Source organism: Rhizobium sp. RCC_161_2, from assembly GCF_041355235.1.
Classification (GTDB): Bacteria; Pseudomonadota; Alphaproteobacteria; order Rhizobiales; family Rhizobiaceae; genus Rhizobium.
This window is the reverse complement of sequence record NZ_JBFUPL010000008.1, coordinates 166,287-348,822: the sequence shown is the minus strand read 5'-3', so window position 1 is coordinate 348,822 and position 182,536 is coordinate 166,287. Positions and strand designations below refer to the sequence as shown.

Here is a 182,536-nt window from a genome sequence, read left to right as displayed (position 1 = left end):
GCATGGCAATCTCCTTTTCTGGAGATTGAATCACACACCAGCACCAACATGAACCCCGTTATGGGGACACGGCCTAGTCTACGGGATGAGGCGGTCAAGCAGTATCGGGGCTGGACAGTCGCTAGAGCACCCGAGGGGAGCTCTTCACGCGCACCTCTTCGAGGCGGCTCAGAAATGTGAAGGCGGCAAGCGTCATGCCGGCGGTCAACAGGGCAGTCAAACCAAGAACAATCATTGCTCTCTCCACGTCGACATCGAAGGTGTCTCTACTTGCAGGATTAAAGCATGAAGCTTGCCCGTGACTTGCGGCCGGCCCGGGTTTTACTCGAATTAACCGCCGCAAGAAATTGAATCGGACGCCGTCCAAATTAAAACCGAGTAGCCGACGACGGCTATTAACCTTCAAGCAAGGAATTAACCATAAACATGGAAGCTGCACGTCGGAATGGGAAAATTGTTACTCGTTCTCACCAGGCATGAAGCCGCCCCGTCGTACCGGGCTCGATCCGGTATCATCTCATCAAACAGGTCCGGGAACAGACTTTGATGAACGAGCGAGCTTCAGTGTGCCGCGATCAATCGATCGACGGCGACCTCCGCCCTTTCTCGTCCTCTCATCGCCTCTGAACCCGATCATCAGCGGTTTCGCCGGGGCTCTTTGCGCCTGGCAGTTCGGCAGGGACGATTTTGGCGCAGGATTCGCCGTCAGATCAGGCAGGGCGGGCGCAGGCGGGAAGCCTTCGCGATCGCTTGCGTTTTGCGGGGCTCGCCGCCGAGCAATGCGAGATCGTGCGCCGCAATCGGCCGATGCTTGAGACCCATCTGAAAGCGGGCCTGCGCGATCTCTTCCACCGTTTCCAGACCTTTCCGGATGCGGCGCGCAATTTTGCCAGCGAGAGCCAGCTCGAACGGCTGCAGGATCTGCAATCCTCGCATTGGGACGTGTTGACGGATGCCCGTTTCGACAGCCTCTATGCGGAGCGCGTCAAAGTTCTCTCCGACAGCGAAAGCAAGATGGGGCTCGACCCGCGCTGGCATGTCGCCGGCCATGGCGTGGTCCTGGAGCATATTCTGGCCGGCATCGTCGACGAGATGGGCGGCCGGGCCGTATTGCCGAGAACCAGGCGCCGCGCTCGTGAACTGAGCGAACTGGTCAAGGCCGCCATCCGCCTTGTCATGGTCGATGTCGAAATCGCCGTGTCGCTCCGCTTCAACGAATTGCGCCTCAATCATCAACGCGCGCTGGCCGATCAGCGGACCACCGATCAGGCAGAGGCGGCCGGTCTCTTCGCAGATGTCATCCAGGGGCTTGCCGAGCGCGACCTCACGGTCCGCATGCCGGCCGATGCCCCACCGGCCTACACCGAACTGGTGGAAGCACTGAATGCCGCGCTGGACGATATCCAGCAGCGATTTACGGCCCTGTCCGGCGGCGTACAGGCGGCCGAAGCGACGACGAATGCCATCGCTCGCGATTCCCGATCGCTTGCGCAGGATTCCACGGAGCAATCCAAGGGGCTCGCGACCTCCGCGAGACAGCTCGCTGAGCTTGCCGAGCAGATCGGCGGCAACGCGACGAGCACCCGGTCGGCCGAGCGCGCCGCCGCTTCCACGCGCGTTGCTGTGGAAGACAGCGGCCAGGTCGTCGGCCAGGCCATTTCCGCCATGGCCGATATCGAGACGTCGGCCGAAAAGATCGGCCAGATCATCGGCGTCATCGACGAGATCGCTTTCCAGACCAATCTGCTGGCTCTCAACGCCGGCATCGAAGCGGCACGCGCGGGCGACAGCGGCCGTGGTTTTGCGGTCGTCGCCCAGGAAGTCCGCGCTCTCGCGCAGCGCTCCGCCGATGCTGCTCGCGAGATCAAGGTACTGGTAACGGGCACCAAGGCGCAGGTCGATGCCGGTGTGCGGATGGTGGGTCGCACTCAGGAGGCGATCGGCAGCATCGTCCGCCAGGTGACCGATATCAACGACGCCATCTCCGGCATCGCTGCCGCCACTGACGAACAGGTCGCGGGCCTGCGCAGCGTGACGGTCGAGATCGGCAGCCTCAGCGAACGCGCTTCAGTGGCCGGAACTCTCGCCGGTCGTTCGCACGAAGGCGCCGATCACCTGCATGATACCATCCTCGACCTCGGCCGCACGATCCGCGAATTCCGCCTTGAACGTGAACGGCGCCATGCCGTGGCGCCGCGCCCGGCGGTCGGCGCGCAACGTCTGCCGGCCCCCAGGCGCGACGACGTCTTCGGCCTGCGTCAGGACGACGATGTCGAATTCGATTTCCCGCCTCGCAGGGCCGCAGCCGGGGGCGAACGGAATGCCTATTGACCACTCTACTACAGGCGAATGCGGGCCACGGGGCTCGATTTCAGGCAACAAGGATTGAAGCGATGGCGAGCAGGAAAGGCGAAAAGACAGTCAGTCTGGCCGCGGTGCTGGACCTCAACGAGGCCTCGGCGCTTCGTGGCAAGTTGATGGGGCTGCGCGGCAGCAATGTCGCGATCGATGCCTCCGGCGTCGAAAGGATCGGCGCTTTGTGCATTCAGGTCATCATGGCCGCCGCCAAGACTTGGGATGAAGACAAGCTGTCCTTCACCTTTTCGAAGGTGTCGGATGCATTTCAAAAAACGATGCAGATGATCGGTATCGACATCGATCACCTGCTTGCCAAGGAGATCCGGCAATGAAGAAAAAAGTGCTGACCGTGGACGATTCACGGACCATTCGAAACATGCTTCTCGTCACCCTCAACAATGCAGGCTTCGAGACCATTCAGGCCGAAGACGGCGTCGAGGGTCTCGAGGTCCTCGAGGAAGCCAATCCCGATGTCATCGTTACCGACATCAATATGCCGCGTCTTGACGGCTTCGGCTTCATCGAGGGCGTGCGCCGCAACGACAAGTACCGCGCCATCCCGATCCTGGTGCTGACGACCGAAAGCGATGCCGAAAAGAAGAACCGTGCCCGCCAGGCCGGTGCGACGGGCTGGATCGTCAAGCCTTTCGACCCCGCCAAGCTGATCGATGCCATCGAGCGTGTAACCGCTTAAACAGGATCCGTCCCTCATGGATATGAACGAAATCAAAGAGATTTTCTTCCAGGAGTGCGAGGAGCAGCTCGCCGAACTGGAATCCGGTCTCCTGAAAATGAATGATGGCGACCGCGATCCGGAAACCGTCAATGCCGTCTTCCGCGCCGTTCATTCCATCAAGGGTGGGGCAGGGGCCTTCGGTCTCGATGATCTCGTCTCCTTTGCCCATGTCTTCGAGACGACGCTCGATTGCGTTCGATCCAACAAGCTGGAGCCGACCCAGGATGTCCTGAAGGTCATGCTCAAGGCCGCCGACGTGCTGGCGGATCTGACCAATGTCGCCCGCGACGGCGGCAGCGTCGATCCTGCCCGCAGCAGGGGTCTGGTCAAGGAGCTGGAGGCGCTGGCCCATGGCGAGTTGCCTTCGGCGTCTGCCGTCGTCGAAGCCGCGCCGAAGCAGGCGAAGCACGCGCCGGCTCCGGTCGAGGTTGCGCCCGCTGCGACGGACGATAGCGGCTTCCAGCCGATCCCCTTCAGCTTCGACGATGATTTCGGCGCCGACGACGAGCCTGCGGCCATGCCGGAATACCAGGTCAGCTTCAAGCCGCGCGCCGATCTCTACGCCAAGGGCAATGACGCAACGCTGCTGCTGCGCGATCTCGCGCGCGTCGGCGAGTTGAGCGTTCATTGCGATATGGACGCCCTGCCGGGTCTCGACGAGCTCGACGCCGAGGGCGCTTATCTCGCCTGGACGATCTCTGTCCGCACGGACAAGGGCGAAGATGCCATCCGCACCGTCTTCGAATTCGCCGAATGGGATTGCGAGCTCGACGTCCGGCGGATCGAGGATACCGTCTCCAAGGGTGACGATGAGCTGCCGATGGTGCCCGTGCCCTTCGATCTTTCCGTTCTCGATGACGACAGCGCCGGGCAGATCGAGGAAGCGCCGCAGCCAGCGAATGATGTGGCCGCCGCGGTTGCCGCCGCCGAGACGACAAGCAACATTGCGCAACTCGCCGCCGCCCGCGTCGAAAAGAAGGAAGCCGCGGCGGCGGCCGCTGCTGCGAGTGCCGCCGCACAGAACAATGCCGCCGCTGCCGGCGTTGGCCAGACCATCCGTGTCGATCTCGACCGCGTCGACCGCCTGATCAACCTCGTCGGCGAGCTGGTCATCAACCAGGCCATGCTGTCGCAGAGCGTCGTCGAGAATGACAACAACGGCGCATCCTCGATCAATATGGGCCTCGAGGAGCTGCAGCAGCTCACCCGCGAGATCCAGGACAGCGTGATGGCGATTCGCGCGCAGCCGGTGAAGCCGGTCTTCCAGCGCATGTCGCGCATCGTCCGCGAAATCGCCGATATGACCGGCAAGTCGATCCGCCTGATCACCGAGGGTGAAAACACCGAAGTTGACAAGACGGTCATCGACAAGCTGGCCGAGCCGCTGACCCACATGATCCGCAACGCCGTCGACCACGGCGTCGAGACCCCGGAAAAGCGCGTGGCACTCGGCAAGAACCCGGAAGGCACGGTTCGCCTGACGGCAAAGCATCGCTCCGGCCGCATCCTGATCGAGCTGGCCGACGACGGCGCCGGCATCAACCGCGAGAAGGTCCGCCAGAAGGCGATAGACAACGACCTGATCGCCGCCGATGCCAATCTTTCCGACGAGGAAATCGACAACCTGATCTTCCTGCCGGGCTTTTCGACCGCCGACAAGATCTCCGACATTTCCGGCCGCGGCGTCGGCATGGACGTGGTCAAGCGTTCGATTCAGGCGCTTGGCGGCCGCATCAACATCACCTCCAAACCGGGACATGGCTCGGTCTTCACCATGAGCCTGCCGCTCACGCTCGCCGTCCTCGACGGCATGGTGGTGACGGTGGCCGGCCAGACGCTGGTCGTGCCGCTGACCGCGATCGTCGAAACCCTGCAGCCGGAAGCAGCCGCCATCCACTCCTTCGGCGCCAACCATCGCCTGATCTCGATCCGCAACAGCTTCTGCCCGCTGGTGGATGTCGGGCGCATCCTGAACTTCCGCGCCACCCAGGCCAATCCGGTCGACGGTGTCGCGCTGCTGGTCGAATCGGAAGGCGGCGGTCAGCGCGCCCTCATGGTCGATGCCATCCAGGGTCAGCGCCAGGTCGTCATCAAGAGCCTCGAAGCGAACTACACCCATGTGCCCGGCATCGCTGCCGCGACCATCCTTGGCGATGGGCGTGTTGCGCTCATCCTCGATGTCGATGCCGTGGTCGGCGCCTCGCGCGGCCAGTCGCTGAAGGCCGAAATGTCTTACGCAGCGGTGGGTTGAGCCTATGTCCGACGCGATCAAGAGCCTGACCCATGGTGCCCGAGAGCTGATCGCCTTCCGGATCGGCGATCAGGAATTCTGCGTCGACATCATGTCGGTCCGCGAAATTCGCGGCTGGACGCCGGCAACCAACATGCCGCATGCACCCGGCTATATGCTCGGCGTGATCAATTTGCGCGGGGCGGTGCTGCCGATCGTCGACCTCTCGGCCCGGCTCGGCATGAAGCGCGCCGAACCGACCGTGCGGCATGTGATCATCGTGGCGCAGGTCAAGCGCAAGGTTGTCGGCCTGCTGGTTGACGCCGTGTCCGATATCCTCACGGTCACCGACGACACGATCCAGCCGACGCCGGAAGTCTCTTCCGACTATGAACGGCAGTTCGCGCGTGGCGTCCTGGCGATCGACCGCCGCATGATCTGTCTCATCGAACTCGAAACCCTGTTCCCCGAACACGAAAGCCAGGCCGCATGAGCGTGATGGGAGCAATAGACCCGAGAGTATCCCCGGACGAGGTGCTGGCCAGCGGCGAATATCCATTGACCCGCCGCGATCTCTCCGAAATCGCCGCCATGATCTATTCGGACGCCGGGATATCTCTGAACGAGACCAAGGCATCGCTGGTCTATTCGCGGCTGTCCAAGCATATCCGCGCGCTCGGCCTGCCGGGCTTCCGCGACTATTGCCAGCTGGTCTCCTCACCGGCGGGAGCCGTCCAGCGGCGCGAGATGCTGTCGCACCTGACGACCAATTTCACGCGCTTCTTTCGCGAAAACCATCATTTCGAGCATCTGCGCGACGAGGTTCTGCCCGGACTTCTGGCGCGCGCCAAGGCCGGCGGCCGCGTCCGCATCTGGTCGGCTGCCTGTTCCGACGGGCAGGAGCCCTATTCCATCGCGCTCACGGTTCTGTCGCTGCTGCCAAACGCAGCGGACCTCGATTTCAGGATCCTGGCGACGGATATCGATCCGAAGATCCTTGGCCTTGCCCGCGTGGGCGCCTATGACGAGGCAGCACTCGAAACCGTCTCTCCCGCTATGCGCAAGCAATGGTTTCAGGAGGTGGAGATCCAGGGACGCCGCAAGTTCCAGATCGACGATCGCGTCAAGCGACTGATCACCTTCAACGAGCTGAACCTGTTGGCGCAGTGGCCGTTCAAGGGCAGCTTCGACGTCATCTTCTGCCGCAACGTCGTCATCTATTTTGATGAGCCGACGCAAACGAAGATCTGGTCGCGTTTCGCGGGTCAGCTGCAGGACAACGGCCATCTCTATATCGGCCATTCCGAGCGGGTTGCCGGCGATGCCAAGCACCTCTTCGACAATATCGGCATCACCACCTATCGCCATATCGGCAAGAACACGGGGAGAAAACCATGAGTGCTCCCGCCCGCGTCCTCGTCGTCGACGACTCGCCCACCATGCGCGGCCTGATCACCGCAGTCCTACGCTCCGATCCAGAGGTCGACGTCATCGGCCAGGCCGGGGACGCGCTGGAGGCGCGCGCCGCGATCAAGGCGCTCAATCCCGATGTCGTGACGCTCGACATCGAGATGCCGAACATGAACGGCCTCGATTTTCTCGAAAAGATCATGACGCTCAGGCCCATGCCGGTCATCATGGTCTCGACCATGACGCATCGCGGCGCCGAGGCGACGCTTGCCGCTCTTGAGATCGGCGCCTTCGACTGCGTCGGCAAGCCGGTTCCGGGCGAGCCTCGTCCCTTCGGCGACCTGGCTGAAAAGGTGAAGGCGGCGGCCCGTTCGCAGCGGCAATTCGTCAAGCCCGCCGCCAGCCATGCCCCGCCGCCCGCGGTCGCGGATTTCCGTGTCGGCCGCAAGATCGTCGCGATCGGTTCGTCCACCGGCGGCGTCGAGGCGCTGATCGCGGTGCTGCAGAAATTCCCGGCCAATTGCCCACCGACGGTCATCACCCAGCATATGCCGCCGAGCTTCACCCGCAGTTTCGCCGAGCGTCTCAACCGTCTCTGCGCCCCGGTGGTGCAGGAGGCGACCGACGGCGCGCGGCTGGAGATCGGCAAGATCTATCTGGCGCCCGGCGGCGAAAGGCATTTGCAGGTTGCCAGCGCCTCGGCGCCGCATTGCCGGCTGGTCGAGGGCGGCCCGGTCAACGGTCATCGCCCTTCCGTCGATGCACTATTTGATTCGGTGGCCGAGCTTGCCGGCCGCAACGCCGTGGGCGTGATCCTGACCGGCATGGGGCGCGATGGCGCCGCCGGTCTTCTCAAGATGCGTCATGCGGGCGCGCGCACCATCGGCCAGAATGAAAAGACCTGTGTGGTCTATGGAATGCCGAGGGTCGCGTTCGAGCTCGGCGCCGTTGAACAGCAGTTTCCGCTGAACGCCATTGGCGAGGAAATATTGAAAGCAACAGCCGCCCGAAAGGAAGGGAGCGAATAATGTCTCTAGCGGAAAAAATCAAAGTTCTGATCGTCGACGATCAGGTCACCAGTCGCCTATTGCTAAGCGACGCACTGACGCAACTGGGCTTCAAGCAGATCACGTCCGCCGGCGACGGCGAGCAGGGCATGAAGATCATGCAGCAGCAGCCGCATCATCTGGTGATCTCGGACTTCAACATGCCCAAGATGGACGGTCTCGGCCTGTTGCAGGCCGTGCGCACCAATCCGGCAACGAAGAAGGCGGCCTTCATCATCCTGACCGCGCAGGGCGATCGTGCCCTGGTGCAGAAGGCGGCCCAGCTCGGCGCCAACAATGTTCTCGCCAAGCCCTTCACCATTGAAAAAATGAAGGCCGCGATCGAGGCGGTGTTCGGAGCCCTGAAATGATCCTCGAGGCCACTGCCCGTCGCGTGCATATCATTCAGGGCGAGTATAAGGTCATCGGCGATCCCGACGTGGTGCTGGCGACCATTCTCGGTTCGTGCGTGGCGGCATGCTTGCGCGATCCGGTGGCTGGTGTTGGCGGCATGAACCATTTCCTGCTGCCGGGAATGGCGTCTTCGCCGACGAGTGGCGGCGATGCGACGCGCTACGGCGTGCATCTGATGGAACTGCTGATCAACGGCCTTCTGAAGCAGGGCGCGCGTCGCGACCGACTGGAAGCGAAGGTTTTCGGCGGGGCGAAGACGATCGCCACCTTCTCCAATGTCGGCGAACAGAACGCGGCCTTTGCCATGCAGTTCCTGCGGGATGAAGGCATCCCGGTCGTCAGCTCCAGCACGGGCGGCGAGCATGGACGCAAGGTGGAGTACTGGCCGGTTTCCGGCCGTGCACGGCAATATCCGCTGACCGGCGCCGAGACGCAGAAGACCGTGGCCCTAGAACAGCGCCCCGTTGCTGCCCCGAAGCCCGCCGACAATGCGATCGAATTTTTCTGATCAGCGAGGACGACCCGATGACCAATATCCAGCGCGCCAATACGACCGCCATGCAGGAGGCGCTCCCCTCCATCCTGTTGCGGATCGTGGCGGAATTGCACGACATCGCCTACCTGATCGAGCGCATCGAGCCGCAATTGCTCGATCTCAGCGGCGTCAACGTGCTGGAATCGCCTGATGCGATGAAGGTCATGCAGGGCATCGATCTCGCCGTGCAGAAGACGCGCGGCATCGCCGAATTCATCGACACTATCACCGGCGACATGCCCGATGGCTGGATGGTCGATGTCGCGACGGCGTTGAGCCTGGTGAAGCTTAGCGAGATGCAGAAGGCGCTTAGCGGCAGCGGCCGTCATGGCCATTCCCAGCCGCTCGCCAAGGCTGCCGGTGATTTCGATTTCTTCTGACGGCAAGCTTCGGTACTCGATATTGTTTTTCTTACAGTTTTTGAGATAGCTTTTTTCGACTTCCCTCGTTTTCCCTGCCGGACGAAACGCTCGCACAAGTTTCGATTCCTATCTTCGCTGCAGGGCACAAAGCCATCAGGTCTTTGACGAATCGTGCGAGAACAGAATGAATCTGTTAAATCAATTAGTTCCCTTGTTCAGGAATCTGCAGAATCTCGGGAGGACGCGGTTGCTGACTCTCGCCGGCGTGGGCATTTTGTCCGTGGCGTTGGTCCTGTTTGCAGCCCTTTACGTCAACAAGCCCGCCCAGGAGACGCTTTATGTCGGCCTGGATGCGACCGATCTCAATCAGATCAGCATTGCGCTTGCCGAAGCCAACATCAATTTCCAGGTGGGAACGGATGGCACCAGCCTGACCGTGCCGACCGGCATGACGGGCAAGGCCCGCGCGCTTCTCGCCGAGCGCGGCCTGCCGAACAGCACCAATGCCGGTTATGAACTCTTCGACAATGTCGGTTCGCTCGGCCTGACCTCCTTCATGCAGGAAGTAACCCGCGTCCGCGCGCTGGAAGGCGAAATCGGCCGCACGATCACCTCGATCTCCGGCATCAGCGCGGCGCGCGTCCATATCGTCATGCAGGATGTCGGCAATTTCCGGAAGGCGGATCAGAAGCCGACGGCTTCGGTCATGATCCGGGCCAACGCCGAAGCGGCGCGCAAAGCGGCCCAGGCTATCCGCCACCTCGTCGCCTCCGCCGTTCCGGGCCTTGAGGTCGACGATGTCACGATCCTTGATTCCACCGGACAGTTGCTCGCCTCCGGCGACGATCCGAGCAACGGCGCGCTGAACCGCAATCTCGGCATCGTGCAGAATGTTCAGAGCGAAGTCTCATCGAATATCGACAAGGCGCTGGCACCCTTCCTCGGCATGGACAATTTCCGTTCCAGCGTGACGGCCCAGCTCAACACCGACAGCCAGCAGGTGCAGGAAACCACCTACGATCCGGAATCGAAGGTCGAGCGCTCGGTGCGCACCACCAAGGAAGCGCAGAAGTCGCAGCAGCGCCAGTCGGACACGGCGGCAACCGTCGAGCAGAACATTCCGCAGGCAGCGCCACAGGCCGGCGGCAACGGGCCGACATCGAACGACCAGACCGACAAGCGTGAAGAGCAGACCAACTACGAGATCAACAGCAAGACGATCGCGACGACCCGCAACAGCTACAAGATCGAAAAGCTGTCGGTCGCGGTGGTGGTCAACAAGGGCCGCATCGCCCAGATGGTCGGGCAGCCGGCCGACCAGGCGAAGGTTGACGCCTATATTGCCGAGATGCAGAAGATCGTCGCAACCGCCGCTGGCGTCGATCCCAGCCGCGGCGACGTGGTGACCGTCAATGCGATGGATTTCCTCGACGCCCAGCTGCTCGACGACACTGCTTCGGGTCTCGGCGTCATGGATGTTCTGAGCCGCAACATGGCTGGCATCATCAATTCGCTCGCCTTCGTCGCGGTCGCCGTCCTCATCGTCTGGATGGGCTTCCGCCCGCTGATCCGCTCGCTGAGCGGCGGAGCCAACGGCACGGCCCTGCCGGATGCGGCCGGCCTGGAACTGCCGGATTTCGCGCCCGCCGCGGTCGGCGGACCCGGCGCCGCGCTGATGGACGGTTTCGGTTCGGATTTCGGCTTCGACAGCACCGACGACCTGCTGACGATGGGCGAGGACAGCGGCACCTTCAATCGCCGCGTCAAGGAGGGCCCGGAGCGCCGCCTCGCGCGCATGGTGGAGATCAGCGAGGAGCGGGCCGCCAAGATCCTCAGAAAATGGGCCGTCGACAAGGCCGCCTGACAAAAAAGACCGGGAGAGATCCCGGTCTTACGCGTGATGGGGGCGTGCACGGGCGCGACATCGCAATCCTGGATTTCGCCGATATTGACCGCACGTCAACGTCACGAAATCAGGCTGTATGATGTGTTGCCAAGCAAGCGGAAGACCGGAAATTTCATTGCTGGGTAGAAAGAATCGACTTACAGTCGGATCACCTGTCCGCAATGGTACCGAATCGGTGCGAATCGGACTGTGAAATCCAAGTTTGGTGAGTTCAAAGATTGAAGACGCCGGGACGCGGGGAAATCAGTTTGTTGATTGTGTTTTTGGCGATATGCGCCAATGCAATTGCCAAAGTGGAATTCATGTTAGCGCCGTGCGGATACGCATGAGGCGTGGCCGTAATTTAAGTTGGCGTGGATAGCTTTCTGAAAATCGATGTCGATTTTCGAGGTTATGCGCAGGGTCCAGACCGAACAATGCTCTCGTTGACGTCTGATCGTCAGACAGTGGCAGGAAACGCAGAAAATGGACATGCAGATATCGCAGGCGAGCAAGGGCGATAAGGATGCGCGAGCAGCCGCCCCTTCCAACGCCATGTCGCGCGATCAGCTCATTCTGCAACTGACCGCCGTCGCGGGACCGGCCTATCTCCAATCCGGCCTGCGCGTGCTGACCGACTATGTCGGAGCCTCCCATTATCTCCTGGCGCGCTCCGACCTGATCCAGGAGAGCGGGCTTGATTTCGTCGTGTCCTCGGATTGGCCCTTCGATCTTGTCCGGCGCCTGGCTTCCGAACTGACGAGCGGCTATGGCCGCACGGGCGAGGTGGAGAAATCCATGTCGCTGTTCCAGCCGATTTTTGCCTTCCTGCCGGATGATGTCGAGCCGCCGGAAGGCGTCAGCCGTCACTATTGCGCGCTGACCTTCAATGTCGGGCGCACGCGGTTCTCGCTGATGCTGCTGGCCCGCGACAGCCTGTTGCTGTCGGCGGAGCGGTTGCGCGATGTTGGGCTGCTGGCGGGTTATTTCGCCAGCTTCACCCGCAGCGTCGAAGGCAAGCTGGAGCGCGATTTCGACTTGACGGAGCGCGAGCTGGAATGTCTGTTCTGGATTGCCGAAGGCAAGACCAGCGATGAGATCGCCATGATCCTCGGCATCTCGCGCAATACCATCAACAACTACATCACCAGCGTCATGCGCAAGACCGCGACGAAAACGCGATCCGAAGCGATCGCTTTTGCCGTCAGAAACAACCTGGTTTGAAGGCCCATTGAATGCGATATCAGCCGGACAAGGCGACGGACATGTCGGGCGAGACCAAGCTTAGCCGTTCGCATCGGATCTCCGGTCGTTCCGATCTCTTCCCGAAGCTGGTGTCGATGCAGAAATTGATCGACGCACAGAATTTCGCGGTCTATCGCCTCAGCGGCTCCGGCCTGCCGAGCAAGCAACGCCTGGTCTGCGAACTGGAGAACTGGGGCTCGGCCAATCCCGTCATGAACAAGGCCTTTGTCGAGGCCTATGGCGAGGCGATGATCGAGCATATCGAGAAGTCGCTGCTGCCGTTGATGTGGAACGGCCGCGATAGCGACAGCACGGCCGAGACGCCGGATTTTGCCGCTTTCACCCAGCGCCTGAAACCGCATCTCCTGCCCTATGCGGGGGTCGCTTTTCCGGTGCGTCTGGGCTCGGTCGGCAATGGCTATATCATCTTCACCGCGAAGTTCATGGATCTGGCGAGCGACATGATCGTCGAACTGCATGGCCGTAGCTGCCAGATCATGATGGAGCTTCTGTCGCTCGATGAACGCCGCTCACCGGCCGCCGAAGCGCTGAGCGAACGCGAGATCGCCTGCCTGCAACTGGCCGGCGATGGCCGGATTAGTGAGGAAATCGCCGAAAAGCTCGGTTTGTCGGTGCACACCGTCAACGCCTATCTCGGTTCGGCGACGATCAAGCTCGACAGCGTCAATCGCATCCAGGCGATCGCGAAGGCGATCCGCTTCGGTTATATCAGCTGACGCCGACACTCCTCAGCCGGATCGTCATATCGTCAATTCCAGAATGATTCGGGCGTCCTCAGGCCGCATGCGTCGCGCTGCCGATCGCATAGCGGGCATCCTTGAGGCTGCGGGCGAGAAGCGCGGTGTTCTCGTCCGGATCGGCGGATGCTTTCTCAAAGGCGATATGGTTGATCTCGATGCCGGCGTGATGGTCGGCAAGCGCGAGCTTGGCATAGATGGTGACGCCGCGCGGCTTGATTTCGAGGTCGATGGTCACCTCCGCCGGGCCGCTCCAGTCGAGCTTGTAATCGCCGCCGAGTCCGAAATTGACGATGCCGGGAAGGAAATAGAGCTCGGCCGCCGAAGCGACGAGGTCCGCGAGATTGCCGTAGCGTTCGAATCGCAACAGCGAAATCAGATCGGCGGCGTCGAGGAGCCGTAATTCGCTGGCGACCGGGCTGATGGCCTCAGCGAGAATGCGTTCACGTTGAGCAGAGTAGGGGGATTTTTTCATTTGATTATCGTACCCGTGTTCTATTCGACTGTGCGTAGATCCGATGGATTAGCTCTGCGACGGCCTTGTAAAATACTGACGGGATGACACTATCGACCGAGACTTGCGCAAACATGGAGCGTGCAAGCGGCGGATCCTCGAAAACCGGGATACCGTTTGCCTCGGCGATCTCCCTGATCTTCAGCGCGATGAGGTCCTGACCCTTAGCAACGACGACGGGCGCGTCGCCTTCTTCCCGGACATAGCGCAACGCCACGGCGAAATGCGTCGGATTGGCGATAACAAGGGTTGCGCGCGGCACCTGCTTCATCATTCGCCGGCGGGCGCGATCGCGGGCGACCGAACGCTGGCGCGATTTGACGATCGGATCGCCCTGCGACTGCTTGAACTCGTCCTTGATCTCCTGCTTGGTCATCTTCAGCTGGTCGAACCAATGGTGGCGGCTCCACGCCACGTCGGCGATGCCGACGATCGCGGTTGCCAGTAGCACGATGGTCAGGATCCGCTGGACGATGGTCGACAACCGAACGAAGATCGTCTGCGGATCGGAAGCAAGCGAATCGATTGCGTGGAAGAACTGGCCGCGCAGTACGAAGAACATGATGATGCCGACCACCACGATCTTGGCGAGCGACTTGCCGAATTCCACGAGGCCCGATGTGCTGAAGAGGCGGTTCCAGCCTGAAACGGGCGATATGCGCGAAAATTTTGGCTGTATGCGGTCGAGAACCGGTGTCGGCAGGTTCTGGAACATGGATGAGCCGATGCCGAAGAGGAAGAACAGGACGATGGCTGGCAGCAGCAGATTGCCGACTTCCCATCCGATCCGCGTAAACAGCGAAAGGGCGTCCGACCCCGTTTCCAGCTGCCACTGATCGGGCTTTTCGAAGAGGTCGCGCAACACCTCGCCCATGCGTCCCACGCGCTCCGGCAGGAAGAAGGTGACGTAGATGACGGTCGCAAGCATGGAGGCAAAGATCGTTGCTTCCCTGGAGTGGGGCACATTGCCCTTCTCCATCGTATCGCGGAGTTTTTTCTCCGTCGGTTTCTCTGTTTTACTGTCCTTGTCTTCGTCAGCCAAAGCAGCCGTCCTTCGCGAAACGGAAAGAGGCCGCGCAACATACGCGGCCCTGTTTTGAACACTCTAGGACGATTCAGGTGAGTCGCGTCGAACTTACGCGGCTTTCTCCACAGGTGTCATCTCCTTCGCCTTGAGCTCGATCTGGCCGGAATTGGAAAGCCGGATGGCTTCCTGTGCGATCGCACGCCGGGCGATGGCGATTTCACGTGCGTTGACGCCGTTGCTGGGCACCTGCAGATCGGATTCGATCATGCGGCGCTGGCGTGGGCTGATCGATGCGAGCACGATTTCGCGGATGTCCATGGTCGAGCCGCGCAGCGCCATGGTGATGATATCCGAGGCGATGTCGTTGAGCAGGAGGACACGGCTCTGTTGCGGCATGAGCATGAGGTCGTCGAAGAGGAAGATCTTCGGGCGGACCTTGTCGACCGATTCCTTGCTCAGCGTTTCCAGCGACGTCAGCAGCGTATCGACCTGCGGCTTGTCGAGCTCGTTCATCAGCTCCGCTACCTTGGTCGAGCCGGCGGCGTTGCGTTCGGCTTCGATCTCCGTCATCAGGCCCTGGACCCGGTTCTCGATGATCTGTGCCGCTTTCGGGCTGACATCCTTGAGATTGACCGTGCGGTTCATGATGTCGGCGCGCTGCGCCTCCGGCAGCTGCAGGAGGATCTTGGCGCCGAAGGAGGACGGCATCATCGACAGCACATAGGCGATAGTCTGCGGGTGTTCGCGCAGGAAGAACTTGGCAACGAAGGCCGGATCCGCTTCGCCGAGGCGATCCCAGATCGAGGCCTCGTAGGCCTGGAAGGCCGTGCGCCGGCCGAGCAGGCTGTCGACCTCGTCGGGCGTCAAACCTTCCTCGAGGATGCTCTCGATCGCCTTGGCATTGTCCATCAGGCCGGCGCCCTCGGTGAAGAGGTCTTCGAATTCCGCCACGAGCTGCGCCAGTTCGTCGGGCGGAATGAGCCGCAGCGATTGCGCCGAGGCAATGATGAGCTGCAATTCATGCTGCGTGAAATATTTCAGCAGCCGTCCCGCCACCTGTTTTCCCATGGCAAGAAGAACGGCTGCGGCCTTCTCGGCCTGAGACAACGGTTTCTCGGCAAGGGCGCCGCTGAAATCGTCAAAGTCCATCATGGTCTTCATCTCCGTCCCGAACAGGGAGTGGGCTATTCTGAAAAAGAAATCAGGCTTTCATTGCCCGATCCCGAAATGATCTTCGGGAATAGTATGCAAAATCAAATAAACGGAATGAAATGACTCATTTCGCCTTGTTGCTGGACAGCTCGATCAGCTTGATGCCGAAGCGGGTGTCGTCATGCTCCAGTACGGTAATCTCGCCCCGGCCGATGCAGCGGCCGTTCACGGTAATTTCGACCGGTTCGCCGATCTTCTTGTCGAGGGCGATGATCGCGCCCTCGGTCAGGTTCATCAGGCCGGAAACCTGCATGCGGCTGCTGCCGAGCACGATCTGGACGTCGATCGGGATATCCATGATCAGGTCGAGATTGGCGCTGAGCGCGCTGCCGGGAGCGGCCGGCTCGGCAAAGGCGGAGGGGCCGCCGAAGTCGCCGGCACCGAAGGCGGAGCCCGTGTCATTGCCACCGAATTCATCGCCGAAAGCCGAAAGACCGGTGTTCGGCTCGGCACCGAACGCGTCGAGATCGAAATCCGGCGCGACGCCGTCGGTGTCCTTCTTCAGGACGCCGCGCAGGCCATCGATAGCCTCGTCCAATGCAGCGTCGCTGCTTGCGATTTCCAGCGAATCCTCGCTGCTTTTCTGTGTTGTCTTCGTAGCCATGAAATCACTATTCCAGTTGAAACTTGCCTCAAGCTGCCGTGGGCGCGGGCCGCGCCCCGGCCGGTCAATTCATCAGGTGTCGAAGAAGCTCGTCGTCGGAATTCACGGTGTCCTTGACACGCACTGTGTAATTCTCGCCGGAACGGCCGAATTCGCAGACATAGAGGTCCTTGCTGTTGGCGCTGACCTCGACCTGGACGTCGCTCGTATCCATGAAGGGAATGACATCGCCGACGGCGAGCCGGGAAATCGTGTTGAGCGTCAGCGATTGCAGCCGGATGCGGGCTTCGAGCGTCACCTGCGAGCGGCGTACCTGCTCGCTGAGTTGCTCTGCCCATGCGTTCGATGAGGAGGATGGGTTCTTCGCCCGCGGCGCGCTGACCACGGTCCGTAGAAGCTCATATTGAGGAACGATGATGATGATTTCCGAAACGGTCTTGCCGAGCGCGATCGTCATTACGATGGCGGCGGCGAAATCGTCGGTCTGGCCGGCAGCCGGTCTCGGGCGATCCTCGATATTGTAAGGCGGATCCAGATAAGGTTCGAAACCGCCCGGCGCGTTGACGGTCGAGCGCAACACATTGGCGATCTTGTCGAACACCATGACGGAGAGGTCGAGCTCGATCACCGAAAGCGGCCGCGCGACCGGGGCATCGATGGTCTCGGGCGATGCGCCCAGCATGTGCTCCATCAAGGTCATCACGAAACCGGTGCCACAGCCGAGCACGAATTTTTGCGACCAGTTGCGCAGGGAGCCGTTCACCAGCGTGCAATTGCTGCCGATACCGGTGATAAGTTCGCTCATCAGGCCCGACCGGCAGCCGGCATAGCCGACGGAAACCTCAAGGCCGGTTTCGCTCTTGATGACGTCAGGGAGGAATTCGGCATAGACCTGGCCGAAGGCCGTGCCCAGCTTTGCAAGCGTCGCCGGGTCGCCAAGGCCGCCGGTCAGCTTGGCGAAGAGGACGGGATCCATCGTCTGTTTTGGGTGCGTTGATTGCTGGCTCATGATCGTCAGGCTGCCTTGCTCTCACCGCCGGGGTTCATCATTTCCTGCTCGACCGCGTCGATGGACGGCCGCTCATAGGAAGAGATTGTCTTACGGCCGTATTCGAGCGCCACCTGCGGCACGGAGCCGTTCATGTAGGCCAGCAGTGTCTGCTTCACGATCACGTAGAGACGATGCTGCTTGTTGCGCACGATCTTGATCTGCGACACCAGCGGCGCGCAAACGGAGTAGGACAGGATGATGCCGAGGAAGGTGCCGACCAGTGCGGAGCCGATCAAGTGCCCCAGAACCTCAGGCGATTCGTTGATATGGCTCATGGCCTTGATGACGCCGAGGACAGCGGCGACGATGCCGATGGCCGGGAAGGAATCCCCCATGATCGTGATCGCATGATAGGGCTTCATCTTGTCGTGCTGGATGGTGTTGATTTCCTCGTCCATCAGCGCCTCGATCTCGTGCGAGCGGGCATTGCCGATGATGATGAGGCGGACGTAATCGCAGATGAAGGCCGTCAGGTCCCGGTTCTTCAGCACCGTCGGGGCGGCCTGGAAGATCACTGATTCGTCCGGATTGTCGATATGGGCTTCGATCTCGTTGCGCGACTTGGTGCGCAGGTCTCGCATCAGTGCGTAAAGCACGCCGAGGGTGTCGAGATAGTCGCGCTCCTTTGGAACCGCATGCCTGAAGGCTTCGCCCAGCGCCTTGCCGGAGTCCTTCAGGACCTTCATCGGATTGGCCATGATGAAGCCGCCGATGCCCGCGCCCGCGATGATGACAAATTCGAAGGGCTGGAACAGCGCGTTCACATCCCCACCCATCGCCATGAAGCTGCCAATGATGCAGCCGCAGGTCACTACAAATCCGATAATAATATTCATCGCCGGTCCACACCTGAACGTTGCTTCCTCAAATCAACTAGGAAACCTGCCTTGCGTGAGGCTGTTCGGCACGTCAGTCAGCGGGCCTTTTGTCGTGTCAGCCTCGCACAAGCCAATGTCGGCACAGTAACGGCTAAGGGCATCTATGCCCGGCTAACGACATGTTGGAACGCCGCGCTATCGGGCGTTTCCTGTCCCGTTATTCTCCAATGTCCGGAGGGCGTTGAAAATGCAGTCTGGTATTTATGTGTCGTTGTCATCGCAGTTGGCGCTCGAGCGGCGCCTGACAACGGTCGCCGACAACATGGCCAATGTGAACACCACCGGTTTTCGTGGCACAGAGGTCAAGTTCAATCAGGTGCTCAGCAACACCGAAAACAAACTCAACGCCAAGGTCGCCTTCGTCTCGCAGGGCAATGATTATCTCTCCACCAGCAATGGTGAATTGCAGAACACTGGCAATCTCCTCGATTTTGCCGTCAAGGGCGAAGCCTGGTTCGGCCTCAATACGCCGGCCGGCCTGGTGCTGACGCGCGACGGCCGCTTTACGATGACGGACAGCGGCGCCCTGGTCTCTGCACGCGGCTATCCCGTCCTCGATCCTGGTGGCGCGCCGATCCAGCTCGACCCGACCGGCGGCGCGCCGAGCGTCGCCTCGAATGGCACGATCACGCAGAACGGCAAGCAAGTCGGCCAGATCGGGCTTTATAACTCCGACGTCAGCAAGGGTTTCCTGCGCTACAACAATAGCGGCGTACTGCCCACGGACACGCCGCAGCCGGTGATCGATCGCTCCTCCGTCGGTGTTGCCCAGGGCTATCTCGAAAATTCCAACGTCAACGGCCTGCGGGAAATGACCGAGCTGATCGAGGTCAGCCGCGCCTTTGACAATATCACGTCGCTCACCAACAGCAGCGAAGGCACGCTCACGGACGCGATCAAGACCCTAGGCGGCAGCCAGTAAGAGGGGCGGATCATGTTCGAGGACGGGATGCCGGCGAGCGCATTGTCGCCGAAGCTTTCGCATATGGCGGCCCTGGCGGAGCAATATGCGATGGCGGAAAACGCGGTCGCCCATGGCGGCCATGTGCGCACCATCGCGGCCGGGCACTACACGGTTGCCGGTCTCTCCAGGCATGTGCGCCTCGGCGAGTTTGTCGCCCATCGTTCGGCGACCGGCATCCATCTCGGCGAGGTCGTGCGTGTCGAACCGGAATTGACCTATGTCTGTCCGATCGAGCCGGGCGAGCCGATCGGTATTCATGACACCGTCATCCGCAAGGGCGCCTTCCGCATCGCGCCATCGGAAAGCTGGTGCGGGCGCACCATCAATTCGCTGGGCGAGCCGATCGACGGTCTGGGGCCGCTGACGGCGGGCACGCAGCCGCGCTCGATCTCCAACACCGCGCCGCCCTCCATGACGCGTAAGCGCGTCGAGACCGGCTTCAAGACCGGCGTGCGCGCCATCGATATCTTCTCACCGCTCTGCCTCGGCCAGCGTCTCGGCATCTTCGCTGGCTCCGGCGTCGGCAAATCGACGCTGCTATCGATGCTCGCCCGCGCCGATGCCTTCGACAAGGTGGTGATCGCGCTGGTCGGCGAGCGCGGCCGCGAAGTCCGCGAATTCATCGAGGATACGCTCGGCTCCCACATGCAGAAGTCGGTCGCCGTCGTTGCGACCAGCGACGAGAGCCCGATGCTGCGCAAGATGGCGCCGCTGTCGGCGATCACCATCGCCGAGCATTTCCGCGACCAGGGCGACAATGTGCTGTTGATCGTCGACAGCGTCACGCGCTTTGCCCACGCCATCCGCGAGGTTGCGACCGCATCCGGCGAACCGCCGATCGCGCGCGGCTATCCGGCGTCCGTCTTTACCGAGTTGCCGCGTCTTCTGGAGCGCGCGGGGCCGGGGCCGGAAGGCACGGGCACGATCACCGCGATCATTTCCATCCTCGTTGACGGCGACAATCACAATGACCCGATCGCCGATTCCACTCGCGGCATTCTCGACGGTCACATCGTCCTGCAGCGCTCGCTCGCGGAGGAGGGACGCTATCCGCCGATCGACCCGCTAGCCTCGGTCTCGCGTCTGGCGCGCAAGGCCTGGACGCCGGATCAGGAAAAGCTGGTATCGCGCCTGAAGGCGCTCGTGCACCGATACGAGGAAACGCGCGACCTGCGCCTGATCGGCGGATACCGCCAGGGCGCCGACGCGGATCTCGATATCGCCGTCCGCCAGGTACCGATCATCTACGAGATCTTGAAGCAGACCCCCGGCGAGCGGCCCTCCGCCGACGCCTTCACCGATCTGGCGACCGCCCTGAAGAACGGCGCGGTCGCGACCACACCGGCAAAGAGAGGCTGACGTGAGAGAATCCGATGCAGACGAGCCGGTCGCTCCGCCGAAGCTGGCGAGAAAGCGGACCGTCACCGACAAAGCGCTGGCTTGCACGGGCCTGATGTTGGCCGGCATCTCGGCCTTTTTCCCTTGGTATGTGTTCCTGAACCCGGACAAGTTCGGCATTCAGGTTGCCGAGGGCGATCGGACGCGGGATCTGCCGAACTGGCCGGGGCGCGAGGTTGTCAGCGTATCGCCGCTTGCCATGGTCAACAAGAATCCGAGCGAGCCGAAGGATATGATCCCCGATCCGTTGACGACGGCGACGGTCAGCAATGTCGGGCGCGAGGACGACAAGGGCCCGCCGGCGGAAGATCAGCCTTTCCCCGGCAAGTCACCCTTCCATCTGCTGCACGTCGCAAACGGCCGGGCGCTGATCGAGGACGACACCGGCATGTTTGTCGTGCGCGTCGGCTCGCTGCTGCCTGATAACAGCCGGCTGGCGACGATCGAACAGCGGGACGGAAAATGGGTGATCGTCACCTCCACCGGCGACGTCTACAGCCATGAATAAATGCTCGAAATCGCCCGCATGCCGGGCTTTTCAAAGACTTCCGCAAGAACGCGACCACCGCAAGTCCCACGCAAGATTATCCCTCTAGTGTCCCTGGTGTAAGAACGGAGAGAAGCCCATGCAACCCATTCAACTCTTTGACCTGGCCTCGCGGCAAGCCGAGTGGCTTCAGACGCGCCAGGAGGTTGTTGCCGGCAACATCGCCAATGCCAATACCCCGAAGTTCCGCGCCAAGGACGTAACGCCGTTCCAGGCCATTCTCGACAACCAGAATGTCGGCATGGCGAAGACCAATCCGGCGCATCTCTCCGGCAACGAATTCAGTCAGAGCGGCGACATCAACGTCGAGGAAGCGTCGCTCAATCAGGAAATTGGTGTCCAGGAATCGGGTAACACCGTCGGCCTGGAAGACGAGCTCGCCAAATCGGGCGAGATCAAGCGCCAGTACAGCTTGAACACCGCACTCGTCAGCTCCTTTCATCGCATGATGTTGATGACCGTAAAACAATAGATGAAGTGAAGATGTCATGGATCCCTTATCTGCCGCATTGAAGATTGCGGGCTCCGGCCTGGAGGCTCAGTCGACCCGCCTGCGCGTCGTCTCCGAAAATATCGCCAATGCCCGTTCGACGGGCGATACGCCGGGTGCCGATCCCTATCGCCGCAAGACGGTGACCTTCGGCGCCGAACTCGATCGGGCCAACGGCGTGACCACGGTCGGGGTAAAGAAGATGGGCGAGGACACCGGCAAGTTCGTCGAGCAATACGACCCGGACAATCCGGCGGCGGACCAAAAGGGCTACGTCAAGATGCCCAACGTCAACATCCTTGTCGAAATGGCCGACATGCGTGAGGCCAATCGCTCCTACGAGGCCAATCTGCAGACGGTCCGGCAGGCGCGTGACCTCATCTCCTCCACCATCGATCTTTTGAAGAATTCATGATGATTGACGCTATCAAAAATGTCTCATCCCTCTCGGCAACCCGCGGTCTTGGCGGCATCGCCACGGATTTGAGCTCCACCGTCTCCAACGCGATCGCATCGACGCCGGAAACGGCAATCGGAAGCTCCGCGGTGGGCAGTTTCGCCTCGGTTATGTCCGATGTGGCGAAAAATACGGTCAGCACGTTGAAGGAAGCTGAAAACGCCTCCTTTGCCGGCATCAAGGGCACGATGAGCACTCGCGAAGTGGTCGACAAGGTTATGCAGGCGGACCAGACACTGCAGACGGCGATCGCGCTGCGCGACAAGATGGTCTCCGCCTTCCTCGATATTACGAAAATGCAGATCTAGGGCGGATTGCTCCGCTCCAACTATATGACTTGGCGTGTTCCTGTTCCAAAGCCGCTCGGCGGCTTCCGGGATCACGCTCCAGACCGAAGGACGAAAACATGAGAGCGCTCGCTATTGCCGCGACGGGCATGGACGCCCAGCAGACCAATCTCGAAGTGATCGCGAACAACATCGCGAACATCAACACGACGGGCTACAAGCGTTCCCGCGCCGAGTTCTCGGACCTTCTGTATCAGACCGAGCGCGCTAAGGGCATCGCCAACAGGCCGAACCAGGCGGTGGTGCCGGAAGGTGCCAATATCGGCCTCGGCGTGCAGACGACGGCCGTGCGCAACATCCAGATCCAAGGCGAGTTGTCGCAGACGCAGAACGAGCTCGATGTTGCGCTGGTCGGCCGTGGCTGGTTCCAGATCCAGATGCCGGATGGTACGACGGCCTATACGCGCGCCGGATCGTTCAACAAGAGCGACACCGGCCAGATCGTTACCGCGGACGGCAATGTGCTCGAACCCGGCATCACGATCCCGAACAATGCCAGCAACCTCGTCATCAACGAATCCGGCCAGGTCTCGGCAACGGTCGGCACGGCGACCACGCCGACCGTTCTCGGCCAGTTGCAGATCGCCAATTTCGTCAACGAAGCCGGTCTGCAGCCGATGGGAAGCAACCTCTTCACCCAGACGCCGGCCTCAGGCGATCCGGTGGTTTCCGATCCGAACGAGAACGGCTTCGCTTACATGAAGCAGAACTACCTGGAATCGTCGAACGTCGATCCGGTCAAGGAAATCACCGACCTGATCACGGCGCAGCGCGCCTACGAGATGAATTCCAAGGTCATCACCACCGCCGACGACATGGCGCAGATCGTCAGCAAAAACCTGAAGTAACAGAGGGACGGGCCGAACATGAGGTTTCGCCGGATGAAAAGCTTAGCAATGGCCTGGCTCGCCGCAGCAGGCCTGTCCGTCATGTTCGTGCCGGCTTTCACCGCCGGCGCAACGGGTGTCGATGGAACCAGCATGGGTACCGCCGTCGTGCCGACCGAGGTCATTTATCCCGGCGATATCATCGGTAGCGGCCAGCTCGAAGAAGTTGATGTCACCAATCCGAACCTGAGCGGCGACTACGCCAGGACGATCCGAGACGTGACGGGCAGGGTCTCCAAGCGCACGCTTCTGCCCGGCCGGACCATCTCGATCTCCGCTCTGCGCCAGCCCTTCGCGGTGACGCGCGGCTCGAACGCCCGGCTGGTGATGAGCATGGGCAGCATGACGATCACCGCGGCCGGGACACCGCTGGACGACGGTGCGGTCGGCGACAGCGTGCGCGCCCGCAATCTGGATTCCGGCATCATTGTCAACGGCACGGTCCTCGAAAACGGTACGATCCGCGTGGTCTCGAAATGAGAAGCCTTCGTCTTTTTCTCGCGGCCCTGATGGCATTGCCCAGCCTGATCGTCTCCGATCCGGCGCTTGCGATGCAATCGCGCATCAAGGATATTGCCTCGCTGCAGGCCGGCCGCGACAACCAGTTGATCGGCTACGGCCTGATCGTCGGTCTGCAGGGGTCCGGCGACGGCTTGCGCTCCTCGCCCTTCACCGAGCAGTCCATGCGCGCGATGCTGCAAAACCTCGGTATCTCGACGCAGGGCGGCCAGTCCGCCGCCAAGAATACCGCCGCTGTGATGGTCACGGCCAATCTGCCGCCCTTCGCCAGTCCCGGCAGCCGCATCGACGTCACGGTGAGTTCACTGGGCGACGCGACCTCGCTTCGCGGCGGCACGCTGATCATGACCTCGCTCAGCGGCGCCGACGGGCAGATCTATGCCGTGGCCCAGGGTTCCGTCATCGTTTCGGGCTTCCAGGCGCAGGGGGCGGCCGCCAGCGTTACCGAGGGCACTACCACCGCCGGCCGCGTGCCGGGCGGTGCCATCATCGAACGCGAGCTGCCGTCGCGTTTCAAGGACTCGGTCAACCTTGTCCTGCAGCTGCGCAATCCTGATTTTTCCACCTCGGTCCGCATTGCCGACACCGTCAATGCCTGGGCGACCTCGCGCTTCGGCGCGCCGATCGCCGAAGCCAAGGATTCGCAGGAGGTCGCACTCAGCAAGCCGAAGATGGCGGACCTGACGCGGTTGATGGCGGATATCGAAAATCTCGACGTCCAGACCGATACGCCGGCCAAGGTGGTCATCAATGAACGCACAGGAACGATCGTCATCGGCGCCGATGTCCGCGTCTCGCCGGTCGCCGTCAGCTACGGCACCCTGACGGTCCAGGTCAGCGAAAATCCACAGGTGATCCAGCCAGAGCCCTTTTCCGACGGCCAGACGGCCATCCAGGACCAGACGGATATCACGGCGACGAAGAGCGGCGGCGGCGTTGCCATGCTCCAGGGGCCTGACCTGAAGACACTGGTCTCCGGCCTGAACAATATCGGCGTCAAGCCGGACGGCATCATAGCCATCCTGCAAGGCATCAAATCGGCTGGCGCCCTGCAAGCGGAGCTCGTCCTGCAATGACATCGAACGCCATCATCCGCAAAATGCTGATCTCCTACTCGGCGGCCATGGCTGCCCAGCTGTTGTCGGTCTGTGCCGTGGCGGCGCAGGAAGCGCCGAAACCGGTCGTCGATCCGGCCTCCAGCCAGGACGAAATCCGGCAGTTCTGCACCAATATAGCCGATCCGGCCCGCGACCAGCGCTACCTGCTGCAAAAGCAGGAGCTTGAAAAACTGCAGGCCGACATCAACCAGCGCATCGCCACCATGGACCAGCGCAAGGCGGAATATGAAGACTGGCTGAAGCGTCGCGACGACTTTCTGAAAAGCGCCGATGCCGGTCTGGTCGACGTTTACAAGAACATGAAGCCGGATGCGGCGGCGGCGAGCCTTGACGGGGTCAAGGTCACCATAGCAGCGGCGATCATCATGAAACTCTCGCCGCGCCAGGCGAGTCTCGTTTTGGCGGAAATGGATGTGCAGAAGGCGGCAGCCGTCACCAACATCATGGCCAGCGCGTCCGATCCGAATACATCGAAGTCTAAGGACCCTTCATGAACATGCGTCTTACGGCCACCTGCGCGATCCTCGCCTTACTCGCCGGCTGCCAGTCGCCGCAGGCTCTCAAGGAACTCGGCCGGGCGCCCGCCATGAGCCCCATCGGCAGCGGCCTGCAATATGCGCAGACGCCGCAAATGTCGCAGTATCCGAAGCGGCCGCACCAGGTCGCGCAGGGCTATTCGCTATGGAACGATTCGCAGGCAGCCCTTTTCAAGGACGCCCGCGCGCTCAACGTCGGCGACATTCTGACGGTTACGATCCAGATCAATGACAAGGCGAACTGGGACAACGAGACCAATCGCAATCGCACGAACAAGAGCGACATGAACTGGGATATTTCGGCCAAGATTTTTGGCTGGAAGCCTGCCACCAACGCCGACGCAACCTCGGGCTCCGATACCAGCACCGACAGCAAGGGCAAGATGCAGCGTTCCGAGCAGATCAACCTGCTCGTCGCCGCCGTCGTGACCGGCATTCTCGAGAACGGCAACCTGATGATCAGCGGCTCGCAGGAAGTCCGCATGAACCAGGAAATCCGCATTCTCAATGTCGCCGGTATCGTGCGGCCGCAGGACGTCACCGCGGAAAACACGATTTCCTACGACAAGATCGCCGAGGCGCGCATCTCCTATGGTGGCCGTGGCCGCCTGACGGAAATTCAGCAGCCGCCGGTCGGTCAACAGGCGGTCGATCTGCTGTCGCCGCTCTGACGGTCGGACAGCACACGGCATTTTTGGAACGGGCGGATAACAGACATGGCAGAAGCCGCAGACGCATCGGCAAACAGCAAGGGATCGCCGCTGGTCATGACGATCGTCGGGCTGCTCGCCCTGACGATCCTCGGCGGCGGCGGCGGCTGGTTTCTCGGCACCATCGTCGCGCCGAAAATCAAGGCGGCAACGGCCGCCGTGCAGGCTTCCACCTCGACGGCTGACGGCGAAAAGCAGCTGATAGCCCCGATGGACACGAGCAATATCCTCCAGCTCGATCCGATCATCACCAATCTGGGCTATCCGTCGCAAAACTGGATCAGGCTGGAAATCGCCTTGGTGTTCAAGGGCCAGCCGGACGCGCAGCTCGCCCAGGCCATCCATGAAGATATCCTGACCTATGTCCGCACCGTGTCGCTGCAGCAGATCGAAGGCCCGCGTGGACTTCAATATCTTCGGGATGACCTGCAGGAACGTGTTGACCTGCGCTCGGAAGGACGCGTATCGAAAGTCATGTTCAGGACTTTCGTGATCGAATGATTCGATTATTACTTATTTTATCTACATTAGTATTTGCTATATTGTCGCCTGAACTGGCGATGGCGCAGCAATTGTCGCAACAGATTCCGACGGATCTCCTGAACGCCCCGGTGAACGGGTCGGTCGCGGCCTGGATCATCCGCACCTTCGGGCTGTTGACCATCCTGTCGATCGCGCCCGGCATCCTCATCATGGTGACGAGCTTTCCGCGCTTCATCATCGCGTTTTCGATCCTGCGCTCGGGCATGGGCCTCTCTACCACGCCGTCGAACATGATTCTGCTCAGCCTGGCGCTGTTCATGACCTTCTACGTCATGTCGCCGACCTTCGATCAGGCCTGGAAGGACGGCGCGCAGCCGCTGCTGGCCAATCAGATCTCGGAGGCGGATGCCGTGATGCGCATCGCCGAGCCTTTCCGCACCTTCATGGCGAACAACACGCGCGACAAGGACATCAAGCTCTTCGTCGATCTCGCGCAGGAGCGCGGGCAGACGGTGGTGATCGACAACAAGATAGATTATCGCGTCCTGATTCCGGCCTTCATGATTTCGGAGATCCGTCGCGGCTTTGAAATCGGCTTTCTGGTCGTGTTGCCGTTTCTGGTCATCGACCTGATCGTCTCGACCATCGTCATGGCGATGGGCATGATGATGCTGCCGCCGACATCGATTTCGCTGCCCTTCAAGATTCTGTTCTTCGTGCTGATCGACGGCTGGAACCTGCTGGTCGGCAGTCTCGTGCGCTCTTTCCACTGACAAGCTAAAGCCCAGGGATACAGAGCCGGTGGAATTAGGTCATCGGGCAATGCCCGACGACCAGACATTCCTATTCGGCGGCGATCGCCGCCCCGTTCCCGTCCCCGACCAGGAACGGTTCGGTGCGTACGGGCAGCGCCGGCACATCTATGTGATCCAGAGCGAGGCCCTGCTTGGCGCGCTCGACCATCATCTCGTAGGCCGTCTCCAGATGGCTGGTGAAGCGCTCGGCGTCGAAGAGCGGCTTGATATAGCGATTGGCGGTCAGCACATCCTTGAGCCTGGCGGCGCGCTCTGGCTCTCCGGCAAATTCCACGGCCATGTCCTCATAGGCCTGGACATCGGCGGCGACCAGTTCGGGCACGCCAATGGCGTTAAGCAGGCTTTCGCTGACGCGCGAGGCAAAGTTGGTACCCTTCATCGTCAGCACCGGCAAACCGCCCCAGAGCTGCTCCGAGGTGGTCGTGTGGCCGTTGACCGGGAAGGTGTCGAGACCGAGGTCGGCAAGCTGCTGGCGATCGATATGGTCTTCGTAGCGAATACGGGTGGTGAAGACGACGCGCTTGCGATTGACGCCGCGCGCCTCCAGGCGTCCCCAGAGATTGGCCTCGGCGCGCGGGCCATTACACAGCAGCCAGAGCACGCTGTTCTTCGTGCGCTTCAGGATGTTGCACCAGACATCGACCATCTGCGAGGTGATCTTGCGGTTGCCGTTGAACGAGGCGAAGACGAAGGCGTCTTCCGGCAGCCCGTGCTGCGCGCGGGTCGTCGGCCGCGGCTTCGGACGGTAGATCGGGTCGTTCGGCTGATAGCTTTCGGGCATCCGGCAGAACTTTTCGTGGAAATGCGGCTTGGACTGTTCCGGCAACACGTATGGATCGCCGATGATGTAGTCGAGATCGATATTGACGGTGGAACCGGGAAAGCCGAGCCATGACGTCTGGATCGGCGCGGCCATATGGTTGAGGATGCGCGCGCGGCTGTCCTTGGTATGTCCCTTGAGGTCGACGAGGATATCGATGCCGCGGGCGCGAATGACTTCGGCCGCCGCCTGATCGGTGAGGCTGCGGATATCGACCATCGCCCCCCATCTCGAATAATCGAACTCTTCCTCTCGCTGCGACGCCAATGACGAATGGTCGAAGAGGGTGATCTCGAACCTGTTCCGGTCGTGCAGCTCCAATATGCGCTGCAGGAGCTTCATGGTTGCGTGGCCCGGCCAGAAGTCCGAGGAAAGATAGCCGATTCGGATCTTGTCGGCCCATGCATGCGGCGCCTTGCGGCGGGCCTCGGCATGTCCGGCGGGCAGCGGTAGCGTGTCGTGGATGGCGAATTTGTTGATCGCTTCGTCACCGCACCAATGCAGGTGGAAGAAGGGGTTGTCCGGCGTGACATGGTCGAGATTGCCCGCGGCCAGCGAGGTCTTGACGGGTGCCATATGCTTGTCGACCATCGCGAGATCGGACACTTCGCGCGCGAAGATCAGGTAAAGCGTGCGGAAGACGATGTTGTCGGGATGGTTCTTGAACAGCGTCGCGACGATGTGCCGATTGCTTTCGTCGTAAAGGTTGTCGGTCAGCAGTTTCGCGGCCAACAGCCGGTGCCTGAGCTCGGGCCCGTCGACCAGCACGGTCTTGAAGCCGGTCAGCAGCTCCTTTTGCTGGCGACCCAGGAAAATGCGGACGAGGGCATAGGCCAGCTCCGGATCCTTGAAGGCCAGCGGCAGGATCAGGCTGCCGATCGATAGCGCCTGGTCCTCATTGCCGCAATCGGCATGCAGCAGCAGGGCTTCGCGCAGATAGTCCTCGCGATGGGGCTTTTGCCTGCCCGCCAGTTCATAGGCCTTGGCGGCATCCGATGTGAAGCCGAGTTTGAGCAGCGTCTTTGCCAGCAGCGCGTAGGTCTTCGGCGATGTATCGCTGTTGAGCAGCTCGTTCAACGTTTCGAGCGCGCGCGTATACTGCCCCTTCTGGTAGAGATTGGACGCTGTCACAAAGGCGTTTTTGATAGTCACGAGCGAGAACTCCGAGCGAAATGTTGAACAGGCGCCGGCTGGAGGCCGAGGACCGTCATCATGGATTCGCCGGATCATCGCGCGCGTAGCTTGCCTGAAACCGAAGCGGCGATTTAACCGCTCGTTTACGCGCTGTTAGCTACGTTGAGGACATCCGTTGCCGTGCCCCCCGGATTTAAGGAATTCGCAAGCAATGGATGCGAGCTTACTCGTGACATGACGGGTTTGGCCCCCTAGGAAATGGGGCCGAGGAGCATGAAGCCGCTCCGTCATCGCCGGTATTCGAAGTCCGGTATGTCCTCCTTTTGTATTCAGTTTTCGGGGACACACTCATGACCAGCATTAACACCAACAATTCCGCTATGGCCGCACTGCAGACGCTGCGCGGCATCAACAGCAACCTGCAGGACACGCAGAACGCCGTTTCGTCCGGCCTGCGTATCTCCAAGGCTTCGGACAACGCAGCCTATTGGTCGATCTCTACTTCGATGAAGTCTGACAACAGCGCCATCGGCGCCGTTTCCGACGCCCTCGGCCTCGGCGCCGCCAAGGTTGACACCGCATCGACCGCTGTCACTAGCGCCATCGACGTCGTCGGCCAGATCAAGGACAAGCTCGTCACCGCCATGGAAGGCTCGGTTGACAAGGGCGCTGTCCAGGAAGAAATCGGCCAGCTCCAGGCACAGCTGCAGAGCGTCGCTCAGTCCGCTTCGTTCAACGGCGAAAACTGGGTCATGGCTGCCGGCGGCGACTCCGCTTCGGTCGTTTCCTCGTTCATCCGCGGCACCAACGGCACCGTCTCGGTCAGCACCACGTCCTACAAGTTCGACGCCGGCGCAACCGGCAACGTTCTGTTCGGTGCGAACTCCGGCACGATCGACACTGCTTCCGGTATTCTCGGCACCAAGACCGGCTCTTACTCGGTGTTCAGCCTGGATATTTCCAGCATGACCACGGGCCAGATCTCCAGCGCCCTCAACATGGTTCAGACCGCTCTGAACTCGTTGACCAGCATGGGCTCGAAGCTCGGCTCGATCTCCAGCCGTATCGACCTGCAGACGAGCTTTGCTTCCTCGCTTTCCGACTCGATCCAGTCGGGCGTTGGCAAGCTGGTTGATGCCGACATGGAAGAAGAATCCAGCAAGCTTTCCGCTCTGCAGACGCAGCAGCAGCTGGCCATCCAGTCGCTCTCGATCGCCAACTCTTCGACCCAGTCGATCCTGTCGCTCTTCCGTTAAGAAGTAGGACTGGCGTCCAACGCCAGCCGAAATTCCTGAACAATAAGTTAACCGCGCCTATCTAAGGCGCGGTTTTTTTTATATTTTTTGCCATCACATGGTTCAGCTTTTCTTAACCATATTGCTGTTTTCTAGGGTCATTGAAACGGCGAGTTAACCATAACCAACTGGGGTTAACAGGCATGATGCTGAGTGCCGTTACCGGTTTTTAGGTCCGGAATGTCCCTTATTTAACCACTGCCAAAGGGGCAAAGATTATGACGAGCATCCTTACCAACAACGCCGCAATGGGCGCCCTGCAGACGCTGCGCGGCATCAACAGCAGCCTGCAGGACACGCAGAACGCCGTTTCGTCCGGCCTGCGCATCTCCAAGGCTTCCGACAACGCCGCCTATTGGTCGATCTCTACTTCGATGAAGTCTGACAACAGCGCCATCGGCGCCGTTTCCGACGCCCTCGGCCTCGGCGCCGCCAAGGTCGACACGGCAACGACCGCCGTCACGAGCGCTCTCGATATCGTCAGCCAGATCAAGTCCAAGCTCGTCACCGCCATGGAAGATTCGGTTGACAAGTCGTCCGTCCAGGAAGAAATCGGCCAGCTCCAGGCACAGCTGCAGAGCGTCGCTCAGTCCGCTTCGTTCAACGGCGAAAACTGGGTCGTGGCTGCCAGCGGCGACTCCGCTTCGGTCGTTTCCTCGTTCATCCGCGGCACCAACGGCACCGTCTCGGTCAGCACCACGTCCTACAAGTTCGACGCCGGCGCAACCGGCAACGTTCTGTTCGGCTCCAACTCCGGCACGATCGACACTGCCTCGGGTATTCTCGGCACGGCAACCGGTTCCTACTCGGTCTTCAGCCTCAATATCACCGGCATGACCGGCGGCCAGATCTCCACCGCCCTCGACATGGTTCAGACCGCTCTGAACTCCATGACCAGCATGGGTTCGCGCCTCGGCTCGATCTCGACCCGCATCGACCTGCAGACGAGCTTTGCTTCCTCGCTTTCCGACTCGATCCAGTCGGGCGTTGGCAAGCTGGTCGATGCCGACATGGAAGAAGAGTCCAGCAAGCTGTCCGCTCTGCAGACGCAGCAGCAGCTGGCCGTCCAGTCGCTCTCGATCGCCAACTCTTCGAGCCAGTCGATCCTGTCGCTCTTCCGTTAAGCGGAAAGGCCGGCGCTCAGCGCCGGCGGCGACCAGCCGAGCAAAATTTCACCGCGCCTTCCCTGGAGGCGCGGTTTTTCTTTTGGGGCAGTGGGCTTAACCTGCCGCCTTGCGCCGCAGTGAGTCGACGAAGGCGTCGAACAGCTTGCGCATCGCCACCTGCTTATAGGGGTAGGTGGCGGGACTATCCATGTTGTGCACCACCATAGCCACGTCGAGTTCGAACACCAACAGGCGCCCGTCGGGGAGTTCCGCGCAGTCGATACCGAAGTAATCGAGCCCAATGCGGCGATAAAGCGCGTCGAAACTGTCCTTGTGGCGGATCGCGAAATCGGTGTCGAAATCCTCCATCCACGCCTGTTCGACCGCACGCTTTGCCGGGCTTTCCGCCATGCCGGCGCTGAGATAGTGCACGATCCAATGCTCGGACAGCGCCATGTGGCTCGCGAAGGCCTTGCCCTGGATGAACACGATGCGCTGCTTGTTGTACAAGCCGTCTGAGCCACGGAAATCGATGAAGGGCGCAACATAAATCTCTGGAGCCGGCTGCGTTTCGAGCCAGGCCGACAATCCCGAGGGGTCGGCAACGCGGTCCATTCCATGGCCGGCATGGGTGCTGATCGGCCGAACGACGAGGGGAAAGGTAAGTCCTGGCGCACATTTATAAAGCTGTGTCTTGCCCGAACCGACGGCGAGAAGCTCCTCGCGGGGCACGCGATGGGTGCTCGGCGACAGAATGGAGGATTCGGCGGCCAGCATGGCGCTTACGCCATCACGCGTCAGCCGACTCACCATTTCCGGATCGTTGTTCATGATCGGACCGTCGAAATCGGCCAGCAGCGTCCGCATCCGCGCGAGCACGGGAGCATTCTCGGTGGATTCGCCGATCGCCATGAAGGCGACGTCGTGTGCCGGCAAATCCCCAAGCTCGGTCGTTTCGGCATCCACATAGTGCAGCCAAAGAACGCAATCGCTGTCGACCAGCAGGAAATCCAGCGGCGTGTTCGCCATGAAATCGCCCGGCGTCACAAAGGCCAGCAATCGCGGGCCCTGTCCATTTCCATGAACCACGCAGAAGTCCCGTTTCAGATCGACGGCGCTCCGGAACATCTGGCGCGCTTCATCGGCGCGGCCCATGGTTTGCAGGATGGTTGCCAGATCGAACAAGGCTGAGGCATCTGTGGCGTCGGTGCGGATGCGTTGCGTCAGCTCGTTCCACATCGGCGCCACGTCGCCGCCGGCATAGATGAGCGAGACGATCTTCTGCATCCCGATGATTCGGCTGGAGTTTTCGGCGATATCAGGATTGTGGTCGGGAACGAGGCGGGGTGTCATCAGCATGGGAGCAAATCCTGTCGGGAACCGAGTTTCAAGACGCCCTCAATCAGTGCGTCGATATCCGTCTGCCGCGTGCGGTGGTTCACGATTGCCGCGCGGATAGCCGGTTGTCCGGCGATATGGGTGAGGGATGGGGCGACGCGTCCCTCGGCGTGGAGGTGTTCGACGATCCGCGCGTTGATCTCTGGCGGCGCATGACCGGCCGGGCCCACATAGGCAAAGCAGACGATGTTGAGGGCGACCGGCGCGAGCAACTGCAAGGCGGGTTGCCGCTCGATCTCATGCGCGAGGGCACGCGCCAGGGCGCAGTTGGCGGCCATCGAATCTCCCAGTGCCTTGATGCCGTAGGCCTTCAGGGTGAACCAGGTCTTGAGCGCGCGGAAACCGCGCGACAGGTCGGGACCATAATCGCAGGGCCACCAGTCGCCGCCCGCCAGGCCAGAGGCCGCGCGGCTGAGATAGGCGGCCTCCGAGGCAAATGTCTGGCGCTGCCAGGCGCTGTCGCGCACCAGGAGGAAGCCGGCGTCGTAGGGCACCTGGCCCCATTTGTGGAAATCGAATGCGAGCGAATCGCAGGTCTCGATGCCCGTGAACAGATGCGCGAGATCGTCGCAGAGGATACCGAGCGCCCCCAACGCACCGTCGACGTGGAAATGCAGATCATGGGCGTCGGCGATGCGCCGCAAGGCTATCAGATCGTCGACAGCACCCGTATTCACCGTTCCCGCCGTTCCGACGAGCAGGAAGGGTGCGTGTCCTTCCGCCTCGTCGCGAATGATTGCGCGCTCAAGGGCCTCGATGTCGATCTGCCCGGCGGCATTGACTGGGATGCGCCTGAGATGATCGCCGCCGATACCGGACATCTCGACCGCGCGGGGCACGCAGCCATGCACCTCGCTCGACGCATAGGCGGTCAGCCGAGGCTCGCGGGGCAGCCCTTTTTCGCGAACGCCGGTGCCGAGCTTTCTTGTTTTTGCGAGCAGCAGGGCGACAAAATTGGCCTGCGAGGCGCCGGTCAAAAAGACGCCGCCGGCGGTGTCCGGAAACGAGAATATCTGCTGCGTCCACCGGATGATCTGGCGCTCGACCTCAATCGGCATATGGTCGCGCCCACCAAGATTGGCATTCAGTCCTCCGGCCAGCATCTCCGCCAGCATGCCGGCGGCCGTTCCGCCGCCCTGTACCCAGCCCATGAAGCCCGAATGGATATTGCCGCTGCCATAGGGCAGGATGCTGTCGCGGAACACCGCATGGACATCGGCGAGTTCCGTGGGCTCGACGGGCAAGGGCGCGTCGAAGAGCGCGCGTGCCGACGATGGTGCCGGTTGCCAGACAGGCTTTTCGGAAAGCGTCTCCAGATGGTCGAGCATGTCGTCGAGCATCCGATGACCCTGCCGGCGCAGGGCCTGCCAGTCGTCGGGATCGAGGCTGGTCCGTTGGCGGGGCTCGTCGCCCGACAATCCGCCGCCCTTCAAATCTAACATTTCGACTCCGCGCCTGCTTGACTCTGCCGGCAATCTTAAGCCGCCAAAGGTGGCGCGAAGCTGACCTGAAGGACTTCTCCCGTCGGCAATCCGCTCGTGCGGCCTACTGACGGCAACCAAATGCGCGGTAATGTTCGTTAACTTTTCGGGCGTGCGTTAACCTTTTATTAAGCCTGATGTTGTCATTTGCGACTAACGCAACGGTTGGTTAACCTCTCCTAAGAGCCGGTTAACAGGCATGACGCTGATTGCCGTTCCCGGCCGCAGACCGGAATGTCCCTTCCCATTTCAGCCACAAGGGGCACCCTTCGATGACCAGTATCCTGACCAATGACGCGGCAATGTCCGCTCTCCAGACTCTGCGCTCGATCAGCACGAATCTGGAGGATACCCAAAACCGGGTCTCCTCGGGCTATCGTGTCGCCAAGGCCTCGGACAATGCCGCTTACTGGTCGATCGCGACCACCATGCGTTCCGACAACAGCGCGCTCTCCGCCGTCTCCGACGCGCTGGGCCTCGGCGCCGCCAAGGTCGATACCGCCTATACGGCCATGGACAATTCCATCTCCGTCGTCCAGCAGATCAAGGACAAGCTGGTTGCGGCAACGGAAAACAGCGTCGACAAGGCCGACGTCCAGGAAGAAATCTCGCAGCTCCAGCAGCAGCTCGAGAGCATTGCGCAGTCCGCATCCTTCTCCGGACAGAACTGGATGATCGCGGCTGACGGTGCATCGGCCTCGGTCGTATCCTCCTTCGTCCGCAACAATGACGGTTCGGTTGCGGTCAACAGCACCAGCTACACATTCGATACCGGATCGGCGGGCAACGTCATGTTCGGTGCCGACGCCAGCGGCACGATCGATACGACGTCCGGCATTCTCGGCACGACGCAGGATATCAACGGCACGGCCTATTCCGTCTTCAGCCTTGATATCAGCAACATGACGAGCGGCGACATCGGCAAGGCGATGAATCTGGTGCAATCGGCTCTCAACACGATGACGAGCACCGCCTCGCAGCTCGGCTCCCTGTCGACCCGCATCGACCTGCAGACGAGCTTTGTCTCGGCGCTCAGCGATACGATCGATTCCGGCGTCGGCAAGCTTGTCGATGCCAATATGGAAGAGGAATCGAGTAAGCTTTCGGCCTTGCAGACACAGCAGCAATTGGCCATCCAGTCGCTGCAGATCGCCAACAACAGTGCGCAGAACGTTCTGGCGCTCTTTAAGTGAGCCTTGACCGGAGCTTGCGTCGCGATCCGGCGGCGGCATTTCTTTCTTGCCGCCGCCCATAAGCTTTTGCTAACCCTGTTGGGTAACTGATTTGCAATATCTGCGTAGAGCCTGGTGTCCGGCCGAATTGGGTTGGGCGCGTTTCAAGGCTCTGCTTGAGCGACGGGCCGCGTGGGGATCATTCCCGCTGGCGGGCATGAGGCCGATCGTTGCTGCCGGTTTGATCCGGTTTGCCAGTCCCAATGGAATTACGGGTTTTCAGATGAGCAATGTGACGACGAACCGCGCCACCTCGGCGGCGCTGACTGTGTTGCGTGGAGTCAATAAAGATCTTGGCGTCGTGCAACAGCAGGTTTCATCCGGTTTTCGCGTGGCAAGCGCAAGTGACGACCCGACCTATTGGTCGATGGCGACGACCATGCGCTCAGATCAGAGCAGCCTTTCCACTATCACCGACGCACTCGGTCTTGGCGCCTCGAAGGTCGACACTGCCTCCACCGCCATGGATACGGTCGTCAGCATCGTAAGCCAGATCCGGGCCAAGCTGGTGTCGGCACAGGAGCCGGGTACGAACAAGAGCGCGGTCAACACCGATATTCAGCAGCTCAAGGACCAGCTGCAATCGGTAACGCAATCCGCCTCCTTCTCCGGTGATAACTGGCTGTACAACACCAGTACGCAGGCCGAAACCCAGAAATCGGTGATCAGCAATTTCACGCGCGGTTCGAGTGGGCAGATCAGCCTGGTGTCGATCAGCTACGACAGTTCGCAGACCCTGATGATCGACACCGCCGACGCAAGCCGGGGACTGCTGACGAAAAATATCGATGCCAGCACGCTGGGTACGTCAGATGGCACGTCGACAGCTCGCAATTACTATCTTCTGGCCGCCGATTCCGGCACGGCTCCGACCGATGGCACTGAGATCTCTATTTCCGATAGCACTACGGATGCCGAGTTGACCGACATGCTCAACGTCACCAATTCGATTTTGACGTCGGTGACATCGGCGGATTCGACGCTCGGCGCGATGAAGTCGCGTATCGACGATCAGTCGGATTACATCTCCAAGCTTAGCGACGGCATCAAGACCAGCGTCGGCGATCTTGTCGACACCAATATGGAAGAGGCGTCGGCACGTCAGAGCGCGCTGCAGACGGCTCAACAGATGGGTATCCAGTCGCTGTCGATTGCCAACACCATGGCGAGCAAGGTGCTGATTCTTCTTCAGGGAAAATGATTTCCGCCACAGGCGCGGCCAGCCTGGCCACACCTATTGCATTCATCCTCGCACAAGTTTGACCCCCTACGGTCCATGGCAATGACATGGTTGCGCTATTTCCCGGTGACGTTCGGCGTCGTGTCCGGAAGGTGTGGCCGCAGGACGGAAACCGGAAGCGCGATGATCGACGTTTTGAGCATGGGAATTCAATGGGCCAGTCGAGGCATTTACTCGTGGCTTTCGGCCGACAAAGGCGAGGGAATGTTCTCATGAGCCCGATGTTGTCTCGCTATCTCAAGGATTTCAGCGCTGAACCGTCTCCGTCCGTCACTCTGCCGGACTTGACCTTTGACGAGGCGCCGCCCTTCCTCGACAGCCCCGTGGAACCGCCGCTCGATATCGAGGCCGAACGCCGCGACGCCTATGCGCAGGGGCATGAGGCCGCGACGCTAGAATTGTCGTCGAAGCATCAGCTGGAGCTGAAGGCGATAGCCGAAGCCCATCGCGGCGAGATCGACGCGTTGCGCGCTCAATACCAGGAGCAGGCGGCGGAGAGGATTGCCGCCGGCATGACGCAGATTGCCACCATGCTGGGCCAAGTGGTCAACACCGAAGCCGCCGCCGTGCTCGCCCCGATCATGACGGAAGCGCTGACGGCCAAGGCTGTCGCCGATCTTGCCGATCTGGTGGCCGCATCCATTCTCGATGGCGACGTCGGCCCGGTGACGGTCAGCGGCCCCCGCCATCTCTTCGATATCCTCCATGCCCGTCTCGACGATCATGGCGCCCTGCTGCGCCATGTCGAGGCCGACGATGTCGATCTCTCCGTGACGATCGGCGAGAGTGTCCTCGTGACCCGTATGTCCGCCTGGGCCGCTAGTCTGAGAGAGATTCTGAAATGAGCGACGGCGATCAAAATCAAGGCAAGCACGAGATCATCATCGTCAAGCGGCATGGCGCCAACGAGCATGAAGGCGGTCATGGCGGCGCCTGGAAGATCGCCTATGCCGACTTCATGACGGCGATGATGGCCTTCTTCCTGGTGATGTGGCTGGTGAACGCCGCAAACGAGGAGACCAAGGCCTCCGTCGCCTCCTATTTCAATCCGATCAAGCTTGCCGACGAAAAGCCGACCGAGAAGGGGCTGAAAAAGCCCGTCGACCAGGCCGATGGGAAAAAGAACGAGGCGAAGTCTCAGACCGAGGAAACCAATCCGAATAACGGCAAGTCCGCCAAGACCGGCGAGGATCAGACCTCGACCTCTGGCGACCAGACTGCCTATTCGGAGGCCGATTTCTTCGAGAATCCCTATTCGGTTCTGGCCGAGATCGCCCAGCAGGTCGGCCAGCAGGCCAATGTCAGCGCCAAGGGCGAGGGCGGCGCCGCCCAGTCGGGCCCCGCAACCGGCGCCGACGGCGGCCAGGCCTATCGTGATCCGTTCGACCCCGATTTCTGGACCAAGCAGGTTCAGGTTTCCAGCGCCTCGAAGAAGGCGAACGAAGAACAGTCCGCCAAATCCGATCAGTCGCCGAAGGGTGAAGTGGTCGCTCTCTCCAAGGCGACCGCCGCTGATTCCGGTGAGCCGACCGACAAGCCGCAGACGCCGGAGCAACAACCGACGCTGAGCAAGCAGAACCAGAGCGGGCAGGATGCCAGTGAAGCCAGCGTTTCGGCAGCGCAGGGCAAGGATGTCGCCTCGGCCAAGGACCAGCAGTCGGCCAAGGGCCAGCAGCAGAACGCCAAGGAACTCCAGCAGGCGATCCAGGCTGAGATCAGCGGCGTCGCCGGCCAACTGGCCGAGGGCGTTCAGGTCGCCTCGGCCGAGGGCGGTCTTCTTGTCACGATTTCCGACCAGTCCAACGATCCGATGTTCAACATCGGTTCGGCCGTTCCGCGCCGGGAAATGGTGCTGGCGATGACAAAGATCGGCAAGATCCTGGCCGACCGCAAGGGCGCGATCCTGATCCGCGGCCATACCGACGGCCGTCCCTATATGGTCGGCGGCCACAACGACAATTGGCGCCTGTCGCTCGACCGCGCCCAGAGCGCCTATTACATGCTTACCAGTGCCGGCCTGGACGAGAAGCGGATCGAGCAGGTTTCGGGTTTCGCCGACCGCCGCCTGAAGCTGCCCAACGATCCCTTCAATGACGCCAACCGCCGCATCGAGATTCTGATCCAGGATGCCAAGGACCAGTCAGGCGGCAATCAGAGCCCGACGACGCCAGGTGTGGGCAAGCCGGGCCAGGGCAAGCAAAACCAGGGCAAACAGGGATAGTTCATGGCGCGCATTCAGCATCGTCATCGCCTCGCGCTCGCCTTTACCCTCGGCATTCTCATGCCGGGGGGGCTTCGCGCCGAGAGCCAGGATGGCCTGCCGCCCTACAAGATATTGCGCTCGCTCGAATTCATCCAGGATTCCGTGGTGGCCGGCGACAGTTCAGCCGGCGAGATGCAGCGTTTCATGCTGTCGACCATCGACGAGCGCCTGCGGGGTGCAGACAAGTCCGTGTTCGACGATAGCCGCAACGTTGATGCGGCGCTGATCTACGCCATGAGCGGCGGCAATCCGGCGACACTGGAATATCTGATGTCGCGCGACGTCAACGGCAATTTCGACAATCGCGTCGCCGATGTCCTCAGGAAGTATCTGAACGGCAAGGGATTGCTGGTCGTCAATACGCTTGCCGATATCGCCAGGGAGTATCGCGACAAGAAGATCGGCCCCTATCTCTCGCTCGTTGCCGCCAATGTCATGTCGGCCAAGAATCCCAAGGAAGCCCTGAAGCTTTACGACTGGGCGCGTTTGACGTCACCGGGCACCATTGTCGAGGAATCGGCCCTGCGCCGTTCCCTGGCGCTCAGCGCCGACGCCGGCATGGTGCCGCAGGGGCTCGGTTATGCATCGCGCTATACAAGGCGCTTCCTGCACTCGCCCTATGCCAGCCAGTTCGCCGACCTCTTCGTCCAGCTCGTCGTCGATCACAATGCGGACGTCAAACAGCAGGACATTATCGAGATACTGTCCTTCATGGATCCCCCACGGCAACGGGAAGTCTATCTACGCATGGCACGCCGCGCCGCCATCGCCGGCAAGGCCGATCTTGCAGCGCTCGCCTCCGGGCGCGCTCAGGCCATCGCCAATGATGGCAGCGATGCGTTCAGCGCGCTGGCGGGCTTTTACGGCGGCGTTGCCGGGGTGTCGAGCTCCGATATGGGAGCGGCGATCCGCAAGATAGACCAGATGCCAGCCGGGGAATTGAACCAGCAGGACCGCGCGCTGCGCGAGGCTGCGAGGATCGTGGCGGACGAGATTTTGCGCGCGCCCGATCCGGCAAGCCTGAAGCAAGGCACACCGCCTAGTCTGTCTAATCAAGAACATACTGAACACGATGCTGCTGTGACGAACCACCCCGGGGCCCAATCCCCCGGCACGGCGGGTGTTGAGGCGGGAGCCGCGGCGAATGCGGCTCACACCCCGGAGGAAGGACGGCAGGAGGCCGATCCTTCGTTCAATGCATTCGTCACGACAAGCCGCTCGAAGCTTGATGCCATCGACGGCCTGTTGCAAGCAGGAAAGTAGTTGATCATGCAGGACATCAGTATCTCCAGTGCCCCACCCGGGGCCGATCTCATTGCTATCGCCAAGGGTGGACGTTCGGCGAAGCAGGATGACGGTCTCGCCAAGGCATTTCAGGATGCGCTGACCAATTCGTCGGGCAACGGACGCAAGCCTGACGCGAACGCCAATGGCAATGCGGGCGCAGCCGCGGTGCCCACCGACGTCGATGTTGATACCGCTGTCAATGTGGATGGGGATACCACCCAGGCCCCGGTTGGTGATCTCGCAACGATCGTCTCTCCCATGAGTGATATCGTGAATAGCGGCGCCGAGGTGATCGACCCGTCTGCAGCCAATCTTGCCAGCCTTGCAACGCTGACCAAGGGCACCAACCCGCCGGTCGGCTCCAAGTCTCTGCAGGAGACTGGTGTGGCGAACCTCTCCAAAACACTGATGGATATTCAGCAGTCAGTCCCGAGCAGCGTTGTGACCGCCGACACCAACGGGGCAACTCAGACGGTTGGCGATGCGGATACGGCGCAGATCCCGGCCCAAACTCAGATGCAAGTCGAGATCCAGTCCCAGCCGGCGGGTCAACTCGATGATATCGCCCAGCAATTGGCGAATGTGATTGTCGGCAATCCGCCTGTGCGGAGCGATGGTGACGGCAAGACGGCGCCTGCCAAGGCCGGCAAGGCTACGTCAGCGACGGATGACGGTAAGTCTTCGACGACGCAGAGCGCTCAAGCAGACAGCGCAGCGTCCGACGTCCTGTCGCTCTTGAACGTACAGCCGGCGGTCGCCCCCGTCGTGCAGCAGAGCGCGGCGGCTGTCTTGACCGGTGCCGAGGTGAAGACGCAGGCGGCGCCGGATCAGTCCTTGTCGAAGATCGCCAATGTGGCACAGAAGGATATATCGGCTGATGCCGAGGATACCATGCCGGCGCTCCCGACCACCGGCGAGGATACGACAGCGACGGCGCAAACCTTCCGGCTGGTGCGTGCCGATGGGCGCGGCGGCTCGCTCGACATGACGATCAGCAAGGGTAGCGATGATGCGGCGCAGGCCAACGTCACTGCATCGGGCAGTGGTGATGCGCAGACCGTCACGGTGCTCGATTCTCGGCGCTATCTGGGCCTTGCTGCCAATTCGAATACGGCGCTCGTCACCTCCGCCCTTGGCGGAGACAGGGATTGGTCAAGGGCGATGCAGCCGGGTTCGGCGCTTACCAATGCGGCGAGCTGGACGAGTACCGGAAAGGTCGTCAACACGCTGAAGATCCAGCTGAATCCCAACGATCTCGGCGAAGTCACCGCCACCATGCGGCTTTCGGGCGATCAGTTGAGCGTCGACCTAAAGGTGCGGACCGGCGAGGCCTACCGTCAGCTCCACGCCGATCAGAGCCATATGGTCGATGCCTTGCGTGCCCAGGGCTATCAGGTCGACAGCATCACCGTCACCATGGCCGCGAGTGGCGACCAGTCATCGGATAGCAACCGGCAGTCCAGCTTTCAGGGGCAGTCCCAACAGCAGTCCTTGATGAATCAGGGGCAGGGTGGGGACGCACGGCCGAAGGGACAGAATTATTCGGGGCAGCAGGCAAATGGCAATGACGGCAATCGCAACTCAGGCGAACGTGGCACGGAAGATACTACGGCTGGCTACGCTCAGCGCCTGCGCTCTGGCGACGTTTACCTTTGATGCACTTGCGTCCGGGAATGCGGCATCGCCAGACAATGGCGCGGCCGGCCTTTGCGAACGCGAGATCCAGTCGGCGGCGGCAAAATACGGGATACCGGAAGGGATCCTCTACTCGGTCGGCCTGACGGAGACGGGCCGCAAAGGGTCGCTCTATCCTTACGCACTCAATATCGAGGGCAGGCCGTTTTTCCCGGCGTCCCAAAATGCGGCTTTGCAGACCTTCGCGGCGGCAAAACAGAGCGGCGCAAAGCTGATCGACATCGGCTGCATGCAGATCAATCAGTACTTTCATGGCGAGAATTTCACGTCCGTCGCCGCCATGTTCGATCCGCACAGCAATGTCGAATACGCCGCGAGGTTCCTCCGCGACCTTCATGACAGGCATGAGACTTGGACGATGGCGGTAGCTCGATACCATGCCGGCCCGAACAACAACCCCGCGCAAAAGGTGTATGTTTGCCGTGTCATCGCCAATCTGGTCGCCACGGGTTACGGGAAATGGACGCCCAACGCAGCAAACTTTTGCCACGATTGAGCAACCTATAGATTGCAAATGATCACATTGTTGCCGCAGCTATCCGCTCGCGCATGGTTGACAGCGGCGCGATCAACTGAATAGCGTATATTCATAATGTACTAACTAACAAATTTTTTTAGACAAAAAATCGGCAGCACCCACTACATCTAGTGCAAATCGCACCCTAATTCTTAATCAATTATTAATTCCCGCCACTCATTTCCGACAGTTGTTCGTGATTCGCCCGATTCGTACCCATAGGTCATCGAAACACCACACTGATTCGGAGGCGGACGAATGATCGTAGTGGTTGATGAGCGCGAGCTCGTTAAGGACGGCTATACTTCACTTTTTGGACGGGAAGGCATCCCGTCGACGGGGTTTGATCCCCGGGAATTCGGCGAATGGGTTGTGACGGCCGCGGAGGGCGATATTGCCGCGGTCGAGGCATTCCTGATCGGACAGGGCCAACATGTGCACGAATTGCCCCGAGCAATTCGTGACCGGTCAGCGGCACCGGTCATCGCCGTCAGCGATCAACCCTCGCTGGAATCGACGTTGGCGCTTTTTGACTGCGGTGTCGACGATGTCGTGCGTAAGCCTGTGCATCCTCGGGAAATTCTGGCCCGAGCGGCGGCGATCCGTCGCAGGCTGAAGGCGATCTCCAACTACACCGATATCGGTCCCATCCGGGTCTTCTCGGATGGTCGTGACCCGGAGGTCAACGGTGAGGTCTTCGCATTGCCACGGCGCGAACGGCGCATTCTGGAATATCTGATTTCCAACCGCGGCCGCCGTGTGACCAAGACGCAGATCTTCAATGCGATCTACGGCATCTTCGACGAAGAGGTCGAAGAGAATGTCGTCGAAAGCCATATCTCCAAGCTGCGCAAGAAGCTGCGCAAGAGGCTCGGTTTCGACCCGATCGATTCCAAGCGCTTCCTCGGCTACTGCATCGATTGGAGTTGATGCTTCCACCCAGACCAGGCGCCATGGCGCCCTGAAGCTAGCAACGAGCCCGAGAGATCTTCCGATCCTCGGGCTTTTTCACGACCGAAAGCTCCGGTCGTGACGATTGCAATTTATGTGTGCGTATATGCTTACCATTACGGCACTTTTGGCGCGTTTCGGCGGGTGCATGGCAAAATTCGGGCGGCTGTTTCATGACGATCGGCTTTTCCTCTTTTCAGACAGCTTCACGCAAGGCCCGGTCCCTACTCTCAGCCTAAGAGGAATAACGAGGATTCCAGATGAGCATTTTCGGCAGCATGAAAACCGCGATCTCAGGGATGAATGCCCAGGCGAACCGTCTCGGGACTGTTTCTGACAATATCGCCAACTCCAGTACGACTGGCTACAAGGAAGCGTCGACGAGCTTCTCCTCCCTCGTGCTGCCGTCTTCCAGCGGCAACTACAATTCCGGTGGCGTCGAGACGACGGTTCGCTATGCGATTTCGCAGCAGGGCAATGTCTCCGCCACCACGTCGAGCACCGACCTCGCAATTCAGGGCAACGGCTTCTTCGTCGTTCAGAGCTCGTCAGGACAAACGTTTCTGACCCGCGCCGGCGATTTTACGGCGGATGCTTCGGGTAATCTCGTCAACGCCGCCGGCTTCACCCTTATGGGCTATTCCAGCGCCTCCGGCGCCCCGTCGGTGGTCGTCAATGGCTTTGAGGGCATGGTGCCGGTCAATGTCACTCCGAGCGGCACGAACACTGTCGCTACCTCGAGCGGCAGCATGACTGGCAACCTCAACTCCAATGCCGCTATCGTCGACGCGACCAGCGGCAATGGCTCTCTGCCCTCGGCCAATACTTCTCCGGTAACCACCGACACCAGCAAGAGCTCGATCACTGGCTACGACAACCAGGGCAACAAGGTTGTCTTCGACGTTTATTATACCAAGACGTCGGACGATAACTGGGAAGTCGCGGTCTACAATCATGCGGACGCGGCATCGGGCGATACCCCTTTCCCCTATGGCGGCGATGGTCTGCTCGGCAGCACGGCCCTGACCTTCGATCAGAAAGGTGCCATGACGTCTGACGGAACGCTCGACGTCGCGTTCGGAAATGATACGCCGCAACAGAGCATCGCGATGGATTTCTCGGGCTTCACCCAGGTTGCCACCGACTTTACCGCCACGGGCAAGATGAATGGCCAGGCACCCAATCCGGTGACCAGCGTGACGATCGCCAAGGATGGCACGGTCAGCGCGATCTACAAGGACGGCTCCAACAAGGAACTCTACCGCGTTCCGCTGGCTACGGTCGCAAGCCCCGACAGCCTGACGCTGGAAACCGGCAACGTCTACTCGGCCAACGGCGAGTCCGGCGTGACGGTCACCAGTTGGCCGCAGAGCGGAGGCCTGGGCTACATTCAGTCCGGCGCGCTGGAAGAATCCAACGTCGACCTCGCCAACGAGCTGACGAACATGATCACCGCGCAGAAGAGCTACACCGCAAATTCCAAGGTGTTCCAGGCCGGTTCCGACCTTCTGGACGTTCTCGTCAACCTGCAGCGTTAAACACGATAGGGTACCGGGTCAGTCATGTCGCTCACTACAGCTCTCAACAACGCGCAAGCGATATTCAACAATAGCGGCACGCAAAGCAGTGTCGTGTCGAACAATATCGCCAATGCCGGCAATACGGATTATTCCCGTCGCCAAGCGATGCTGACGACCGACATGTCCGGCGCGCAGGTCGTGACGATCGCTCGCGCCAATGAGCCGGCCCTGCAAAAGGCGTTCCTCTCCAGCACGTCGGGCGACGCGGCACAGCAAAGTCTCCTGAAGGCCTATACCAGCCTCCAATCCGCAACGCTCGGCGGCAACGACAACGAGGTGGCGCCGGCTACCTACCTGTCGGCTTTGCAGACGGCGATGCAGACCTATGCGAGCTCGCCGTCCAGCACGACGGCGGCGCAATCCGCCGTCAATGCGGCGCAGAGCCTCGCAACCGCGCTGAACAATGCCACCACCGCCGTTCAGAGCGTCAGAGCCGATGCCGACAAGCAGATCGCTTCGGATGTCGACACGCTGAACGGTCTGCTGAAAAAGTTCCAGACGGCGAATGATGCGGTCACCAGCGCGACCGCGACGGCAGGCTCCACCTCAACGGCGCTGTCCGATGCGCTCGACCAGCGCGATTCGGTACTGAAGCAGATTTCGCAGATCGTCGGGGTCACGACCGTGACGCGCGACAACAATGACGTGGCGCTTTATACCACCGGCGGTGCGACGCTGTTCGAGACGATCCCGCGCTCGGTGACCTTCACCCCGACGACGTCTTATGTGGCGGGTACAACCGGCAACAACGTTTATATAGACGGGGTCGCGCTCACGGCCGGGCAGGGTGCGAGCACGACGGCGCAGGGCAGCCTTCAGGCGTCGCTGCAGGTTCGTGACGACGTTGCTCCGACATACCAGATGCAGCTCGATGAAATCGCGCGCGGCCTGGTGACGACGTTTGCGGAAACCAACCAGACCGACTCCACCATCAAGGCGCCCGGCCTGTTCACCTGGAGCGGCGGCACCGTTCCCGACAGCGCCGCCGTCGTCACCGGCATGGCCGGTTCGATCGCAGTCAATCCGGCGCTGCTGACCACGGCTACCCAGACCGGCGATCCGACGCTCCTGCGCGATGGCGGCATCAACGGTGCCGACTATGTGGTCAATGCCACGGGGGGCAGCGGTTATTCCGATCTGCTCGACACCTATATCACCGGCATGAACACGAAGATGGACTTCGATGCGACCGCCGGTTCCGATACCAACGCCAGCCTCATGGATTACGCCTCTTCTTCCATTGGCTGGCTTGAAGGCCAACGCAGTACTGCAACGACGGCAGCGGAAAATACCTCGGCGGCGCTTTCGCGCTCCTCGACCGCCTATTCGAACGAGACTGGCGTCAACCTCGACGAGGAGCTGACGCTGATGATGGATATCGAGCAGTCCTACAAGGCGGGAACCAAAATATTGAATGCCGTCAACGAGATGCTTCAATCGGTACTGGATATTGCGAGCTAAGCCATGAAACTCTCCTTCATTTCGAGCACAGCCATTCAGAATTCAATGCGCCAGACGATCCGTCAGGCGCAGAATGAAATGACGGATGCCTCGACCGAAGCGACGACCGGCGTCTATGCCGACATCGGCGTCTCGCTCGGCAGTGGTACCGCAAGCAGCGTCAATCTCACACGGGATGTGACGCGGATAGATTCCATCCTCAGCAGCAACTCGGTCGTCAACCAGCGGATGACCTCGTCGCAGACGGCGCTGAGCGACATGTCCTCCCAGGCCCAGAAATTCATGGACCAACTGGTGGCGTTACGTGGCAACAACGACGGCAGCAGCGTGCAATTGACGCAGCAGACGGCGACCGCGACGCTTTCGAGCTTCGTTGCCGATGCCAATACCATGGTCAACGGCGAGTATCTCTTCGCCGGCACCAATACCGATGTGCAGCCGATGACCGACAATTCCTCGGCGGCGACCACGGCAATCCAGAGCGCCCTGAGCGACTATGCGACTGCGCAAGGGGTCGCGGTCAGTGACCTGACGGGGGATCAGATGAAGGATTTCATCACGAACGTCGCCGAGCCGCTGGTCACGTCGGACAGCAGCTGGTCGGACTGGTCGAGTGCGTCGGATCAGAACATGTCGAGCCGCATCAGCAATTCCGAGGTTATCGAATCCTCGACCAATGCCAATGCCACCGGCATGCGCTACCTGGCCCTTTCCACCACCATCGCCAACGCGCTGATGGGGCAGGGTTTGAGCCAGGATGCGCTGAACGCGGTCACCGACCAGGCGACCAGTTATGCACGCCAGGCGATCGACGGGCTCAACGACCAGGCAAGCCAGCTCGGCTTGTCGCAGGCGCGCCTGACCGATGCCAACACCTCGCTGAATGCGCAGAAGACGATCCTCAACACCAATATCGGTGATCTGACGGGGGTCGATCCCTACGAGGCGTCTACCAAGGTCAACAGTCTCGAGACACAGCTTGAGACCGCTTACACCATCGTCTCCAAGATCCAGCAGCTAAGCCTTGTAAATTACCTTTGATGATCAAAGGGATGGAATGACCAAGAAGGATGCATGAATGTATCAGTTCTCATATGCGGAAGTCATGCAGGATGCAGTGGCCGACGCCAAGGAGCGGGAACGTCAGGTTCTGGACCGGTCGATTACTCTTCTCGCCGCGGCTCGTGACAAGGAGAAATACGGCCGCGAGGCGATTGAGGCGCTGTTTTACACAAGACGCGTCTGGGTCAGCTTCATCGAGGATCTGAAAAGTCCGGAAAACCAGCTTAACGTCGAACTGCGCGCCAATCTCATCTCCATCGCACTTTGGATCCTGAAGGAATGCGACAGAATCCGGAGGCGCCAGTCGGAGAATTATCAAGGCATCATCGATGTCACCACCATCATCAGGGATGGACTTAAATGAAAAGTACGCTTCGCATATCGCTTAAAGCCGGGGAAAAGATCTTCATCAACGGGGCCGTGCTGCGCGTTGACCGCAAGGTTGCCCTGGAGTTCCTGAATGATGTGACCTTCCTGCTCGAGAACCACGTTCTCCAGCCGGAGGAGGCGACGACGCCGCTGCGCCAGCTCTATTTCATCGCGCAGATGATCCTCATCAATCCGGAAGGCAAGGAACAATCGACGGCGATGTTCCGCAAGTCGATCGTCATGCTGCTCTCGTGTTTCCGTCACGAGGAAGTACTCGCCGAGCTGAAGCGCGTCGACGGCCTCGTTGCCACCGGCCGCGCCTTCGATGCGCTGAAGGCGATCCGCGGGCTCTATGCGATCGAGGACAATATCCTGAACAATCAGGAAATGCCGGCCGCGACGATCGAGCATATTCGCCGGGAGATCGCACCGTGGCGGTAGACGCAGTTACCAGCAGCACCAGTACCAGCACCTCTTCGAGCACCGCGGCGGCGGCATCGGCAAGCGCCACACTGAACTATAACGACTTTCTGCAGCTCCTTATCGCACAGATGAAGAACCAGGATCCGACTTCTCCGATGGATGCCACGCAGCAGATTTCGCAGCTGGCCAGCTTCTCGCAGGTCGAGCAGCAGATCCAGACGAACTCGCACCTGGAAACGGTGTTACAGAATCAGTGGATCTCGCAGGCGTCGGATTATATCGGCAAGGAGATCATGAGTGCCGATGGCACGGTCACCGGCACCATCAAGGAAGTAACCGTCTATTCAGACGGTATCATCGCGCAAACCGAAGCGGGCGACAAGGTCCTGTTGCAGTCGGGCGTCACCGTCGCACCGGCGGGAACGACGATTGTCGCGCCGACGACAACGAGCGATACTACCACCACTGATTCGACGACCGAGTAGTATCGACACGACCAGCAGCTCATGAGGAGCCGGCTGAGCAGAGGATAATGAGGCCATGAACGAAGCCGATGCATTGGATATTTTCCAGGCAGCCATCTGGACGGTACTTGTCGCCTCCGGTCCGGCCGTTCTCGCCGCCATGGTCGTCGGCCTGGTGATCGCCCTGATCCAGGCGCTGACCCAGGTGCAGGAGGCCACGTTGACCTTCGTGCCAAAGATCGTCGCCGTCATGGTAACAGTCGGGATCAGCGCGCCTTTCGTCGGCTCGCAGATCTCGATCTTCACCAATCTGGTCTTCTCCCGCATCCAGTCGGGATTTTAGGGCAAATCCGGAAGCCAGAAACGGCTTCCGGATCCCATACGGCGTGGGGACAAGCCATTCTCGCGCAAGCTTCGCCCTCTACTGATCGGTTCGAATAGGGCAGACGGTTCAGCCGTTTGCCTCCTCTCATGAAGAGACGGAACCGGTCGATGGCACAACCACCCGCATTAGCGCTTCCCAAAGTGAATCCCAGCGTCCGTGATATCGGCTTTGCCCTCGGTATCATGGTCATACTGTGCGTGCTGTTCCTGCCGATCCCGCCGTTCCTCATCGACATGGGCCTGGCTTTTTCGATCGCGCTCTCGGTACTGATCCTGATGGTGGCGCTTTGGATCAAGAAGCCGCTGGAATTCTCGTCCTTCCCGACCATCCTTCTGATCGCCACCATGATCCGTCTGTCGCTGAACATTGCGACGACGCGCGTCATTCTTTCGCATGGCTATGAAGGTCACGATGCGGCGGGTGGCGTCATTGCGGGCTTTGCCAGCCTGGTGATGTCCGGCGATTTCGTCATCGGTCTGATCGTCTTCCTGATCCTGATCACCATCAACTTCATCGTCATCACCAAGGGCGCGACGCGTATCGCCGAAGTCGGCGCGCGTTTTACCTTGGATGCCATTCCCGGCAAGCAGATGGCGATCGACGCCGATCTGTCGGCCGGCCTGATCGACGAGAAGGAAGCGCAGCGGCGGCGCAAGGAACTGGAGGAGGAAAGCTCCTTCTTCGGCGCCATGGACGGTGCCTCGAAATTCGTGCGCGGCGATGCCGTCGCCGGTCTGCTCATCACCTGCATCAACATCTTCGGCGGCATCATCATCGGCTATTTCCGCCACGGCATGCAGATCGGCCAGGCGGCGGATGTCTTCGTCAAGCTTTCCGTCGGCGACGGTCTGGTGTCGCAGATGCCGGCGCTCATCGTCTCGCTCGCCGCCGGCCTCCTCGTTTCACGCGGCGGCACCGCCGGCTCCACCGATCAGGCTGTCATGGATCAGCTGAGCGGCTATCCGCGCGCGCTTGCCGTATCGGCGGTCCTCATGGGCATCCTGGCCGTCATGCCGGGCATGCCGTTCTTCCCCTTCATCACTCTCTGCGGCCTGTTGGCGTCGGGCGCATGGCTCATTCCGCGACAGGTCGCGGCTGAAAACAAGCTTCTGCGTGACGCGGAAGAAAAGAAGGTGATGCAGACGAAGGAAATGGAAAAGGACTCGGTCAAGTCGGTCCTGAAAACCTCGGAAATCGAACTGGCGCTCGGCAAGATCGTCTCGACGCGCCTGCTCGGCGCCCATCAGGAGCTGGCCTTCCGCGTCGGCAAGATGCGCAAGAAATTCGCGACGCAATACGGCTTCGTCGTCCCGGAAATCAAGGTGACCGACGATATCGCCATTGCCGACAAATCCTACCAGATCCGCATCCACGGCACGACGATCGCCTCCAACACTTTGCGCGTTGGCGAAGTGCTCGTCGTCACCGGCTCGGGCCGCAAGCCGACCGTTCCCGGCGACGAGATCCGCGAGCCCGCCTTCGGCATGCCCGCCGTCTCCGTTCTCGAAGCCTTCACCGAGGATCTGAAGCGCGAGGGATTCCAACCGATCGACAATGTCTCCGTCGTGTTGACCCATATGAGCGAGGTCATCCGCAACAACCTGCCGGCGCTTCTCTCCTACAAGGACGTGAAGATCCTGATCGATCGTCTCGACCCGGAATACAAGAAGCTCGCCGACGAGATCTGCTCGTCGCACATGTCCTATTCCGGCCTGCAGGCGGTGTTGAAGCTTCTGCTCGCCGAGCGCGTCTCGATCCGCAACCTGCACCTCATTCTGGAAGCCGTGGCCGAGCTCGCGCCGCATGTGCGCAAGACCGAGCAGATCGTCGAGCATGTGCGCGTGCGCATGGCGCAGCAGCTTTGCGGGGATCTCGCGGACAATGGCGTGCTGCGCGTGCTGCGCCTCGGCAGCAAGTGGGACCTCATCTTCCATCAGGCGCTGAAGCGAGACCAGAAGGGCGAGATCGTCGAGTTCGACATCGATCCGCGCAGCCTGGAGGAATTCAGCGAGCAGGCAGGCAAAGTTATCCGTGAATACATGGATCGTGGCATGCCCTTCGTCCTTGTCACGTCGCCGGAAACACGCTCCTATGTGCGCATGATCATCGAACGCCTGTTCGCGACCCTTCCGGTCCTGTCGCATGTGGAACTGGCCAAGGGGATCGAGATCAAGATTCTAGGTTCCATTTCATGATATCCGATCCCCAGGGCACCATTCTGGCGTTGTTTCTCGCCTTCTGCCGCATTGGCGGCTGTGTGATGGTACTTCCGGGGTTCTCATCTGGCCGTGTGCCGCCGCAGATCCGGCTGCTGCTGTCGGCAGCCCTGTCGATGGCGATCCTGCCGCTGCTCTGGAACACGATCTATCCTGAAGTATCCAAGAGCAGCGCTACCTATATCAGCCTGATCTTCACCGAGACGGTGATCGGCCTCATGTACGGCATGATGGCGCGGCTCTATACGCTCGGGCTGCAATTCGCCGGCACTGTCATCTCGATGCTGATCGGCTATAACGCGCCGGGAGGCATGGACATCGTCGAGGAATCGAACGAGACGGCGCTCACCAGCATGATCAGCTTCTGCGGGCTGATGATATTGTTCATCCTGGATTTCCATCATTACGTCCTGCAGGCTATGGTCGAGTCCTATTCGGTCATTCCCTTCGGCGGCCATGTCGATGTGCGCGCTTCGCTGATTTCGGTCACGGACACGCTGGCGACCACCACCTTCATCATGCTGCGGCTGGCAAGCCCCTTCTTGCTCTACGGCCTGATGTTCCAGATTTCGATCGGCTTCATCAACAAGCTGGCGCCGCAGATCCCGATCTACTTCATCTCCACGCCCTATTTGTTGATGGGCGGGCTGTTCATGCTCTATCTCAGTATCGCGGCGATGATCAGCCAGTTCTCCGGCGCCTTTCTCAGCGTCTTCAACGGGCATTAGCGAGATGGCGGAGAAGAGCCGTTCCGAAAAGCTGAAGCGTCTCGTCGCCGTGCAGCGTCATCTCGAGCGGATCGCGGAAAACGAGCTTGCCGATACCACCCGTCAGCGCGCCGAGGTCAATGATGCGATGGGGAGGGTGATCGATGCGATCAGCTCGGCCGATCCGGTGCACGCGGTATTTTCGATGCAATATGCCCAGCGTTACGGCCGCCTGACGCTCAGGGACCAGCAGCTCCAGGGTATCCAGGAGCTGATCGAAATGAAGGTGCTGCAGGAGCGCACCAAGGCGGAGCGGCTGGAAGAGCATATGAAGGACGCCCGTGAGCTCGAAACGCGCGAAACGGACGACAATGCTGTCTACGACATTATCGATCAGCGCTTCGCGGACACCACGCCAGCCTCCAGCAAGGTTCAAAAACCATAATCACTCCGATCTTGGAACAGGATGGTGCGTCGTTGGTTCGCCCCTGGCTCCAACTGTTCGATTCGGCATGACCCCATTTGCTGGCTGCTTCACGCATCCGGGGATCATGCGACAGTGAAAGGAAACGTGACGTGGCTATTTCGCCTCCGAGTGATTTGGTGCTGGATGTCGTACAGGCCGCCAGTCCGGCCGACGTTCAGGCCGCCCAGGAAAAGCTCGCGGCCAACAGAGCCGCCTTCGCTGCCACCAGCCTGGCGGAAAACGGCAATGGTTTCGGCTCGACCGTGGATGCGCTCAACAGCGCCGCGACACAGGCGGGCCTCAGCAATGCCAATACCCATAGCGGGGTGACGAAAGTGCCGCAGGTCTATCGCAAGTTCGAGGCCATGGTGTTGCAGAACTTCGTGAAAAACATGCTGCCGAACAGCGAAACGCTCTATGGCAAGGGCTCTGCCGGCGAAATCTGGAAGGGCATGATGGCCGAGCAGGTCGGCAACACGCTTGCGAAGGACGGCGGCGTCGGCATTGCCGAGAAGATGTACAAGGATCAGGTCTCCAAGATGCGCAACACCGGTGCCATCAACGCGGCGACCAACGAGAATGACAAAAAGATGGCGCTGAGCGCCGTCGCCGATTTTCAGCGCAAGACGCTCGCCGCGTCCGAAACCGATAGTAACGGCGATACGACCGTAACCAATCAAGACGCGCTGACATCCAAGAAAGCATGAGTTGGGGGAAGACATGGAAGTAATTTCGAACGACTATCGGATCAAGTCGGTCCTCGGACGCCTGGAAATGATCATCGACAATGAGAATAACCGGATAGGTACGGACCCGGAATTCGATCTCAAGGTATCGAACGCTCACAAAAGCCGCTGCCTCTATGAACTGTCGATGCTATTTCGCGATACCAATCCGGCGGAACTTGCCGTCACTCATATCGAGCAGCTGCACGGTCTCAAGAAGAAGTTGACCTTGAACGCGCGTCGCGTTGAAGCCCATCTCGAAGCCGTGCGCGCTGTCGCCGATATCCTGAAGAATGCGGTGCAGAACGCCGATGCGGACGGCACCTATTCGCAGGAGCAATTTCGCGTCCGTGAGGCCGGATGATCAAGCTCGTCCTCACCGGCCTGTGGGTTTGCGTCGTGACATTGGCTTCGGTCTATTTCTCGGTGCAGACGGCGACGGCGCCCGCGACCAGTCCTGACGACGCCAAGAAGGCGCAGCAGGAATTCGTCAAGGGCGAAGCGATCAACGTGCCCGTCATCAGCAATGGCCAGGTGACCGGTTATTTTCTCACTCGCATCTCCTTCATGATGGACAAGGGCAAGGCGAGTACGCTTCAGCCGCCGCTGGCGGCCCTGACGACCGACGAGCTTTATTCGCTGCTGGTGGGCAACAAGGCGATCGACGTCGCCCATGTCGAGACCTTCAATGTCGCCGCCTTTCGCGACGAGATCAAAAAGAGCATGAACGAACGGCTCGGCGGCGACTATGTCGGCGACGTGCTGGTCGAGCAGCTCGACTATCTCTCGAAGAACGAGATCGGAAGCGGCGACGGTTCCGGCAAGAGAACCGCCAAGCCGGTGAAGATCGTCCAGGGCGTTTCACCATCGGACGCACCGCCGAAGCCGGCGCATTAAGTTTCGCCGGCGCCGATTGCTCCGGCCGCTCCGATCAAGGAACGGCCGCCTTCGCCGACAGCCCGAAACAGCATGAACGGAACCTTACTTTTCCTCTGCAATTGCAATCGATTTCTCTAACGGAAGCTTGGGGCGGCCTTGTTATAAGCTCCCCCTAGCGACGTTTCTGATGTCTTCAAACCGGCAGGTGGGCAAGATCTGCGTCGCAAATTTTGCCGGCGCCGGGCACATCGAGCGTTCGAGGCAGGAGGTCCTGGGTGAATCTGGTCGCAAATTTTGCCGTGCACGCATCGCGTCGAATGATTTTCGACCTGCCGGTCTGCGATCTCGGTTGGGAAGAGACGCTCGCCTTCATCAACGAACTGGCCTCCCATCCCACCGGCCAGACCGTGATCTCCTTCGTCAATGCCCATAATATGCTGATGATGCTGCGCGACGACGACTATCGCGACGTCCTCGCGCAAAACCTCGTTCTGCCCGATGGCGTCGGTCTGGATATCGCCTCCCGGATTGCCCATGGCGATCCCTTTCCGGCCAATCTGAACGGCACCGATTTCGTGCCGGCGCTGTTGACCTTCATGGATCGGCCGAAGCGCATCGGCCTCGTCGGCGGCCGCCGCCATGTCATCGAGAAGGCCGCGGAAAATTTCCGCAAGCATGCGCCCTGGCATGAATTCATCGTTATCGCCGACGGCTTTTTCGGCGAGGCGGGGAACGATCTGGTGACGGCGGAGATCAGCCGCCTAAATATCGACGTGCTGATCGTCGGCATGGGAACGCCGCTGCAGGAAAAATGGGTTGCCGAGCATATCAAGCCACAGCATGCCCGGCTGGTGATGACGGTCGGCGCCCTGTTCGATTTCGTCTCCGGCACCGTGCCGCGGGCGCCTGCCTTGGTGCGCGCTACGCGCTTCGAATGGGCCTATCGTCTGGCACAGGAGCCGGGCCGGCTGTGGCGGCGTTATATGCTCGGCGTGCCGCTCTTCCTCTATCAGGTCGTCCGGCACCAGTTCGGCCGCAAGCAACGCATCCTGCGCGCCGGCGAGCCGGCTGATCCCCTTTCGGGCGGCTGTTAACCTTTTCTTTGCTATGAAAATTTAGAGTGGGTTAACCATCTGCATCGGTCGCTGGCCATGCGTGAGAGATAATCCGCCATGTTCGACAACAAGGCCAGAACCAGACCTCACCCTGACGAGACGGAAGCCTCAAGGCCTTCCGGCGGTGCGGTCTCGCATGCCTATCTCGACCGTGGCGAGGATGGCTATCTGATTGCCGCCAATCTCCAGCCTGCGGATCCCCATACGGCGAGCGATGCGCAGCTGCTGGCGATCATCCAGAAGATGCTGGATGGCGATCCCTATCCGGTCTCGGGGCGGGCCAAATCCGTGGCTGTTGAAGTCGAAGAGCCACAGCCGCTGCCCGACCGCATTCGCGATATCCTGCGAAACCGCCCCGCCGTCAACGAAGCAATCGCGGACGGCGAGCCGGCGCGGGCTGCCTATGATCCTCCCGTCGCCCTCCACATGGATGACGCGGCTGTTCCTCTGTCTTCTCCGATGGCCATTCCAGCAGTCGCGCCTGCGCCGCAGCGCCGCTGGGCATTCGGGCTCGGTTCCGTCGCTTTTGGCGTCGCCGTTTCGCTGGCCGGTGCTTTCGTTCCGACGATACTGGCCTCACCGCCACGCTATGCCTCGCAGGCTGTCCTGCGGGTGGAAGGGCAGGGGCTTCTGGACGTCGTCGCCAAACGCGTCGGCGCTCCGTCCCTGCTCTCCGATCTTGTCGCCAGATTGAAGCTGGACCGTGACCCGGAGTTTACCGGCGGCCATGCAGGAGCCTTCGGCGTTGCTATGGACTTGCTGTCCGGCAATGGCAACGCATCCGACGCGCCGTCGCGCGCGCAGGCCATTCTTCGGAAGGACATCGCCGTCATCGCCGATGCGCGGACCGGTACCTTGCATCTCACGGTCACCACCGGCAATCCAACGAGGTCGGTCGAGATCGCCAATCGTCTGGCCGATGCGACGATCTACGATGCCATGGTTGCGCATGGTACGGGCCTCACCGGCAAAAACAGCGCGCCCGCCGACCGGAGCCTGAAGAATCTCGAACAGGCAAAGGCCGCGCTCGCCAATTTCAAGGCGCAGTACGGCGACGACAAGATCGCGGTGGCGCTGGACCAGCAAGCGCAGCGGCAGCGGCTGGATGGCGAGATCAAAGCCTCCGAAGCCGCAGTGTTGAGCGCAAGATCCCGTGCATCGGCCGCCAGATCCGCGACCCCCGCCACCGTCATGAGCGGCGCGCTGCCGGGCGATCTGTCCTCCGCCGGCCTCGATGATCTGCGCAGCCGCTACAGTGCCGCAAAGATCGTCCTGTCTCAGCTTTCCACGCAGCTCGGCCCACGGCATCCCCGCTTGCTGGCGCAGCAGGCAACGGTCGATAGTCTTGCCGGCGACATCCGCAATCAATTGCAGCGTCTGGTCGCCAGCAGCGATGCGGCCCTGAAGACGGCGCTTGAGGATCAAGCAAAGCTTACAGCGCGGATGGGTGCCCTCGGTCAAAAGACCGTCGACGTCGATATGGCGCGGCTCGCCCAACTGCAGGATGATGTGGCGGCGGCGCAAAGCCGCTATGACGCCGACCTGCAAAACGTCGATACCGCTCCAGCCGAGGTTGCGCCGCCGGTCACCGTCCTCGCCCCGGCCACGGCCGCAAAAGCGCCGCTCGACGACGATCTCGCCGGTCGCCAGATCGCGGGTTTCCTGATCGGTCTCGGTGCAGCGCTTTGCCTGGTTTTCCTCAGGAAATGGATCGGAGGGCAGCTGCCTTCGCAAGATCGCGCGGCCGGGTCGATTGCTGTGCCGGAGTCGTTTTTCGATCCCGAAGCTGAACCGGTCTCAAACCTCCCGCAACCGCGCTTCGACGAGGCCATTCCCGTCGCCGATGATCAGCCGATTGTCACCGACGAACTCACGCAGATCCAGCGGGAATTGGCGCTGCTGCGTGCGAAGGTGGAAACTTATGCCGCACAGCGGCGGACCGGGCGCGGCTGATTTCTCCTTGCAATTACCACTTTCAGATATCATAGGGCGTTCGTAGGCAAATCTGCCGGGCCGACGGCTTGTAGATTGCCGCCGAACTATATCGGGAGAGACGCGTGACGACTGTGATCGACGGCAAGCAGGTGGCGGCTTCGGTGATCGAGGCGGTGAAGACGGCAACGTCAGCGCTGGAGACGGATGCGGGCGTGAAGGCCGGTCTTGCGGTGGTGATCGTCGGCGATGATCCGGCCAGCCACAGCTATGTGACTTCGAAGAGCCGGATGGCCAAGGAGTGCGGCTTCAAGTCCATCCAGCACACGCTGCCGGCCGAGACGACGCAGGAAGAACTGGCAAAGCTCGTCCAGTCGCTGAACGAAGATCCGTCCATCCACGGCATCCTGGTGCAGCTGCCTTTGCCGAAGCATCTGAATTCGGAGCCGATCATCCAGTCGATCCGGCCTGACAAGGATGTCGACGGACTGCATGTGGTCAATGCCGGCAAGCTTGCCACCGGTGATCTCGCAACCGGCCTGATTTCCTGTACCCCGGCCGGCGCCATGCTTTTGGTCCGCCGCATCCACGGCGAGGACCTGTCGGGTCTGAATGCGGTGGTCATCGGCCGCTCCAACCTGTTCGGCAAGCCGATGGCGCAGCTTCTCCTCAACGCCAATGCGACGGTGACGACGGCACACTCCCGCACCAAGGATCTACCAAGTGTTGCCCGCACCGCCGATATTCTGGTGGCGGCTGTCGGCCAGCCGCAGATGGTGAAGGCCGAGTGGATCAAGCCGGGAGCGACGGTGATCGATGTCGGTATCAACCGGATTGCGGCGCCTGAGCGCGGCGAGGGCAAGAGCCGTCTGGTCGGCGATGTCGCCTTTGCCGAGGCCTCCGACGTTGCTGCCGTGATCACGCCGGTTCCGGGCGGTGTCGGGCCGATGACCATCGCCATGCTGATGGCCAATACCGTCATTGCTGCTCATCGGGCTGCTGGAAAACCAGTACCGAAGTTCTGAACTAGCTTATTCGGCCGGCGCCACGCCGGTCGAGGCGCGAACGATGAGTTCGGTCTTCCAAAGCTCCTGTTCGGGGAATGTCTCCGTATGCTTGATCCCGGCGATCAGTCGCTCGGCAATGCGTACGCCGGCGGCGCGCAGCGACGAGCGCGTGGTCGTCAGCGGCACGGTGAAATTCTCCGGTTTCAGAAGCGTCAGCACGTCGTCATGGGCAATCAGCGAGATATCCTCGCCGAGCTTCAGTTTTGCCTGGTTGATGGCGCGCACCGCGCCCAGCGCCAGCACGGTACTGGAGCAAAGAATGGCGGTCGGCCGTTTGTCGAGTTGCAGAATGCGCTCCATGATGAGCAGGCCCTGTTCATCGGTCATTGCCGTATGGCTGACGCAGGCTTCGTCCAGCGCCAGCCCGCGCTCGGCAAGGGCGGCGTCCACGCCGTTTTTCCGCCGGATCGCAAAATCGAGATACATGGGACCGTTCAGCAGCGCGAAACGCCTGTGACCAAGCTGCAGCAGCAGCTTGGTGGCATCGTAGAAGGCGGCTTCGTTGTCGATGTCGAGAAAGGGGTAGTCCGGTTCCGAGCCGATGGACCGTCCATGTACGAGGAAGGGCATGGAGAGCGATTTCAGCATGTCGAGGCGAGGATCGTGGCCGCGCATATAGTTGACGAACAGGGCGTCGACATTGCCGCTGACGGCAAGCCGCTTCAATGCGCCGACCTCGTCGTTCGGATCGGCGGGCGTCACGACGAAATGGAAATCGTGCCGCAACGCCTCTTCGCCAAGCCCTGTCAGGAACTCGCCGAAATGCAGGTCGGTGGGGTTGCCGGGCGCGGTCGGCATGACCAAGCCGATCGAGCCGGCCTTGCCGGTTGCCAGCCGCTGCGCTGCCTTGTTGGGCCGATAGCCTGTTTCCTGAACTGCCTTGAGCACGCGCTCACGGGTCTCGCGGTTGACTTCCGGATACCCATTCAGCGCGCGGCTGACCGTGGTCTGCGACAGGCCGAGCATTTGCGATAGCTGCTTCAGATTCACTTGATTTGGCTCCTCCGTCTCCCCCCGCCGCGATGACGCCCAAATCCCTCCCGCCAGGCGACCGGCTTCCAAAGCGCTTTTAACTATGTAGCAAGACAAGCATTTGAAACAAGGCTAATAGCGAAATATTGCTGCCCATTTCATGCTGCAACGCGAGATATGCTGTGCATTGCGGCCATTTCCGCAAAATCGCTTGACTCCTCGCTGCCCGCAATGGGATGAGTGGGTAGCCAAAGCGCTTTGAGAAAATGAGCGCACAGCACGCGGGATGTGCTCGGCTCGTAAGATTTGTATTTGGGAGGACAACCACATGAAAAAGTTGTTTTTGATGACCGTTGCCGTTGCCGCCCTGGCGGCCGGAACGGCGATGTCGGCCGATCTGAAATTCCAGCCCGGTCAGGATGCGAAGTTCAACTGGAAGAGCTATGACGACTTCAAGTCCGCCCATGCGGATCTGAAAGGCGAGACGCTGACCATCTTCGGTCCGTGGCGTGGCGAGGATGAAGCGCTCTTCACCAGCGTTCTGAATTATTTCACCGAGGCGACCGGCGCGAACGTCAAATATTCGTCCTCGGAAAACTATGAGCAGCAGATCGTCATCGACACCCAGGCCGGCTCGCCGCCGAACGTCGCGATCCTGCCGCAGCCGGGTCTTCTGGCCAACCTCGCCAGCAAGGGTTATCTGGCGCCGCTCGGCGACGATCTGGCCTCCTGGGTCAAGACGAACTACGGCGCCGGCGACAGCTGGGTCGGTTACGGCACCTATAAAGGCAAGGATGGCAAGGATGCCTTCTATGCCTTCCCCTACAAGGCCGACCTGAAGTCGCTCGTCTGGTACGTGCCGGAAAACTTCGAGGAAGCCGGTTACAAGGTCCCCACCACCATGGAAGACCTGTTCAAGCTCTCCGACCAGATCGTCAAGGACGGCGGCACGCCCTGGTGCATCGGTCTCGGTTCGGGCGGCGCCACCGGCTGGCCAGCGACCGACTGGGTCGAAGACCTGATGCTGCGCACCGTATCGCCGCAGGATTATGACGGCTGGGTCGACAACAGCCTGAAGTTCAACGATCCGAAGGTGGTCAACGCCATCGACGAATTCGGCAAGTTCGCCAAGAATGCAAAATATGTGAACGGCGGCGTCGCAGCTGTTGCCTCGACCGACTTCCGCGACAGCCCGAAGGGCCTCTTCGCGGTTCCGCCGAAGTGCTACCTGCACAAGCAGGCCTCCTTCATTCCGTCCTTCTTCCCGGAGGGCACGAAGCTCGGCCAGGACGCCGACTTCTTCTACTTCCCGCCCTATGCAGCGCATCCAGAGCTTGGCAAGCCGGTTCTCGGTGCCGGTACGCTGGCGGCGATCACCAAGGACTCGAAGGCTGCGCGCGCCTTCATCCAGTTCCTGCAGACGCCGATCGCTCAGGAAGTCTGGATGGCGCAGTCCGGCTTCCTGACCCCGTATAAGGGTGTCAACACGGCCACCTACGCCAACGATACGATGAAGAAGGAAGGCGAACTGCTGACGACCGCCACGACCTTCCGCTTCGACGGTTCCGACCTGATGCCGGGCAAGATCGGTGCGGGCGCGTTCTGGACCGGCATGGTGGACTTCGTCGGCGGCAAGTCGGCGCAGGACTCGGCTGACGCGATCCAGAAGGCTTGGGACGGCATCAAATAGTCTGACATTGCGCAAAGGCATCGCCGGTATCTCTCGGCGATGCCGATCTGCCTTGCGACGATCGGTGCCCTGGAGAGCGCCGACGATGCCGGGCGGATGGCTTCGAGCAAGCAAAAAATCGGGAGGGAAAGATGATTTCGCAGATCCTGTCGGCGGTCGGAGCCATGATATTCGGCGTTGCCGTCTGTGCCGCGTATTTTCTGTTTTCCAACAAGTTGCTGGACCTGATTTTCCCGGCAAAAGAGGGTGACGATGTCCACCGGGTCGCGGTCAATCTGCGTCGTCGCGGACTGATCCGTCCCTGGCTTTTCCTCGGGCCGGCACTCCTGCTGCTTGCCGTCTATCTGGTCTATCCGGTGGTCGCGACCTTCATCCTGTCCTTCTACGGTCCTGACGGCAGTAAGTTCGTCGGTGCAGCCAACTATGTCTGGGCCTTCAACGATACGGAATTCCGCCAGTCGATCTTCAACAACATCCTCTGGCTTGCCGTCGTGCCGGCCGCCTGCACCTTCTTCGGCCTGGTGATCGCCGTGATGACCGACCGCATCTGGTGGGGCAATATCGCCAAGGCGGTCATCTTCATGCCGATGGCGATCTCCTTTGTCGGCGCGTCGGTCATCTGGAAATTCATCTACGAGTATCGCGGCGGCACCGACACGCAGATCGGCCTCCTGAACGCGGTCGTGCAGCTTTTCGGCGGCACGCCGGAAGTCTGGATCACCATCCCCTTCTGGAACAATTTCTTCCTGATGGTCATGCTGATCTGGATCCAGACCGGCTTCGCCATGGTCATTCTGTCGGCGGCATTGCGCGGCATTTCCGAGGAAACCATCGAAGCGGCCGTCATCGACGGCGCCAATGGCTGGCAGATCTTCTGGAAGATCATGGTGCCGCAGGTCTGGGGCACGATCGCCACCGTCTGGACCACGATCACCATCCTCGTCCTCAAGGTGTTCGACATCGTGCTGACCATGACCAACGGCCAGTGGAACACGATGGTGCTGGCAAATCTGATGTTCAACTGGATGTTCCGCGGCGGCGGCGATTCCGGCCGCAGCGCCGTCATCGCGCTTGTCATCATGGCCGCCGTCACGCCGATCATGATCTGGAACATCCGTCGTGCGAACGCCGAAACGAAGGGGCGCTGACATGATTGGAAATCTCGGCCGCATCGGCCCCGCCCGCCTCTTCGTTCACTTCTGCGTCCTGGTCATCGTCCTTCTTTGGCTGCTGCCGACGCTCGGCATCTTCGTCACCGCCCTGCGTGACAAGGACCAGATCGTCGTTTCCGGCTGGTGGACGGCTTTCTCTGGCTCATCGCAGACGGCGGCCGTGCGCCTGGCCGGCCCCGACAAGGCGGTGCAGGATGGCCCCAATTATGTCATCGCCGGTACGGTCGCCGGCGAAGGCAACAGCGGTAACGGCAGGATCGAAGCCTTCGGTATGCGCGTACAGGAACCGGCGGCCTACAAGGTCGGCTCGGCCGCCGACCTCGGCAATGGCGAGACGCTCACCATCAATGCCGACGGCAGCTATCGCTACCAGAAGAACGGGGCTTTTGAGGCGGATGCGCGCGCCAAGCGCATCTATCTGACCATCGCCACGCCGCCGCAATTCACTCTAGAGAACTATCGAAACGTTCTGACGGGCGAGGGCGTCGGCCAGTCCTTCATCAATTCGCTGACGGTTACCATTCCGGCGACGGTTATCCCGATCCTGATCGCGGCTTTCGCGGCCTATGCGCTCGCCTGGATGGAGTTTCCCGGCCGCGCGCTGCTGATCGCGCTCGTCGTCGGCCTCATCGTCGTGCCGCTGCAGATGTCGCTGATCCCGTTGCTGCGCATCTACAACGAGATCGGCCAGATGTTCGGGGTGCCGTCGAAAACCTATCCCGGCATCTGGATGGCGCATACCGCCTTCGGCCTGCCACTCGCGATCTATTTGCTGCGCAATTATATCGCCGGCCTGCCGAAAGAGATCATCGAATCCGCCCGCGTCGACGGCGCCAGCGACTTCGACATCTTCGTCAAGATCATCCTGCCGCTGTCCTTCCCGGCGCTCGCCTCCTTCGCGATCTTCCAGTTCCTTTGGGTCTGGAACGACCTTCTGATCGCCATGGTGTTCCTCGGTACCGACAAGGATCACCTGGTTCTCACGGCCGCCTTGAACGCGCTGCTCGGCTCGCGCGGCGGCAATTGGGAGATCCTGACGGCCTCTGCCTTCGTCACCATTCTGATCCCGCTCCTCGTCTTCTTCGGTCTGCAGCGCTACCTCGTGCGCGGTCTGCTCTCCGGGTCGGTGAAGGGAGGCTGATCAAAGACCTCAGCTTAAGTATTCATACAGGACCTATACAGAATGAGCATTGCCTCTCAATCGATTGCGACCGTGGACAAGGACTGGTGGCGGGGAGCCGTGATCTATCAGATCTATCCGCGCTCCTATCAGGACTCCAATGGTGACGGCATCGGCGACCTCAAGGGCATTGCCGCCCGTCTGCCGCATGTCGCAGCCCTCGGCGTCGACGCAATCTGGATTTCGCCGTTCTTCACCTCGCCGATGCGCGATTTCGGCTACGACGTCTCCGATTACGAGGATGTCGATCCGATCTTCGGCACGCTTGCCGATTTCGATGTGATGATGAGCGAGGCCCATCGCCTCGGTATAAAGGTGATGATCGACCTGGTCCTGTCGCACAGCTCCGACCGCCACCCCTGGTTCGTCGAGAGCCGCTCCAGCAAGGACAATCCCAAGGCCGACTGGTATGTCTGGACTGATGCCAAGCCGGACGGTACGCCGCCCAACAACTGGCTGTCGATCTTCGGCGGTTCGGCCTGGGCGTGGGATCCAACCCGCATGCAGTACTATATGCATAACTTCCTGACCTCGCAGCCGGACATGAACCTGCATAATCCTGAAGTGCAGGATCGTCTGCTCAATGTCGTGCGCTTCTGGCTGGATCGCGGCGTCGACGGTTTCCGCCTCGACACCATCAATTTCTATTTCCACGACAGGGAACTGCGCGACAACCCGGCGCTCGAGCCGTCGCGCCGCAACGCGTCGACCGCACCGGCGGTCAATCCGTATAATTTCCAGGAGCATCTCTACGACAAGAACCGTCCGGAGAACCTGGCATTCCTGAAGCGCTTCCGCGCCGTGCTCGATGAATACCCGGCAATCGCCGCTGTCGGCGAAGTCGGCGACAGTCAGCGCGGCCTTGAGATCGTCGGCGAATATACGGCCGGCGATGACAAGATGCATATGTGCTACGCCTTCGAATTCCTGTCGCCGGATGCGCTGTCGCCGGACCGTGTCGAAGAGGTCATGGACGATTTCGGCGCGGCAGCGCCGGACGGCTGGGCATGCTGGGCGTTCTCGAACCATGATGTGGTGCGCCATGTCAGCCGCTGGGGCAACTTGGTCGCCGACCGCGATGCCTTCGCCAAGCAATATGCGGCCCTTCTTCTGACGCTGCGCGGCTCGGTCTGCATCTATCAGGGCGAGGAGCTGGGGCTGACGGAAGCGGATCTCGCCTATCAGGACCTGCAGGATCCCTACGGCATCCAGTTCTGGCCGGAGTTCAAGGGCCGCGACGGCTGCCGTACACCGATGGTTTGGGACAGCCAGATGGCGCAGGGCGGCTTCTCGACGGTGAAGCCCTGGCTGCCGGTGCCGGTGGAACACATTCTGCGCGCCGTCAGCGTGCAGCAGGGCGACGAGAATTCGGTGCTGGAGCAGTACCGCCGTTTCCTGGCCTTCCGAAAGCAGCATCCGGCTTTTGCCAAGGGCGAGATTGCTTTCGTGGAACCGCAGGACGACGTGCTGATCTATACGCGCCGCCATGACGACGAGACCATTCTCTGCGTCTTCAACATGAGCGCCACGGAGGCGGCCGCGACCCTGCCCGAGGGGAACTGGCAGGCCCTGACCGGCCATGGGTTTGCAAGCAACAATTACGGCAACAAGATCGATATTCCGGCCTGGGGCGCTTATTTCGCGCGCCTGGCCTGAGTGCCTGGGAGGAGGGCAGAGATGACGGGACTGGTTCTAAAGGACATCCGTAAGTCATACGGAAGCGTGCACGTCCTGCACGGCATCGATCTGGAGATCCAGCAAGGCGAGTTCATCGTCTTCGTTGGGCCCTCCGGATGCGGCAAATCCACCTTGCTGCGGATGATCGCCGGGCTGGAGAGCATCACCGCCGGCGATATGCTCATTGCGGGGCAGAAGGTCAACGAAGTGCCGCCCTCCAGGCGCGGCATCGCGATGGTCTTCCAGTCCTATGCCCTCTATCCGCACATGACGGTCTACGACAACATGGCCTTCGGCATGCGGATCGCGAAGGAAAACAAGAAGGAGATCGACCGCCGCGTTCGCGCCGCGGCGGCGAGCCTTCAGCTGACGCAATATCTCGAGCGCTTGCCCAAGGCGCTTTCGGGCGGCCAGCGCCAGCGCGTCGCCATTGGCCGCGCCATCTGCCGCAACCCGAAGGTCTTCCTCTTCGACGAGCCGTTGTCCAACCTCGACGCGGCATTGCGTGTTGCGACCCGCATCGAGATCGCCAAGCTCAGCGAATCCATGCCTGAGACGACGATGATCTACGTCACCCACGATCAGGTCGAAGCCATGACGCTTGCCGACCGCATCGTCGTCTTGTCGGCCGGCCGTGTCGAGCAGGTGGGCGCACCGCTTGAGCTTTACGAGCATCCGGCCAACCTCTTCGTCGCAAAGTTCATCGGCTCGCCGGCCATGAACATTATCCCGGCGACGGTGACCGAGGCCGGCGAGAAAACGACGGTGACGCTGACGGGCGGCAAGTCGGTGACCCTCGATATCTCGACGGCTGCTTCCGAGCGCGGCAAGACCGCGAGCTTCGGCGTTCGCCCGGAAGACCTGCGGGTCGCCACCGACGAGAATTACCTCTTCGAGGGCGAGGTTTCGATCGTCGAAGCGCTCGGCGAAGTCACGCAGCTCTATATCGAGGGCCTGGTGGATGGCGAGCCGATCATCGTCAAGATCCCCGGCATTGCGGACGTCAAGCGCGGACAGAAGATGCGCTTTGCGGCCGACAGGCAGAAGCTGCATCTCTTCGACGCCGAAGGCCATACCTATCGTAAGCAATAAGGCACCTTGCCAGGGGTACAGCTGCGCTAGCCCGATCAAATTCATAAAATAAATGCAACTTGGGCTAGCGCTTCCAAACCTTCTGTTAAATACCCGCTGGTAGCGTATGACCCGTAAGCTACTCTAGGGATTTACGGCAATGGCAGCTCGCGGCGCAGCGCATTCAGGCCAGCATTTTCTCAACAAGGAAGAGTCCTTCATGTACGACCGCGAGGCGCGGTACAGGATGCAGGACACGATGAACGCGGCACGGATCGAATATACCGAAAGAGGCGTTCTCAACCTGGCCTCACGCCGCTGCGACATCATTCGTATCTCGCAGACCAGCGCGGTGCTGGCGATCCTCACGCAGTTCAATCTGCCGAAGCAATTTTATCTCGACATCCCCGATGCCCGCCTCAGCAAGATTGGCTGCGTGCTGATGAAGATCTTTTCCAACAATACGGTGGAGGTCCGCTTCCTGCGGCTGCTGTCGGAGAAGGAAATGAACAAAATCTTCGTCTACAGCACCCATCCGGCGCATCGCGACCGCGTGCTCGATATTCGCGCCTGAGCAAAGTCAGCCGGAAGTGTTCGATCGGCTAGATCGCCGTCCCGAATTTTCTGAGCGCGTCCTCAAGATAACCCATCAGCGGGTGCTGGCCATCCTCCTGAAGCCATTTGTTGACGGCAAGGCGAAGGGGGCTCACCGATATCATGGAAATCAGCCGCAGTTCGTCACGATCCATGGCTGGAAACAGCTCGCATAGGCTCTCGTAGACGGCCTGTTCAAGTCCCAGATAGTTGCCACGCGTGCGGACACGCAACGCATCGCTTTGTCGCAGTAGCCGGGCAACGGCGAGGAGCTGGGATGTCTGGACACGTTCAATGAGCTTGCGCAGCGCCTGATGTACGATCTCGAGCGGTCGCCCAGCCGATGCACTCTCCAGGACCGACGTTTTGAGGGCTTCTATATAGCCGCGCTGATGCGCCAGAAGAATCTCGTTCTTGCTTTTGAAATAATAAAAGAAGGTTCGCCGGGAAATGCCGGCTGCGGCCGCGATCTCGTCGAGGGTCGTCTCCTGATAGCCTTTTGCAAGAAAGGATTTCATTCCGACATCCGCGATGCGTTGAAACGTCAAGCGGCGTTTTCGCTCGCGCAGGCCTTCCGGTTTTGAGGGGGCGTCATGCATTGAAATATTTTGTCATAAGTTGTCGCGACACACAAACCTGTCGGGACTTGCTCCCGGCTTTTTGCCACTTTCATTGCAGGTGAAATAATTCGTCCGTCTCGCTCGATGGTTGCCGCAAAGTTGCCAACATTAATTTTTACACCCAGTGTAATAATTAATGTTAACTTGAGATGCCCGAAGCAGGCAGAGGAGAACCGGTACGCCATGCCAGTCAGCCCGATTTCCAATTGCGATACGACAGCAGTGCATGGTCCGATCCCCTCCAGGGCACGTCGAGCGGGTCCGCTCGCCGTCTGGCCGACGGTCGCGTCTCTCAGTTTGCTGGTTGCCGGTTGTGCGTCGGCACCCCTGGACCGCGCGGGTTCCCTGCGATCCTATGATGGCCTGAAACAATCGGACGGGATGGTAACCCGCTCGCTTCTCAAGGTGAACAAGGATGAGGTCCTTGCGGCGAAGACGGTAAAGATCATTCCGACCGCCTTTTCCATGCGGGCTGAAAGCGCTGCTTTCACGCCCGCGCAGCGAAACCTCGTCACCAATGCTGTTGATAGAACGCTTTGCTCGGGATTGAGCGAGCGTTTCGTCGTCGTCGGCCTGTCGCAGCCGGCGGATTTGACCGTTCGTGCCGTGGTCACGCAGGTCAAGCCGACCAACACGACGGCGGTCGGCGCGTCGAAAGTGGCGTCGGTGGCCAAAAGCGTGCTGCTGCCGGGCGTACCTGTTCCTGTTCCCCGTATCCCGATCGGAATGGGCAGCCTGTCACTCGAGGCCGAGGCGATCGACGGTCAAGGCGCGCAGAAGGCGGTGATGATCTGGGGGCGCGGTGCGAACGCGTTTTTCGATTCGGGAACCGTCGCCAAGGAGGGGGATGCCTATAGCCTCGCCGCGAAGTTCGGCAGTGATTTCAGCAAGATGCTCGTCAAGGGCAGGACGCCGTTTGGAACGATGCCTTTTCCATCCGGGGCGAAGCTGGCGGGCCTCGTCGGGCGCGCGCCGAAATACGAGGCGTGCAAGGTGTTCGGAAAGTCGCCGGGCGTTGCCGGCTTCATCGGCGAGCGGATAGGGCTTCCGCCAAAATGGACGGACAAAACTGCGCCGAACGCCTCGTAAGCATTTTACCCGCTTTCAGGCGATAGCGCCTGAAAGCGGGTAGGTTTTAGTGATGGAACAGGACGCTGGCGCCCTGATCGGCCGGGCCGGCGGCACGGCGGAAGGGGGCGAAGAGTTCTCGGCCCATGCCGAACTCGTTCTCGGAGAGGTCGGCGACAACAGGCGTGCGTTCGGCCATGGTCGCGGCGTCGACCAGCACTTCCAGCGTGCCGGCAATCGCGTCGATACGGATGATGTCACCCTCCTGGATGCGGGCGATCGGGCCGCCATCGATGGCCTCCGGCGTGACGTGGATCGCGGCCGGAACCTTGCCCGACGCGCCGGACATGCGCCCGTCGGTCAGAAGCGCCACGCGGAAGCCGCGGTCCTGCAGCACGCCGAGGGCAGGGGTCAGCTTGTGCAGCTCCGGCATGCCGTTGGCCTTCGGCCCCTGGAAGCGGACGACGGCGACGAAATCGCGGTTCAGCTTGCCGTCCTTGAAAGCCTGCTGCATCTCCAGCTGGTCGTGGAAGATGACGGCGGGCGCTTCGATGATATGACGCTCCGGCTTGACGGCGGAGATCTTGATCACCGCCTTGCCGATATTGCCGCGCAGCATCTTCAGCCCGCCATTGCCCTGGAACGGCGCGTCGATGGTCGACAAGACCTTCGGATCGCCGCTCTTTTCCGGCGCCGGTTCGCGGACCACGCCGCCATCGGCGCCGATCTTTACCTCGATCGAATAGGCGGAAAGCCCCTGGCCGGCGACGGTACGGACGTCGTCGTGCAGCATTCCCTTCTTCAGGAGCTCCTTGATCAGGAAGCCCATGCCGCCGGCGGCATGGAAATGGTTTACGTCGGCAAGACCGTTTGGATAGACGCGGGCGAGCAGCGGAATGATGTCCGACAGCTCTGAAATATCCTGCCAGGTGAGGGCGATGCCGGCCGCGCGCGCCATGGCGACCAGATGCATCGTGTGGTTGGTCGAGCCACCGGTTGCATGCAGGCCGACGACGCCGTTGACGATCGAGCGCTCGTCGATCATCTCGCCGGCGGGCGTGAATTCATTGCCCATGGCGGTGATGGCGAGTGCACGCTTGGTGGCCTCGCGGGTCAGCGCTTCGCGCAGCGGCGTACCGGGATTGACGAAGGAAGCGCCGGGCATATGGAAGCCCATGATCTCCATCAGCATCTGGTTGGAATTGGCCGTGCCGTAGAAGGTGCAGGTGCCGGGGCCGTGATAGGACTTCGATTCCGCTTCCAGCAGCTCGGCGCGGCCGACCTTGCCTTCGGCAAAGAGCTGGCGCACACGCGACTTCTCGTCGTTCGGCAGGCCCGTGGTCATCGGTCCCGCCGGAATGAAGACGGCCGGCAAATGGCCGAAGGAGAGGGCGGCAATCACGAGGCCCGGCACGATCTTGTCGCAGACGCCGAGGAAGACAGCCGCGTCGAACATGTTGTGCGACAGGCCGACGCCGGCCGACATGGCGATCAGGTCGCGAGAGAACAGCGACAGCTCCATGCCCGGCTGACCCTGGGTAACGCCGTCGCACATGGCGGGCACGCCGCCTGCAACCTGGGCGATGCCACCGGCTTGCGCCGCCGCTTCGCGGATAATCGCGGGATAGGTCTCGAAGGGCTGATGCGCCGAGAGCATGTCGTTATAGGAGGTGATGATTCCGAGATTGGGCACGCGGTCGCCCGCCAGTGCCTCCTTCTCGGAGGGGGAACAGACTGCGAAGCCGTGAGCGAGGTTGGCGCAGCCGAGAATGGAGCGTTGAGCGCCCTTGGTTGCGGCGTTGCGCAGGCGCTCCAGATAGAGCTCGCGCGTTGGTTTCGAACGTTCGACGATACGTGCGGTAATCGCGGATATGCGGGCGTCAGCGGCCATGGTCGATCTGCCTCCGGCTGTTCTTGCGCTTGGTCCCGAAAGATCACCTTCGATCTTGTCTAGGGAAAGGACCGGGCGCAGGCTTGAAATGTCACTGCTATGCCGGCACGCCCTTTCGGGCGCGTGGCGCAGCAGCCGTTGCTGTGTCATTCAGGGTCCGATGACGACCGTTCGGTCGTGTCAGGGAGCCCAGTAAATCTCGACCGGAGAAGCGGCCCGGCGCAGCATGGCGCGGATCGGCATTTCGGTCTCTTCTCCCGCTGCCTCGGCCTTGGCGAGAACGTCCTTCTTGCCCTCTCCCTCGATATGGAGCACCAGCAATCGGGCATCCTGAAGGCTGGAGAAGGTGAAGGTCAGGCGTGGCTCGCCGGCCCCCTCGGCTTCCATCGTGATGATGCCGCGCGGGGTCTTCGGATCAAGGGCGGTGGCAAGATTGCTGCCGCCCGGAAAGAACGAGGCCGTGTGGCCGTCATTGCCCATGCCGAGGATGACGACATCGAAGGGATGGCCGACACCCCTGGTCTTTTCCGTGGCGATGACGGCGGCCTCCTCAGCGGACGCCGCGGCCTGGTAGAGCGGAAGGAACTGCGCCGATGCAGCCTTGTCCTTCAGCAGGTTTTCCTGGACGAGCAGGTGGTTCGAGCGCGGGTTGTCCGCCGGCACGAACCGTTCGTCGACGAGGGTGATCGTCACCTTGCCCCAGTCGAGCGGACGCGACGACAGCGCCTGGAAGAAGGCCTTCGGCGTCGAGCCGCCGGAGACCGCGATGCTTGCGGAGCCGCGGGCGGTGATGGCGGCCGAGAGAACCTCGACCACCTTGTCCGCGAGCTTGCCGGCGAGTTCGGCGCCATTGGCGAAAGCATGCATGTTCGCTGTCATCGTCATCGTCACCGTCCTAGATATCGTCATGCCAGGTGCGGCCGTCGCGCTCGATCAGAGCGATGGCCTGGCTCGGACCCCAGGTGCCGGCGGTATAGCCCTGCACCTGCTGGCCGGCTTCTTCCCAACCCTTGAGGATCGGGTCGACCCAATCCCATGCGGCTTCCACTTCGTCGCGGCGCATGAACAGCGTCTGATTCGAGCGGATGACGTCCATTAGCAGGCGTTCATAGGCGTCCGGATTGCGGACGTTGAAGGCCGAGGCAAAGCTCATGTCGAGCGAGACGTTGCGCAAGCGCATGCCACCCGGACCCGGATCCTTGATCATCAGCGACTGCTTGACGCCTTCGTCCGGCTGCAGGCGGATGATCAGCTGGTTGGCGACGGTGCGGCCGGCGGCCTGATCGAAGATGTTGTGCGGGATCGGCTTGAAGGTGATGACGATCTCCGACATGCGGCCGGCAAGACGCTTGCCGGTGCGGATGTAGAAGGGAACGCCGGCCCAGCGCCAGTTGCCGATCTCGGCCTTGATGGCGACGAAGGTTTCGGTGTTGGAAACGCCGCCTTCGAGTTCATCAAGGTAGCCCTTGACCGGACCGCCCGAGGATGCGCCGGCGCGGTACTGGCCGCGAACCGTGGCCTGCTCGACGTTGGAGGCGGTGATCGGTTTCAGCGCACGCAGCACCTTCAGCTTCTCGTCGCGGACGGCTTCGGAATCCATCGAGGAGGGGATTTCCATCGCGGTCAGGCAAAGGAGCTGCAGGATGTGGTTCTGCACCATGTCGCGCAACGCGCCGGCGGTGTCGTAGTAGCCGGCGCGGCCCTCGAGGCCGACCGATTCCGCAACCGTGATCTGGACATGGTCGATGTGATTGGCGTTCCACAGCGGCTCGTAGAGGGCGTTGGCGAAACGCAGCGCCATCAGGTTCTGCACCGTCTCCTTGCCGAGATAATGGTCGATGCGGAAGATCTGCTCTTCCTTGAAGACCTTGCCGATGGTGTCGTTGAGCTGCAGGGCCGAAGCAAGGTCGCGGCCGATCGGCTTTTCGACGACGATGCGCGTCTGCTTGGTGATCAGCTTGTGGTCGTGGATCTTCTGCGAGATGTCGCCGAAAATGCCGGGAGCGACGGCGAGGTAGAAGGCGCGCACGCGGTCCTTGCCTTCGTCGAGGATCTTCTTCAGCTGATCCCAGCCGGCGTCGCTGCGGGCATCGACCGGAACATAGAACAAGCGAGCGAGGAACTTCTTGACTTCCGCCTCGTCATATTCGCCCTTCTTCAGGTGTTCCTTGAGGGCTGCGTCGGCGAATTTGCGGTATTCTTCATTGGAGAGCGCACTGCGCGACGCGCCGATAATGCGGGTCGGTTCGGAGAACTGGCCTTCGATCTGGCGATGATAAAGAGCGGGCAGGAGCTTGCGCTCGGCAAGGTCGCCGCTGCCGCCGAAAACGACATAGTCAAAAGGTTCAACGGGAATGATTTGGCTGCTCATGAGGTATCTCTCAATCGGTCTTGGTTGAGGCCCCTTTTAATCTAATCGATTTAAAAAGGCCAGTGTGCATCGCAAAATTCAGACTCGGTTTTTAGAGCGGATTGCCGAAAGAGGAAATCCGTTCGGTATCTAAAACCTGTCGCGCAACGCAAACCACGAGAGCGCCAGGAACAGTAGAGGCGCCCGCATACGGGCACCACCGGGAAACGGCGGGATGTTCAGCGCCCTGAAAAGCGCAAGATCGTCGGCATTCCCGAGGACTGTTTTCGCATAGAGTTTACCGCAATAGTTTGACAGCATGACGCCGTGTCCGGAATAGCCGCCGATAGAGGTCACGCCGGGCATGACGTCGCGCACGAAAGGCTGGCGCGGCATGGTGATGCCGACCGACCCGCCCCAGGCATGGGTGATGTCGATCTTGTCGAGTGCGGGATAGATTTCGGCGATCTGGCGGCGGATATGCTCCGTTATGTCGCGCGGGTTATCGGCGGTATAGGCCTCGCGGCCGCCGAACAGCAGCCGCCCGTCCTTCGATTTGCGGAAATAACGCACCACGAATCGTGAATCCGCCACCGCCTCGCCGCCGGGCAGTACATCGGGAAATTTGTCGAGCGGTTCGGTGGCGCCGATGAAGGAGCGGATCGGCATGACATGGCTCGCCGTCACCGGCTCCAGATTACCGATATAGCCGTTGCAGGCGATCAGCACGCGATCGGCGGTGATCACGCCGCCATCGGTCTCGATCAGCGTCTTGCCGCCCGATTGTCTGATCGCCTTTGCAGGCGTCATTTCAAAGAGGGAAGCGCCGGCGGCCGCAGCCACACGTGCGAGGCCAATGAGCAGCTTCAGCGGATGGATATGGCCGGTGCCCATGTCCCTGATGCCGTAGAGATAGCGCTTCGAGCCCAGCCGCTCCTGGGTCTCGGCCGTGTCCATGAAGCTCACATGCGGATAGTCGTAGCGCGTCGCGGCGATCTCCGCGTTTTCCATATAGGCGCGCTTGTAGCTCGGCTTATGGGTGACGTTCATCTGGCCGGGCATGAAATCGATGTCGATGCCATGCTCCGTGGCGAAATCGAGCAGATGCCGCTTGGCGTCTTCGGCAAGGTCGAAGAGCGCCTTCGAGCGTTCATAGCCGATCTTCTCTTCCAGCTCCTCCGGCCACCAGCGTTGGCCGGTGCCGAGCTGGCCGCCATTGCGACCGGAGGCGCCGTCGCCGAAACGGTTGGCATCGATCAGCACGACATCGACACCGCCCTTGGCGAGATTATAGGCGGCCTGCAGGCCGGTATAGCCGCCGCCGATGATGGCAACGTCGGCGCGGCGCGAGCCGTCGAGCTTGGGATAGACCGTGCGAGGCCCGACGGTTGCCTGATACCAGGAAAGCCCCGGCGCGATCGGGCTCTGCCATGCGTCCTGCGATGTCATGGGTGGTCCTCCCTCACACGTTGAGCAGAAGGAATTCCCGCTCCCAGGGGCTGATCACCTGCATGAAGGTCTCGAACTCGCCGCGCTTGACGCCGGCATAGATGTCGATGAAGTCCTTGCCGAGGACTTCATGGAAGGCCGGCTCGCCCTCCAGCAGCGCGATGGCTTCGAGAAGGCCGCGTGGCAGGTCGATGGAGCCTTCATTGGCCGAATCCTCGGTCGGCGCCGTCGGCTCCACCTTCTTCATGATGCCGAGCAGGCCGGAGGCGAGCGAGGCGGCAAGCGCGAGATACGGATTGGCGTCCGAACTCGGCAGCCGGTTCTCGACGCGGCGGGCCTGCGGATCGGAGACCGGCACGCGGAAAGCCGTGGTGCGGTTGTCGTAGCCCCAGGCATTGTTGACCGGGCAGGACATGTTCGGCGCCAGACGCCGATAGGAATTGACGTAAGGCGCAAGCATCGCCAGCGCATTCGGAACGTAGCGCTGCATGCCGCCGATGAAGTGGAAGAACTCCTGCGACGGACTGCCGTCCGGATTGGTGAAGACGTTCTTGCCGGTCTCGATGTTGACCACCGACTGGTGAATATGCATCGCCGAGCCCGCCTGGCTCTGCATCGGCTTGGCCATGAAGGTGGCATAGATGCCGTGCTTCAGCGCCGCTTCGCGGATGGTGCGCTTGAACATGAAGACCTGGTCGGCAAGCTCGATCGGATCACCATGGCGCAGGTTGATTTCGAGCTGCGCCGGCCCCTCTTCATGGATCAGCGTATCGATCTCGAGACCCTGCTTCTCCGAGAAGTGATAGATATCGTCGATCAATTCGTCGAACTCGTTGATGCCGGCGATGGAATAGCCCTGACCACCGAGGATCGAGCGGCCGGAGCGGCCTTTCGGCGGATGCAGCGGATAGTCCGGGTCGTCATTCTTGGCGACGAGATAGAATTCGATCTCCGGCGCCACGACCGCTTTCCAGCCGCGCTCCTTATAGAGATTCATGATCTGCTTCAGCAGGTTGCGCGGCGTATAGGACACCGCCTCGCCCTCGGAATTGACGATGTCGCAGATCACCTGCGCCGTCGGATCGGTTTCCCAGGGCACGACGGAGAGCGTCGAAAGATCGGGCACCAGCTTCAGGTCGCTGTCGCGCGGCTCATAGCGGAAGTTTTCGGTCTCTTCGGGATATTCGCCCGAGATCGTGTGGCGATAGATTGCAGAAGGCAGGGCGAGCGAAGTGTTGGAGGTGAATTTCGAGGTCGGCATCATCTTGCCGCGCGGCACGCCCGCAAGGTCCGGTGTGATGCATTCGATGTCTTCGATGCCACGCGCCCGCAGCCACTGGGCTGCTTCCTTCCAATTTGCCACACCGCGTGCCGACCGTAGACTGCTGGGAACTGTAGCAACTTTCGAGACCGGCTTGGAAGCTTTCAGCGGGGTCTTTTTCGAAGGCATAAAACACCGTATTTGCGTGGATCGGAGATTGCATCATAACGGCAGTTTGCCAATTGGCGAGGGGGAGACGCTCCGACTTTCGCCATATGATGGAAAAATAGTCACGCAGCACGATAATCGATGAAGGAATGAAATGTGGCCGGCAAATATGATGTGATCGTTCTCGGCGCGGGTGCCGCGGGCATGATGTGCGCCATTCGCGCCGGCCAGCGCGGGCGCTCCGTGCTGCTGCTCGACCATGCCTCGGCACCGGGCGAAAAGATTCGCATTTCCGGCGGCGGCCGCTGCAATTTCACCAATATCCATGCCGGCCCCAAGAACTTTCTCTCAGCCAATCCGCACTTCGCCAAGTCGGCTTTGGCCCGCTTCACGCCCAAGGATTTTCTCGCCATGGTCGAAAGCCACGGCATCGCCTGGCACGAAAAGACGCTTGGCCAGCTTTTCTGCGACAACAGCGCCAAGGATATCATCCGCATGCTGACCGACGAAATGCGATCGGCCGGCGTGGATTTGCGGCTGCGCACCGAAATCAATGCGATCGAGCCTGTCGCTGGCGGAGGCTATCGTGTCTCCACCTCGGAAGGCACCTTCGAGGCGGCCTCGCTGGTCGTCGCCACCGGCGGCAAGTCGATCCCGAAGATGGGGGCCACCGGCTTTGCCTATCGCATCGCCGAGCAATTCGGCCTGCCGCTCATCGAGACCCGTCCCGGCCTCGTGCCGCTGACCCTCGATCCGCAATTGCTGCAACGCCTGGCGCCGCTCTCCGGCATCGCCGCGCCCGCTGAAATTCGCCATGGCAAGACGGCGTTCCGCGAAGCCCTGCTCTTTACACATCGGGGCCTGAGCGGCCCGGCGATCCTGCAGATTTCCTCCTATTGGCGGGAAGGGGACGAGATCACGGTGGCGATCGAGCCCGATGTGGATGTCTTCGTCATGCTGAAGGCGGCGCGGCAGGCCAATGGCCGGCAATCGGCGCAGACCGCCCTGGCGGAAATCTTGCCGAAGCGGTTGGCACAGCATTTCGCCGAGGGCGAGGGCATGTCGGGCAATATGGCCGACCAGGGCGACAAGCGGTTGCAGCAGCTTGCCGCCGTCGTCCAGGCCTGGCCGGTCAAGCCCTCGGGCTCGGAAGGCTATCGAACGGCGGAAGTCACGCTCGGCGGTATCGACACGACTTGCCTCGATTCCAAGACGATGCAGGTGAAAACCATCCCCGGCCTCTTCTTCATCGGCGAATGCGTCGATGTTACCGGCTGGCTCGGCGGCTATAATTTCCAGTGGGCCTGGGCCTCCGGCCATGTTGCCGGCGAAGCGGCCTGAAGTGACCTTGCCAATTGCTCGCAAAGCGGGCAGGAGCATCTCCAACGACGAACATATTCGATGGAGGCGATAATGACGTTCGATATCTGGACATTCCGGTCCGTAACTCTCCCCGGTATGGCTGCGGCCTTGATGCTTTCTCTTGGCATGCTTGCCGTCACGGCGTTGGATGCCAGTGCGGCGTCTGCGGCATGCAAGAAGCTGGATCCGAATGGTCAGGATATTGGCGGCGACACCCATTTCTCGTTGGCGATCCGCGACAAGAAGGGCGATGTCGTCAGGAAGATGCTCGCCTGCGGCGCCAAGCTGGACATGAAGACCACCGAGGGCTGGTATCCGTTGCACACCGCCGCCTATTACGGCCCGGCCAGCATGGTCGATCTGCTGGTCTCCAAGGGCGCCGACGTCAATGTGCGCGGCGACTATGATGGCTGGACGCCGCTGCACATGGCATCGCAGCAGGATGATCCTGCCATCGTCAAGGCGTTGCTGAAGGATGGGGCCGACAAGACCATCAAGTCTTCTTCCGGCAAGACTGCCGCTGAGATGGCGACCAATCCGGCAATCGCGGAGCTGCTGAAGTAGAATTAGCCCCGCGGAGTTCCGCATTTTTTGGGCAAATGCTCGAAAGGTGCGGCAATTGCGACTAACCTCTGGTTTTGGCGTTTTCTTTTCCTACATCTTTATTTTCTACATTGCCTGTTGCCGGAACGGCCCGTTGCCGGTTATCGTGTCAGTGCGAAAATGGGATTTAGGCTCATGAACAAAACACAACGTCGCGCTCGCGCCATAGCAATTGCTCAGACCCGTGACAACGCCAAGCTCGTCGCCGTCAGGCTGCTGATGCTTGCAACCGGCGCCACGGCTGCCTGCATTGCTTACCTCGCGGTGCGCGGCTTCTGATATCGTCGGCCTGGTCGGCTGATTTCGCCTTTTCCTCGGCGAAGGACTTGCGCCCGGGCGCCACCCTTTGTTTCGGCTGTTTTCTCATGCTTTCCATCGTGCAATAGCCTGCTGCGGCTCCTTATCCGAAAATTAATCTATCGGACTGACAATCCGCACAGATTTTCTGGGGCGCTTCCACAACGTGAAGCTGAAGCAATGATTGCCTCCTGACAGTGCTCAGGACCCCACCTGCGAACATCTCAAGATTGAAGACTATATGTCCGGTTGGCGCTGTGTAGGCGCCGGCAGGGGGGGAGCAGTTGTGAGAGGCCCGAGCCACGATGTTCATTGACAAGATCCTGTCGCGTTTCAAGATCAAGACGAAGGTTCTCCTCTTCGTCCTGCCATTCGTGATCAGCATTTCCGCCGTCGGCCTCACCGGGCTCTATGCATCCGGCCTGCTGCAGGGGCGCATGGAAATCTCCAACAGCGTGCTGCAATCCCTGACGGGCTTCAAGAATCTCTACGGCTCGATGGACGACTTCCTACGCATCACCAACGAGCAGCAGCGTGACAAGCTCTATGAGGATATCAAATCGCAACAGGGCGTTCTCGCGTCGACACTCGGCCAGCTGGGTAAAGATGCGGATGGCCGCAATAATCTGACGGATGCGACGACGAAGACCGCCGATATGGCGAACGTGGTCGCCAAGCTCTGGACGCTGCACGAACAGGAAGTCGATTTCCGCAAGGTGATCGATGACGCCCAGAAAGCGCTGATCAAGGCCCGTTTCAACGTCGATTTCAACGGGCAGCAACTGGAAGACCAGATGCGCCAGGACCAAGCGGCCGCGACCGCGACGCTGCGGTCCGCCGACCGTCTGCTGAAGGGCGGCGATATGCTCGGTTCCGTTGCCGAGGATTTCAACAAGGCCGCTACACCCACCGACAAGGTGAAGCTGCTCAAGGACCGATTGCCCGATCTTGCCAAGGCGCAGCGCTCGATCGATCTTGCCCTTCCGCAGAACCAGAAGAGCGTGGTGCAGTCCCTGGTCGCCACGATCAAGGACCTGACGGCCTTCACGGAAAGCACAGATGTCCCGACCGATGATACGATTACCAGCATCGGCCGGCTTCTCTCCCGTTTCCGCCAGACATCGACCTATACGCAATTGGCCGCGACGCAGATGATGCGCCAGGCGACGACGACCTTTGTGGATATGGACGCCAAGGTTGTTCAAACCAATTCCGTTCTTCAGGATACCCGCCGTCTCCAGGGTTCGATCTATTCGCTGCAGCTCGTGCTTGGCGAGTTCCTGGCCAATACCAGCAAGGATAATCTCGCTCGCCTGCGGCAGGAGGTTTCCAAGCTCCGCGGCGCCATGGACACGTTGAAGCAAAGCGCCAGGGGCATGGATTTCATCGCTAGCATCGATGCCGTTATCCGCCCGGCTCTCAAGGCGATCGAGGATGGCGGCGACCAACTGGTCAACACCTCGACCGTGCGCGTCACGGAATATGCCGCGGCGCGGCAACAGCTCGACCAGGTCTGGGGCCAGCTCACCGCCTTTGCCGACACGCAGAAGCAGAGCGCCGGCACCGAGCGTGAACAAGCAAATTACATCTCGATCCTCGCCACTACTCTCGGCATCATCCTTTCGGTAGCCGGCGGCATTGCCCTGGTCCTGACCCTGCAGCGCCCGATCGGCCAGATCACCGCCGCCATGCGCCGCATTGCCGATGGCATGCTGGAAACCGCGATCTCCGGCGAAAAGCGTCATGACGAAATCGGCGACATGGCCCGCGCGCTGGGTGTCTTCAAGGAAAATGCGATCTCGAAGATCCGCATCGAGGAGCAGAGCGACGAGGAACGCGCTGCTGCCGAGCACGAACGCCAGCGCAACGATGCCGAAAAACGCGAGCTCGACCGTCAGATCGACTTTGCTGTCAGCGAACTTGCCGCCGGTCTCGAGCGTCTGGCGCAGGGCGACATTTCCTCGACGATCGAGAAGCCCTTCATCGGTCGTCTCGAACAGCTCCGACAGGATTTCAACAGCTCGCTGTCGCGCCTGCAGCAGACGATCAGCCAGGTGCGCGACAATGTCGAGATGATCCAGTCCAACGGCAACCAGATGGCCGCCTCCGCCGAGGACCTGTCAAAACGCACCGAACAGCAGGCCGCCTCGCTGGAACAGACTGCCGCCGCCGTCGACGAAATCACCGTTACGGTTCGCTCATCCGCCGAGCGCGCCAAGGATGCGGATGCGATCGTGCGCGAAGCCAAGCGCAGCGCCGATGACAGCTCCGTCGTCGTCGGCAACGCCATCGATGCCATGACCCGTATCGAAGACGCGTCGCGCAAGATCGAGCAGATCATCGGCGTCATCGACGAGATCGCCTTCCAGACTAACCTTCTGGCATTGAATGCCGGCATCGAGGCCGCCCGCGCCGGCGACGCCGGCAAGGGCTTTGCGGTCGTTGCCATGGAAGTGCGCGAACTGGCCCAGCGCTCCGCTGCCGCCGCGAAGGAAATCAAGGGGCTGATCAACAAATCGACCCAGGAGGTCAATTCCGGCTCGCAATTCGTGCAGCAGGCCGGCTCGGTTCTGGCGCAGATCAGCGGCCAGATCGTCACCATCAGCCAGCATGTGGAGATGATCGCCCGCGCTAGCCACGATCAGGCAAGCGCACTGCAGGAGGTCAACGCCTCCGTCAACCACATGGACCAGATGACGCAGAAGAATGCCGGTATGGTCGAGGAAACCACGGCGGCCAGCCGAGAATTGGCCTCCGAGGCGGACGCGCTGCTCTATCTCATCCAGCAGTTCAAGATCGAAAGCGGTCAGGTCGTCCATAGCTATCAGCGGGCGGACGCTGCCTGACCGCAGCAGCCACTGTTATCACCCCAGGCGGATCGGCCGATATCGGGCCGGTCCGCTTTTTTCGTTTTGAGCCATGCATAGGCATGATCGAGAATGTTTCCGAACCAGGAGAATAGCCCCCAGCCTTCGCGATCATAGGCTTGGTAGAACAAATCCTCGTTCTTGCGCCATTGATCGTGGAGCGTATGGTTCTGTAATTCAAGGATTTTGGCTAAAGCGATGCAGTCGATCATGGGAAGTCTCCACGTTGAAAGGCATCCCTTCAATTACACATAGAAATTTGCTTTATATACAGCCGTTTTCGCCTTATATTTTTCAACCATGAAAAATGCGACCTGGGATGCCTATCAGCTTTTCCTCGATGTCGCCCGCGGCGGCGGGCTGACGGGCGCCGTTTCGTCGAGCGGATTGAGCCCGGCGACGATCGGCCGGCGCATGCTGGAGCTGGAAAGCCAGGTCGGTCGCCCGCTCTTCCAGCGCAGCCAGACCGGTTATGCGCTGACCGGCGACGGCCAGGAACTGTTCGATCAACTGCTCGACATGGAGGCGGCCGCCCGTAAGGTGGATAGCTGGCAGCGCGAGGCGCAGGGTGCGGCCATCGTGCGGATTACCGCGGGCACCTGGGTCGCCTGGGTCCTCAGCCAGAACATGCCGTCGATCTGCTCCGAGCGAGATGATTTCCGTATCGATCTGCAAATCGCCGAACGCCGCGCCAGTCTTGCCCATCGCGAAAGCGATATAGGCATCCGCGCCTTCGAGCCGGAGGAAGCCAACCTTGCAGCCATCAAGACCGGCGATGTCGCCTATGCCGCCTATCAGGCGCGCAATATGCGCTTCGCCGGACCCAGACGATGGATCGCGGTTGCGGAGGAGGAGGCAATCTCCGCCTATCTGCGCTGGCCGCATCAGAACCAGCGCGAGGCGATCGCGGTGACGGTCAGCCGGCCGCGCTCGCTCCACGACCTTGTCCTCGCGGGAGCGGGCATCGCCGTTCTTCCCTGTTTCGTCGGCGATCTGGAACCTCGGCTGGAGCGGGTGGGTGAGGAAGTCGCCTCCTTACGTCACGGGCAATGGATCGTCATGAACGACACCGATCGCCATCGCCGCGAGATAAGAACCGTGGTCGACCGCATGTCCAGGTTGTTGAAGAGCCATGCCGACCTCTTCGCGGGCAACCGCCCGACCTATGTTTGAAAAACCGCAAGCCAGGGACGGCGTGGTTCGTCTCTGGTCGATGAACCGTATCGTCCCCCGATTCCGCGTAAATCCGTGAAAGCTCATGAGGCTTGCTTTTCCCCCTTGTGGCCTTTCGGATTCCTTTCTAGTCTGGCGGGAAAAACAGAGGGTTGGGTGTCGCAAGGATGCCCTTGAACAAAACAGGAGAGACCATGAAGTCCATGTTCGCACGGCTCGCGGCAACCGCTTTTGCGGCTGTTTCGCTGGTCACGGTCGCCCAGGCGGAAGACAAGGTTGTCAACGTCTACAACTGGTCGGATTACATCGATGATTCGATTCTGGCCGATTTCACCAAGGAAACCGGCATCAAGGTCGTTTACGACACCTTCGACGCCAACGAAACGCTGGAGACCAAGCTGCTCGCGGGCAAGACCGGTTATGACGTCGTCGTGCCGACCGCCTACTTCCTGCAGCGCCAGATCAAGGCCGGCGTCTTCCAGAAACTCGACAAGTCGAAGCTACCGAATATTTCCAACATGTGGGACACGGTGCAGAAGCGCATCGCCGCCTACGATCCCGGCAACCAATATGCCGTCGACTATATGTGGGGCACCAGCGGCGTCGGCTACAATGTCGACAAGGTGAAGCAGATCCTCGGCACCGATGAGGCGCCGGACGTTGATGTGATCTTCGATCCGAAGCTCGCCGCCAAGTTCAAGGATTGCGGCATCTACGTGCTCGATTCCCCCACCGACGTCATTCCGGCGGCTCTCCGTTATCTCGGCCTCGATCCGAACTCCACCAAGCCCGAGGACTTCAAGAAAGCCGAGGAACTGCTAACGGCGGCTCGCCCGAATATCCGCAAATTCCATTCGTCGGAATATATCAATGCGCTTGCCAATGGCGATATCTGCATCGCCTTCGGCTATTCCGGCGACGTGCTGCAGGCGCGTAACCGCGCGGCGGAAGCCAAGAACGGCATCAATATCAGCTATTCGATCCCGAAAAAGGGCGCGCAGATGTGGTTCGACGTCATGGCGATCCCGGCCGATGCGCCGCATGTCGCCGAGGCGCATACCTTCATCAACTACATGATGAGGCCGGAAGTCATCGCCAAGGCCAGCAATTTCACGACTTACGCGAATGGCAACAAGGCGTCGCAGCAGTTCGTGAGCAAGGAAGTGCTGGAAGACCCGTCCGTCTATCCGACGGAAGAGGTCACGAAGAGCCTTTACACCTTGAAGCCTTGGGACCCGAAAACACAGCGCGTGGCGACGCGCTTGTGGACGAAGGTCACCACTGGCCAATAATTTCAAAGCAGGCCCGGACGGCAACGTCCGGGCCTTTTTCTGACGGCATAAGGTAAAGATCAGGACCGCGCCGGAATGGGGAAGAGCCGGCGCAGCATCCTTTCATTTGGGGATAAATGATGAAGTCTCTCGGGAATATCCGGCGTTCCTTTGCTCCGTGGACCGACCCTTCGGCAAAGCCTTACATTTCCTTCAAGAACGTCACGAAGAAGTTCGGCGATTTCGTCGCCGTCGACAATCTTTCGCTGGATATCTACAACCGCGAATTCTTCGCCCTGCTCGGCGCCTCCGGCTGTGGCAAGTCCACGCTGCTGCGCATGCTGGCGGGCTTCGAGCAGCCGACGACGGGCGAGATCATCCTCGACGGCCAGAGCCTTGCCGGCACGCCACCCTATCGCCGACCCGTCAACATGATGTTCCAGTCCTATGCTCTCTTCCCGCATATGACGGTGGAAAAAAACATCGCCTTCGGACTGAGGCAGGACGGCATGCCGAAGGCGGAGATCGACGAGCGCGTGGCGCAGATGCTGAAGCTGGTCAAGCTGGAGCAATTCGCCAGGCGCAAGCCCCACCAGCTTTCCGGCGGCCAGCGTCAGCGCGTGGCGCTTGCCCGCTCGCTCGCCAAGCGCCCGAAGGTGCTGCTGCTCGACGAGCCGCTCGGCGCGCTCGACAAGAAGCTGCGCGAGGAAACCCAGTTCGAGCTGATGGACCTGCAGCAGAGCCTCGGCCTCACCTTCGTCGTCGTTACCCACGACCAGGAAGAGGCGATGACCATGGCCGACCGCATCGCCGTCATGAGCCACGGCAAGGTGGCGCAGATAGCAACGCCGGCGGAGATCTACGAGGCTCCCAACTCGCGCTTCGTTGCCGACTTCATCGGCGACGTGAATATTCTCGAGGGCAATGTCACCTCGGCCGGTTCGGGGATCATCGAGATCGCGGTCGATCCCTCCATCGTGCTGCGCATCGCATCCAGCGATACGCCGGCGGAGGGGCGCCGCGCCAGTCTCGCTATTCGGCCGGAAAAGCTCAGGATCACGCCGCGCCCGCCGGCCAACGCCTCGGTCAACGCCGCCGAGGGCGAGATTTGGGATATCGCCTATCTCGGCGACATGACGGTCTTCCACGTCAAGCTGCAGAACGGCCAGGTGGTCAAGGCCTCGTCGCTGAATGCTGTCCGCGCGGTGGAAGAGCCCTTCGCCTACGACCAGAATGTCTGGGTCTCCTTCGACGAAAACGCCGGCGTGCTGCTGAAGGATTGATGATGAAAACGCTAGGTTCCTCCCTCTACCAGCGCCTCGTCATCATCATCCCCTATGTCTGGCTGCTGCTCTTCTTTCTCGTGCCGTTCCTGATCGTCTTCCGCATTTCGCTGTCGACGAAGGCGCTGTCCATCCCACCCTATGATCCGTCCTTCAACTGGTCGGACAGTTTCAGCGACTGGTGGGACAAGCTGCAGACCATGTCGTTCGACAATTACACATGGCTGGCCGGCGACCCGCTCTACATGAGCGCCTATCTCGGCAGCCTGAAGATCGCCGGTATCTCGACGCTCCTGACGCTGCTCATCGCCTATCCCATCGCCTACGGCATGGCGCAGGCACCGCGTACCATCCGCCCGACGCTGCTGATGTTGGTCATCCTGCCGTTCTGGACGAGCTTTCTGATCCGCGTCTATTCCTGGATGTCGATCCTCAGCACCACCGGCCTCCTGAACCAGCTCCTGATGGGGCTCGGTATCATCCAGGAGCCGCTGGTGATCCTCAACACCAACACCGCCGTCTATATCGGCATGGTCTATTCCTATCTGCCCTTCATGGTGTTGCCGCTCTATTCCGCGCTGGAAAAGATGGACGGCACGCTGATCGAAGCCGCGGAAGATCTCGGCTGCACGGCGATCGGCGCTTTCTGGCGCGTCACGTTCCCCCTGTCGATCCCCGGCGTGATCGCCGGCTGCATGCTGGTCTTCATCCCGGCCGTCGGCGAATTCGTGATCCCGGACCTGCTCGGCGGTTCTGAAACGCTGATGATCGGCAAGGTCTTGTGGACGGAGTTCTACGGCAACACCGATTGGCCGCTGGCCTCGGCGGTTGCGACCATCCTGCTGCTAGTGCTGGTGGTGCCCATCGTCTTCTTCCAGCATTTTCAGGCGAAAGCCGAAGAGAGAGGGAGATAGGCCATGATCCGCTGGTCCCGTTTCAACATCGTCTCGGTCACGCTCGGCCTGGCTTTCCTCTACCTGCCGATCCTGCTGCTGGTCATCTATTCCTTCAACGCCTCGCGCCTGGTCACGGTCTGGGGCGGTTTCTCGACGCAATGGTATGTGCATCTCTTCAGCAACGATACCATGCTGAATGCCGCCTGGCTGACGGTGCGCATTGCGCTTCTGTCGGCAACGATCGCCACCGTACTTGGCACGCTGGCGGCGCTGACGCTGGTGCGCTACACGCGCTTCCGCGGCCGCATCCTGTTTTCCGGCATGATCTACGCGCCGTTGGTCATGCCGGATGTCATCACAGGCCTGTCGCTGTTGCTGCTCTTCGTCACGTCCGGCGTCGACCGCGGTTTCTGGACGATCGTCTTGGCGCATACGACGCTGACCATGTGCTTCGTCGCTGTCGTCGTGCAATCCAGGCTTCTGACCTTCGACCGCTCGATCGAGGAAGCGGCGCTCGATCTCGGCGCGCCGCCGGTGCGCACCTTCTTCGAAATCACCTTGCCGATCATCGCGCCGGCTGTGTTCTCCGGCTGGGTGCTGGCGCTGACGCTATCGCTCGACGATCTGGTGATCGCGACCTTTGCCTCGGGTGCCGGCGCCAAGACGCTGCCGATGCTGATCTACAGCCAGGTCAAGCTTGGGGTGACGCCGGAAATCAATGCGATCTGCACCATCCTGATCGGCGTTGTCGCCATCGGCGTCATCTGCGCCTCCATCGCCACCAAGCGCCGCGAGGTGCAGCGCCAGAGGGACGAGCACGCTGCGGCGGCTGGCTGAGGGCTTCGGCAAGCGCAGGCTTTATTGCTGCGGTTGATCAGGCTTCTGTAGCAGTGTCGTGACCGGGGAGATCACCGGGTCCGGCCAGGTACCGCCAATGAAGAAGGGCAGCATCGGCAGATCCGATGTGTCGGCGGGGTTGCTCGCCTCGATGGCACCTGAAAGCGCCAGTCCATTGCTGCGGAAGGGAACGACGCCGTTCAATGTCACCGTTTCATTGCGCCCTATGATCTTGGCGCTATGAACCTCGGCCGATCCCTTGGCGAAGCTTGCGTCGACATCGAGGCTGTCGAAATCGAAGGACGTGTCGGCAATGTCGCTCATGCGGAAGAAGGCCTTGTCGGCGGCAAGCGCGCGAAAGGCGGAGATGTTGAATTGCCGGAAGGAGCCCGTCTGTGCGGTGAAATGCATCTTGCCGGCGACATCGCCGAGATTGGCGGCCCAGATCGGCTTGGAGGTGGAGAGCGCGAGATCCAGCGATCCTGTGGTCATCGGCAGGGGACCAACGAGCTTGAGACGGGAAAAAAGTCCGCCGAAATCCGCGTTGCGAATGGATATTTGTAGCTTGCCGCCGCCATCGAAGTCGCCCTGCGTGACTTCCAGATGCGCGGTCAGATCGCCGCCCTCGAAGCCGCTGTCGCCGATGTCAAATTTCGCCTTGCCGCCGGCGACCAGCAGGCTGGCGCCGATATTGTCGAACTGGAAAGGACCGAGCCACGCCTTGTTCGACGACATCCGCATATCCATGTCGAGACGCTGCAGCGGGTTGCCGTTGAGCAGCATATCGATGGCGGTATCGGCCGCCAGCCGCATGGAAAATGCCGCCAGGAACGGATTGAGGTTCATCTGGTCGAAGGCGAGCGTGCCGGAAATCTTCGGCTTGCCGGCTGCCGTATAGTTGAGATCCATGACGCCGGACGCGGCGGAATCATTGACCTTGAAGTTCAGATTGTTGAAACGCACACCATTCTGGATCGAGACGATATCAGCGTTGAGCGAGACATTCTGCAATGTATTGGCGGCCGGCAGATGCTCACCGCTCCAGGCGAGGAACGAGGGTACGTTCGGCACGCTCAGATCCAGATTTCCGGCGAGCGCCGAGAAATCGGAAATGCTGCTAACACCGGTATAGGTCCAATTGATCAGCGGCGAGGAGAAACTTGTCCGGGCATCCACGCTCTTGCCGGCAAACAGCAGCAGTGGCTGGGTGGAGTTGAAATCGATCTTGACGTCCTGGTCGTTGAGCCGCGCCAGGATGACGGCCGTCATCGGCCGCGACAGCCGTGGCCAGGTGATGTCCGCGTTCACGCCGTTCATCTTGTAGATCTTGCCCGTGCGGTCATCGGTCATCTCGACGCTGCCGTCCTCGATGGTCAGGGTGCCGATATCCGCATCCTGCTCCTTCCGCATCGGCACGTCCTGGTTGGCGGATGTTTCCACCCGCTCGATCGCCTTGGACAGCAACCCCTCGTTCGTCCAGTCGATCAGGCCCGTCTCGTCGCGGCGGATATAGAGCGTCGGTCGCAGAAAATGGAACTCATGGAAATGCGCGCGTCCACGCAGCGCCGTAAACAGCGAGAAGTCCGCCGAGAGACTGTCAACATGGCCAAGCACCTTGCCGTTTTTCGTCGGTTCACGGATGGTGACCTGATTGAGCGTCACGCGCGGCGTCGGCCAGAATTCCAGCGTCGGGTCGCCCTCGATCTGGGCACGATATCCCGTCCAGTCCGACAGCGCTTTCTCGATGCCGGAGCGCACCAGCCCGCTGGAGATCAGGAATGGGGCGGTTGCCCTGAAGACGGCGAAGACGATGATGATGGTCAAGAGCACGATGCCGAAGGTGCGCGCGACGGCCGGCAGCCAGCGCGAGGCCGATTGCATCGTCAACCGCCACTTCCTATTCCTCGACGTGCTCATGATCCCACGGAGACTTTCATACTCATAGCGCTGATATGCCTGTGTTTGCCGGATATAGGAAATGATCGGCGGATGCAAACGTTGTACAGCGGGAAGACCGACAACGCAGTGACTTTATAATGCGCTGCAGCATGGTATATAAACCGAAAAGCAGGGGGAGATCATATGCAAGACAATCAACCGCTCTGGACCCCATCGGACGAGTTTCGCCGCCACAGCCCGATGTTTGCCTTCATGCAGGAATGCAACCGGCGCTTTGGTCTATCGCTCTCCGATTTCGGCAGCCTGCACGCCTGGTCGATCACCGAGCGTGAGACCTTCTGGACAGCAGTGTGGGATTTCTGTGGCATCAAGGGAAAACGCGGCGAAAGGGCGCTGATCAATGGCGACCTCATGCTGGAGGCGCGTTTCTTTCCCGATGCCGAGCTGAACTTCGCCGAGAACCTGCTGTCGAAGAGCGGCGAGGGCGATGCCCTGGTCTTCTGGGGCGAAGACAAGGTGCGCGACCGCTGGTCCTGGGATCGGCTTTCGGCCACGGTGTCCCGCTTGCAACAGGCCTATATCGCCCTTGGTATAGGCAAAGGCGACCGTGTCGCCGCGATGATGCCGAACATGCCGGAAACCATTGCCTGCATGCTGGCCGCCGCCTCGATCGGCGCCATCTGGTCTTCCTGTTCCCCGGATTTCGGCGAGCAGGGCGTGCTCGACCGCTTCGGCCAGATCGAGCCGAAGCTCTTCATTGCCTGCAGCGGCTATTGGTATGCCGGCAAATTGCAGGATGTGACGACAAAGGTCGGCGCCATCGCGCAGCGCCTCGGCGCACCCACCGTCATTGTTCCCTATGCCGGCGATGCCGATGCTGTCGCAGCGGCGACCCCGGGTGCAAAGACGCTGTCCGCCTTCATCGCGCCCTTCGAGGCAAAGGCCGTCGAATTCGCGCCCCTGCCGTTTGCGCATCCGCTGTTCATCCTGTTCTCCTCGGGCACGACCGGCGTGCCGAAATGCATCGTTCATTCCACCGGCGGTGCGCTGTTGCAGCTCATCAAGGAGCATCGCCTGCATTGCGGCGTCGTGCCGGATGAAAAGGTCTTCTATTTCACCACCTGCGGCTGGATGATGTGGAACTGGCTGGTGACCGGGCTCGCCGCCGGTGCCACCCTCTGCCTCTATGACGGTTCGCCCTTTGCGCCCGACGGCAACATTCTCTTCGATTATGCGCAGGAGGAGGGTTTCGCCGTATTCGGCACCTCGGCCAAATATATCGATGCGGTGCGCAAGAGCGGCCTGACGCCGAAGACCTCGCATGATCTCACCAGCCTGCGATTGATGACCTCTACCGGTTCGCCGCTGTCGCCGGAAGGCTTCACCTTCGTCTATGAGGGCATCAAGGACGATATCCAGCTCGCCTCGATCTCGGGCGGCACCGATATCGTCTCCTGCTTCGTGCTCGGCAATCCCTTGCAGTCGGTCTGGCGCGGCGAGATCCAGGGAGCGGGTCTTGGCCTTGCGGTCGATGTCTGGAACGAGGACGGCAAGCCGGTGCGTGGCGAAAAGGGTGAGCTGGTCTGTGCGAAGGCCTTCCCCTCGATGCCGGTGATGTTCTGGAACGATCCCGACCGCGTCAAATACCACGCCGCCTATTTCGAGCGTTTCGACAATGTCTGGTGCCATGGCGATTTCGCCGAATGGACCGAACATGGTGGCCTGATCATCCACGGGCGTTCGGACGCGACGCTGAACCCCGGCGGCGTACGCATCGGCACGGCGGAGATCTACAATCAGGTGGAGCAGATGCCCGAGGTTCTGGAGGCGCTCTGCATCGGCCAGGATTGGGATGACGACGTGCGCGTCGTGCTGTTCGTTCGCCTGACATCCGGCGCTGCCCTGACGGAGGATCTTGTCAAGGCGATGAAGACCCGCATCCGCACCGGCGCCTCGCCGCGGCATGTGCCGGCCAAGATCATCGCCGTTACGGACATCCCGCGCACCAAGTCCGGCAAGATCGTCGAACTCGCCGTCCGCGATGTCGTGCATGGCCGGGCGGTGAAGAACAAGGAAGCGCTCGCCAACCCGGAAGCGCTGGACCTGTTTGTCGGGCTGGCGGAACTGCAGAACTGACCGCTCCCCTAAAACTGACGGGCAAACGATGACCTGCGGATGGTAACCCGGCGTTAAGAGAGATTGGTCAAAGGTAAATCCAACTTGGGGCCGCTCGTATGAACTCCGAGCGGTTTGGAGCCGTGGCTCCCGTAACATGACGTTGATCGACTCGAGCTTTCGTTAGGCAGCATCAACTCCAAAGGCAGCACGATTCGCTGCCTTTTTTTCGTTCGCGCTGCACAAATACGCGCCCGCTCTGTACATTGTCCCGCCGACCAAGTATGTGCACGCTTGAAGAAGAGGCCTGCGACGTGCGGGCCACGATGATCCGTGCCTCCTGGCGCGTGAAGAATTCCGAAAGACAAGACATGACCGAATTCGAAGGCATCGTTCCTGCGATTGCCCAGGCTTTGGCAAAGCGTGGTTACGAAACGCTGACGCCGGTACAAAAGTCGATGCTCGATCCCAACCTTGCTGGCAAGGACGCATTGGTTTCGGCCCAGACCGGCTCCGGCAAGACGGTTGCCTTCGGCTTGGCGCTGGCCCCGACCCTGCTGGAAGGCGCCGAGCGCTTCGGCCGCGCCGGCACGCCGCTGGCTCTGGCGATCGCGCCGACCCGCGAACTGGCGTTGCAGGTGCAGCGCGAGCTGGAATGGCTCTATGAGCTGACCGGCGCCACCATCGTCTCCTGCGTCGGCGGCATGGACATGCGCACCGAGAAGCGGGCTCTGGAGCGCGGCGCGCATATCGTCGTGGGAACGCCTGGCCGCCTTTGCGACCATATCCGCCGCAACTCGCTCGATATTTCCAAGCTGAAGGCCGTCGTGCTGGACGAGGCCGACGAGATGCTTGATCTCGGCTTCCGCGAGGACCTCGAATTCATCCTCGAGACATCGCCGGCTGAGCGGCGGACGCTGATGTTTTCGGCGACGGTGCCGCGCTCGATCGCCAAGCTTGCCGAAAACTACCAGCGGGATGCTGTCCGCATTGCCAGCGCCACAGAAGCCAAGCAGCATGTCGATATCGACTATCGCGCGCTGACGGTCGTGCCGAGCGACAGGGAAAACGCCATCATCAACGTTCTGCGCTACTACGAAGCGCAGAACGCCATCGTCTTCTGCTCGACCCGCGCTGCAGTCAACCATCTGACGGCACGCTTCAACAATCGCGGTTTCTCCGTCGTTGCCCTCTCCGGCGAGCTTAGCCAGAGCGAGCGCACACATGCGCTCCAGGCCATGCGCGATGGTCGTGCCCGCGTCTGCATCGCCACCGACGTCGCCGCTCGCGGCATCGACTTGCCGGGCCTCGATCTGGTGATTCATGCCGATATACCGACCAATCCGGAAACGCTGCTGCATCGCAGCGGCCGCACCGGCCGTGCCGGTCGCAAAGGCGTCAGCGCCCTGATCGTGCCGCTCAGCGGCCGTCGCCGTACCGAACGCCTGCTGGAAGCCGCCCGCATTCGCGCCACCTGGGCAAAGCCGCCATCGGCCGATGAGGTCAGCCAGCGTGACGATGAGCGTCTTCTCGCCGATCCGATCTTCTCCGCACCGCTAGGTGAGGACGAACAGTCGCTGGTGCAGCAGCTGTTGCAGACCCATGGCGCCGAACAGGTCGCCGCCGCTTTCCTGCGTCAATACCGCGCCGGTCATTCCGCGCCGGAAGACCTGCAGGACACGCCAGCCGAAGGCGAGCGCAAGAAGCCTCGCCGCGACGATTTTCCTGTCACGCGGTATGATGAAGCGCCCGCCGGCGGTGGCCGCAACGATTTCACCGATGGTGTCTGGGTATCGCTCTCGGTCGGCCGCAAGCAGAATGCCGAGCCGCGCTGGCTGATCCCGATGCTGTGCCGCAACGGCAACCTCACCAAGCGCGACATCGGCGCGATCAAGATGCAGCCGGAAGAAACCTTCGTCGAGTTCTCCGCGGAAGGCGCCGAGCGCTTCCTGACGGCCATCGGTCCGGACAAGACCCTGGAGCGCGGCATCCGCGTCAAGCCGCTCGACGGCATCCCTGATTTTTCGCAGGCCAAGCGCGAGGGAGGCTACGGCAAAAAGCCTTTCGCCGAGAAGAGCGCTCGCCCCTACGACGACGGCAAGCCGAAATGGAAATCCGACCGCAAGCCGGAACGGGCGCAGGCAGGCGAGGGTGTTTCCGACAAGAAGCCCTGGGCCAAGAAGCCGGGCAAGCCGAACTTTGCCAAGAGCGATGCTGGTCCGCCGGCCGGCAAGCCGAATTCGCGGGCCAAGCGCAAGGCTGAGAAGGTTCGGGGGGAACAGTCTCGAACTGCTGAGCTCGCTGAGAGTGCAGCTTCCCCCTCTGTCACTTCGTGACATCTCCCCCACAAGGGGGGAGATGGTAACTCGCAGCGTCTTCTTGCCACAAGCAAACATCGCATCCGCAGAGACCAAAGCATGATCACTTGGTTAGGCGGTGCGACCTCCTCCCAATGATCTCCCCCCTTGTGGGGGAGATGTCACGTCAGTGACAGAGGGGGGTGACGCAGGCTCGGCATATCGAAACGCCGGATTTTGCCTCGAAAGCCCCTTATCGCAGCTGTAACCTAATTCACCCGCATCTTCGGCAATGAACTAATCGCGAAGGTCTCGCGCTCGGCATTTGCCTCAGCCACGCCGAGCGGCTTCGATCGCCCCGACGTCGATTTTCTTCATGGTCAACATCGCATCGAAAGCTCGCTTTGCTTGATCACCGCCTGCCGCCAGCGCTTCGGTCATCACGCGCGGTGTGATCTGCCAGGAGATGCCCCATTTGTCCTCGCACCAGCCACAAGCCTTTTCCCGGCCGCCGTTGTCGACAATGGCGTTCCAGTAGCGGTCGGTCTCTTCCTGGTCGTCGGTTGCGATTTGAAATGAGAAGGCTTCGCTGTGCTTGATTGCGGGACCGCCATTGAGGCCTATGCAAGCAATGCCCGCAACGGTGAATTCAACAACCAACACTTCTCCCTGCTTGCCCTCAGGATAGTTTCCGGGTGCACGAATGACGGCGCCGACTGCGCTGTCGGGAAAGGTCTTGGTGTAGAAGTGGGCGGCGGCCTCGGCGTCTTTGTCATACCATACGCAGATCGTGTTCTTTGCCATGGGGTAATCCTCCTTTTGCTCCTGTGTCCCATTCCCTCCTGAAATGAAATAAGAGGCAAGCCGTCTTTCTCCAGCCCAATTAAGCTATTTTGCGCGCCTGAATGGTCGACATGTCCGCTTCGGGCATAAAATTGCCGTTGGTCGTATTTGCAGCAACCGTCAGCTAATTTCACAGACCAGAAATCAGTTCGCCAGCACCCGCGGCGACGGGAAGGTGACTTCCACCAAGGTCCCCTCGTTCGGCGAGGAATTGATCGCGAAGGTCGCGCGGTTGGCGTCGACCATGGCTTTGGTCAGCGGCAGGCCGAGGCCGGTGCCATCTCCGCGTTTGCGGGAGTTGGTCGAGACCTGGCGGAAGGGCTTCATTGCCTGTTCCAGCTCCGAGCGGGTCATGCCGACGCCCGTGTCGCGGATACGCATCACCACACTGCCATTGCCCTCATAGGAGGTGGAAACCACGATCTGCCCGCCAGACGGCGTGAAGCGGATGGCGTTCGACAGGATGTTGAGCGCGATCTGCTTGATCGAGCGCAGGTCGGCGACGACGTTTGGCACGGCTTGCGAGAGCGCGGTGCGAATGATGACGCGCTGACTGTTGGCCTGCGGCTGCACCAGCGACACGGCTTCGGCAATCGCCTCGTTAAGGCCGACGGAGGCAAATTCCAGGTCCATCTCGCCGGCTTCGATCTTGGAAATATCCAGGAGATCGTTGACGATATCGAGCACATGCCGGCCGGAGCGGCCGATGTCGGTCGCATATTCGATATAGCGCGAATGACCGATCGGCCCGAAACGCTCGCCGGCCATCATGTCGGAAAAGCCGATGATGGCGTTGAGCGGCGTGCGGATTTCATGGCTGACGCGGGCAAGGAAATCCGTCTTGTGGGCATTGGCGGTTTCTGCCGCGCGCTTGGCGTTTCGCAGCTCTTCCTCGGTGCGCTTCCATTGCGTGATGTCGCGAATGACGGCGCAATAGCCGTTGGAGGAGTTGAGCCGCCCCATGGTCATGAACAGTGGCACGAAGCCGCCCGACGCTTCGCGGCCCATGACCTCGCGGCCGTCGTTCAGCACGCTCGCCACGCCATGGCCTGAGAGCCCGCTGAGATAATCGAGCACGGCCTTCTGGCTCTCATGCGCAAACAGCATGACGAAAGGTTTGCCGCGGGTTTCTTGGTCGTCAAAGTTGAAGAGGGCGCTTGCCGAGCGGTTCATCGAGCGGATGTCGCCGTCCTGGCCGATAATGACGACGCCATCCGTCGCCGTTTCCAGCGTCGACTGCAGTTCCTCGATTTCGACCTGCAGCTTGGCGAGCTTTTCGATCATGCGCTCCGGCCGCGCCTCTTCGGGCACGGGCTCGGACGATGCGGCTTCATTCTTTTCGAGCGGCATCAGCGCCAGCATCAAGGCGGTGCCGTCTTCCCAGCGGATCGATTGCAGCCGCGCGGTGACCGGCACCAGCGTGTCGTCGGCGCGCACCACCATCATCGTGCCCGGCTGCTCGGTCTTGCCCTCGAGGTCATGGCGCTGCAGCAGTGCATCCAGGCCGCCGACATGGTCGAGGTCGGTGAGGCTCTCATAGCCTGTCAGCCGCAGGAACTCCGGATTGCCATGGATCAACCGGTCGCCGGCATGAATGAGGATGGCGAGCGGCAGTTGGTCGACGATCTCGTCCGACAGGCCATTGCGCATTTTCACGCGCGACGGGATGGCGGTGTTCAAGACACCCAGCGCATCGAGATGCTCTTCCGGCTTGGAGATTTCTACGTCAGGGACGGTTTCCTCCGCCGGCTTTTCGGCCTCGGCCTGAGGTCCCAGCTTTTCTGGTTCGGATTGCGCGACGGCGTCGGTCTCTGGTGCTATTTCATCCTGCGGCCGGTCTTCGGCGATGTTGCCGTCGGTCGTACCGGACAGGATCTCGTCCGCCGCATTCGGCTTTGGAGCGGCTTCGGCATCGTCTTCCGGCTGCGCGCCCTCTTCTGGCGTCTCGGCGCGCTTGCCGAAAGGTTCGAGTTGGCGGGCGATCTCGCGGAAGGCCGCCTGTTCGCTCAGCGACAGGCCGCTCGGCATCGACGAACGTCGTTCGTGAAGCTGAATGATCTTGTCGGTTTCGCGCCGGTTCGGTGTTTCGGCAATCGTCAGCGCCGGCGGCTCTTCATTCGCGGGAGCAGGTTCCTTCGTTGCCTCAAGAGCCGTTTCTTCTCCTTCGGCAACATGTTCCTCCGCAGTGGACGAAAGCGTTTCCTGGGCAATTACCGGAGCCGTTGCATCCGTCTCCGTCTCGGGCGCAGCTGGTTCTTCCGTCGCGTCTGGTGTCGGAGCGGCCTGATCATCTTCCACGCCCAGCCTCAATCCCAGCTTCATCCGATCTTCGATGGCGTCGGAAAGGCGAACGACGCCGAAGCCCCTGAAGCCGTCGAAGTCGCGGTTGCGCGTATAGGTCGGCAAGGCGGCGAGGTCGACCGGCACCATCAGGCTGGTGTTTTCCACCGGCCAGTAGATCGTCCGGCCCGACCATGTGTCGCGCCGCGCCAGAAGCTCGGCGATCTTGCCGTCCGGATCGAGATTGAAATGCGCGGCGACATCGGTAAAGGCCGTACCCGTCACCTTGGCCGCATGCGGGCCGACAGCATCGGCGAATTCTCGCGAAACCTCGCTGAAGCGACCTTCGGCGTCGATCTTCCAGACGAAGCGGGTAGCGCGGCCGCTGCGCTTGAAGGTGAATTCTCCCGGCTGGCCGTCCGCGACTGCATCGTCTTCGGGAACAGCCGGCTCGGGGCTGACGTCCTCATGCTCCACCGGACTTTCGACGGCGGCTGGTGCAACGATGTCATCGGCTTCATCCGTCAGTTCGTCGGCATATGCAGCCGCGTCGATCTGTTCCTCACTTGCGCCGTCCATCGTGGTCAGTTGGCCGAGATCTTCGCTCGCGGCATCGGATTGTGCGGGGATCGCCTCATGGATGGCGACGTCGTCTTCCGGCGTGTCTTCGACTTCCTCGATATCCGCCACGGCGTCGAGAACGTCGGCAGAAGGAGAGGCGGCTGTCGCGACAGGGACACTGTCGGGAGCAGGTGTCGTCGGCTCAACCGCTACGACCTCGAGCTCCTTGCGCGCTTCTTCCACCTCCGGTTCGACCTTGACGATTGCGGCCGGCGCGGCGGTTACGCCGAGGCTTTCCGTTGGGTCGAGATGGCCAAGCACGGTTTCGACGACGAAGAGCAGGTGCAAAGCAGGGACTTCCGACAGCTTGCCGACGGCGGCGGGCAGATAGCCGCGGCCGGTCGGGATCGGCCGCTTGATCAACCGTTCGGGCAGCGCGCCCGCCATGGTCGTCAGCATTCTCGCGGTCTGTGGTGTCACGCCAAGCGCGCCGAAGCCTCTGGAAGCGGCGATGACATCGCCGTCACGGCCGATCACGGCCATATGCGTGTCGGGATCGTCGAAACCATCGATCATCCGTCTGGCGCTTTCGGTCGCTGCCAGTGGCTTGGCGGAGACCGGCGATGAAAACAGGATCGCCTCTTCGCCCGCCTGGACGCGAATGATTTCGACGGCGGCGTTGACGACGGCGCGCTGGAAGCCGGAGGCCATGCGGATCAGGAAAGTGCGCTGATCGCCGACGGCGCCGAGCCCGCGTGCTGTTGCCTCGATCTGGCGGAAGGAAACGTCGCCGGCTTTCGGCCCCTGATCGAGAAAGTCATAAATGATGTCATAGCCAAAGAGATTGGCCCCGGCGCCGTTGGCCCAGAGAACGCGATCCATGCCTGCCGAAAACATCACCATCGCCTCGCCGCGCGCAAAGCGTTCCCGAACGCGGGGGTGCACGGCAATGTCAATGAATGGATACTGGACTGCGGGCATGTTCCAACCTGCTTTGCGGGCGTGACCGCCTCTCTTGCTTTAAGGCTTTATTAATAACTGCACCCCGGTTTCAGGTCCAGCGAACCGCCAGTTTTTCGGCTGGCAGGGTTAACGCGTTGTGCGGCGCACAAATATGTTGCGCTGCACAATAATCTATATTATATAAGCCTCACTCACATTCACGAAGGGCGCTCGGAGGAGGGCCCAAACTAGGAGCGTTATCATGGCTACTGTAAAGAAAGACGACGTTTTTTCAACGGCTGCATTCGACCCTTCCAAGCTCTCCGAATCCTTCCGCGACTTCGCGGAAAAGGGCGCGGCGCAGTCCAAGGAAGCCTTCGCCAAGATGAAGACGGCCGCTGAAGAAGCCGGCAAGACCGTTGAAGCCACCGTGCAGACCGCTCAGGCTGGCTCCGTCGAGATCGGCCTCAAGGCCATCGACGCGCTGCGCACCAATGCCGAGAGCTCGCTGGCGCACATGGAAGCCCTGCTTCGCGTCAAGTCTGTCGCCGAACTCTTCGAACTGCAGACCTCCTTCATCCGCAAGCAGGCTGAAGTGACCGTCGAGCAGGCCAAGTCCATTCAGGAAACCACCAAGCAGGTTGCTGAAAAGCTGGCAAAGCCGGCCAAGGATGCAGCCGAAAAGGCCATGTCCTCCTTCAAGGTAGCTTGATCTCCCAAAAGCCTCCCAAGGCCATGGCGTCCCGTTTTCAGGTGAAAGCTCTGAAGGCGGGACGCTTCTGATTCAGGGCGTATCGCAGCCTTTGTGCCTTCATCCGAAGGCGCGACGTCCCGAGAACTGGGTATCATGCCCAGCTTTTTCATATTGCGGGGAGATAGGACTTGAAATAATTTCAAACTCCTCGTATGTCACCCCCGTTCGCGGCGACGCGAGCATGTGCGGTTGTAGCTCAGTTGGTTAGAGCGCAGGTTTGTGGCACCTGAGGTCGGAGGTTCGAGACCCCCCAACCGTACCATTCCCACTCTTTTATAGATTTGACATCATAGCTCTCCCGGCACGGGCCGTGGGCTATTTCTTGTCTTCGGGCTTCTTCACGACATGCCCCGGCGAGATCGGATCGCTTGCGGGTGCGGCGGAGGCAAGCGAAAGCTGTTACCGCTGGTGCTTAATCCTGTGCACGAGATCTTCAATGGTTGTCCGTGCATCGCCCTCATGTGCGGCGAGGAGCGATTCTATTGGGTCGAGTTCCGGCTCTTCGTTGCTACTGTGGCTTCGGCACTCATTGGACGCACATCTCCATTCCGCCGATGCATGGCGGTTCTCATCATCAAATTGTCGGTAAACTCAGGCTGGCGCAGCTCGCGTTTGTTTGGGAAGTGTTTTCATTTTGAGGAGGAGTCAAGTGGGAGCTTTTCCGGCGCCAAAAGCACTCTTGAAATCACAACCAATGGTATGCCAAGGATAGCTAAGCAGCAAGAGCCGGGGCGGATCGATTGATGAACGATGCAACAAGAGCGAAAGCAATGCGCTGGTTTGCTAAAATCGGAATTGCTGTGCTGTCGATCTGGGGCTTACTTCTGTTCTTCAGCTTTATTGGAAGAGGTTTTGGATATGGCTTCGTGCCATCTACGGACTGGGCCGCTGCGACGAGTTCGTTTCGTGTTGCCATCGGCCTCGTCTCAGCGGCTCTAGTGTTTTACGCTGTTCTAAGGGGTATGGCCGACAGCAACGAAGGGGAACTGAAAAAGATAGGCGCGGTTTTGATTGCGCCCTTTATGGGTTACTTTTTTGGCAGCATCCCCGCCGTTGCCGGTGCTCCAATGATCCTTGCCCTAGTCGCAGGCCACCATGTCGAGCTTCCATATAAGGTTGCTCAGGCTGATGGGAGAAGCCACAAGGGATGCAGTTCGCCGGTGGAACTCCGAGATTTGCCATTCCTCTTCGACAGCCTTTGCGGTGTTTCCGATAACCTTAGGCAAACTCTTAAGCCAGGTATGCGGATTGCCGTGGAAGGTCGCGGCACCAGCTTGGGTGTTTATGTCAGCGATTTTCACTACGTCGGGCCATGAACTTGGATGCTCCGGCGAAAGTGCGATTGAGGATGCGAGCTGCCGTTAGCTTCTTAAAGGCCGCCCTTGCGCTTGCCATAGCCTTCATGATCCTGATGCTTCTGATCCTGATTGCGGTGGCGTTTCTGGCGTTGCTCGTCACTGCGCAGTGGGTCTGCCCTTTTGCTCAATGCAGTGGAGAAGCAACAGATCTCTGGGCCTTTGCAGCCTTCTCCAGCATCGTCGGCATTCCGACGATTCTACTTTTGTTTTTGATGATTTACTACGGCCGGCGCCGCTGATCCTCGGATCGCGATCCTCTAGTCCCTTCCACGAGCGCGATATGCTTGCCGGCTTCTCACCAACTGACGGGGCGATAGGCTCGAACAACGCGATGAACCGATGTCGAATAACGCACCATAAATTCGGCCGAAAGCATACCTAAGAATTTGTTTTTGGAAGAGGCTGCGAACACCCCAATCGTGCCATTCCCACCCTTTCATGGATCATACATCATAGCTCTCCCGGCACGGGCCGTGGGCTATTTCTTGTCTTCGGGCTTCTTCACGACATGCCCCGGCGAGATCGGATCGCTTGCGGGAAAGGTTTCCTCAAGCGCCTCTTCGAGATAGTCGTCCTGCTCCTTGTGCTCTTTCTCGGCTTGCTTCGGGTTCTTTTTCTCAGCCATCATCCTTACTCCCTAAAGTGTTCTTTAGATAACTAGACCATGGGAAGCCCTTGTCCAGCGCGACCTCATCTGAGTTCTGTGTGGGCGCTTCTCGGCTCCCCACCAGAGATGTTCCTAGAATGTAATCCGGGACACGATCGTCGCACGGCCGCGCGGTTGTATTCTGGGAGTTTCGGGAGGAACTCTGAATGTCGTTCTGGCAGCGGGTTTTGCGGCGCCGGGGATGGCTCTTTCGACGGCGGCGATATCCTCTGGCTTGACTTTGGAGGCGCTGCACGCACCCGGCTTGTTCCAGAGTTTCTCGGCAATGCTGCTGCCCACCGCCGCAGTGATGGCGGTCCCGGCCACATCGTTCCGTTGAACCTTGTTTGCTTTCACCATCCCCTGGATGGCCTCGCCGAGTATCCTGGCGGAATCCTCGAACGACACGTTGCGCAACTGATCGAACCTCTTGTCCTTCTCGCCATCGACGATGCAGTGGTGCGCCGTGAACATCCAGTCGTGGATCATATAGGCTGGCGCATAACCCCACGGTGACAATCCTTTGAAGACCTGCGCGATCTTCGGAATAGAACCGCCGTCCGTGTACATCAGGCCGGGCTGGATTTCGGCGCCGGGCAGGGAGCGGTCAGCTCGGCGGAACGTCAGGGGATCGGCGGGATCGGGAACGAAGACGAACTTGCCGTCTCCGCTGGAATCGCCTTCGCCAACCCACATCACGAACAGGCTGCCGGTCAGCGTCGCCGGAGCAAGTTGTGAAAAGTCGACAGTCGTGCATGCGCTGAGACCAACGGCAAGCACCGTGAAGAATATCCCGCCTTTCAACATCAAGCGCCCCCTCGGAATCTGCTCGGATGAAATGAAAGTGTGCCGCTCTACTTATGCACGAGCTGGCCATATGCGCAAATAAAACCGAAGGTCTTCCAGGGCAGCGACACATTGCCGGCTTCGGTCGTGGTTTCCGAGGGCGGACCTGTGAGACTTCCCATGGAACCCTGCCTGCTCCCGACCGTTAGCCAGTATCAGCAACGAGACGGAAGGAACTGGCATGTCCGTGCCACGCGAGCCGATTCCCGAGACGCCACCGATGCCTGATCCCGGTTGGATACCCAAGCCGCCGATAGAGGAGCCGGATCCCGACAGCTTGCCGGATGAAATTCCCGTTCCCAATCCCGATGAGAACGAAGAGCCGCCGAAGCATGCATAAGGCCGGGGCAGCGTTACAAAAACATCCGCCGTTCCTCGCTCACCAGTTCCTGCAGAAAATCCGCGACGGTGCGCACCCGCACGAGATCGCGGGCGCTCTCGTGATAAGTGGTCCAGTAGGCACGCTTGATCGAGATATCGGGCAGAATGCGGGTCAGCTCCGGGTATTGTCGGGCGATATAGTCATGCAGAATGCCGATGCCGGCGCCGGAGCGCACGGCTTCAGTCTGGCCGATGGAGGTGGAGATTTCGAAGGACGCATCCCAGCTGCGCATGATCTCGCCGGAGAAGTTCAGTGAGGCGGTAAAGAGCAGGTCTTCGACATAGCCGATGCGCGGATGCAGCTTCAGCGCTTCGACGCCGTCGGGCAGGCCGGCCTTGTCGAGATAGGCTTTCGAGGCATAGAGGCCGAGCGTGTAGTCCGTCAGCTTGGAAGAGACCAGCCGGCCCTGTTCGGGCCGCTCCAGCGTAATGGCGATATCGGCCTCGCGCTGCGACAGCGAGAAGGAGCGGGGCACCGGCACGAGCTGAATGCGCAGTTCCGGATAGCGTGCAATCAGCCGCCCCAGGCGCGGCGCGAGAAACGAAACGCCGAAGCCATCCGGCGCGCCGATGCGCACCGTGCCGGTGATGGCGGTGTCGAGGTGGCCAATGCTTGCCTGGGCGCGCAGCATCTCGGTTTCCATACGTTCGGCCGCATGCAGGAAGATTTCACCCTCGGCCGTCAGCTCGCAGCCATTGGTGCGGCGCACCAGCAGCCGGGTTTTCAGCCGCTCCTCCAGCGTCGTCACCCGCCGCGACAGGGTCGCATGGTTGACCCCAAGCCGCTTCGAGGCCGCCAGGATCTGCCCTGTACGGGCCACGGCGAGGAACATGCGGACGTCATCCCAATCCATATGCACACCCCGGACTTCAATTTTTGCACAACGGTTGCTTATAACAGCTCATTGATTTGTGCAAATTGAAGTGCGATCCTACGATCATCCAAGAAAACGAGGAGGCACATCCATGCATGAGATTGGTCATTTTATCGGCGGCAAGCACGTCGCCGGCACCAGCGGACGCACAGCCAACGTCTATAATCCGGCAACCGGCGAAGTCCAGTCGACGGTGGCACTCGCCAGCGTCGAGGAAATCCGCGCCGCCGTCGAAAACGCCAAGGCAGCACAGCCGAAGTGGGCCGCCACCAATCCACAGCGCCGCGCCCGCGTCTTCTTCAAGTTCGTCGAGTTGCTGAACAAGCATATGGACGAGCTGGCGACTATGCTCTCCAAGGAGCACGGCAAGACGGTTGAAGACTCCAAGGGCGATGTCATTCGCGGCCTGGAAGTCTGCGAATTCGTCTGCGGCATTCCGCATCTCGCCAAGGGTGAGTTCACCGAAGGCGCCGGCCCGGCGATCGACATGTATTCCATCCGCCAGCCGGTCGGCATCGGCGCCGGCATCACGCCGTTCAACTTCCCGGGCATGATCCCGATGTGGATGTTCGCGCCGGCTATCGCCTGCGGCAACGCCTTCATCCTGAAGCCGTCCGAGCGCGATCCATCCCTGCCGATCCGCCTTGCCGAACTGATGATCGAAGCCGGCCTGCCGGCGGGCATCCTCAATGTCGTCAACGGCGACAAGGCTGCGGTCGACGCCATCCTGACGGATCCGGATATCGGCGCCGTCTCCTTCGTCGGCTCGACGCCGATCGCCCGCTATGTCTATGGCACGGCAGCTGCTAACGGCAAGCGCGCACAGTGCTTCGGCGGCGCCAAGAACCACATGATCATCATGCCGGACGCCGATCTGGACCAGGCCGTCAACGCCCTGATGGGTGCTGGCTACGGCTCGGCCGGCGAGCGCTGCATGGCGATCTCCGTCGCGGTTCCCGTCGGCGAAGACACGGCCAATCGCCTGGTCGAAAAGCTGATACCGAAGATCGAGTCGCTGCGCATCGGCCCTTACACCGACGACAAGGCCGACATGGGTCCGGTCATCACCAAGGATGCCTATAACCGTATCAACGGTCTGATCGATCGCGGTGTCGAAGAGGGCGCCAAGCTCCTCGTCGATGGTCGCGGCTTCAAGCTGCAGGGCTATGAGGACGGCTATTTCGTCGGCGGCAGCCTGTTCGACAACGTCACGGCGGATATGGATATCTACAAGGCCGAGATTTTCGGACCGGTTCTCTCGGTCGTCCGCGCCAAGAACTATGAAGACGCGCTCGATCTGCCGATGAAGCACGAATATGGCAACGGCGTTGCCATCTACACCCGCGACGGCGACGCAGCCCGCGACTTCGCCTCACGCATCAACATCGGCATGATCGGCATCAACGTTCCGATCCCGGTTCCGCTCGCCTATCATTCCTTCGGCGGCTGGAAGGCCTCGAGCTTCGGCGACCTCAACCAGCATGGCACGGACTCGATTAAGTTCTGGACCCGCACCAAGACGATCACCGCCCGCTGGCCGTCCGGCATCAAGGACGGCGCTGAATTCGTCATGCCGACGATGAAGTGATCTGCGTCGATCTCTCTTGAAATCCGCCGCCGCCCGATGTTGAGTTGGGCGGCGGTTTTTTATTGCGGTAGTTTTCTGCTTCGTCATCTTGTCGGAGATCCTGTTTTGCTTTAGAACAAAACAAGAACAATTGGAGGATGTCGCAATGCCTGCGACCTATCAGATCGACTATCTCGAATTCCCGTCGACCGATGCGTTGAAGACCCGCCGTTTTTTCGCGGAGGCTTTCGACTGGAGCTTCGTCAGCTACGGACCGACCTATCACGTCATCGAGGCAGCCGGGATCGACGCCGGGATCGATGGCGATGCGGGGAAGGCCGCCGGCGCCCCGCTGCCGGTCGTGCGGGCCACCGATCTGGAAGCGGCGCAGCGTGCGGTCGAGCTTGCCGGCGGTGTGGTGACCCGCCCCGCCTTCGATTTTCCGGGCGGCCGCCGTTTTCATTTCCGCGAGCCGGGCGGTTGCGAGATGGCGGTCTGGGTTTCGGTGCCGTGAGGCCGGCACTCCCCGAAAAGTATGGGTTATGTCGCCGGCGGCAGCGGTCGTTCATGAAGTTGCTGTGAAAGCACCGGAACGCAAGCAGGCAATCCTCGATTATGCCGGGAGATCAAAGACAAAAAGGTGCAGTCGTAAAAACCGGTCTTGATCCGGTCGGCTCTGTCAGAATAACGTGAATGTAAATTTCATATTTTGGAATTGTTCCAAACTAAGAAAAGCACTATATAGCTCTCGACCCGTCCTTTGCGGCCTCGATTCCAGGAGATCGGCATGCGCCTGACCAAGCAGACCAACTATGCAGTGCGCATGCTCATGTATTGTGCCGCCAACGAAGGCTACTTGAGCCGCATCCCGGAAATTGCCAAGGCCTATGGTGTTTCCGAGCTGTTTTTGTTCAAGATTCTGCAGCCGTTGACCAAGGCGGGGCTGGTGGAAACCGTGCGTGGCCGCAATGGCGGCGTGCGCTTGGGCAAGCCGGCCGCCAATATCAGCCTGTTCGACGTGGTCCGGGTGACCGAGGATAGTTTCGCCATGGCGGAATGCTTCGAAGAAGGCGTGGTCGAATGCCCGCTGGTCGATAGCTGCGGCCTTAATTCGGCGCTGCGCAAGGCGCTAAACGCCTTCTTTGACGTGCTGACGGAATATTCCATCGACGACCTGGTCAAGGCCCGCCCGCAGATCAACTTCCTGCTTGGCCTGGATGAGCTGGATCACAGGGGCATCGCCAAGAAAATGCCGATCACGGCACCGGCCGCCTGATCGCCTGTTTCGAATTGTCCATGTCTTCCACCCGCGGTTGCCCCAGGCTGCCGCGGTTTTTGTTTGCGCTGCCGTGTAAAGAGGCAGGAAGCTGTCAACGTTCCGTAAGAAGAACACGTCAAATTGTTCCTGATTCGCCAAATCAGCGCAAAAAAATGCTAGATTATTACCAATTCAGCGGGATTTTTATCCTAAAATTTCCAAACTCCATAATTTGGAAAAATTTTAGGCGGCGCTTGTTGCTTTCAAACTTAAAATAAAGTTCCATCGGCGCCGATCCGGATCGGAACCTTTGAGGCTCCACGGCTTCAAAAGAATAACAAACCTGGGAAACGCTATCATGAAAAAGATTTCTGTCCTTCTGGCAGTGACAGCCTTGGCTTCGGTCATGGCGACGTCCGCCTGGTCGAAAACGTTTGTCTATTGCTCGGAAAGCTCGCCGGAAGGTTTCGATCCGGGAATTTACACCGGCGGCAACACGTTCGATGCCTCCTCGCGTACGGTCTATAGCCGTCTCGTCGAATTCAAGCATGGCAGCACCGAAGTTGAGCCTGGCCTTGCCGAAAGCTGGACCGTTTCCCCCGACGGCAAGGAATACACCTTCAAGCTCCGCAAGGGCGTGAAGTTCCAGGTGACCGACTTCTTCACCCCGACGCGCGAGCTCAATGCCGACGACGTCATCTTCTCCTTCGAGCGCCAGCTCAAGGAAGACAGCCCCTGGGCCAAGTATGTTGCCGGCGGTTCCTACGAATACGCAGAGGGCATGGGCTTCCCGAAGCTGATCAAGTCGGTCGAGAAGGTTGACGATCTCACCGTCAAGTTCGTGCTGAACCGCCCGGAAGCACCGTTCATCGCCGACCTCGCGATGGATTTCAGCTCGATCCTGTCGAAGGAATATGCCGACAAGCTCCAGGCCGACGGCAAGATGGCACAGATGAACCAGCAGCCGCTGGGCACCGGTCCGTTCACCTTCGTTGCCTACCAGCCCGATGCCGTCATCCGCTACAAGGCGAACGACACCTACTACAAGGGCAAGGAAAAGATCGACGATCTCGTTTTCGCGATCACGCCTGACGCGTCGGTGCGCGCGCAGAAGCTGAAGTCCGGCGAATGCAATCTCATGCCCTATCCGAACGCCGCCGACATCAAGGATCTCAAGGCTGACAAGAACCTCAAGGTTCTCGAGCAGGCTGGCCTGAACGTATCCTACCTTGCCTACAACACGCTGGTCGCGCCTTTCGACAAGGTCGATGTGCGCAAGGCCATCAACATGGCCGTCAACAAACAGGCGATCGTCGACGCCGTCTTCCAGGGCTCCGGTACGGTTGCAACCAACCCGATCCCGCCGACCATGTGGTCCTACAACAAGGACGTCAAGGACGACGCCTACAACCCCGACGAAGCCAAGAAGCTGCTTGAAAAGGCTGGCGTCAAGGATCTGAGCTTCAAGATCTGGGCTATGCCGGTATCGCGTCCGTACATGCTCAACGCGCGCCGCGCCGCCGAGCTGATGCAGGCGGACCTTGCCAAGATCGGCGTCAAGGTCGAGATCGTCACCTATGACTGGGCTCAGTACCTGAAGCTTTCCTCCGCCAAGGACCGCGACGGCGCGGCCATCCTCGGCTGGACCGGCGACAACGGCGACCCGGACAACTTCCTTGATACGCTGCTCGGCTGCGACGCCGTCGGCGGCAACAACCGCGCCCAGTGGTGCAACAAGGAATTCGACGATCTGGTGAAGAAGGCCAAGCAGACGGCCGACGTCAAGGAGCGCACCAAGCTCTATGAAGAGGCTCAAGTCGTCTTCAAGCGCGAAGCTCCGTGGATGACCATCGACCATTCGGAAGAATTCATCCCGATGACGAAGAATGTCTCCGGCTACGTTCAGGATCCGGTCGGCGTTCATCGCTTCGACGGCGTCGATATCGCCGAATAACGAAAAATCTGTGAGAATGCCCGGCTAAGACCGGGCGATCCGGCGGTCAGGCACTCTGTCTGACCGCCGGAAAAATTTGGACACCTGTCATGTTGCGATTTCTTTTCAGCCGTCTTGCGGTACTGATCCCGACATTCCTCGGCGTATCGATCGTCGCCTTCTCTTTCATCCGCCTGCTTCCGGGCGATCCTGTCATGCTGCTGTCGGGCGAACGCGTGATGTCGCCGGAACGCCATGCCCAGATCACCCACGATCTCGGCTACGACCGCCCGATGATCGTCCAGTACGGCAGTTACATCTGGAAGGCGTTCCACGGCGATCTCGGCACCTCGATCACCACCAAGCGTGATGTGCTGACCGACTTCTTCACCTTTTTCCCGGCAACGCTGGAACTGTCGATCTGCGCCATGATCCTGGCGATCTGTCTTGGCATCCCGGCCGGTGTTTTCGCCGCTGTCAAGCGCGGCACGTGGTTCGACCAGAGCGTCATGGGCGTGGCCCTCATCGGCTATTCCATGCCGATCTTCTGGTGGGGCCTGCTGCTGATCATCGTCTTCAACGGTTATCTGCACTGGACGCCGGTTTCTGGCCGCATCGGCCTCATCTATTTCTTCAAGCCGATCACCGGCTTCATGCTGATCGACAGCCTGCTGTCCGGCCAGAAGGGCGCTTTCTGGTCAGCACTCAACTCGCTGATCCTGCCGACCGTCGTGCTCGGCACCATTCCGCTTGCCGTCATCGCGCGACAGACGCGCTCGGCGATGCTCGAGGTGCTGGGCGAAGATTATGTCCGCACCGCCCGCTCGAAGGGTCTCTCGCCGCTGCGCGTCGTCTCCGTGCATGCGCTGCGCAACGCCATGATCCCGGTCGTCACCACCATCGGCCTGCAGGTCGGCGTGCTGCTCGGCGGCGCCATCCTGACGGAAAGCATCTTTTCCTGGCCGGGCATCGGCAAGTGGATGATCGATGCCGTCTTCAAGCGCGATTATCCCGTGGTGCAGGGCGGCCTGCTGTTGATCGCGGGCATCGTCATGCTCGTCAATCTTGCCGTCGACCTGCTCTACGGCTTCATCAATCCACGTATTCGTCACTAGGAGCGGCCCATGAGCACGGTCAGTGTCAAGTCCGACCGCCCCTCCGCTCTTGCGGAGTTCTGGTATTATTTCTCGCGAAACAAGGGCGCCGTCATCGGGCTGGCGATCTTTCTCTTCGTCCTGTTCCTGGCGATCTTCGCCGGCATCGTCGCCCCGCATGATCCGGACGCCGCCTATGGCAGCGCCATGCAGCGCCTGCCGCCGTTCTGGTCGGAAGGCAGCAACAGCAGCTTTCTTCTCGGCACCGATGCCAATGGCCGCGACCTTCTCTCGCGTCTGATCTACGGCACGCGGTTCTCGCTGTTCATCGGCCTCGTGGTCGCCTCGCTTTCGGCGCTTGCCGGCATCCTGATCGGCCTCGTCGCCGGTTATGTCCGCGGCCGCACCGATACGATCATCATGCGCGTCATGGATATCATCCTCGCCATCCCCTCGCTGCTGCTTGCCCTCGTGCTGGTGGCGATCCTGGGGCCGGGCCTGACCAACGCGATGATCGCGATCTCGATCGTCAACCAGCCACATTTCGTCCGCCTGACGCGCGCTTCGGTCATGGCCGAGCGTGACAAGGAATATGTCATCGCCTCGCGCGTTTCCGGCGCCGGCCCGCTGCGTCTGATGTTCAAGACCATTCTACCGAACTGTCTTGGGCCGCTGATCGTGCAGGCAACACTTGCCTTCTCCTCCGCGATCCTCGATGCCGCCGCTCTCGGCTTTCTCGGCCAGGGCGCGCAGCCGCCCACGCCGGAATGGGGCACGATGCTGGCGGATTCGCGCGAATTCTTCCAGAGCAACCCCTGGCTGGTCACTTTTCCCGGTCTCTGCATCCTGATCACGGTTCTTGCCATCAATCTGATGGGCGACGGCCTGCGCGATGCCTTCGACCCGAAGCTGAAGAGGTCGTAATGGCGCTTCTCGATATTCAAAATCTCACCGTCGAATTCCAGACCGCGTCCGGCTTGTTCCGGGCGGTGGACGGTGTATCGCTCACCTGCGACAAGGGGGAAATCCTCTCGATCGTCGGCGAATCCGGCTCCGGCAAGTCCGTATCCATGCTTGCCCTGATGGGGCTTCTGCCCTGGACAGCGAAGATCACCGCCGACCGCATGATGTTCGACGGCAAGGATCTGCGCGGCATCTCCTCGCGGCAGCGCCGCAAGATCGTCGGTAAGGACATGGCGATGATCTTCCAGGAGCCGATGTCCAGCCTCAATCCGTGCTTCACCGTCGGCTTCCAGCTCGGCGAGACCCTGCGCATTCACATGGGCCTCGATCGCAAGGCCCGCCGCGAGCGTTCGATCGAGCTTCTGAACCTCGTCGGCATCCCGGCGCCGGAAGATCGCCTGTCGAACTTCCCGCACCAGATGTCGGGCGGCATGAGCCAGCGCGTCATGATCGCCATGGCGCTTGCCTGCAATCCGAAGCTCCTGATCGCCGACGAGCCGACCACAGCACTCGACGTGACCATCCAGGCACAGATCCTCGATCTGCTCGTGCGCCTGCAGCAGGAGCAGGGCATGGCGTTGGTGCTGATCACCCATGACATGGGCGTGGTGGCCGAGACCGCCGAGCGCGTGCAGGTGCAATATGCCGGCCAGAAGGTCGAGGAGCAGCCGGTCAAGGCGCTGTTCCGCGATCCGCATCACCCCTATACGGCGGCACTTCTCTCGGCCCTGCCGGAACGCGCCATCGTCGGCCAGCGCCTGCCATCGATCGCCGGCGTCGTGCCCGGCCAGCATGATCGCCCCACGGGCTGTCTTTTCGCCCCCCGCTGTTCGTTCGCGACGCCCGAATGCGACCGCGGCGTCAAGCGCCAGGGCATCGAACTCGGTGTAACGCTCTGCAACTATCCGCTGGAACACGGCAAGCCGCTCGGTCATCCCGGCCTTGTCGCCACGCAAACAGCAGGAGGTGCCGCATGACCGGCGCTGTTCTCGAAGGGCGCGATCTCGCCCGCTTTTACACCGTCAAGCGCGGCAGCTTCAAACCGGAGGCGACCGTCAAGGCGCTGAACGGCGTCAGCTTCAGCCTGCAGTCGGGCCGTACATTGGCTGTCGTCGGCGAATCCGGTTGCGGCAAGTCGACGCTTGCCCGTCTGGTGACGATGATCGAACACCCGACGTCAGGCGAATTGCTGATCGACGGCAAGCCGGCGAAGATTGGTGACCGCAGCCTGCGCAGCGCCGTGCAGATCGTCTTCCAGAATCCTTATGGCTCGCTCAACCCGCGCCAGAAGGTCGGCTCCATCCTCGAGGAGCCGCTGAAGATCAACACCGATGACGATGCCGCCACCCGCCGCGGCAAGGCCGAGGCCATGATGGCGCGTGTTGGCCTGCGTCCGGAACATTATGATCGCTATCCGCATATGTTTTCCGGCGGCCAGCGTCAGCGCATCGCCATTGCTCGCGCCCTGATGCTGCGGCCGAAGGTGCTGGTGCTGGACGAGCCGGTGTCGGCGCTCGACCTGTCAATCCAGGCGCAGGTACTGAACCTTTTGATGGACCTGCAGAAGGAGATGGGCCTTGCCTATCTCTTCATCTCGCACGGTCTTTCGGTAGTACGTCACATCGCCGATGACGTCATGGTGATGTATCTCGGCCGCCCGGTGGAAACCGGCACGGCGGAAGAAGTCTTCACCCGTCCGCGCCATCCCTACACGGCAGCCCTTTTGTCGGCGACGCCGATCGCCGATCCCGATCGCGAGAAGAACCGTATCCGTCTGCAGGGCGAGCTGCCGTCGCCGCTCAACCCGCCGACCGGCTGTCATTTCAATCCGCGCTGCTGGCGCGCGCAGGATAAATGCCGTCAGGTGATGCCGGAACTGACGGGCGAGGGGACACACAAGTTTTCTTGCTTCTTCCCGCTGGATTGATCCAAGTTGCGAATCAGGCAGGGCTCGCCGGTCCTGCCTGATTTCATGGTCATTCGTTCAGGGCGGATTCAATGCACGACACACAAAGCACCTCTCTCGCCATTATCGTCATGGGCGTCAGCGGCAGCGGCAAATCCTCGATCGGCGAAAAGGCGGCTGCTCGGCTCGGCCTGCGCTATGTCGAGGGGGACGCGTTGCATCCCGCTGCCAATGTCGAGAAGATGAGCAAGGGCATTCCCTTGACGGATGAGGACCGCTGGCCCTGGCTCGACGTGATCGGTCAGGAGATTGCCGCGAGCCTCGCCAAAGGGGAGGGCATCGCCGTTTCCTGCTCTGCGCTGAAGCTCGTCTATCGCGAGCGGCTACGGGCTGCCGCCGGCGGGCATCTCTATTTCATTTATCTCGATGGCTCGAAGGAATTGCTGACCAAGCGGATGGGCGAACGCAAGGGCCACTTCATGCCGTCGTCGCTGCTGGAAAGCCAGCTCCGCACGTTGGAAGTGCCGACCGGCGAGCCCGGCGTCGTCACGGTTGATATCGACGACACAATCGACGGCATTGTCGAGGCCGCGCTCAAGGGCCTCGCCGCGATCCGCTGAGCTCCCTCGATATCAGGGCGCGAAGCGGTCCGGCGCATAGGCCGAGATATCGATGAAGGGCGCTTCGCCGGTGATCAGTTCGGCGAGAACGCGCCCGGTCACCGGTCCAAGTGTCAGGCCGTGATGGGCATGACCGAAGGCGAACCACAGGCCGTTGTGGCGCGGTGCCTTGCCGATGATCGGCATCATGTCCGGCGTGCAGGGGCGGGCGCCCATCCAGGGTTCGGCATCGAGCCGCTCGCCGAGCGGAAAGACGGTGCGGGCAACGGCTTCGGCGCGGTCGAGCTGCACCGGCGTCTTCGGCGCATCGCGTCGCGCGAATTCGGCCCCGGTCGTCAGCCGGATGCCCCGGCTCATCGGCGCCATCAGGTAACCACGCTCTGCATCCAGTATCCAATTGTTGAGGACGGCGTTGCCCTCGGCAGCGTAATGCATGTGGTAGCCGCGCTTGACGCCGAGCGGGAAGGCGTAGCCGAAACGCTTCGTCACCTGATCCGCCCACGGACCGAGCGCGACGACGACATCCTCGGCTTCGATCGACCCCTCCGCCGTCACCATCTTCCAGCTTGAGCCGGACAGGCCGAGCGAGACGGCGTCGCCGGTCGTGACGCGGCCGCCGATGCTTTCGAAATATTTGCGATAGGCGGCGGTCAAGCCATGCGGGTCGAGCACAGACCACGGATCGCGCCAGCGCAGGGCACCTGAGAAACTGTCCTTGAGATGCGGCTCCGATGTTGCCACGTCCGCGCCGGTCAGAGCGTCGGAGGCGATACCGAATTCACGATTGAGACGTTCGGCCTCGGCGAATTCCGCATCGCGTTTCTCGTTCGAGCGATAAAGCTCTATCCAGCCGTCTTTGCGGATCAGTTCCTCGGCGTGCGAGGCCTCGATCAGATCGTTATGCTCGCTGATCGACTGCGCGATGAGCGGCGCATAGGCGCGCGAGATCATCTCATGCCGCTTGGTATTGGAGTTCCACCAGTAGCGGGCAAGGAAGGCGATCTGGCTTGGGAGCGCCTTGAGGTGATAATGCGCGTCGATACGGTTGTTGAAGGCATAGCGCAGCAGCAGGCCGAATTGCTGCGGAAAACCATAAGGGACGACGCCCTCGCGCTGGATCAGGCCGGCATTGCCGAAGGAGGTTCCCTGACCGGGCGGCTTGCGGTCGACGAGGGTGACCTGGCGCCCGCGCCGCTGGAGGTGGATGGCTGTCGATACGCCGACAATGCCCGCGCCGAGCACGATTGCGTCTTTTGTCATGATCCCCTGCTACCCGCATGCTTGTTTTTCTACGCCCGATCCCGAAAGACGTTTGCTCCTTCCGAGATCATCCTTCAAGCATCGAAAATGCCTGCCAAAATGCTGCGGTGCAAATGAAAAATACGATCACGCCATGGTCTGTTCCAGGGCCGCATTCTCGGCGCGAATGCGTATCGTCAGGATGGCGGCGTTGAGCAGCGAAAAGACGATCGCATGAAGCGGCAGGCCGAAGGCAAGCGGCAATGCGGCGATCTCGCCGACCACGACCGCATAGTTCGGATGGCTGAGAAAGCGGTAAGGCCCACTCGTTACCAGAGGTGCTCCCGAAAGCACGATGATCCGCGTCGTCCAGCGACCCTTCAGCGTTGCCAGCACCCAGACGCGCAGACCTTGCAGCGCCATGAAGATGACAAGCCAGACCGGGACGATCGGCCGGCCGGTGGCGAGAAGCCACAGGCTGACGAGCCAGGCGGCATGCATTGCCACCATATAGGGGTAATGCCCCGGTGCGATCTCCCGGCCGCCCTGTGCGAGAAGGACAGCGGTGTTGCGCTGGGCATGGATCAGCTCGGCAAGCCGCTGCAGGGTGACAAAGGTCAGAAGTGATATGGACGGCCAGAGCATCAGGCGACCCTCTTCAGCGTGATGCAGCTTGCCGTAAAGCCCGGACCCATGGCGATCATGGCCGAGCGGCCTGGCAGGCCGGCGTGGATGGCACGCTCCAGCACGAAGAGCACCGTCGGTGACGACATGTTACCGTAGTCGCTGATCACCTCGCGCTCTATATCGAGCGAGCCGGGTTCGAGGCTGAAGGCCGTCTCCAGCGCTTGCAGCACCTTGGTGCCGCCGGGATGGCAGATGAAGCGGTCGATATCCGGGATCGTCAGGCCGGCGCGCTCCAGAATACCGGCGACGGCAGGCTTGATATTTGCCTCGGCAAAGGGCGGCAGCGATTGTTCCAGGATGATGCCGAAGCCGGTGTCGTCGATCTTCCAGCCCATGATGCCGAGCGTATCGGGGAAGAGATGTTCTCCCGTCGATTCGATCTCCGCGAGACCCTCCTTGCCGGTCCGCAGGACGCAGGCCGCCGCGCCGTCGCCGAACAACGCCGTGGCGATGATGTTCGGTCGCGTCAACTCGTCCAGCCGGAAGGCGAGGGAGCAGAGTTCGATGGAGACGAAGAGCACGACGGCGCCCGGGCGGCTCTTGGCCATACGCGAGGCGATGGCAAGGCCGGAGACGCCGGCCGCGCAACCCAGCCCGAAGACCGGCACGCGCTCGATATCTGAACGGAAGCCCATTTCGCGGGCGAGCCGCGCCTCAAGGCTTGGCGTCGCAAAGCCGGTCGAGGAGACGGTGACAATGCAGTCCACGTCCTCGGCCTTGAGGCGAGCGCGTTCTAGCGCCTTGGTCGTGGTCTGTTTGAAGAGCTGGCTTGCGACCTCGGCATAAGCTTCCATGCGGTGCTGCCAGCCATGCGGCTGTTCGAACCAGGAGAGCGGACGGGCGGCATGGCGTTTGCGGATGCCAGCGCTTTCGAACACGCGGGCAAGATGCTTGAAGTCGCGGAACCTGTCGGAAAACAGGCGACCTGCGGTCGCGGCGGCTTCTGATTGGTGGATGATATTGTCTGGTGTGGCGACGGCCAGACTGACAAGCTTGACGGTATCGGTCACTCGGTTCTCCTTGGCGACCCTCGGCGGGGACGCAGGAGGAAACACGCCATCGTCAGCACTTATTCGGAGCCCGTCGGTCACGAAGGAGTGATGGCCCGGAGGCAAATCCGGGTGAGAGAAAAATATCTGATGGCTTCGAATAAAATGAACGGATGGCGTGTTCTCCCATCGCAACGTTCATTTTGCCAAGGAGCAATTCCATGACCACCACCGCTTTCCGCCTGGCTTCGGCCGCTCTCGGTGCCTGCCTTACCCTCAGTGCTTTCGCTGTCCCGGTCTTCGCCGCCGGCGACGATTCAAGCACGACGCCGACCTGCAAGAAGGGCGAGATCTATGACCAGAAGACCAAGAAATGCGTGAAGCAGCAGGGCGCCAACATCACCGACGAAAACCGCGCCGACTATGCCTATTCGCTGGCCAAGAAGGATCATCGCTATGAAGAGGCGTTGGCCGTTCTCGACACCTTGCAGAATCCGGATACGGCGGAAGCGCTGAACTATCGTGGCTATGTCACACGCAAGCTTGGCCGCACGGATGAAGGTATCTCCTACTATAAGAAGTCCGTCGCCATGGACCCGAAATACACGCTGGTTCGCGAATATCTCGGCGAAGCCTATGTCATCAAGGGTCAGATAGACCTTGCCAAAGACCAGCTGAGCACCATCAAGGCGCTCTGCGGCAATACGACCTGCGAAGAATATCAGGATCTGAACAGCGCCATCCAGAATCCGTCGAGCCTCTGATGTCAGGGTCGGACTTGAGATGACCGGCATAGGCAGTGAGCATTGAGAGGAATATCCGGGTGTCAGTCGCTCATTCCACGATTTCTGCTTATAGTCGGACACGATCGGAGCCGTCGGCAAGGCCGGCGGCTCCCAAGGTCAAGAACCTCGCGGAGGGTGCCATAGCGAGCGAAGAGGATATCAGGGCGGGACTGTCGCAGCATCTGACTCGGCTCTGGCGCTATGCCGTCGTGCTGTCGCACCAGCGCGACGTGGCGGATGATTTGGTGCAGGCAACCTGCGTCAGGGCGCTGGAGCGCGCGCATCAGTTCATCGCCGGCACGCGGCTCGACCGCTGGCTGTTTTCGATCCTGCACTCGATATGGCTGAACGAGATCCGCTCTCGCCGGGTCCGCATGGGGCAGGGCTTCGTCGATGCCGACGAGGCGCTGGTCTTTGACGGTGCGCGCGAGACAGAGACGCATATTTTGGCGGGCCAGGTGCTGAAGCAGGTGCAGGCGCTGCCGGAAGCGCAGCGCACCGCCGTTTTCCTCGCCTATGTCGAAGGACTGTCCTATCGCGAGGTGGCGGAGGTTCTGGATGTGCCGATCGGAACGGTGATGAGCCGGCTGGCGGCGGCGCGGGCGAAGCTCGCGGATGGCATGGGGGCGACGGATGGGGCTCAGCTCGGAGTTGGGCGACTGGGGAACGGACATGAGTGAACAGGACAACAAAAACATGCCCTCGGACGAACAGCTCACCGCCTTCATCGACGGCGAACTGGAGGCTGCCGAGCATGACAGGATCGAAAGACTGATCGAAAGCGACGCCAAGGTGGCGGAACGCTTCGATCTCCTGTCGCGCAGCGATCTGCCCTTCCACGAGGCATTCGAGCCGCTGCTTGCCGCAGCCCCGCGTGCCAAGCTGGATGCGATGCTTGCCGCAATCCCTTCTTCTATGGAGCAGAAGAAAGCCGCGTCCGGCGTCAGTCGCCGTGGCTTCATGGGCGCAATTGCCGCCTGCCTTGTCGCCGGCATCGCCATCGACCGCGCCGTGATCGGCATCAGTCATCGCCTTGCCAAGCCGGACGAGGGCAGCGAATGGCGCGCCGTCGTTGCGGAATATCTTTCCCTCTATACGCCGGATACGCTGAGCGGACCGGCTGGCGATCGGACTGAGCAGGTTGCGCAATTGAACGAAGTCGGCTCGAAGGTGGGTCTCGCCCTGACGCCAGAAGCCGTTACGATCCCGGGTATCGATTTCAAGCGCGCCATCTTGCTGAACTACGATAGCAAACCCTTGGCGCAAATCGCCTATCTCGATCCCGAGAGCGGCCCGATGGCGCTTTGCATCACCCCCTCGACGACCGGCGTGTCCGCTCCGGATATGGAAAACCGACGCGGCATGAATGTCGTCTACTGGTCGGACGCCGCACACGCCTTCATGCTGATCGGCCATTTGCCGATCGACCGGATGAAGGCACTGGCGGACGACGTCCGAGGCAGGCTGACGGCTTGAGATCGCCCCTCGTCCTTTTGTCGCGAGGAGGGATTGCGCCCGGCTAAAATCGCGCTTTTCAAAAAGAATTTGGCGAAAACTGTTCCTGCTGATATCCTCTGCCCAACGAAAATCAAATGAGCGCCTGCTGCATGCCTGTCGGCCTTGCGCGGCGCGGTGGAAAAGATACGTGAGTGACCCCGACAGCGGCAGAGCGCCGCAGGCAGACGGGGCGTCGGTAGCAGAGCGCAGGAAGGGTAAATCCTCCCGGCGCGCGAAGCGTAAGCGTGGCGGTAATGCCCGTCCGAACGCTTTGTCTGCGGAGGCCAACCAGACCGGCAAGTCCGGCCCGGTGGCAACACGCCCAGCAGATCAGGACGCCGGTTTTCCGGCCAAGAAGCGCAAGCGCAGACGCCGTTCTCGTGGCGGGGCGCAGGATGGCGCGCAGCATTCCTCCCAGACACAGCAGCCACAGGCCTCCGCTGCGCCGGACCAGCGCGCCGCCGGCGAGCATGGCCATGCCTCGTCGAACAAGAGTGGCAAGAACAGGCGCAAGCACCGCAGCAAGCGCGGCCTGCAGGGCCGGCCGCTGGCGCACGAGAAGACGGCGCAGCTCGTCGCTCCCGCCGCCGTCATTGCCGCTGAGCGCCCCCCTGCCCACAACGATCATCGGCATCCACCGCAGCAGCGGCGCGAAGGCTCAGCGCCGCATCAGCAAGCCGATACCGATTCCCGCCCTATGGATCTCTATGCGGCGCTCGATCTTGGCACCAACAATTGCCGCCTGTTGATTGCGCAGCCGACGCGTCCCGGTCAATTCCGCGTCGTCGATGCCTTTTCCCGCATCGTTCGCCTTGGCGAGGGGCTCGGTGCCAGCGGCCGGCTGTCGGGTGACGCCATGGACAGGGCGGTCGAGGCCCTGCGCATCTGCGCCGCCAAGCTGAAGACCCGTGAGATCCGCCGCATGCGGCTGATCGCGACCGAAGCCTGCCGCGCGGCGGAAAACGGTGAGGTCTTCCTCGCCCGCGTCATCGAAGAAACCGGACTGCAGCTCGAAATCATCGATCGCGAGACCGAGGCGCGGCTTGCCGTCTCCGGTTGCTCGTCGCTGGTGGGTCCCGAGGCGCGCTCCGTCGTGCTCTTCGATATCGGCGGCGGCTCCTCGGAAATCGCCATTATCCGGATCGGTGAAAACCGCTCCAGCCGGCTTGCCAACCATATCACCCATTGGACCTCGCTGCCCGTCGGCGTGGTCACGCTCTCGGAACGTCATGGCGGCCGCGATGTCACGCCGGAATTGTTCGAGGCCATGGTGCGCGAAGTCGAGGGCATGCTCGAACGCTTCGATTGCCCGCCGGTGCACGGCGCGACACGCGACAGCGCCGATTTCCATCTGATCGGCACGTCGGGCACGGTGACGACGCTCGCCGGCGTCCATCTCGACCTACCGCGCTACGACCGCCGCCGGGTCGATGGCGTCTGGCTGTCGGACGACGAAGTGACCGCAATGCAGGCCAAGCTGCTCTCCTGGGATTTTGCCGGCCGCGCCGCCAATCCCTGCATCGGACCGGATCGCGCCGATCTCGTATTGGCGGGCTGCGCCATTCTCGAGGCGATCCGCCGCCGCTGGCCGAGCCCGCGCATGCGCGTCGCCGATCGTGGCCTGCGCGAAGGATTGCTCACCGATATGATGGCGGATGACGGCGTTTGGCGGCGTGGCCGCTCCCGCCGCGGCCATCGACCGAGGGATACAAAGGGACCGCAGGCATGACCAAGCCAACCATCGCCGGTAATCGCACGGGCCGTAAGCTCGGTCAGCGCGTCAAGAAAAAGAAGCTGAAGGCCTCCTCGCGGGAGTGGCTGCATCGGCACATCAACGATCCCTATGTGCAGCGCGCCCAGCTTGAAGGCTATCGCGCCCGTGCCGCCTTCAAGCTGCTGGAGATCGACGAGAAGCACCAGATTCTGAAGGGCGCGCGCCGCATCATCGATCTGGGTGCTGCGCCGGGAAGCTGGTCGCAGATCGCCGCCAAGGTGACCGGGTCGACGGAAGACGATATTCGCGTCGCGGCCATCGATTTTCTGGAAATGGCGCATCTGCCTGGTGTCACCATCCTGCAGCTCGACTTCCTCGACCCCGACGCGCCGCAGCGGCTGGTCGATGCCGTCGGCGGTGAGCCGGACCTGGTAATGTCGGATATGGCTGCGCCGACGACGGGCCATCACCGCACCGATCATTTGCGCACCATGCATCTCTGCGAGGTCGCGGCGCATTTCGCAATCGAGGTTCTGGCCGAAGGCGGGCATTTCCTCGCCAAGACCTTCCAGGGGGGCACGGAGCGCGACCTCCTGAACCTGCTGAAGCAGAATTTTCGCCAGGTCGTTCATGTGAAGCCGGGCGCATCCAGGGCAGAATCGGTCGAAATGTTCCTGCTGGCAAAAGGCTTTAAGGGACGTAATGTCGAGCACGGCACAATAAGCGCTTGATTTAGCAGTCGCTTTTGGCCGATGATGCAGTCCCCTCGATACTGAAGGCGGCGCATCATCACCATGCTTCTTTACGTTACGCTCGGTTCCAACGATATTCCACGCGCGGGCATATTTTATGACGCGGTTCTGCCTATCCTCGGCTACCGGCGTCAACGCGAATCGGATGAGGAAATCGGCTATGCCGCCGATGGCGACGTCCGTTGCAGGTTCTGGGTGGTGATCCCCTACGATCACCACGCCGCGACGATCGGCAACGGCTCGATGGTCGCTCTGCATGCGGAAAGCCGCGCCGATGTCGATGCTTTTCACGCGGCCGCCCTTGCTCATGGTGGCACCGATGAGGGCAAGCCTGGCCTGCGGTCGTTCCACGCCAATTTCTATGCGGCTTACGTGCGCGATCCCGACGGCAACAAGCTCAGCGCCGTCTGCGAGAAGCCTGAATAGGCTTCAGCTTTCCCCTGCCATCTAGAAGAAACTACTTCACCACGGATTGCGGTTCCGTCGCTGCCGCGCGCTTCAGGCCGGCTTTGTGGCCGGAGACGGTAGCGCCGGCATTGCGGTCCATGCGGATGAAGGGAATGGTGGCAAGCACGGTCAGGATTGAGATGCAGAAGAAGGCGATGTGGAAGTCGCGCACCTGCAGCTCCGTGCCGCTGAAGAAGGTCGAGGTTTCGAGGATCATGGCGGCGACCGCAACGCCGAGCGCCAGGCTGATCTGCTGCATGACCGAACTCATCGATGTCGCCTGGCTTGCCTGCTTGTCGCTGATATCGGCAAAGGCGAGCGCGTTGATACCGGTGAAGAAGAACGAGCGTGAGAAACCGCCGACCAGCAGCACGCCGATGATGATGAGATGCGATGTCGTGGGCTCGAACAGCCCGGTGCAGATCGTTGTCACCGTCGTGATGGCGGCGGCCGACAAAAGCGCCGTCTTGAAGCCGACAGCGGTAAAGACGCGGCGCGCGATAAACTTGGTCGAGATCGCGCCGATGGCGCCGGCAAAGGTGATTAGGCCTGACTGGAACGGATTGAGGCCGAAGCCGAGCTGCAGCATCAGCGGCGTCAGGAACGGCATGGCGCCGATGCAGATGCGAAACAGCGTGCCGCCGGTGACGGAGGCGCGGAAAGTGGCGTTCTTCAACAGTGTCAGGTTTAGGATCGGCGCCGGATGGCGGCGAGCATGGCCGATATAGAGGAAACCGCAAACGAAGCCGATGGTGACGGCCGAAATGCCGATCGCCGGCGGCAGCGCCGGCAGGCTGATGACCGACATGCCGAAGACGACACCGGCTGCCGCGAAGGATGTCAGCAGGAAGCCGATGAAATCGAGCTTCGGCGGCCTCGTTGCCTCGACCTCCGGCAGGAAGATCGACGACAGGATAATGCCGAGAATGCCGACGGGGACGTTGATCAGGAAGATCCAGTGCCAGGATGCGTAAGTGGTGATGAAGCCGCCGAGCGGCGGGCCGGCGAGCGGGCCGACAAGGGCTGGAATGGACAACAGTGCCATCGCGGAAACCAGATCGCTCTTCTGCGTCGTTCGCACCAGCACCAGACGCCCGACCGGCGTCATCATCGAACCGCCGACGCCCTGCAGGAAGCGTGCGGCAACGAATTCCAGCAGGCCGCCCGAAAAAGCGCACATGATGGAACCGATGACGAAGACGCAGATGGCAACGCGAAAAATGTTCTTCGCGCCGAAGCGATCCGCCATCCAGCCGCTGATCGGGATGAACACCGCCAGCGACACCATGTAGGAGGTCAGCGCCAGCTTCAGCGTGATGGGCCCGACATGGAGATCATTGGCGATCGCCGGCAGCGCGGTTGCGATCACCGTGGAATCCATCTGTTCCATGAACAGCGCAACGGCAAGGATCAGGGGAACGATGCGATTCATAGGCGGATGCCTTGGTGGCTCGTGTCTTCGGGAAAGGGTTCGCCTAGGGCGAACAACCGCTCTGTAGTCCTATGCGCCGCCTCTGCCAATCTCCGAATCTACCCTGTGGCCTACTGGGGATCACGTCTTCGTGATGCCCGGTATGGCCCGGTATAGGCTACCAGATTTGACATATGCTAAGCGCATGTAAATGCTAAGCGCATAAAACGTCATTCGGTCTATTAGCGGATTTGGCTCTGCATGTCATGGCCAAATTACCGGTCGTGAAAGATCGTGTTCCAGCCTGGTACGGCCGATGACGATGACAGGCGCGGCTTACGTTGCCACCATTGGAGAGAATGAGATCATGAGTGTTGTTCTGCCGCCCGAAACCCATCGGTTCAAGCAGGGATCCTGCACTGTCACCGTCGTCAAGGATGGCGCAAACGTCATGGACAACCCCTGGGAAACCTTCGGTTCGAACCAGACGCCGGATGCGGTGCGCAAGCTGCTGGCGCAGCACTTCCTGCCGACCGAGAAATTCGTCAACAGCTATGCGCCTGCCATCATCGACACCGGCTCCGACGTCATCGTTGTTGACACCGGCTTTGGTGCCGCCGGCCGTGCCCGCGGCTTGGGTCGTTTTCGCGAAGGTCTGAAGGCGGTCGGCTATACGCCGGAACAGGTGACTGTCGTTGCCCTGACGCATCTGCATGGCGACCATATCAGCGGAATGATGGAGGAGGGGGCCCCGGCTTTCCCGAATGCCCGCTATGTCACCGGCGAGATCGAATATGGGTTCTGGACCGACAAGGCCCGTGAGGGAACGCCGGCCGAAGGCGGCCACAAGGCGGTGCTTGCCAATGTCGTGCCCTTTGCCGAGAAGATGACCTTCCTCAAGGATGGCGACCAGATCGTCAGCGGCATGACCGCGATGCTTGCTCCGGGCCACACGCCCGGCCATCTCGTTTTCCACCTCGAATCGGATGGCAAGCAGCTGGTCATGACCGGCGATACGGCCAATCACTATATCCTGTCGCTCGGGCGCCCGGATTGGGAAGTGCGTTTCGATGCCGACAAGGCGCAGGCCGCCAAGACCCGCCGCCGCGTCTTCGACATGATCGCCACGGATCGCATTCCTTTTATGGGCTTCCACATGCCGTTCCCGGCGGTCGGCTTTGTCGAGAAGCAACCGGACGGTTTCCGCTATGTGCCGAAGACCTATCAGTTCGATCTGTGAGGCCAGCGTGACGTTGGAATGATGGGAAACTTGTTCTGAGACCGGCTATGCATTTGCGCCCGGGCTGGCCTGCGGCCATCCGGCGCATTTTACTATTCCCTTCCTGTCATAGACGTGTTACCAGCCCTCGCCAACTTCCAAGCAACACTTGCAAGATCGCCCGGTAGACGATTCGTTCCGGAGCTGTCCTGTTTTTTAAAGACGAAGGAATTGGCAATGGCTCGCATTATCGAAACGTCAACCGGGTTAGACGCCCTTACCTTCGACGACGTGCTCCTGCAGCCGGGACACTCCGAGGTCATGCCCGGCCAGACGAATATCGCCACCCGCATCGCACAGGATATCGAGCTCAACCTGCCGATCATGTCAGCCGCCATGGACACGGTGACGGAAGGCCGTCTTGCCATCGCCATGGCCCAGGCCGGCGGCCTCGGTGTTATCCACCGCAATCTGACCCCTGTGCAGCAGGCCGAAGAGGTTCGCCAGGTCAAGAAGTTCGAAAGCGGCATGGTGGTCAATCCGGTAACGATCGGCCCCGACGCGACGCTCGCCGACGCGCTCGGCCTGATGAAGGCCCACGGCATTTCCGGCATTCCTGTCGTCGAGAAGTCGCAGCGCCTGGTCGGCATCCTCACCAACCGTGACGTCCGCTTCGCCTCCAATCCGGAGCAGAAGATCCACGAGTTGATGACCCACGAAAACCTGATCACGGTTGCCGATGGCGTGCAGCAGCAGGAAGCCAAGCGCCTGCTGCATACGCATCGCATCGAGAAGCTGCTGGTTGTCGACGGCGAAGGTCGCCTTATCGGTCTCATCACCGTCAAGGACATCGAAAAGTCGCAGCTCAACCCGAATGCCTCCAAGGATGCGCAGGGCCGCCTTCGCGCCGCCGCCGCCATCAGCGTCGGTGATGACGGTTTCGAGCGTGCCGAACGCCTGATCGATGCTGGCGTCGACCTCCTGGTCGTCGATACCGCCCATGGCCATTCGCAGCGCGTCCTCGATGCCGTCACTCGCGTCAAGAAGCTCACTAATTCGGTTCGCATCATGGCCGGCAACGTCGCCACCTATGACGGCACGCGGGCGCTGATCGATGCCGGCGCGGACGCCGTCAAGGTCGGCATCGGCCCCGGCTCCATCTGCACGACCCGCATCGTCGCCGGCGTCGGCGTGCCGCAGCTCGCCGCCATCATGTCGGCGGTCCAGGCCGCGCAGGATCAGAACATCCCCGTTATCGCCGATGGTGGCATCAAGTACTCCGGCGACCTCGCCAAGGCCATCGCCGCCGGCGCTTCCGCCGCCATGGTCGGCTCGCTGCTGGCCGGCACCGATGAAAGCCCGGGCGAGGTCTATCTCTATCAGGGCCGCTCCTTCAAGGCGTACCGTGGCATGGGCTCCGTCGGCGCCATGGCACGCGGCTCGGCCGATCGCTACTTCCAGGCGGAAGTGCGCGACACACTGAAGCTGGTGCCGGAAGGCATCGAGGGCCAGGTGCCTTACAAGGGGCCGGTCTCGGGCGTGCTGCACCAGCTCGCCGGCGGCCTCAAGGCTGCCATGGGCTATGTCGGCGGCGCCGATCTCAAGGATTTCCAGGAGCGTGCCACTTTCGTGCGCATCTCCGGCGCCGGCCTGCGCGAAAGCCACGCCCACGACGTCACCATCACCCGCGAAAGCCCGAACTATCCGGGTTCCGGCGGCTGATCGATGCGGAATGGCGCTGAAGGCAATGTCAGGTCCCTGCAGGGCCTGACGGCGGTCCTTGCGGCCCTATCACTGGCGCTGTTCGCTTGGATCTATGCGGGCTTCGTCACCGCTTTTCGCAATGCGGCGGCGGGCCAGCAGATGCTGGATGCGCGCATCGGCGGCTATGAGGCCGACGATGTCGTTGCCATGGTGCGCTACCTCAAGGATCACCCCGATCCGGCTTATATCCTTCATTCCATGTATCTCGGGCCGGAGCTGGTCTTCCCGCTGGTACTCGGAGGCCTGCTGTTCTGCCTGCTGCGGCTGGTCGGACCGGGCGGAACCTTCTTCGGCCGATCTATTCCATCAGCGGCCATCACCGCGATCTTTTGCCTGCCGATCGTCTACGGCGCGATGGATTATGCCGAGAATATCGCGGGCCTGCTGCTCTATCCGCCGGCCACGCCGTCGGACGATACCTTGACGCTGCTGTCGAGCCTGCTGCCGATCATCGTGCGGCTGAAGTTCCTGTCGCTTGTCATCACCATCATTCTGCTGGCCCGTTTCTCGATTTTTCGTTACCTGTCTCCCGGCGGATCCAGGCCGTCCTGAGCGGTAGCTTCAGCCGCTTTGAAATCGTAAAGGAGTTGGCGGCGTGACCGGTTATGAAATGTTGTGGCCCATGGTGGCCCATGCGGGGCTTGTCTATATTCTCTACGGGTTATTGGGCCTGCGCCGCCGCGATCTGGTAAAGGCCGGTAAGATCCGGCTATCGCAGTTTCGCGAGAACCATGCCGCCGAGGAGCCGGCGGAGAGCCTGGTGGTGCGCAACTGCATCGCCAATCAGTTTGAACTCCCCGTCCTTTTCCATGCCTGCTGCATCACCCTGTTCATCGCCCAGGCGGATAATCTGCCGGCCGTGATCCTCGCCTGGATCTTCGTCGCCACGCGCTATGCCCACGCCTATGTGCATGTCACGAGCAACAACCTGCGCTACCGCAGCCCGCTTTTTGCCCTTGGCTATATCGTCCTTGCCGGCATGTGGGCGTGGCTTGCCGTCTGGCTCGCCGTTACGCAGGCCATGCCGGCTTAGGTCGCCCGCGGTACCGTTTGTGCGAGTCCAAGGGCTGGCGTCCTGCGCCGGCCTTTGTCGGCTATGCAGGAACGCATTATTACATTTCGCATGTGAAATTGTACTTTTCCCCTCTACATTCATTGAGTATGCCTGGAGCATAGCTTGCCTGCGTCTTTGGCGTCGCTTTCGTGACAATGAAACGGGAAATGCATGAGCCCGGAAAAACCAGCCCGCATCGAATTCCGCAAGCAGCCGAAGCAGGAACGCAGCATCCAGCGCGTCGATGTCATTCTGGCCGCGGCTGCGCAGCTCATTGCGGAAAAAGGCGTCAGCGCCATGAAAATGACGGAACTCGCCGCCGTGGCCGGCGTGCCGATCGGTTCCGTCTATCAGTACTTTCCCGAAAAGGCGGCGATCGTCACGGCACTGTTCGACCGCCATGCTGTTCTTGTGCAGCAGAAGACGAAGGAAGTCTTCGCCACCGTGACATCGCTCGATCACGCCGTCGATCTCGTTTGTGGCACGATCGACTGGTACTATCGCGAGTTCCGCGGTGATCCGACCTACATGGGTGTGTGGCTTGGAACGGAAATGGACGGAGATCTTCTGAAGCTCAACATCCAGCATAGCAATCGCGTCGCCGAGATCTTTCGCGAGGGTATCGAACCCTTCCTCCCGGCCGGTAGTTCCATCGATCTGCAGGCCCGCACCCAGCTCTTCAGCCACCTGATCGGCGCCTCCGTCCGCCTCGCCATCATGAGCGACAAGGAGCTGGCGGTCCGCATGCTCAATGAGTGGAAGCAGGTGATCCGGGTGACGTTGTTAGCGGAGCCGGCAGAAGGAGGCAGTAGGCAGTAGGGTTTTGGCCACTGCCTATAACTCTCACCAACCCGGCAGAATATGCCCGGCGCGCAGGCGCGGATAGGCGCGCGGAAAGGTCTTCACCTCGCCATCAAGATCATCGTCGATCGCCGCCGGCGTGATGTTGTCGAGGCAGGCGGAGATATGGGCGGTGATGGCGTTCATCAGCGACACCGAAAGGCCTGGCCGCTTCATGATGCCGATCTGCACCGGCGGCAGCGGCGGGAAGCCGTCGGCCTGGGTCAGGACCTTCATGCCGGTGCGCAGTGCCGATTCCGGCATCACCGAGACCGCCATGCCGGCGAGCACGGCAGAGGCGACAACGGTGCAGGACCAGCTTGTGAACAGGACCTGATAGTCGCGGCCGCCGGCATCGAGTGCCGAGCAGGCAAGCTGGCGCCACGGGCAGTCGCGTCGCCCGACCGCGAGCGGAATGGGCGCGTCGTCGCGCAGCGGATGGTTGGCGGATCCGACCCAGCACAGCGGCTCGGTCCGCACCACATCCGACATTCTCTCGCGCGGATTATGGGTGACCAGCGCGATATCGAGCTCGCCCCGATGCATGCGCTCGGCGAGATCGACGGAGGGCTCGCAGACGATATAGAGCTCGACATTCGGATGCGTCTTGGCGAAGCGGCCGATGATCTCCGGCATATAGCGGTCGGCGTAATCGTCGGGCGTGCCGATGCGCAGCGTACCCTCGAGCCGGTTGTCGTCGAAGGCGGCGATTGCCTCGTTGTTCAGGCGGATGATGCGGCGGGCATAGTTGAGCAGCTTTTCGCCCTCGGCCGTCAGCCGGTTGCCGCGCCCGTCCTTGATGAAAAGCTGCTTGCCGACGCGCTCTTCCAGCCGGCGCATCTGCATGGACACTGCCGACTGCGTCTTGAACACCCGGTCGGCCGCCTTGGTGAAGCTGCCGGAATCCACGATGGCGATGAAGGTCTGCAACTGATCGTTATCAAGCGGCGCGGACATGATCTCACCTATAAAAGAGTTTGATGCTTACCATTAGAAACATTCGTTGGACTGATCAATAGGTGTTTGGCATCTTCCTAATGCAAATCAGCATACCAATCGACAGACTTCCTGCTGAATTCCTCCCAGCCAACCCCTTTCCCGCACCACCGGGAAGGGGCTCGGCTAGCGCGTGCCTGAAGGAAAGGACCTTGAAATGAGCACGACAGACCGGACACTACATCTCGGCCACGCAAGGCCGTCGCTGCCCCTGACGGCACGCCTGACGCTTGCTTTCGATAAGATGGCAAAGGTCTGGCGCACATTCCGCAACCGCAGCGAGATCAACTACCTGCACGAGCTGAACGACAGCCAGCTGATGGACATCGGCCTGACACGCCAAGACCTGATGTCGGCACTGACGACCTCGACCTTTTTCGAGGATCCGTCCTGTCAGTTGAGCAATTCGGCGCGCCACCGCGCGCGCCTCTTCGGCCTCGACAACGACCGTCGTTGATGCCGGCCATATGTTTCCCCGCAGGGTGATAGCCAATAAGCCCTGCTGCTTGCCCGGTGTCCGGCCCCAGTGCCGACACCGGGTTTTTTCTTTTCAAAGAGCAACTTCGGCGATGAAAAAGATACTCGCGGAAATTGCCATGTGTTACGACCGAGCTGATAAGCGGGAGACTAGCACAACGCTGCCTGGCGGTGGCCGCACTTATACCGGCGCCAGCCTGCCCGACTATGATGCCAAGGCTACCGATCTGACCTGGAGCCGTGTCCTCAGCTTCCACGACACTATCAAGGCGTAGGCTTGAACTGAAAATGGTTGTCGCTTAAATTATCGGCATCCGTCATTCCAGCAGGATGTGTGCAGCAATGGATTTCAACCCGATCACAATGCCTTCCAGCCTTGTTACCGGGGAATTCCATATCCATGCCTGCATCTATCACACTTTCCAATCTATCATGGTCGACGCCTGACGGCCGGCCGCTTTTTTCCAATCTCGATCTGAGTTTCGGCGCCGAGCGTACCGGCCTTGTCGGACGCAACGGCGTCGGAAAGACGACGCTTCTCCAGCTCATTGCCGGCGAACTGCAACCCCAATCCGGGGCTACATCCTTTGCGGGTAGCCTCGGCGTGCTCCGCCAGAGCGTTCAGGTCGAACCTGACGAAACCATCGCCGATCTCTTTCATGTCAGAGAAGCGCTGGCCGTTCTGCGCCGCGCCGAGGCGGGCGAGGCGACGGCCGAGGAGCTCGTATCGGCGGACTGGACGCTGGAAGCGCGTGTGGCCTCCGCACTCCACCGCGCCGGTCTCGATGCGGAGCCTCGGACGAGTCTTGCGGCGCTGTCGGGCGGGCAGCGAACGCGCGCCGGCCTTGCCGCGCTGATCTTTACCGATCCCGACTTTCTCATCCTGGATGAACCCACCAACAATCTGGACCGTGAGGGCAGGGAAGCCGTAATCGCACTGCTCGCAGGCTGGCGCGGCGGCGCGATCGTCGTCAACCATGACCGGGAATTACTCGACACGGTGGACGCCATCGTCGAGCTGACTTCGCTTAGCGCTACGCGCTACGGCGGCAACTGGAGCCATTACCGCGAGCGCAAGGCGCTCGAACTTGCAGCGGCCGAACATGATCTTGCCGATGCCGAAAAGCGTGTCACTGAAGTTGCCCGCGCCGCGCAGGCAACGGTGGAGCGGCAGGCGCGAAGGGACAGCGCCGGCAAGAAGAAGGCCGCAAAGGGCGGCATTCCGCGCATCCTGCTGGGCGGCATGAAGGAGCGGAGCGAGATGACGAGCGGCGAAAGCGCGCGCCTCGCCGAACGCCAGCATGCGGAAGCACTGGAGGATGCCGCCGCAGCCCGCCGCCGCATCGAAATCCTTCAGCCCCTGTCCGTCAAACTTCCGTCGACAGGATTGCCGGCCAGCAAGATCGTCCTGAAGATCGACGGTGCGACCGCCGGCTATAGGCCGGAACAACCGGTCATCCGCGATCTCTCCTTCGACATCACGGGGCCTGAGCGGATTGCCGTCACCGGCCCGAACGGTTCGGGCAAGACAACATTGCTGGCGCTTATCTCCGGAGCGCTGAACCCTTGGGCCGGAACGGTGCGTGTCATGACCACGTTTTCCATGCTCGATCAACGGGTCAGCCTTCTCGACCCGTCTCTCTCGATCCGAGACAATTTCCGGCGGATAAACCCACAGGCGGATGAGAACGCCTGCCGCGCCGCCCTTGCTCGCTTCATGTTTCGAGCGGATGCAGCACTTCAGATCGTCTCCACGCTCAGCGGCGGGCAATTGCTGCGCGCCGGCCTGGCTTGCGTTCTCGGCGGACCGACGCCGCCGTCGCTGCTGATCCTCGACGAACCGACCAATCATCTCGACATTGATTCGATCGCCGCGGTCGAGACGGGGTTACGCGCCTATGACGGCGCGCTTCTGGTGGTCAGTCATGATGAGGTTTTTCTGGAAGGCATTGGGATTTCGTGGCGCTTGGAATTGCCTGCGCGGCGGGCCGTTGATCACACAAACAAATGAATGGGCCGTTCAATCAATTTGCCACGAAGGAGGCCAATGATCGAAGCTCTCGATCGGCACCGTGCCACATAAAAGCGTATACAATGGTTCTGCGGGAAAGTCGTTCAATCGAATAACCAGCGCCCCTTCACATGGATCGATAGCCGAATAGATGAATTCCGCATCCTCCGTTTTTCTCCAACAAAGGTTGCGTTGCAGAAAAGACTTCGTGATCATTTCTTCCACCGCGAGACGGCGCATGACAGCGCAGTCGGTCTTCATGCCTATTTTGGCGCGGGCTTACCTTCCGCCTTGGTATAGCTGTCGAAGATCGCCTCCATATTCTTCTGGTAGTTCTTCTGCACTTCCAGGCCGCTGTCGAACATGGCATTGAACATCTCGGTATAGGCGGCCATGTCGACGCCGGGGGCGGCGGGTTTGGCTTTAGGTTCTTCCTTCGGCGGCTCCGGGGCTGCCGAGACGTTGCGCATCATATCCTGAAAGGCCTTGGCGAAGGGATTGTCGAGGAACGGATTGGAGGCGGCATCAGGCTTCTTGTGTTCGGTGGGCTGCGCGCCAAACATCAGTTCCATCGCCTGGGTGAAGGGATTGTCGAAGATGCTCGCCTGCGGCGTCGGCTGCTGCTTTGGCGCAAAGCCGATGCTCTGCAGCCAGTTCTGCATCATCTCGCCCATCGCCGTGTTGAGGAAGGGATTGGCCATCTGGGGCATCTGGCCGCTGGTTTCCTTGAACAGACCACCCATCAGCGTGTCGGCCATGACAGGCAGCATGCGCTTGTAGATGTCCTGGCCGATGCCGGTCATCTGCGCGGCTTGCGCGGCCACGGCACGCGACACCTCTTTGGAGCCGAACAGGCGCCCCAGCACATTGTTGCCGTCGGCAATGCCTTGCGGCGTGAAGGCCTTGCTCATGTCCTCAAAATATTTGGCATAATTGCCGGAGGTGATGTCCTGCATCACGCCCATGAAATTATAGGGGTCGGTCGCGCTGCGCTTGAAGCCGGAGGAAAAGGCGGGCATCAGCGCCGCCATGGCCTTGGTCGCCTGCTCCTGCGCGAGGTTGAACTGCTTGGCCATCGCCTCGGTGGCTGCGCCGTTCTGTGCCTGCATCATCATGTCGAAGAGTGGCAGCATCGAAGTTCCTTTCCCCCGCAATGAGGCCGCTTCTGAATCAGGCGGCGCTTGATTCAGATAGTATAGCGGGAAAAAAGAGGGCGCATACCGGTTTCTATCGGCCTGCCACCGCAGAACTGCGGCCGGCCCTCAGTATTGATATTCCTCGAAGACCGGTTCGACCGATTGGTTCCAGCGGCCGTGATAGAGCATCAGCAGGTCGTCGGAGAGCGTGCCCTTCTTGGCGAGCACCTCCTCGAGGGGGGCGAGGAACACACTTTCATCTTGGCCGTCGCCGTTCAGCCGCGCGCGGCTCTTCAGACCGCTGCGGGAAATGCCGATGACCTCGCGCGCCACGTCGAACAGGCCGTGACCCTTGATCGCGGCCTTCAGGCCCTGCACCGGCACGACATCGCGTAGCGTACTGACCTCTTCGAAGGTCCAGTCCTTGGTCAGCTCATCCGCCGCGGCAAGGGCCGCGTCGTCGTAGAGCAGGCCGACCCAGAAGGCCGGCAGGGCACAGATGCGCCGCCACGGGCCGCCGTCGGCACCGCGCATTTCCAGGAAGCGCTTGAGACGCACGTCGGGGAACAGCGTGGAGAGATGGTTGGTCCAGTCGCCCATGGTCGGTTCCCATTCGGCGATCTCGCCCTTCAACGCGCCGTTCATGAACTGGCGGAAGGTGACGTGGGTGCAGTCATGATAGCGACCGTCGCGAACGACGAAATACATGGGAACGTCGAGCGCCCATTCGACATAGTCGTGGAAGCCGAAATCGTCGCGGAAGGTGAAGTCGAGCAGGCCGCCGCGCTGGTTGTCGGTATCGCGCCAAATCTCGCCGCGCCAGGAGGAAAGGCCGTTCGGCTTGCCCTCGGTGAAGGGTGAGGAGGCAAACAGCGCCGTCGCCAGCGATTGCAGCTTCATCGACACGCGCATCTTGCGGCGCATGTCTTCTTCCGAGGAGAAGTCGAGGTTCACCTGGATCGTGCAGGTGCGGTACATCATGTCGAGGCCTTCAGTGCCGACCTTCGGCATGTAGCGGCTCATGATGTCGTAACGCGATTTCGGCATGCGCGGCGTCTCGGCCAGCGTCCATTTCGGACTGCCGCCGATGCCGAGGAAACGGATGCCCATTGGCTCGGCGATTTCGCGCACGGTCGCCAGATGCTGGTTCGATTCCTTGCAGGTCTGGTGAATGGTTTCGAGCGGCGCGCCTGAGAGTTCGAACTGGCCGCCAGGCTCGATCGAGATGGCGCCCATGCCTGTGGGTTCAGCGAGTCCGATGATGTTGTCACGGTCCAGGATCGGATCCCAGCCGGACTTCGCCTGCAAGCCCTTCAAGAGCGCGGAAATGCTGGCGTCGCCGGCATAGGGCACGGGACTGTTGTCGGCGCGGAAGAACACGAATTTCTCGTGTTCCGTGCCGATGCGGAACTGCTCCTTCGGCTTGTTGCCGGCGGCCAGATAGGCCGTCATGTCCGAGACCGAGGAGAGCGGAGTCTGGTCGGTAGTATCGCGCGCCATGGTATTACCTTGATCTCGGAAAGAAGCCCGCGCAAGAGACGGGCCGGTTGGAAGGGTGATTGCAGCGGATTGACGTACGGTGCAAGTGAATTTCTTTCAAGAGCCGTTCAAAAAAATAGGATCTTGTGTCTGAAAAGCGCCTCGCAATAGCGCCATTCGGCGGCGCACTTGCACAAGCGTTCAAGACGCTTGGCCATTCCCGTGGATAGTTTTGCTTCGACAGTCAAAGAGCGGAGCATATCTATGTTCGATGAAATAGGCCCTTATCCCGTCTTGACGCTGCTCCTGGCGTCGCTGGTGATCATGGGCAGTCCCGGCCCGTCGACGATCAGCGCAACGGCGGTGGGGGCGGCCTATGGTTTCCGACGGTCGCTTGGCTACGTGTCCGGCCTCATCGTCGGCACGGTTGCGGTCCTCCTGGCCGTGGCGACCGGCGTCGTCGCGTTTCTGCTGTCCGTGCCGCGTGGCGCGCTCGTGCTGACAGCAGTTTCGGCAGCCTATATCCTCTATCTCGCCGTCAAGATCGCAACGGCACCACCATTGGCGCGCCGTGATGATCAGGTTGCCGCTCCTGCATTTTCCGGTGGCTTCCTCTTGGCGGTCGCCAATCCGAAAGCCTATCTGGCGATCGCGGCCGTCTTCGCCGGCGTCAGCCTGTTTCAGGATCGGCGACTGCTCGACGCGATGGTCAAGATCGCGCTGCTGACGGGAATGATCGTTGCCATCCATGTGATATGGCTTCTTGTCGGCGCCGCGCTCTCGCGCTTTCTTCAGCATCCGGCGATTTCGCGGGCGGTGAACATCTCCCTGGCTGTCCTGCTGGTCGTAGCCACGGCATTTGCCGTGGCGGGCTGACATAGGCGGGCTTGTTTATGATGTGAAGCCTTATCCGCTATAAAAGAGCGAAGCGCCGCCGCAGCCGGCTGAGAATTGCAATGAAGGCGCTGTTCGTTATAACCATTCCAATCGCTTGATGTGAGAGGAGACGCAGCATGGACCGGTTCACCGGCGGCTGCCTGTGCGGCAATGTCCGATTCGTGGTGTCCAGCCTGCCATACCGGGTCGGCCTTTGCCATTGCCTCGACTGCCGCAAGCATCATGGGGCGCTTTTTCACGCTTCCGCGATATTTCCTCAGGATGCGGTGACGGTCGAAGGCGAAACGCGTGATTACGCCGGGCGGTTTTTCTGCCCCCGCTGTGGATCGCCTGTTTTCGGGCGCAGCGCGGACGAAATCGAAGTGAACCTGGGGTCGCTGGATGCCCCCGATCAACTGAGGCCGACCTACGAACTCTGGACCGTTCGTCGCGAGTCCTGGCTGCCGCCGTTTCCGCTCATGAGGCGATACGAGCGCGATCGTGACGCCACGAGCCGCTCCGAGGAGTAGGTCGCACCCGCGCCAGCCGCTCATCGCAGCCTCTTGTCGGAGGCCGCGAATGACAGTTGGCTTCAAAATAATAGGTCCTAGTTCCAGTCGCCGATCGCCGCCTGGATCACGGCCATTGCCGCTACCGCCGCCGTGTCGGCGCGCAATATCCGCGGGCCCAAGGGAATGGCGGTGACGAAATCGAGGCTGCGCAGCAGCGCGCGCTCTTCTTCCGAGAAACCACCCTCGGGGCCTACCAGCAGCGCCAGATGCTTCTCCTCGATCTTCGCCAGAAGCGGCAGCGGGTTTTGTCCGGCGTCGCCCTCGTCGCAATAGATGATGCGGCGTTCCCTCGGCCAGCGCTCGAGCAGATCGGCAAGCTTCACCGGCTCGGCCACCTCGGGAATACCGAGAATGCCGCATTGCTCGGCCGCCTCGATCACATTGGCCCTGACCTTGTCGAGATTGGTGATCTTGCCTTGTACGTGCTGGGTCATGACCGGCTGTAAAAGGCCAGCACCCATCTCCACCGCCTTCTGCACAAGGTAATCGAGCCGTCCGACCTTCAGCGGCGCGAAGAGATAATGAAGATCGGAAGGGGCGGGCTGCGGCCGTGTCTCCTCAACCGGCGTCATCAGGATGCGCTTGCGCGAGGGAAAGGAGAGGCTGGCTTTCCATTCGCCGTCGCGGCCGTTGAAGATCAGCAACTCCGCACCATCCTCCATGCGAAGCACATTGGCGAGATAGTTGAATTGCTCCTGATCGGCCTCGATGGCGGCATTTGCCCTGATATCCGAAACCACGAACAGCCGTTGCATGCGGAAATTGGCGCGCATGGGTAACCCTTTAAATGAAGAGCGCGACCATAGCCCAATATACCGTGGCTGCAAGCAGGGCCGAAACCGGCACGGTGATGGTCCAGGCGGCGATGATGGTCATGAAATGCGAGCGGCGCACAAGGCGCCGGCGATGGATCTCGTCGGGATTGTGAATGTGGGCTTCCGCGGGCTCGCTACCGGTGATCCCGGCGCTTTCGGCCTTCATCCTCATATAAGCCAGCCGTCGCTTTGAGTGGCTGGTGTACCATTCGCGGAAGAAGCCGACGCCGAAGACCGAGCCGACGGCGATATGGGTAGAGCTGACGGGGAAGCCGAACCAGGCGGCAACGATAACGGTCAGCGCCGCCGACAGCGCCACGCAATAGGCGCGCATCGGGTTGAGCTTGGTGATCTGCTCGCCGATCAGGCGGATCAGGCGCGGACCGTAAAGCAGGATCCCCACGGAGATGCCACAGCCGCCGATCAGCACCACCCAATAGGGCGCGGTCTGGCCGGCGGCGCCAGCCACGACGCTGAGACCGCCGCCCAGGCTTACGCTGCGAACAATTGCGGCCAGCGGACCGATGGCGTTTGCAACGTCATTGGCCCCATGCGCAAACGACATGAGCGCCGCCGAGCAGATCAGCGGTAGGCGGAAGAGCTTGCGCAGCGCGCTGTTCTTGTTTTCGAGCCCGGCGGACTGCGCCGCCACGAACGGTCTTGCACCGAACCACGTTATCAGGCCAACGCCGATGCCGATCGCCAGGATGAGGGGGCCGGCAACCGTACCCTTGGGCGCGAGCTGCAAGACAAGATAGGCAGTGAAGGCGCCGGCCATCAGGCCGATGAGAATCGGAATCCAGTATTTGGCCGCCGCGATCTTGTCGTCGCGGTAGATGATGAAGGTCTTGATGAAAAACAGCATGCTGGCGGCGATCGTGCCACCGAGAAATGGGGTTACCACCCAGCCGACGGAGATTGCCGCCAGCACATGCCAATTGACCATTTGCGGCCCGACGGCGGCGGCGCCCGCCCCGACGACCGCCCCGACGATGGTATGGGTGGTCGAGACCGGCGCTTTCAGCCAGGTGGCGAAGTTGATCCAGAGCGCGGCCGACAGCAGCGCCGCCATCATCAGCCAGGCAAGCTTGCCGCTGCTGATGATCCGGTCGGTATCGATGATGTGGGTCGAAATGGTCTTGATGACGGGGCCGCCGGCGATCGTGGCGCCGAGAATTTCGAAGATGGCTGCCATGACCAGGGCCTGCGTCATGGTGATGGCGCGCGCGCCGACCGCCGCGCCGACATTGTTGGCGACATCCTTGGCGCCGATGTTCATGGCCATGTAGCCGGCAAGGGCGGCGGCGGCGATGACCAGCGTCGCGCCGGGCCGGTCCAGCACGTAGATGCCGGCAAAGAACATGGCGAGGCCGAGAAAAACCAGGCCAAGGCCGGGAGCGATCAGCCGTTTTGTGACATGATTGGCCGCATCCTCGACATAGGTGAGTTTGTCGAGGTCCTTGTCTAGCGTCCGTTTTGTCAATGTTGCTGGTCGGTCGTCGGGCATGCCGTACTCTGAATCTAAACACACAGTTTTACGCTGGACGGCGAGCCGGGCAATGCCCGGGATCGCTCCAGCACAACTTATTTGTTGGAAATATCTAGCAGTTTACTTTGACTGCGCTATGGCAGGCGTCGCCTTCATCCGCTCCTGGAAGGTGAGGATGATATCACGCAGCTCCGGCTCGCGGACCCGCTTGGCGGCGTCATCGCAGGACGCCCACTCGATCGAGCGCTCGCCCTTTTCCTTGAAGTTCTTGGCCAGATTGCTGACCTCAAGCGCATAGACCTGAACCCGGCACGGCACCTGGATGCCATCCTTCAGAACCTTGTCGTAGTTGAATGCGCCAAGCGGGTCGGTTTCCACCGTCCCATGCACGCCCGCCTCTTCGTAGGCCTCGCGCGCTGCCACCTCATGCGAGAGCTTGCCCGGCATCGGCCAGCCCTTGGGAATAACCCATCGGCCGGTGTCGCGGCTGGTCAGCAACAGCACTTCCAGCTCGCCCGTCTTCTTCTTCACCCGATAGCAGAGCGCGGCATATTGCTGTCGCGGCGGGCGCCGAAACATGAGCTGCACATCATTTGCGAGACGGGTGAGAATGGCCAAGAGTCGGGTCACCATAAAGAGCTTGAGTTGAGAATCGGATATACATTAGCATTGTGTGGAAAAATTGTGCATTCCATATGAACTCATATGGTATTTCTTCACATCTTTATTGAGTGTTCCGTAGCAAAAAATGTGCCGATTCGGCCTCTGATATTCGCCAGTGATTGTGCTGTAAGCGACATGGGCTACCGTTTACATGCCGCAGATGGCGCAATTGCTCGGCCGCTCTTCCTATCATACTGGAAAACAAGATAAATCTTCGCTATGCCCGAACGCTCCCCGCCGCAACGTCTTCCGCCGCTGAACGCGCTGCGCGCCTTCGATGCCGTTGCTCGTCGCGGCAGCATATTGCAGGCGGCGGACGAACTCGGTGTTGTGCGCGGCGCCGTGCGTCAGCAGCTTGCCATCTTGGAGAGCCATTTCGGCGTTGCTTTGTTCCGGCGCGATGGCCGGCGACTGGTGCTGACGGAGAAGGGCAGGGCCTTTGCCGATGCCGTCGGCATCGCTTTCGGCATTCTGACGCGGGCTTCGAGCGCGCTCACGGTGGATGATCGACGCGCTATTCGTCTTGGCGTCCCTTCCGCCTTTGCCATCTGGTGGCTGATGCCGCGTGTCGCCGATCTGCAGGCGGCGCTTCCCGATATTGATATGGACATCATTCCCATGACGACCGTCGAGCCGCTGGTGCGCCATCCTGATCTCGACGCGGTGATCATGGGCGGCGAATATCGGCCGGCGCCGAACATCACTGCCATTCGTTTCATGGAAGACGAATTCGGCCCGGTCGCGACGCCCGACCTTGCGATACGCCTCGGCCTTGTCGCTGGCGCGGAGGCTCTTGCCGGCGCTGTCGCCCTGACCAGCCGTTCCGCGCCGAGTCTTTGGGACGATTGGTTTGCCGAAAGCGGCCGGACACCCATCCGCTTTGCCCGAAATCGTGAGTTCGAAGACCTGCTTCTGGCGATCGGCGCCGCCCGCTCCGGTGTTGGCGTTGCCATCGCCCCACGCACGGCCGTCGGCGAGGACATCGAACGCGGCACACTGACGGCACCGTATGGTTTCATCCGCAGACCGGCGGGATACAGCCTCAGCGTCCGCAGCGGCGATGCGAAAGATGCGGCGCTTGTGGGATTGGCGGAATGGCTGGTGCGGGCAGGCGCGGCCCGTGTCTGACGGTCTCGGCAAGCCCTAAGAATACCGGCAAACGAGCATGGCAGATTTTCTGCCCTATCGTTCATTCCAATGTCCATCGACACCGCGCCATTCTCCGTGAAAAATCGCGGCACGATAGACCATTGCCAGGAGTGCATGATGGACCAGCCTTCCTCTCTTTCCCGTATCGATTGGGTTGGCCGGAGCTGCCGGCTGCTTGCGGCCACGGCAGCGGAATTCCGTGAGACTCAACCCTTTGCCGGCCTGACGATCGGCACCGGCATTCATCTCGAGCCAAAGACGGTGGCGTTGTTGATGACATTGCGCGCCGGCGGCGCCAACCTCGTCTGCACCGGTAATCTCAACAGCACCCAGCCGGAAACCGTAGACTATCTCCGTGCGCAGGGCGTCACCGTCTTCGCCACCCGGACCACAGACGCGGACGAGCATGGGGCCAGCCTCGATGCCATCCTGGCGGAGAAACCAGACCTGCTGCTCGACAATGGCGGTGATCTTTTTGCGCGCGCCGCTGAGCGCCCCTATGCAAACCTGCTGGGTGGCACCGAGGAAACGACATCGGGCCGCACGCGACTGCTGCCGATACGTGACAAGCTGGCCATGCCGATACTCGTCATCAATGACAGCCCGATCAAGCAATTCGCCGAAAACAAGCATGGCGTTGGTCAGAGCCTGTTCGAGAGCTATCTGCGCTTCACCAACCGTTCGACCAATGGCAAGCGTGTCACCGTCTTCGGCTACGGCGCATGCGGCAAGGGAACGGCCGCCTGCTTCCGCAACGCCTTTTCCACCGTTAGCGTGGTCGATATTGACCCGGTGACGACACTCGAGGCGCATCTCGATGGCTTTGTCACGCCGCTGCGTGACGAGGCGATCCGCTCCGCCGATATCCTGATCACCGTCACGGGCTATCCCGCGATCATAACCGCAACCGATTTATCGCTGATCAAGGACGGCGCGATCCTGATGAATGGCGGCCATTTCCCGCATGAGATCGATGTTGAAGCCTTCCGCAGCAGTCCGGATGTCGCCGGCGTCGATCGCTACGAGGCAGAGCATATTGAGACCATCCGCATGCGGGACGGACGCGCTTTCCACATCCTCGGTGCCGGCCACATGGCCAACCTCGCCGGCCCGCGTCCTCTAGGCAATACTGTCGAATCCATGGATCTCGGCTTTGCGCTACAAGCCCGCTGCCTGGAGCGGGTCGCGAAAGGTGGGCTTGGCAAGGAAGCCTGCGTCATCCCCGTGCCGGCCGACATCGACGCCATGGTGGCGTCGGCCTTTCTCGACTTGGCGCGGTAGCGGAACCCTATCGCTCCCAATAGGGCACCGGCCCATAAAGTTCCGCCAGGAAATCGATGAAGACCCGAACCTTCGCCGGCAGGAACTGGCGGCTGGGGTAGACGGCCGAGAGCGTGACGTTGTGCGAGCCCTCATAGGCGGGCAGCACCTGTACCAGGCGGCCATCCTTCAATTCGGGGCCGATATCCCAGGTAGAGCGCAGCGCGATGCCGAGGCCGGCAATGACGGCTTCGCGGATCACCTCGCTGGAATTGGTAATCAGCATGCCCTCCGGCCGGAAGGTGAGCGCGCCCTTCGGCCCATCCAGCCGCCACGGATCGTGATTGTGCGCCGGCAGGCATATGTGGCGGCGCAGGTCGTCGATATTCTCGGGCATGCCATGGGTGGCGACATAGGCTGGCGAGGCGCAGAGCAGGCGACGCACCGGCGCCAGGCGCCGGGCAACGAGGCTGGAATCGGTGAGCTCGGCAATGCGGATGGCAAGATCGTAGCCACCGCCGACAATATCGGTGAACTCGTCGGTCAGGATGAGATTGATCGCCAGGTCCGGATGCGCCTGCATGAAGGTCTTCAGATGCGGGGCGATATGCAAGCGGCCGAAGGAGGTGGGGGCGGAAATCTTCAGCGTGCCCTGCATCTGCGCTGAGCGGCCGCCGATGTAGGCTTCGGCCTCCTCCAGTCCCGCGAGGATGGCAAGCACCCGGTCGTAGAAACCCTGGCCTGCCTCCGTCAGCGAAATCTGCCGGGTCGTGCGCTGCAGGAGCCGCGTGCCGAGCCTGTCCTCCAGCCGCTTGATGCGCTTGGAAATGACCGCCGGCGAGAAGCCGAGTGCACGTCCAGCCAGCGACATGCTGCCCGTCGCAACGACGCTGGCGAAGATTTCGAGATCCCCGAGGTTGGTCATGGTATAACTTGTTCCTGTTTTGGCATAAATGCTTATCATTTGCGCCGATTTCGGGAAAGTGATAACCGTGATATGGCGTTAGAAAGAGGCTGTATCCCGTTTTGGATGCAGGAGGAGAACGCCATGGCCGAGGCCATTTCATTTCTGGCGCCGCGTGCGGATGTCCTGGCCCGCCGCAGCGAGATCGTGGCCGATCTTGCCGATCTTCTTGCTCCTGAATGCCTGATCCACGAGCCGCGCGAGTTGATGCCCTTCGAGACGGATGCTTTCGTTTCCTATCGCCGCATGCCGCTCGCCGTCGCCTTGCCGCGCTCGACGGCGGAGGTTGCCGCCGTGATGAAATACTGTCACCGCTACGGCATTCCCGTCGTGCCGCGTGGGGCTGGCACCTCGCTTTCCGGCGGTGCCATTCCGCAGGAAGATGCCGTCGTGCTCGGCCTTTCCAAGATGAACCGCATTCTCGAGGTCGATTTCGCCAATCGCACGGCGACGGTTCAGGCCGGCGTCACCAATCTGAATATTTCCGAAAACGTCTCGGCAGACGGTTTCTTCTATGCGCCCGATCCGAGTTCGCAGCTTGCCTGCACCATCGGCGGCAATATAGGCATGAATTCCGGCGGCGCACATTGCCTGAAATACGGTGTAACCACCAACAATCTGCTCGGTGTCAAGCTGGTGCTGACCGACGGCACGGTGATCGACCTCGGCGGTAAAGCACTGGATGCGGCGGGCTATGACCTGCTCGGTCTTGTCTGCGGCTCGGAGGGGCAGCTCGGCATCGTAACGGAAGCAACGGTGCGGCTGATCGCCAAGCCGGAAGGCGCGCGGCCTGTGTTGTTCGGTTTCGATACCTCAGAGCAGGCGGGTGCCTGCGTCGCCGATGTCATCGCCGCCGGCATCGTCCCCGTCGCCATCGAATTCATGGACAAGCAGGCGATCGAGATCTGCGAAGCCTTCGCCCATGCCGGCTATCCGCTCGATGTCGGCGCGCTGCTGATTGTCGAGGTCGAGGGCTCGGAAGCCGAGATGGACGACATGCTGAAAAGCATCGTCGATATCGCCCGCGCTCACAAGGTCAAGACCGTGCGCGAATGCCAGTCGGCAACCGAGGCGGCGCTGATCTGGAAAGGCCGCAAATCTGCGTTCGGCGCCACCGGCCGCATCGCCGACTATATTTGCATGGATGGCACCGTGCCGCTCAGCCAGCTCTCCTATGTTCTGCAGAAGACCACCGAGATCGTCGACCATTACGGCCTGCGCGTTGCCAATGTCTTCCATGCCGGCGATGGCAACATGCATCCGCTGATCCTGTTCAACGCCAACGACCCTGAGGATGCCGCCAAGGCCGAAGCGGCGGGCAACGATATCCTCCGGCTCTGTGTTGATGCCGGCGGCTGCCTTACGGGCGAACATGGCGTTGGTATCGAGAAGCGCGATCTGATGCGGCACCAATATGCGGAGGTCGATCTCGCCCAGATGATGTCGGTGCGCGCCGCCTTCGATCCCGGCTGGATCCTGAACCCCTCCAAGGTCTTCCCGCTGGACGGACGTAACACAGAATGAGCGATTTTCTGCCGAAGACGGAAGACGAGGCGGCAGCCATTATCCGCGACCATGCGACCCGCAGCGCAGCCCTGGCGATCGTCGGCGGCAACACGCGCTCCGGCTTCGGCAATGCTGTCGCCACTGACGCGATATTATGTTCGCAGGGACTGACCGGCATCGTCGCCTATAATCCCGGCGAGATGGTAATGACCGTGCGGGCGGGAACGCCCGTTGCCAACGTCGAGGCGGCGCTTGCCGAGAGCGGCCAGATGATGGCCTTCGAGCCGATGGATCATCGGCCATTGCTGGCGACCGGGGGCGAGCCGACGATCGGCGGCGTCTTTGCCGCCAATGTCTCCGGTCCTCGCCGTTTCATCAGCGGTGCCGCGCGCGACAGCCTGCTCGGTGTCCGCTTCGTCAATGGCAAGGGTGAGATCGTTAAGGCCGGCGGGCGGGTGATGAAGAACGTCACCGGTCTCGATCTGGTCAAGCTGATGGCCGGTTCGCACGGCACGCTCGGTCTTTTGACCGAGGTGACCTTCCGCGTTCCGCCGCGACCGAAGACTGAGGAGACGATCGTCGTTTCCGCCCTCAACGATGCCGAGGCGGCAAATGCGATGGCGGCGGTCATGGCGCTGCCGCTCGACATATCGGGCGCCGCGCATCTGCCTCTGACCGTCCGCTGGACCTTTCTGGACGGCAACCTGCCGCAAGGCGAGGCGACCGTGTTGCGCATTGAGGGTCTCGCCGGTTCGGTCTCGGTCAGGGCCGAAAAACTGGCCGCCGCCATGGGCCGTCTCGGCTCGGTGACGCGGCTCGCCGAGGCGGACAGCCGCAGGCTCTGGCGCGAGATCCGCGATGTGAAGCCCTATGCGGACGGCACGATGCGGCCTGTTTGGCGCGTTTCCGTCGCCCCCAGCATCGGCCATCAGCTCGTCGCAGCCCTTCGTCTCGATGCCGGCGTCGATGCCTATTACGACTGGCAGGGTGGGCTTGTCTGGATGCGGATGGAATCGGAGCCGGAAGGTGATCTCGTCCGCCGCTATATCCACGCCCTCGGCGGCGGCCATGCGACCTTGCTTCGCGCCACGCCTGCCGCCCGCGCGACGACATCGGCTTTCCAACCGCAACCGGATGCCGTGGCGCTGTTGTCGGCGCGTATGAAGGAAAAATTCGATCCGGTCGGGATCTTTAATCCGGGGAAGATGGCGTGATGGGAAAAGCTGCCTGATGCAAACCAATTTCACCCTTGCCCAGCTTGCCGATCCGCATGTGGCCGAATCCGAGGCGATCCTGCGCAAATGCGTGCATTGCGGCTTCTGCACCGCCACCTGTCCGACCTATGTGACACTTGGCAACGAGCTCGATAGTCCGCGCGGCCGCATCTATCTGATCAAGGATATGCTGGAAAATGACCGGGCGGCGGATGAAGAGGTGGTGACGCATATTGACCGCTGTCTGTCCTGCCTTGCCTGTGTCACCACCTGTCCCTCCGGCGTCGACTACATGCATCTGATCGACCACGCCCGCGCCCATATCGAGGAAACCTACAAGCGGCCCTTGCTCGACCGGCTCACGCGCAACATGCTGGCGGCGGTTCTGCCCTATCCCGGCCGTTTCCGTCTCGCGCTCAACCTCGCGCGCCTGGCCCGGCCGTTCAAGGCTCTGATGAGACGCATTCCGGCCCTGAAACCCTTCGCCGCGATGCTCGATCTCGCGCCCCGCACCATCCCGTCGCCGTCGCCTTTTGCCAAGCCCGGCCGGCATGAGCCGCAAGCGGAACGACGCGGGCGGGTGGCAATCCTGACGGGTTGCGCCCAGCCGGTGCTCGATCCTGCCATCAACGAGGCAACCATCCGGCTGCTGACCCGCTTCGGCGTCGAAGTGGTGGTGCCGCAGGGCGAGAGCTGCTGCGGCTCGCTGGTGCATCATATGGGCCGCGAGGAACAGGCGCTGGCCAGTGCCCGCGCCAATGTCGATGTCTGGATGCGCGAGGTCGAAGCGGGAGGGCTCGACGCTATCATCATTACGGCGTCCGGCTGCGGCACGACGATCAAGGATTATGGTCACATGCTGCGTCTCGATCCGGCCTATGCCGACAAGGCCGCAAAAATCTCGGCGCTTGCCAAGGACATTACCGAATATCTCGCGAGCCTCGACCTGCCGTCGCACATGCCGCGCGGCATCACCGTCGCCTATCATTCCGCCTGCTCGATGCAGCATGGCCAAAAGATCATCATGGCGCCGAAACTGCTGTTGAAGACGGCTGGCTTCACCGTGCGCGAGCCGGCGGAAGGGCATCTCTGCTGCGGCTCGGCCGGCACCTACAACATCATGCAGTCGGAAATCTCCGCCGAGTTGAAGGCGCGCAAGGTCAGGAACCTCGAGGCCACGAAAGCCGATATCATCGCCACCGGCAATATCGGCTGCATCACCCAGATCGCGACGGGAACGGGCATACCGATCCTGCATACGGTCGAATTGCTGGACTGGGCCTATGGCGGCGAGATGCCAGCGAAACTGAAGGGTCTGGAGCCGGCCGCCGCCTAAAATATCTAGTGCGACGAAGACGGCCGATGCGACTGCCATTCCATCTCGAAGATCTCTGCGCCGATGGCGGTCAGACTGATCCGGTCTTGTCCCTCTTCGAAGAAGGTGCCGTCGAGCAAGCCGGCGACACCGTCATAGAATGAGCCTTCCACCAGGCTGGTGATGCTGGCCGTCTTGTGTTTCTGCCCGGAAAAGTCGGTGACGGACATGCATTGCCGGCGTCCGTCGGCGAACACGTCGATCAGCCGGGGAACGACGCCCGCGTCGTCCACTTCGTAGTAGATCATGACCGGTTCATCGTTTTCCGGATGGATCCAGTCGCATTGATAGTAGGAAAAGCTCATGGGCTATTGCTTAGCACAAGAACCCCTGGGCCGGAACCGGCCCTGGGGCGACAATGGTCCGTCCGTTCACGTCAAAAATTGAACGACACACCGAAATTGATGGCGTTGGTGAAGACCTTGGTCTTCAGCGTATCGCCGCTGTCGATCGAGACGTTGTCGACGAAATTGTAATTGCCCTTGTATTCGACGAAGGTCGCCCAGTGCTGGCTGATCTGGTAGCTGACGCCGGCCTGTGCCTGCAGCGAGGCGCCTCCGAACTGGTAATCGAAGGTGCGGCCGGAGGCGCGGGTGACTTCGACATGCGGCACGTTGATGCCGGCGCCGAGGCCGACATAGGGCGTCCACTTGCGGCTTGGGTCCTGGAAACGGTAGAGCGCATTCAGCGTTAGCATGTTCAGGCCGTCGGTGAACTCGAAATGCGACCAGCCTGGCGTATTGCCGAGATTGCCGTAGACCTTGGCGTGGGTGTAGTCGAGCGAGATACCCCAGTTCGACTTGTTGAAATCATCAAGCCAGAAGACGCCGCGAAAGCCGAAATAGGGCGGCATCTTGAAGGATTTTCCCGACCAGTCGGGATCGAAATTGGCGCCGTCCGATGTCTTGACGTTGCTGCCGGTTGCCCCCTGGACGCCGCCATAGGCTGAAAACTGCATTTCCGCCGAAGCCGAACCGGCGGCGAAGATAAAAGCTGAGATTGCAAGCGCGGCGACAGCCGGCTGCTTGATGCGACAGACACGATGCATGTGAAGCCCCCAGATGCAAATGCTGCCATCTAAGCGTGCTTCCGTGACAGTTCTATTGCGGCGCGCTGTGGCTTGCGTCGGCTTAGGCGTGAAAACTGACGACAAACTGAAAGAGAGAGGCCGTTTTGCCGGCTTCTCGGGCAATAAGTTTGGAGATGTTACACCTGTGCAACAGTCGGGTGGCCACGCACTGCGCGGCCACCCGTCGCTCGTTACCCGCCGAACATCGTGCGCAAGATGTCGATGCCGCGATCCTGGTAGCTGACTTCACCCTGCTTGTTGCCAGGACCGACGACGATCACCTTGGTGCCGATCGGGACGCGGTCATAGAGGTCGGTGACATCCTTGTTCATCATGCGGATGCAGCCGGACGACATGTTGAGCCCGATGCTCCAGGGCTGGTTGGTGCCATGGATGCGAAACGCCGTGTCGCTGCCGCCGCGATAGAGATACATGGCGCGGGCGCCGAGCGGGTTGTCCTCGCCGCCTTCCTGATAGGCGGGCAGCTTATGGCCCTTCTTGGCCTCGCGAGCGATCATTTCCGGCGGCGGCGTCCAGCCCGGCCACTCCGCCTTGCGGCCGACCTTGACCACGCCGGACCAACCGAAGCCGTCCTTTCCGACGCCGATGCCATAGCGCCGCGCCCGGTTGTCGCCTTCGACGAGGTAGAGATACTTGTTGTTGGTATCGACGATGACCGTCCCCGGTGCTTCGTTGGTCACCAGCCGTACCATGCGCCGCTGAAACTGCGGCTTGACCTGCCCCTGCGGTGCGGTCGATACGCGGATCACGTTGCTGGGCAAGGCCTGCGCGACATGAGGCGCGGAGGTTGTGAACGCCGCGGCATCCGATGCCGCCGTGAGGCACGACACGGCGATGCCCGCCGCCGCCACGACCGGTAGTATTGATTTCATCCGTAATTCCCCTCTCGATTTACCAGCCAAGAAACTAGCGAAACGCGAGAGAGGATCAAGATCAAATTGCGTATGATAAAGAGCGCGTCGCTAGAGCGACTGTCTATTCGGACGGGGGCAGCTTATTACTGTCGGACTATAGCAATCCGGCGATAGCATTGCTGCGCTCGACCAGTGCGGTGCGCAGCAATTTTGTTGCCCATCACATGACGATGACCCGTGTCCCGACCTTCACCCGGTTGTAGAGGTCGATGACATCTTCATTGCGGAGGCGAATGCAGCCGGAGGAGACGGCGCTGCCGATGCTCCAGGGAGCGTTGGTGCCGTGGATGCGATAGAGGGTGGAGCCGAGATACATGGCGCGGGCGCCGAGCGGATTGGCTTCGCCACCTTCCATATGTGCCGGCAGATAGTGCCCTTTGGCTGCTTCACGCGCCACCATCTCCGAAGGCGGGGTCCAGTCCGGCCATTCCTGCTTGCGGGTGACGGTATGGGCGCCGGCCCATTCGAAGCCCGGCTTTCCGACGCCGACGCCGTAGCGCTTTGCCTGGCCGCCGTCCATCACCAGGTAGAGGAAGCGATTGTTGGTGTCGATGACGATCGTGCCCGGCTTTTCCTTGGTCTGGTAATCGACAACCTGCGGCAGGAATTGCGGATCGAGCTGGCCACGGATCGCCGGATATTGCGGCCGGACGACCGCGACCTGCTGGACGGCGGGACGTGCGAACAGGCCGCGCGGCTGGATCGCGCGCTGCGCCTGCGGATTGGCCGCCTGCCGCGCCGCCGGACGAACCGGATAGACGGCCGGCTGCACACTGCCGCCGCCTAGCTGCATCACCCAGGGGGCGGTGAGGTCGGGGCTGACGATGACGGGCGGGCGCGACTGGTAGCGATCATTGGCGAAAGCGTCGGATGCAAACAGGCTCAGGGCGCCAGCGGCGAGTAAAATACATTGTTTCATCATCAGACAAACTCTCTACACATGGGCCGAGGATGGGCGTAATTGCGCCCGGTCCCGAATATGGTGACATTTGCGCGCCAGCGAATGGTAAATGGCTGTTCATTAAAATGCCGCGAAACCGATAAACCTTTTGTCAGGGTTACGACTTGGTTTGGAAAGACGGTTTGCAAATGGTAAACCCTGAATCGAGATGATTTGCCTTCGAATCGTCCTCTCGATCTTAAGCATTTGATTGGCCTGATCTTATCCGATAGCTGTCTAGCTGTTTTCGCGATCACGCTCAGACATAGGGGACGAAGCACGACTATGGCCGGAACGGGCATCATCACCGGTGAGGACGGCAAGGACCGCTGCCACTGGCACGGCAATCTGCCGGAGTATCTGCGCTATCACGATCAGGAATGGGGCAGGCCCGTCATCGACGATATCAGGTTGTTTGAGAAGATCTGCCTGGAGGGATTCCAGTCCGGCTTATCCTGGCTGACGATCCTGCGCAAGCGCGAGAATTTCCGCGCCGCCTTTGCCGGTTTCGATTTCGACAAGGTAGCGACATTCGGCGATGCCGATATCGAGCGCTGCGTGGCCGATGCCGGCATCATCCGTCATCGCGGCAAGATCGTCTCCACCATCAATAATGCCCGCCGCGCCATCGAGCTGCGCGCCGAATTCGGCTCGCTCGCCCGCTACTTTTGGGGTTTCGAGCCGACAGTCGCGGAGCGTCCCGCCTTGGTCGACTATGCGACCATCGCAGCCAATCCGACGACGCCGGTCTCCGTGCGTATTTCCAAGGACCTGAAAAAGCGCGGCTGGACCTTCGTCGGCCCGACCACGGTCTATGCCTTCATGCAGGCCATGGGCCTCGTCAATGATCACATTGAAGGCTGCTATTGCCGGAAAGAGGTGGAGGCGATGCGTAGCGCATTGGTGCGGCCATGAAGCGCCTGGTTCTTGTCTTCTCCCTGCTCGCCTTTGCTCTGCCGTTCGCTTTGGACGCTCATGCGGAGGCCACCCAAAGCAGCGACAGCACGAAGGGTGATAATCAGCAGCTCCAGCTGCCGCAGCTCGACCGTGGCGAGACCGTGGAAAAGCTTGGCTTCCCCGCCGTGCTGGAGAAGTTGACCGGCTGGACGAAATTCGGCAAGGGCAAGGTCTATACGCTGCCGCTGAAGAAAGGCCAGCACGTCCGGATCACCTTCAGCTCGAAGAGCAAATACACCTTCATGGCGATCTTCGATCTTTCCTCGGAAGACGACGAATCCTTCTTCGGCACCGACGAGGACGGCATGGTCGCCGACGTCACCGTCAACGAAGACACGACATGGCTGATCAAGCCCTATTATTCCCGAGTCACCCGCCGCCGCGGCCTCGGCGCACCCTATGAGATCCTGATCGATCCCAATCCGCCAGCCACGCAGCAGCAGGACAAGCCCGCCGACCAAGGTCCGTCATTGTTCCCACCAAGGTCGAAGCAGGGACAGTAGGGGTCTCAAGAAAGTCCCTCGATGATGCCGTGCAGTTCCCCAAGATATCCGATCTTGTGGAATCGCGGCGCCTGGGTCGGTTCCTCGACATGTTCGAAGATCCAGGTGAGTTCGTGCGGAATGAAGACGCCGTAGCTGCCGGCGGCGAGCGCAGGCACGATGTCGGATTTGAGCGAGTTGCCGACCATCATGGCCCGTTCCGGGCCATCGCCGACTTTCGAGAAGATGCGGCGATAGGTGGAGGCATTCTTGTCAGAGACGATTTCGACGGCGTCGAAGAGATCTCCGAGGCCGGATTGCGCAAGCTTGCGCTCCTGGTCGAAGAGATCGCCCTTGGTGATCAGCACCAACAGATAGTTGCCTGAGAGAGTTTCAAGCGTCCCTCGGACATCGGGAAGCGTTTCGACCGGGTGGGTGAGCAGATCGCGGCCGATGTCGAGGATTTGCGCGATCACCGTTGCCGGCACCTCGCCCTTGGTGATCTCGATCGCCGTCTCGATCATCGAAAGCGTGAAGCCTTTGATGCCAAAGCCATAATGGTTCAGATTGCGCTTCTCGGCTTCCAGCAGTTTTTGGGAAATATCCTCGCTCTCGGCATGGTCGGCGAGCAATTCGGCGAACTGCCGTTCGGTCAGCCGGTAGAATTGTTCGTTCTGCCAGAGCGTGTCGTCGGCATCGAAGCCGATGGTGGTCAGCGGGCGTTGCGGCATGGGCCTGTCCGTCCTTGCGGATTGGATGAGGGCGGGATTCTATCGCGCGATGATGGGGAGGCAAGAGCAAAGCTGAGGTAACCGCATTGTGATCGGTGCGAGGTCTCGCGTTGAAATCGGATTCCGGTGCATGATGTCGATATCATCAAGGTAGCGGCAGGACCGCCCCTCGACGATCATCTCCGGACCTCCCCAAGACAGCATGGATGAGTGGCTGTCGTGCCGAGGCCAATAGCCAAGAGATCAGGATTCACCGTCCGGAAGCCACCTTCCGGCGGACCACAAGGGAATTTTCTCAGATGCGTTATAATCAGCTCGGTAATACCGGCCTATTCGTCTCCGAACTCTGCCTCGGCACCATGACATTCGGCGAGGCCAATCCTAACAGCAATTGGGGTGCCATCGCCGATGTCGATCAGGCGCTGGCCGACAAGATCGTTGGAAACTCGCTCGCCGCCGGCATCAATTTCATCGACACGGCCGATGTCTATTCCTTCGGCAACTCGGAAAAGCTGCTCGGCCAGGCGCTGAAGAATCTTGGCGTGCCGCGCAAGGACGTCGTCATCGCCACCAAGGTCTATGGCGTCATGGGTGACAAGCCCAACGATCGCGGCGCCTCGCGCGGCCATATCATGGATTCGGTTCAGGCAAGCCTTGAACGGCTGCAGACCGACCATATCGACCTCTACCAGATCCACGGTACGGATACGGTCACCCCGATCGATGAAACCCTGCGGGCGCTGGACGATCTCGTCTCGCGCGGGCTGGTGCGCTATGTCGGCGTGTCCAACTGGCAGGCCTGGCGCATCGCCAAGGCGCTCGGCATTTCCGAACGGCGTGGTTTTGCCCGCTTCGAGACCGTGCAGGCCTATTATTCCATCGCCGGTCGTGATCTCGAACGCGACATCGTACCGCTGATGAACGAGGAGAAGCTTGGCTTGATGGTCTGGTCGCCGCTCGCCGGCGGCTTGCTCTCGGGCAAATACGGCCCGGGCGCTCCCGGCAATGGCGAGGGACGACGCGCCGTCTTCGACTTCCCGCCTGTTGACAAGGACCGTGCCTGGGCCTGCGTCGCCGCCATGCGCGAAGTAGCTGAAAAGCATGGCTCCAGCGTCGCTACGGTGGCGCTTGCCTGGATATTGGAAAAGCCCTTCGTCACCACAATCATTATCGGTGCGAAGCGCCTAGATCAGCTCGACCAGAACCTCGCCGCCGTCAAGCTGAAGCTGGATGCCGATGATATCGCCAAGCTGGATCAGGTCAGCGCGCTTACCCCCGAATATCCCGGCTGGATGCTCGCCCGGCAGGGCGCTCTTCGCATTCCGCAGCCCTTCGAACCGAAAGCCTGATTTATGGAGAGACCGAGCCGCCGTTTTGTCGACGGCGGCTCGGCTGTCATCAAAACTCGATGACAATCTTGCCGAAGGCGCCGCGATCAAGATGGTCGAAGGCAGCGGGAACCTCGGAGAAGGCGTAGCGATGATCGATGACCGGCTTCAGGCCGATCCGGTCGACAGCGCGGACGAAATCCTCCAGCGCACGCCGATGGCCGACCGAGATGCCCTGAATGACCGGAGACTTCAGCAGTACCAGCCCAGCCGGGCCGGACAGGTCAAACCCTTCCAGCACGCCGATGACCGAGATGCGCCCATGCAGAGCCACCGCCTTCAGCGACTGGCCGAGATGCGGCCCGCCGGCGATTTCGAAGATGTGGTCGATGCCGTGATCGTTGGTGAGGCGATAGACTTCCTCCACCCAGTCGGTTGTATTGCGGTCGATGCCATGGCGGGCGCCAAGGGCCTTCGCCCGTGACAGCTTTTCGGGGCCGGAGGACGTGACGAAGACGTCGGCACCCTGCGCCGCCGCGATCTGCAGCCCGAACATCGACACTCCGCCGGTTCCCTGTACCAGCACGGTGTCGCCGGGCTTGATCTTGCCGCGCTCCACCAGCGCGAACCAGGCCGTCAGGCCGGCGCAAGGCAAGGTGCTGGCTTCGCCGTCATCAATGCTTGTCGGTGCTGCGACGAACCAGTCCTCGGGGAAGGCGACATATTCGGCAAGCACGCCGGGGTAAAAGCCGCCAAGCGACTGATAAGGCGGATTGCGCGCGTCGCCTGGCGGCTTGTCGTCGATCCAGCCGGGGTGGAAGGTGGAAATGACCCGGTCGCCGGGCGCAAACCGCGTTACCCCTTCGCCGACCGCTTCGACGACGCCCGCCATGTCGGAAGCAGGTACGAAGGGAAACCGGATGGGCAGGCCCATGCCGCTTTCCCGCATCAGCTTGTCGCGATAGTTCAGCGAAACCGCCTTGGTCCGCACCAGGATTTCGCCGCGGGCAGGCGAGGGCACGTCGGTCTCAGTGAGGCTGAGAGGGGCATTGACGCCGAACTTGTCCAGTGTCCAGCGTCGCATGGTCTTCGTCATAGTGATCTCCTGCGAGAAATTGAAAGCACGGCGGCCACTATATCGTTGCACAGGGGTCGCCAGTGGCGATATGATTTCCACTGACTGGTTCCTTTTGGGAAACAATAGCGATGAATGACATGCTCAACGGCATTCCGGAATTTGTGGAGGCGGTGGAGGCCGGCGGCTTCTCGGCGGCGGCGGCCCGCATGAACCTGTCGCGCTCGGCGATCGGCAAGACCATAGCCAAGCTCGAGAGACGCCTGAGCGTCCGGCTCTTTCACCGCACCACCCGCACGCAAAGCCTGACGGATGAGGGGCAGGCCTTCTACGAGCGCTGCCGCCGGGCGATGGACGAGATACAGTCGGGCGAGGCGATGCTTGAATCGGGCAAGCGCGAGGTGGCCGGACGTCTGCGCATCTCGATGCCCGTGCTCTTCGGTCGCCGCTGTATCGCGCCCTTGCTGATGGAGCTTGCCCGCGCCCATCCGAACCTCGAACTCGATCTTTCCTTCAGCGACCGGATTGTGGACTTGCTCGACGAGGGCTTCGATCTCGCCGTCCGCAACGGTCCGCTGCGGGATAGTGCCGGGCTGGTGACGCGCAGGGTGGCGCGGCATCGCATGGTGGTCTGCGCATCGCCCGCCTATCTAGCAAAACGCGGGACACCGCAGGCGATCGCCGATCTCGAGGACCATGATCTCATCGCCTATGCCCGCGCAGGCGAGGTGAAGGTCTGGACCTTCCCGCAGGCCGATGGTGTCGACATCGAATATATGCCGAAGACACGGTTGCGGTTCGACGATCTCGAAGTGATGGCCGATGCCGCCGCGGCGGGAATGGGAGCCGCATTGCTACCCTGCTGGCTGATACGAGGTCAGGTGCTGGCCGGTAATCTTGCCCCGGTGCTGACAGATATGTCCGGCCTGACCTTCCATGCCTATGCCGTCTGGCCGCAGACGCCGCATCTGCCGCTCAAGACCCGCGCGGTCATTGATCTGCTCGCGGCGCGGCTGCCGCAAGTTATGGAGTGACGGAAGGCTGAGGCATTTGTTGCCGAGGCAAACGGGCGCCATCGGCAAAGACCCGGTTCCAGACCAGGATCTGCACCGATTTCCGGAGCCCGGCGGACCAGAACGGATCCTCTTCCACGAGCCGCTCGACTTCTGCAGCATCCTCTATCTCGACCAGCCACAGGCCACCGGCAAATGCATCGCCTTGCCGGCTGAGTGGTCCGGCCGTCTTGATGTGGGCGGCATTCGCCTGCAGGAAGTCGAAATGACTTTCGAGATATTTCTGCCGTATCTCTGCGGCGTGCTGCTGATCGTCTTCAAACAAAACGGCGAATAATGTCATTGGAGCCTCCTTGCTGGACCTCCGAAGCTTATGGCTGCAATAATGCGATTGCATGCGGTAAGTTTGCCGAAGAAGGCTGCAAAAATGCACGACATCGACTGGAACGATCTGCGTTATGTCCTCGCCGTGGCACGGGGTGGCTCCTTTGCGGCAGCGAGCCGGGAGATCAAGATAGATGCAACAACGGTCGGCCGGCGCTTGCGGACATTGGAGGAAAGGTTCGGTGCGGCGCTCTTTCAGCGCGATGCGGGAGGCGTAATGATGCCGACGCCGGCAGGCGAGATCGCCATCGCGCGGGCCGAGGCCGTCGAGGCGGAGGTCATGGCGCTTTCAGGGGCACTGGAGGCGGCGGATGTCACGGTGCTCGGCAAGGTGCGCCTGACGGCGCCGCCTTCTTTTATCAGTCGCCTGTTGATCCCGGCTGCGGCCGAGCTTCTGTCACAGCATTCCGGGTTGCAGCTCGAACTCATCGGCGATGCTCGCAATTTCAATTTGACCCGCCGCGAGGCGGATATGGCGATCCGCCTTGCCCGTCCCGCCGATATCACCAACAGCAAGGTCGTGGCGCGGCGGATTGCGAGCCTTGACTACGCAATTTACGTCGCGGCCGGAAAACAGGACGATGCGGAAAGACTTCCCTGGCTGGTTTATGAGGAGGGGATGACGCATTTGCCGCACGCCCGCTGGATTGCCGAACAGGCGGAGAAATCGGGCGGTGGGGCTCTCGCCGTAAACGACGCGGAAGCCCTGCTTCAGGCCGCCGTCGCCGGATTGGGGCGGGCACTGTTGCCCATAATTCTGGTGGAGCGCGTCGAGGGGCTTTGTTACATCGAGACGGATGACACGACACTTCCTGTGCGGGAAGTATGGCTGCTGACGCATGCCGAACTTCGCAATGCCGTCAGGATCAGGGCCGTTGCCGGATGGCTGGATCGGGTGTTCCACCGCCCGAAACCCGAAGCGATCTAGGCGCGACGAGAGGCGGCCGAAATGCCGCCCCTCGTTCTGTATTGATCCGGACTATTTGCCGTGCTTCTTCAGCCAGGCGTTCATGCCCTCGATTTCGGCTTCCTGCGCCTTGATGACGTCTTCCGCCAGTTTGCGCAGCTCCGGATCCTTGCCGTATTTGAGCTCGATCTTGGCCATGTCGATAGCGCCCTGATGATGCGGGATCATGCTTCGGGCGAAATCCGCGTCGGTATCGCCGCTATAGGTGATCATCATGTTGCTGTGCATCTTGCCCATGGCATCGTTGAACGCCTTGCTGGACGCGCCCTGGTCGCCCATCGGCTTGCTCATATCCATGCTTTTCATGTCTTCGGCAAAGGCGGGGAGGGAGAAAGCGAGCGCAAGGCCGCCGGCGAGGATGATGGATTTGGAAATAGACATGTGAGTTCCTTCCGTTTCGGAACGGTATCTGAGTTTCTGGCGAAGGGTCCCTTCGCAAGTGGGATGAAGTCAGATGCGTGTCAGGCGAAGCGGGGAGGCGGTGCCGTCGGCGCGGGACGGGAATCGGCAAGCCGTTGGCTATGCGTGGGTGCCGGATAGGAGAATGCCAGCACACGGCCGTCATCCAGCGTCAGCGAAGGCGCAACGGCAAGACAGGCCGTACAGGACGGCACATGCGCCATGCCGCCGGCGCAGGGATTGTCCGGTTTCTTGTCCACATGTTGGGTCATGGCGCCGTGATCCATGGCGATGCCATGCATGCCGGCCATAGTGTCATCGTTGCTCATGCTGGCGGTAACCGACATTGTCATCTCGGAATCGCAAATCGGACAGGCCGCCAACGCCGGCATGGCGCCGTAGATCAGCCAGGCAATCAGCATTGTCAGAATGGCGAAGAGGCGCATGGGCAAACCCTAAGTGCATGCCCGTGAAAGGCAAGTGCAAATTGCACTGAACCGATCCTGGCGTGGTATCAAGGCAGCAATTTGACCTCTTCCAGGATTTCGACAGGGGGAAATCCGATGTAATCGGCAATGTCGAACGTCACGACAAATCTTGCCGGTGTTTCAGCCGCCCATCTCAGCGCCGCCGCAGCTTGCTCCTTCGGAATGTTCATGGCGATCGTGCAGTGCGATCGCCAATGGCCGGGACGATAATGCTCATGACAAAGCATCGGGTCGATCTGCCGATGAATAGCCTGGTGCATGCGGCGCAAGACGCTGTCATCGATCGGCCGTGCCCAAAGCACCAGCGTCTCATTTGGGAAATGGTGGATGCCTGAAAACTCCACCGAGATTGACGGAGTGTCGCGAAAGACTTTTCGCATGACCTCAAGGGGCTGTTCCGGTGCGATATCTCCGTAGATGGCAAGCGTCAGATGCGGTGGGTAATTCAAAGCCTGCATCGACGGGGTGGTTTCAAAGCGACTAGCTTTGCGCCAGAGATCGAGGATGGGGGTCGCCGTATCGTTCGTGCATTTCAGGCTGATTGCGTAGGCCACGGCTTTTCTATCCTTGATCTTCACCATACCACGCTGAACACGCCGCAGAGGCTGCTACTCAACGATAGACGTCGCGACGGTTCCCGATTTCGACGACCAGTACGACTAGCCGGCTATCTTGAAGGTCGCAGATGATCCGATAGTCACCAACCCGATAGCGCCAATAGTTTCCCAGTCGTGCACCCTGCAAGGCATCACCGACTTGGCGCGGGTCATGCAGGCTTGAAAGGCGCTCTTCCAGGAACACTCTTATTCTGCTGCGAGTCTTTGGGTCGAGTTTTTCAACGAATTTGCGGGCCGATCGGGCATACTCAATTGTCCAAGCCACGCCAGAATTCCTCGGAGCTTATGATCTCGTCTTCGCCGTTCTTGATCCGCTCCATGGCCCGCTCAGCCAGATACACATCTTCCAGATCGTCCAGATGTGCTTCGATGGCCTGGCGGATATAATAGGTCGCTGTGCGGCCGGTGCGTTCGGCCAGAGCCTGCAGGCGCTCATAGATCTCATCCGGCAGGCGGATGGCTGTTTGCTTGCTCATTGAAGCGGCTCTCGGAAAGGGTTGGGATGCGTGTATCCCAAGTATAGGGAGTTCGCATCGGTTTGTCACCGTCAGTTTTGTCCGATTTGACCACTGACAACATACAACAATCCTTGCCGCATCCCGCCCAATCCGCTAGTTAACCGCCACTGTTCCCGTACCGGATTATCCAGCAAATGAGCGACAAACAGAAGAAACCGCAAAAGCTCAAGGCCCGCCTGCCGCGTGGCTTTGTCGATCGTTCGGCGAGCGATATTCGCGCCGTCAACGAGATGACCGCTAAGATCCGGGCGGTTTACGAGCATTATGGCTTCGATCCGATCGAAACGCCGCTGCTTGAATATACCGATGCGCTTGGCAAGTTCCTGCCCGACAGCGACCGTCCGAACGAGGGCGTGTTCTCGCTGCAGGATGATGACGAGCAGTGGATGTCGCTGCGTTACGACCTGACGGCGCCGCTTGCCCGTCATGTCGCTGAGAATTTCAACGAGATCCAGCTTCCCTATCGCACCTATCGCGCCGGCTACGTCTTCCGCAACGAGAAGCCGGGTCCAGGCCGTTTCCGCCAGTTCATGCAGTTCGATGCCGATACGATCGGCGCGCCCGGCGTACAGGCCGATGCCGAAATGTGCATGATGATGTCGGACACGCTGGAAGCGCTGGGCATCAAGCGTGGCGACTATCTCATCCGCGTCAATAACCGCAAGGTTCTGGACGGCGTTCTCGAAGCGATCGGTCTTGGCGGCGACGATAAGGCTGGCCAGCGGTTGAACGTGCTACGCGCCATCGACAAGCTCGACAAGTTCGGCCCGGAAGGGGTCGCGTTGCTGCTCGGTCCCGGCCGCAAGGACGAATCCGGCGATTTCACCAAGGGCGCCGGACTCAATGCCGAGCAGATCGACAAGGTGCTCTTCTTCGTCGGCATCAAGGATTATGCGGAAAGTGCCGCCCAACTCGCGGAGCTGGTTGCCGGCACGTCCAAAGGCGGCGAAGGCGTCGAGGAGTTGAACTTCATCGGCAGCCTCGTCACCAGTGCCGGCTATCAGTCCGACCGCATCAAGATTGATCCCTCCGTCGTGCGCGGCCTCGAATATTATACCGGCCCCGTCTACGAGGCCGAACTCACCTTCGACGTCACCAACGAAAAGGGCGAGAAGGTCGTCTTCGGCTCTGTCGCGGGCGGTGGGCGTTATGATGGGTTGGTGTCGCGCTTCATGGGTCAGCCAGTTCCGGCGACAGGCTTTGCCATCGGCGTGTCGCGCCTGATGACGGCACTGAAAAACCTCGGCAAGCTCGGTCAGGACGAGGTGATCGCGCCTGTGCTCGTCACCGTTATGGATGGCGATGCCGAGGCCATGGGCCGTTATCAGCGCTTCACGCAGCAGCTACGCGCCGCCGGCATTCGCGCCGAGATGTTCCAGGGCAACTGGAAGAAGTTCGGCAACCAGCTGAAATATGCCGACCGCCGCGGCTGCCCCATCGCTATCATCCAGGGTGGCGACGAGCGCGCGCAAGGCGTCGTGCAGCTTAAGGACTTGATCGAAGGCAAGCGCCTTTCCGGCGAGATCGAGGACAATGCCAGCTGGCGCGAAGCCCGCGTTGCGCAGGAGACCGTGCCTGAGGCCGATCTGGTCGCCAAGGTGCAGGCGATTTTGGCGGCGCAGGCGGAAGATCGCAAGAGGGCGGAATAAATGCCCCTGATCGATCTTCCCGATTTCGCCGATGATCTCATTGCCGAATTTGCCGCCCGCAGGACGGATCGGGTCGACACGCCGATCATCCAGCCGGCCGAGCCGTTTCTCGACATGGCGGGCGAGGACCTGCGCCGCCGCATCTTCCTGACCGAGAGCGAGACCGGCGCCAGCCTCTGCCTGCGTCCGGAATTCACCATTCCTGTCTGCCTGCAGCATATCGAGACCGCCACCGGCACGCCGAAGCGCTATTCCTACCTCGGCGAGATCTTTCGTCAGCGCCGCGAAGGCGGTCAGGAGTTCTATCAGGCAGGCATCGAGGATCTCGGCGATCGCGATATCGCCAGCGCCGATGCCCGCGCTGTCGGTGATGCCATTGCCATTCTCAACCGGCTGATGCCCGGCAAGGCGCTGTCGGTGACGCTGGGCGATCAGGCCGTTTTCGAAGCCGTCGTGCAGGCGCTTGGCCTGCCGTCCGGCTGGCAGAAGCGGTTGATCCATGCCTTCGGAAATATGACGCAGCTTGAAACCCTGCTGGCGCGTCTCGCAAGCCCGCAGCCGGTCACCGGGCTTGATCCGCATGCGCTCGATTTCCTGACGCGCGGCGACGAGCAGGGGCTGGTCATGCATATCGACAGCACCATGCAGGCAACCGGCTATTCCACCAATGCCAGCCGCTCGCCGCTGGAAATCGCGCGTCGTCTCCGCGAAAAGCTGGTCCTGTCGGAAACCCGTCTCGACGACGAGGCCTTCCGTATCCTGGAAGAGTTCCTGTCGCTGAATGTGCCGCTTGCCGATGCCTCCTTGGCGCTGGCCGGCTTTGCCGATGCCGCCGGGCTGAAGCTGGGTACTGCACTTGAGCGCTTCGATGCCCGCGTCGCCGCCCTTGCCAATGCCGGTGTCGATGCGGCCCTTATCGACTATCGCGCCGCCTTCGGCCGTCCGCTCGACTATTATACGGGCCTCGTCTTCGAGGTGACGGTGGAAGGATCGGCGGCGGTGCTCGTCGGCGGCGGTCGTTTCGACCGGCTGCTGACGCTGCTCGGCGCAAAAGATCATATACCGGCCGTCGGCTTCGCGCTCTGGCTCGACCGGATCGAAACCGCGAGGGCGGCCCGATGACCATCACGATTGCACTTCCCTCCAAGGGCCGGATGAAGGACGATTGCTCCGCGATCTTCGAACGCGCCGGCATGCCCATCGTCGCCGTCGGCAATGACCGCTCCTATCGCGGCCGCATCGAAGGCTTAGATGATGTCGAGGTAGCCTTCCTGTCTGCCTCGGAAATCTCGCGCGAGATCGGCAATGGCAGCGTCGATTTCGGCGTCACCGGCGAGGATCTGGTGCGCGAAGGCCTGGCGGATGCCGATCGGCGCGTCGAGTTCTGCGCGCGCCTCGGCTTCGGCCATGCCGATGTCGTGGTCGCCGTGCCGGATATCTGGCTCGATGTCGATACCATGGCCGATCTCGGCGATGTCGCTGCCGATTTCCGTGCCCGCCATGGCCGCAGGCTGACGGTCGCCACCAAATACTGGCGGCTGACGCAGCAGTTCTTCTCCAGCCAGCACGGTATCCAGCTTTATCGCATCGTCGAGAGCCTGGGGGCGACCGAAGGTGCGCCGGCTTCCGGTTCCGCCGATATCATCGTTGACATCACCTCGACCGGCTCGACGCTGAAGGCGAACCATCTGAGGATCCTCTCCGATGGCACTATCCTGCGCTCCGAGGCCTGCCTTGTGCGTGCGCGCAAGGAGAGCCACGAGGGCGATCCCATGGTTCAGCGGATTATCGCCGCGGTGCAAAATGCGAGGCCAAAGAGCAACGATGCTTGAGGGAAAAGGCCGTTGCTTTTCTGCTCACTTCGGCTGACGCATAGCGAGGCTGTCCGTAATGCGGGGCGTCAGTCGTCACGCCTCCCTGACGTTCTCATAGCCGGCCGCCTTCGCCGCCTTCACCAACTTCCGATCGAATGTGACGAAGCCCTCGCAATGCGCCGATCGACCGAGATGTAGCGCATCGGCGAAATCCATCCCTTTTTCGGCCAATTCGAGCGCTGCCGCGATAAGGGCGGCGTCCTCCACCGTCACGGTGGGAAGACCGCCGAAGGCTCTCAGCGCACGGGCGACATCGATCGGGCGAAAGCCGTATGTGCTGCGCAGTACCCATTCGACTTCCAGAACGACGGTCGCGGCCACAAATACGGCCTCGCCATCGACGACCCCACGGGCACGGGGGGATTGCTCGGGATGATCGCCGGTCAGGTAGCGGACGATCAGGTTGGTATCAATAGCGATCATGGCGGCGTTGGGCTTCGGCCAGCACACCGGCCTCCATGTCTTCGAGGGATTTCGGCTCACCTTTGAAGGGCAACAGTCCGAATACCTCATCCGGCCGTGTCGCGGCGAAGGCCGGTGCCCGCTTCAACAGCACACCGTCCGCGGTTTCCTCGACGATCAGCCGCGTACCGGTATCCCACTCCCGCCGCTGGCGTATGGCTTTCGGCAGGATGACCTGTCCCTTGGTCGAGACAGTCGTGATGATCTGTTCGGCATGCGCCATCGGCCTGAATCCTTGGGGTAAGACGAGAGTAAGATAGCCGCGATTGTCTCACGGTTCAAGGCCGAACCTCGTTTCATCGATACAGACACAAAAAGCCCGCCGTGGAAACGGCGGGCTTTTTTAGGTCTGTGAGGTATCTGGTAATCAGGCTGTAGCGTAGGCGCCGCGGCGTGCGTCGAGCGAATAGACGCCCGGGCCGTTGGTGGCGAGCATGATGTAGGCGCCGGCCAGCGTGACGTTCTTCAGGAAGTTGACGAAGTTCAGTCCGTTGATCCAGCCATTGGCGGCGGCCGGGAAATCCGGAACGTTGACGGTCGGCAGGTGGAAGACGATGCCGGTGAAGATACAGAATGCGGCGAGCAGCCAGCCGACGATGCGGATCTGGAAGCCGAGGAGAACGCAGACGCCGGTGATGAATTCGAAGGCGCCGGCGAGATAGGTGAGAAGCGTGGCGGCGGGCATGCCGGCGCCAGCGATCATGCCGGCGGTGCCTGCCGGATCGGTCAGCTTGCCGAAGCCAGCGAAGATGAACATGAAGGCGAGCAGGATGCGCGCCACGAGGATGATGATGTTATTGGTGTTGGACATGACGGTCTCCAGTAAGGGTGGTCGGCACTGTGAGTGACGATTTCTGGAAACATCTATTCGTGATTTCGCTGTGGTTGGAAAGATAAACAACTGCGCACGATTAGTTCACTATTATTGAACAACGGCATTCTTTGATCACTCTTCCCATCCGTGCGCTATCGGTTATGGTGGCGCGAATTCACTGCCAAATCATAATTTTCGGAAGGAAACCCCTTATGGCTGATCTCTCCTCATTTCCGATCACGAAGCGCTGGCCCGCCAGCAATCCGGATATCATCCAGCTCTACTCGCTGCCGACGCCGAACGGCGTCAAGGTTTCGATCGCGCTCGAGGAACTCGAACTTGCCTATGAGCCGCATCTGATTTCCTTCGGTACCAACGACCAGAAGTCGCCGGAATTCATCTCGCTGAACCCGAATGGCCGCATTCCGGCGATCATCGATCCCAACGGTCCCGGCGGCAAGCCGATCGGCCTGTTCGAATCCGGCGCCATCCTCGTCTATCTCGCCGAAAAAACCGGCAAGCTCATCCCCAAGGATGCGGCCGGGCGCTATGAAGTGCTGCAATGGGTGTTCTTCCAGATGGGCGGCATCGGCCCGATGTTCGGCCAGTTCGGACATTTCTTCAAATTCGCCGCCGACAAGGTCGCCAACAATTCCTATCCGGTGGAACGCTATCGCGATGAGGCCAAGCGTCTACTCAGCGTTTTGGAAGACCGCTTGAAGGGTCGTCAGTGGATCATGGGCGACGAATATACCATCGCCGACATCACCACCTTCCCCTGGGTTCGCGGCGTCGATGTCTTCTATGGCGGTCGTGATGTCCTCGAACTCGCAAGCTTCCCGTCAGTCATGGACTGGGTCGAGCGCGCGACTGCCCGCCCGGCGAGCCAGCGCGGGCTGAATATTCCGAAGCGGGATTGACGTTGAATGCTCTTGCCCGAGATCGAGGGCCGGTCCATAGGATCGGCCTTTTGCGTCCGGAGCGTTATTGACGAGCCGCCAATTGGCTGCCCGGCTCCAGCTTGAAGCGCGGGAACAGGAAGACGCCCACTATGCTGCCGGCGTGTTTTCCTTCCGTACCGATCGACTCGCCGACACAGAAGATCGGCTGGCGATGCCCGGAGCTGCCAAACGCCGTGGTCGAATAGCAGAAGCTGGAGGATGCGGTCGCTGCCTGCTCGAACAGCTCGAGGATACGGGTGCGGTCATTGGCGTCGTAGCAATGCATCAGGCTCAACAGGCCGCATTCCGATGATGTCAGCCCGTGCAGCATGGTGCTCCACTGGCCGAGCTTGATGATGCCGCTCGCCAGATCTCCGGTCCAGCCTTCCGAGACGCAGAACTGCGCCAGAAGATCGGGATCGTGACCGTCGAACTCCAGGGATCCAGGAGCGAAAGGTGCGGCAAGGCTGGCTTTGGCGATCTTGAACAAGATGTTCCCCAACTTGAGACGCGGGTTCCCCTGCGCGCGCTTCAATCGTAATTCCATGCACTGTTGGGCGGAACGGCGCTCCGCATATTGTCACAGCTACTGGCTGGCGAAGCCACCTCCGCATCAAACCCATCCGCTATAGGCGTACTTCCGGACCGCCAACTTAGTTCACCAAGTTAACTTAAGTAATAAGTCTAGGCGTATTATCTATCGAAAAGGTTATGACTATACCCAATTGCGCATCATGCGCAGAAATTAAGTATAAATCATACTTTTATCAGCAATCCCCACTCAAATCGCTGCGCTGCGATTTATAGGAGCTTTTCCGAAAACAGCAATGGGGCAAACTCTGTAAATTCCCACGGGTATGAAATCTTATGTTGCAAGTATCGCAACCGCCTGGGCCTAAATGAAAAGGGCGGCCCGAGAGCCGCCCTTCGTCAAATCCGGATGCCGGAATGAACAGTCGCAATAAGGCTAAGGCCTTATCACATCATGTCCATGCCGCCCATGCCGCCCATGCCGCCCGGCATGCCGCCAGGAGCGTCCTTCTTCGGCAGCTCGGCGATCATAGCTTCGGTGGTGATCAGCAGCGAAGCAACCGAAGCTGCGTTCTGCAGAGCCGTGCGGACAACCTTGACCGGGTCGACGATGCCCATGGCGATCATGTCGCCATATTCAGACGTCTGAGCGTTGTAGCCGTAGTTGTCTTCGTTCTTGTCGAGAACCTTGCCGACAACGATCGAAGCTTCGTCACCAGCGTTTTCAGCGATCTGGCGAACCAGAGCCTGCAGCGCACGACGAATGATGTTGATGCCAGCTTCCTGGTCCTGGTTCTCACCCTTGACGGTGATCTTCGTGGAGGAGCGCAGCAGAGCGATACCACCGCCCGGTACGATACCTTCCTGAACAGCAGCGCGCGTCGCGTTGAGAGCGTCGTCGATGCGGTCCTTCTTTTCCTTGACTTCGATTTCCGTCGAACCGCCAACGCGGATAACGGCAACGCCGCCAGCGAGCTTGGCAAGACGTTCCTGCAGCTTCTCGCGGTCGTAGTCCGAAGTGGTTTCTTCGATCTGAGCCTTGATCTGGGCAACGCGGCCTTCGATGTCGGACTTCTGGCCAGCGCCGTCGACGATCGTGGTGTTTTCCTTGGAGATCGAAACCTTCTTGGAACGGCCGAGCATGTCGAGGGTAACCGACTCGAGCTTGATGCCGAGGTCTTCGGAGATGACAGTGCCGCCCGTCAGGATGGCGATGTCTTCCAGCATGGCCTTGCGGCGATCGCCGAAGCCCGGAGCCTTGACGGCAGCAATCTTCAGGCCACCGCGCAGCTTGTTGACGACGAGGGTCGCAAGAGCTTCGCCTTCGACGTCTTCAGCGATGATGAGGAGCGGCTTGCCGGTCTGAACGACAGCTTCGAGAACCGGAAGCATTGCCTGCAGGTTCGAGAGCTTCTTCTCGTGGAGCAGGATGAACGCGTCTTCGAGATCGGCGATCATCTTTTCCGGGTTAGTCACGAAGTAGGGGCTGAGGTAGCCGCGGTCGAACTGCATGCCTTCGACGACTTCGAGTTCGGTTTCGGCGGTCTTGGCTTCTTCAACCGTGATGACGCCTTCGTTGCCGACCTTCTGCATGGCTTCAGCAATATCGAGACCGATCTGCTTTTCACCGTTTGCCGAGATCGTGCCGACCTGTGCGACTTCTTCCGACGTGTTGATCTTCTTGGCCTTGGCCTGGAGATCCTTGACGACTTCAGAAACAGCAAGATCGATGCCGCGCTTCAGGTCCATCGGGTTCATGCCGGCTGCAACTGCCTTGGCGCCTTCGCGAACGATGGCCTGGGCGAGAACGGTTGCAGTCGTGGTGCCGTCGCCGGCGATGTCGTTGGTCTTCGAAGCAACTTCACGGACCATCTGGGCGCCCATGTTTTCGAACTTGTCTTCGAGTTCGATTTCCTTGGCGACCGTGACGCCGTCCTTGGTGATGCGCGGTGCGCCGAAGGACTTGTCGATAACGACGTTACGACCCTTCGGGCCGAGCGTTACCTTGACTGCATCGGCGAGGATATCGACGCCACGAAGCATCTTTTCGCGGGCGTTGCGGCCGAATTTTACTTCTTTAGCTGCCATGTCTAAAAACTCCTGAATTCGCATTGTCCGGGTTTATGGCCCGTCAGCTGTATCGGAAAAGGGGAAACCGGCTGGATTAGCCGATGATGCCCATGATGTCGGCTTCCTTCATGATGAGAAGGTCTTCGCCGTCAAGCTTGACTTCGGTGCCCGACCACTTGCCGAACAGGATGCGGTCGCCGGCCTTGACGTCCAGCGGGATGACCTTGCCGGACTCGTCACGAGCGCCGGAGCCGACGGCGACGATTTCGCCTTCCTGCGGCTTTTCCTTGGCGGTATCGGGAATGATGATACCACCCTTGGTCTTTGCTTCGGACTCGACGCGACGAACGACGACGCGGTCATGAAGGGGGCGGAAATTGGTGCTTGCCATTGTCTAATCCCTCGATCAAATGACTTCACGGATCAGCGGGGGATCCGTATGGGGCTTGTTAGCACTCAGCCTCGGCGAGTGCTAGCGACGGAGATTTAGGGATGGGCTCCAAACGAGTCAAGGACGCTCGTGACGAATTTTTTAGCAAAAAGCGAAGGCAGAGAGCGTTGACTGGCGCGGCCGGAGTTTCGACGACGGGCGACATAGCGCCTAAACCGGTCTTTTCTGAGGCTGTACGCGTCTCGGCGCGCATCGGCGTTCTGAGCTTTGGCGGCCCCGCCGGGCAGATCGCGCTGATGCATCGCGTTCTGGTCGATGAGAAGCGCTGGGTCGATGAGGAGCGCTTCCTGCATGCGCTGAGCTACTGCATGCTGCTGCCGGGACCGGAGGCGCAACAGCTCGCCACCTATATTGGCTGGCTGCTGCATGGCTGGCGCGGCGGCCTGGTCGCGGGGCTCCTGTTCATCCTGCCGGGCTTTGTCGTCATCCTGGCGCTCTCGGCCTTCTATGCCCTGTTTCACGACACCAGCCTGCTGGCGACCGTCTTCTTCGGCATCAAGGCCGGTGTGCTGGCGATCGTGCTGCAGGCGCTGATGCGGCTGAGCAGCCGGGCGCTGAAGACGCGATTTCATGTCGGCATCGCGCTCGCGAGCTTCCTTCTGCTGTTCGTCTTCGACCTGCCGTTTCCGCTTGTGGTGCTTCTGGCCGGTCTTGCCGGCTATGGCCGGGTACTCCACCGCGCCTACCGCGACGATCAATGGCGGCCGCGATTGCCTCGGTTTGCCCTCGCCGGCATCGGCAAGGGCGCTCTGCGAAGCGTCGGCGTGCGAAAAACCCTTCTCACCCTTCTATGCTGGCTGGCGATCTGGCAGGCGCCGCTCTTGCTCATCCACGGCTTGGATGGACCGAAGGATGTCATTGCCGAAACGCTGAGCGGCGAAACCAATGTCTTCGGTGCGATCTTCTCCTTCTTTTCCCGCATGGCGGTCGTCACCTTCGGCGGCGCCTACGCGGTACTGGCCTATGTGGCGCAGACGGCGGTGCAGCACTATGCCTGGCTGCGGCCGGGCGAGATGCTGGACGGTCTGGCGCTCGCGGAGACGACACCGGGGCCTCTGGTGCTCGTTCTCTGTTTCGTCGGCTTCATGGCCGGCTTTCGCAATCCTTTCGGCTTCGATCCGCTGACGGCGGGTTTCCTCGGCGCCAGCCTTGCGGCCTGGGCGACGTTTGCGCCGAGCTTCCTCTTCATCTTTGCCGGCGCGCCCTATATCGAGCGGCTGCGCGGTCACGCGGGCCTGTCGGCCGCCCTTGCGGCGATCACCGCAGCGATCGTCGGCGTCATGGCCAACCTGTCGCTTTGGTTTGGCCTGCATGTGCTCTTTGCCGATGTCGGCCGGCTGGTCCTTTGGAGCCGCCGTGTCGGGGTCCAGGGTAGCGACTATGTCAATGTCCCGATCGCCGGCATCGCCTGGCCGGCCTGGGCGACGATCGACGTCTCGGCGCTGTTGCTTTTCACGCTCGCCGTCGTGCTGGTCTTCCGGCATCGGGCGGGCGTGGCGACTGTGCTTGGGGTCTCCGCTTTGGCCGGCTGTCTGCTCCGCCTTGCCGGCTGAAGCGCATGCGGCGCTTGTGCAATGCAAAAACCTGCGCTGCGCTCTTGTAATTTGCCGGCCGGTTTGCGATGTCAGCCCGTGATTTCTTTGAGTGCGAGGATTGCATGGGCAAGCGTATCGAAAGCTTTCGCGAGATCGGCGGACATTATGATGTCGCGCTCTGCGATGTCTGGGGTGTGCTGCACAATGGCGTCTCCGCCTATCCGGACGCGCCGGCTGCTCTGCAAGCCGCACGCGATGAGGGCCTGACGGTCGTCCTCATCACCAATTCCCCCCGTGTCGCGCCGAGAGTGGTCGAGCAATTGCGCCAGATCGGCATTCCCGACAGCGCCTATGACCGCATCGTCACCTCTGGCGACGTCACCCGCCGCCTGATCGCCGAGGGACCGAGGAAGGTCTTCCTGCTCGGGCCTGAGCGCGACACTGGCATTCTCGAGGGGCTGGACGTGGTGCGCGTCGAGGCGGAGGAGGCCGAGAGCATCGTCTGCACCGGCTTCTTCGATGACGAGACCGAGACGCCCGACGATTACACCGAGATGCTGACGGCCTGGGTGGCCCGCAAGGTGCCGTTGATCTGCGCCAATCCCGATCTGGTGGTCGAGCGCGGTCACCGCATGATCCCCTGCGCAGGCGCCATGGCCGCCTATTACGACCGGCTCGGCGGCGAGACGCGAATTGCCGGCAAGCCGCATCAGCCGATCTACGACGCCTCGATCGCCGCCGCCCGCGAGGTTCGAGGCGAATTCCCGCTATCGCGCGTTGTCGCCATCGGTGACGGCATGCCGACGGATGTACGCGGCGCGCTCGATTACGGTCTCGATCTTCTGTATATCAGCCATGGCATTCATGCCCGCGAATATGTCGTCGACGGTCACACCGACGAGGCAGCGCTTGGCGCCTTCCTGGCACGCGAACAGGCGTCGCCCAGGTGGTGGATGCCCCGCCTTGTCTGAGGAGAGTGGTAGCCGATGACCGTTTTCCATCGCAACGAAACCCGCGAGCCGCTGCCCGACACTCTGAAGGGCGGCGTCATCGCCATCGGCAATTTCGACGGCGTGCATCGCGGCCATCAATCCGTGCTCGATCGCGCGCTGGAGATCGCCCGGGAGCGCGGCGTGCCGGCGCTGGTTCTGACCTTCGAGCCGCATCCCCGCACCGTCTTCAAACCCGATCATCCGGTCTTCCGCGTGACACCCGCGCCATTGAAGGCGCGCCTGCTCGAAGCAATGGGCTTCAACGCCGTCATCGAATATCCTTTCGACCGGGCCTTTTCGCAGCGCTCCGCCGACGAGTTCGTCCATTCGATTCTGATCGACTGGCTGCATGCGTCCGAAGTCGTCACCGGCTTCGATTTCCATTTCGGCCATGATCGTCAGGGTGGCCCGGCCTTCCTGATGAATGCCGGCAGCAAGCATGGTTTCGGCGTGACGCTGATCGACGCCTTCCGTGATGAAAATGCCGACGTGGTCTCGTCGAGCCGCATCCGGACGTTGCTCACCGAAGGGGAGGTGGCCGAGGCCGCCGGCCTGCTCGGCTATCGCTATACGGTCGAAGCCGAAGTGATCGGCGGCGAACAGCTAGGCCGTACGCTCGGCTTCCCGACTGCAAACATGCGGCTGCCGCCGGAAGTGGAATTGAAACCCGGCATTTACGCCGTGCGCTTCCGCGCCGCCGATGGGATCATCCGCGATGCCGTTGCCAGCTATGGCCGGCGTCCGACCGTCACCGACAATGGCGCACCGCTGCTCGAAACCTTCGTCTTCGACTTCAGTGGCGATCTTTACGGCCAGATCTGTTCCGTCTCCTTCTTCGGCTATCTCCGCCCCGAACTGAAGTTCGACGGCCTCGATCCGTTGGTGGCGCAGATCAGGAAGGACGAAGAAGAGGCGAGGGCGCTGCTCGCCGGCGTCCGGCCACTCGGAGACATCGACCGGGCCATCGCCTTTTCCTGATGTTGCGCAAGGGGTTGGGTGGGTAGAGTTTCCGCGCTGCCGCCGCTTTTTGCCTCGCGCCAAACGTCATCGTTTTCCGCCCTGTGTCATTGCCTATGCAGCTTGGCTCTACGCTCGATTTCGGGCGTGCATGCAGCGCCGCTGACAAGCTGTTGAATTCATGTCCGACAAGGGTCATGGTTCGTGGCCGGTTCTTGGGAGGGACAATCGTTGACACTGCGCCACCAGATCATCGCGCTTGCGCTCGTACCTCTCGTTTTTTCGATCCTGGCTATTACCGCCTTCATTACCTGGCAATCGGCCAATCTCACCAGGAGCAATATCGAGACGTTCGAACAGAACATGCTGAAGGCGAAAGAGACGGAAATCGTCAACCTTACAAATCTCGCTGTGTCGGCCATCCAGGTGATCTATCGGGACGCAAAGCCGGACGACCAGGCCGCGAAGGACAAGGTTGCGGCGATCCTGACTTCGCTTGACTACGGTGCGGACGGATATTTCTTCGTCTACGACTATGACGGAAACAATGTCGTGCATCCGCGCGAGGGGTTTCGCAACGGGCGCAATTGGCTCGATTTGACCGATCCTGATGGTGACAGGGTCATCGCCGAACTCATCAAGACGGCAAAAGGCGGCGGTGGCCTGCACCAGTACAAATGGGAGAAGCCTTCCAGCGGCCATATTGCCGATAAACTGTCATTTGTGGTCAGCCTTGATAAATGGCACTGGGTTGTCGGAACCGGCGTCTATCTGGACGATATTTTCACCCAGACTGCGGCGGCCAATGCCGGCATGCGGGCAAACATAAAAAGAACCTTCATCGTCGTCCTACTGATTGCGGTTCCTGCCGTTCTGGTCGTTTTCACGACCTGCATGCTGCTGACGTTCCGCGAGCGGCGGATGGCGGATAGTCGGCTCAAGGAGCTGACGCAGCGTGTCATCGATACGCAGGAGGAGGAGCGCGCACGTCTTGCCCGCGAATTGCACGACGGCGTATCGCAGAATCTCCTCGGAGTGCGCTACGTCATGGATCTTGCCAGCCGCAAGGTCAGGAACCAGGTTGACGATGCTGCCACGACGATCGAGAAGGGTGTGGATGCGCTCAATAGCGCTATCAAGGACATCAGGCGGCTCTCGCATGATCTTCGCCCCCGCGTGCTCGATGATCTCGGCTTAACGGCGGCTCTGACCGCACTCGCGAACAATTTCGCTGAGCGGACCGGGATTGCAACGGAGATCGAATCCGTGGGCTTCGCCAGCATGTTAAAGCCAGAAGCCAGTACCGCGCTCTACCGTGTCGCGCAGGAGGCTTTGAACAATGTCGAACGTCATTCCGGCGCGACGCTTCTCGCGATCAAACTTTGGAGTGAGCGGGGGCGTGCACGCTTGAGGGTTTCAGACAATGGCATGGGCTTTGAGGGCGCGGGAGAAGGCAAGGGAGGGCTTGGGCTGAGGAACATGCAGGAACGGATGGCGCATTTCCATGGTCTCCTTCTCGTTCAAAGCACGGCTGATGGCACGACACTGACGGCGATGTTGCCAAAATCGGCCAATGCTGCGCCGGGCACAAGGGTGGATGCCGCATGACAAGAGACAGGATCAGCGTTCTCCTGATCGACAATCACCCCGTGGTGCTCGATGGACTGAAAGCTGTGCTCGAGACTTTTGATCACATCGAGGTGATTGGTACGGCAAGTCTTGCGCAGGTCGGCTTGGAGATAGCGCGACAGAGGCGCCCGCAAGTGACTTTGATGGACATCAACATGCCGAAGCTCAGTGGTATCGATGCGATCGAACTCTTTCGTCGAGAGCTTCCGGATACGCGGATCGTGATGCTGTCCATGCACGATAGCCGCGAATATATCTCGTCATCGATCATGCACGGTGCCGTTGGATATATTCTCAAGGATGTGTCGACGGACGAAGTCGTCTGCGCGATTGAGACTGTGGCGAGCGGCGGAACTTATTTTTCGTCAGGCGTGCGCGACATATTGATGGCGGACGAGGATCGAATGGAAGCCGACCCTCTGACGCCACGCGAGCGGCACATTCTGGGTTTGATCGTCACAGGCCGGAGCAATCGCGAGATTGCCGAGGAACTCGGGATTACGCCTGCGACGGCCGAAACGCATCGCAAGAATTTGAAGAGGAAGCTCGGCATCGCAACGACAGCCGGGCTGATCCGCTACGCCCTTGACCACGGGATCGCGACGAGAACGGTCTAGCGCCCCTCTACCCACTTATGGGTAGGCCTCGGTACTTCGCGTGTGCAGCTATCTTGTTCAAGCCGCAGGCTCGCCCTAGGACTTCAGCAGCGGCTGGCCGATGGCGGCCGCTGGGAGGAATTTACATCCGTCAGTCCGTTTCCGCATAGCCAAAAGCGCATTGGCTTCGGCCCGCTGGTATTCCATACTGCGGTCACAGACTCACGCACCGCCTTCCACTCTGACAACTGCAACGAGGCGGCGCCTACGCACCGCTTGGGAGGTATCGGAAATGGATAAACGCTTTGGGACGGCGGCCTGCTGGCTGCTCGTCATTCCCTATATCGGCCTGCTCTGGGTCCCCTTCTATAACAGTCATGATCCGGTTCTCTTCGGTTTCCCCTTCTTCTATTGGTACCAGCTTACCTGGGTGCCGATCACCGCTGTCCTGACCTGGATCGCTTACCGGAGCATGCGCCATGATGACTAGTATCGACCCGACGGCACTTGCCGTCTTCATCTTCTTCATGGTGCTGGTAACCGTCATGGGCTTCGTTGCCGCGCGCTGGCGCAGGCCGAAGACCCTTGCTCATATCGACGAATGGGGCCTTGGCGGCCGCAGCTTCGGCACCTGGATCACATGGTTCCTCGTCGGTGGCGATTTTTACACCGCCTATACCGTCATTGCCGTTCCGGCCCTGGTCTACACCGTCGGTGCCTACGGCTTCTTCGCGCTGCCCTATACGATCGTCGTCTATCCCTTCGTCTTCATGGTGATGCCGCTTCTTTGGAGGCGCGCGAAGGATCATGGCTACGTCACGGCGGGCGATGTCGTGCATGGCCAATATGGTTCGCGGGCGCTCGAGCTGGCGGTTGCCGCGACCGGCGTCATCGCCACCATGCCCTATATCGCCTTGCAGCTCGTCGGCATGACGGCAGTGTTCAAGGCGCTGGGACTTCATGGCGAATTCCCGCTCGCCGTCGCCTTCATCATCCTGGCGCTCTACACCTATTCGGCCGGCCTTCGCGCCCCGGCGCTGATCGCCTTCGTCAAGGACATCATGATCTATATCGTGGTGATCGCCGCTATCGCGCTCATCCCGGCCAAGCTCGGCGGCTATGCCAATGTCTTCGCCTCCGCCGATGCGGCTTTCCAGGCCAAGGGGGCCGGCAGCTTGGTGCTCGGTGGTAACCAGTATGTCGCCTATGCGACGCTGGCGCTCGGCTCGGCGCTTGCGGCCTTCATGTATCCGCACACGCTGACCGGCATTTTCGCCTCCAACAGCGGCAACACCATCCGCAAGAATGCGGTGCTGCTGCCGGCCTATACGCTGCTGCTCGGCTTGCTGGCCCTGCTCGGCTACATGGGCCACGCAGCGAACCTGAAGTTGGATAGCCCCAACGATGTCGTGCCGGCGCTGTTCCAGTCGCTGTTCTCAAGCTGGTTTGCCGGTTTTGCCTTCGCCGCCATCGCGATCGGCGCGCTGGTGCCGGCTGCCGTGATGAGTATTGGTGCCGCCAACCTCTTCACCCGCAACTTCTGGAAGGCTTACGTCAATCCGCAGGTCTCCGATGCCGGCGAGGCAAAGGTCGCCAAAATGACCTCGCTCGTCGTCAAGGTCGGCGCGCTTCTCGTCATCATCTTCCTGCCGACGCAGTTCGCGCTCGATCTGCAATTGCTGGGTGGCATCTGGATCCTGCAGACGCTGCCGGCGCTGGTCTTCGGCCTCTATACCAAGTGGTTCCGCGCGCCCGCTCTGCTTGCCGGCTGGGTCGTCGGCTTCTTCGGCGGCACCTATCTCGTCTGGGATGCCGGCTGGAAGCCACTGCACATGGTCTCCCTCGGAGAGACGAGCTTCACCGTCTACACGGGACTGCTGGCGCTGGCCGCCAATATCGTCGTGTCGGTGATCCTCAACGCGGTCATGCCGGCGCGGGCGACAGTACGCGCCTGATCGGACCAGCTCCTCAATCGGCCGCGGGCGGAAACGCCCGCGGCTTTTCTGTGCCTTGTCGCGGTGGATTCCTCTTCCTTTCCGCTCAAAAAGCGCTTATGAACCGCCCATTATGACCCAATTTCGGCTGAGCCTATCGATACGAATTATTGGCCCGGCCTTCCGCGCGCTTTAAGCTGCCGGAAGGTCCGGGTTCTTGGCGCCCGTTCCCGAGGCGCTACCGCCGCCGAAAAAATCCCCCTATGGCTGCGCCTTCTTGGCGCGATATGCCCGAGACGCCGAGGCAATTGTCTGAACCATGACCGATACCGTTGAAAAATTCGACTATTCGAAGACCCTCTATCTGCCCGAGACCGATTTCCCGATGCGCGCCGGCCTGCCGCAGAAGGAGCCGGAGCTGGTCAAGCGCTGGCAGGAGATGGACCTCTACAAGGCGCTGCGCGCGTCAGCCGCCGGCCGCGAGAAATTCGTGCTGCATGACGGACCGCCCTATGCCAACGGCAACATCCACATCGGCCACGCACTGAACAAGATCCTCAAGGACGTCATCACCCGCTCGTTCCAGATGCGCGGCTATGACAGCAACTACGTTCCGGGCTGGGATTGCCACGGCCTGCCGATCGAGTGGAAGATCGAGGAAAAATACCGCGAGAAGGGCAAGAACAAGGACGAGGTTCCGGTCAACGAATTCCGCCAGGAATGCCGTGACTTCGCCGCCGGCTGGATCAAGATCCAGTCCGATGAGTTCAAGCGTCTCGGCATCGTCGGCGATTTCGACAATCCCTATCTGACGATGAACTTCCACGCCGAATCCCGCATCGCCGGCGAGCTGCTGAAGATCGCCAAGACCGGTCAGCTGTATCGTGGCTCCAAGCCGATCATGTGGTCGGTGGTCGAGCGCACCGCGCTGGCGGAAGCCGAAGTCGAATATGCCGATGTTGAGAGCGATACGATCTGGGTGAAGTTCCCTGTCGTCGAAGGTCCGGCGGCACTTGCCGGTACCTTTGTCGTCATCTGGACCACGACCCCCTGGACGATCCCCGGCAACCGGGCGATCGCCTATTCGTCGCGCGTTTCCTACGGCCTTTACGAGGTGACGGAAGCCGCCAATGATTTCGGCCCGCGTCCGGGCGAAAAGCTGATCCTCGCCGACAAGCTCGCCGAGGAAGCCTTCGCCAAGGCAAAGCTGCAGTACAAGCGTTTGCACGATGTAACCGCCGACGATCTCGGCGCGATCACCTGCGCCCATCCGCTGGCCTCGCTTGGCTACGGCTTCAAGGTACCGATGCTCAACGGCGACCATGTTACCGACGATGCCGGCACCGGCTTTGTGCACACGGCACCCGGCCACGGCCGCGAAGACTTTGACGCCTGGATGGCGCAGGCTCGCTCTCTTGAAGCGCGCGGCATCTCTTCGCGTATCCCCTTCACCGTCGATGATGGCGGCTTCTACACCGCCGATGCCCCGGGCTTCGAGGGTGGCCGCGTCATGGACGACAACGGCAAGAAGGGTAACGCCAACGATCTCGTCATCAAGGCGCTGATCGAGACGAATACGCTCTTTGCCCGCGGACGTCTGAAACATTCCTATCCGCATTCCTGGCGCTCGAAGAAGCCGGTCATCTTCCGCAACACGCCGCAATGGTTCGTCTATATGGACAAGGACCTTGCCGACGGCACGACGCTGCGGTCGCGTGCACTCAAGGCGATCGACGATACCCGCTTCGTGCCCGCCTCCGGCCAGAATCGCCTGCGCGCCATGATCGAGCAGCGCCCGGATTGGGTGCTCTCGCGTCAGCGCGCCTGGGGCGTTCCGATCGCGATCTTCGTCGACGATGATGGCGAGATCCTGCAGGACGATGCCGTCAACGCCCGCATCCTCGAAGCTTTCGACGCGGAAGGCGCCGATGCGTGGTTTGCCGAAGGTGCGCGCGAGCGCTTCCTCGGTGAAAAGGCCAACGAGCCGTGGACGCAGGTTATGGATATCCTCGACGTCTGGTTCGACTCGGGCTCGACCCACACCTTCACGCTGGAAGACCGCCCGGACCTGAAATGGCCGGCGGACGTCTATCTCGAAGGCTCCGACCAGCATCGCGGCTGGTTCCATTCGTCGCTGCTCGAAAGCGCTGCGACACGTGGCCGTGCGCCCTATGATACGGTCGTCACCCATGGCTTCACCATGGACGAACAGGGCCGTAAGCAGTCGAAGTCGCTCGGCAACGTCGTAGCGCCGCAGGATGTGATGAAGGATAGCGGCGCGGATATCTTGCGCCTCTGGGTCATGACCACCGACTACTGGGAAGACCAGCGTCTCGGCAAGGCCATCATCCAGACCAACGTCGACGCCTATCGCAAGCTGCGCAACACCATCCGTTGGATGCTCGGCACGCTGGCGCACGACAAGGGCGAAGTGATCGCCTACGCCGATATGCCGGAGCTGGAGCAGCTGATGCTGCACCGTCTCGCCGAGCTGAACGAACTCGTGCGCGAAAGCTACGACGCCTTCGACTTCAAGCGCATCGCCCGCGCGCTCATCGATTTCTCGAATGTCGAGCTTTCGGCCTTCTATTTCGATGTCCGCAAGGATGCGCTTTATTGCGATGCCCCATCGAGCCTGCGCCGCCGCGCGGCGCTTGCCGTCATCCGCACGATCTTCGATTGCATGGTGACCTGGCTGGCACCGATGCTGCCGTTCACGACGGAAGAAGCCTGGCTGTCGCGCAACCCGTCGGCGGTCTCGGTGCATCTCGAACAGTTCCCGGCCGTTCCCACCGAATGGAAGAACGAGGCGCTGGCCGAGAAGTGGAAGAAGATCCGCGCCGTGCGCAGCGTCGTCACCGGCGCTTTGGAAATCGAGCGCAAGGACAAGCGCATCGGCTCCTCGCTGGAAGCCGCGCCCGTTGTCTATGTCGCCGATCCGGAGCTCCTGAAGGCGCTGGAAGGGCAGGATCTGGCAGAGATCTGCATCACCTCCGGCATCACTGTCAATTCTGGCGAAGGTCCGACCGATGCCTTCCGTCTCGATGACGCCGCCAAGGTGAGCGTCGTGCCGGCTCTGGCCGAGGGTCGTAAATGCGCCCGTTCCTGGCGCATCACCACCGATGTCGGCTCCGATCCGGACTATCCGGACGTCTCGGCGCGTGACGCTGCGGCCCTGCGCGAGCTGGCGGCCGTCAACTGAAGAAAATTGCCGGGTGAATTGCCTTCGAGGCGTTCATCCGGTAAAAGCTGCCTGAAAATGGCCCGATTTTTGCGGCAGTTGGCATGAATTGGGGTCTGCTATAGATGTACCGGCATGGCTGGGAAGGGTTTTCATGAGAGCGATGCATAGGGTTCGTGTTGGCGTCAGCTTGGCGGCACTCGTGGTTGGCTGCGGTCTGATGTCCGGCTGCTTGAGCAGCCCGCGTTACGGCACGGACAAGACCGCCGGCGTGCAGCTTCTCGACGACCTCGGCGATATCGCCTCCGTTTCGGCCGCCACGCCGAAGGACAAGCAGGTGAAATATCCGAACCGCCCCGGCCTGGTTCTCCCTGCTGAAAACCAGAGGGAAGACCTGACCGCGCCGCAGCAGACGCTGGCGAGCAAGGATAACCCGGCCTGGCTGGAATCGCCGGAAGATGCGCGCAAGCGCCTGGCCGAAGAGGCCGACGAAAACAAGAGCAACGTCAACTACCGTTCGCCGCTCGCCCAGGCTGACAGCAGCCGCAATCGCAAGACGGAAGCGGAGCAGACGGCAGCCTACCGCGCCGCGCGTCAGGATCAGGCCGGCACTTACGACCAGCGCCGTTATCTGATCGACCCACCGCAGCAATATCGCCAGGTCTCCGATCCGACTGCGTTGAACGATCTCGGCACGCCGGAGAGCAAGAAGGAAAAGCAGCGCAAGAAGGACGCCGAGGCAGCGCAGCAGAGCAACAACAGCAGTTGGTGGAAGCCGTTCCAATAAATCTTCTCGTGCATGAAGCGGCGGCCTGAACCGCCGCTTTTTTAGTCTTCCTGCCGTTTCAGTTGAAAGAATTCCCTGAGAATCTCAGCCGCATCCCGTTCGGCAATGCCCGAATAGACTTCCGGCGCGTGATGGCAGGTCGGCTGGCGATAAAAGCGCACGCCATTATCCACCCCGCCGCCCTTCGGATCTTCCGCGCCGTAGTAAAGTCGGCGGATGCGGGCAAATGAGATCGCCGCCGCGCACATGGTGCATGGTTCCAGCGTCACATAGAGATCGGCGCCCGTCAGGCGCTCCTGGCCGAGCGTCTCGCAGGCGATGCGGATCGCGGCGATTTCGGCATGGGCGGTGACGTCGTTGAGCTCGCGGGTGCGGTTGCCGGCCTTGGCGATGACGGCGTCGTCGAGCACGAGAACAGCCCCGATCGGCACTTCACCACGCGCGCCGGCACTGCGTGCTTCGGCGAGCGCCAGCTCCATGAAGTGATTTGTATTCGCCATTTTAGATTTTCCACTTAACCGCAGGGGCGTGACCTGATAGGAACACGCCTTAAAAATTCAGGCAAACAACAAATGACAATGAATGACAAGCCCAAGCGGCCTGGGCCAAAACCCTTTACCCGCGACACCAAGACGAAGCCGGCGATGAAACGCGACGATGCCAAGCCGGTGAAGGCCGCGCCCGCCAGGGTGTCCGCCGAGACCGAAGGCGGCGATGGAAAGGCCGAGCGCATTTCCAAGGTGATGGCGCGCGCCGGCGTGGCGTCCCGCCGCGATATCGAGCGCATGATCATGGACGGCCGTGTGCGGCTGAACGGCGTGCTGCTGGACAGCCCGGTCGTCAACGTGACGCTCGCCGACAAGATCGAAGTGGATGGCATGCCGATCCGCGGCATCGAGCGCACGCGCCTGTGGCTCTACCACAAGCCGGCCGGCCTGGTGACCACCAATGCCGATCCTGAGGGACGCCCGACCGTTTTCGACAATCTGCCGGAAGAACTGCCGCGCGTCATGTCGATCGGCCGTCTCGACATCAACACCGAAGGCCTGCTGCTGCTCACCAATGACGGCGGCCTTGCCCGCGTGCTGGAACTGCCGACCACCGGCTGGCTGCGCCGCTACCGCGTGCGCGCCCATGGCGAGATCGATCAGGAAGCGCTCGACAAGCTGAAGGAAGGCATCGCCGTCGACGGCGTGCTCTATGGCTCGATCGAAGCGACACTCGACCGCACGCAGGGCTCCAACGTCTGGATCACCATGGGTCTGCGCGAAGGCAAGAACCGCGAAATCAAGAACGTGCTCGGCGCGCTCGGCCTTGAGGTCAACCGCCTGATCCGCATTTCCTATGGCCCGTTCCAGCTCGGCGATCTGCCGGAAGGACGGGTGCTGGAAGTGCGCGGCCGCACACTGCGCGATCAGCTCGGCCCCCGTCTGGTCGAAGACGCCAAGGCGAATTTCGATGCGCCGCTCTATAACGCCTCGGCGCCTGCCGGCGAGGATGAAGCCGAGGCCAAACCGGAGCGTGCCGCGAAAGAGGAACGCCCGAGGCGCGACCGCGAGCGCCCCGAGGACAAGCGCGAGCGCGCCTTGGGCCGTCTCGACACCAAGCGCGACGATCGTCGTGACGAAGGACGCCGCGATGGCGGTCATAAGGAAGACGATCGTCCGAAGCGTCCGCCGCTCGGTGCCCGCCGCAACGCCAATGTGTGGATGGCGCCCGGCGCTCGTCCGCTCGGCGAGAAGGCTGCCGCGAAAGCCGCCAAGAATACCAAAACTGCCGCCAAGCGCGGAGAGCCCATGCGCCCGCAGCGCAGCGGCTTCGACCGTCCGGACGAAGGCCCGCGCGTTCGCGTGAACCGCGTCGCCGAGGCGGATGGAGAATGGATCCGCTCGAGCGAGGAAGCACCGCGCACGGGACGTGGCGATGACGACGGTTTCGACCGCAAGCGCTCCGACCGTCCCCGTGGCGACCGCCCCCAAGGCGACCGTCCGCCGCGCGGTGATCGGCCTTTCGGCGACAAGCCCCGTGGTGATCGTCCCTATGGTGACAAGCCCCGTGGAGATAGAGCGTTCAGCGATCGCCCGCGTGGTGAACGTGGCTCGCGGCCAGAAGGTGGCGATCGCCCCCGTTCGAAATCATTCCAGGGCGAAGCCCGCTCGGAGCGTCCTCGCGGCGAACGTCCATTCGGAGACCGTCCGCCGCGTGGCGATCGGCCTTTCGGTGATAAGCCGCGCGGTGACCGCCCCTATGGCGACAAGCCTCGCAGTGACCGTCCGTACGGTGACAAGCCCCGCGGCGACCGTCGGCCGCGTGCCGAGGGTGACGAGCGTCCGCGCGCCCGCTCTTTCGATGGCGAGCAGCGCTCGGAGCGCCCACGCGGCGATCGCCCATTCGGTGATCGTCCGCCCCGTGGAGACCGCCCGCAGGGCGAGCGTCCCGCCGGTGACCGGCCGGGAGCCAAGCCTTTCGGCAAGAAGCCGGGCGGCGGAAAGTCCTTTGGCGGCAAGCCTTCCGGAAAGCCCGGCGGTGCACGCGGCTTCTCGGGCAAGCCCGGTGGCGCTGGACGTCCGTCGGGTGGTGCTGGCCGGAGCGGTCCGAGCCGTGGCGGCCCCGGCAAGGGCGGCCCCAAGGGCGGAAGAGGTTAACGCGCGGTGCGGATCGTCGGCGGTGAGTTTCGCGGTCGGTCGCTTGCGGTTCCGAAGTCGAACGATATTCGTCCGACGGCGGACCGCACGCGCGAGAGCCTGTTCAATATTCTGACCCATGCCTACCCCGAGGCGCTCGATGGCACCCGGATGATGGATATCTTTGCCGGCACCGGCGCGGTTGGTCTGGAAGCCGCCTCGCGCGGCTGCCGTCATGTCCTCTTCGTCGAAAGCAGCGTCGAGGGCCGTGGCCTGCTCTGGGAAAATATCGATGCGCTTGGCCTGCATGGCCGCACGCGCATGATGCGGCGCGACGCCACCGATCTCGGCAGCGTCGGCAATCTCGAGCCTTTCGATTTTCTTTTCGCCGATCCGCCCTATGGCAAGGGGCTGGGCGAGAAGGCCTTTGCTGCTGCTGCTGCCGGCCGGTGGCTGGTGCCCGGCGCGCTGGCGATCCTTGAAGAGCGTGCCGACGTCGCGGTAACCGTCGCCCCGGATTTCCTCTTCCTTGAAGAGCGGACCTTCGGCGACAGCAAGATGCATTTCTTCCGTTATCAGCCCCGGCAAGCCTAGCGGCGGAGGGAGACGACCATGGGCGATTATGCTGATTTTGTCGGGAGCGACTATACGCTCGCGACATCAAGCACGCCGAGCGTCGCGGTCGCCTTCGGCTGCGGCGGCGCGCGTGGTCTTGCCCATATCCACATTATCGAGGCGCTGGACGAACTCGGCATTCGCCCGGTTGCGATCGCCGGTGCCTCCATCGGTTCGATCATGGGCGCGGCGATGGCGGCCGGTATGAGCGGCGCGGAAATCCGCGATTACACGCTCGCCTCCGTCGGCAACCGCCCCGCCGTGCTCAACAAGATCTGGAGCCTCAGACCCCCAACGATGCGAAGCTTCCGGATTGGCCAGTTCAATCTCGAGCGCATCCTGCGCGCTTTCATGCCGCCGACCTTTCCCGAGGATTTTTCAGAGCTGCATATCCCACTGAAGGTGGTGACGACGGATTATTACGGGCAGGCTGAGGTCGTGACCGAAAAGGGCGAGCTTTTCCCGGTGCTGGCCGCCTCCGCCGCCATTCCCGCCGTTTTCATGCCGGTCAAGGTCGGCGAGCGCGTGATGATCGACGGCGGCATCATGAACCCGGTTCCCTATGAGCATCTGGCCGGGCTTGCCGATATCATCATCGGCATCGACGTCGTCGGTGGACCGGAAGGCGATGGCACCCAAATTCCGAACCGCATCGAGAGCCTGTTCGGCGCAGGCCAACTGACCATGCAGTCCAACATCGCGCTGAAGCTGCGGCTGCTTGCCCCACAAATCTTCCTGCGGCCCTCCGTCGGCCGCACCGGCGTGCTCGATTTCCTGAAGGCCCGCGAGATCCTAGCCATGTCGGCAGGCGTCAAGGACGAGTTGAAGTTCGCCCTCGACCGGGTGATCACAGCGAAGAATTAAGGCGTGGTCCCGAGCCGGCCCTAATCGCCTGGCGGCTCCGACCAGCCGATCACTTTTGCCCATTCGTTGGCACCCTCGATGATGATATCGAACACCGGATCCTTAATGTCGTAATAGGCATGGGCATCCGTTGGAAATCGTTCGGCGAGGCGCTGCTTGATAAGCGCATAGGCGCTAGCCGCCGTCGGGTGCGAGCGCAGGAAATCACGGCAGAGAAGCGAGAAGCGCTGATTGAAGCGTCCCTTTTCACGAACGTGGACGTTCGCCGGACGCCCGGTGCTTTTATAGAAGAGTTTTCTCAGTTCATTTTCGGGCAACTCAAGCTCAGGTGGGCAATGGTCGATCAGTCCCGGTCTATGCGTGAAGCCCTCCCGTTCGAAGGCGGTGCTATCGACCTGTGCCAGATCATCGACGGTAACCTGAATGTCGATAATGTTTTTCGCCACGAGCCCCGGCACGGCAGTGGATCCGATGTGATGTATGTACGCGCCGTCTGGGGCTGCCCGCAGGATTGCCAGTTTAAGCTTTGCGAAATCGTCGACCCAGCTTTGTCGTGGCGGCTCAATTTCAATCCGCATCGGTGACTACCCCACTATCCTGCCAACAGGCTCTAGGCCCGTTCCGGCTCTTGCTCCGGCAAGGCAGAGAGATCGTCATCGTCGCTGAAGACGTCGGCGGCGCGCTTGGGTTTGACGAGCGGCTCCGGCTTGACCGGCCGTGAGTAGAGCATGTCGCGGCCTGCCTGCAGGCCTTCGCTTGCCTGCAGCACCAGCCGCTGTTCGTCGCGCTTGCGGATATCCTCGCCGATCTCAAAGGCCTCGGCTTCACTGACGCCGAGCGCTTCCAGCGTGCGGCGGCCGAAGAGCAGGCCGGATTCCAGCGTCTCACGCAGCTCATAATCGACGCCCTTGTTGCGCAGCTCGATCGAGTGGATGCGGTCATAGGAGCGGACGAAGAGGCGTGCGTGCGGATAATCCGTCTGCACCAGTTCGACGATCTTGTCGGTGATCTCGCGGTGATGCGTGCTGACGACGACGATCTTGGCGTGGTCGATGCCGGCCGAGCGCAGCACATCCTTGCGGGTGCCATCGCCGAAATAGATGCGGAAGCCGAAGTTGGAGGCCTGGCGGATACGGTCGGCGGAAAAGTCGATCACGGTGACATCGCGGCCGCCGGCGAGCAGAATCTGCGCTGCGATCTGGCCGAAACGCGAGAAGCCGATCATCAGCACGTCGGAGCCCGCGCCCTCGAAATCCTCGTCCAATTCCTCACGGGTATCGCCGGTCAGCAGGCGCTTTGAAAGCGCCGAGCCGAGCGGCGTCAGCGCCATCGAGAGCGTCACGATTGCGATCAGCATCGAGGCCGTGCTGGCGGAGAAAAGGCCGCCGCTGGCGCTGGCCGTGCTGAACAGCACGAAGCCGAATTCACCGCCTTGCGGCAGCAGACAGGCGATGCGGATGGCGTCGTTGTGCGAGGAGCCGGTCACGCGGCAGAGCACGTAGATGACCACGCCCTTGATGACCATCAGCACCGGAACTGCGAGCACGATCAGGACCCAGTTGTCGGCAATCACGTCCAGTTTCAGCGACAGGCCGACGGCGATGAAGAAGATAGCGAGCAACACGCCGCGGAAGGGCTCGATATCGGCCTCCAGCTCGTGGCGATAGGAGGATTCGGCCAGCATCACGCCGGAAAGGAAAGCGCCCATGGCCATGGAGAGGCCGGCGATCTGCATCAGGGTCGCCGAACCCATGACGACCAAAAGGGCGGCCGCGATCATCGCCTCACGCGCGCCGGTGCGGGCGATAATCTGGAACAGTGGCGTCAGAAGGTAACGGCCGGCAATGATCATCGCCGCGACCGCGCCAACGGCAATGGCAAGGTCCGGTATCGGATTGGTAGCTTCCTTCGGTCCGTCGAGCACGGTGACGAGGGCAAGCAGCGGCACGATCGCCAGATCCTGCAGCAGCAGCATGGAGAAGGAGCGCTGGCCGTATTTCGTGTTGACGTCGCCCTCCTGCTCGAGGATCTGCATGGCGAAGGCGGTAGAC

General features: G+C 61.1%; 181 protein-coding genes and 1 tRNA gene (1 of these 182 running past the window's edge). 126 read left to right on the top strand and 56 right to left on the bottom strand.

Annotated features, from left to right (window positions below):
• The first annotated feature begins 687 nt into the window (after nucleotides 1-687).
• From AB6803_RS21825 to visR, 13 genes are all read left to right on the top strand, one after another.
• The gene (locus AB6803_RS21825) at nucleotides 688-2,331 is read left to right on the top strand and encodes a methyl-accepting chemotaxis protein (RefSeq protein WP_371110840.1); all 1,644 of its coding nucleotides are present in this window, start codon (nucleotides 688-690) and stop codon (nucleotides 2,329-2,331) included.
• A gap of 62 nt (nucleotides 2,332-2,393) precedes the next feature.
• Complete coding sequence (locus tag AB6803_RS21820) at nucleotides 2,394-2,690, top strand: STAS domain-containing protein (RefSeq protein ID WP_371110839.1); 297 nt, start codon at nucleotides 2,394-2,396, stop codon at nucleotides 2,688-2,690.
• The gene (gene cheY1 / locus AB6803_RS21815) at nucleotides 2,687-3,052 is read left to right on the top strand and encodes a chemotaxis response regulator CheY1 (protein ID WP_028751177.1); all 366 of its coding nucleotides are present in this window, start codon (nucleotides 2,687-2,689) and stop codon (nucleotides 3,050-3,052) included. Before AB6803_RS21820 ends, cheY1 begins: the two co-directional genes overlap by 4 nt.
• A 16-nt stretch (nucleotides 3,053-3,068) precedes the next feature.
• Nucleotides 3,069-5,345 (top strand): chemotaxis protein CheA, encoded by a 2,277-nt coding sequence (locus AB6803_RS21810; RefSeq protein ID WP_371110838.1) that lies wholly within the window; start codon nucleotides 3,069-3,071, stop codon nucleotides 5,343-5,345.
• Nucleotides 5,346-5,349: 4 nt separating this feature from the next.
• The gene (locus tag AB6803_RS21805) at nucleotides 5,350-5,817 is read left to right on the top strand and encodes a chemotaxis protein CheW (RefSeq protein ID WP_371110837.1); all 468 of its coding nucleotides are present in this window, start codon (nucleotides 5,350-5,352) and stop codon (nucleotides 5,815-5,817) included.
• Nucleotides 5,814-6,722, top strand: a complete 909-nt coding sequence (gene cheR / locus AB6803_RS21800; RefSeq protein WP_371110836.1) for a protein-glutamate O-methyltransferase CheR — start codon at nucleotides 5,814-5,816, stop codon at nucleotides 6,720-6,722. The genes AB6803_RS21805 and cheR overlap by 4 nt, the downstream gene beginning before the upstream one ends.
• Nucleotides 6,719-7,762, top strand: a complete 1,044-nt coding sequence (cheB, locus tag AB6803_RS21795) for a protein-glutamate O-methylesterase CheB (protein ID WP_371110835.1) — start codon at nucleotides 6,719-6,721, stop codon at nucleotides 7,760-7,762. Before cheR ends, cheB begins: the two co-directional genes overlap by 4 nt.
• A complete protein-coding gene (locus AB6803_RS21790; protein WP_371110834.1) occupies nucleotides 7,762-8,151 on the top strand; it encodes a response regulator in 390 nt (129 codons plus the stop codon). Before cheB ends, AB6803_RS21790 begins: the two co-directional genes overlap by 1 nt.
• The gene (cheD, locus tag AB6803_RS21785) at nucleotides 8,148-8,702 is read left to right on the top strand and encodes a chemoreceptor glutamine deamidase CheD (RefSeq protein WP_371110833.1); all 555 of its coding nucleotides are present in this window, start codon (nucleotides 8,148-8,150) and stop codon (nucleotides 8,700-8,702) included. The genes AB6803_RS21790 and cheD overlap by 4 nt, the downstream gene beginning before the upstream one ends.
• Nucleotides 8,703-8,719: 17 nt before the next feature.
• Complete coding sequence (locus tag AB6803_RS21780) at nucleotides 8,720-9,109, top strand: hypothetical protein (protein ID WP_371110832.1); 390 nt, start codon at nucleotides 8,720-8,722, stop codon at nucleotides 9,107-9,109.
• A gap of 166 nt (nucleotides 9,110-9,275) precedes the next feature.
• Nucleotides 9,276-10,955 carry a flagellar basal-body MS-ring/collar protein FliF gene (fliF, locus tag AB6803_RS21775; RefSeq protein ID WP_371110831.1) on the top strand — a complete coding sequence of 560 codons (1,680 nt, stop codon included), beginning with the start codon at nucleotides 9,276-9,278 and terminating at the stop codon, nucleotides 10,953-10,955.
• A 507-nt stretch (nucleotides 10,956-11,462) separates the two neighbouring features.
• Entirely contained in the window at nucleotides 11,463-12,200 is a 738-nt protein-coding gene (visN, locus tag AB6803_RS21770) for a transcriptional regulator VisN (RefSeq protein ID WP_371110830.1), read from the top strand.
• Between the two features lie 11 nt (nucleotides 12,201-12,211).
• A complete protein-coding gene (visR, locus tag AB6803_RS21765; RefSeq protein WP_371110829.1) occupies nucleotides 12,212-12,958 on the top strand; it encodes a transcriptional regulator VisR in 747 nt (248 codons plus the stop codon).
• A 58-nt stretch (nucleotides 12,959-13,016) separates the two neighbouring features.
• Here the strand turns inward: visR and AB6803_RS21760 are convergent, their stop codons facing one another.
• The 6 genes from AB6803_RS21760 to motA form a co-directional block, all read right to left on the bottom strand.
• The gene (locus AB6803_RS21760; protein WP_371110828.1) at nucleotides 13,017-13,454 is read right to left on the bottom strand and encodes a hypothetical protein; all 438 of its coding nucleotides are present in this window, start codon (nucleotides 13,452-13,454) and stop codon (nucleotides 13,017-13,019) included.
• A 4-nt stretch (nucleotides 13,455-13,458) separates the two neighbouring features.
• Nucleotides 13,459-14,535 (bottom strand): flagellar biosynthesis protein FlhB, encoded by a 1,077-nt coding sequence (gene flhB, locus AB6803_RS21755; protein ID WP_371110827.1) that lies wholly within the window; start codon nucleotides 14,533-14,535, stop codon nucleotides 13,459-13,461.
• A gap of 93 nt (nucleotides 14,536-14,628) precedes the next feature.
• The gene (gene fliG / locus AB6803_RS21750; RefSeq protein WP_371110826.1) at nucleotides 14,629-15,672 is read right to left on the bottom strand and encodes a flagellar motor switch protein FliG; all 1,044 of its coding nucleotides are present in this window, start codon (nucleotides 15,670-15,672) and stop codon (nucleotides 14,629-14,631) included.
• A gap of 124 nt (nucleotides 15,673-15,796) precedes the next feature.
• Nucleotides 15,797-16,336 (bottom strand): flagellar motor switch protein FliN, encoded by a 540-nt coding sequence (gene fliN, locus AB6803_RS21745; protein ID WP_371110825.1) that lies wholly within the window; start codon nucleotides 16,334-16,336, stop codon nucleotides 15,797-15,799.
• Between the two features lie 64 nt (nucleotides 16,337-16,400).
• A complete protein-coding gene (locus tag AB6803_RS21740; protein WP_371110857.1) occupies nucleotides 16,401-17,348 on the bottom strand; it encodes a FliM/FliN family flagellar motor switch protein in 948 nt (315 codons plus the stop codon).
• Between the two features lie 2 nt (nucleotides 17,349-17,350).
• The gene (motA, locus tag AB6803_RS21735) at nucleotides 17,351-18,223 is read right to left on the bottom strand and encodes a flagellar motor stator protein MotA (protein WP_007695731.1); all 873 of its coding nucleotides are present in this window, start codon (nucleotides 18,221-18,223) and stop codon (nucleotides 17,351-17,353) included.
• Nucleotides 18,224-18,452: 229 nt separating this feature from the next.
• Between motA and flgF the strand changes: the two genes are divergently transcribed.
• From flgF to fliP, 13 genes are all read left to right on the top strand, one after another.
• Entirely contained in the window at nucleotides 18,453-19,187 is a 735-nt protein-coding gene (gene flgF, locus AB6803_RS21730) for a flagellar basal-body rod protein FlgF (protein ID WP_371110824.1), read from the top strand.
• A gap of 12 nt (nucleotides 19,188-19,199) precedes the next feature.
• A complete protein-coding gene (gene fliI / locus AB6803_RS21725) occupies nucleotides 19,200-20,588 on the top strand; it encodes a flagellar protein export ATPase FliI (protein WP_371110823.1) in 1,389 nt (462 codons plus the stop codon).
• Between the two features lies 1 nt (nucleotide 20,589).
• Nucleotides 20,590-21,135 (top strand): flagellar protein, encoded by a 546-nt coding sequence (locus tag AB6803_RS21720; protein WP_371110822.1) that lies wholly within the window; start codon nucleotides 20,590-20,592, stop codon nucleotides 21,133-21,135.
• A 118-nt stretch (nucleotides 21,136-21,253) separates the two neighbouring features.
• Nucleotides 21,254-21,646: a flagellar basal body rod protein FlgB gene (gene flgB, locus AB6803_RS21715; RefSeq protein ID WP_371110821.1), complete on the top strand. Its 393-nt coding sequence runs from the start codon at nucleotides 21,254-21,256 to the stop codon at nucleotides 21,644-21,646.
• Nucleotides 21,647-21,662: 16 nt separating this feature from the next.
• Nucleotides 21,663-22,079, top strand: a complete 417-nt coding sequence (gene flgC / locus AB6803_RS21710; protein WP_007695748.1) for a flagellar basal body rod protein FlgC — start codon at nucleotides 21,663-21,665, stop codon at nucleotides 22,077-22,079.
• Complete coding sequence (locus AB6803_RS21705; RefSeq protein WP_371110856.1) at nucleotides 22,079-22,429, top strand: flagellar hook-basal body complex protein FliE; 351 nt, start codon at nucleotides 22,079-22,081, stop codon at nucleotides 22,427-22,429. The genes flgC and AB6803_RS21705 overlap by 1 nt, the downstream gene beginning before the upstream one ends.
• A 98-nt stretch (nucleotides 22,430-22,527) precedes the next feature.
• Nucleotides 22,528-23,316 (top strand): flagellar basal-body rod protein FlgG, encoded by a 789-nt coding sequence (gene flgG, locus AB6803_RS21700; protein ID WP_371110820.1) that lies wholly within the window; start codon nucleotides 22,528-22,530, stop codon nucleotides 23,314-23,316.
• Between the two features lie 33 nt (nucleotides 23,317-23,349).
• Nucleotides 23,350-23,835 carry a flagellar basal body P-ring formation chaperone FlgA gene (gene flgA / locus AB6803_RS21695; RefSeq protein ID WP_371110818.1) on the top strand — a complete coding sequence of 162 codons (486 nt, stop codon included), beginning with the start codon at nucleotides 23,350-23,352 and terminating at the stop codon, nucleotides 23,833-23,835.
• Nucleotides 23,832-24,950, top strand: coding sequence for a flagellar basal body P-ring protein FlgI (locus AB6803_RS21690; protein ID WP_371110817.1), 1,119 nt, complete (start codon nucleotides 23,832-23,834; stop codon nucleotides 24,948-24,950). Before flgA ends, AB6803_RS21690 begins: the two co-directional genes overlap by 4 nt.
• Nucleotides 24,947-25,486, top strand: coding sequence for a MotE family protein (locus AB6803_RS21685; RefSeq protein WP_371110816.1), 540 nt, complete (start codon nucleotides 24,947-24,949; stop codon nucleotides 25,484-25,486). The genes AB6803_RS21690 and AB6803_RS21685 overlap by 4 nt, the downstream gene beginning before the upstream one ends.
• Nucleotides 25,483-26,199 carry a flagellar basal body L-ring protein FlgH gene (flgH, locus tag AB6803_RS21680; RefSeq protein ID WP_371110815.1) on the top strand — a complete coding sequence of 239 codons (717 nt, stop codon included), beginning with the start codon at nucleotides 25,483-25,485 and terminating at the stop codon, nucleotides 26,197-26,199. Before AB6803_RS21685 ends, flgH begins: the two co-directional genes overlap by 4 nt.
• Before the next feature lie 45 nt (nucleotides 26,200-26,244).
• Entirely contained in the window at nucleotides 26,245-26,739 is a 495-nt protein-coding gene (locus AB6803_RS21675; RefSeq protein ID WP_371110814.1) for a flagellar basal body-associated FliL family protein, read from the top strand.
• On the top strand, nucleotides 26,736-27,494 hold the full coding sequence (gene fliP / locus AB6803_RS21670; protein WP_371110813.1) for a flagellar type III secretion system pore protein FliP: 759 nt from the start codon (nucleotides 26,736-26,738) through the stop codon (nucleotides 27,492-27,494). The genes AB6803_RS21675 and fliP overlap by 4 nt, the downstream gene beginning before the upstream one ends.
• Nucleotides 27,495-27,564: 70 nt before the next feature.
• On the opposite strand, the gene AB6803_RS21665 is transcribed toward fliP, so the two are convergent.
• Nucleotides 27,565-29,508 (bottom strand): glycosyl transferase, encoded by a 1,944-nt coding sequence (locus tag AB6803_RS21665; protein ID WP_371110812.1) that lies wholly within the window; start codon nucleotides 29,506-29,508, stop codon nucleotides 27,565-27,567.
• A gap of 332 nt (nucleotides 29,509-29,840) precedes the next feature.
• Here AB6803_RS21665 and AB6803_RS21660 point away from each other — a divergent pair, with 332 nt between their 5' ends.
• Nucleotides 29,841-30,746 (top strand): flagellin, encoded by a 906-nt coding sequence (locus AB6803_RS21660; RefSeq protein WP_371110811.1) that lies wholly within the window; start codon nucleotides 29,841-29,843, stop codon nucleotides 30,744-30,746.
• A gap of 257 nt (nucleotides 30,747-31,003) precedes the next feature.
• Nucleotides 31,004-31,909: a flagellin gene (locus tag AB6803_RS21655; RefSeq protein ID WP_371110810.1), complete on the top strand. Its 906-nt coding sequence runs from the start codon at nucleotides 31,004-31,006 to the stop codon at nucleotides 31,907-31,909.
• Nucleotides 31,910-32,005: 96 nt separating this feature from the next.
• Here AB6803_RS21655 and AB6803_RS21650 read toward each other — a convergent pair whose 3' ends face one another.
• Both AB6803_RS21650 and AB6803_RS21645 read right to left on the bottom strand, forming a co-directional pair.
• Nucleotides 32,006-33,250: a tetratricopeptide repeat-containing protein gene (locus tag AB6803_RS21650; protein WP_371110809.1), complete on the bottom strand. Its 1,245-nt coding sequence runs from the start codon at nucleotides 33,248-33,250 to the stop codon at nucleotides 32,006-32,008.
• Nucleotides 33,244-34,731 carry an aspartate aminotransferase family protein gene (locus AB6803_RS21645; RefSeq protein WP_371110808.1) on the bottom strand — a complete coding sequence of 496 codons (1,488 nt, stop codon included), beginning with the start codon at nucleotides 34,729-34,731 and terminating at the stop codon, nucleotides 33,244-33,246. The genes AB6803_RS21650 and AB6803_RS21645 overlap by 7 nt, the downstream gene beginning before the upstream one ends.
• 311 nt (nucleotides 34,732-35,042) lie before the next feature.
• Here AB6803_RS21645 and AB6803_RS21640 point away from each other — a divergent pair, with 311 nt between their 5' ends.
• From AB6803_RS21640 to folD, 24 genes are all read left to right on the top strand, one after another.
• The gene (locus AB6803_RS21640; RefSeq protein ID WP_371110807.1) at nucleotides 35,043-35,963 is read left to right on the top strand and encodes a flagellin; all 921 of its coding nucleotides are present in this window, start codon (nucleotides 35,043-35,045) and stop codon (nucleotides 35,961-35,963) included.
• Nucleotides 35,964-36,225: 262 nt separating this feature from the next.
• On the top strand, nucleotides 36,226-37,203 hold the full coding sequence (locus AB6803_RS21635) for a flagellin (RefSeq protein WP_371110806.1): 978 nt from the start codon (nucleotides 36,226-36,228) through the stop codon (nucleotides 37,201-37,203).
• A gap of 251 nt (nucleotides 37,204-37,454) precedes the next feature.
• A complete protein-coding gene (locus AB6803_RS21630) occupies nucleotides 37,455-38,087 on the top strand; it encodes a hypothetical protein (protein ID WP_371110805.1) in 633 nt (210 codons plus the stop codon).
• On the top strand, nucleotides 38,084-39,463 hold the full coding sequence (locus tag AB6803_RS21625) for a MotB family protein (RefSeq protein WP_371110804.1): 1,380 nt from the start codon (nucleotides 38,084-38,086) through the stop codon (nucleotides 39,461-39,463). The genes AB6803_RS21630 and AB6803_RS21625 overlap by 4 nt, the downstream gene beginning before the upstream one ends.
• 3 nt (nucleotides 39,464-39,466) lie before the next feature.
• A complete protein-coding gene (gene motC, locus AB6803_RS21620) occupies nucleotides 39,467-40,768 on the top strand; it encodes a chemotaxis protein MotC (RefSeq protein ID WP_371110803.1) in 1,302 nt (433 codons plus the stop codon).
• A 6-nt stretch (nucleotides 40,769-40,774) separates the two neighbouring features.
• Nucleotides 40,775-42,448, top strand: a complete 1,674-nt coding sequence (locus AB6803_RS21615) for a flagellar hook-length control protein FliK (protein WP_371110802.1) — start codon at nucleotides 40,775-40,777, stop codon at nucleotides 42,446-42,448.
• Entirely contained in the window at nucleotides 42,396-42,983 is a 588-nt protein-coding gene (locus AB6803_RS21610; RefSeq protein ID WP_371110855.1) for a lytic transglycosylase domain-containing protein, read from the top strand. Before AB6803_RS21615 ends, AB6803_RS21610 begins: the two co-directional genes overlap by 53 nt.
• A 279-nt stretch (nucleotides 42,984-43,262) precedes the next feature.
• Nucleotides 43,263-43,934 carry a transcriptional activator Rem gene (gene rem, locus AB6803_RS21605; RefSeq protein WP_371110801.1) on the top strand — a complete coding sequence of 224 codons (672 nt, stop codon included), beginning with the start codon at nucleotides 43,263-43,265 and terminating at the stop codon, nucleotides 43,932-43,934.
• A 281-nt stretch (nucleotides 43,935-44,215) separates the two neighbouring features.
• Nucleotides 44,216-45,493: a flagellar hook protein FlgE gene (locus tag AB6803_RS21600; protein ID WP_371110800.1), complete on the top strand. Its 1,278-nt coding sequence runs from the start codon at nucleotides 44,216-44,218 to the stop codon at nucleotides 45,491-45,493.
• Nucleotides 45,494-45,517: 24 nt separating this feature from the next.
• Nucleotides 45,518-46,996: a flagellar hook-associated protein FlgK gene (gene flgK / locus AB6803_RS21595; protein ID WP_371110799.1), complete on the top strand. Its 1,479-nt coding sequence runs from the start codon at nucleotides 45,518-45,520 to the stop codon at nucleotides 46,994-46,996.
• A 3-nt stretch (nucleotides 46,997-46,999) separates the two neighbouring features.
• The gene (locus AB6803_RS21590) at nucleotides 47,000-48,037 is read left to right on the top strand and encodes a flagellar hook-associated family protein (protein ID WP_371110798.1); all 1,038 of its coding nucleotides are present in this window, start codon (nucleotides 47,000-47,002) and stop codon (nucleotides 48,035-48,037) included.
• Nucleotides 48,038-48,074: 37 nt separating this feature from the next.
• On the top strand, nucleotides 48,075-48,422 hold the full coding sequence (gene flaF / locus AB6803_RS21585; RefSeq protein WP_371110797.1) for a flagellar biosynthesis regulator FlaF: 348 nt from the start codon (nucleotides 48,075-48,077) through the stop codon (nucleotides 48,420-48,422).
• Entirely contained in the window at nucleotides 48,419-48,868 is a 450-nt protein-coding gene (flbT, locus tag AB6803_RS21580; protein ID WP_371110796.1) for a flagellar biosynthesis repressor FlbT, read from the top strand. Before flaF ends, flbT begins: the two co-directional genes overlap by 4 nt.
• A complete protein-coding gene (gene flgD / locus AB6803_RS21575) occupies nucleotides 48,859-49,335 on the top strand; it encodes a flagellar hook assembly protein FlgD (protein WP_371110795.1) in 477 nt (158 codons plus the stop codon). Before flbT ends, flgD begins: the two co-directional genes overlap by 10 nt.
• A 55-nt stretch (nucleotides 49,336-49,390) precedes the next feature.
• Nucleotides 49,391-49,657 (top strand): flagellar biosynthesis protein FliQ, encoded by a 267-nt coding sequence (gene fliQ / locus AB6803_RS21570; RefSeq protein ID WP_007700174.1) that lies wholly within the window; start codon nucleotides 49,391-49,393, stop codon nucleotides 49,655-49,657.
• A 149-nt stretch (nucleotides 49,658-49,806) separates the two neighbouring features.
• Nucleotides 49,807-51,894 (top strand): flagellar biosynthesis protein FlhA, encoded by a 2,088-nt coding sequence (gene flhA / locus AB6803_RS21565; RefSeq protein ID WP_371110794.1) that lies wholly within the window; start codon nucleotides 49,807-49,809, stop codon nucleotides 51,892-51,894.
• Nucleotides 51,891-52,643, top strand: coding sequence for a flagellar biosynthetic protein FliR (fliR, locus tag AB6803_RS21560; RefSeq protein ID WP_371110793.1), 753 nt, complete (start codon nucleotides 51,891-51,893; stop codon nucleotides 52,641-52,643). Before flhA ends, fliR begins: the two co-directional genes overlap by 4 nt.
• Before the next feature lie 4 nt (nucleotides 52,644-52,647).
• A complete protein-coding gene (locus tag AB6803_RS21555; protein ID WP_371110792.1) occupies nucleotides 52,648-53,067 on the top strand; it encodes a hypothetical protein in 420 nt (139 codons plus the stop codon).
• A gap of 131 nt (nucleotides 53,068-53,198) precedes the next feature.
• Nucleotides 53,199-53,795: a rod-binding protein gene (locus tag AB6803_RS21550; RefSeq protein WP_371110791.1), complete on the top strand. Its 597-nt coding sequence runs from the start codon at nucleotides 53,199-53,201 to the stop codon at nucleotides 53,793-53,795.
• A gap of 13 nt (nucleotides 53,796-53,808) precedes the next feature.
• Nucleotides 53,809-54,177, top strand: a complete 369-nt coding sequence (locus AB6803_RS21545; protein WP_371110790.1) for a hypothetical protein — start codon at nucleotides 53,809-53,811, stop codon at nucleotides 54,175-54,177.
• Nucleotides 54,174-54,710 (top strand): hypothetical protein, encoded by a 537-nt coding sequence (locus AB6803_RS21540; RefSeq protein WP_371110789.1) that lies wholly within the window; start codon nucleotides 54,174-54,176, stop codon nucleotides 54,708-54,710. The genes AB6803_RS21545 and AB6803_RS21540 overlap by 4 nt, the downstream gene beginning before the upstream one ends.
• 257 nt (nucleotides 54,711-54,967) lie before the next feature.
• Complete coding sequence (locus AB6803_RS21535) at nucleotides 54,968-55,786, top strand: WecB/TagA/CpsF family glycosyltransferase (protein WP_371110788.1); 819 nt, start codon at nucleotides 54,968-54,970, stop codon at nucleotides 55,784-55,786.
• A gap of 78 nt (nucleotides 55,787-55,864) precedes the next feature.
• Nucleotides 55,865-57,760: a succinoglycan biosynthesis protein exop gene (locus AB6803_RS21530; protein ID WP_371110787.1), complete on the top strand. Its 1,896-nt coding sequence runs from the start codon at nucleotides 55,865-55,867 to the stop codon at nucleotides 57,758-57,760.
• A 104-nt stretch (nucleotides 57,761-57,864) separates the two neighbouring features.
• Nucleotides 57,865-58,764, top strand: a complete 900-nt coding sequence (gene folD, locus AB6803_RS21525; protein ID WP_371110786.1) for a bifunctional methylenetetrahydrofolate dehydrogenase/methenyltetrahydrofolate cyclohydrolase FolD — start codon at nucleotides 57,865-57,867, stop codon at nucleotides 58,762-58,764.
• Between the two features lie 6 nt (nucleotides 58,765-58,770).
• Here folD and AB6803_RS21520 read toward each other — a convergent pair whose 3' ends face one another.
• The gene (locus tag AB6803_RS21520) at nucleotides 58,771-59,796 is read right to left on the bottom strand and encodes a LacI family DNA-binding transcriptional regulator (RefSeq protein ID WP_371110785.1); all 1,026 of its coding nucleotides are present in this window, start codon (nucleotides 59,794-59,796) and stop codon (nucleotides 58,771-58,773) included.
• Between the two features lie 310 nt (nucleotides 59,797-60,106).
• On the opposite strand from AB6803_RS21520, the gene AB6803_RS21515 reads away from it, so the two are divergent.
• The 6 genes from AB6803_RS21515 (at nucleotide 60,107) to AB6803_RS21490 (ending at nucleotide 67,142) form a co-directional block, all read left to right on the top strand.
• Nucleotides 60,107-61,468: an ABC transporter substrate-binding protein gene (locus tag AB6803_RS21515; protein WP_203469685.1), complete on the top strand. Its 1,362-nt coding sequence runs from the start codon at nucleotides 60,107-60,109 to the stop codon at nucleotides 61,466-61,468.
• A 131-nt stretch (nucleotides 61,469-61,599) separates the two neighbouring features.
• On the top strand, nucleotides 61,600-62,616 hold the full coding sequence (locus AB6803_RS21510) for a carbohydrate ABC transporter permease (protein WP_007700127.1): 1,017 nt from the start codon (nucleotides 61,600-61,602) through the stop codon (nucleotides 62,614-62,616).
• A gap of 1 nt (nucleotide 62,617) precedes the next feature.
• Entirely contained in the window at nucleotides 62,618-63,781 is a 1,164-nt protein-coding gene (locus AB6803_RS21505; protein WP_371110784.1) for a carbohydrate ABC transporter permease, read from the top strand.
• A gap of 42 nt (nucleotides 63,782-63,823) precedes the next feature.
• A complete protein-coding gene (locus tag AB6803_RS21500; protein WP_371110783.1) occupies nucleotides 63,824-65,476 on the top strand; it encodes an alpha-glucosidase family protein in 1,653 nt (550 codons plus the stop codon).
• A 21-nt stretch (nucleotides 65,477-65,497) separates the two neighbouring features.
• Nucleotides 65,498-66,589, top strand: a complete 1,092-nt coding sequence (locus AB6803_RS21495; protein ID WP_065707128.1) for an ABC transporter ATP-binding protein — start codon at nucleotides 65,498-65,500, stop codon at nucleotides 66,587-66,589.
• A gap of 199 nt (nucleotides 66,590-66,788) precedes the next feature.
• Nucleotides 66,789-67,142 carry a hypothetical protein gene (locus tag AB6803_RS21490; RefSeq protein ID WP_371110854.1) on the top strand — a complete coding sequence of 118 codons (354 nt, stop codon included), beginning with the start codon at nucleotides 66,789-66,791 and terminating at the stop codon, nucleotides 67,140-67,142.
• 28 nt (nucleotides 67,143-67,170) lie between these two features.
• Here the strand turns inward: AB6803_RS21490 and AB6803_RS21485 are convergent, their stop codons facing one another.
• Nucleotides 67,171-67,761: a TetR/AcrR family transcriptional regulator gene (locus AB6803_RS21485; RefSeq protein ID WP_371110782.1), complete on the bottom strand. Its 591-nt coding sequence runs from the start codon at nucleotides 67,759-67,761 to the stop codon at nucleotides 67,171-67,173.
• Nucleotides 67,762-67,965: 204 nt separating this feature from the next.
• On the opposite strand from AB6803_RS21485, the gene AB6803_RS21480 reads away from it, so the two are divergent.
• Entirely contained in the window at nucleotides 67,966-68,871 is a 906-nt protein-coding gene (locus AB6803_RS21480; protein ID WP_371110781.1) for a DUF3313 domain-containing protein, read from the top strand.
• Nucleotides 68,872-68,917: 46 nt separating this feature from the next.
• Here AB6803_RS21480 and edd read toward each other — a convergent pair whose 3' ends face one another.
• The 5 genes from edd to AB6803_RS21455 all read right to left on the bottom strand — a co-directional run bounded on the left by edd (nucleotide 68,918) and on the right by AB6803_RS21455 (nucleotide 75,990).
• The gene (gene edd, locus AB6803_RS21475; protein WP_371110780.1) at nucleotides 68,918-70,741 is read right to left on the bottom strand and encodes a phosphogluconate dehydratase; all 1,824 of its coding nucleotides are present in this window, start codon (nucleotides 70,739-70,741) and stop codon (nucleotides 68,918-68,920) included.
• A gap of 180 nt (nucleotides 70,742-70,921) precedes the next feature.
• A complete protein-coding gene (pgl, locus tag AB6803_RS21470; RefSeq protein ID WP_371110853.1) occupies nucleotides 70,922-71,620 on the bottom strand; it encodes a 6-phosphogluconolactonase in 699 nt (232 codons plus the stop codon).
• Between the two features lie 16 nt (nucleotides 71,621-71,636).
• A complete protein-coding gene (gene zwf / locus AB6803_RS21465) occupies nucleotides 71,637-73,112 on the bottom strand; it encodes a glucose-6-phosphate dehydrogenase (protein ID WP_371110779.1) in 1,476 nt (491 codons plus the stop codon).
• Between the two features lie 129 nt (nucleotides 73,113-73,241).
• Nucleotides 73,242-74,540: an NAD(P)/FAD-dependent oxidoreductase gene (locus AB6803_RS21460; protein ID WP_371110778.1), complete on the bottom strand. Its 1,299-nt coding sequence runs from the start codon at nucleotides 74,538-74,540 to the stop codon at nucleotides 73,242-73,244.
• A 13-nt stretch (nucleotides 74,541-74,553) separates the two neighbouring features.
• Nucleotides 74,554-75,990 carry a glutamine synthetase family protein gene (locus AB6803_RS21455; protein WP_371110777.1) on the bottom strand — a complete coding sequence of 479 codons (1,437 nt, stop codon included), beginning with the start codon at nucleotides 75,988-75,990 and terminating at the stop codon, nucleotides 74,554-74,556.
• Nucleotides 75,991-76,125: 135 nt separating this feature from the next.
• Here AB6803_RS21455 and AB6803_RS21450 point away from each other — a divergent pair, with 135 nt between their 5' ends.
• The 4 genes from AB6803_RS21450 to AB6803_RS21435 all read left to right on the top strand — a co-directional run bounded on the left by AB6803_RS21450 (nucleotide 76,126) and on the right by AB6803_RS21435 (nucleotide 81,077).
• Nucleotides 76,126-77,310, top strand: coding sequence for an NAD(P)/FAD-dependent oxidoreductase (locus AB6803_RS21450; RefSeq protein ID WP_371110776.1), 1,185 nt, complete (start codon nucleotides 76,126-76,128; stop codon nucleotides 77,308-77,310).
• Between the two features lie 72 nt (nucleotides 77,311-77,382).
• On the top strand, nucleotides 77,383-77,895 hold the full coding sequence (locus tag AB6803_RS21445; protein WP_371110775.1) for an ankyrin repeat domain-containing protein: 513 nt from the start codon (nucleotides 77,383-77,385) through the stop codon (nucleotides 77,893-77,895).
• 174 nt (nucleotides 77,896-78,069) lie between these two features.
• On the top strand, nucleotides 78,070-78,213 hold the full coding sequence (locus tag AB6803_RS21440; RefSeq protein ID WP_194291714.1) for a hypothetical protein: 144 nt from the start codon (nucleotides 78,070-78,072) through the stop codon (nucleotides 78,211-78,213).
• A 323-nt stretch (nucleotides 78,214-78,536) separates the two neighbouring features.
• The gene (locus AB6803_RS21435) at nucleotides 78,537-81,077 is read left to right on the top strand and encodes a methyl-accepting chemotaxis protein (protein WP_371110774.1); all 2,541 of its coding nucleotides are present in this window, start codon (nucleotides 78,537-78,539) and stop codon (nucleotides 81,075-81,077) included.
• Here the strand turns inward: AB6803_RS21435 and AB6803_RS21430 are convergent.
• Nucleotides 81,056-81,310 (bottom strand): hypothetical protein, encoded by a 255-nt coding sequence (locus AB6803_RS21430; protein WP_371110773.1) that lies wholly within the window; start codon nucleotides 81,308-81,310, stop codon nucleotides 81,056-81,058. The genes AB6803_RS21435 and AB6803_RS21430 overlap by 22 nt on opposite strands.
• An 88-nt stretch (nucleotides 81,311-81,398) precedes the next feature.
• Between AB6803_RS21430 and AB6803_RS21425 the strand changes: the two genes are divergently transcribed.
• From AB6803_RS21425 to AB6803_RS21405, 5 genes are all read left to right on the top strand, one after another.
• Entirely contained in the window at nucleotides 81,399-82,271 is an 873-nt protein-coding gene (locus tag AB6803_RS21425) for a LysR family transcriptional regulator (protein ID WP_371110772.1), read from the top strand.
• A gap of 203 nt (nucleotides 82,272-82,474) precedes the next feature.
• Nucleotides 82,475-83,563 carry a polyamine ABC transporter substrate-binding protein gene (locus tag AB6803_RS21420; protein WP_371110852.1) on the top strand — a complete coding sequence of 363 codons (1,089 nt, stop codon included), beginning with the start codon at nucleotides 82,475-82,477 and terminating at the stop codon, nucleotides 83,561-83,563.
• Nucleotides 83,564-83,682: 119 nt separating this feature from the next.
• Entirely contained in the window at nucleotides 83,683-84,825 is a 1,143-nt protein-coding gene (locus AB6803_RS21415) for an ABC transporter ATP-binding protein (protein WP_371110851.1), read from the top strand.
• Between the two features lie 2 nt (nucleotides 84,826-84,827).
• On the top strand, nucleotides 84,828-85,739 hold the full coding sequence (locus AB6803_RS21410) for an ABC transporter permease subunit (RefSeq protein ID WP_371110850.1): 912 nt from the start codon (nucleotides 84,828-84,830) through the stop codon (nucleotides 85,737-85,739).
• 3 nt (nucleotides 85,740-85,742) lie between these two features.
• Nucleotides 85,743-86,558, top strand: a complete 816-nt coding sequence (locus tag AB6803_RS21405; RefSeq protein ID WP_371110771.1) for an ABC transporter permease subunit — start codon at nucleotides 85,743-85,745, stop codon at nucleotides 86,556-86,558.
• A gap of 21 nt (nucleotides 86,559-86,579) precedes the next feature.
• On the opposite strand, the gene AB6803_RS21400 is transcribed toward AB6803_RS21405, so the two are convergent.
• Nucleotides 86,580-88,475, bottom strand: coding sequence for an AsmA family protein (locus AB6803_RS21400; RefSeq protein WP_371110770.1), 1,896 nt, complete (start codon nucleotides 88,473-88,475; stop codon nucleotides 86,580-86,582).
• Nucleotides 88,476-88,640: 165 nt separating this feature from the next.
• On the opposite strand from AB6803_RS21400, the gene AB6803_RS21395 reads away from it, so the two are divergent.
• Together AB6803_RS21395 and AB6803_RS21390 are read left to right on the top strand one after the other, a co-directional pair.
• The gene (locus AB6803_RS21395) at nucleotides 88,641-90,593 is read left to right on the top strand and encodes an acetoacetate--CoA ligase (RefSeq protein ID WP_371110769.1); all 1,953 of its coding nucleotides are present in this window, start codon (nucleotides 88,641-88,643) and stop codon (nucleotides 90,591-90,593) included.
• A 350-nt stretch (nucleotides 90,594-90,943) separates the two neighbouring features.
• Nucleotides 90,944-92,908 carry a DEAD/DEAH box helicase gene (locus tag AB6803_RS21390; RefSeq protein ID WP_371110768.1) on the top strand — a complete coding sequence of 655 codons (1,965 nt, stop codon included), beginning with the start codon at nucleotides 90,944-90,946 and terminating at the stop codon, nucleotides 92,906-92,908.
• Nucleotides 92,909-93,199: 291 nt separating this feature from the next.
• Here the strand turns inward: AB6803_RS21390 and AB6803_RS21385 are convergent, their stop codons facing one another.
• Together AB6803_RS21385 and AB6803_RS21380 are read right to left on the bottom strand one after the other, a co-directional pair.
• The gene (locus tag AB6803_RS21385; protein ID WP_371110767.1) at nucleotides 93,200-93,673 is read right to left on the bottom strand and encodes a VOC family protein; all 474 of its coding nucleotides are present in this window, start codon (nucleotides 93,671-93,673) and stop codon (nucleotides 93,200-93,202) included.
• Nucleotides 93,674-93,856: 183 nt separating this feature from the next.
• Entirely contained in the window at nucleotides 93,857-97,534 is a 3,678-nt protein-coding gene (locus tag AB6803_RS21380; RefSeq protein WP_371110766.1) for an ATP-binding protein, read from the bottom strand.
• A gap of 223 nt (nucleotides 97,535-97,757) precedes the next feature.
• On the opposite strand from AB6803_RS21380, the gene AB6803_RS21375 reads away from it, so the two are divergent.
• The 4 genes from AB6803_RS21375 (at nucleotide 97,758) to AB6803_RS21360 (ending at nucleotide 99,846) form a co-directional block, all read left to right on the top strand.
• Nucleotides 97,758-98,207 (top strand): phasin, encoded by a 450-nt coding sequence (locus tag AB6803_RS21375; protein ID WP_368511667.1) that lies wholly within the window; start codon nucleotides 97,758-97,760, stop codon nucleotides 98,205-98,207.
• Between the two features lie 227 nt (nucleotides 98,208-98,434).
• Nucleotides 98,435-98,511: transfer RNA gene (locus AB6803_RS21370), tRNA-His, on the top strand.
• Between the two features lie 481 nt (nucleotides 98,512-98,992).
• On the top strand, nucleotides 98,993-99,565 hold the full coding sequence (locus tag AB6803_RS21365) for a hypothetical protein (RefSeq protein ID WP_371110765.1): 573 nt from the start codon (nucleotides 98,993-98,995) through the stop codon (nucleotides 99,563-99,565).
• Between the two features lie 32 nt (nucleotides 99,566-99,597).
• The gene (locus AB6803_RS21360; RefSeq protein WP_371110764.1) at nucleotides 99,598-99,846 is read left to right on the top strand and encodes a hypothetical protein; all 249 of its coding nucleotides are present in this window, start codon (nucleotides 99,598-99,600) and stop codon (nucleotides 99,844-99,846) included.
• Nucleotides 99,847-100,085: 239 nt separating this feature from the next.
• Here the strand turns inward: AB6803_RS21360 and AB6803_RS21355 are convergent, their stop codons facing one another.
• Both AB6803_RS21355 and AB6803_RS21350 read right to left on the bottom strand, forming a co-directional pair.
• Nucleotides 100,086-100,235 (bottom strand): hypothetical protein, encoded by a 150-nt coding sequence (locus tag AB6803_RS21355; protein WP_371110763.1) that lies wholly within the window; start codon nucleotides 100,233-100,235, stop codon nucleotides 100,086-100,088.
• A 111-nt stretch (nucleotides 100,236-100,346) separates the two neighbouring features.
• On the bottom strand, nucleotides 100,347-101,060 hold the full coding sequence (locus AB6803_RS21350) for a hypothetical protein (protein WP_371110762.1): 714 nt from the start codon (nucleotides 101,058-101,060) through the stop codon (nucleotides 100,347-100,349).
• Between the two features lie 220 nt (nucleotides 101,061-101,280).
• Here AB6803_RS21350 and AB6803_RS21345 point away from each other — a divergent pair, with 220 nt between their 5' ends.
• A complete protein-coding gene (locus AB6803_RS21345; protein WP_165586811.1) occupies nucleotides 101,281-101,439 on the top strand; it encodes a hypothetical protein in 159 nt (52 codons plus the stop codon).
• Nucleotides 101,440-101,452: 13 nt separating this feature from the next.
• Here the strand turns inward: AB6803_RS21345 and AB6803_RS21340 are convergent, their stop codons facing one another.
• Nucleotides 101,453-102,334, bottom strand: coding sequence for a LysR family transcriptional regulator (locus AB6803_RS21340; protein ID WP_371110761.1), 882 nt, complete (start codon nucleotides 102,332-102,334; stop codon nucleotides 101,453-101,455).
• A gap of 112 nt (nucleotides 102,335-102,446) precedes the next feature.
• On the opposite strand from AB6803_RS21340, the gene AB6803_RS21335 reads away from it, so the two are divergent.
• From AB6803_RS21335 to AB6803_RS21295, 9 genes are all read left to right on the top strand, one after another.
• Complete coding sequence (locus AB6803_RS21335; protein WP_174050442.1) at nucleotides 102,447-103,943, top strand: CoA-acylating methylmalonate-semialdehyde dehydrogenase; 1,497 nt, start codon at nucleotides 102,447-102,449, stop codon at nucleotides 103,941-103,943.
• Between the two features lie 145 nt (nucleotides 103,944-104,088).
• On the top strand, nucleotides 104,089-104,436 hold the full coding sequence (locus AB6803_RS21330; RefSeq protein ID WP_371110760.1) for a VOC family protein: 348 nt from the start codon (nucleotides 104,089-104,091) through the stop codon (nucleotides 104,434-104,436).
• A gap of 273 nt (nucleotides 104,437-104,709) precedes the next feature.
• Nucleotides 104,710-105,198 carry an iron-responsive transcriptional regulator RirA gene (gene rirA / locus AB6803_RS21325; protein ID WP_371110759.1) on the top strand — a complete coding sequence of 163 codons (489 nt, stop codon included), beginning with the start codon at nucleotides 104,710-104,712 and terminating at the stop codon, nucleotides 105,196-105,198.
• A 340-nt stretch (nucleotides 105,199-105,538) separates the two neighbouring features.
• The gene (locus AB6803_RS21320; RefSeq protein WP_371110758.1) at nucleotides 105,539-107,134 is read left to right on the top strand and encodes an ABC transporter substrate-binding protein; all 1,596 of its coding nucleotides are present in this window, start codon (nucleotides 105,539-105,541) and stop codon (nucleotides 107,132-107,134) included.
• A gap of 89 nt (nucleotides 107,135-107,223) precedes the next feature.
• Nucleotides 107,224-108,228 carry an ABC transporter permease subunit gene (locus tag AB6803_RS21315; RefSeq protein WP_371110757.1) on the top strand — a complete coding sequence of 335 codons (1,005 nt, stop codon included), beginning with the start codon at nucleotides 107,224-107,226 and terminating at the stop codon, nucleotides 108,226-108,228.
• A 9-nt stretch (nucleotides 108,229-108,237) separates the two neighbouring features.
• On the top strand, nucleotides 108,238-109,131 hold the full coding sequence (locus AB6803_RS21310) for an ABC transporter permease subunit (RefSeq protein WP_113137151.1): 894 nt from the start codon (nucleotides 108,238-108,240) through the stop codon (nucleotides 109,129-109,131).
• Nucleotides 109,131-110,147: an ABC transporter ATP-binding protein gene (locus AB6803_RS21305; protein WP_183691481.1), complete on the top strand. Its 1,017-nt coding sequence runs from the start codon at nucleotides 109,131-109,133 to the stop codon at nucleotides 110,145-110,147. Before AB6803_RS21310 ends, AB6803_RS21305 begins: the two co-directional genes overlap by 1 nt.
• The gene (locus AB6803_RS21300; RefSeq protein ID WP_371110756.1) at nucleotides 110,144-111,097 is read left to right on the top strand and encodes a peptide ABC transporter ATP-binding protein; all 954 of its coding nucleotides are present in this window, start codon (nucleotides 110,144-110,146) and stop codon (nucleotides 111,095-111,097) included. Before AB6803_RS21305 ends, AB6803_RS21300 begins: the two co-directional genes overlap by 4 nt.
• Before the next feature lie 71 nt (nucleotides 111,098-111,168).
• Nucleotides 111,169-111,696, top strand: a complete 528-nt coding sequence (locus AB6803_RS21295; protein WP_371110755.1) for a gluconokinase — start codon at nucleotides 111,169-111,171, stop codon at nucleotides 111,694-111,696.
• 12 nt (nucleotides 111,697-111,708) lie between these two features.
• Here the strand turns inward: AB6803_RS21295 and AB6803_RS21290 are convergent, their stop codons facing one another.
• The 3 genes from AB6803_RS21290 to AB6803_RS21280 all read right to left on the bottom strand — a co-directional run bounded on the left by AB6803_RS21290 (nucleotide 111,709) and on the right by AB6803_RS21280 (nucleotide 114,632).
• Nucleotides 111,709-112,956 carry an NAD(P)/FAD-dependent oxidoreductase gene (locus AB6803_RS21290; RefSeq protein ID WP_371110754.1) on the bottom strand — a complete coding sequence of 416 codons (1,248 nt, stop codon included), beginning with the start codon at nucleotides 112,954-112,956 and terminating at the stop codon, nucleotides 111,709-111,711.
• Between the two features lie 126 nt (nucleotides 112,957-113,082).
• The gene (locus AB6803_RS21285; protein ID WP_371110753.1) at nucleotides 113,083-113,580 is read right to left on the bottom strand and encodes an isoprenylcysteine carboxyl methyltransferase family protein; all 498 of its coding nucleotides are present in this window, start codon (nucleotides 113,578-113,580) and stop codon (nucleotides 113,083-113,085) included.
• Nucleotides 113,580-114,632: a type III polyketide synthase gene (locus AB6803_RS21280; protein ID WP_371110752.1), complete on the bottom strand. Its 1,053-nt coding sequence runs from the start codon at nucleotides 114,630-114,632 to the stop codon at nucleotides 113,580-113,582. The genes AB6803_RS21285 and AB6803_RS21280 overlap by 1 nt, the downstream gene beginning before the upstream one ends.
• Before the next feature lie 200 nt (nucleotides 114,633-114,832).
• On the opposite strand from AB6803_RS21280, the gene AB6803_RS21275 reads away from it, so the two are divergent.
• The 6 genes from AB6803_RS21275 (at nucleotide 114,833) to AB6803_RS21250 (ending at nucleotide 119,785) form a co-directional block, all read left to right on the top strand.
• Entirely contained in the window at nucleotides 114,833-115,375 is a 543-nt protein-coding gene (locus tag AB6803_RS21275; RefSeq protein WP_371110751.1) for a tetratricopeptide repeat protein, read from the top strand.
• 59 nt (nucleotides 115,376-115,434) lie between these two features.
• Nucleotides 115,435-116,076, top strand: a complete 642-nt coding sequence (locus AB6803_RS21270; protein ID WP_371110750.1) for an RNA polymerase sigma factor — start codon at nucleotides 115,435-115,437, stop codon at nucleotides 116,074-116,076.
• 16 nt (nucleotides 116,077-116,092) lie between these two features.
• Nucleotides 116,093-116,872 carry an anti-sigma factor gene (locus AB6803_RS21265; protein ID WP_371110849.1) on the top strand — a complete coding sequence of 260 codons (780 nt, stop codon included), beginning with the start codon at nucleotides 116,093-116,095 and terminating at the stop codon, nucleotides 116,870-116,872.
• Nucleotides 116,873-117,041: 169 nt separating this feature from the next.
• Entirely contained in the window at nucleotides 117,042-118,622 is a 1,581-nt protein-coding gene (locus AB6803_RS21260; protein ID WP_371110749.1) for a Ppx/GppA phosphatase family protein, read from the top strand.
• Nucleotides 118,619-119,338 carry an RlmE family RNA methyltransferase gene (locus AB6803_RS21255; RefSeq protein ID WP_007699969.1) on the top strand — a complete coding sequence of 240 codons (720 nt, stop codon included), beginning with the start codon at nucleotides 118,619-118,621 and terminating at the stop codon, nucleotides 119,336-119,338. The genes AB6803_RS21260 and AB6803_RS21255 overlap by 4 nt, the downstream gene beginning before the upstream one ends.
• 63 nt (nucleotides 119,339-119,401) lie before the next feature.
• On the top strand, nucleotides 119,402-119,785 hold the full coding sequence (locus AB6803_RS21250; RefSeq protein ID WP_371110748.1) for a VOC family protein: 384 nt from the start codon (nucleotides 119,402-119,404) through the stop codon (nucleotides 119,783-119,785).
• Between the two features lie 31 nt (nucleotides 119,786-119,816).
• Here AB6803_RS21250 and AB6803_RS21245 read toward each other — a convergent pair whose 3' ends face one another.
• Nucleotides 119,817-121,238, bottom strand: a complete 1,422-nt coding sequence (locus tag AB6803_RS21245) for an MFS transporter (protein WP_371110747.1) — start codon at nucleotides 121,236-121,238, stop codon at nucleotides 119,817-119,819.
• Between the two features lie 346 nt (nucleotides 121,239-121,584).
• Here AB6803_RS21245 and AB6803_RS21240 point away from each other — a divergent pair, with 346 nt between their 5' ends.
• The 5 genes from AB6803_RS21240 (at nucleotide 121,585) to AB6803_RS21220 (ending at nucleotide 126,073) form a co-directional block, all read left to right on the top strand.
• The gene (locus AB6803_RS21240; RefSeq protein WP_371110746.1) at nucleotides 121,585-122,457 is read left to right on the top strand and encodes an MBL fold metallo-hydrolase; all 873 of its coding nucleotides are present in this window, start codon (nucleotides 121,585-121,587) and stop codon (nucleotides 122,455-122,457) included.
• 216 nt (nucleotides 122,458-122,673) lie between these two features.
• Entirely contained in the window at nucleotides 122,674-124,158 is a 1,485-nt protein-coding gene (gene guaB, locus AB6803_RS21235; protein WP_007699958.1) for an IMP dehydrogenase, read from the top strand.
• A 3-nt stretch (nucleotides 124,159-124,161) separates the two neighbouring features.
• On the top strand, nucleotides 124,162-124,752 hold the full coding sequence (locus AB6803_RS21230; protein ID WP_371110745.1) for a hypothetical protein: 591 nt from the start codon (nucleotides 124,162-124,164) through the stop codon (nucleotides 124,750-124,752).
• A gap of 43 nt (nucleotides 124,753-124,795) precedes the next feature.
• Nucleotides 124,796-125,233 (top strand): MAPEG family protein, encoded by a 438-nt coding sequence (locus AB6803_RS21225; protein ID WP_371110744.1) that lies wholly within the window; start codon nucleotides 124,796-124,798, stop codon nucleotides 125,231-125,233.
• A gap of 192 nt (nucleotides 125,234-125,425) precedes the next feature.
• Nucleotides 125,426-126,073, top strand: a complete 648-nt coding sequence (locus AB6803_RS21220; RefSeq protein WP_371110743.1) for a TetR family transcriptional regulator — start codon at nucleotides 125,426-125,428, stop codon at nucleotides 126,071-126,073.
• A gap of 24 nt (nucleotides 126,074-126,097) precedes the next feature.
• Here AB6803_RS21220 and AB6803_RS21215 read toward each other — a convergent pair whose 3' ends face one another.
• The gene (locus AB6803_RS21215) at nucleotides 126,098-127,051 is read right to left on the bottom strand and encodes a LysR substrate-binding domain-containing protein (protein WP_007699948.1); all 954 of its coding nucleotides are present in this window, start codon (nucleotides 127,049-127,051) and stop codon (nucleotides 126,098-126,100) included.
• Nucleotides 127,052-127,247: 196 nt separating this feature from the next.
• Between AB6803_RS21215 and AB6803_RS21210 the strand changes: the two genes are divergently transcribed.
• From AB6803_RS21210 to AB6803_RS21200, 3 genes are all read left to right on the top strand, one after another.
• Complete coding sequence (locus tag AB6803_RS21210) at nucleotides 127,248-127,547, top strand: DUF1127 domain-containing protein (protein WP_371110742.1); 300 nt, start codon at nucleotides 127,248-127,250, stop codon at nucleotides 127,545-127,547.
• Nucleotides 127,548-127,659: 112 nt separating this feature from the next.
• Nucleotides 127,660-127,842 (top strand): hypothetical protein, encoded by a 183-nt coding sequence (locus AB6803_RS21205; RefSeq protein ID WP_371110741.1) that lies wholly within the window; start codon nucleotides 127,660-127,662, stop codon nucleotides 127,840-127,842.
• 125 nt (nucleotides 127,843-127,967) lie between these two features.
• Nucleotides 127,968-129,578, top strand: a complete 1,611-nt coding sequence (locus tag AB6803_RS21200; protein WP_371110740.1) for an ABC-F family ATP-binding cassette domain-containing protein — start codon at nucleotides 127,968-127,970, stop codon at nucleotides 129,576-129,578.
• Between the two features lie 9 nt (nucleotides 129,579-129,587).
• Here the strand turns inward: AB6803_RS21200 and AB6803_RS21195 are convergent, their stop codons facing one another.
• The 3 genes from AB6803_RS21195 to AB6803_RS21185 form a co-directional block, all read right to left on the bottom strand.
• Nucleotides 129,588-129,839 (bottom strand): hypothetical protein, encoded by a 252-nt coding sequence (locus tag AB6803_RS21195; protein ID WP_371110739.1) that lies wholly within the window; start codon nucleotides 129,837-129,839, stop codon nucleotides 129,588-129,590.
• A 2-nt stretch (nucleotides 129,840-129,841) separates the two neighbouring features.
• Nucleotides 129,842-130,711, bottom strand: a complete 870-nt coding sequence (locus tag AB6803_RS21190; protein ID WP_371110738.1) for a DUF937 domain-containing protein — start codon at nucleotides 130,709-130,711, stop codon at nucleotides 129,842-129,844.
• 129 nt (nucleotides 130,712-130,840) lie between these two features.
• On the bottom strand, nucleotides 130,841-132,214 hold the full coding sequence (locus tag AB6803_RS21185; RefSeq protein ID WP_371110737.1) for a glutamate--cysteine ligase: 1,374 nt from the start codon (nucleotides 132,212-132,214) through the stop codon (nucleotides 130,841-130,843).
• 243 nt (nucleotides 132,215-132,457) lie between these two features.
• On the opposite strand from AB6803_RS21185, the gene AB6803_RS21180 reads away from it, so the two are divergent.
• Both AB6803_RS21180 and AB6803_RS21175 read left to right on the top strand, forming a co-directional pair.
• A complete protein-coding gene (locus AB6803_RS21180) occupies nucleotides 132,458-133,069 on the top strand; it encodes a LysE family translocator (protein WP_371110736.1) in 612 nt (203 codons plus the stop codon).
• Nucleotides 133,070-133,206: 137 nt separating this feature from the next.
• On the top strand, nucleotides 133,207-133,599 hold the full coding sequence (locus AB6803_RS21175; protein WP_371110735.1) for a GFA family protein: 393 nt from the start codon (nucleotides 133,207-133,209) through the stop codon (nucleotides 133,597-133,599).
• A gap of 77 nt (nucleotides 133,600-133,676) precedes the next feature.
• Here the strand turns inward: AB6803_RS21175 and AB6803_RS21170 are convergent, their stop codons facing one another.
• From AB6803_RS21170 to AB6803_RS21160, 3 genes are all read right to left on the bottom strand, one after another.
• Nucleotides 133,677-134,414 carry a 16S rRNA (uracil(1498)-N(3))-methyltransferase gene (locus AB6803_RS21170; RefSeq protein WP_371110734.1) on the bottom strand — a complete coding sequence of 246 codons (738 nt, stop codon included), beginning with the start codon at nucleotides 134,412-134,414 and terminating at the stop codon, nucleotides 133,677-133,679.
• Between the two features lie 10 nt (nucleotides 134,415-134,424).
• The gene (locus AB6803_RS21165) at nucleotides 134,425-135,963 is read right to left on the bottom strand and encodes an inorganic phosphate transporter (protein ID WP_371110733.1); all 1,539 of its coding nucleotides are present in this window, start codon (nucleotides 135,961-135,963) and stop codon (nucleotides 134,425-134,427) included.
• A gap of 102 nt (nucleotides 135,964-136,065) precedes the next feature.
• Nucleotides 136,066-136,563 (bottom strand): NUDIX hydrolase, encoded by a 498-nt coding sequence (locus AB6803_RS21160; RefSeq protein WP_371110732.1) that lies wholly within the window; start codon nucleotides 136,561-136,563, stop codon nucleotides 136,066-136,068.
• Nucleotides 136,564-136,827: 264 nt separating this feature from the next.
• Here AB6803_RS21160 and AB6803_RS21155 point away from each other — a divergent pair, with 264 nt between their 5' ends.
• Together AB6803_RS21155 and AB6803_RS21150 are read left to right on the top strand one after the other, a co-directional pair.
• Nucleotides 136,828-137,736, top strand: coding sequence for a LysR substrate-binding domain-containing protein (locus AB6803_RS21155; protein WP_371110731.1), 909 nt, complete (start codon nucleotides 136,828-136,830; stop codon nucleotides 137,734-137,736).
• A 138-nt stretch (nucleotides 137,737-137,874) separates the two neighbouring features.
• Nucleotides 137,875-139,038 carry an adenosylhomocysteinase gene (locus AB6803_RS21150; protein WP_371110848.1) on the top strand — a complete coding sequence of 388 codons (1,164 nt, stop codon included), beginning with the start codon at nucleotides 137,875-137,877 and terminating at the stop codon, nucleotides 139,036-139,038.
• A gap of 7 nt (nucleotides 139,039-139,045) precedes the next feature.
• On the opposite strand, the gene AB6803_RS21145 is transcribed toward AB6803_RS21150, so the two are convergent.
• Complete coding sequence (locus AB6803_RS21145) at nucleotides 139,046-139,942, bottom strand: LysR family transcriptional regulator (RefSeq protein ID WP_174163406.1); 897 nt, start codon at nucleotides 139,940-139,942, stop codon at nucleotides 139,046-139,048.
• A gap of 123 nt (nucleotides 139,943-140,065) precedes the next feature.
• Between AB6803_RS21145 and AB6803_RS21140 the strand changes: the two genes are divergently transcribed.
• Genes AB6803_RS21140 through glcF form a run of 3 tightly spaced genes read left to right on the top strand, consistent with a single transcriptional unit; the run spans nucleotide 140,066 to nucleotide 144,037 of the window.
• Complete coding sequence (locus tag AB6803_RS21140) at nucleotides 140,066-141,505, top strand: FAD-binding oxidoreductase (protein WP_371110730.1); 1,440 nt, start codon at nucleotides 140,066-140,068, stop codon at nucleotides 141,503-141,505.
• Entirely contained in the window at nucleotides 141,502-142,701 is a 1,200-nt protein-coding gene (locus AB6803_RS21135) for an FAD-binding protein (RefSeq protein WP_371110729.1), read from the top strand. Before AB6803_RS21140 ends, AB6803_RS21135 begins: the two co-directional genes overlap by 4 nt.
• Nucleotides 142,702-142,717: 16 nt before the next feature.
• A complete protein-coding gene (gene glcF, locus AB6803_RS21130; RefSeq protein ID WP_371110728.1) occupies nucleotides 142,718-144,037 on the top strand; it encodes a glycolate oxidase subunit GlcF in 1,320 nt (439 codons plus the stop codon).
• A 5-nt stretch (nucleotides 144,038-144,042) separates the two neighbouring features.
• Here glcF and AB6803_RS21125 read toward each other — a convergent pair whose 3' ends face one another.
• From AB6803_RS21125 to AB6803_RS21110, 4 genes are all read right to left on the bottom strand, one after another.
• The gene (locus AB6803_RS21125; protein ID WP_371110727.1) at nucleotides 144,043-144,381 is read right to left on the bottom strand and encodes a hypothetical protein; all 339 of its coding nucleotides are present in this window, start codon (nucleotides 144,379-144,381) and stop codon (nucleotides 144,043-144,045) included.
• Between the two features lie 71 nt (nucleotides 144,382-144,452).
• On the bottom strand, nucleotides 144,453-145,124 hold the full coding sequence (locus AB6803_RS21120) for an outer membrane protein (protein ID WP_371110726.1): 672 nt from the start codon (nucleotides 145,122-145,124) through the stop codon (nucleotides 144,453-144,455).
• 212 nt (nucleotides 145,125-145,336) lie between these two features.
• Complete coding sequence (locus AB6803_RS21115; RefSeq protein WP_371110725.1) at nucleotides 145,337-146,038, bottom strand: L,D-transpeptidase; 702 nt, start codon at nucleotides 146,036-146,038, stop codon at nucleotides 145,337-145,339.
• A 202-nt stretch (nucleotides 146,039-146,240) separates the two neighbouring features.
• Complete coding sequence (locus AB6803_RS21110) at nucleotides 146,241-147,002, bottom strand: L,D-transpeptidase (protein WP_371110724.1); 762 nt, start codon at nucleotides 147,000-147,002, stop codon at nucleotides 146,241-146,243.
• 303 nt (nucleotides 147,003-147,305) lie between these two features.
• Here AB6803_RS21110 and AB6803_RS21105 point away from each other — a divergent pair, with 303 nt between their 5' ends.
• Nucleotides 147,306-147,935 carry a DNA-3-methyladenine glycosylase I gene (locus AB6803_RS21105; RefSeq protein WP_371110723.1) on the top strand — a complete coding sequence of 210 codons (630 nt, stop codon included), beginning with the start codon at nucleotides 147,306-147,308 and terminating at the stop codon, nucleotides 147,933-147,935.
• Nucleotides 147,932-148,480: a hypothetical protein gene (locus AB6803_RS21100; protein ID WP_371110722.1), complete on the top strand. Its 549-nt coding sequence runs from the start codon at nucleotides 147,932-147,934 to the stop codon at nucleotides 148,478-148,480. Before AB6803_RS21105 ends, AB6803_RS21100 begins: the two co-directional genes overlap by 4 nt.
• 5 nt (nucleotides 148,481-148,485) lie before the next feature.
• On the opposite strand, the gene AB6803_RS21095 is transcribed toward AB6803_RS21100, so the two are convergent.
• A complete protein-coding gene (locus AB6803_RS21095; protein ID WP_371110721.1) occupies nucleotides 148,486-149,190 on the bottom strand; it encodes an HAD family hydrolase in 705 nt (234 codons plus the stop codon).
• Nucleotides 149,191-149,489: 299 nt separating this feature from the next.
• Between AB6803_RS21095 and AB6803_RS21090 the strand changes: the two genes are divergently transcribed.
• Nucleotides 149,490-150,539, top strand: a complete 1,050-nt coding sequence (locus AB6803_RS21090; RefSeq protein WP_371110720.1) for an aldo/keto reductase — start codon at nucleotides 149,490-149,492, stop codon at nucleotides 150,537-150,539.
• A gap of 49 nt (nucleotides 150,540-150,588) precedes the next feature.
• On the opposite strand, the gene AB6803_RS21085 is transcribed toward AB6803_RS21090, so the two are convergent.
• Nucleotides 150,589-151,614 carry an NAD(P)-dependent alcohol dehydrogenase gene (locus AB6803_RS21085; RefSeq protein WP_371110719.1) on the bottom strand — a complete coding sequence of 342 codons (1,026 nt, stop codon included), beginning with the start codon at nucleotides 151,612-151,614 and terminating at the stop codon, nucleotides 150,589-150,591.
• A gap of 110 nt (nucleotides 151,615-151,724) precedes the next feature.
• Here AB6803_RS21085 and AB6803_RS21080 point away from each other — a divergent pair, with 110 nt between their 5' ends.
• Nucleotides 151,725-152,627: a LysR family transcriptional regulator gene (locus tag AB6803_RS21080; protein WP_371110718.1), complete on the top strand. Its 903-nt coding sequence runs from the start codon at nucleotides 151,725-151,727 to the stop codon at nucleotides 152,625-152,627.
• Here the strand turns inward: AB6803_RS21080 and AB6803_RS21075 are convergent.
• Nucleotides 152,617-152,949, bottom strand: a complete 333-nt coding sequence (locus AB6803_RS21075; protein ID WP_371110717.1) for a YciI family protein — start codon at nucleotides 152,947-152,949, stop codon at nucleotides 152,617-152,619. The two genes, AB6803_RS21080 and AB6803_RS21075, sit on opposite strands and share 11 nt — an antisense overlap.
• An 84-nt stretch (nucleotides 152,950-153,033) precedes the next feature.
• Here AB6803_RS21075 and AB6803_RS21070 point away from each other — a divergent pair, with 84 nt between their 5' ends.
• Nucleotides 153,034-153,918, top strand: coding sequence for a LysR family transcriptional regulator (locus AB6803_RS21070; RefSeq protein WP_371110716.1), 885 nt, complete (start codon nucleotides 153,034-153,036; stop codon nucleotides 153,916-153,918).
• Between the two features lie 51 nt (nucleotides 153,919-153,969).
• Here AB6803_RS21070 and AB6803_RS21065 read toward each other — a convergent pair whose 3' ends face one another.
• The 5 genes from AB6803_RS21065 to AB6803_RS21045 form a co-directional block, all read right to left on the bottom strand.
• On the bottom strand, nucleotides 153,970-154,338 hold the full coding sequence (locus tag AB6803_RS21065; protein ID WP_371110715.1) for a DUF305 domain-containing protein: 369 nt from the start codon (nucleotides 154,336-154,338) through the stop codon (nucleotides 153,970-153,972).
• A gap of 80 nt (nucleotides 154,339-154,418) precedes the next feature.
• Nucleotides 154,419-154,802, bottom strand: a complete 384-nt coding sequence (locus AB6803_RS21060) for a hypothetical protein (protein WP_371110714.1) — start codon at nucleotides 154,800-154,802, stop codon at nucleotides 154,419-154,421.
• A gap of 68 nt (nucleotides 154,803-154,870) precedes the next feature.
• Nucleotides 154,871-155,425, bottom strand: a complete 555-nt coding sequence (locus AB6803_RS21055; RefSeq protein ID WP_371110713.1) for a 2'-5' RNA ligase family protein — start codon at nucleotides 155,423-155,425, stop codon at nucleotides 154,871-154,873.
• A gap of 31 nt (nucleotides 155,426-155,456) precedes the next feature.
• Nucleotides 155,457-155,726 (bottom strand): type II toxin-antitoxin system RelE/ParE family toxin, encoded by a 270-nt coding sequence (locus tag AB6803_RS21050; RefSeq protein WP_371110712.1) that lies wholly within the window; start codon nucleotides 155,724-155,726, stop codon nucleotides 155,457-155,459.
• Nucleotides 155,710-155,937: a DUF6290 family protein gene (locus tag AB6803_RS21045; protein ID WP_371110711.1), complete on the bottom strand. Its 228-nt coding sequence runs from the start codon at nucleotides 155,935-155,937 to the stop codon at nucleotides 155,710-155,712. Before AB6803_RS21045 ends, AB6803_RS21050 begins: the two co-directional genes overlap by 17 nt.
• 176 nt (nucleotides 155,938-156,113) lie before the next feature.
• On the opposite strand from AB6803_RS21045, the gene hisS reads away from it, so the two are divergent.
• From hisS to hisG, 3 genes are read left to right on the top strand one after another with little or no spacing between them, the layout of a single operon-like run.
• On the top strand, nucleotides 156,114-157,628 hold the full coding sequence (gene hisS, locus AB6803_RS21040) for a histidine--tRNA ligase (protein ID WP_371110710.1): 1,515 nt from the start codon (nucleotides 156,114-156,116) through the stop codon (nucleotides 157,626-157,628).
• Entirely contained in the window at nucleotides 157,629-158,750 is a 1,122-nt protein-coding gene (locus AB6803_RS21035; RefSeq protein WP_371110709.1) for an ATP phosphoribosyltransferase regulatory subunit, read from the top strand. It begins immediately after the preceding gene.
• Nucleotides 158,747-159,460, top strand: coding sequence for an ATP phosphoribosyltransferase (gene hisG, locus AB6803_RS21030; RefSeq protein WP_371110708.1), 714 nt, complete (start codon nucleotides 158,747-158,749; stop codon nucleotides 159,458-159,460). The genes AB6803_RS21035 and hisG overlap by 4 nt, the downstream gene beginning before the upstream one ends.
• Before the next feature lie 75 nt (nucleotides 159,461-159,535).
• On the opposite strand, the gene AB6803_RS21025 is transcribed toward hisG, so the two are convergent.
• The 3 genes from AB6803_RS21025 to AB6803_RS21015 all read right to left on the bottom strand — a co-directional run bounded on the left by AB6803_RS21025 (nucleotide 159,536) and on the right by AB6803_RS21015 (nucleotide 160,775).
• Complete coding sequence (locus tag AB6803_RS21025; RefSeq protein WP_371110707.1) at nucleotides 159,536-159,925, bottom strand: type II toxin-antitoxin system VapC family toxin; 390 nt, start codon at nucleotides 159,923-159,925, stop codon at nucleotides 159,536-159,538.
• On the bottom strand, nucleotides 159,912-160,187 hold the full coding sequence (locus AB6803_RS21020; protein WP_371110706.1) for an AbrB/MazE/SpoVT family DNA-binding domain-containing protein: 276 nt from the start codon (nucleotides 160,185-160,187) through the stop codon (nucleotides 159,912-159,914). Before AB6803_RS21020 ends, AB6803_RS21025 begins: the two co-directional genes overlap by 14 nt.
• Before the next feature lie 144 nt (nucleotides 160,188-160,331).
• Entirely contained in the window at nucleotides 160,332-160,775 is a 444-nt protein-coding gene (locus AB6803_RS21015; RefSeq protein ID WP_371110705.1) for a DoxX family protein, read from the bottom strand.
• 215 nt (nucleotides 160,776-160,990) lie between these two features.
• On the opposite strand from AB6803_RS21015, the gene AB6803_RS21010 reads away from it, so the two are divergent.
• The gene (locus AB6803_RS21010) at nucleotides 160,991-161,698 is read left to right on the top strand and encodes a glutathione binding-like protein (RefSeq protein ID WP_371110704.1); all 708 of its coding nucleotides are present in this window, start codon (nucleotides 160,991-160,993) and stop codon (nucleotides 161,696-161,698) included.
• Nucleotides 161,699-161,762: 64 nt separating this feature from the next.
• On the opposite strand, the gene AB6803_RS21005 is transcribed toward AB6803_RS21010, so the two are convergent.
• From AB6803_RS21005 to groES, 3 genes are all read right to left on the bottom strand, one after another.
• Nucleotides 161,763-162,266 (bottom strand): hypothetical protein, encoded by a 504-nt coding sequence (locus tag AB6803_RS21005; protein WP_371110703.1) that lies wholly within the window; start codon nucleotides 162,264-162,266, stop codon nucleotides 161,763-161,765.
• A 431-nt stretch (nucleotides 162,267-162,697) separates the two neighbouring features.
• On the bottom strand, nucleotides 162,698-164,338 hold the full coding sequence (groL, locus tag AB6803_RS21000; RefSeq protein ID WP_371110702.1) for a chaperonin GroEL: 1,641 nt from the start codon (nucleotides 164,336-164,338) through the stop codon (nucleotides 162,698-162,700).
• A gap of 76 nt (nucleotides 164,339-164,414) precedes the next feature.
• Complete coding sequence (groES, locus tag AB6803_RS20995) at nucleotides 164,415-164,711, bottom strand: co-chaperone GroES (RefSeq protein WP_368510427.1); 297 nt, start codon at nucleotides 164,709-164,711, stop codon at nucleotides 164,415-164,417.
• A 167-nt stretch (nucleotides 164,712-164,878) separates the two neighbouring features.
• On the opposite strand from groES, the gene chrA reads away from it, so the two are divergent.
• The 9 genes from chrA to AB6803_RS20950 all read left to right on the top strand — a co-directional run bounded on the left by chrA (nucleotide 164,879) and on the right by AB6803_RS20950 (nucleotide 176,382).
• A complete protein-coding gene (gene chrA, locus AB6803_RS20990; protein WP_371110701.1) occupies nucleotides 164,879-166,324 on the top strand; it encodes a chromate efflux transporter in 1,446 nt (481 codons plus the stop codon).
• A gap of 104 nt (nucleotides 166,325-166,428) precedes the next feature.
• Nucleotides 166,429-167,277, top strand: coding sequence for a TIGR01459 family HAD-type hydrolase (locus AB6803_RS20985; protein WP_371110700.1), 849 nt, complete (start codon nucleotides 166,429-166,431; stop codon nucleotides 167,275-167,277).
• Nucleotides 167,278-167,292: 15 nt separating this feature from the next.
• Nucleotides 167,293-168,276, top strand: a complete 984-nt coding sequence (locus tag AB6803_RS20980) for a bifunctional riboflavin kinase/FAD synthetase (protein WP_007699815.1) — start codon at nucleotides 167,293-167,295, stop codon at nucleotides 168,274-168,276.
• A gap of 210 nt (nucleotides 168,277-168,486) precedes the next feature.
• Nucleotides 168,487-169,863 (top strand): cache domain-containing protein, encoded by a 1,377-nt coding sequence (locus AB6803_RS20975; RefSeq protein ID WP_371110699.1) that lies wholly within the window; start codon nucleotides 168,487-168,489, stop codon nucleotides 169,861-169,863.
• Nucleotides 169,860-170,501, top strand: a complete 642-nt coding sequence (locus AB6803_RS20970) for a response regulator (RefSeq protein WP_371110698.1) — start codon at nucleotides 169,860-169,862, stop codon at nucleotides 170,499-170,501. The genes AB6803_RS20975 and AB6803_RS20970 overlap by 4 nt, the downstream gene beginning before the upstream one ends.
• Before the next feature lie 271 nt (nucleotides 170,502-170,772).
• Complete coding sequence (locus AB6803_RS20965; protein ID WP_371110697.1) at nucleotides 170,773-170,970, top strand: DUF3311 domain-containing protein; 198 nt, start codon at nucleotides 170,773-170,775, stop codon at nucleotides 170,968-170,970.
• A complete protein-coding gene (mctP, locus tag AB6803_RS20960; protein ID WP_371110696.1) occupies nucleotides 170,960-172,435 on the top strand; it encodes a monocarboxylate uptake permease MctP in 1,476 nt (491 codons plus the stop codon). The genes AB6803_RS20965 and mctP overlap by 11 nt, the downstream gene beginning before the upstream one ends.
• 298 nt (nucleotides 172,436-172,733) lie before the next feature.
• Nucleotides 172,734-175,616, top strand: a complete 2,883-nt coding sequence (gene ileS, locus AB6803_RS20955) for an isoleucine--tRNA ligase (protein WP_371110695.1) — start codon at nucleotides 172,734-172,736, stop codon at nucleotides 175,614-175,616.
• A 133-nt stretch (nucleotides 175,617-175,749) separates the two neighbouring features.
• Nucleotides 175,750-176,382, top strand: coding sequence for a hypothetical protein (locus AB6803_RS20950; RefSeq protein WP_371110694.1), 633 nt, complete (start codon nucleotides 175,750-175,752; stop codon nucleotides 176,380-176,382).
• A gap of 41 nt (nucleotides 176,383-176,423) precedes the next feature.
• On the opposite strand, the gene AB6803_RS20945 is transcribed toward AB6803_RS20950, so the two are convergent.
• A complete protein-coding gene (locus tag AB6803_RS20945; protein WP_371110693.1) occupies nucleotides 176,424-176,882 on the bottom strand; it encodes a nucleoside deaminase in 459 nt (152 codons plus the stop codon).
• 72 nt (nucleotides 176,883-176,954) lie between these two features.
• Between AB6803_RS20945 and AB6803_RS20940 the strand changes: the two genes are divergently transcribed.
• The 3 genes from AB6803_RS20940 to AB6803_RS20930 are packed head-to-tail and all read left to right on the top strand — an operon-like array spanning nucleotide 176,955 to nucleotide 180,485.
• Complete coding sequence (locus AB6803_RS20940) at nucleotides 176,955-179,027, top strand: pseudouridine synthase (RefSeq protein WP_371110692.1); 2,073 nt, start codon at nucleotides 176,955-176,957, stop codon at nucleotides 179,025-179,027.
• A gap of 6 nt (nucleotides 179,028-179,033) precedes the next feature.
• Entirely contained in the window at nucleotides 179,034-179,600 is a 567-nt protein-coding gene (gene rsmD / locus AB6803_RS20935; RefSeq protein WP_007699787.1) for a 16S rRNA (guanine(966)-N(2))-methyltransferase RsmD, read from the top strand.
• Between the two features lie 18 nt (nucleotides 179,601-179,618).
• Entirely contained in the window at nucleotides 179,619-180,485 is an 867-nt protein-coding gene (locus AB6803_RS20930) for a patatin-like phospholipase family protein (protein ID WP_371110691.1), read from the top strand.
• A 20-nt stretch (nucleotides 180,486-180,505) separates the two neighbouring features.
• Here AB6803_RS20930 and AB6803_RS20925 read toward each other — a convergent pair whose 3' ends face one another.
• Complete coding sequence (locus AB6803_RS20925) at nucleotides 180,506-181,063, bottom strand: GrpB family protein (protein WP_371110690.1); 558 nt, start codon at nucleotides 181,061-181,063, stop codon at nucleotides 180,506-180,508.
• Nucleotides 181,064-181,095: 32 nt separating this feature from the next.
• On the bottom strand, nucleotides 181,096-182,536 hold the 3' portion of the coding sequence (locus tag AB6803_RS20920; RefSeq protein WP_371110689.1) for a monovalent cation:proton antiporter-2 (CPA2) family protein. The gene runs 380 nt beyond the window's last position; only the last 1,441 of its 1,821 coding nucleotides appear in the window; the start codon falls outside the window, past its right edge; it ends in the stop codon at nucleotides 181,096-181,098.

Excerpts from the sequence above, each read along its gene's own strand:
- AB6803_RS21820 (WP_371110839.1), top strand. The coding sequence starts at position 2,394 with ATGGCGAGCAGGAAAGGCGAAAAGACAGTCAGTCTGGCCGCGGTGCTG.
- cheY1 (WP_028751177.1), top strand. The coding sequence starts at position 2,687 with ATGAAGAAAAAAGTGCTGACCGTGGACGATTCACGGACCATTCGAAAC.
- AB6803_RS21810 (WP_371110838.1), top strand. The coding sequence starts at position 3,069 with ATGGATATGAACGAAATCAAAGAGATTTTCTTCCAGGAGTGCGAGGAG.
- AB6803_RS21805 (WP_371110837.1), top strand. The coding sequence starts at position 5,350 with ATGTCCGACGCGATCAAGAGCCTGACCCATGGTGCCCGAGAGCTGATC.
- cheR (WP_371110836.1), top strand. The coding sequence starts at position 5,814 with ATGAGCGTGATGGGAGCAATAGACCCGAGAGTATCCCCGGACGAGGTG.
- cheB (WP_371110835.1), top strand. The coding sequence starts at position 6,719 with ATGAGTGCTCCCGCCCGCGTCCTCGTCGTCGACGACTCGCCCACCATG.
- AB6803_RS21790 (WP_371110834.1), top strand. The coding sequence starts at position 7,762 with ATGTCTCTAGCGGAAAAAATCAAAGTTCTGATCGTCGACGATCAGGTC.
- cheD (WP_371110833.1), top strand. The coding sequence starts at position 8,148 with ATGATCCTCGAGGCCACTGCCCGTCGCGTGCATATCATTCAGGGCGAG.
- AB6803_RS21780 (WP_371110832.1), top strand. The coding sequence starts at position 8,720 with ATGACCAATATCCAGCGCGCCAATACGACCGCCATGCAGGAGGCGCTC.
- fliF (WP_371110831.1), top strand. The coding sequence starts at position 9,276 with ATGAATCTGTTAAATCAATTAGTTCCCTTGTTCAGGAATCTGCAGAAT.
- visN (WP_371110830.1), top strand. The coding sequence starts at position 11,463 with ATGGACATGCAGATATCGCAGGCGAGCAAGGGCGATAAGGATGCGCGA.
- visR (WP_371110829.1), top strand. The coding sequence starts at position 12,212 with ATGCGATATCAGCCGGACAAGGCGACGGACATGTCGGGCGAGACCAAG.
- AB6803_RS21760 (WP_371110828.1), bottom strand. The coding sequence starts at position 13,454 with ATGAAAAAATCCCCCTACTCTGCTCAACGTGAACGCATTCTCGCTGAG.
- fliG (WP_371110826.1), bottom strand. The coding sequence starts at position 15,672 with ATGATGGACTTTGACGATTTCAGCGGCGCCCTTGCCGAGAAACCGTTG.
- fliN (WP_371110825.1), bottom strand. The coding sequence starts at position 16,336 with ATGGCTACGAAGACAACACAGAAAAGCAGCGAGGATTCGCTGGAAATC.
- motA (WP_007695731.1), bottom strand. The coding sequence starts at position 18,223 with ATGAATATTATTATCGGATTTGTAGTGACCTGCGGCTGCATCATTGGC.
- flgF (WP_371110824.1), top strand. The coding sequence starts at position 18,453 with ATGCAGTCTGGTATTTATGTGTCGTTGTCATCGCAGTTGGCGCTCGAG.
- fliI (WP_371110823.1), top strand. The coding sequence starts at position 19,200 with ATGTTCGAGGACGGGATGCCGGCGAGCGCATTGTCGCCGAAGCTTTCG.
- flgB (WP_371110821.1), top strand. The coding sequence starts at position 21,254 with ATGCAACCCATTCAACTCTTTGACCTGGCCTCGCGGCAAGCCGAGTGG.
- flgC (WP_007695748.1), top strand. The coding sequence starts at position 21,663 with ATGGATCCCTTATCTGCCGCATTGAAGATTGCGGGCTCCGGCCTGGAG.
- AB6803_RS21705 (WP_371110856.1), top strand. The coding sequence starts at position 22,079 with ATGATTGACGCTATCAAAAATGTCTCATCCCTCTCGGCAACCCGCGGT.
- flgG (WP_371110820.1), top strand. The coding sequence starts at position 22,528 with ATGAGAGCGCTCGCTATTGCCGCGACGGGCATGGACGCCCAGCAGACC.
- flgA (WP_371110818.1), top strand. The coding sequence starts at position 23,350 with ATGAAAAGCTTAGCAATGGCCTGGCTCGCCGCAGCAGGCCTGTCCGTC.
- AB6803_RS21690 (WP_371110817.1), top strand. The coding sequence starts at position 23,832 with ATGAGAAGCCTTCGTCTTTTTCTCGCGGCCCTGATGGCATTGCCCAGC.
- AB6803_RS21685 (WP_371110816.1), top strand. The coding sequence starts at position 24,947 with ATGACATCGAACGCCATCATCCGCAAAATGCTGATCTCCTACTCGGCG.
- flgH (WP_371110815.1), top strand. The coding sequence starts at position 25,483 with ATGAACATGCGTCTTACGGCCACCTGCGCGATCCTCGCCTTACTCGCC.
- AB6803_RS21675 (WP_371110814.1), top strand. The coding sequence starts at position 26,245 with ATGGCAGAAGCCGCAGACGCATCGGCAAACAGCAAGGGATCGCCGCTG.
- fliP (WP_371110813.1), top strand. The coding sequence starts at position 26,736 with ATGATTCGATTATTACTTATTTTATCTACATTAGTATTTGCTATATTG.
- AB6803_RS21660 (WP_371110811.1), top strand. The coding sequence starts at position 29,841 with ATGACCAGCATTAACACCAACAATTCCGCTATGGCCGCACTGCAGACG.
- AB6803_RS21655 (WP_371110810.1), top strand. The coding sequence starts at position 31,004 with ATGACGAGCATCCTTACCAACAACGCCGCAATGGGCGCCCTGCAGACG.
- AB6803_RS21650 (WP_371110809.1), bottom strand. The coding sequence starts at position 33,250 with ATGCTGATGACACCCCGCCTCGTTCCCGACCACAATCCTGATATCGCC.
- AB6803_RS21645 (WP_371110808.1), bottom strand. The coding sequence starts at position 34,731 with ATGTTAGATTTGAAGGGCGGCGGATTGTCGGGCGACGAGCCCCGCCAA.
- AB6803_RS21640 (WP_371110807.1), top strand. The coding sequence starts at position 35,043 with ATGACCAGTATCCTGACCAATGACGCGGCAATGTCCGCTCTCCAGACT.
- AB6803_RS21635 (WP_371110806.1), top strand. The coding sequence starts at position 36,226 with ATGAGCAATGTGACGACGAACCGCGCCACCTCGGCGGCGCTGACTGTG.
- AB6803_RS21630 (WP_371110805.1), top strand. The coding sequence starts at position 37,455 with ATGAGCCCGATGTTGTCTCGCTATCTCAAGGATTTCAGCGCTGAACCG.
- AB6803_RS21625 (WP_371110804.1), top strand. The coding sequence starts at position 38,084 with ATGAGCGACGGCGATCAAAATCAAGGCAAGCACGAGATCATCATCGTC.
- motC (WP_371110803.1), top strand. The coding sequence starts at position 39,467 with ATGGCGCGCATTCAGCATCGTCATCGCCTCGCGCTCGCCTTTACCCTC.
- AB6803_RS21615 (WP_371110802.1), top strand. The coding sequence starts at position 40,775 with ATGCAGGACATCAGTATCTCCAGTGCCCCACCCGGGGCCGATCTCATT.
- rem (WP_371110801.1), top strand. The coding sequence starts at position 43,263 with ATGATCGTAGTGGTTGATGAGCGCGAGCTCGTTAAGGACGGCTATACT.
- AB6803_RS21600 (WP_371110800.1), top strand. The coding sequence starts at position 44,216 with ATGAGCATTTTCGGCAGCATGAAAACCGCGATCTCAGGGATGAATGCC.
- flgK (WP_371110799.1), top strand. The coding sequence starts at position 45,518 with ATGTCGCTCACTACAGCTCTCAACAACGCGCAAGCGATATTCAACAAT.
- AB6803_RS21590 (WP_371110798.1), top strand. The coding sequence starts at position 47,000 with ATGAAACTCTCCTTCATTTCGAGCACAGCCATTCAGAATTCAATGCGC.
- flaF (WP_371110797.1), top strand. The coding sequence starts at position 48,075 with ATGTATCAGTTCTCATATGCGGAAGTCATGCAGGATGCAGTGGCCGAC.
- flbT (WP_371110796.1), top strand. The coding sequence starts at position 48,419 with ATGAAAAGTACGCTTCGCATATCGCTTAAAGCCGGGGAAAAGATCTTC.
- fliQ (WP_007700174.1), top strand. The coding sequence starts at position 49,391 with ATGAACGAAGCCGATGCATTGGATATTTTCCAGGCAGCCATCTGGACG.
- flhA (WP_371110794.1), top strand. The coding sequence starts at position 49,807 with ATGGCACAACCACCCGCATTAGCGCTTCCCAAAGTGAATCCCAGCGTC.
- fliR (WP_371110793.1), top strand. The coding sequence starts at position 51,891 with ATGATATCCGATCCCCAGGGCACCATTCTGGCGTTGTTTCTCGCCTTC.
- AB6803_RS21555 (WP_371110792.1), top strand. The coding sequence starts at position 52,648 with ATGGCGGAGAAGAGCCGTTCCGAAAAGCTGAAGCGTCTCGTCGCCGTG.
- AB6803_RS21545 (WP_371110790.1), top strand. The coding sequence starts at position 53,809 with ATGGAAGTAATTTCGAACGACTATCGGATCAAGTCGGTCCTCGGACGC.
- AB6803_RS21540 (WP_371110789.1), top strand. The coding sequence starts at position 54,174 with ATGATCAAGCTCGTCCTCACCGGCCTGTGGGTTTGCGTCGTGACATTG.
- AB6803_RS21530 (WP_371110787.1), top strand. The coding sequence starts at position 55,865 with ATGTTCGACAACAAGGCCAGAACCAGACCTCACCCTGACGAGACGGAA.
- AB6803_RS21515 (WP_203469685.1), top strand. The coding sequence starts at position 60,107 with ATGAAAAAGTTGTTTTTGATGACCGTTGCCGTTGCCGCCCTGGCGGCC.
- AB6803_RS21510 (WP_007700127.1), top strand. The coding sequence starts at position 61,600 with ATGATTTCGCAGATCCTGTCGGCGGTCGGAGCCATGATATTCGGCGTT.
- AB6803_RS21505 (WP_371110784.1), top strand. The coding sequence starts at position 62,618 with ATGATTGGAAATCTCGGCCGCATCGGCCCCGCCCGCCTCTTCGTTCAC.
- AB6803_RS21500 (WP_371110783.1), top strand. The coding sequence starts at position 63,824 with ATGAGCATTGCCTCTCAATCGATTGCGACCGTGGACAAGGACTGGTGG.
- AB6803_RS21495 (WP_065707128.1), top strand. The coding sequence starts at position 65,498 with ATGACGGGACTGGTTCTAAAGGACATCCGTAAGTCATACGGAAGCGTG.
- AB6803_RS21490 (WP_371110854.1), top strand. The coding sequence starts at position 66,789 with ATGTACGACCGCGAGGCGCGGTACAGGATGCAGGACACGATGAACGCG.
- AB6803_RS21485 (WP_371110782.1), bottom strand. The coding sequence starts at position 67,761 with ATGCATGACGCCCCCTCAAAACCGGAAGGCCTGCGCGAGCGAAAACGC.
- AB6803_RS21480 (WP_371110781.1), top strand. The coding sequence starts at position 67,966 with ATGCCAGTCAGCCCGATTTCCAATTGCGATACGACAGCAGTGCATGGT.
- edd (WP_371110780.1), bottom strand. The coding sequence starts at position 70,741 with ATGGCCGCTGACGCCCGCATATCCGCGATTACCGCACGTATCGTCGAA.
- pgl (WP_371110853.1), bottom strand. The coding sequence starts at position 71,620 with ATGACAGCGAACATGCATGCTTTCGCCAATGGCGCCGAACTCGCCGGC.
- zwf (WP_371110779.1), bottom strand. The coding sequence starts at position 73,112 with ATGAGCAGCCAAATCATTCCCGTTGAACCTTTTGACTATGTCGTTTTC.
- AB6803_RS21460 (WP_371110778.1), bottom strand. The coding sequence starts at position 74,540 with ATGACATCGCAGGACGCATGGCAGAGCCCGATCGCGCCGGGGCTTTCC.
- AB6803_RS21455 (WP_371110777.1), bottom strand. The coding sequence starts at position 75,990 with ATGCCTTCGAAAAAGACCCCGCTGAAAGCTTCCAAGCCGGTCTCGAAA.
- AB6803_RS21445 (WP_371110775.1), top strand. The coding sequence starts at position 77,383 with ATGACGTTCGATATCTGGACATTCCGGTCCGTAACTCTCCCCGGTATG.
- AB6803_RS21440 (WP_194291714.1), top strand. The coding sequence starts at position 78,070 with ATGAACAAAACACAACGTCGCGCTCGCGCCATAGCAATTGCTCAGACC.
- AB6803_RS21435 (WP_371110774.1), top strand. The coding sequence starts at position 78,537 with ATGTTCATTGACAAGATCCTGTCGCGTTTCAAGATCAAGACGAAGGTT.
- AB6803_RS21430 (WP_371110773.1), bottom strand. The coding sequence starts at position 81,310 with ATGATCGACTGCATCGCTTTAGCCAAAATCCTTGAATTACAGAACCAT.
- AB6803_RS21425 (WP_371110772.1), top strand. The coding sequence starts at position 81,399 with ATGAAAAATGCGACCTGGGATGCCTATCAGCTTTTCCTCGATGTCGCC.
- AB6803_RS21420 (WP_371110852.1), top strand. The coding sequence starts at position 82,475 with ATGTTCGCACGGCTCGCGGCAACCGCTTTTGCGGCTGTTTCGCTGGTC.
- AB6803_RS21415 (WP_371110851.1), top strand. The coding sequence starts at position 83,683 with ATGAAGTCTCTCGGGAATATCCGGCGTTCCTTTGCTCCGTGGACCGAC.
- AB6803_RS21410 (WP_371110850.1), top strand. The coding sequence starts at position 84,828 with ATGAAAACGCTAGGTTCCTCCCTCTACCAGCGCCTCGTCATCATCATC.
- AB6803_RS21405 (WP_371110771.1), top strand. The coding sequence starts at position 85,743 with ATGATCCGCTGGTCCCGTTTCAACATCGTCTCGGTCACGCTCGGCCTG.
- AB6803_RS21400 (WP_371110770.1), bottom strand. The coding sequence starts at position 88,475 with ATGAGCACGTCGAGGAATAGGAAGTGGCGGTTGACGATGCAATCGGCC.
- AB6803_RS21395 (WP_371110769.1), top strand. The coding sequence starts at position 88,641 with ATGCAAGACAATCAACCGCTCTGGACCCCATCGGACGAGTTTCGCCGC.
- AB6803_RS21390 (WP_371110768.1), top strand. The coding sequence starts at position 90,944 with ATGACCGAATTCGAAGGCATCGTTCCTGCGATTGCCCAGGCTTTGGCA.
- AB6803_RS21385 (WP_371110767.1), bottom strand. The coding sequence starts at position 93,673 with ATGGCAAAGAACACGATCTGCGTATGGTATGACAAAGACGCCGAGGCC.
- AB6803_RS21380 (WP_371110766.1), bottom strand. The coding sequence starts at position 97,534 with ATGCCCGCAGTCCAGTATCCATTCATTGACATTGCCGTGCACCCCCGC.
- AB6803_RS21375 (WP_368511667.1), top strand. The coding sequence starts at position 97,758 with ATGGCTACTGTAAAGAAAGACGACGTTTTTTCAACGGCTGCATTCGAC.
- AB6803_RS21365 (WP_371110765.1), top strand. The coding sequence starts at position 98,993 with ATGAACGATGCAACAAGAGCGAAAGCAATGCGCTGGTTTGCTAAAATC.
- AB6803_RS21360 (WP_371110764.1), top strand. The coding sequence starts at position 99,598 with ATGCGAGCTGCCGTTAGCTTCTTAAAGGCCGCCCTTGCGCTTGCCATA.
- AB6803_RS21355 (WP_371110763.1), bottom strand. The coding sequence starts at position 100,235 with ATGATGGCTGAGAAAAAGAACCCGAAGCAAGCCGAGAAAGAGCACAAG.
- AB6803_RS21350 (WP_371110762.1), bottom strand. The coding sequence starts at position 101,060 with ATGTTGAAAGGCGGGATATTCTTCACGGTGCTTGCCGTTGGTCTCAGC.
- AB6803_RS21345 (WP_165586811.1), top strand. The coding sequence starts at position 101,281 with ATGTCCGTGCCACGCGAGCCGATTCCCGAGACGCCACCGATGCCTGAT.
- AB6803_RS21340 (WP_371110761.1), bottom strand. The coding sequence starts at position 102,334 with ATGGATTGGGATGACGTCCGCATGTTCCTCGCCGTGGCCCGTACAGGG.
- AB6803_RS21335 (WP_174050442.1), top strand. The coding sequence starts at position 102,447 with ATGCATGAGATTGGTCATTTTATCGGCGGCAAGCACGTCGCCGGCACC.
- AB6803_RS21330 (WP_371110760.1), top strand. The coding sequence starts at position 104,089 with ATGCCTGCGACCTATCAGATCGACTATCTCGAATTCCCGTCGACCGAT.
- rirA (WP_371110759.1), top strand. The coding sequence starts at position 104,710 with ATGCGCCTGACCAAGCAGACCAACTATGCAGTGCGCATGCTCATGTAT.
- AB6803_RS21320 (WP_371110758.1), top strand. The coding sequence starts at position 105,539 with ATGAAAAAGATTTCTGTCCTTCTGGCAGTGACAGCCTTGGCTTCGGTC.
- AB6803_RS21315 (WP_371110757.1), top strand. The coding sequence starts at position 107,224 with ATGTTGCGATTTCTTTTCAGCCGTCTTGCGGTACTGATCCCGACATTC.
- AB6803_RS21310 (WP_113137151.1), top strand. The coding sequence starts at position 108,238 with ATGAGCACGGTCAGTGTCAAGTCCGACCGCCCCTCCGCTCTTGCGGAG.
- AB6803_RS21305 (WP_183691481.1), top strand. The coding sequence starts at position 109,131 with ATGGCGCTTCTCGATATTCAAAATCTCACCGTCGAATTCCAGACCGCG.
- AB6803_RS21300 (WP_371110756.1), top strand. The coding sequence starts at position 110,144 with ATGACCGGCGCTGTTCTCGAAGGGCGCGATCTCGCCCGCTTTTACACC.
- AB6803_RS21295 (WP_371110755.1), top strand. The coding sequence starts at position 111,169 with ATGCACGACACACAAAGCACCTCTCTCGCCATTATCGTCATGGGCGTC.
- AB6803_RS21290 (WP_371110754.1), bottom strand. The coding sequence starts at position 112,956 with ATGACAAAAGACGCAATCGTGCTCGGCGCGGGCATTGTCGGCGTATCG.
- AB6803_RS21285 (WP_371110753.1), bottom strand. The coding sequence starts at position 113,580 with ATGCTCTGGCCGTCCATATCACTTCTGACCTTTGTCACCCTGCAGCGG.
- AB6803_RS21275 (WP_371110751.1), top strand. The coding sequence starts at position 114,833 with ATGACCACCACCGCTTTCCGCCTGGCTTCGGCCGCTCTCGGTGCCTGC.
- AB6803_RS21265 (WP_371110849.1), top strand. The coding sequence starts at position 116,093 with ATGCCCTCGGACGAACAGCTCACCGCCTTCATCGACGGCGAACTGGAG.
- AB6803_RS21255 (WP_007699969.1), top strand. The coding sequence starts at position 118,619 with ATGACCAAGCCAACCATCGCCGGTAATCGCACGGGCCGTAAGCTCGGT.
- AB6803_RS21250 (WP_371110748.1), top strand. The coding sequence starts at position 119,402 with ATGCTTCTTTACGTTACGCTCGGTTCCAACGATATTCCACGCGCGGGC.
- AB6803_RS21245 (WP_371110747.1), bottom strand. The coding sequence starts at position 121,238 with ATGAATCGCATCGTTCCCCTGATCCTTGCCGTTGCGCTGTTCATGGAA.
- AB6803_RS21240 (WP_371110746.1), top strand. The coding sequence starts at position 121,585 with ATGAGTGTTGTTCTGCCGCCCGAAACCCATCGGTTCAAGCAGGGATCC.
- guaB (WP_007699958.1), top strand. The coding sequence starts at position 122,674 with ATGGCTCGCATTATCGAAACGTCAACCGGGTTAGACGCCCTTACCTTC.
- AB6803_RS21230 (WP_371110745.1), top strand. The coding sequence starts at position 124,162 with ATGCGGAATGGCGCTGAAGGCAATGTCAGGTCCCTGCAGGGCCTGACG.
- AB6803_RS21220 (WP_371110743.1), top strand. The coding sequence starts at position 125,426 with ATGAGCCCGGAAAAACCAGCCCGCATCGAATTCCGCAAGCAGCCGAAG.
- AB6803_RS21215 (WP_007699948.1), bottom strand. The coding sequence starts at position 127,051 with ATGTCCGCGCCGCTTGATAACGATCAGTTGCAGACCTTCATCGCCATC.
- AB6803_RS21210 (WP_371110742.1), top strand. The coding sequence starts at position 127,248 with ATGAGCACGACAGACCGGACACTACATCTCGGCCACGCAAGGCCGTCG.
- AB6803_RS21205 (WP_371110741.1), top strand. The coding sequence starts at position 127,660 with ATGAAAAAGATACTCGCGGAAATTGCCATGTGTTACGACCGAGCTGAT.
- AB6803_RS21200 (WP_371110740.1), top strand. The coding sequence starts at position 127,968 with ATGCCTGCATCTATCACACTTTCCAATCTATCATGGTCGACGCCTGAC.
- AB6803_RS21195 (WP_371110739.1), bottom strand. The coding sequence starts at position 129,839 with ATGAAGACCGACTGCGCTGTCATGCGCCGTCTCGCGGTGGAAGAAATG.
- AB6803_RS21190 (WP_371110738.1), bottom strand. The coding sequence starts at position 130,711 with ATGCTGCCACTCTTCGACATGATGATGCAGGCACAGAACGGCGCAGCC.
- AB6803_RS21185 (WP_371110737.1), bottom strand. The coding sequence starts at position 132,214 with ATGGCGCGCGATACTACCGACCAGACTCCGCTCTCCTCGGTCTCGGAC.
- AB6803_RS21180 (WP_371110736.1), top strand. The coding sequence starts at position 132,458 with ATGTTCGATGAAATAGGCCCTTATCCCGTCTTGACGCTGCTCCTGGCG.
- AB6803_RS21175 (WP_371110735.1), top strand. The coding sequence starts at position 133,207 with ATGGACCGGTTCACCGGCGGCTGCCTGTGCGGCAATGTCCGATTCGTG.
- AB6803_RS21170 (WP_371110734.1), bottom strand. The coding sequence starts at position 134,414 with ATGCGCGCCAATTTCCGCATGCAACGGCTGTTCGTGGTTTCGGATATC.
- AB6803_RS21165 (WP_371110733.1), bottom strand. The coding sequence starts at position 135,963 with ATGCCCGACGACCGACCAGCAACATTGACAAAACGGACGCTAGACAAG.
- AB6803_RS21155 (WP_371110731.1), top strand. The coding sequence starts at position 136,828 with ATGCCCGAACGCTCCCCGCCGCAACGTCTTCCGCCGCTGAACGCGCTG.
- AB6803_RS21150 (WP_371110848.1), top strand. The coding sequence starts at position 137,875 with ATGGACCAGCCTTCCTCTCTTTCCCGTATCGATTGGGTTGGCCGGAGC.
- AB6803_RS21145 (WP_174163406.1), bottom strand. The coding sequence starts at position 139,942 with ATGACCAACCTCGGGGATCTCGAAATCTTCGCCAGCGTCGTTGCGACG.
- AB6803_RS21140 (WP_371110730.1), top strand. The coding sequence starts at position 140,066 with ATGGCCGAGGCCATTTCATTTCTGGCGCCGCGTGCGGATGTCCTGGCC.
- AB6803_RS21135 (WP_371110729.1), top strand. The coding sequence starts at position 141,502 with ATGAGCGATTTTCTGCCGAAGACGGAAGACGAGGCGGCAGCCATTATC.
- glcF (WP_371110728.1), top strand. The coding sequence starts at position 142,718 with ATGCAAACCAATTTCACCCTTGCCCAGCTTGCCGATCCGCATGTGGCC.
- AB6803_RS21125 (WP_371110727.1), bottom strand. The coding sequence starts at position 144,381 with ATGAGCTTTTCCTACTATCAATGCGACTGGATCCATCCGGAAAACGAT.
- AB6803_RS21120 (WP_371110726.1), bottom strand. The coding sequence starts at position 145,124 with ATGCATCGTGTCTGTCGCATCAAGCAGCCGGCTGTCGCCGCGCTTGCA.
- AB6803_RS21115 (WP_371110725.1), bottom strand. The coding sequence starts at position 146,038 with ATGAAATCAATACTACCGGTCGTGGCGGCGGCGGGCATCGCCGTGTCG.
- AB6803_RS21110 (WP_371110724.1), bottom strand. The coding sequence starts at position 147,002 with ATGATGAAACAATGTATTTTACTCGCCGCTGGCGCCCTGAGCCTGTTT.
- AB6803_RS21105 (WP_371110723.1), top strand. The coding sequence starts at position 147,306 with ATGGCCGGAACGGGCATCATCACCGGTGAGGACGGCAAGGACCGCTGC.
- AB6803_RS21100 (WP_371110722.1), top strand. The coding sequence starts at position 147,932 with ATGAAGCGCCTGGTTCTTGTCTTCTCCCTGCTCGCCTTTGCTCTGCCG.
- AB6803_RS21095 (WP_371110721.1), bottom strand. The coding sequence starts at position 149,190 with ATGCCGCAACGCCCGCTGACCACCATCGGCTTCGATGCCGACGACACG.
- AB6803_RS21090 (WP_371110720.1), top strand. The coding sequence starts at position 149,490 with ATGCGTTATAATCAGCTCGGTAATACCGGCCTATTCGTCTCCGAACTC.
- AB6803_RS21085 (WP_371110719.1), bottom strand. The coding sequence starts at position 151,614 with ATGACGAAGACCATGCGACGCTGGACACTGGACAAGTTCGGCGTCAAT.
- AB6803_RS21080 (WP_371110718.1), top strand. The coding sequence starts at position 151,725 with ATGAATGACATGCTCAACGGCATTCCGGAATTTGTGGAGGCGGTGGAG.
- AB6803_RS21075 (WP_371110717.1), bottom strand. The coding sequence starts at position 152,949 with ATGACATTATTCGCCGTTTTGTTTGAAGACGATCAGCAGCACGCCGCA.
- AB6803_RS21070 (WP_371110716.1), top strand. The coding sequence starts at position 153,034 with ATGCACGACATCGACTGGAACGATCTGCGTTATGTCCTCGCCGTGGCA.
- AB6803_RS21065 (WP_371110715.1), bottom strand. The coding sequence starts at position 154,338 with ATGTCTATTTCCAAATCCATCATCCTCGCCGGCGGCCTTGCGCTCGCT.
- AB6803_RS21060 (WP_371110714.1), bottom strand. The coding sequence starts at position 154,802 with ATGCGCCTCTTCGCCATTCTGACAATGCTGATTGCCTGGCTGATCTAC.
- AB6803_RS21055 (WP_371110713.1), bottom strand. The coding sequence starts at position 155,425 with ATGGTGAAGATCAAGGATAGAAAAGCCGTGGCCTACGCAATCAGCCTG.
- AB6803_RS21045 (WP_371110711.1), bottom strand. The coding sequence starts at position 155,937 with ATGAGCAAGCAAACAGCCATCCGCCTGCCGGATGAGATCTATGAGCGC.
- hisS (WP_371110710.1), top strand. The coding sequence starts at position 156,114 with ATGAGCGACAAACAGAAGAAACCGCAAAAGCTCAAGGCCCGCCTGCCG.
- AB6803_RS21035 (WP_371110709.1), top strand. The coding sequence starts at position 157,629 with ATGCCCCTGATCGATCTTCCCGATTTCGCCGATGATCTCATTGCCGAA.
- hisG (WP_371110708.1), top strand. The coding sequence starts at position 158,747 with ATGACCATCACGATTGCACTTCCCTCCAAGGGCCGGATGAAGGACGAT.
- AB6803_RS21025 (WP_371110707.1), bottom strand. The coding sequence starts at position 159,925 with ATGATCGCTATTGATACCAACCTGATCGTCCGCTACCTGACCGGCGAT.
- AB6803_RS21020 (WP_371110706.1), bottom strand. The coding sequence starts at position 160,187 with ATGGCGCATGCCGAACAGATCATCACGACTGTCTCGACCAAGGGACAG.
- AB6803_RS21015 (WP_371110705.1), bottom strand. The coding sequence starts at position 160,775 with ATGTCCAACACCAATAACATCATCATCCTCGTGGCGCGCATCCTGCTC.
- AB6803_RS21010 (WP_371110704.1), top strand. The coding sequence starts at position 160,991 with ATGGCTGATCTCTCCTCATTTCCGATCACGAAGCGCTGGCCCGCCAGC.
- AB6803_RS21005 (WP_371110703.1), bottom strand. The coding sequence starts at position 162,266 with ATGGAATTACGATTGAAGCGCGCGCAGGGGAACCCGCGTCTCAAGTTG.
- groL (WP_371110702.1), bottom strand. The coding sequence starts at position 164,338 with ATGGCAGCTAAAGAAGTAAAATTCGGCCGCAACGCCCGCGAAAAGATG.
- groES (WP_368510427.1), bottom strand. The coding sequence starts at position 164,711 with ATGGCAAGCACCAATTTCCGCCCCCTTCATGACCGCGTCGTCGTTCGT.
- AB6803_RS20985 (WP_371110700.1), top strand. The coding sequence starts at position 166,429 with ATGGGCAAGCGTATCGAAAGCTTTCGCGAGATCGGCGGACATTATGAT.
- AB6803_RS20980 (WP_007699815.1), top strand. The coding sequence starts at position 167,293 with ATGACCGTTTTCCATCGCAACGAAACCCGCGAGCCGCTGCCCGACACT.
- AB6803_RS20970 (WP_371110698.1), top strand. The coding sequence starts at position 169,860 with ATGACAAGAGACAGGATCAGCGTTCTCCTGATCGACAATCACCCCGTG.
- AB6803_RS20965 (WP_371110697.1), top strand. The coding sequence starts at position 170,773 with ATGGATAAACGCTTTGGGACGGCGGCCTGCTGGCTGCTCGTCATTCCC.
- mctP (WP_371110696.1), top strand. The coding sequence starts at position 170,960 with ATGATGACTAGTATCGACCCGACGGCACTTGCCGTCTTCATCTTCTTC.
- ileS (WP_371110695.1), top strand. The coding sequence starts at position 172,734 with ATGACCGATACCGTTGAAAAATTCGACTATTCGAAGACCCTCTATCTG.
- AB6803_RS20950 (WP_371110694.1), top strand. The coding sequence starts at position 175,750 with ATGAGAGCGATGCATAGGGTTCGTGTTGGCGTCAGCTTGGCGGCACTC.
- AB6803_RS20945 (WP_371110693.1), bottom strand. The coding sequence starts at position 176,882 with ATGGCGAATACAAATCACTTCATGGAGCTGGCGCTCGCCGAAGCACGC.
- AB6803_RS20940 (WP_371110692.1), top strand. The coding sequence starts at position 176,955 with ATGACAATGAATGACAAGCCCAAGCGGCCTGGGCCAAAACCCTTTACC.
- AB6803_RS20930 (WP_371110691.1), top strand. The coding sequence starts at position 179,619 with ATGGGCGATTATGCTGATTTTGTCGGGAGCGACTATACGCTCGCGACA.
- AB6803_RS20925 (WP_371110690.1), bottom strand. The coding sequence starts at position 181,063 with ATGCGGATTGAAATTGAGCCGCCACGACAAAGCTGGGTCGACGATTTC.